The sequence below is a fragment of the Enterobacter sp. ENT03 genome, from assembly GCF_019218745.1.
Taxonomy (GTDB): Bacteria; Pseudomonadota; Gammaproteobacteria; order Enterobacterales; family Enterobacteriaceae; genus Enterobacter_D.
In genome coordinates, this window is the sequence record NZ_JAHUXA010000001.1 from 288,358 (window position 1) to 516,239 (window position 227,882).

Here is a 227,882-nt window from a genome sequence, read left to right on the forward strand (position 1 = left end):
ATTTTTTATGGCTATGAAACAGAACATCATGCAAAAGAAATCGATTTATGTTGCCTACACCGGCGGGACTATCGGCATGCAGCGCTCTGAACAGGGCTACATTCCGGTTTCCGGACATCTGCAACGCCAGCTGGCGCTGATGCCGGAATTCCACCGCCAGGAGATGCCCGACTTCACCATCCACGAATACCATCCGCTGATGGACTCTTCTGATATGACGCCGCAGGACTGGCAGCATATCGCCGAAGATATTAAATCGAACTACGATCGCTACGATGGTTTTGTCATTCTGCACGGCACCGACACCATGGCGTTTACCGCCTCGGCGCTGTCGTTCATGCTGGAAAACCTCGGCAACCCGGTTATTGTGACAGGGTCACAAATCCCGCTGGCGGAACTGCGTTCGGACGGGCAGATCAACCTGCTCAATTCGCTCTATATCGCGGCCAATTACCCCATTAACGAAGTGACGCTGTTCTTCAACAACCGTCTGTTCCGCGGTAACCGCACCACTAAAGCCCATGCGGATGGCTTCGATGCTTTCGCCTCGCCGAACCTGCAACCCTTGCTGGAGGCAGGCATTCATATTCGCCGCCTCGGCACGCCGCCTGCGCCGCACGGCGACGGGAAGCTGATTGTGCATCCCATTACCCCGCAGCCAATTGGCGTGGTGACCATTTATCCGGGCATTTCTGCCGACGTGGTGCGCAATTTCCTGCGCCAGCCGGTGAAAGCGCTGATCCTGCGCTCCTACGGCGTCGGCAATGCGCCGCAAAACGGCGAGTTCCTGAAGGAGCTACAGGCGGCGAGCGAGCGCGGCATTGTGGTGATCAACCTGACGCAGTGTATGTCCGGCAAGGTCAATATGGGCGGCTACGCCACTGGCAACGCACTGGCCCATGCAGGCGTCATTGGCGGCGCAGACATGACGGTGGAAGCCACCCTGACGAAACTTCACTACCTGTTAAGCCAAAACCTGGATGTTCAGGCCATCCGTGAGGCGATGACGGTCAATTTGCGCGGCGAGCTGACGCCGGACGAGTAAGGAGCAGGAGATGACCCGGGCACTACTGTTAGTCGATTTACAGAACGATTTTTGCGCCGGTGGCGCGCTGGCGGTCGCCGGGGGCGACAGCACCGTGGACATCGCCAATACGCTTATTGACTGGTGTAAAGGACGCGGTGACGCCGTGGTGGCAAGCCAGGACTGGCATCCGGCGAACCACGGCAGCTTTGCCAGCCAGCAAAACGTCGAGCCCTATGCTGAAGGATTGCTGGACGGGCTGCCGCAGACGTTCTGGCCGGATCATTGCGTGCAAAACAGCGACGGCGCGGCGCTGCATCCGCTGTTACAGGCGAACGCCATCGACGCGGTGTTTCATAAAGGCGAAAACCCGGCGATTGACAGCTACAGCGCCTTTTTTGATAACGGTCACCGGCAGAAAACCCAGCTCGATGACTGGCTGCGTCATCACAACGTTAATGAGCTTATCGTAATGGGACTGGCAACGGATTACTGCGTGAAGTTCACCGTGCTGGATGCACTGACGCTGGGCTACGACGTGAACGTGATCACCGACGGCTGTCGCGGCGTTAATCTGCATGCGCAGGACAGCGCACAGGCGTTTATGGACATGTCAGCGGCGGGCGCCACGCTGTATACGCTGGCAGACTGGCAGGAAACTCACGCGTAAGTTGTAACACGGGTATTTATCACAAATACCCGTTCTTTCTGTTCCCCTTCAATGACATAAAGTGAAGCCCTTCGCATTATCCGCGAAACGACGGTGTTATGCTTTTTTGGCTGTTTTTTCGCCACGCCACTGGCCTGGCTTTAATTTTTGTCAAAGAGGAACCCCTATGAAACGTTTGCCTGTTCTGGCAGCTTTACCCCTGCTTTGCGCATCGCTCGCCTCCGCCAGTTCTTTCATGTCGGTCGGTTATTTTAACGGCGGCGGAGACGTGACCGCAGGCCCTGGCGGGGATATAAACACGCTGGATGTACGCCTGATCACTCACCTTAACTACTCGTTTGGCCTGATCTATAACGGTGAAAAAGGCGAAACCAATGACGCGCTAAAAGATCCAATGAAGCGGCATCAGATTTGGCTCTCGCCGAAAGTTGCCGCTGATCTCGCACTGATCCCCGCCCTGCGGCAACAAAATCCTGACCTGAAAGTGTTGTTATCGGTCGGCGGCTGGGGCGCACGTGGTTTTTCTGCTGCGGCCGCGACGCCGGAGGCACGCGCGGTGTTTATTCGCTCAGCCCAGGATATTGTCGCGCGATATGGGCTCGATGGTATCGATCTGGACTGGGAATATCCGGTGAACGGTGCCTGGGGAGCCGTCGACAGCCAGCCCGCCGATCGGGATAACTTTACCCTGCTGCTGAAAGCACTCCGTCAGGCGTTTGGCGATAAAAAACTGGTCACCATCGCCGTTGGCGCGAACGTCGACAGCCCGAAAAGCTGGGTGGACGTTAACGCCATCGCCCCGTTGCTGGATTACATCAACCTGATGACCTATGACATGGCCTACGGCACGCAGTATTTCAACGCCAATCTGTATGACTCCAAAGCCTGGCCCACCGTTGCTGAGGCGGATAAGTACAGCGTTGACGTTGTCGTTAATAACTATCTTGCGGCGGGGTTAAAGCCTCAGCAGATGAATCTGGGCATTGGATTTTATGGCCGGGTGCCCAAGCGCGCCATAGAGCCGGGCATTGACTGGAGCAAACCGGATGCGCAAAAAAATCCCGCAACCAAGCCCTATTTTGGCGAGCGTGAGGTTGCGCTGTTCGGTTCGCTGGGATTCGATCTCACGAAAGATACGTATGTGAAATATAACGACATTGTAAAACGGCTGCTTAACGATCCGCAGAAGCGCTTTACTGAACACTGGGATGAAGAGGCAAAAGTGCCGTGGCTGTCGGTGAAGTCTGCTGAGGGAAAAGCGCTGTTTGCACTCAGTTATGAAAATCCCCGCTCAGTGGCTATCAAAGCGGATTACATCAAGGAAAAAGGCCTTGCCGGCGCGATGTTCTGGGAATATGGGGCGGATGATAATAACCAGTTAGCGAAACAGCTGGCTGCATCGCTGGCGCTGAAACCGTAACGCTCTTTCAGGCCGGGAACGTGCGCTTCCCGGCCTGTTTTAGCACGCGGTTAGTTGACCTTCAGCGTGGCAATAGATTTCGGCGTGATACCGAACTCTTCTTTCAGTTGCTGTTTATTTTTCATCACCATCTGACCGTTCGTGTCGATGGTCATATGCTGGGCGTCGGTGTTGTGACGCGCCTGCCAGAGCATCACCAGTTGCAGGCTGTTCTCTTTTTGTTCGGGCGTCAGCGCCACACCATCAGGCCATTTCCCCAGCTCCACCGCGGTAACCAGTCGCTGATACACTTCCGGCGTTAAACTGTTAACAAGCTCATCCACATTCACGATAGATCGTCTCCGTATGGAATAATTTGCTGAATCGATTCTCTAGCCTTTGATCTGCTCGCCGCTATCGTCATCGGTGAAGCTGAGCGAGGCTGAATTGACGCAAAAACGTTCGCCGGTCGGCTGCGGGCCATCCGGGAAAACATGGCCCAAATGGGCATCGCAATTCCCACAGCGGATCTCGGTACGTTGCATGCCGTGGGAGTAATCATTCAGGTATTTGATAGCGTCGTCGCTGACCGGTTCATAAAAGCTCGGCCAGCCGCAGCCAGAATCATATTTGCTCTGGGCATTGAACAACGGCGCATCGCAGATTAAACAGTGGTAGACGCCATCGCGTTTGTTGTGCAGCAGACGCCCCGTGAAAGGCGGTTCTGTGCCATGATTTTGCGTGACATAGAACTGCATTTCGGTGAGTTTTTTTTTCAGGTCGTCCTGGGAGGGATCATTAGCCATATGCTTACTTCTCGCGTTGATGACATTCACATCTTTTCTTTGATTCTAACAAAACATTAACAGGCAGGCGTCTACTTTTGTTCTAAACTTAGTCGTTACGAAATCGCAGCCAGGTAATTGTGATCTGTTTCACATATTTATCTCGCATGGCCTTTAAAATTCCAGCCGGCGGCCCCATGTGGGTAGCAGCCCATTGGAAAAGTGAGGCGACTCAGTCGCGCAAAGGTTGTGCACAGGATTGATTTGTCGCAATGATTGACACGATTCCGCTTGACGCTGCGTAAGGTTTTTGTAATTTTACAGCCAACCTTTTATTCACTAACAAATAGCTGGTGGAATATATGACTATCAAAGTAGGTATCAACGGTTTTGGCCGTATCGGTCGCATTGTTTTCCGTGCTGCGCAGGAACGTTCTGACATCGAAATCGTTGGCATCAACGATCTCCTGGACGCTGAGTACATGGCGTACATGCTGAAATATGACTCAACTCACGGCCGTTTCAACGGCACTGTTGAAGTCAAAGACGGCCACCTGGTTGTTAACGGCAAAACCATCCGTGTTACCGCTGAAAAAGACCCGGCTAACCTGAAATGGGGCGAAATCGGCGTTGACGTTGTTGCTGAAGCTACCGGTATCTTCCTGACCGACGAAACTGCTCGTAAGCACATCACCGCTGGCGCGAAGAAAGTGGTTCTGACTGGTCCTTCTAAAGACAACACCCCGATGTTTGTTAAAGGCGCTAACTTTGACAAATACGAAGGCCAGGACATCGTTTCTAACGCATCCTGCACCACCAACTGCCTGGCTCCGCTGGCAAAAGTTATCAACGACAACTTCGGTATCGTTGAAGGTCTGATGACCACTGTTCACGCAACTACCGCTACTCAGAAAACCGTTGATGGCCCGTCTCACAAAGACTGGCGCGGCGGCCGTGGCGCAGCACAGAACATCATCCCGTCCTCTACCGGTGCTGCTAAAGCAGTAGGTAAAGTACTGCCAGAACTGAACGGCAAACTGACTGGTATGGCGTTCCGCGTTCCGACTCCGAACGTATCTGTTGTTGACCTGACCGTTCGTCTGGAAAAAGCAGCCTCTTACGAAGAAATCAAGAAAGCCATCAAAGCCGCTTCTGAAGGCGAAATGAAAGGCGTTCTGGGTTACACCGAAGACGACGTTGTTTCTACCGACTTCAACGGCGAAGTATGCACTTCTGTGTTCGATGCTAAAGCAGGTATCGCATTGAACGACAACTTCGTGAAACTGGTTTCCTGGTACGACAACGAAACTGGCTACTCCAACAAAGTTCTGGACCTGATCGCTCACATCTCCAAATAAGTTGAGATGAGAATCTGATCCATAAGAGCGACTTCGGTCGCTCTTTTTTTTGCATTGAAGACAGAGGATTGAGGAATATCATGATGATTACTAAAATTTTTGCTCTTCCGGTCGTTGACCAGTTCACCACTGCCCTTTCCCGCCGTGTGCTGGACGATCTGGACCTCATTGTTGTCGATCACCCACAGGTAAAAGCCTCGTTTGCTCTGCAAGGCGCGCATCTGCTCTCCTGGAAACCTACAGGCGATGATGAGGTGCTGTGGCTTAGCGATAATACCCCGTTCAAACATGGCGTCGCGCTGCGCGGCGGCGTACCGATCTGCTGGCCATGGTTTGGCCCGGCGGCGAAAGAAGGCCTGCCGGCACACGGTTTTGCCCGTAACCTGCCGTGGACGCTGAAAGCCCATAATGAAGACGATAACGGCGTGGTGCTGACCTTTGAACTGCAAAGCAGCGATGCTACCCGTCAGTACTGGCCCCATGACTTCACGCTGTATGCCCGCTTTAAGCTCGGCAAAACCTGTGAAATCGAACTGGAAGCCCACGGTGAATTTGAAACCTTCTCTGCCCTGCACACCTATTTCAATGTTGGTGACATCAGCGCCGTGAAAGTCAGCGGGCTGGGCGATCGTTTCATCGATAAAGTGAACGGCGCTAAAGAAGACGTGCTGGCGGGCGGCGTGCAGACCTTCCCGGACCGTACCGACCGCGTGTACCTGAACCCGGAAGCGTGCAGTATCATCAACGATGGCGCGCTGAACCGCACCATTGAAGTGATCCACCATCATCACTGTAACGTGGTTGGCTGGAATCCAGGCCCGGCACTGTCCGCCAGCATGGGCGATATGCCTGATGACGGCTATAAGACCTTTGTGTGTGTGGAAACGGCTTGCGCCACCACCGCGCAAAAAGCCACAGAAGAAAAACCGTCACGTCTGGCGCAGACCATTCGCGTCGTTAAGCGCTAACTCTGCGTTACCCCGGCCTTCTCCCTCTCCGCCAGGGATAAGGCCGGGATGAAGAACTATCGCGTTACACCACGTCCAGCGGCGTTTTGCGCCCCGGTGCCGGGAACGCCTTATCCAGCATGGCGACGGCCTCATCTGAGAGTCTCAACGCCAGCGCAGCGGCATTTTCCTTCACATGATCCACACGTGATGCTTTCGGTATCGCCATGACGCGCGGTTGACGGATCGCCCAGGCCAGCAAGACCTGCGCCGGGGTGGCGTGATGAGCATGGGCCACCTCCTGTACCGCGCGGCTGTTTAACAAATCATCACGTAGCCGCCCGGCTTGCGCCAGTGGACAATAGGCCATCACCGGCATCTGCTGTTGCTGACACCAGGGCAGCAGATCGAATTCAATACCGCGCGATCCCAGATGATAGAGCACCTGATTCGTGGCGCAGGCCTTGCCGCCTGGCACGCTCCAGAGTTCCTGCATATCGGCATAATCAAGATTCGACACCCCCCAGCGGCGAATTTTGCCCTGCCGGATTAACGTTTCCATCGCCTCAACAGTGTCAGCCAGGGAATAATTGCCGCGCCAGTGCAACAGATAAAGATCGAGATAATCGGTTTGCAGACGGCGCAGGCTGGCGTCGCAGGCGGCTATCGCTTTCTGCCCACCAGCGTTCCACGGATAGACTTTCGACACCAGGAAAACCGCCTCCCGACGCCCCTGTAACGCCTCTCCGACCACCTCTTCCGCGCCACCATCGGCATACATTTCAGCGGTGTCGATCAGCGTCAGCCCGGCGTCAATCCCGGCACGCAAGGCGGTGACTTCCTGTTGCCGTTGACCGGCATTTTCGCCCATATACCAGGTGCCCTGGCCAATAGCGGGCAGTGTCAGCCCACGCTCAAACATCACGGTGCTGTCGCTCATGCTCATCTCCAGTGATTATTGCCCCACATTAATGCAAACAGGGCGCACGAAGCGCCCTGGTATTATTCACAGAATGTACCCTGCGGTTGCACCATCAGAAGCTGTAGCTGACCCCAGCAGACAGTGCGCCCGCCCAGGATTTATCTACCATCGGGCTGTCTTTCACTTCGCTGGACAGACGTGTGTAACGACCAGTACCGTACAGGCTCCAGTCATCATTCAGTTTGTAGCTTGCGCTCAACTCCAGGTACGGGCTCCAGTCACTGTCCGGATCATAACGATCAAGACCACTGCGGCGGGATTCCTTACCGGATACGCCGTAGTAGTATTCGTTCATGTTTTCGCTGCTCCACTCTACCCCGATGCCCGGCGTTAACGTCAGGCCGCCATTGGTATAACGATAGAGCCACGCGAGATCCCAAGAGACACCGTTGCTGTTATCCAGCGTATCGCCTGCCAGACTGGTGCGTAAGAAGCCATACTGCGTGTTATGCACATAGGACAAGCCTGCCATCAACGTCGCTTTACGTTTATCAAGCTGACGCAGCTGGCGGTCATCGCTGTCTTTCGGTTTGAATTCAAACGGGGAGTAATAGGCGGTGATAGAGAGTTTGTCGCTCTCATCGTTCCACAGGTAATAGCCGCCGCCAAGGCCGCGGAACCAGAAGTCATCGCCTTCATAGGTGATAACCGGCACCGGAACCACTGTGCGATCGTAGTCCTTGTACGGCGCTTCAAGGACACCAACACCGGCACCTACCGAGAACTTATTGTCAGCCAGAGCTGAAGTGGCTGTGATGGCGGTCAGTACGCCCAGCGCCAGAACTTTGAATTTGGTCACAATCCTTTCTTTCCTATCGTCAAATAATGGGCCAATGAAGTGTAACTGTCCGCGCCTGGCATCCCAACTATTTTTATCTCAAATATTCTAAAACCCAACACAGTATTTTGCGGTCACATTATGACAGCGTGCTTACCATACTATGACGCGGCGATGACGCGCTGGCGCGGCCTTTACGATGAAATTGAAAAACATCAGATGAGTTATTGATAAGTCATTGAAATTGGTTTGCGGTGGCATGCAAGTTTTGCAAATGCCATCTACGCTTAATTTTAAGAAGGTGTATCGCGAGCACGCGAGCGCCGGGCGTCCTGTCACCTGGCCGCGGGTTGCTGGTACTCATCAGCAACGTTCAACCTACCTCTTCCGGGAGCCTCCATTATTCATACGAACGGCTCTTAACCTGTGCTAAAAAACGAAAGGACGGCATGCCATGAATATATTCGATCACTATCGCCAGCGATATGAAGCTGCCAAGGACGAAGAGTTCACACTGCAGGAGTTTCTTTCCATATGTCGGCAGGATCGCAGCGCTTATGCCAACGCGGCAGAACGTCTGTTGATGGCCATCGGCGAGCCCGTGATGGTGGATACTGCCCTGGAGCCACGGCTTTCCCGTCTATTTTCGAACCGGGTAATTGGACGCTACCCCGCCTTTGAAGAGTTCTATGGTATGGAAGAGGCCATCGAACAAATCGTTTCTTATCTCAAACACGCCGCGCAAGGGCTGGAAGAGAAGAAACAGATCCTTTATTTACTTGGCCCGGTGGGCGGCGGTAAATCGTCGCTGGCCGAGCGCCTGAAATCGCTAATGCAGCGCGTCCCTATTTACGTGCTGAGCGCCAACGGCGAGCGCAGCCCGGTCAACGACCATCCGCTGTGCCTGTTCAATCCGCAGGAAGACGCGCAAATTCTGGAAAAAGAGTACAACGTGCCGCGCCGCTATCTGGGCACCATTATGTCGCCGTGGGCGGCGAAGCGTCTGCATGAGTTTGGCGGTGACATCACCAAATTCCGCGTTGTCAAAGTCTGGCCGTCAATTCTTGAGCAGATCGCCATTGCCAAAACCGAGCCTGGCGATGAAAACAATCAGGACATCTCGGCTCTGGTGGGCAAAGTCGATATTCGTAAACTGGAAAACCACGCGCAAAACGATCCGGATGCTTACGGCTATTCCGGCGCACTGTGCCGCGCCAACCAGGGCGTGATGGAGTTCGTCGAGATGTTTAAAGCGCCAATCAAGGTGCTGCATCCCCTGCTGACGGCAACTCAGGAAGGTAACTACAACGGGACCGAGGGTATTTCCGCCCTGCCGTTTAACGGCATTATTCTTGCGCACTCGAACGAATCCGAATGGGTGACGTTCCGTAACAACAAGAATAACGAAGCCTTCCTCGACCGTGTGTACATCGTTAAGGTGCCGTACTGCTTGCGTATCTCGGAAGAGATGAAAATCTACGAAAAACTGCTCAACCACAGCGAGCTGACGCACGCGCCTTGCGCGCCGGGCACGCTGGAAACCCTGTCGCGCTTCTCCATCCTCTCGCGCCTGAAAGAGCCGGAAAACTCCAGCATCTATTCCAAAATGCGCGTCTATGACGGTGAAAGCCTGAAAGACACCGATCCGAAAGCGAAATCCTACCAGGAGTATCGCGATTACGCGGGCGTGGACGAAGGCATGAACGGGCTGTCGACACGTTTTGCCTTCAAGATTTTGTCCCGCGTGTTCAACTTCGATCACACCGAAGTGGCCGCCAACCCGGTGCACCTGTTTTATGTGCTGGAGCAGCAGATCGAGCGCGAGCAGTTCCCGCAGGAGCAGGCCGAGCGGTATCTGGAGTTCCTCAAAGGCTATCTGATCCCGAAATACGCCGAATTTATCGGCAAAGAGATCCAGACTGCCTATCTGGAATCCTATTCAGAATACGGACAGAACATATTCGACCGTTATGTCACCTACGCCGACTTCTGGATCCAGGATCAGGAGTATCGCGATCCGGATACCGGCCAGCTGTTCGATCGTGAATCGCTGAACGCGGAACTGGAGAAAATCGAGAAGCCTGCCGGGATCAGCAACCCGAAAGACTTCCGTAACGAGATCGTTAACTTTGTACTGCGCGCACGGGCAAATATCAGTGGCCGTAACCCGAACTGGACCAGCTACGAGAAACTGCGCACGGTCATCGAGAAGAAAATGTTCTCGAATACCGAAGAGCTGTTGCCCGTGATTTCCTTTAACGCCAAAACCTCAACCGACGAGCAGAAGAAACACGACGATTTTGTCGATCGCATGATGGAAAAAGGCTATACCCGCAAGCAGGTTCGTCTGCTGTGCGAATGGTATCTGCGCGTGCGTAAATCGTCATAACACCCGCCCGGTTCGCGCCGGGCCTAAAATAATACTCCGTAGGCCGGGTGAGCGTCAGCGCCGCCCGGCACCTACAGATCCTGCGAACAGTTGGCAGTACGGAGGGCGTATGACCTGGTTTATAGACCGGCGTCTTAACGGCAAAAACAAGAGCACGGTTAACCGCCAGCGCTTCTTGCGCCGTTATAAATCGCAAATCAAGCAGTCGATTTCCGGGGCCATTAATAAGCGCTCGGTGACCGACGTGGAGAGCGGCGAGTCCGTTTCTATTCCGTCTGAAGATATTAACGAACCGATGTTTCATCAGGGGCGCGGCGGCCTGCGCAACCGCGTTCACCCCGGCAACGACCATTTTGTACAGAATGACCGCATCGAACGCCCGCAAGGGGGTGGCGGCGGAGGCGGCAGCGGCCAGGGGCAAGCCAGCCAGGACGGCGAAGGTCAGGACGAATTCGTCTTCCAGATCTCGAAAGATGAATACCTCGATCTGTTGTTTGAAGATCTGGCCCTGCCGAACCTGAAACAGAATCAGCAGCGTCAGCTTACCGAGTACAAAACCCACCGCGCGGGTTACACCGCGAACGGCGTCCCGGCAAATATCAGCGTGGTGCGTTCACTGCAAAACTCGCTGGCCCGCCGCACGGCGATGACCGCCGGTAAACGCCGCCAGCTGCGTGAGCTGGAGGAAAATCTGCAACAGGTGGCGAACAGCGAGCCGGCGCAGCTGCTTGAAGAGGAACAGTTGCGGCGCGAGATCGCCGAGCTGCGGGCGAAAATCGAACGGGTGCCGTTTATCGACACCTTTGACTTACGTTACAGGAATTATGAGAAGCGCCCGGAGCCATCCAGTCAGGCGGTGATGTTCTGTCTGATGGACGTATCAGGCTCGATGGATCAGGCCACTAAAGACATGGCGAAGCGTTTTTATATCCTGCTCTATCTGTTCCTTTCCAGAACCTATAAGAACGTGGATGTGGTCTACATTCGCCACCACACGCAGGCCAAAGAAGTGGATGAGCACGAATTCTTCTACTCACAGGAAACCGGTGGCACCATTGTCTCCAGCGCGCTGAAGTTAATGGATGAGGTGGTGAAAGAGCGTTACGATCCGGCGCAATGGAACATTTATGCCGCGCAGGCCTCGGACGGCGACAACTGGGCCGATGACTCTCCGCTGTGTCACGAAATTCTGGCGAAGAAGATCCTGCCGGTAGTGCGTTATTACAGTTATATCGAGATCACCCGCCGTGCGCACCAGACGCTATGGCGTGAATATGAGCATTTACAGGCGAGCTTCGATAACTTCGCCATCCAGCATATCCGCGATCAGGATGATATTTACCCGGTGTTCCGCGAACTGTTCCATAAGCAGGCCAGCGACGCCCATAATTAGTCCCTCCCTGTCAGCCAGCGATGATCATCGTTGGCTGATTTCTCCCGTAATTTCTTCAGCCAGCCGTTCTTTCCAGCACCAGCACAGATGCCACCAGCACCATGACAATGGCAAAAAAAGAGGACGTGATGATCAGCGTTTCCAGTAGCCAGGGATCGTTCATTGCCACACCTGTCGTTTGACGGACGATGCGCCATTATGAACAACGCCGCGTGACATATTTATGACGTTTCCAGGTCAATACTGTGAATAACGCGCCGCTGAAACGATTCCATTTCGATAATATTTTTCTTTTATAGGACATGGACTAAAAGTAGTGAAAATATGCAAATACTGGCATTATTGTTACCGGTATCACGAAAGTGCGTTTCCATAACCCCATTAGTAAATCTCGCAATTGTTAAGCCTGACGACATGCATCAACAATAGTCTCTGAACTAACGACGAAATAACCTTACAGAGACAGGTGAATAAGATGCAGGAAAAGATCACCCGTAAAGAAAAAATAAGTTATGGCCTTGGCGATATGGCCAGCCATGTCGGGCTGGATAATGTCATTATATTTCTCACCTTTTATTATACGGATGTGGTTGGCTTACCGGCGGCTTTTGTCGGAACCATGTTTTTACTGGCGCGGACAGCGGATGCGATTATCGATCCGGCAATGGGGTATCTTGCCGACCGTACCCGTACACGCTGGGGAAAATTCCGGCCGTGGATGCTGTGGCTGGCCCTGCCCTTTGGTATCAGCTGTCTGCTCACCTATGCCGTGCCGGAATCCCTGAGCTTATCCGGGAAAATGATCTTCGCCTCCGTCACCTATACCTTCATGATGCTGATGTACACCGCCATTAATATTCCCTATTGCTCAATGGGGGCGGTGATCACGCCAAATAACGAAGAGCGTATTTCATTGCAGTCGTACCGTTTCTTTTTAGCCACCCTCGGCGGCGCGATGTCAACGTTCTTTATGATGCCGCTGGCAGAATATATTGGCGGCGATGACAAATTGCTCGGTTATCGCGCGGCGATGGGAATTATGGCGGTGGCAGCCGTGATCATGTTCTGGATCTGTTTTGCCAATACCCGCGAACGTATTAATGCCCCCGCCACGCATAATAATTACCTTGCGGAATTACGTGATTTATTAAAAAACGATCAGTGGCGAATTGTCGCGGTATTAGTGTTGACCAATATCGGTTTTGGCGTGGTGCGTCTGGGCGCGATGATGTATTTCGTCACCTATTATCTTGGCAGCGCCAGCTATTTTATGTGGATGCTGGGGGCGCATATTCTCGGTAAAGCGGCGGGCAGCGCGCTGGCGAAACGGCTGACGCGCAACTTCAGCAAAGTCCAGATGTTTGGGTACTGCGCGGTGCTGGCGGGCGTACTGAGTATTGCGCTGTTCTTCGCGCCGAAATCCATCTTTGTGCTGGTGCCGCTGACCTTTATCGTCTCCACTCTTTATCAGTCCACTACCACCCTGATGTGGGTGATGATGGCTGACGTCGCCGACTACGGCGAATGGTTGCAGGGCAAACGCATGGACGGCGTGATCTTCTCCACCTTCCTTGCGGTACTGAAACTCGGCATGGCGATCAGCGGCGCTATCGTTGGCTGGACACTCGGCTTGAGCGGCTATGTCGCCAACGCCCCGACGCAGAACAGCACCGCCATGTACTGCATTGTCGCGCTCTTTACCGTGGTGCCGGGCGTGCTCTCCCTGTGCGCTTTCGCCATGCTGCGCTGGTACAAACTCGACGACAACACCATGAAATCTATTCATTTAGCTAAACAAACGGTTGCGTAAAAGGACGTATTATTTATGAGCGAATTAATCCAACACCCGGACAGCATCGAATGGCGCTTTGAGCGGCAGATCCTGCGCATTGAAGCCTGGGGCGACCATAGCCTGCGCGTACGCGCCACCTGCGCCCCGGCGTTCACCGATACGCTGCATGCCCTGCTGCCGAAAAACGCCGCCGGTGAAAGTGAGATCACCGCCAGCGCAGAGACGCTGACGCTGCGCAACGGCAACATCACCGCCGTGCTCAATTTGAAAGGGCAACTGGCATTCTATAACCAGCGCGGCGAACTGCTGCTGGAAGAGATGTGGCGGCAGCGCTCCACCGTCGGCATTGGTGCCAGCGAGAAAAGCCAGGACAAATACGTCAGTGCGCTAAAGCTCGATGGCCGCGAATTCAAACCGTTGCCCGGCGGCAAATATCAGCTCACCGTGCGCTTTGAATCGCGGCAGGACGAAAAAATTTACGGTATGGGCCAGTACCAGCAGCCGTGGCTGGATCTGAAAGGCTGCGTGCTGGAGCTGGCCCAGCGTAACTCCCAGGCCAGCGTGCCGTTCATGCAGTCGAGCCTGGGCTACGGTCTGCTGTGGAATAACCCCGCCATCGGCGAGGCGAGCTTTGCGAAAAATCACACCGAATGGCAGGCGCGGGTGACTCAGGAGATGGATTACTGGATCAGCGCCGCCGACAGCACCGTGCAACTGACCCGCCAGTACGCCAGAGCCACCGGCACCCCGCCGCCTGCCCCGGCGTTCACCAGCGGGCTGTGGCAGTGTAAGCTGCGCTATCGCACCCAGCAGGAAGTGCTGGAAGTGGCACGGGAATACCGCCGCCGCCATCTGCCGTTGTCGGTGATGGTCATCGACTTCTTCCACTGGCCGAATCAGGGCACCTGGTGTTTCGATCCGGTGGACTGGCCGGATCCGGCGGCGATGGTTGCCGAGCTGAAATCGCTGGGCATCGAACTGATGGTGTCAGTCTGGCCGACGGTGGAAGCGCGCAGCCCCCTGTTCCCGGTGATGAAAGCGAAAGGCTGGCTGGTGACCAGCGATCGCGGCGTGCAGGTCAATCTCGATTTTATGGGTAACACCACCTTCTTTGACGCCACCCATCCGCAGGCACGGGAATTTGTCTGGGAGACGGTGAAGAAAAACTACTACGATCTGGGCATCAAGCTGTTCTGGCTGGATGAAGCCGAGCCGGAATACCGTGCTTATGACTTCGATAATTATCGCTATCACGCCGGTCCAGTGCTGGAAGTCGGCAACCAGTATCCACGCGATTTTGCGCAAGGCTTTTATGATGGTCTGGTGGCGAACGGCGAAACGGAGATTGTGAATCTGGTGCGCTGTTCATGGGCCGGCAGTCAGCGCTTTGGCGTGCTGGCCTGGTCCGGGGATGTACATTCCTCCTTCCACGCTTTCCGTAATCAGCTCGCTGCCGGGCTGAACATGGGGCTGGCGGGTATTCCCTGGTGGACGACCGACATCGGCGGTTTCCAGGGCGGCAATGTCAACGATCCGGCATTTCACGAACTGCTGGTCCGTTGGTTCCAGTGGGCGGTGTTCTGCCCGGTGCTGCGTATGCATGGCTACCGCGAGCCGCAGATCCAGCCGCCGGAAAGCTATCGCAACGGCATTCCGCAGTGCAACAGCGGCTCACCGAATGAGCTGTGGAGCTACGGCGAGGAAAATTACGCCATCATGCAGCACTGGCTGTCGGTGCGCGAAAAGTTGCGTCCGTATGTTGATGCGCTGTTTGACAATGCCCACCAGCACGGCGATCCGCTGATGCGCCCGCTGTTCTGGCATTATCCTGATGAACCGCAAAGCTGGCAGGTGGAAGATCAGTATCTGTTCGGCGAGGATCTGCTGGTGGCACCGGTGATGCATGCCGGACAGCGTCAGCGTGACGTCTGGCTACCGGGCGACCACGGCTGGGTGGCGCTGAACGGCGAGCGCTACCAGGGACAGCAGCAGATCAGCGCAGACGCGGCCCTTGAAACCATTCCGGTCTTTATCCGGGAAAACAGTCCACTGGTGGCGCTGCTGGTGCAGCATTAAACCCGCAGCATGACCGAAAAAACGCCTGCTTATGAATGGCTTTCCGCGTAAAGTAAGCAGGCTAATTTTTCTGGTCAGGATGCCACCATGTTCGATACCACGCTGTTTATCTTGCTCGCCCTCGCCGCGCTGGGGTTCGTCAGCCACAACACCACCGTCGCTATCTCCATTCTGGTGCTGATCATTGTGCGCGTGACCCCGCTCAACGCCTTTTTCCCGTGGATCGAAAAACAGGGACTGACCATTGGCATCATCATCCTGACCATCGGCGTGATGGCTCCTCTTGCCAGCGGCACCCTGCCGCCGTCAACGCTGTTGCACTCCTTCGCTAACTGGAAGTCGCTGGTCGCCATCGCGGTCGGGGTGTTTGTCTCCTGGCTCGGCGGGCGCGGCGTGACGCTGATGAGCTCACAGCCATCGCTGGTGGCGGGTCTGCTGGTCGGTACGGTGCTCGGTGTAGCGCTGTTCCGTGGCGTCCCCGTCGGCCCGCTGATCGCCGCAGGTCTGGTGTCGCTGTTAATTGGCCGGCAATGATCGCCGCCGTTGCCACTGTTTTACCGACTGCTCCAGCAGGCAGCACAGCAGGTAATACACCAGGCCGGTAAAGATAAACAGCGCGGCCGGATAGACCTGGACGCGGCTGTTGACCTGTCCGGCGACGGTGGTCAGCTCCGGCACGTTGACGATAAACGCCAGCGAGGTGTCTTTCAGCAAAGCAATCATCAGGCCGACATACGACGGCAGCGCATTGCGCAGCGCCTGGGGTAACAGCACCCAGCGCAGCAGCTGCAGGCTGCTGAATCCTCCGGCAAGCGCCGCCTCATATTGTCCTTTCGGTAAAGCGCCCAGTGCCGCGAGGGTCGAATACATCACCGACGCCGAGGTAAACCACGCCAGCGCCAGCGTGACGGTCACCGCCCCCGGCAGATCCGCGCCGGTTAGCGCGGGCAGTAAAAACCACAGCCAGAAAATCACAAAGATCAGCGGAATGCCGCGGATCAGCTCCGCCCAGACAAACAGCAGTCTGCGCGGCCAGCCGTTGAAGCGCCAGGCGCAGCAGGCCAGCGCTATGCCGCCCGGAAACGCCAGCAGCGCCGCGCCCAGCGTCATCAGCACCGACAGCAGTACGCCGCCCGGCTCGCCCTGCGCGGTGCGCCCCAGCAGCAGATACTCCAGGTTATCGGTAATAACCGTAATACTGGCGATCATCCTGTTTTCTCCCGTCTTGCCCGCCACCACAGCGGCGCATTCAACAGCAGGCTCATCACCAGTCCGAGCAACAGATAGAGCGCGCTGCCGATGGCGAACGCTTCCAGCGCATGAGCGTTATAGCTTTCAATTTGCCGCGTCTGGTAGGTGAGTTCGGCAAAGCCGATGCCGGTCGCCAGCGACGAGAGCTTCATCAGGTTAAGATATTGCCCGACCACCGGCTGCCAGGCGTTTTTCAGCCCCTGCGGCAGCAGGATCCAGCGAAACAGTGCCAGCGGGCTGAAGCCCTGGGCGGTGGCCGCTTCCACCTGTCCGCGCGGCACGGCATGTAGCCCGGACTGGATCTCCTCCACCAGAAAAGCCGCGGTGAACAGCCCCAGCGCCCACGCCGAGCTGAGAAACTCCGGCGTAAACCACCACACCTCACCCGGCAGCACCGAAAACACGTGCTCGTCGTTAACGTACTGACGAAACGCCTGCGGCAGCACGTTCCAGGCGGCGAAATACCAGAACAGCAGTTGCACCAGCAGCGGCGTATTGCGAAACAACGACACCCACACCGCCACCACGCCGCGGCCCACGCGCCCGCCCGTAAGCCGCAGCGCCAGCAACAGCACGGTGAGCAGCGTCGCCAGCACCATTCCTGCCAGCGTCACCCATAACGTGGTCAGAAAACCGGAGAGGATCCACTGCGCGGGCTGGCCGGTCAGCACCCCGGCCCAGTCAAGATGAAGGTTCATCAGCCATCCCTGCTTTCAGCATGCAGCGGGTTGAGCACCTTTTGCAGAAACCGCTGCGCACGAGGATGCTGTGGCGCGGTGAAGAACTGCGCCGGGGCCGCCTGCTCAAGAATTTCACCGCCGTCAATGAAGATAACGCGGTCGGCAATTTCACGGGCGAACTGCATTTCGTGGGTGACGACAATCAGCGTGATACCGCTGTGCGCCAGCGATTTCATCACCTGTAATACTTCGCCGATCATCTCCGGATCCAGCGCCGAGGTTGGCTCATCGAACAAAATAATGTGCGGGCTGGCCGCCAGCGTGCGGGCGATGGCCACCCGCTGCTGCTGTCCACCGGAGAGCTGCGCCGGGAAGTGATGGGCTTTGCCCTGCAGGCCGACGCGCTCCAGCAGACCGAGGGCGATCTGCTGCGCCTCCAGCGGTGATTTGCCGTGCACGCGGGTCAGCGCCAGCGTGATGTTATCCAGCGCGCTGAGATGGGCATAGAGATTGAATTGCTGGAACACGAATCCTACCTGACGGCGGATCTCACGCAGCGCACGGCCCTTAAGCCCGCTGGTGGGTTTACCGTCGATAAAGATCTCGCCGCTGGTCAGGGTTTCCAGCTGGTTAATCAGGCGGATCAGCGTCGATTTTCCCGATCCGGATGGCCCGCATATCGCGACCACCTCCCCGGCGCTGACCTGCAAATCAATATTCTTAAGCACCTGATGATCGCCGTAACGCTTGCTCACCTGGCGGAATTCGACCGTGCCTTTTTGCACGGCAAACGCCTCCGTGGCCGACGCCACGGAGGTGGAAAATAAACCTGCAAACATAGTTACTTCGCTTCTATTTTAAAGCTGCGCGGCTGCGGGGTTTTGGTTTGCGGACCAAACCAGGTGTCGTAGATTTTCGCCGCCTCGCCACTCTGCTCAAGCTTCACCAGCTCGGCATTCACCGCTTTCAGCAGCGCGGTTTCCCCTTTGGTCACACCGACGCCAATTTCTTCTTTCGACAGCAGATCCGGCAGGATTTTAAACTTCGCTTTGTCCGGCGCTTCCGCCAGCAGACCGGCAAGAATAGTGCTGTCCTGGGTGATCGCCTGCACGTTGCCGTTCCGCAGCGCGGTCAACGCCAGCGGAATATCGTCGTAGGCCAGCACGCGGGACTGCGGGAAACGCTGATGCAGCGTCTGCTCGCCGGTGGTGCCCTTCACCGCGCCGATACGCGCTTTGCTGTAGGCGTCGAGCGAATCTTTACCCTCTGCCGGCACGAGGAATTGCTGACCGGTCACAAAATAGGGCGTGGAGAAATCAATCACCTGGGCGCGCTCCGGGGTGATGGTGATGTCAGCGACGATCAGATCCACCTTCCCGGACTGCAACAGCGGAATGCGGTTCGCCGGGTTGGTGGCGACCAGCTCCAGCTTCACGCCAAGGCTTTTGGCGAGCGCGTTGGCGAAATCCACGTCATAGCCCACGATGTCATGGGTTTTCGGATCAATGGCGCCAAACGGCGGGTTAGCGTCAAAGGTCGCCACTTTCACCACGCCTGCGGCTTTAATATCGGCAAGTTTGTCGGCGTGCGCCGCAAAAGAGAGCGTAGTGAGCAGCGCCAGTGCGGTCAGCGCACCGGCTTTTTTAGTCTGTGTGAAAGTTGCCATGCGGGTCATGTTCCGTAGTTATTGAAATTGCAGCTAAATTCACACAGCTTCCCCTGCGCATACAAATATCAAAAAGTGCATTACATATCGAAAAAAGTTATGAAAATAACCAACGCAAAAGGATCCGCTTATTACTGCCGTCACCGCAGCATAAACGATAAATAACCTTACTTAAGAAATGGCTTAACAAGCAGAAAATAGTCAGAATAAAGACCTGCCAGATTTGGCGGGTGGGCCATCAGGGATTAGACTGACGCGGCTCACTACGCCAGAAGACAGAGAATATAATGACGACCGCTATTTCACTTCGTACCCGCCACGGATTGCTGCTGTTTGCCGGGATCCTGTTGATTGCTACCACTCTGCGCGTCACCTTCACCGGCGCCGCCCCGTTGCTGGGGGCCATTCGTGACGACTACGGGCTCACCACCGCACAGACCGGGATGCTCACTACTCTGCCGCTGCTGGCATTTGCGCTGGTATCGCCGCTGGCGGCGGGCATTGCGCGTCGTCTGGGCATGGAGCGCAGCCTGCTGGTTGCCATGCTGCTGATCTGCGCCGGTATTGCCGTGCGTTCCCTGCCCTCGGCGGCGCTGCTGTTTATCGGCACGGCGGTGATCGGCTGTGGCATCGCGCTGGGTAACGTGCTGCTACCGGGGATCATCAAACGTGATTTCGCCGGTCAGGTGGCGAAAATGACCGGGGCCTACTCGCTCACCATGGGCGCGGCGGCGGCGCTTGGCTCGGCGCTGGTGGTGCCCATTGCGCTGCACGGATTCGGCTGGCGCGGTGCACTGCTGACGCTGATGGCTTTTCCGCTGCTCGCCCTTGCCCTGTGGCTGCCACAGTTACGCGCCCGCACGCCTGCCGCCTTAAGTAGCACGCCAGGCCTGCACGATCGCGGCATCTGGCGCTCACGGCTTGCCTGGCAGGTGACGCTGTTCCTTGGTATTAACTCGTTAATTTATTATGTGATTATTGGCTGGCTGCCGGCGATTTTAATCAGCCACGGTTACAGCGAGGCACAGGCCGGATCGCTGCACGGCCTATTACAGCTGGCAACCGCTGCACCCGGTATTTTTATTCCGCTGGTGCTGCATCGCCTGCGCGATCAGCGCGGCATCGCCGCCGTGGTGTCACTACTGTGCGCCTTCAGCGCCGTCGGGCTGTGGCTGTTCCCGGCGCAGGCGGTACTGTGGACGGTGATCTTTGGTTTTGGCTCCGGCGCAACGATGATCCTCGGCCTGACGTTTATCGGCCTGCGCGCCAGTTCAGCACATCAGGCCGCGGCATTATCCGGCATGGCGCAGTCGGTGGGCTACTTGCTGGCCGCCTGCGGGCCGCCGCTGATGGGGAAAATTCATGATGCCAGCGGCGACTGGCATATTCCGCTGCTCGCCTGTGCGCTGTTAGCGGTGGTGATGGCGGTTTGTGGCGCGTTCGCCGGGCAGGATCGCGAGATCAACGTTCGCTGATCCCGCCTTTACAGGAAAGTTTAGTTGCTGGCAGCACGCAGCAGGGCATGAACCAGCGGCACCGGGCGTCCGGCCAGCGCGCCGCGTTCATGCTGGAACAGGGTGGCGACGAAGAACGGATGGCTGGCCAGCTCCACGGCGCGGATCTCACCGTCTTCGTCCCAGCCAGTGACGCGGAAATCGCCGGAGTTCAGCACATCCGCAAATTCCGGTGAGATCCCGTAGCGGCAGTGATAGCCCTCTTCGATAGTCTCGCGACCATAGGCTTTGCCGATCAGCGTGTTCGGACGCAGTTCAATAACCCCCGTCTCTTCCACCAGCGAACATTGCAGCGCGGAGATCACCATCCGGCCATGGGTATCGGTTTCCGCATGGGCGGCGTTTTCCCACGCCAGCACATTGCGCGCGTACTCAATCATCGCATGCTGGAACCCCCCGCAGGTGCCGAGGAACGGAATGCTGTTTTCACGGGCATAACGAATGGCGATAAACGCGCCTTCAGGGTTTTTGTAGGGGCTGGCGGGTACTACCCAGATGGCATCGTAACCGACTAAATCTTCGGCGAACTGAATTTCCGACGTCGCCAGCCAGTCATAATCAGCAGTGATGTTTTGTACGGCGGCGGCATCATCAATCGCCAGCGGAATAGCCTGGTGAGCAATAACGTCAGGATTGTAATCACCCACGAGGGCGATGCGCAGCGTTTCTTTGACAGGCAGGTGGTCCATGGCGGTTCCCTATGTTGTGCAATTTACGGATAACATAAGGAACATCAGAGTAATGATCTTTTGCCGCTATCACAACACCTTAAAATTCGCAGGGGGTGTTTTTGTACGGCTACCGACAAGGAGAACGAGGATGATCAATTGTAAACGGGTTTACGACGATCCTGCTGAGGACGACGGCTATCGGGTGCTGGTCGACCGGCTCTGGCCGCGAGGCATCAAAAAAAGCGATCTCGCCCGCGACGAGTGGTGCAAAGCGCTGGCACCCTCAACGGCGCTGCGTAAGGCGTTTCATAGTGAGGTGCTGGATTTCGCCGCGTTCAGCGAAGCCTATCGTGCTGAACTGGATGCCCAACGGGAGGAAGGTCTGCGTCTGTCGGCGCTGGCAAAAACGCAAAATCTTACGCTGTTATATGCCGCAAAGGACAGGCAGCAAAACCACGCCCAGGTTCTGGCGGCGTGGTTACAGGCGTTGTTTAATAGCTAACCTGGGCGTCGGCGTTCTGCGGCAGGGCATCCGGCAGCAGCGGCATCAGATGTTCTGCACGCACAAAGGCGTAGCCATGATGGCCGTCGAAGGTATATACGTCGCCGATAACCAGCCACAGGGCGCGCGGCGCGTTGCCGGGCATCAGTGTCATCACGCCATTAATCGGGTTGAGAAAACGCTCACCCGGCTGGCAGAGGCCGTACAACTCTACAGATTTACCAATATTACGACGACCATGAGGGGTCTGCGCGCCAATGATTAAGGCCTGGCTGCCCGGTTTTAACAAGTACATGCTGCTCTCGTGCGCTTCGCTAAAATGATTAAGATAAATCCTAAAAGCAAGTTTACCCTGGCAAGCGTGGCTATGTCACGATCTGCATGTAACCGGTCGTGACTAAGTCTTTTTTAGGCTGCCAGTGAAAGTGTCGTTTATCGCAACGCCGTATTCCGTTATCGTATAAGAAAATCCTCATTGCTTTTTATTATCTGTTCAGGCGGCAACGCCTCTCTGGAGCCTTACGTGAGAAAGACCACAATTATTATGCTGATTATTGCTATTGCCGCCGTTGCCGGATCGCAACTCGGCTGGTGGTGATCTCTGCTGTACGCTAAAAATAAGTATTCTCTGGATAATGTTATCCACGGACTCAGCCTTGTTCTGAGCAGGAGCGCGTTATGTTCACCGGCCTGAATAAAAATGAAACACGAAGACTGGCGACGCTGACGCTGCTCCGGGCGCAGGACGGTGCACGCGATGCAGCGCTTGGCGAATTTGCTTGTCTTGCCAGTGAAATCATGGGCGTGGATGGCTGTTTTGTGACCATTTTTGATGACGAGTTTCAGTACATCAAATATGTAAAAAATAACCCGGCGATCCCGCTGAAAATGCCGATTGCTGATTCTATGTGCCAGCATTCGGTTAAGAGCTGCAATGCCATTATTTGCAACGATACCCGGCTGGACGATCGTTTCCGCGATCATGAACTGTCGGTGAATGGCCACGTGATTTTTTATGCCGCCGCGCCGTTACAAACCAAAGAGGGTTTCGTGCTCGGCACGCTGTGCGTCAGCCATCCGGCACCGCTTGAACCGACGGCGCAACAAACAGAAAACTTCCTGCGCATTGCCTCGCTGGCCTGTAATTATCTGGAAGCCTGGTATTCATTAGGGCGGGTGGATGCCCTAACCGGCCTGCCAAACCGTCAGTTTTTACTGCAGGAGATGGAGCGCATCGCGCTGGAAACGGCGCACCGCCCGTCCACGCTGATCCTTTTTGACTGCATTGACATGCCGAAAGCCTATGAGCTGTCGCGCTATCTTGGTCTTACCGCCGTCGAAAAAATGCTGCGCGGTTTCGGCCCACTGTTGCGCCTGCGGTTAAAATTACCGGACACCACGCCGTTATATGCCTTTGCGCCGGGGCGTTTTGCGCTGTTAATTGATACGGAATACGCGAAGACGCTGACGAAAAAAGCCGAAAATCTGCCGGATATTGAGGCGCAAATTCGCGGCGACATTGCCATCAGATTAAAAATCTTCACTGGCTATGTGAATTTCCAGCCTGGTGGTGAAAATCCGAAAGAGATATTACGCCAGGGGATCAGCGCCCTGCACGAGGCTATTCGCCAGGATATTCCGGTCTTGCCGTTTGACCGGGATTTCGATCAGAAACGAAACAGCGATTTTAAATTGCTCTACGATCTGAGCGAAGCCATTAAAGCACCGGATCAGTTTTATCTGGTCTATCAGCCGAAAATTTCTCTGCACAGCGGTTTCACCGAAGGGTGCGAGGCACTGCTGCGCTGGCAGCATCCGGTGCTGGGCAACATCTCCCCCGCGACCATCGTCGCGCTGGCGGAAAAAACCACGTTGATGAACGATATTACGCACTGGGTGATCCGCACGGTCATCGTCCAGCTGCAACGCTGGCGCGCGGCAGGCATCACGCTGCCGGTGTCAATTAACGTCACGGTCAGCGATTTTTCCTGCGCCGGATTTGCCGATACGCTGGAACGACAGATACGTGAGGCAGGCCTTGCGGCGAAAGATATTCGCATTGAATGTCTGGAAACCGAGAAGGTGCTGGAGAGCGAGCAGGCGTTGTATGAGCTGGACCGCCTGAAAGATAAAGGCTTTAAGATCCTGCTCGACGACTTTGGCGCAGGCTACAGTAATATCAGCTATCTGCGCCGCATCCCTATCGACATTATTAAACTCGACCGCTCGCTGATTAGCCAGCTGACCACGGATGCTGGTAGCCGTATTATCGCCCGCAACGTCATTATGATGTTAAAAGATCTGAACTATCTGGTGCTGGCGGAAGGAGTGGAAGATAAAGAAACCGCGATGCTGCTCCAGTCTTACGGTTGCGACGAAGCGCAAGGCTACTTTTTTTCACCCCCCGTCCCGCCAGAGGCGATCCCCGCCTGGCTCGCCGAAGCCAGTCCGCTTGATGTGGCATCACTGCGCAACACTCTGTAAACCTGCGCCCTTTTTCTTTCAGCGTTTGCTGAGTGCCAGTTTGGTGGCAAAGAGAATGAACAGCGTACCGGTGCCGCGATCCATCCAGCGGGAAACGCGCTCGCGCTTTAAGACGCTCGCCAGCGGACGGGTCGCCAGAATCAGGATGGTTGACCAGCTCATGCCAATCATCACGTGGATCGCCACCAGCCCGAATGTCCAGGCAATCAGCGGCTGCCCGTGGGGAATAAACTGCGGCAGGAACGAGACATAAAACACGCCCATTTTCGGGTTCAGTACATTTCCCAGCATCCCTTTCACGAACCAGTTTTGCGCCGTTTTGTCATTTTCTGTGGCGGGTAATCCCTTGCCCGGACGCAGCAGCATGGTGATCCCCAGCCAGCAGAGATACGCAGCGCCGCAGAATTTCAGGATGTTATACGCCAGCTCCGATACCGCAATCAGCGCCCCCAGACCAAAGGCCACCATCGCGCCCCAGATAAAGCAACCGACGTTAATGCCCATGGCCGCTTTGAACGCCTCCTTTTTTCCTTCCACCGACGCGGTGCGCAGGATCAGCGCGGTATCCAGCCCCGGCGTGAGCGTCAGTAAGGTGGCAGCAACGCTATAAGCCAGCAGGGTGTCAAAAATAGTCACGTCCGATCTCCGTTATGATTTTTTAAGCGCGGCTGATAATAACAGAAAGCCGACGCGGGGCGACGTGCCCCTCCCCGCCTGAAATGGTAGAGTCAGCAGAAATAACCGTCTGATGAGAAAGCACTGATGATCACCTTTACACCGATGAGCGACGCAGAGTACCCGGCATTTCTGGCGTATTTCATACCTGATTATGCGCAAGAAATCGCTGAAAATTACCGTCTGACGGACGACGCGGCATTACGGCATGCCACCGCAGAGGTCAATGCCAGCCTGCACGCAGGGGTGAACACGCCGGGTCAGACATTGCTGACGATTGTGCACGCGCCGGACGGCGCGGTGGGCTATCTGTGGTACAAAGCGGATCCGCTGTTGAAATCGGTCTACGTGAATGATTTATCTATTTTCCCGCACTTACGTAACCAGGGATTAGGCCGTTTAGCCTTAGCGGAACTGGAACACAAACTGCGCGACGAAGGCTATCAACAAATTAAACTGCGGGTGGCGGCAGAGAATAAAACTGCGCAACATGTCTATGCGGCCAGCGGATTCAACGTGACTGGCATCAACATGAACAAGCTGCTCTCACCAGACTAACGGTGTGGACGGGTCAGGGCTCAAACTTCTCCGAAAAGACGCTGCCTGAGCGAAAATTAAGACTTTTAGACGAGGCAAAATATTCAGTCGTAACTACAATCAGGGAAGTTGTTTTGGCCTGACCTTGTTACCAACATCCACGTTGTCACGTGAAGGATGCGAAGATGAATATTTCCAGCAGAACCGCTGTTCTTCTTAATCTGCTTGCTGCCGCAGCGCTTATTATGATGTTGTCGTCTAAATACCACTGGTTCTGAAGCGCACACCGACATTAAAAACAGACACCCCGGCTTCTGGCCGGGGTGTCTTTAAGCATATGCTGATGCCGTCTTGAGAAGGTATCTTTCTACTAAAATTTTTTATTTTTGAAACTCGTATACAGCATTGCGTAGCGTCTGGCATTTCTCAAGGTCATCAATCTCAACAACGTACGCATCCCCATTGGCTTGTTACGAATATAGTATAAGGTGAACAGCTGATATTTCTTGCTGGATTTATCAAATGTGCCCTTATGCTTTCTATAAAAGTTCAGATACCCGGAAAATTTTTTATGAGAACCGGTTATGCGAGCCTCGCCATGATTGACATAAAGTATCTGCGTAGCCTTCTGCACTTTTAAAGGGGGGCCATATTTTTTGGCAAGGCGATAAAACGCATCATAATCTTGTGCGGCTAATAAATGTGTATCAAACAGCCCATCCTGTAATCTACTGGTTAGCGTAAAAATCTGATTGCCGACTATATTCTTTTTATCAAATAGCTTTTCGTTATATTCAGGCTTAGGATATAAACGCAACTCGGCTAAATTGCTATACTGTTTACTTTCACAGATGTAATCATCAGCATACAGAAAAGCATGTTTCTTCAACATACTCTGATGGTCAATAAATGCGGATAGCCGATTGGGTAACCATTCATCGTCGTCATCAATACCGGTGATCAGGGCGCCTTTCGCCAGCCTAATTGCCTGGTTTCTGACAGCACAGGCCCCAGAATTATACTCGTTGCGAATAAACTTCACACGAGGATCATTAAGGGTTTCAACATAATGGCTGAGTTTATCGTAACTCGGCGAGCAGTCGTCAATTACTATCAGTTCCCAGTGGCTATAGTCTTGCGCCACAATAGACTCTATCGCCCTTATTGCAAGCGTTTCCCGATTCCAGGTGGGCATATAAATTGAGATTAACGGTGTTGCTGCGCACACGCTCGTTAAACTATTTCGTTCAGTAATTTCATCCAGTGAAGAAGCTCCGGCAGCATCACCAGTGGTGAATTCCACGCTCTTACAATATGAAAAAGTCAGGAAAGCTACGTTATAGGGAGAGAGAAACGATTTTACTGTATGCAAGTTAGGAAAGAAAAAATCTATAAAATTACCATAATACAGTCGGGCACCTGAAATATCCCTGGCTTCTGTGACCACGCCAGAATAACAGGTATCATTCTCTTTATGGCTTTCATTGTGCTGAGATGATCTTCGAATAAAAGTGTTTGAGCCTCTGGTTGTGACCATTATTTGCTCCGAAACCGTTTCGTTTTAATTTCGGGGCAAGAATAACAATGATTCATATCCTGATAAACATAATTACACTTCTTCGAATTATTTTAAGAGAAATCCCATGCAAACTTGCCAATTAATTGCATTGTGAATAATTGCAAGAATTAAACATCGCATGTATAGCAAAAAGGACGGGAACCTCTGGTTCCCGCTGATGGCACTTAAAGCAGCTTTATTTTGACGTCGTAGCCGTCCAGTCCCGTCATCGTCTCACGTGGGATGAACTCAATCTCGGAAACCTCTTTCGCCGTTTTTTTGCGCAGCTCTGCGACCTTTTTGGTTATCAGGGCGGAAATCTCTTCTTCAGCTTTATGTGTCAGTTCTTCATGTTTCATTGTTTGATACTCCTTTAAACCGTTCCGCATACTGTTGATGTCAGAACGCTCGTGCTGCTACGTTTAACTTATTATAAAGCTTAGGTTATCTTTCTTGTCTGCGTCCAGGAATCAGAAAAAGACGGACAATCAGGGTGATGAGGATGAAACCTGTCCTGAGGCGACAAAAAAAGGCCCGCTTCCGCGGGCCAGGGTCTTACACAAGGCAACAAATTAAGATTTATGTTCGAGCACGTTTTGAGTGCTTCCAATGGCAATTTTTTTCGGTTTTTCACTCTCAGGGATTTCCTGATGAATATCAATTTTCAGCAGTCCCTCCGCAAGGCTGGCGTGACTGACTTTGGTGTGCTCCGGCAGTGAAAAACTGAGCTGAAAATCTTCCCGATAGATGCCGCGATGGATCCAGCTTTCCTGTTCGCTGGACGACTCTTCCGCGCGTTTACCGGAAATTTTCAGAGTGCCACCGACAGTTTCAATTTCAAGCTCGTCCTCTTTCCAGCCCGGCACGCTCACCGAAATCGTATAGTTGTTGGCATCCCGGCGTTTCACGTCGTAAGACGGGGAAGCCGCAACCGGCGTATCACCGGTAAGCTGGCTGAACAACCGGTCGATTCGATTGAAGCGATCGGAAAAGAGGGAATCAGCGAATGTAGGTAAGGCTGACAAAGTTCTGAGTGCCATGATTAATCTCCCGAATTCCTGTTCAAAAGTTTAATGGTCAGGCAAGCATTGCTTGTCCGTGAATAAAAATAATATCTACCGGGGGTTTTTCAAGGCGACCAACAAAAAATTTTTTCAGGGTTTGTAATGTTTTTTTGATGCCCGCGACGGGGCCACGTTGGCACGGCACCGTGCATGGTGTAGCAACAAGGACGAACGCTGTGACAAGGAACGCACTTCACCGGCCACCACAGCAAATCCCTTACCCTGCTCTCCTGCACGTGCCGCTTCCACTTCGGCATTAAGCGCCAGAATATTTGTCTGCAATGCGATCCCGTCAATGATGGAGGTGATTTCAGATATTTTATTGGAAGAGCTGAAAATATCATCGATAGAATTTTTAAGCGCGCTTAGCTCGCGATGGCTTTGATTAACGATTGTCTGCACCTGTTCAATATGCGTATTTGCCTGCTTCGCGTTATCTATATTTTGTTTACTGACTGACGGTGGTTCTAGTACTGGGGCAAGTCACAGGCATTTTACTGACCGCCTGAAACGCAAAAAACCCGCTCAAGGCGGGTTTTTTATCACGTTCACTTATCTGCTCAGGCTCTGGCCGTCATCGCTGTCGTAAGCGCACGTGGCGTTATCGGCTCTTACAGCGCGATAACGTTAGCAGCTGCCGGACCTTTGGCGCCATTCTCAATCGAGAACTCAACCTTCTGCCCTTCGTCCAGCGTCTTGTAATCGTTGCTCTGGATAGCGGAAAAATGTACGAATACATCTTTGCTGCCGTCGGCCGGGGTAATGAAGCCGAAGCCTTTTTCAGAGTTAAACCATTTTACTAAACCAGTCATTTTATTAGACATAGATACTTCCTTTAATTTTCTTGAGCCACTGAGTGTGGCGAACATGGCCTGCTTGCAGATGAGGACTTATTGGGCACTTAGGAGGAGGCTCATGCAGAAGAGTATCTAAGGATAACGCTTGAACTGAGGACTGCTTTACTAAAACTGCTTTCATAAGGTCTGTATGCCAAACCGATGACGCATAGTGGACTGTTAAGAACTGATAAGCAAGATTAGTTTTGTCAAGAATTTGATAAGAAAACTGACAAACTATATTGAGCCTGTCTGGATAGCTGAATCATCACTTTTTTCACCGATCGGACATTTTAGTTTTATCAAATAAACTTGCATTTCAAAATCGTTGCGATTTTTTTCAGATTACCTGTAAAAAAACAAGTAATCATCAAATTAACCCTGTATCGTTGCAGTCCCTTATCGCAGGAGATGCCTATGTCCGGTCGTAAAAATACACAAACCCATCGCAATTACTTAGTCAAATGCCCATGCCCAAATTGTTCAAAGGACTCAGAGCATAGTTTTAGCCGTGTCCAAAAAGGGGCCCAACTCGTCTGTCCGTTCTGCAGCACTTTGTTCAAATCAAAATGATAGTAAAAGCGTTCTTACAGAGCTAAAGAGTGTTAAATACCCCAGGCCAATAACGATTTTTGGGGTGACTAATAACATTCAAGATGTGATACGGTGGTGGATCGCCTAATCCTTAGGCGTAAACTGCCCTATGAAAAGATTATAAGTATCTACTTTGAGACTTTTTATGTGAGAGATCTGCTTCGCGATCTAATGGCCAAAAACTTTTCAGCAATAAAATATGCTGGTCTGATTTAAAATACTATTCATTCCTGTTGTTCTGGTAACTGCTCAGCATGCTCCGGAGTGCCCCCTAAGCATTACCCCAGACACACCGATTCATTTATCGCAAAGAATTACATTAGACGCTGCAGGACCTTTTTCACGTTTATAAATCGTGTATTCAACCTTCTGGCCTTCAAAAAGGGTCTTAAAGTCATCGCCCTGAAGGTCCGAAACATGAACAGAGATATCTTTACCTCCATCAAGAGGAGAGATGAAACCAAACCCTTTATCTTCTTTAAACCATTTTACCAGGCCTCTGATTCTTGAGGACATAATAACTCCCGTTGCACATGATGAGGGTGGTAATAAACCCAGTATAAAACGTAGATTCAAAGAGAGTGACATCTGCACTCGCTCAGGCCATGAAGATGATCAGATAACTAACGACCTTCGCCTGTACTTCGAATTTATGATTTCATTAGGGCATGAATAGTAATAATAAGCAAAGAACTTTCTGTCCTGCATTTCCGCGTAAGAAAAAAATGAATCGCCACGGATAATCCAGACACTTCGGAGACGTTGTTGGACTGCCCCCACAACAAACGGCAAAATACCATGATGACCGGGGAAAAGACTGGACGATCGTAGCCGTTTGAACAGCATATTTTACAGTCAGTTTTGGGGAGGTTTTGGGGAAAGGATTGTAAAAGTAAAAAGCCAACATAAATCTACGATCTATGTTGGCTGTATGTTACAAAAACAGTATTACATGTGGCTGATAATAGCGTCACCAAACTCTGAACATTTCAGCAGCTTAGCGCCTTCCATCAGACGTTCGAAGTCATAGGTTACGGTTTTAGCAGCAATCGCGCCTTCCATACCTTTGACGATCAGGTCTGCGGCTTCGAACCATTCCATGTGACGGAGCATCATTTCAGCAGAGAGGATCACGGAACCTGGGTTCACTTTGTCCTGGCCTGCGTATTTCGGTGCGGTGCCGTGGGTGGCTTCGAACAGGGCGCATTCATCACCGATGTTCGCGCCTGGGGCGATACCGATACCGCCTACCTGGGCTGCCAGCGCATCAGAGATGTAGTCACCGTTCAGGTTCATACAGGCGATTACGTCGTATTCAGCCGGACGCAGCAGGATCTGTTGCAGGAACGCATCGGCAATCACATCTTTAATGATGATCTCTTTACCGGTGTTCGGGTTCTTGATTTTCTGCCACGGGCCGCCATCGATCAGCTCGCCGCCGAACTCTTCTTTCGCCAGCTGGTAGCCCCAGTCTTTGAAAGCGCCTTCGGTGAACTTCATGATGTTGCCTTTGTGAACCAGGGTCACAGAGTCGCGATCGTTGGTGATGGCGTACTGGATCGCGGCACGCACCAGACGTTTGGTCCCTTCTTCAGAACACGGCTTCACGCCGATACCACAATGTTCCGGGAAGCGGATTTTCTTCACGCCCATTTCGTCGCGCAGGAATTTGATCACTTTTTCAGCTTCGGCGCTGTCTGCTTTCCATTCGATACCGGCATAAATGTCTTCGGCGTTTTCGCGGAAGATCACCATATCGGTCAGGTCAGGACGTTTCACCGGGCTAGGTACGCCTTCATAGTAACGTACCGGACGCAGACAGACGTACAGATCCAGCTCCTGGCGCAGGGCCACGTTCAGGGAGCGAATGCCACCGCCTACCGGGGTAGTCAGCGGGCCTTTGATCGCCACGCGGTAGTCGCGGATCAGATCAAGGGTCTCTTTTGGCAGCCAGACGTCCTGGCCATAAATCTGGGTGGATTTTTCACCGGTGTAAATTTCCATCCAGGAAATCTTACGCTCACCTTTGTAGGCTTTTTCCACGGCGGCATTGACCACCTTCAGCATAGGCGGGGTCACGTCCACACCGATCCCATCGCCTTCGATGAATGGGATAATCGGATTATTAGGAACATTGAGTTTGCCGTTTTGCAGGGTGATCTTCTGACCTTCCGTCGGAACAACTACTTTGCTTTCCATTCACCTCTCCTTCGAGCGCTTCTGGTTATGACTGATTTTTTGTTAATGAATTGTAATGAGCCTGTCAATACTAACTGATTGTTGGGTTTCATGAAAGGCACTCGTTATTCAGTTATAATGCGGCAATTGATAACTTCTGAAAATACCATGCTGAAAACTTCTAATAGAAATCACCGGGTTAAGCGATTCAGCTCACGACTTACTGCTAAGCGCCCGACGGAAAGCGGGCCGAAACGGGTCATCCTGTTCAATAAACCCTACGATGTGTTGCCGCAGTTCACCGATGAAGCCGGACGTCAGACGCTGAAGGATTTTATTCCGGTAGCAGGCGTGTATGCTGCCGGTCGTCTGGATCGCGACAGCGAAGGATTACTGGTGCTGACCAACGACGGCGCGCTCCAGGCGCAGCTGACGCAACCCGGTAAGCGCACCGGTAAAATCTATTATGTGCAGATTGAAGGCGAACCGAATGACGAGGCGCTGGCTGCGCTGCGTAACGGCGTGACGCTTAACGATGGTCCGACGCTGCCGGCGGGCGTTGAGCAGGTTGACGAGCCCGACTGGCTGTGGCCGCGCAATCCGCCGATCCGCGAACGAAAAGCAATGCCCACGAGCTGGCTAAAAATCACCCTTTATGAAGGCCGCAACCGCCAGGTACGTCGCATGACGGCCCACGTGGGTCATCCGACGCTGCGGCTGATCCGCTATGCGATGGGCGGGTATACGCTGGATTCACTTGCTAACGGTGCGTGGCGTGATGCCTCCGATAATGCCACTGAAAAAGGATAAGAGTATGTTTAAACCCCACGTTACCGTTGCCTGCGTCGTTCATGCGCAGGGCAAATTTTTAGTGGTGGAAGAGACCGTCAACGGCAAGGCCACCTGGAACCAGCCTGCCGGTCATCTGGAAGCAGATGAAACGCTGGTGCAGGCGGCACAACGCGAGCTTTACGAAGAAACCGGCATCGTTGCCTGCCCGCAGCATTTTGTGCGTATGCACCAGTGGATCGCCCCTGACCGCACGCCTTTCCTGCGTTTTCTGTTTGCCATTGAACTTGACACTCTGTGCGCTACTGAACCCCATGACAGCGATATTGATCGCTGCCTGTGGGTCAGCGCCGAGGAGATCCTCACCGCCGATAACCTGCGTTCCCCGCTGGTTGCGGAAAGTATTCGTAGCTGGCAGACCGGGCAGCGTTACCCGCTGGACATTATCGGCGAATTTAACTGGCCGTTTACAGGGGATGCCTCAGTGAGGAGTGCGTGATAGAATACGCCGCCTTGAAGTTTAATGTCGTGAGTATTCTATGTCTGATAGCCCAAAAAAAGTGATCGTCGGCATGTCCGGCGGTGTCGATTCTTCCGTTTCTGCTTACCTGTTGCAACAACAGGGCTACAAAGTGGAAGGCCTGTTCATGAAGAACTGGGAAGAAGATGACGGCGAGGAATACTGCACTGCTGCCGCCGATCTTGCCGATGCGCAGGCGGTGTGCGACAAACTCGGCATCGAGCTGCACACCGTCAACTTTGCCGCAGAATACTGGGATAACGTGTTCGAGCATTTCCTGGCGGAATATAAAGCCGGACGCACGCCGAACCCGGACATCCTGTGCAACAAAGAGATCAAATTTAAAGCCTTCCTCGAATTTGCCGCTGAAGACCTGGGCGCGGATTATATCGCGACCGGCCACTACGTGCGTCGCGCGGATGTCGATGGCAAAAGCCGTCTGCTGCGCGGTCTGGATGGCAACAAAGATCAGAGCTACTTCCTCTATACCCTCGGTCACGAACAGATTGCGCAAAGCCTGTTCCCGGTGGGCGAGCTGGAAAAACCGCAAGTGCGTCAGATAGCCGAAGATCTGGGGCTGATCACCGCGAAGAAAAAAGACTCTACGGGTATCTGCTTTATCGGTGAGCGCAAGTTCCGCGAATTCCTGGGCCGTTATCTGCCTGCGCAGCCGGGCAAAATTGTCACCGTTGATGGTGACACCATTGGAGAACACCAGGGCCTGATGTACCACACGCTGGGTCAGCGTAAGGGTCTGGGCATCGGTGGCACCAAAGAAGGCAGCGAAGATCCGTGGTATGTGGTCGACAAAGACGTTGAAAACAACGTGCTGATTGTCGCTCAGGGCCATGATCATCCGCGCCTGATGTCGGTGGGTCTGATTGCCCAACAGCTGCACTGGGTGGATCGTCAGCCGCTGACCGGCACGCTGCACTGCACTGTTAAAACGCGCTACCGTCAGACGGATATTCCCTGCACGGTGACAGCACTTGATGAAGACAGGATTGACGTTCGCTTTGACGAACCCGTTGCTGCCGTTACCCCTGGCCAGTCGGCGGTATTTTACCTGGGTGACGTGTGCCTCGGCGGCGGCATCATTGAGCAGCGCCTGCCGCTGCCGATTTAACGCCTGATACAAAGCGAAAGTAAGGAGACAACGTGGCAAAAAATTATTATGACATCACCATCGCGCTGGCAGGAATTTGCCAGGCAGCCCGTCTGGTGCAGGAGCTTGCGCATCACGGGCATTGTGATGCCGACGCGCTGCATGTATCGCTCAACAGCGTCATTGATTTAAGCCCGGACTCCACGCTCGGTGTGTTTGGCGGCAGCGAAGCTAACCTGCGCATCGGTCTTGAAACCCTGCTCGGCGTGCTGAACGCCAGCAGCCGTCAGGGTCTGAATGCGGAACTGACGCGCTACACGCTGAGCCTGATGGTGCTGGAACGTAAACTCGCCGCGCATAAAGGCGCGATGGACACGCTCGGCAGCCGCATCGACGGCTTGCAGCGCCAGCTCGACCATTTCGATTTACAGTCCGAAACCCTGCTGAGCGCGATGGCAGCCATCTATGTGGACGTGATCAGTCCTCTTGGCCCGCGCATTCAGGTAACCGGCTCCCCGACGGTGCTGCAAAGCGCACAGGTGCAGGCCAAAGTACGTGCAACCCTGCTGGCCGGGATCCGTGCCGCGGTGCTGTGGCACCAGGTCGGCGGTGGCCGTCTGCAATTAATGTTTTCCCGTAATCGCCTGTCCACACAGGCAAAACAAATTCTTGCTCATTGTTAACTCCCGGAGTTGTGACCTATGGAATTATCCTCACTGACCGCTGTATCCCCTGTCGATGGACGCTACGGCGATAAAGTCAGCGCGCTGCGCGGAATTTTCAGCGAATACGGTTTGCTGAAGTTTCGTGTCCAGGTAGAAGTTCGCTGGCTGCAAAAGCTGGCCGCGCATGCAGCTGTCAAGGAAGTTCCTGCTTTTGCTGCCGACGCAAACGGTTACCTTGATAAAATCGTCGCTGAATTTAATGAAGCCGATGCCGCGCGCATTAAAACCATCGAACGCACTACCAACCATGACGTCAAAGCGGTGGAATACTTTCTGAAAGAGAAAGTGGCAGCGATCCCTGAACTGCATGCCGTGTCTGAGTTCATCCACTTCGCCTGTACCTCAGAAGACATTAATAACCTGTCACACGCCCTGATGCTGAAAACCGCCCGCGAAGAGGTCGTCCTGCCTTACTGGCGCAAGCTTATCGACGCGGTAAAAGATCTGGCGGTGCAGTATCGCGACATCCCGCTGCTGTCACGTACCCACGGCCAGCCGGCCACGCCGTCGACCATGGGTAAAGAGATGGCGAACGTCGCCTATCGTATGGAGCGTCAGTATCGCCAGCTCGCGCAGGTGGAGATCCTCGGTAAAATCAACGGCGCCGTGGGTAACTATAACGCCCATATTGCTGCGTATCCGGAAGTTGACTGGCATCAGTTCAGCGAGGAGTTTGTCACTTCCCTCGGCATTCAGTGGAACCCGTACACCACGCAGATCGAGCCGCATGACTATATCGCCGAGCTGTTTGACTGCATCGCCCGTTTTAACACCATCCTGATCGATTTCGACCGTGATGTATGGGGTTACGTGGCGCTGAACCACTTCAAGCAGAAAACCATCGCCGGTGAAATTGGCTCGTCCACCATGCCGCACAAAGTTAACCCGATTGACTTCGAAAACTCCGAAGGCAACCTGGGCCTGTCGAACGCGCTGTTGCAGCATCTGGCAAGCAAACTGCCGGTGTCCCGCTGGCAGCGCGACCTGACCGACTCCACCGTGCTGCGTAACCTCGGCGTTGGCATTGGCTATGCGCTCATCGCCTATCAGTCGACGCTGAAAGGCGTGAGTAAGCTGGAAGTGAACCGCGAGCGTCTGCTGGACGAGCTGGATCACAACTGGGAAGTGCTGGCGGAGCCGATCCAGACGGTGATGCGCCGTTATGGCATTGAGAAACCGTATGAGAAGCTGAAAGAGCTGACCCGCGGCAAGCGCGTTGATGCCGAAGGGATGAAGCAGTTCATTGACAGCCTCGAACTGCCGGAAGACGAAAAAACGCGCCTGAAAGCCATGACCCCGGCGAATTACCTTGGCCGCGCCATTACTATGGTTGACGAACTGAAGTAATTCCCCCGCCCTTTGCCCCCTTCCCGCCCGGAAAGGGGGCTGTTTAGTAAATGTTTATGCCTTGCGTAACATAATCCGCGTTAAACTCATCACATCTAAGAAAAAAGCGAGGCCAGACGATGCGCGTACTCGTTGTGGAAGACAATGCCCTTCTCCGCCACCATCTTAAAGTTCAGCTGCAGGAACTGGGCCATCAGGTTGATGACGCGGAAGACGCAAAAGAAGCCGATTACTATTTAAACGAGCATATTCCCGATATTGCGCTGGTGGATCTGGGCCTGCCGGATGAAGACGGGCTGTCGCTGATCCGCCGCTGGCGCAGCAACGATGTCTCGCTACCGGTGCTGGTGCTGACCGCCCGTGAAGGCTGGCAGGATAAAGTTGAAGTGCTGAGCGCCGGTGCCGATGACTATGTGACCAAGCCGTTTCACATTGAAGAAGTGGTGGCGCGGATGCAGGCGCTGATGCGCCGCAACAGCGGGCTGGCGTCGCAGGTGATTTCCATGCCGCCGTTCCAGGTCGATCTCTCCCGTCGCGAGCTGTCAGTGAATGGTGAAGTGATCAAACTCACCGCGTTTGAATACACCATTATGGAAACACTGATCCGCAACAGCGGCAAAGTGGTGAGCAAAGATTCGCTGATGTTGCAGCTTTACCCCGATGCGGAACTGCGGGAAAGCCACACAATCGACGTACTGATGGGGCGTCTGCGCAAGAAAATCCAGACGCAGCATCCGGTTGACGTCATCACTACCGTGCGTGGTCAGGGCTACCTGTTCGAACTGCGCGAATGAAAAACGTGCTGCGTCACATGTTACCGCTCTCGCTGCGGGTACGCTTTCTGCTGGCCACCGCTGCGGTGGTGATGGTGCTGTCGCTGGCTTATGGCATGGTGGCGCTGGTGGGTTACAGCGTCAGTTTTGATAAGACCACCTTCCGTCTGCTGCGCGGCGAGAGCAATCTGTTTTATACCCTCTCCACCTGGGAAGATAATCATTTCAGCATTGATCTCCCTGAAAACCTCAATTTGCAAAGCCCGTCGATGGCACTGATCTATGACCGTGAGGGCAAACTGCTGTGGGCGCAGCGCGAAGTGCCCTGGCTTATCAAACGCATCCGTCCTGAATGGTTACAGTCCAATGGCTTTCATGAAATCGAGGCCGATGTCGATGCTTCACGTCTGCTGCTGACCAGCGATCACGCCGCGCAGAAGCGTCTGCAGGCGATCCGCGAAGATGACAGCGACAGCGAAATGACGCATTCGGTGGCGATTAACGTTTACCCCGCCACACCGCGCATGCCGCAGCTGACCATCGTGGTGATCGACACCATCCCTATTGAACTGAAACGCGCCAATATGGTCTGGAGCTGGTTTATTTACGTGCTGACCGCCAATCTGTTGCTGGTGATCCCCCTCTTATGGATCGCGGCATGGTGGAGCTTGCGCCCCATTGAAGCGCTGGCGCGCGAAGTCCGCGAGCTGGAAGAGCACCACCGCGAACGCCTTAACCCGGAAACCACACGGGAACTGACCAGCCTGGTGAGCAATCTTAATCGCCTGCTAAAAAGCGAGCGGGATCGCTATGACAAATACCGCACGACGCTGACCGACCTCACCCACAGCCTGAAAACGCCGCTGGCGGTGCTGCAAAGTACCTTGCGATCGCTGCGCAGCGAAAAGTTGACGGTCAGCGAAGCTGAACCGGTGATGCTGGAGCAGATCAGCCGAATTTCGTTGCAGATCGGCTATTACCTGCATCGCGCGAGTATGCGTAGCGGCAATATGCTGCTGAGCCGCGAACTGCATCCGGTCGCCCCGCTGCTGGATAATCTGACCTCGGCGCTGAATAAGGTTTACCAGCGTAAAGGGGTGGACATCAGCCTCGATATTTCCCCGGAGATCAGTTTTGTCGGCGAGCAGACGGATTTTATGGAAGTGATGGGTAACGTGCTGGATAACGCCTGCAAGTACTGCCTGGAGTTCGTGGAAGTGTCGGCGCATCTGCACGATGATCGGCTGCATATTATTGTCGAAGACGATGGCCCAGGTATTCCTGCCAGCAAGCGTGACCTGGTGTTTGACCGTGGTCAGCGTGCGGATACGTTACGACCCGGTCAGGGTGTCGGGTTGTCGGTGGCGCGGGAAATCGTCGAGCAGTATGACGGCAAGATCCTGGCGGGGGAAAGTTTACTTGGCGGCGCGCGCATGGAAGTGGTTTTTGCCCGTCAGCAGCTTATATCCGCCGATAATTAGACCAGCCAGACAAAATAAGCGCGCCCGCCGCACGCAGCCTGTCATCCTTCCGTTATAATCCGTCTCAGGTACGTAAGCCCTGGAAAATCATATGGACTACCATTTAACGTTAGACTGGCCCGACTTCATCGCACGCTACTGGCAAAAACGCCCTGTGGTGCTGAAACGGGGTTTTGCAAATTTTGTTGATCCACTGTCGCCGGATGAGCTGGCGGGACTGGCTATGGAAAACGAAGTGGACAGCCGCCTGGTGAGCCATCAGGAGGGAAAATGGCAGGTCAGCCATGGTCCGTTTGAAAGTTACGATCACCTCGGCGAAACCAACTGGTCGCTGCTGGTGCAGGCGGTGGATCACTGGCATCAGCCAACCGCCGCGCTGATGCGCCCTTTCCGCATGCTGCCTGACTGGCGTATTGATGATTTGATGATCTCCTTCTCCGTGCCTGGCGGCGGCGTAGGTCCACATTTCGATCAATATGACGTGTTTATTATTCAGGGTACCGGTCGCCGTCGCTGGCGCGTGGGCGAGAAAGTGGCGATGAAACAGCACTGTCCGCACCCGGATCTGCTGCAGGTCGATCCTTTCGACGCCATCATCGATGAAGAGATGGAGCCGGGCGATATTCTCTATATTCCGCCAGGATTCCCGCACGAAGGCTACTCGCTGGAAAACTCGATGAACTATTCGGTGGGCTTCCGCGCGCCGAGTGGCCGCGAGCTGATCAGCGGTTTCGCTGATTATGTGTTGCAGCGCGAACTCGGCAGCCAGCGCTATACCGATCCGGATGTGCCGCCGCGCGAGCACCCGGCAGATATTTTGCCACAGGAGTTGGATCGTCTGCGGTCCACCATGCTCGATCTGATCAATCAGCCGGAGCATTTCCAGCAGTGGTTTGGCGAGTTTGTCTCCCAGTCGCGCCACGAGCTGGACGTCGCGCCGCCGGAACCGCCGTATCAACCGGACGAAATCTATGATGCGCTGCAACAGGGCGATAAACTGGTGCGTCTGGGCGGGTTACGTGTGTTGCGCATTGGGGATGATGTCTTCGCCAACGGTGAGAAGATCGAGTCGCCGCACCGCCCCGCACTCGCGGCGCTTGCCAGCCACATGGTAATTACCGCCGATACGCTGGGCGAGGCGCTGGAAGATCCTTCTTTCCTCGCCATGCTCGCCGCGCTGGTCAACAGCGGTTACTGGTTCTTTGAAGATTAAGTTGTGAATGTGCCCGGTGGCGCTGCGCTTACCGGGCCTACCAGGTACTGTGGACGTTTTCGCCCGGTGGCGCTGCGCTTACCGGACCTACAGGTACTCTGGCCGTTTTCGCCCGGTGGCGCTGCGCTTACCGGGCCTACAGGTTCTGTGGTTGTCGTCGCCCGATGGCGATCCTGGAACGCGTACAGTCGATCATAGGCCGGGCAAGCGTAAGCGCCGCCCGGCGATACTACTCTTCCCGCCGCTCCCCCGCGGGCCAATCCGCTACCTCACCCGCCCAGTCAGGCGGATAAATACCCTCCCGCACATCACGATGAAAAGTTGAATAAGGCCAGTCTCTCACCCGCGCCACCCAACCATGCTTTACCGGATTGATATTGATGTAATCCCGATGGCGTCGCGTATCCTCCTCGTCCCTTAACGCATGCTCCCAGAACCTGGGCTGCCAGACATCTCCTCTGTTAAGCGAACGGGTGAACATTTTCTTGAGATCCCGCCAGCGGCCGGAAAAATCGCTGTCATTCTCCGGCAGCGTCCAGATGCAGTGCATGTGATCGGGCAGAATAACCCAGGCATCAATGTCAAAGGGTTTGCGTTGTTTAACGAAGGATGTTGCCTGACGAAGCAGAGCAACGTGGCGGGTTAACAAGTCGCTTTGCCGGTTTTTCAGGTTAACCGTAAAAAACCAGCTGCCTCCGGGGATGTAATGACGGCGATAATTAGACATGCGGTAATCCTTTACCTGTGGAGAGGCGATTCTGCCCGGTGGCGCTACGCTTACCGGGCCTACGGGTCAGAAGGGGCATTGCCCGGTGGCGCTGCGCTTACCGGGCCTGGAATGCTGCAATGCGTACAGCCAAACGTAGCGCCGCCCGGCGTTAATGGCCTTTCGCCGTTAACTCTGCAATACGAACGATCACTCTCACCGCTTTTTCCATGCCTTCCAGCGTCACGAATTCATGCTTGCCGTGGTAGTTATAGCCGCCGGTAAAGATGTTCGGGCATGGCAATCCCATAAAGGAAAGCTGTGCGCCATCGGTGCCGCCACGAATGGGTTTCATGATCGGTTCAATGTCGCAATCGCGCATCGCCTGCTGGGCAATCTCGATGATGTGCGGAAACTCGACGACTTTATCGCGCATATTGTAGTAGCTGTCCTCGATCACCAGTTCTATATAGCAGTCCGGATGCAGCCCCTTGCCGACCTTTTTGGCGATCTCCATCATTTTACGTTTGCGCGCCTCAAAAGCCTGGCGGTCAAAATCGCGGATGATGTAGTGCATCTCGGCGCGATCTACGGTTCCTTTAATGCTGGTCAGATGATAAAAACCTTCATACCCTTCCGTCTGCTCCGGGCTTTCCTCTGGCGGTACTTCAGCATGGATGCGGCTGGCAAGGGACAATGCATTGACCATGACGCCTTTCGCGGTGCCGGGATGGACGTTGTTGCCAACAATTTTGATGGTCACCGATGCGGCGTTGAAGTTTTCAAATTCCAGCTCGCCTACGCCGCCGCCGTCAATGGTATAAGCCCAGCGCGCATCGAAGGCTTCGACGTCAAAATGTTTCGCGCCTTTGCCCACCTCTTCATCCGGCGTAAAGGCCACGCGAATATCGCCATGGGGGATATTTTGCTGGATCAGCACCGACAGTGCCGTCATGATTTCCGCCACGCCTGCTTTGTCGTCGGCACCGAGCAGCGTTTTGCCGTCAGTGGTGATCAGCGTCTGGCCCAGCAACTGGTGCAGCACCGGGAACATCACCGGGGATAACACTTCATCGCCCATGCCAAGGGCAATATCGCCGCCGCGATAGTTCTCAACGATCTGCGGATTGACGTTTTTGCCGGTAAAGTCGGGTGAGGTGTCAACATGCGAAATAAAGCCGATGGCCGGAATATCGCCCGGTACGTTGGCGGGCAGAGTTGCCATCACCGTGCCTTTATCGCTCAGGGTGACGTTAATAAGCCCCATCTCTTCCAGCTGTTCTTTCAGCAACTGCAACAGCTTCCATTGTCCTTCGGTACTCGGAACCTGTCTGACGCCCGGTTTTGATTGTGTATCCAGCGAAACATAGTGCAAAAAACGCTCTAGTAATTTATCCATGCGGGCCACCCTCACTATTTGAAACAACATTATTGATAAGCGTGAAAACAGAAATATTGCGTCAGGTCACTTTTACCCGTGCAAACGAGAATTTTTTAGCTTACGCGACCCCAGCCTTAAGCATGGTTGAGAAAATCCGCCCCTGAAAGGGAATATTTCACAAGGATTGGCGATTTCAGTGGTTTGCCGTAGAATGCCAGGCCTTATTAATGTGTCAGACCCCAAGGTGGTTAATCACAAACCCCGCAATGGTAAGCCATCCGTTGCGTCTACACGGGACAGAGTAAAAAATTGAATACACAAACGCGTTCGCTTTCACCGCTGGTGCACCTGGCGGGAATTCGCAAAAGCTTTGATGGTAAAAATGTCATTTCCGATCTTAACCTCACCATCAATAATGGCGAATTCCTGACACTGTTGGGCCCCTCTGGCTGCGGTAAAACCACGGTTCTGCGCCTGATTGCCGGGCTGGAAAACGTCGATGCCGGCCATATCCATCTCGAAGACCAGGACATCACCCAGGTTCCGGCTGAACACCGCCACGTCAACACGGTTTTCCAAAGCTACGCGCTTTTCCCGCACATGACCGTTTTTGAAAACGTGGCCTTTGGCCTGCGAATGCAAAAAACGCCAGCCGCTCAAATTACCCCGCGCGTCACTGAAGCCCTGCGCATGGTGCAGCTGGATACCTTCGCCGAACGTAAACCACATCAGCTTTCCGGCGGACAACAGCAACGTGTCGCCATCGCCCGTGCGGTGGTCAACAAACCGCGCCTGTTACTGCTTGATGAATCGCTCTCCGCGCTGGATTACAAATTGCGCAAGCAAATGCAGAACGAACTGAAAGCCCTGCAACGTAAGCTGGGTATCACTTTTGTGTTTGTCACCCACGATCAGGAAGAAGCGCTGACCATGTCCGACCGTATCGTGGTGATGCGCGACGGTAAGATCGAGCAGGACGGCACGCCGCGCGAAATCTACGAAGAGCCGAAGAATCTGTTCGTTGCCAGCTTTATCGGCGAGATCAACCTGTTCAACGCCACGGTCATTGAACGTCTGGATGCACAGCGCGTACGCGCCAGCGTTGAAGGCCGCGAATGCAATATCCACGTCAATTTCCCGGTAGAAAATGGTCAGCGCCTGAACGTCATGCTGCGCCCGGAAGATCTGCGCGTTGAGGAGATCAACGACAGCCGCGAGGTGGATGGTCTGATTGGCTTTGTGCGCGAGCGCAACTACAAAGGCATGACGCTGGAATCAGTGGTAGAGCTGGAAAACGGCAAGATGGTGATGGTCAGCGAATTCTTTAACGAAGACGACCCGGATTTTGACCACTCGCTGGATCAAAAGATGGCCATCAACTGGGTGGAAAGCTGGGAGGTCGTACTGCCTGATGAAGAGCACAAGTAAATTCCAGAATGTGGTGATCGCGACCGTCGTCGGCTGGCTTGTGCTGTTTGTCTTCCTGCCCAACCTGATGATCATCGTCACCAGTTTCTTAACCCGCGATGATGCCTCGTTTGTCAGCATGGTGTTTACGCTGGACAACTATTCGCGCCTGCTCGATCCGCTCTATTTCGATGTGCTGCTGCACTCGCTGAATATGGCGCTGATCGCCACCCTCGCCTGCCTGGCGCTCGGCTATCCTTTTGCGTGGTTTCTGGCGAAGCTGCCGCCGAAGGTGCGCCCGCTGCTGCTATTTTTGCTGATCGTCCCCTTCTGGACCAACTCCCTGATCCGCATTTATGGCCTGAAACTGTTTCTCAGCACCAAAGGCTATCTGAATGCGTTTCTGCTGTGGCTGGGCGTCATTGATACGCCGCTGCGCATTATGTTTACGCCGGGCGCGGTGATCGTCGGGCTGGTGTATATCCTGCTGCCGTTTATGGTGATGCCGCTGTGGTCGAGTATTGAGAAACTCGATAAACCGCTGCTGGAGGCCGCCCGCGATCTGGGTGCCAGCAAGCTGCAAACCTTTATCCGCATTATTATTCCGCTGACCATGCCGGGCATTATCGCGGGCTGTCTGCTGGTAATGCTGCCAGCGATGGGGCTGTTCTACGTCTCGGATCTCATGGGCGGTGCGAAAAACCTGCTGATTGGTAACGTGATTAAAAGCCAGTTCCTGAATATCCGTGACTGGCCGTTCGGCTCCGCCACCAGTATTACGCTGACGGTGATCATGGGCCTGATGCTGCTGGTTTACTGGCGGGCAATGCGTTTTCTGAATAAAAAGGTGGAACTGGAATGATCGGTCGCCTGCTGCGCGGCGGTTTTATGGCCGCCATTTACGCTTTTCTCTATATTCCGATCATCATTCTGATCGTGAATTCCTTCAATCAGGCCCGTTTTGGCATCAACTGGCGAGGATTTACCACCGACTGGTATAGCCTGCTGATGAACAATGACAGCCTGTTACAGGCCGCCCGTCACTCGCTGACCATGGCGGTGCTGTCAGCGACCTTTGCCACGCTGATTGGCTCGCTGACGGCAGTGGCGCTTTACCGTTACCGTTTCCGCGGCAAACCTTTCGTCAGCGGCATGCTGTTTGTGGTGATGATGTCCCCGGACATCGTCATGGCCATTTCGCTGCTGGTGCTGTTTATGCTGATCGGTATTCAACTGGGCTTCTGGTCGCTGCTGTTCTCACACATCACCTTCTGCCTGCCGTTTGTGGTGGTCACCGTCTATTCGCGGCTGAAAGGATTTGATGTACGGATGCTGGAAGCGGCGAAAGATCTCGGTGCCAGCGAAGTGACTATTCTGCGCAAAATTATTCTGCCGCTGGCAATGCCCGCGGTGGCAGCTGGTTGGGTGCTGAGCTTTACCCTGTCGATGGATGACGTGGTAGTCTCTTCCTTCGTTACCGGACCAGGCTATGAAATTCTGCCGTTGAAAATCTATTCAATGGTGAAAGTTGGGGTGTCACCGGAGGTGAACGCGCTGGCGACTATTCTGTTAGTACTCTCGCTGGTCCTGGTGATCGCCAGTCAGCTTATTGCACGTGATAAAACCAAATCTCAGGGGACGTTAAAATGATCAAATGGTCACGCCACCTGCTCGCTGCGGGCGCTCTGGCAATGGGTATGAGCGCTGCGCACGCGGACAACAATACGCTCTATTTCTATAACTGGACCGAGTATGTGCCGCCTGGCCTGCTGGAACAGTTCACCAAAGAGACAGGAATCAAGGTGATCTACTCGACCTACGAGTCGAATGAAACCATGTACGCCAAGCTTAAAACCTACAAAGACGGCGCGTACGATCTGGTGGTACCTTCCACCTATTTCGTCGATAAAATGCGCAAAGAAGGCATGATCCAGAAGATCCATAAAACGAAGCTCACTAACTTCGGTAACCTCGATCCGGACATGCTCAACAAGCCTTTCGATCCGCAAAACGACTATTCCATTCCCTATATCTGGGGCGCGACCGCCATCGGCGTGAACAGTGAAGCTATCGATCCGTCCACCATCACTGGCTGGGGCGACTTATGGAAGCCGGAATACAAAAGTAGCCTGCTGCTGACCGACGATGCGCGGGAAGTATTCCAGGTGGCGCTTCGCAAGCTGGGGATGTCCGGCAACACCACCGATCCGAAAGAGATCGAGGCGGCGTATCAGGAGCTGAAAAAACTGATGCCAAACGTGGCAGCGTTTAACTCGGATAACCCGGCGAACCCGTACATGGAAGGCGAAGTGAATCTGGGGATGGTGTGGAACGGCTCGGCGTATGTGGCACGACAGTCCGGTACGCCGCTACAGATCGTCTGGCCGAAAGAAGGCGGTATTTTCTGGATGGACAGCCTGGCGATCCCGGCTAACGCGAAAAACGTCGATGGCGCGCTGAAGTTAATTAACTTCCTGCTGCGTCCGGACGTGGCGAAGCAGGTGGCGGAAACCATCGGCTATCCGACGCCGAACCTGGCGGCACGTAAACTGCTGGCCCCGGACGTGGCGAATGACAAATCGCTCTATCCGGATGCAGACACCATCAGCAAAGGCGAATGGCAGAACGATGTTGGCGCCGCCAGCGCGCTTTATGAAGAGTATTACCAGAAGCTGAAAGCCGGGCGGTAACTTTCACCAGCCTCTCCCGGCGGGAGAGGCTGCTTCACCTTATAACCCTTTCAAAAGCTTATCCACAAACTCCGGCACCACCACACTCGCCAGCCCGTAATGCTTCTCTTCAAATTCGCTTCCGACCTGACTTGGCTCAAGGTTGAGTTCAACCGTGTGCGCCCCCTGTAAACGCGCTTCATGCACAAAGCCCGCCGCGGGATACACATGCCCGGAGGTGCCGATGGCGATGAATACGTCGGCCATCGCCAGCGCGCTGTAAATCTCATCCATCCCCAACGGCATTTCGCCGAACCACACGACATGCGGGCGCAGCGTCGACGGGAACTGGCAGCAGTGGCATTTGTCTTCCGGCGTAATATCGCCGGTCCACTCCAGTACCTGACCGCTCTGGGTGCAGCGCACTTTCAGCAGTTCACCGTGCATATGCAGGACGTTTTTATTGCCAGCCCGTTCGTGCAGATTGTCGATATTCTGCGTCACCAGCAGAAAACGATCGCCAAGGGCGGCTTCCAGTTGTGCCAGCGCCAGGTGCGCGGCGTTCGGTGCGATCTCTGGCTGCTGAAGCTGGCGACGGCGGGCGTTATAGAACGACTGCACCAGCGCCGGATCGCGGGCGAACCCTTCCGGCGTGGCAACGTCTTCGACATGATGTTCTTCCCACAGGCCATCGGCCGCGCGGAAAGTGCGAATGCCTGACTCGGCGGAGATCCCCGCCCCGGTCAATACCACCACTCTCGGTTTTTCCATCACTTCGGGCACCACTCTGTCTCTGAAAAAAATTCGCTGACGTAAACGCTCATGCAGGCGGCGTTTGTTACGGCGAAAACGGCTTAGGCGATGTAACCGGCGCGACTGCATATCAACCCTCTTTAGGCTAGTCGGTGAGGTGCAGGAAGGCCGCCCCGCGCATGCCGCCTGCATCACCATGACGCGCGCGTTCAATACGCGGCAGGCGGGCAACCGGCAGCAAATGCGGCGGTAAGCGGTCGGCGATTAGCGTGGTAAGCGCGGAGAAATTCGATAATCCCCCGCCGATAACCAGCAAATCGGGATCCACAATCGTCAGTATATTACCCAGACACACCGCGAGCAGATCGGCGTAGCGCGCCACATGGGCGCGGGCCTGGGCATCCCCCTGCTCATAGAGCGCGATAATTTCCGGGGAAGATAAGGATTGATCGTAGAAGTGTTGGTACAACCATGCAAAGCCGCGACCAGAAAGATAGTTCTCTATGCAGCCGAGTTTGCCGCAGCCGCAGCGGGTCAGCGGGAAGTCGAAGCCGACCACATCGAAAGCATCGACCGGCAGACGGATATGCCCGAACTCACCGGTGATATAGCTGCGTCCGGTAATGGATTTGCCGTTCAGCACCAGACCACCGCCAACGCCAGTGCCGAGGATCAGCCCCATCACCAGCGGGTATTGTTTAAATTCGTCGTCCCAGGCTTCCGAAAGCGCAAAGCAGTTGGCGTCGTTGTCGAGACGGACATCCCGCGCCAGCAGCGCCGAGAGATCCGCGCGCAGCGGTTTGCCGCTGGCCGCCGGAACGTTGGCGGCATACAGCGTGCCGTCTGCGGTTTCCGGCATACCGGGGATACCGATGCCGACCGAGCCTTTTACGCCATAGCGTGCATCAGCCTCATGCACCAGTGTCGCGACCGCGTTAAGAAATGCGTCATAACCTTCACGGGGCGTGGCAACTCGGGTTTCATGGCATAACCGCCGTTCAGCGTCGAAAACGCCCATCGCAATTTTTGTACCACCAATATCAAATCCGTAATACATCGCCACTCCTTGTTAGTTATTGACCGCTCAGCACCCTCGCCGGATCAATGTTGCTGGCGCGGCGGGCCGGATACCAGCTGGCCAGCAGGCTCAGCAGCAGCGCCGTAACCAGCACGTAGATCACATCCAGCGCATGCAGCTCTGATGGCAGGAAATCGATAAAATAGATGTCGCCGGAGAGAAACTGATGGCCGATAAGACGCTCGATGCCATTCATGATCGGCGTGAGATTCAGCGACACCAGCACGCCGATGACCACACCGCACAGGCTACCGAACAGCCCGGCCAGCAGACCATACCAGACGAAAATCGCACGGATCAGGCCATCTTTCGCCCCCAGCGTACGCAGTACCGCGATGTCACCGCTCTTGTCTTTCACCGCCATCACCAGCGTAGAGACGATGTTAAAACAAGCCACGCCGATCACCAGCACCATCGCCAGATACATAATGGCGCGGATCATCTGGATGTCCCGGTACATATAGCCATAGGTGCCGATCCAGCTTTTGATGTAGACATAGCTGTTGGTGACTTCGCCCGCGTCACGCACCAGTTTTTGCGCGTTAAAGACGTCATTCACTTTCAGCGCGATACCCGTGACACTGTCACCCATGTCCAGATACTGCTGCGCATCCTGCATCGGGATCATGGCAAAGCTGTGATCCAGCTGACCGCTCAGCTGCAAAATACCACTGACATGCAGACGCACGCGTTTCGGCTGTTGCAGTTTGTGATCGGCGGTGGCGTTCGGGATCATGATCGACACCCAGTCGCCCTGCTTGACCTTCAGCGCGTCGGCGACGCCCTTGCCGATGATCACCTGTTGTTCACCCGCTTTAAAGGCGGACCAGGCGTTGTTCTGCACGAAGCGCGGTAAAGCGCTGAGTCGGGTTTCCTGCTGCGGATCGACGCCTTTCACCTGGATGGCGCGCAGGTTGGCCCCGCTCTCCACCAGCCCGGTAAAGTTGATGTAGGGGGCGGCGGCCACGATGCCCGGTACTTTTTCGACTTTCGTCAGCGCCTCGGTCCAGTTATTCCACGGCTGGTTAACGGCTTCGATTTCACCGTGCGGCACCACCGCCAGAATACGGTTGTTCAGCTCACGCTCGAAACCGTTCATCGCGCTAAGGCCGACGATCAGCACTGCCACGCCCAGCGCAATACCGACCGTTGAGATCACCGAAATCAACGACACCATGCCGCTGCGACGTCGGCCACGGCTGAACCGCAGCCCAATCAGAAGGGATAAAGGCGAGGCCATTACTGCGCTCCCATCAGCGTCAGATCGGCGGTCAGGCGACCATCGCGCATTTCGAGCTGGCGGGTCATGCGGCGCGCCAGTTGGAGATCGTGCGTCACCACCAGAAAGGCGGTGCCCTGCATCTTATTCAGCTCACCGAGCAGCGCAAAAATACTGTCGGCGTTGCGCGCGTCCAGGTTACCGGTTGGCTCATCCGCCAGCACCAGACGCGGGTTATTCACCAGCGCACGAGCGATAGCCACACGCTGACGCTCACCGCCGGACAGCTCTGACGGACGGTGTTTCGCCCGGTGCTCCAGCCCTACCGCCGCCAGCATTTCCCGCGCGCGCCGTTCGATGTCTGCCGGTTTGTGTTTGCCAATCAGCAGCGGCATCGCCACGTTTTCCTGGGCGGTAAAATCCGGCAGAAGGTGGTGAAACTGGTAGATAAAGCCCAGTTCGCGATTACGCAGTTCGGCTTTGGCGGTAGACGACAGTTTGCTCATGCGCTGATCGTCAAAAATCACATCACCGGAGGTGGGCGTGTCCAGCCCGCCTAACAGATGAAGCAAGGTACTTTTGCCAGAGCCGGAGCTGCCGACAATCGCCATCATTTCACCCTGACCCACGCTGAAGCTGACATCGTGCAGCACATCGGTTTGCACGTTCCCTTCCTGATAGCGTTTGCACAGGTTGTCGCATTGCAACAGGATCTTATTCATAACGTAAAGCCTCAGCGGGTTGGGTGGCGGCAGCGCGCCATGAAGGGTAAAGCGTGGACAGCAGCGCGATGGCCATCGCCACCAGCGCAATCACAATCACCTGTAGCGGCTCAATGACGACCGGCAGCGCGGCACCGTCCAGCAGGGCGCCAATGATCGGCATTAAATTGTTGAGCTGGCTGGCGAGCAGCGCCCCCAGTAGCGCACCGAGCAGCGCGCCAATGATCCCGGCGCTGGCCCCCTGCACCATAAACACCGCCATGATCTGGCGCGGCGTCAGTCCCTGGGTTTGCAGAATAGCCACTTCGCCCTGCTTCTCCATCACCATCAGGCCGAGAGAGGTAATGATGTTAAAGGCGGCCACGGCGACGATCAGGCTCAGCAGCAGCCCCATCATGTTTTTTTCCATACGCACCGCCTGAAACAGCTCGCCTTTGCGATCGCGCCAGTCGTGCCATACCGTGCCCTGCGGCAGGGTCTGCTGGCTGAGCTGATCGACTTTCAGCGGCTCGTCGAGCCACAGTCGCCAGCCGGTGATATTTCCCGCCGGATAGCGCATCAGGCGTGAGGCGTCCTGAATGTTCACCAGCATCTGGTAACCATCCACTTCGCTGTTAGCGGCAAACGTGCCGATCACCGTAAACAGACGCTGGCTGGGCAGACGGCCCATCGGCGTGAACTGGCTGGCGGAGGGCACCATCACACGCAGCTGATCGCCACGGTTAACACCCAGTTGCCCGGCCAGCTGTTCACCGAGGATCACGTTGTACTTGCCCGGCTGCAAATCGCGTTGCTGCACGTTGACCAGAAACGGTGACAGGGGATCGTTTTGCGCCGGATCGATGCCGAGCATTACGCCTACCGACACGCTGCGCGCGCTTTGCAGCACCACATCACCGGTGGTCAGCGGCGCGATGCGGTTGACGCCCGGCAGACGGGCGGCACTTTCCGGTATTTTTTGCGGATCAAGGGAACCGTGATCGGCACTCAGCACGGCCTGCGGCATCAGCCCCAGAATGTTATTTTGCAGTTCGCGTTCAAAGCCGTTCATCACCGATAACACCGTCACCAGCGCCATCACGCCGAGCGTAATGCCAATGGTGGAAAGCCAGGAGACAAAGCGACCGAAGCGGTCGACTGCACGCCCGCGCATGTAGCGCAGGCCTATGAATAGTGCGACAGGTTGATACATGAAATCCGTCTGGTTGCGATGAGCAGACTTGGGAGTATATAAGCGAAACCAGGGATGGTAAATCGCTTAAACATGGAGAATTGTCGGGAATACGCTTAAAAAGTTCTGAAAAATCAAACCGCTATTACATCATTTGTACAGAATGCCTGCATTGTCGCGCCTGATCTTTTTCCGAAAAATCCTTCACCACGTTCAATTCCAGACCTTTACGCATTACAGCCTTGCGCGGCATCACCACAATTAACGCCTGAATTTTGGCAAAACAGGTTCGCGGTAACAATGAAACAAAAAGCATTATGGATTAATCAGATCAAAGGGTTGTGTATCTGTCTGGTGGTGATTTACCACTCGGTGATTACCTTCTACCCGCACCTGGAAGGTCTGCAACATCCGCTGTCGGAAACGCTGTCGAAGTGCTGGATCTACTTTAATTTGTACCTCGCACCCTTCCGTATGCCGGTGTTCTTCTTCATTTCCGGCTATCTGATCCGCCGGTATGTGGAAGAGGTGAAATGGGAAGGCTGCGTGGATAAACGCCTGTGGAGTATTTTTTATGTACTGGCGCTGTGGGGCGTATTGCAGTGGCTGGCGATCGGTGCGTTGAACGACTGGCTGGCCCCGGAACGGGATTTGAGCACCACCGCTAACGCCGCCTATGCCGGATCATTTACCGGTTTCCTGCACGGTATGCTCACCGCGAGCACCAGCCTGTGGTATCTGTATGCGCTGCTGGTCTATTTTGTGCTGTGTAAGATGCTGCAACGCTGGAAAGCGCCGGTGATGATACTGCTGGCGCTGCTCTCCATTGCCATTAATTTCCTGCCGCTGCCGTGGTGGGGATTAAACAGCGTGGCGCGTAATATGATCTATTACAGCCTGGGCGCCTGGTATGGCGTGGCGGTGATGGAGGTGATCAAAACCGTGCCGCTACGTCGTTACGGTCTGTGGCTGGCGGCGGCGTTGGTCGTCGCGGTGCTGTTGTGGTTCAAAAATGTGCCGCTGCTGTTGTCGCTGTTTTCGATTGTGCTGATCATGAAGCTGTTTTTGCAGCTTGAGCAGCGCTTCCCGCCGGGTGAAAACAATCTGCTTAACGTGGTGGGTTCTAATACCATCGCTATTTACACCACTCACCGTATTCTGATTGAAGGCTTTAGCCTGGCGCTGATCCCGCTGCTTAATCAGGCGTGGCTGCCGCCGATGGTGGAACTGGCGCTGCTGCTGGTCTATCCGTTTATCAGTCTGCTGATTTGTACCGCCGTGGGACTGATGGTGCGCAAACTCTCGACACGTCTGTTTGGCGATCTATTCTTCTCGCCACCGGTAGATTTACGCCCGGCGATGGCCGCCCGTTGACGGTTGCCTTTGCTAAAAAGGCATGATCGAGGATAATAAACTGCATTGTGTTTCAGTGGCATGCCCCCATATCGGGGGCGTACCCTTAAGAGATCATGACACCCGCTATGCCTGAACAATTCCGTTACTCCCTGCCCTCCAGAGCAGGCGACCAGCGTCAGCTGGGCGAACTTACTGGCAGCGCCTGCGCCACCGAAGTGGCCGAAATCGTTGAACGCCATCATGGCCCGGTCGTCCTGATCGCGCCCGATATGCAAAACGCGCTGCGTCTGCACGACGAAATCAGGCAGTTTACCGATCATCTGGTGATGAATCTGGCCGACTGGGAAACGCTGCCTTACGACAGCTTCTCACCGCATCAGGAAATTATCTCCTCCCGCCTGTCGACGCTCTATCAGCTGCCCGCCATGCAGCGCGGCGTGCTGATCATGCCGGTGAATACGCTGATGCAGCGCGTCTGCCCGCACAGCTTCCTGCATGGCCATGCGCTGGTGATGCAAAAAGGCCAGCGGCTGTCCCGTGATGCCTTGCGCGTGCAGCTGGATAATGCTGGCTACCGGCATGTCGATCAGGTGATGGCGCACGGTGAATATGCCACGCGAGGCGCGCTGCTGGATCTCTACCCGATGGGCAGTGAACAGCCCTACCGTATTGATTTCTTTGATGACGAAATCGACAGCCTGCGCCTGTTCGATGCCGACACGCAACGCACGCTAGAAGAAGTGGAGGCGATTAATCTGCTGCCTGCCCACGAATTCCCGACGGATAAAGCCGCCATCGAACTGTTCCGCAGCCAGTGGCGTGACAATTTTGAGGTGAAGCGCGATGCAGAGCACATCTATCAGCAGGTGAGTAAAGGCACCCTGCCGACCGGTATTGAATACTGGCAGCCGCTGTTCTTCAGCGAACCGCTGCCGGCGCTGTTCAGTTATTTCCCGGCGAACACCTTGATTGTGAATACCGGCGATCTGGAAACCAGCGCGGAGCGCTTCCAGAACGACACCCAGGCGCGCTATGAAAATCGCGGCGTCGATCCAATGCGACCACTGCTGCCACCGTCCCGCCTGTGGCTGCGTACCGACGAACTGTTCGGCGAGCTAAAAAGCTGGCCGCGTATCCAGCTGAAAACCGACAAGCTGGCCAACAAAGCTGCCAACACCAATCTGGGCTATCAGACGCTGCCGGATCTGGCGGTGCAGGCGCAGCAAAAAGCGCCGCTCGAGGCGCTGCGTAAATTTATCGAATCCTTCAGCGGCCCGGTGGTGTTCTCGGTAGAGAGCGAGGGCCGTCGTGAAGCATTAGGCGAACTGCTGGCGCGGATTAAAATCGCGCCGAAGCGTATTCAGCGTCTGGATGACGCGACCGGCAACGGGCGTTATCTGATTATTGGCGCGGCGGAGCGCGGTTTTGTCGATACCCTTCGTCACCGGGCGCTGATCTGCGAAAGCGATTTACTGGGCGAGCGCGTCTCCCGCCGTCGTCAGGATAATCGCCGCACCATCAACCCGGATACATTGATCCGTAACCTGGCGGAGCTGCATCCTGGACAACCAGTGGTGCATCTGGAGCACGGCGTCGGACGCTATGCCGGGATGACCACGCTGGAAGCGGGTGGCATCAAGGGCGAATACCTGATGCTCACCTACCTGGGCGATGCCAAACTCTATGTGCCTGTCTCTTCCCTGCATCTGATCAGCCGCTACGCCGGAGGCGCCGAAGAAAATGCGCCGCTGCATAAACTGGGCAGCGATGCCTGGTCACGGGCACGGCAGAAAGCGGCGGAAAAAGTCCGCGATGTGGCGGCGGAGCTGCTGGATATTTACGCTCAGCGCGCCGCGAAAAGCGGGTTTGCGTTTAAGCATGACCGCGAACAGTATCAGCTGTTCTGCGAAGGCTTCCCGTTTGAAACCACGCCCGATCAGGCGCAAGCCATCAACGCGGTGCTCAGCGATATGTGTCAACCGCTGGCGATGGATCGGCTGGTGTGCGGCGATGTGGGCTTCGGGAAAACCGAAGTGGCGATGCGGGCGGCTTTCCTGGCGGTGGAAAACCACAAGCAGGTAGCGGTGCTGGTGCCGACCACCCTGCTGGCGCAGCAGCACTATGATAACTTCCGCGATCGTTTCGCCAACTGGCCGGTACGCATCGAAATGCTCTCCCGCTTCCGCAGCGCCAAAGAGCAGGCACAAATCCTTGAACAGGCCGCCGAAGGGAAAATTGATATTCTGGTCGGCACGCACAAGCTGCTGCAAAGCGATGTGAAGATGCGCGATCTGGGGTTGCTGATCGTCGATGAAGAGCACCGCTTTGGCGTGCGCCACAAGGAACGCATCAAAGCGATGCGCGCCGACGTGGATATTCTGACGCTGACCGCCACGCCGATCCCGCGAACGCTGAATATGGCCATGAGCGGCATGCGCGATCTGTCGATTATCGCCACCCCGCCTGCCCGTCGTCTGGCGGTGAAGACTTTTGTGCGCGAGTACGACGAACTGGTGGTGCGCGAAGCCATGCTGCGTGAAATCCTGCGTGGCGGCCAGGTGTACTACCTCTATAACGATGTGGAAAACATTCAGAAAGCCGCACAGCGGCTGGCGGAACTGGTGCCGGAGGCCCGTATCGCCATCGGTCACGGTCAGATGCGCGAGCGCGAACTGGAGCGGGTGATGAATGATTTCCATCATCAGCGCTTTAATGTGCTGGTGTGCACCACCATCATCGAAACCGGGATCGACATTCCCACCGCCAACACCATTATCATTGAGCGGGCCGACCACTTTGGTCTGGCGCAATTGCACCAGCTGCGTGGCCGCGTCGGGCGTTCCCATCATCAGGCCTACGCTTGGCTGCTGACGCCGCATCCTAAAGCGATGACCAGTGACGCGAAGAAACGCCTCGAAGCCATTGCTTCGCTGGAAGATCTGGGGGCGGGCTTTGCGCTGGCAACGCACGATCTGGAGATCCGTGGGGCCGGGGAACTGCTCGGCGAAGATCAGAGCGGCCAGATGGAGACGATTGGCTTCTCGCTGTACATGGAGATGCTGGAAAATGCTGTCGATGCGCTGAAAGCCGGGCGCGAGCCGTCCCTTGAGGATCTCACCAGTCAGCAGACGGAAGTGGAACTGCGTATGCCCGCGCTGATCCCGGATGATTACATTCCTGACGTCAATACGCGCCTGTCGTTCTATAAACGGATCGCCAGTGCGAAAAGTGAGAACGAACTGGATGAGATCAAGGTGGAGCTGATCGACCGCTTTGGCCTGCTGCCGGATCCGGCGCGTACCCTGCTTGAAGTGGCACTGCTGCGTCAACAGGCGCAGCGGCTCGGCATTCGCAAGCTGGAGGGCAATGACAAAGGCGGTACCATTGAGTTCGCCGAGAAGAATCACGTTGACCCGGTGTGGCTGATTGGTCTGCTGCAAAAGCAGCCGCAGCATTTCCGCCTCGACGGGCCGACACGCCTGAAGTTCTTCCAGGATCTCGGTGAGCGAAAAGCCCGTATTGAATGGGTGCGTCAGTTTATGCAGAAACTGGCGGAAAACGCCGTCGCCTGAGGTCACTGACGCACCGTCCGATGGCGGTGCGTCAGCCTTTACAAACTCTTTGCACTTCCCCTGGGTTTCCCGACACGTTCGCCATCCATAATTGAGGTTTATGTTGAAATAACAATAACCTGAAAATACCTGTGGGTGATGATCCTAATGATAACCTCGCGTTTTACCCGTTGGCTGACGTACGTTGCCGTTGCCTCGGCGCTGACCCTCGCCCTCCCTGCTCAGGCAAATACCTGGCCGCTGCCCGCCACAGGCAGTCGCGTGGTAGGAGAAAACCGCTTCCACCTCGTTGAGAATGACGGCGGCTCGCTGGAAGCAATCGCTAAAAAATACAATGTCGGATTCCTTGCGCTATTGCAGGCCAACCCCGGCGTGGATCCTTATGTGCCCCGCGCGGGCAGCGTGCTGACCATTCCCCTGCAAACCCTGCTACCGGACGTGCCGCGCGAAGGGATTGTCATTAACCTTGCCGAGCTGCGTCTTTATTACTACCCGCCAGGAAAAAAAGAGGTGACGATCTATCCCATCGGCATTGGCCAGTTGGGGGGCGACACTCTGACGCCCACCATGGTGACCACCGTGTCGGACAAACGCGCGAATCCCACCTGGACACCCACCGCGAATATTCGCGCCCGTTATAAAGCCCAGGGCGTTGATCTGCCCGCCGTGGTCCCTGCCGGGCCGGATAACCCGATGGGGCATCACGCCATTCGTCTGGCGGCCTACGGCGGCGTGTACCTGCTGCACGGCACCAACGCGGATTTCGGCATTGGCATGCGCGTAAGCTCCGGCTGTATTCGTCTGCGCGATGGCGACATTGCCACGCTGTTTAAAAAAGTCACGCCTGGCACCAAAGTGAATATCATTAACACGCCAATTAAAGCGTCACTGGAGCCTGACGGCAGACGGCTCGTAGAAGTGCATCAACCGCTCTCCAAATCCATTAATGACGATCCGAAAACCCAGCCGATCGTCTTAAACAGCGCAATGGAAGCGTTCAAAGCCGATGCACAAACGAATACCGTGCTGATGGATGAAGTGATGCAGGTTCGTTCTGGTATGCCGGTAGATGTCACGGAACATCAAGAGGTTGCGCAAAGTTTGTAAAGGCCGCCGGTTATTTTTATAATGATCGTTCAACAAACATCATTATTCAGGCGGCGCTATGACCAACGATGTGACCTGCTGTACTAAAAAAAGCCGTGGCCGACCGAAAACCTTCGATCGGGACGCCGCGCTTGATAAAGCCATGACGCTGTTCTGGCAGCACGGGTATGAGGCCACCTCTTTAGCGGATCTGGTAGAAGCCACCGGCGCAAAAGCACCGACGCTGTATGCGGAGTTTACCAATAAAGAGGGGCTGTTCCGCGCCGTGCTGGATCGCTATATCGCCCGTTTTGCCGTCCGGCATGACGCACAACTGCTGTGTGAGGACAAGCCGCTTGAGCAGGCGCTGCGTGATTATTTCACCTCCGTCGCGACCTGCTTTACCAGCAAAGACACGCCAGCGGGCTGTTTTCTGATCAATACCTCTGCCACGCTGGCGGCCTCCTCTGATGAGATTGCGCAGACAATCAAATCGCGTCACGCGCTGCAGGAAAAAACGCTGGTACAGTTTTTACAGCAACGTCAGGCGCGCGGCGAAATTCCCGCCAGCCGCGATGTTCACGCCCTTGCACAGTTTTTAAGCTGCATTTTGCAGGGTATGTCTGTCAGCGCCCGTGAAGGCGCGTGCGTGGAAAAACTGCTGCAAATTACGACTACCACCCTGCGGCTGTGGCCCGAACTGCTGAAATCCTGATCCTTTTCTTCTGCCGTTTTGATTGGTCTGCCCTGTTGCAGTAATAGGTCAGACCTTTCGGCATTCCGTCTCGTTTTGCTATTCTTAATGGTGATTATTTTTGTGCTAATCATTAGCACACATAAGATAGGAGCAATTTGCAGGTCATGAAGACACGTTCGATGGCTGTTCACATGCAGAAGGAAAATGAAATGGTTTTGCTATTACCATTCCTTAAAGTGCTAATAGTAATAACATTGTTATTTAGTCTGTGGGTGTTATGCGGCAATTCAGTGGTTTTCGCGTTCGTATCGGTCGTTGTCACCGCCGCCCTGCTGGTGAAACAAAGTAAAGATACTGCGGTTTAAGTCAGACAGGTACAAACAAAAAGGACTCCCCAGCCTGAGCGATTGGGGAGTCAATTATGTAGGGACTGCTTTTTTACGCTTTGTTGTTCAGGATCAGCTGACCGTTGCCGTCCAGCGGAATTTGCGTACCAGGGTCATTATCCATACGAATTTTGCCCTGCTGATCGCCAATTTTGTAGGTTACGTCGTAACCGAGCATTTTTTCTGATTTGTCGTACACCGTTTTACAGCGCTGTTGGCTGCTGGTGTAGGTATCATTATCCTGTAATGAGCCCTGGATCTGGTTGCCGGCATAGCCGCCACCCAATGCCCCCACGACTGTCGCCACGTCTTTACCGCGACCACCGCCAAACTGGTGACCAATCACCCCACCGGCTACCGCACCCAGCACGGAACCTGTCAGGCGATTCTCATCCTGTACCGGCCGGCGATGCGTTACCGTGACATTACGGCACTCTTTACGCGGTGTTTTAACCGTCTCTTTAATTGGTGTGGCTGATACAACCTGCGCATATTGTGGACCGCTCTTGAAGACATCAAGACCCGCAACAGCCGCCACACCCAGAGCAGCGGCCACACCAATTCCTATACCCGCTAACATTGATTTATTCACAGGAATATCTCCCTTCTTTGCTATTGGTAACAATTTTGCAATCAAAGCCGAAGTGCGCCAATCAGAATTCAGGAAGATTGAGAGGTATTGTGCGGGGAAATACGCTGATTCAGAGAAGTCTGAGCCAATAGCCCTGTCAGGCAGAAGGATATGCTGATTGCCCCGCCGTGTGGCGGGGCATGATGCTTAGTGCAGCTTCAGGCGCGGGCGGATCACCCGGTTGATACTGCCGACCACCATCATCAGGCCGGTTTTGAAATAACCATGCAGCGCGACCTGGTGCATACGGTAAAGCGAGATATACACAAAGCGCGCCATACGCCCTTCAATCATCATTGAACCGCGCATCAGGTTGCCCATCAGGCTGCCGACGGTGGAGAAGTTAGACAGCGACACCAGCGAGCCGTGATCTTTATAGACATACGCTTTCAGCGGCTTGCCTTTCATCTGCGCGAGAATGTTATGCAGCGCGCAGGTTGCCATCTGGTGTGCGGCCTGTGCACGGGGCGGTACGAAGCCGCCTTCCGGACGAGGACAGGATGCACAGTCGCCGATGGCAAAAATATCGGCATCGCGGGTGGTCTGCAACGTCGGCTCGACGACCAGCTGGTTGATACGGTTGGTTTCCAGCCCGCCGATCTCTTTCATAAAGTCCGGCGCTTTAATACCTGCCGCCCAGACCATCAGATCGGCTTTAATATGCTCGCCATCTTTGGTGTGCAGCCCTTCACTGTCGGCGCTGGTTACCATAGTCTGCGTCAGAACACGCACGCCCATTTTGGTCAGCTCATTATGCGCCGCACCAGAAATGCGTGGCGGCAGCGCAGGCAGAATACGCTCGCCCGCTTCCACCAGCGTCACGTTCAGCGCTTCATTGCTCAGCCCTTTGTAACCGTAGCTGTGCAGCTGTTTGACCGCATTATGCAGCTCTGCTGACAGCTCAACGCCGGTCGCGCCGCCGCCGACAATAGCGATGTTGACCTTGCCGCTGGCACCGAGGTTGGCGGAGTATTTCAGGAACAGGTTAAGCATTTCCTGATGGAAACGGCGCGCCTGGTGCGGGTTATCGAGGAAGATGCAGTGCTCTTTCACGCCCGGCGTGTTGAAATCGTTGGAGGTACTGCCCAGCGCCATCACCAGGGTGTCATAGGCGATTTTACGCTCCGGCACCAGCAGCTCGCCTTTTTCATCGCGCAACTCGGCCAGCGTCAGGGTTTTGCTGTCGCGATTGATGTCCATCACCGACCCCAGCTGGAACTGGAAGTGGTGATTACGCGCATGCGCCAGGTAGCTCAGCGCATCCACACCTTCATCCAGCGAACCGGTCGCCACTTCATGCAGCAGTGGTTTCCACAGATGGCTATGGTTGCGATCAATCAGCGTGATTTTCGCTTTTTTTCCGCGCCCAAGCTTCTTTCCCAGCTGTGTCGCCAGCTCAAGGCCGCCTGCACCGCCGCCCACAATCACGATCTTTTTCAATGGTGTAGTCAACGTGACCCCCTCAAAATTATTAACCAATTGTTAAGTAAAGGTTATATAAATAAGTTTTAATTAACAACAAGTTACCAGCATGAAAACAGCCTGCTGGTAACGAGAATAGCATGTTCGGTGCATTGGTCATACCAAAATTGATGTACATCAAGTTTTGCTGCTTAAAAGATAAGCGTGTTCCGCGCGAAAGCAAAAAAAAGCCAGCGATTAAGCTGACTTTTAAGAGGATGTACCGGGTTAACCGAGGGTTTTAAAGGCTTTGATGCGCTGCAGATGCGGGGAGATATTCTTGAATTTGTGGGTCTGCTCTTCATCCCAGACAATTTCATAGAAAGGCTGCAGCAGCGCCGCGGTGCGCTGACTGTCCAGCGCTTCATCATGGCGCGAGAGGATCGCCAGGCAACGGTCGCGGTTTTTCTCGCGAAAGTTGGCTACGCATTTAGTGGCAATATCGGCGTACTCTTCAGGACGGTCGATTTTGCCTTCCATGTTCTCTTGCGGGAACAGGTTCGGGTTAAACACCACCTGGCGGACATCGCACAAAAATCCGATGCGCTCCGCCCAGAAGCCGCCGAGTCCGACGCCGCAGATCAACGGCCGTTCATCGACGTTCAGCTGCAACATTTTATCCACTTCCTTTAGCAGGTGCTGCATATCATGCCGGGGATGACGGGTGCTGTAACTCAGCAGTCGCACATCCGGATCGATAAACTGCAGCTGCAACACTTTCTCGTGATTACCCGGACTGTTCGAGTCAAAACCGTGTAAATAGATGATCATTGTGTCCTCACCACACTGCAACGCGCCGATGACGGCGGGTTAATGAGCCGTTTTATGTTCCTGCCAGCGTTCATGCAGCTGTTCCAGCGCGGCGCTGACCGTTTTCCACTTCGCGGATGACATCAATTCCTGACGCGTAAATGAACCTTTATGATACAACTCTGTAACACGCTGTGCATTGATCGGCGACAGGTTATCCAGCACACTTACCGCACCTTTACGATTATTACACACCAGGATCATATCGCAGCCCGCATCCAGCGACGCCTGGCCGCGCTCCGCATAGCTGCCCATGATCGCCGCCCCTTCCATCGACAGATCGTCAGAGAAAATCACGCCGTTAAAACCCAGCTCGCCGCGCAGCACGGTTTGCAGCCAGTACGGTGACCCGCTCGCCGGGCGCGGATCGGCGTCGCTGTAAATCACGTGCGCCGGCATAATGGCGTCGAGCTTGTTTTCGGTAATGAGCGAGCGGAAGACCGACATATCTTTGGCGCGGATCTCCGCTTCGTCACGGGGATCGCGCGGCGTCTCTTTATGAGAGTCTGCGCTTACCGCGCCGTGGCCGGGAAAATGCTTGCCGGTCGTTTTCATTCCGGCGCTGTGCATCCCGTCGATAAAGCGGGTCGCCATCGCCAGCGCCAAAGCCGGATCGGCATGGTAAGAACGCTCGCCAATCGCCGCGCTGATGTGTCCCACATCCAGCACCGGCGCAAAGCTGATGTCAATGTCCATCGCGATCATCTCGCTTGCCATCAGCCAGCCGGCATCTTCCGCCAGCCTGCCGCCCTCTTTGGTGCCCAGCAGCGCAGCGAAGGACTGTGCCGCGGGCAGCCGGGTGAAACCCTCTTTGAAGCGCTGTACGCGCCCGCCTTCCTGATCCACCGCCACCACCAGCCGGTGATGCGACGCCTCGCGGATCTGCCGTACCAGTTCGCGCAACTGGGCGGGATCATGATAGTTGCGGGTAAACAGGATCAAGCCGCCTACCAGCGGATGCGCCAGGATCTCGCGCTCTTCTGCATCCAGCTCATACCCTTCAACGTCTAACATTACCGGACCCACATTCACCTCTCTTATCCTTTCTTCGGCAACTGGCCCCATATTTCATCGGCCAGCGTGATAAATTGTTGTTCGCCGGTTTGCTGCCAGCGGCACTCGTACCAGCCCGCCATCAGCATCATCACCCATGGCCGCCAGCGTTTAACCTGCCGCTGTAGCATAATGGGATCGATGTTGGCCCGCCGGGCATAGTCATTCACCAGCCGCTGACGCGCGGCATCGTCCATCCACACCGAGGCCAGCTCCAGGGCAATATCGCCATCACCGGCATATTCCCAGTCGATCAACCGTAGTCCGTGCGCACTGTGCACCAGATTGCCCGCATGGACATCCATATGCAGTGGCGCAAGGCGCAATGCGCCTGGCTCTCTGTGCTGACGTAGTTTTTTCAGCACTCGCAGCCAGAACGGTGTGCGCCGTGACGGTGCGGCCTGTTGCCAGTAAAGCTCAAGCAGCGGCAACAGCGTAATGCGCCAGCCAAAACAGGGCTGCTGGTGCAGATGATACAACACCTCTGCCAGCGCATCGGTAGCCGGTAACGCCGTTTTTACCTCACCGCGCAGATAATCGACGGCCATCCAGCCCTCGCCGTAACGCTGCGGTTTTGGAGCCAGTGAGGCAGGCAGACGTTTCAGGACGTGGTACTGACGTAAAAAAGGCGCGGATGAGGTTGCCGGATGCTGATAACGAAGCACCAGCCGCTGAGCTCCATCGTCGATAATGACACTCCCGCCGGACAGCCCTGACGTTGTCTGGCCTGCGGCGGGAGTAAACTGCGGAAAGTAGCGTGACAGGATGGCGTCACGCTCAGGTTTATTGTTGTGCAACGCTGCCTTTACCTGACCAGACGATCTCGCCAGTTTGTACCAGCATCAGTTGCATTTGCAGCGTCGGGGCATTCACGTTGCCGCTGGCGCTGGAATAGAGCACATACTGTGCGCCAACATTACGGGCAATGCCGATAGCTTTGCTGCGGGTACCCAGGCTGTCCTGTGGAGAAAGCCCCAGCTGCTGCTTGGCGACGCCCAGCTGCTGCGCGGAAACCAGCGTGAATTTACCGTTATTCGCCAGCGCATTGCGCAGCGCATCGGTACCTTCGCCGGTATTCAGCGAGCCATTGGTGCGGTTGTTCACGCTATCGACCAGCAGCACGCTGCCGCCCTCAGCGCCACTCGCCTGCAGCATTTTGCTGACCATGGGCGCGATCGCGCCGCTCCAGTCATAGTGACGGACGCGCGGCGTGGGCTGCACGGTGTCATCCTGATGCTCAATGGGCCCAGGCTGTGACGGGATTGTGGGCACCGACGGCACGGTTGGCAGCGGTTGCGTCGGCGTGGTCGGTTGTTCTGGTGTCGGTGTCGCCTGGTCAACCGGGGCGGGCTGTTCCTTATTAATCTGACACCCTGACAGGATCAATGCCACCGTCACAAGCAGGGCGTAGCGTCCCATTATTCTCATTTAAATCACCTTTATAAATAGAGATAGAGCCGCACTTTGTGCGCGCCCAGATAGTTGGCGCTGCCATAAAGCGTCACCGATGCGTTAGCTGGCACCGTGACGGTTCGCGGCGCTTCCAGCGGATGCATTTCCAGCCCTCTGGCGTCATACCAGTAAAAACGATAATGCACGGTTACCGGCACATTTCTTTCATTGTAGAGAGTGGATGACGCAGAAGACTGAATTTCCGAGCGGGATAATTCCGGTTTTTCTGCGGAGATCCCCGCCGCCAGGACGGTGGACTCCATCACCAGCGTTTGCTCATCGCTGACCGGGATCGCAGGCTTTGCGCTACATCCGGCAAGCAGGAGCGCCCCCAGCAACACGGCGGTACGCCTTCTGCTCATCTTAGTGGCCTTTGCGCGGCAGCATAGGTCCAAGGGCGTGTCCCCCAACCAGATGCAGGTGGATATGATAAACCTCCTGCCCGCCGTGACGATTGCAGTTCATGATCAGGCGATAACCGTCTTCGGCAATGCCTTCCTGTTTGGCGATTTTAGCCGCGACGGTCATCATACGGCCCAGCGCCTGTTCATGCGCTTCGGTGGCGTCGTTGATGGTCGGGATCAGAATATTAGGCACGATCAGGATATGCGTCGGGGCCTGGGGGGAAATGTCGCGGAATGCGGTAACCAGTTCATCCTGCCAGACAATGTCCGACGGAATTTCACGCCGGATAATTTTACTGAAAATGGTTTCTTCTGCCATGTCGTCTTCCTTCTTTATGACTGCATAATATTGCCAGAGAGTATGAGTGACAATCTCCTGATGTTTCAACTATAAACCTCATTTTCTTACCCTGCCGAAAGGTTGCCCTCTCTGCCCCTCCGCTGTGCGGGGTAAAACCGTGTTTCAGTAATAATTATTACATCTGTTTACAGGGTGAACTGTAATGCGTATATTTCGCATTTGCATTTCTATGCGCTATTCATCACTGAATAAGTCTCTCTCAGGTACCGCACCGACAACGTATCGGCGCTGTGCTTTAAGACCAACACACAGAAGGGTTAATGATGTCTTTCACCGTTCACGCCAGGGACGGACAACGTCCACCTGCCACTCCTCCGTCATTGCTGGCGGTTTGTATTGCTTTTGCCTTGACGCCAGCGGCGGGCTTTGCGGCTACGACGGCAACCCCAGAAGATACGCTGGTTGTCGACGGTTCGTCCTCAGGCGCTGCGGCTGCCACAGAAAGTGAAGACTACAGCGTTAAAACCACCACCTCAGGTACTAAAATGCTGCTGGTTCAGCGCGATATTCCCCAGTCGGTAACGCTGGTCAGTGAACAGCGTATGAAAGATCAGAAGCTGGAATCATTGGGCGATGTGCTGAAAAACACCATCGGTGTTTCTGAGAACGTGGCAGATTCGGATCGCAGTACTTTCTATTCCCGCGGTTTTTTAATCGACAACTATATGGTCGATGGCATTCCGACGCTGTTTGAATCTCGCTGGAACATGGGTGATGCGCTGGCGGATACCGCCATGTATGAACACATTGAAGTGGTGCGTGGCGCAAATGGTCTGACGACCGGCTCGGGTAACCCTTCTGCGGCGATCAATATGGTGCGTAAACATGCCGATAGCCGTGAATTCACCACCAACGTCAGCGCCGAGTACGGCAGCTGGAATAAGCAACGTTATGTGGCAGATCTCTCGACTCCGCTGACTGAAAACGGCAATATCCGCGGTCGTATGGTAACGGGCTATCAGGATAAGGACAGCTGGCTGGACCATTATGGTCAGAAGAAAAAATTCTTCTATGGCGTGCTGGATGCCGATCTGACCGACGCCACCGCGTTCTCTGTGGGTTACGATTATCAGGAAAACAACTCTGACCGTCAGACCTGGGGCGGCCTGCCGCGCTGGTATACCGACGGCAGCAAAATTAAAGCCGACCGCAGCGACAGCACCTCGCCTGACTGGGCCTACAGTGATACCGAAACGCAGCGCACTTTCGTCACGCTGAAACAAAAGCTCGGCGATAGCTGGCAGCTCACGGTAAACGGTACGCACACCGAAACAGAACTCGACAGCAAGGCACTGTATCTCGACGGCCAGGTTGATAAAACCACGGGTCTGATGGTCAGCCCTTATGGCGCGTCCTATCCGTTCGTTGGCGGCACGGGTTACAACACGGGCAAGCGTAAAGTCGATGCCATTGATACCTTTGCCAACGGTAGTTATGAACTCTTTGGTCGTGAACATGAGCTGATGGTCGGCACCAATTACACAAAACAGCGCAATACCTATTTCAGCTCATGGGAAAACATCGGCGATACGCAGCTGGGTAATTACAACGATTATCATGGTAATTTCCCGGAAACTAACTGGGCGCCGTTAAGCCTCGCGCAGGAAGATACGGTGCGTCAGAAATCGGCGTATCTGGCGACGCGCATTTCGCTGGCGGATCCGCTGCACCTGATTCTGGGGGCGCGTTATACCAATTACACACTGCATACCCTGACGCAGGATCTGGAGAAGAACAACACCTCACCCTATGCGGGCGTAGTGTTTGACATCGACGATACCTGGTCCACCTATGCAAGTTATACCTCGATTTTCCAGCCACAGACGCAACGTGATGGCCAGGGGAAATATCTGTCGCCTGTTACGGGTAATAACTACGAAGCGGGTGTGAAAGCAGACTGGATGGACAGCCGACTGACCACCTCGTTGTCCGTGTTCCGTATTGAGCAGGATCATCTGGCACAGTCAACCGGCGGCGTCGTTGCAGGCAGCAACGGCGAAACCGCCTATCGTGAAGCAGATGGTACCGTCAGCCGCGGCGTCGAATTTGAAGTGAACGGCGCGCTGACTGACAACTGGCAGATGACATTCGGCGCAACGCGTTATGTCGCGGAAGACAGTGAGGGTGTCGCGGTGAACTCAGAGCTGCCGCGCACCTCCGTGAAGATGTTCACCAGCTATCGCCTGCCGATGTTGCCGGACCTGACGGTCGGTGGCGGCGTCAACTGGCAGAACCGTACCTGGGCCGATGTGCCGGTAGCCAGCGGGACACTGCGTTCAGAGCAAGGTAGCTTCGCGCTGGTGGATCTGTTTGCCCGTTATCATGTGACCAAAGCGCTTTCGGTACAGGCGAATCTCGATAATCTGTTCGACAAAACCTACGAAACCAACATTAACAGCCGCACTTATGTGTTTGGCGAACCGCGTAACTTCTCGGTTAGCGCAAACTACAGCTTCTGATATACTGCTGCAAAAAGGGGAGCCATTTGGCTCCCCTTTTTTATGGTACCTCTTTGCCCGGCGGCGCAAGCTTGCCGGGCCGACAGTGTCCTTCCATCCCTTCACCCAGATCGGTGTAAGCGCAGTACCCAGGCCGGTGTAAGCGAAGCGCCACCCGGCATCACATTCACCAGACGTAAAAAAGGGAGCCATTCGGCTCCCTCAGTCTCCCCAGACTATTTGTTAGTTATTGCGGATGTATTCATCCATTTCGGTTTTCAGGTTATCGGATTTAGTACCGAAAATCGCCTGAACACCGGAACCTGCAACAACCACACCTGCCGCGCCCAGTTTCTTCAGGCCAGCCTGATCCACTTTAGCCACGTCGGCCACGCTCACACGCAGACGCGTGATACAGGCATCCAGGTTAGTGATGTTATCTTTACCGCCGAATGCGGAAACCAGAGCCGGAGCCATTTCGCTGGTGCCGGTTGTTTTTGCATCTTCGGTAGCGTCTTCGCGACCCGGAGTTTTCAGATCCAGTGCTTTGATCAGCACGCGGAACACGGTGTAGTACACCGCCGCGTAGCACAGACCGACAACCGGGAACAGCCACAGGTTACTGCCGTTACCGCTCAGTACCACAAAGTCGATCAGACCGTGAGAGAAGGACGTACCGTCACGCATACCCAGCAGGATACAGATCGGGAAGGCCAGACCAGCCAGTACCGCATGGATTGCGTACAGGATCGGTGCCACGAACATGAAGGAGAATTCGATCGGTTCGGTGATACCCGTAAGGAACGAAGTCAGCGCAGCGGAGATCATGATACCGCCCACTTTCGCGCGGTTCTCAGGTTTCGCTGAGTGCCAGATGGCGATAGCCGCAGCCGGCAGACCGTACATTTTGAACAGGAAGCCGCCAGACAGTTTACCCGCAGTCGGGTCGCCTGCCATATAACGTGGGATGTCACCGTGGAATACCTGACCTGCCGCGTTGGTGTATTCACCAATCTGCATCTGGAAAGGAACGTTCCAGATGTGGTGCAGACCAAACGGTACCAGGCAACGCTCAACGAAGCCGTAGATACCGAACGCCACTACCGGGTTCTGATACGCCGCCCACTGAGAGAAGGTCTGAATAGCCGTACCAATTGGTGGCCAGATGAAGGACAGCACGATACCCATGATGATCGCAGCCAGACCAGAGATGATCGGCACGAAGCGCTTGCCCGCAAAGAAGCCCAGATATTCAGGGAGCTTGATACGGTAGAAGCGGTTAAACATATAGGCCGCTATCGCACCGGAGATGATCCCGCCCAGAACCCCGGTGTCCGCCAGGTGTTTAGCCGCGATTTCTTCAGCAGGTAAATGCAGCACCAGCGGCGCTACCACCGCCATGGTTTTCACCATGATGCCGTACGCGACCACAGAGGCCAGCGCAGAAACGCCGTCGTTATTGGTGAAGCCCAGTGCCACACCGATAGCGAAGATCAGCGGCATGTTAGCAAAAACGGAACCGCCCGCTTCGGCCATAACATGGGAAACAACTTCTGGCAGCCAGCTGAAGTTTGCCGAACCGACGCCCAGCAGGATACCTGCGATAGGCAGTACGGATACTGGCAGCATCAGTGATTTACCGACCTTCTGCAGGTTAGCAAATGCATTCTTAAACATAATTGAGAGTGCTCCTGAGTATTTGTGCTTTTTTTTACGTTTTCACGCATTGGCGCGGGGGGAGAACCGCGCCGTGGACGGGACATCTAAGCGCCCTTTATTTATTACGCAGAGTAAAATAAATCGGCGTAATATTGTTTGACGGCTATCACGTTTCAGCCAGGACCGTTCTTAAAACTTGCACTGTTTTACAAAAGTCATGTCTGGATGTGTCCAAAAGCGTCAACACCGCCCCGTTTGAGGCGGTGAACTTTACTCGCAAAGCCTATTAATTACGAGCTTTAAAAAAACTGAGTTATCAGGAAAATTGCAGGCGGGCGGGGTCGATATGGAAGAGTCTGGCAAAGTTTTGTGTCGTTTGTTGCGCCAGTTCTTCAACCGGAACACCTTTCACTACCGCCATATACTCCGCGACATCGCGGGTCATTGCAGGCTGGTTTTCTTTACCACGATGGGGAACCGGGGCCAGATACGGTGAGTCGGTTTCCACCAATAGCCTGTCGAGCGGTATGTAACGCGCGGCGTCTCGAAGTTGCTCTGCGTTACGGAAAGTGACAATCCCGGAAAATGAGATATAGAAACCCATGTCCAACAATTTACCGGCTGTTTCTTTGTCTTCAGTGAAGCAGTGTAGTACACCCCCACAATCCGTCACCTTTTCTTCGCGCAGAATGGCAAGCGTATCCTCGCGGGCATCGCGCGTATGGACGATCACCGGCTTATTCAGCTCGCGACCAATGCGGATGTGGTTGCGGAAAGATTCCTGCTGCTGCGCTTTGGTTTCCGGCGTGTAGAAATAGTCGAGACCAGTCTCGCCCATCGCCACGACGCCCTCTTCTGCCGCCCACTGGCGCAGGGTCTCCACCTCATAAGCGTCATCCTGGTTCAGCGGATGTACGCCACAGGAGAAGACCACGTTATCGCGCTCGCCAACCAGTTCGCGCATTGCACGGTAGCCCGGCAGCGTGGTGGCAACCGCCAGACAGAATTTCACGTCGCGTGCGGCGGCTTTCGCCAGCACATCATCAACGTCTTTATGAAGGGATTGATAATCCAGGCCATCAAGATGGCAATGTGAGTCGACTAAAAACATAAAATCTCTTTCAGAAGTGGGACACAGGAAGCACGGTGCCCGGTTGCAGGTAGTGCTCCCAGCATAAGAGTAGGTCGGTTAACAGCAGTTCGCGATTTACGCCGGTCACATTCAGCAATTGCTCGCGACAGGTAAACACCGCCGAGAGGATCGCCTGTAAGCGCGCCGTCGGCAGATGCTGCGCCAGACGGCTGACCAGCGGCTGTGCATCAACGTTGGTGAGCAGCGTCGCGCCCTGCTGCATTTTCAGCGCGTCCATCAGCAGCGACGCCAGCCATTGCAGACGTTCAGCGACCTGATCGTGATTCAGCACGCCAAGCATTGACAGCCAGTCCCTGCTGTCCAGTGCGGCATTGACCGCCGTACATAAGGTTTGCCGCTGAGTGGCGCTGTCGGTCAGTAACAACTGTGCTGCTGCCCCCGGCGCCCCGCCGCATAAACGCAGCGCCGCGAGGCTGGCCTCCGCACTGGCGGTAGTTTCTCGCGCCAGCCAGGCGATAGCATAACTCTCGGTCGGCGGTGATAAGTGATGGATCCGGCACCGGCTGCGCAGCGTGGCGAGCAGTCGCGCCGGTTCGCGGCAGGCGAGGAAAAACCACGTATTCGCCGGCGGTTCTTCAAGGGTTTTCAGCAGGGCATTCGCGGCGGCGTCGGTTAACAGTGCGGCGTCGCTGACCCACACCACTTTCGCGCCCCCCAGCCGGGCGTGCTCATACAGCTTTTCCGTGACCTCGCGGACTGCATCGATACCCAGCGACGCCTTGCCTTTTTCCGGCGTCAGCGCGTAATAGTCCGGATGGGTGCCCGCCTGCATCAGTTGGCAGCCGCGGCACTGGCCACAGCTTTTATGCTCTACCGGCTGCTGACACATCAGATAGCGGGTGATGGCGTAAATCAGCGCATCCTCTCCCATGCCGGGCAGCGCATGGATCAATAACGCATGGTGTCCGCGTCCGGCCTGATAGCTGGCAATCAGTTGCTCAAAGTCCGGGCGTAACCATGGATACCATTTCATGCGTCTTGCTCCCGTACCCAACGGGTGACGGTATGGCGAATATCGCTGATCACGGCGTCAAGGGACTGGGTGGCATCGATGGTTTTAATGCTCGCATCCTGCGCCGCCAGTTCAAGATAACGCGCACGGGTGCGGTTAAAGAAATCCAGCGATTCCTGCTCAATGCGATCCAGTTCGCCGCGGGCACGGGCGCGTTTCAGGCCCACTTCCGGCGTGACGTCGAGATAGAGGGTTAAGTCCGGGCGGAAATTACCCAGCACCGCGTCGCGCAGCGTGGCGAGCATCGTGTTATCAATGCCACGTCCACCGCCCTGATAGGCCTGCGTAGAGAGATCGTGACGGTCGCCGATAACCCAGCAGCCGCGCGCCAGTGCCGGTTTAATCACCGTTTCCACCAGTTGTACTCTGGCGGCGTAAAACATCAGCACTTCGGCTTTATCGTTAATGATCTCATCGCCCACCGATTTGATGTCCAGCACCAGGCTGCGCAGTTTTTCTGCCAGTTGCGTACCGCCCGGCTCGCGGGTGAAGATCATCTCGCCGATGCCAAGCTGCTCCAGCGTTTCCACCACAACGTTACGCGCCGTGGTTTTACCGGCACCTTCGAGACCTTCAATAACGATGTATTTACTGCCCATTTTTTTCCTTTAATACTTTCAGGTAGTCCTGCACTGACCGGTTGTGGCTGGCGAGATTGGTGTTGAAGGTATGCCCGCCTTTACCGTCGGCCACAAAATAGAGATACGGCGTTTTGGCCGGATGCGCGGCTGCCTTCAGCGAGGCTTCGCCTGGCGTGGCGATCGGGCCTGGCGGCAACCCGGTAATGGTATAGGTATTGTACGTGGTTGGCGTCTCAAGATCGCTGCGCGACAGTTTACCGTTATATTTTTCACCCATGCCGTAAATGACCGTCGGATCGGTTTGCAGACGCATGCCGATACGCAGACGGTTAATAAAGACCGACGCGACGCGGTCACGCTCTTTGGCAACGGCCGTCTCTTTTTCGATAATCGACGCCATGGTGACCAGCTGGTTTTTATCCGCATACGGCAGGCCTTCCATGCGCCCTTCCCAGGTGCTGTCCACTGCGGCGACCATTTTCTGATGCGCGCGCTTTAACAGCGCAATATCCGTGGTATTGGCGGTGTACATCCAGGTATCCGGCCAGAACCAGCCTTCCACCCACTCCGGGTTGTCAAACTTCAGCGCGGTGGCAACGGTCTGATAGCTGTCGTCCTTCAGCGTGTGTTTAATATATGGGGCGTTGCGCAGTTGAAGGAGATAATCGCTTAACCGCATCCCCTCCACCAGCCGCAGCGGGAACTGCGCTTCTTTACCGCTCTCCAGCAATAACAGCATATCGCGCACGGTCATTTTCGGCGTCAGGCGATAAGTGCCAGCTTTAAAGTGCGACAGATCCGGCTCCACGCGCAGCAACCACTGAAAGACGCGCGGACGGTTAATAATCTTATCCGCGTACAGCTGCTCCCCCAGCGCGACGCGCCCGGTTCCCGCTTTCAGCGTGAATATGGTGTCTTCTTTGATCAGGATCGGGCTGTTCGCCATCTGGCGGACTTTCCACAGACCCGCGCCCGCGGCGATAACCAGTACCACCGCCAGAATCAGGACGAACCGAAACAGTTTCTTCATGACGAAATCGAATGCTCACAAAGTGGGGCTAAAAATTGATACAGCGTCCGTGACGTCCACGTCCGTTCGCCATATTCACGAACCGCAATAATCGGCATTAACGCATTACAGATGAGCACTTCATCGGCGTCTGTCAGGGCGTCTTCTGGGGCACACACTTCTGCCACCCTAAACGGTGATGCCTTAAGCTGCGCCATGCAATGCTGACGCATAATACCGTTTACGCCTGCGTGATCCAGTATTGGGGTAAAAACGTCATTGCCTTTACGCCAGAACAGATTCGCGGCACAGCATTCCGTAATGAACCCGTCACTGTCAAGAACCAGCGCCTCGTCAGCCGTCGTCTGCTCAAGATGAGTACGGATCAGCACCTGTTCGAGCCGGTTGAGATGTTTGATACCTGCCAGATGAGGATTGCGCCCAAGACGCACCGGGCTTAAGGCGAGCCTGATTCCCTCTTCCCGCCAGCGTGAATAGTGCGGGGGATACGCTGACACACTCACAATACGTGAGGGTGTGTTGCAGCCGGACGCGCTGTAACCCCGCCCGCCACTTCCACGGGTAATGATCACTTTGAGCACACCACTGTTATGCCCCAATGCCAGCCGACGCATCTCGTCTTCAAGCTCTGACCACGCCTGAAAAGGCAGCATGAGTTTTCCGCAGGCTTCGTGCAGCCGTCGCAGATGAGCGGGTAAGAAAGCTACGTTACCCCCCTGAATTCGCGCAGTGGTAAAACATCCATCGCCGAACTGTATGGCGCGGTCATTGACCTTCAGGCTCTCCCCAGGGAAACCATTAATTACATCCATTCATCCTCCCCACAGTAATGCATTAAGAGTGCCCGTGGCCTGGCGATTGTGCAAGTCGCTAAGCGTTCTGGGGTCTTATGCCCAGGAGCTTACATCAGTAAGTGACTCGGGCGAGGCCAAAGGCCGCGTCAAGCCAACGCACAGGCAACTTGAAGTATGACGGATATATCTGTCACGGCTGAATTCTCATAGGAATAACAATACTCTATTAATAATTCATGTTATTCCCGCCGTGTCTTTATTAACTAAGATTTCACCCTGGATAACTCTTATTAAAAAAAAGTTGAACAACATCTTGCAAAACCATAGAATTAATTAAAGCAATGGTGCCATATTCACAAGACAAATTAGTCCTAATTGATACATATAAATAAAAAATTATAACCCGGATGGTTATATACAAACATCGAGATAAATTAACAAATTTGAAAAATCACGTCATATGAAAGGAACTCTATTATGAAATTAACCTCCCCTTATTCTATGAAATTAAACACTTCTTATTCGCTGCTGGCACTGGCTCTTATCGCCATGTCTTCAACAGCAAATGCCGCTGCTACCACCGAAGTTAATGCGGGTACGATCAATTTTGAGGGTAAGGTGGTTGAAGCCCCTTGCCTCGTAGACCTCAATGACGTCACGCAACGGGTGGACCTGCCAGAGGTTCCAACAAGGCAATTTTACGATGCCGACAACGCCACAGCCACGCTAAATAGATTAGCCAGACATAGCGCGAGTTTTACTCTTGGTGTTACCGATTGCCCCTCAAATGCGGTGCAAGAAATAACATTTAAGTTCAAGGGCGAGGCAGATGCTTCTAATAGTCGAGTGCTAAAAAACGCGGCGAGGGATGGTAGTGGCGTCGGCATTGCGATTTTAGAAGAAGACGCAACCACAATAATTCCTGTCAATTCCGGAACCTCTAGTACGATGACCATCGCCTCTGGTGCAACCAAGGGGGAAAAAACCTTTTATGCGGATTACATTTCAACCGGGTCAGTCATAACGATAGGTGATGTTACAGCAACTGCAACGTTCGACGTAACCTTTAATTGATACATCGATGAGCGACACCAATGCCATAGGTTCGGTGTCGCTCATTTTAATACCGGGTTAATTCCCCTCGTTATGTAAATGGATGATACATAATATGATTAATTCCCTGCGCTTATTTTTTACTGTTTTTATTTTTATTTTTCTGGCAAACGCACAGGGGGCCGAAACTCAAAATTCTGGAGGTATTGGGCTAAATAAATCACGAATTATCATCCAGCCCAATGAAAAACAGACAATGCTGGGCGTGCGCAATACCAGCAAGACACAACATTTTCTGGTTCAGTCGTTCGTGGAAACCTTTTCACGACAGAAAGTGAATGATTTGATTATTACGCCGCCGTTGTTCGTGATGAAACCGATGGATGAAAATACATTGCGTATTATCAATACCGGCGTAAAAATGCCAGACGATCGCGAGACGCTTTACTGGGTGAGTGTAAAAGCCATCCCTTCATCAGCCAGCGAAGAAAAAGGTAATTCGCTCAAAATTGCCATTCAGAACCGTATCCGTTTATTAGTACGCCCTGAGGGACTCACAATAAGCGTCAGTGAGGCGCCCGGCATGTTGCAGTTTCGCCGAACTGCCAACGAGTTAATTGTGAATAACCCCACGCCTTATTATCTCAGTCTGGTCAATTTTAAGGTAGGCAGTACCAGGCTCAATAGCGAAACCGTGGAACCCTTTAAAGAGATGCGCCTGCCTCTCCCCACACAGGCAAAAGGCGATGTCAGCGTACAAACCGTGAATGATTACGGCTCCTGGACCCCTGTGATTAAGCGAGCGCTATAAATGGTGAGCTACCGTTCGCGCCGCGGCCTGTCCGGTGCCTGTGGGCCTGTGCTTATCGTACTCTGCACAAGCTTTAGCGCTGTTGCAGAAAAGCTGCATTTTGACCCCGCATTTCTGTCCGACGATCCGTCCGCGGTCGCCGCGCTTGATCACTTTGAACAGGGGCTAACGCAGCCACCGGGGAAATATCATGTTGAGTTATGGCTTAACAACGAACGTATCGGCACTCAGGACATTCAGTTCGACAGTTATCATGACAATTTAGAGCCATGTTTGAGTGATGCTGAATTAAAAGCGCTGGGCGTAACGTTTCCGCCCGATGATCCCTTATCCGCCAGCACCTCATGCGTGCTACTGACGCAGCGAATCAAAGACGCGACTGCGAATTACGATACCCGCAGCCATGTGCTGAAAATCACTATCCCGCAAATATTGATGGCGCAAAATGCGCGCGGCTATATCGATCCGGCAGAGTGGGACGATGGCATCACCGCGCTGTTAGTGAATTACCAGTACAGCGGCAGCACCGGCAGCGGCGAGATGTCCGGCGATACTAATTTTCTCAACCTGCAAAGCGGGATCAACCTTGGCCCCTGGCGTTTACGCGATTACGCCACCTGGAGCAAACAAGACGGTGATGGCAGCTCAAACGGCAGTTTTCAGCACCTAAGCACCACGCTAACCCGAAGTATTGCTGCATTGCGCAGCGAACTGACGCTGGGCGATACCTGGACGCCCGGCGAACTGTTCGACAGCGTAGGTTTGCGCGGTGTGCAGCTCAAATCAGAAGACGGTATGTACCCGGACAGCCAGCAGGGATTTGCCCCCACGATCCATGGCACGGCCAAAAGTAACGCCCAGGTCAGCATCAAACAAAACGGCTATGTCATTTACCAGAGTTACGTTCCGCCTGGCGCGTTTGTGATTGACGATCTCTACCCGGCTTCATCCAGTGGCGATCTGGAAGTCACCATTAAAGAGTCGGATAACAGCGAAAGCAGTTACATCGTGCCTTACGCTGCCGTACCACTGTTGCAGCGTGAAGGACGGATTAACTACAGCCTGGCGGCGGGGAAATATCAGTCCAGCGGCAATCAGCAGGATGACCCCAACGTTGCCCAGGGACAGTTTTTTTGGGGTTTACCCTATAACACGACGCTGTACAGCGGTATGCAGTGGTCAGAAAATTACCGCTCCGGGGCGCTGGGTATCGGTCTGAACATGGGCGTTATCGGGGCGATTTCCATGGATGTGACCCATGCCGACAGTACGCTTGCCGATGATTCCCGACACAGCGGCAACTCTTATCGGTTTCTCTACTCCAAAACCGTGGAACAGACCAACACGCACGTTCAACTGGCGGGTTATCGCTACTCGACCCAGGGCTATTACACGCTACAGGACACAACGTGGAAGCGGATGTCGGGTGACAAAGTCTCCTATGACGAAGACGACGATCGCACTGTGCTCAATACCTGGAACCTGACCCAGAATAAGCGCTCACAATTTCAGCTTTCCGTTTCGCAGTCATTGGGTGACTGGGGTTCCCTGTTTGCCAGTGCGGATAATCAGGAATACTGGAACTCAGATGCCACCACCCGTAACCTTCAGGTTGGTTACAGCGGTACGTTACGCAAACTGAACTACAGCGTGACCTACAGCTATAACAAAGTGAGCGGCAGTAGCAACGACCGGGTCGCGTTTGTGAATCTTTCTCTCCCGCTCAGCGCTTTTCTCCCCTCGTCAGAGGACTATACCAGCGCCGCCAACCGCGCGTGGCTCAGTTACAGCAATAGTTCCGATAATGATGGCAACGTCAGCAACAGCATGTCGCTGTCGGGATCCGTACTGAAAGACAATAACCTGAGCTACAGCGTCCAGCAAAACGTCAATAATCAGAATCCAAATTACGGCGGCAACGCCAGCCTGAATTACCGGGGAGCAAAAGCACAAACCAATATGGCTTATAGCTACGATACTCACGGGAACCAGATCAGTTATGGGGTTCAGGGCAGCGCACTGCTCCACGCCAATGGCATCACGCTCAGTCAACAGCTTGGCGACACCAACGTGCTGATAAAAGCCCCTGGCGCTGAAGGCATTGCGCTGGAAAACGCCACCGGAATTAAAACCGATTCACGAGGTTACGCCGTGCTCCCCTGGGCCACCGCCTGGCGGCAAAATCGGATTGCACTGCGTACCACAGATATGAGCGATGATGTTGAAATTACACGCAATATTCAATATGTCGTTCCCACTAAGGGCGCAATTGTCCGCGCCGAATTTGACGCCAAAGTCGGTGCGCGCGCGCTGATTACGCTGATGCACAACGGCAAGCCTGTGCCTTTTGGTGCAACCGCCACCACGGCAGAAAATGATAATGCCAGCATCGTCGGCGATGAAGGGCAGGTGTTTATGAGCGGTCTTGCTGCACAAGGGACACTAAACGTCCGCTGGGGGAAAAACGCTAACCAGCAATGTCAGGCGAGTTATCAGCTTGCAGAAAATAACGCGCCATTACTACAGATACAGGCGGAGTGCCAGTGATGAACAAATCCTTAATAACATTTCTTAGCTGTATCTCACTGGGTATCGGCTTATGTATTAGCCATAATGCGCTGGCAGTAACCGGCTGGTGTGCCAGCGGCAGCAATACGGATAAACCCGGCGAAGGAACGCCTTACCAGTATATTTTCGAAATGGAAAAGACGGTGACGGATGTCACGCAAGTAGAACCTGGTGACACGCTACAACAGGGCTGGCACAAGAATCAAAATTACACTGCCTGGTGTGACAACACGCCTGGCGTAAAAAGCGTTACCTATTTTAAAGCTCAGGTGGGGCCTGGTATGGTGCAAGCCCCCGACAACCAAGGATTTTATTACATCCCACATACAGTGGAAACTTTATCGGTGCAAACTTATATGGATATTAACAGCAACGGCTCACTGAGAGTGCCATTTAACAATATCAATAACCATGCGCCCGATGATCACACCAAACCGGCAGCGAAGTGGGGTTCTGGTAAATCCGGGCATATCACCATACGGGTAGAAAAAGCGATTGCCTTATCCCGAATAGTCATCCCACCAACGATTATCGCTGAATTATGGGGATCGCATACGCTAGATTCTTACGGCACCTCCCCGCTAGTGCAAGTTGTCGTGTCAGGCAGCATCATGGTGCCGCAGGCCTGCATCATTAAGGCGGGTACGTCTGTAACCATGGAGCTGGGTGCATCGTGGGCCGGGGATTATTCTACGCTTGGGGAAAAACCCGCTGGTTATACCCCTGTCACCACTACCATTAAAGCCCACTGCGACAATACCCTGGCAACGGAGGAGCTAAATCTTGGCATGCATGCACCTGCTGCGGAAGGTGGCTTTGGCGCAATAAAAACCAATAAAGCGCACCTTGGTATTATGCTAACGGCACAATCACAACACAGTGTGGAAACACGATTTCGCAGTGATGACCCCTCTATTCGCGTTCCCTTTCATCTAGCAGAGAATAACGGCGAGGCCACAATTACCCTTCAGGCCTGGCCCGTCAAAACGACGTCAGACGACATAACCCCAGGAGATTATGTGGGTGTTGCAGTACTGGATATTTACATTCCATAACACAGAGGGCGTTGAGATGCGCAGTCATATTTACGGGTGGATATTCGGCCTGATGTTTATCCCCTACAGCCATGCAGAAACTCTTTCAGGCAGCATCGGTGTTCGTTTCTTCGGAACGATTCTGGCTCAGTCCTGCGATGTGAAAGAGAGTGACCGGGAGCAAACCATCTCGTTAGGTGATCATGACAGAAAATTATTTACCCACGCCGGTGCTGTTTCACCCGCGCAATCGTTGAATATCACCCTGATTAACTGTCAGGCAGAACGCTCCACCGATACGATTAACCTAAGCTTCACAGGGAATGCCGACCCTGATGACTCTCAGTTGCTGAAATTAACTGGCAATGATGATCAAGGTAATCCCCTGAGTGGCATCGCCAGCGGTATCGCGGTTGAATTACTGGATGAGCACGATAATCGTATCGCGTTAAACAGCGATATTCATGTCCCAATGCAGACAGGCGATACCCCCCTTCCCACCGTTAAACTTCGCTATCGCGCCACCCGAGTACCGGTCACGCCAGGGGAGGCAAACGCCATATTGTGGGTAAGGCTACGCTATGAGGAATAACCAAATGAAATACGTCCTTTGCGCGTTCTGGCTGTGGCTGCCATTCGGTTCTCAGGCTGTAGTGGAGGATCATATTGAAATCAGAGTGACAGGCAGGATCACCGACAGTATCTGTGAGGTTGAGCCTAAGGTAGAGCCTGTCGCAATGGGTACGCAAGTGGCACAAAACTTTCACGATGTAGGTAATGCCTCTGACCCGATCAATTTCACTATCCAGCTGAAAAACTGTGGCCAGGATGCGAAAGAAGTCAGAATCGCCTTTACCGGGACAAGTGCGAGCGATGCCTCCCTGCTGGCGCTGAATAGTGGCTCTGTCAGCCAACTGGCGATCCGTATTCTGGATAACAATAAAAATCCGATTGCGTTAAATGATCGTCAGGACGGCGGCCGAATTTATACCCTGAATCCACTAATTCCCACTCAGAACTTACAATTCTATGCCCAGTATGTCGCCCTCAGTGTCCCCGTCGATGCGGGTGAGGCCGACGCTACGGCTAATTTTTCACTGACCTGGCCATGAATATCGTTAACCTGAAATGTGCGCTGGCCGCCCTGATGCTCATTTCATTCAATGCTTACAGCGGCATCGTAATCGGCGGTACACGTTTTGTTTTTCCACAGGAGAGTGAAACACTGGTGGTTGCTCTGCGCAATACCGAGAAAAAGCCATTTCTGATGAAAAGCAAAATCGTCAATGACGAAGGACTGAGTACCACGGGTATCACTATTCCTGTCGAGGAACCGCAAAAGCCGCCCTTTGTTGCCACCCCGCCCGTCATCATTGTGAATGGAGAACAAGAACAGCAACTGAAGATTATCTATACCGGAGGGGCATTGCCTGTCGACCGGGAAAGTTTATTCTGGCTTTCCGTTTCCGCGATCCCGCCCTCTTCGCCGACGACGGATGATTCAGCCCACGTAAAAATTGCTGTCAATCAGCAAGTTAAACTACTCTGGCGTCCGGCGGGACTGCCGGAATTATCCGAGGCCGAACGTAAGCCGTTGCGCTGGCAGCGTCAGGGGAAACGGGTTACGGTCAGTAACGATACGCCCTGGTACGTCACCTTATCTTCATTGCGGGTCAACGGGAAAAATATAACGGGGGGAATGGTTCCACCCTATAACCAACGCAACATTGACTGGTGCCCGGCGAGTGGTCGCTGTGAAATTTCATGGCAGATGCTTGAGGATGATGGGCAACCACTGCAAATAATGCGCGTTGCCCTATAAATTGATGCCGGACATTGCTGCCCGGCATCATTTGTCACTAAACGCGTTTAAATATCAAAGAACCATTAGTGCCGCCGAAGCCGAATGAGTTACACAGCGTGTACTCGAGGCCGCTGACCTGACGTGCGGTATGCGGCACGAAGTCCAGATCGCAACCTTCATCCGGGTTGTCCAGGTTGATGGTCGGCGGAATAGCCTGATCGCGCAGCGCAAGGATGGAGTAAATAGACTCCACTGCCCCTGCGGCACCTAACAGGTGTCCGGTCATCGATTTGGTCGAGCTGACCATCACGGTACGAGCGGCATCACCAAAGATCGATTTAACGGCCTGAGTTTCTGCTTTATCGCCCGCTGGCGTCGAGGTGCCGTGCGCATTGACGTAACCGATTTTCGCCGGGTCAAGCTGCGCATCACGCAGGGCATTGGCCATAGCCATTGCCGCGCCTGCACCATCTTCCGGCGGTGAGGTCATGTGGTAAGCATCGCTGCTCATACCAAAGCCGACCAGTTCCGCGTAGATTTTCGCGCCGCGTTTTTTCGCGTGTTCGTACTCTTCCAGCACAATAATGCCTGCGCCGTCACCCAGCACAAAACCATCACGCTCTTTATCCCACGGGCGGCTAGCCGCTTGCGGGTTATCGTTACGCGTCGACAGAGCACGAGCTGCACCAAAACCACCCACGCCGAGCGGCGTACTGGCTTTCTCAGCACCACCAGCCAGCATCACGTCTGCATCGCCATAAGCAATGATACGCGCCGCATGACCAATGTTATGCACGCCAGACGTACAGGCCGTGGCAATAGAGATACTCGGGCCTTGCATACCAAGCATGATGGTCAGATGACCGGCCACCATGTTCACAATCGTAGACGGCACGAAGAACGGGCTGATTTTGCGTGGACCACCATTCACCAGGGAAGTGTGGTTCTCTTCGATTAAGCCAAGACCGCCAATACCAGAGCCAATCGCAGCACCAATGCGCCCTGCGTTCTCCGGAGTGACTTCCAGCCCAGAATCCTGCATGGCCTGCCAGCCTGCAACAATTCCATATTGAATGAAGGCATCCATCTTGCGCTGTTCTTTGCGCGAGATAATGTCTTCACAGTTAAAATCCTTTACTAAGCCAGCAAATTTCGTTGCATAGGCGCTAGTATCGAAATGGTCGATCAGGCTGATGCCACTCTGACCGGCAAGGAGAGATTTCCAGTTGGACTCTACGGTATTGCCGACAGGAGACAACATGCCGAGTCCGGTCACAACTACACGACGCTTAGACACGCTTGTCCTCCAGGGAGGGAAAAAAAGATTCTGTGGGACTAAAAAAGATAAAACTCAGGCGGTCGAATGACCGCCTGGAGATGTTCACTTACGCCTGGTGACCGTTGATGTAATCAATGGCAGCCTGAACAGTAGTGATTTTCTCAGCTTCTTCGTCCGGAATCTCAGTATCAAACTCTTCTTCCAAAGCCATTACCAGCTCAACGGTGTCAAGAGAATCTGCGCCCAGGTCATCAACAAAAGATGCATTGTTGGTCACTTCTTCCTGCTTAACGCCCAGCTGCTCGCCGATAATTTTCTTAACGCGTTCTTCGATAGTGCTCATACTCTTAAATTTCCTATCAAAACTCGCTTTCGCGATGGTTTTCGTAGTGTATAAAATGTTGAAAAATTTGCAACTAAATCCCGGCAGGTCTTACCACGATTTTACGCTATTTTGAGGCCTTTTGCCCTGATAACGCAAATAAAATTATTCCCTAAATGTGCTTTAGGAAATAACGTGGTTAAACCATATACATCCCGCCGTTGACGTGCAAAGTTTCACCCGTGATGTAACTCGCCTCGTCTGAAGCTAAAAATGCAACCGCATTGGCGATTTCCTGAGCGCCACCGAGGCGACCCGCAGGAACCTGCGCCAGAATACCCGCACGCTGATCGTCAGACAGCGCACGCGTCATGTCCGTTTCAATAAAGCCCGGAGCAACAACGTTTACCGTAATACCGCGTGATGCGATTTCGCGCGCCAGCGATTTACTAAAGCCGATCAACCCTGCTTTCGCCGCAGCGTAGTTAGCCTGACCGGCATTTCCCATGGTACCGACCACAGAACCGATAGTGATAATCCGCCCATGACGTTTTTTCATCATAGCGCGCATTACCGCTTTTGACAGACGGAAAACGGATGAAAGATTAGTTTCAAGAATATCAATCCATTCATCGTCTTTCATGCGCATTAATAAGTTGTCACGCGTGATCCCGGCATTATTGACCAGGATGTCCACTTCGCCAAACTCAGCGCGAATATTTTCCAGTACAGATTCAATAGATGCCGGATCGGTCACGTTTAACATCAGACCTTTGCCGTTCGCACCTAAATAATCACTGATCGCCTGGGCACCGCTCTCGCTGGTTGCTGTACCGACAACTTTTGCACCGCGAGCGACCAGCGTTTCAGCGATTGCGCGGCCAATGCCACGGCTCGCACCGGTAACCAGTGCAACTTTTCCTTCAAAACTCATGGTTTTGGATTTCCTCTGTTATTGCTCAAGCGCCGCTGACATTGCCGCCGGCTCGTTAATGGCCGACGCTGTCAGGGTGTCAACAATACGTTTGGTCAGCCCGGTCAATACTTTGCCCGGACCTACTTCATACAAGTGCTCAACGCCCTGCGCGGCCATGAATTCCACACTCTTCGTCCATTGTACTGGACTGTAAAGCTGACGCACCAGAGCGTCGCGGATAGCTGCAGGAGTCGTTTCACATTTCACATCCACGTTGTTCACAACCGGAACTGACGGGGCGTTAAAGGTGATTTTTTCAAGCTCTGCCGCCAGTTTCTCTGCGGCAGGCTTCATCAGCGCGCAGTGAGACGGCACGCTGACTGGCAACGGCAGTGCGCGTTTTGCACCCGCTGCTTTACAGGCAGCGCCTGCACGTTCAACCGCTTCTTTATGACCGGCGATCACCACCTGGCCCGGCGAGTTGAAGTTAACCGGCGATACCACCTGACCTTCGGCGGATTCTTCGCAGGCTTTGGCAATAGCAGCATCGTCAAGACCAATAATAGCCGACATGCCACCCGTGCCCGCAGGCACGGCTTCCTGCATAAATTTACCGCGCAGTTCCACGAGGCGAACAGCATCAGCGAAATCCAAAACCCCGGCACAGACCAGTGCGGAGTACTCACCAAGGCTGTGACCCGCCATCATTGCAGGGGTTTTACCGCCTGCCTGCTGCCAAACGCGCCACAGTGCGACGGAGGCGGTCAACAGCGCCGGCTGCGTCTGCCAGGTTTTATTCAGCTCTTCTGCCGGCCCCTGTTGAGCCAGCGCCCACAGGTCGTAACCCAGCACCGCAGAAGCCTCGCGGAAAGTTTCTTCAATCACCGGATAGTCAGCAGCCAGTTCAGCAAGCATGCCAACGGTCTGAGAGCCCTGCCCCGGGAACACAAATGCAAATTGCGTCATGTTTTTATCCTTAAATTTTAGAAACGAACCAGTGCGGAACCCCAGGTGAACCCGCCACCAAAGGCCTCAAGCAGGACCAGCTGCCCCGGCTTAATACGTCCGTCACGGACGGCTTCGTCGAAGGCGCACGGTACGGAGGCCGCAGAGGTATTGCCATGGCGATCCAGCGTCACAACAACGTTATCCATCGACATACCCAGCTTTTTAGCGGTCGCGCTGATAATACGCAGGTTAGCCTGATGCGGCACTAGCCAGTCGAGTTCGCTGCGGTCGAGGTTATTCGCCGCCAGGGTTTCTTCAACGATGTGCGCCAGTTCAGTAACAGCCACTTTAAAGACTTCGTTACCGGCCATGGTCAGATAAGTCGGATTTTCGGGCGTGACACGATCCAGGTTCGGCAGCGTCAGTAACTCACCATAGCTACCGTCAGCGTGCAGATGCGTGGAGATAATACCTGGCTCTTCAGAGGCACCGAGAAGTACAGCGCCCGCGCCATCGCCAAAGATAATGATAGTGCCGCGATCGGCAGGATCGCAGGTACGCGCCAGCACGTCAGAGCCGATCACCAGCGCATATTTTACCGCGCCAGATTTCACATATTGATCGGCAATGCTCAGGGCATAGGTGAAACCGGCACAGGCCGCGCCCACGTCAAACGCCGGGCAGCCTTTAATGTCGAGCATGCTCTGCACCTGGCAGGCTGCGCTCGGAAACGCGTGCGTGGCGGAGGTGGTTGCCACGATGATCAGGCCGATTTCGTTTTTATCAATACCTGACATTTCGAGCGCGCGTTTTGCCGCCGCGAAACCCATAGTAGAAACAGTTTCATCAGGCCCAGCAATGCGGCGTTCACGGATACCTGTACGCGTGACAATCCACTCGTCAGACGTATCCACCATTTTTTCCAGGTCGGCGTTGGTTCGCACGCGTTCAGGCAGATAACTGCCGGTACCAATAATCTTCGTATGCATGTACGCTCAGTCTTTTTCCGGTAATACAGATTCCAGGCGAGCGGCAATCCGCGAGGGGACTTGTCGCTGCACCGCCTGCACTGCCTGTTCAATCGCGACTGTAAACGCTCGCTGATTGGCAGCACCATGACTCTTAATCACCGTGCCGCGCAATCCTAACAGACACGCGCCATTATACTGGTCGGGGTTGAGGTGACTGAATCGCCTGCTCAGGCTTTTTTGTAACCAACGCTTTAATAAAATCAGCCACCACGACCTTTTTTTCCCTTCGCCCTGCGATTTCAGCAGCGAAAGGAACATTCTGACCACACCTTCCATTGTCTTTAATGTGACGTTTCCCGTAAAACCGTCACAAACCAGCACATCCGTTTTGCCGGTAAGTAATTCGTTAGCTTCAAGATAGCCAATATAGTTAATCGACGGGATAGATTTTAACAACGCTGAGGCATCGCGAATGCTGTCGAGACCTTTTGTCTCTTCTTCACCGATATTCAGCAATGCTACTCGGGGGTGCGGAATACCGAGGACCTCTTCCGCCATCACCGATCCCATCAGCGCGAACTGCATCAGCATTTTGCTGTCACAATCCACGTTGGCCCCTAAATCCAGCACGACAGTTTTACCCTTTTGCTGATGCGGTAACACCGTCATGAGTGCCGGACGCTCAATGCCCTCTATCGGCTTAAGCAACAGTTTAGCCAGTCCCATCAACGCACCGGTGTTACCTGCACTTACGCAGGCCTCAGCGCGTCCTTCTTTCACCAGCTCCAGCGCGATGCGCATGGAACTACCACGGCTATTGCGTATCGCCTGCGAGGCGCGCGCATCACTGGCAATAACTGACTGCGCAGGAATAATCTGCAGACGCGAACGTTGTTCGAAATCAGCTTTGGCAAGTAATGGCGTGATTGCGTCGGGATCGCCGACTAAAAGAAGAGTGAGTTGTGAATTAGAATTCAGTGCCTGCAATGCTGCAGGCACTGTCACGGTAGGGCCAAAATCGCCCCCCATGACATCTAACGCCAGGGTTAGACGTGTCAAGGCGGTATATCCCCGCTTACACGGGGAAATCCTCACTAAGCTCAATCACGCAGAAGCGTGATTACTTAGTGATTACCTTGCGACCACGGTAGAAACCGTCAGCGGTCATGTGGTGACGCAGGTGAGACTCACCAGAAGTTTTGTCTACAGACAGGCTGGTGACTGCGGTCAGCGCGTCATGGGAACGACGCATGCCACGTTTGGAACGGGTTGGTTTATTTTGTTGTACGGCCATGGACCTTACTCCTCAATTACGGTTATCCACGTAAGAACAGGCAGAACCTGTTACTTGCGCTTTAAGCTGGCTAATACGGCAAATGGGTTTGGCTTTTGCGCTTCATCAGGCAATTCACCAAACACCATGTCCGCCTCGGACACTTCACAGTGTTCAGAATCATGCACCGGAACCACTGGCAAGGTGAGGATGATTTCATCTTCCACCAGCGCCAGCAGATCGATTTCACCAAATTCGTTGACCTGAATTGGTTCGTACGCTTCCGGGAGTGCTTCGGCCTGTTCGTCTTTGACGATCGGGCTAAAACAATACTGTGTGTAGACTTGATAGGGAAAAGTTTCTCCGCAACGCTGGCATTCGAGCGTTACCGAAACCTTCGCATCGCCAGTTAAAACGGCCAGGCGCTGGTTATCGATAGCAAACGACATGGAGCATTCCACATCACTGTCCACACTAACTACGGATTCGGCGATACGCTCTGCCTGATCGCGAGTATAGATTCCCTCGTAATCAAGGCGTTTTTGAGCCGTACGGACCGGATCAAGAGTCAGGGGTAATTTTACCTTTTGCATAGGGCGCGCATATTAACTTTGTAATGTCATAGAGTCAAAGAAAAAGGCAGCCTGAGGTTGCCTTTTGCCAATTATTCGCACACATTGCGGCCTCTAGTTTAAAATGCCTGACATGGTTACGCTATATAAAAGGTGGAAAAAATATGCCAAATCTCGTACTCGCTTCCACTTCGCCTTATCGTCGCGCCCTGCTGGAGAAAATCGGCATGCCGTTTGAGTGTGCGGCTCCTGGTGTTGACGAAACACCAAACGCGGGCGAAACGCCGCGTCATCTGGTGTTGCGCCTGGCGCAAGCGAAAGCCCAATCCCTTGCTGAGCGCTACCCGGCGCATCTTATTATCGGTTCCGATCAGGTCTGCGTACTGGATGGTGAAATTACCGGCAAACCGCTGACCGAAGAAAATGCCTTTAATCAGTTGATGAAAGCGCGTGGCAATGTCGTGACATTTTACACGGGCCTCGCGCTTTATAATTCCGCGACCGGTCACCTGCAAACCGAATGCGAGCCGTTTGATGTGCATTTCCGTCATCTGAGTGAGCAGGAGATCAGCGACTACTTGCGTAAAGAGCACCCGCTCAATTGCGCCGGAAGCTTCAAAAGCGAAGGCCTGGGCATCACGCTTTTTGATCGACTTGAAGGGCGCGATCCGAATACGTTGGTAGGTCTGCCGTTGATTGCGCTCTGCCAAATGCTGCGTCGTGAAAACAGCAATCCATTATTATATTAATGCCTTAACGATCACAGTTTGATCCCTGGTTTACTCTAAAATTCATCACCTGCAATTTTAAAACGATGTTTTATTTTAAAGGTGGGTGATGAATAACACGGCTAACACATTTTTGGCACTGATGTTATGTGCTACCAGCTTTCCCGTAATGGCGGCAGATAATCCGACGCATGGCATTATTGAAGGTAATCTGCCCGCCAATGTTGCTCAACTGAAAGCGCAGATGACCTACCCGGATGCATGGCTGTCTGGTCACTTCAGTGATTTCCCTCGCTGGCAAAGCCATGCCCGCCAACTATTGCGCAGCGCGCTGCTGACCCCTGATTCACATAAAGCTTTTGAACCGCAAACGCTCTCCGAACAGGATCGCGGCAGCTACATTGCCCGCAAAATTGCCCTCAATATTACTGATGACAACCGGATCAATGCGCTGATGCTGGTCCCCAAATCAGCAGGGCCTCATCCGGCAGTGGTTGTTCTGCACGATCACGGTTCAAAATTTGATATTGGCAAAGAAAAGGTGATCCGTCCGTGGGGTGATGCCGCAACGCTCGCCAGCGCACAAGCCTGGTCTGATAAGTTTTTTAGTGGACGTTTTCCTGGCGATGAACTGGCTACACGTGGTTACGTGGTCATTGCTATCGACAGCACAGGCTGGGGCGAACGTGGTCCAATGGTCTACGAACAGCAACAGGCGCTGGCGAGCAATTATTTCAACCTGGGGCGCTCGCTGGCAGGTGAAATGGCCTATGAAGATATGCGCACCGTCGATTTCCTGACCACGCTGGATAACGTCGATCGTCAGCGCATTGGCGTACTAGGATTTTCGATGGGCGGTTTTCGCGCCTGGCAACTGGCCGCGCTTTCCGAAAACGTCGCAGCCACTGCGGTAATTTCGTGGTTCGGTACCTACGATGGCCTGATGCAGCCCGGCAACAACGTACTGCGCGGTCAATCCGCCTTTTACATGCTTCACCCCGGTATGCCAGCCCACCTCGACATTCCCGATATTGCCAGTATCGCTGCACCCAGGCCGATGCTGATTTTCAGCGGCGGTAAAGATAAGTTATTTCCACCGCAGGCGGTGGAAGATGCCTTCGCCAAAGCCCGTAAAGTCTGGGCTTCACAAAACGCTGATGACAAATTGATCACGAAGAGCTGGCCTGCGCTGGGGCATGTTTTTTATCAGCAGCAGCAGGACGAGGTTTATCCGTGGCTCGATAAATGGCTTACGCCCTGAGCCCCTCGTCCCGTCGGGTATTACTTCGCGTTACGTAATAGCTGCAGGCAGCGCTTAAGCTGATCGTCCAGCGGCGCTTCGATACGGATCACCTCACCCGTATTGGGATGGGTAAATTTCAGCGCTGCAGCGTGCAGGAACAGACGGTTCAGACCGGTACCGGCAAGCTGGCGATCGAAATCGCGATCGCCATACCGATCATCAAAGGCGATAGGATGCCCGGCATATTGCGTATGAACGCGGATCTGATGCGTACGTCCGGTCACCGGGCTGCAGCGCACCAGCGAGGCGTGCTCAAATCGCTCTTCCACTTTGAAGCGCGTCTCAGAGGGTTTGCCCTCCTGATTGACACGTACAATACGTTCGCCGCTCTGCAGAATATTTTTCAATAGCGGCGCCTGCACCACTTTCACATGCGACTGCCACTGACCGCGCACCAGCGCCAGATAATCCTTCTGCATGCCCTTCTCGCGCAACTGCTCATGCAGCGAGCGCAGCGCCGAGCGTTTTTTGGCCACCAGCAGTACGCCGGACGTGTCGCGGTCAAGGCGGTGCACCAGCTCCAGGAAGCGGGCTTCCGGGCGCAGCGCGCGCAAACCTTCGATCACGCCAAAGCTCAGACCGCTTCCGCCGTGTACGGCAGTACCGGACGGTTTATTCAGCACCAGAATATGGTCATCCTCATAAAGAATGGCCTCCGTCAGCGCCGCCACTTTTTGCAGATGGGGCGATACAGCCTCTTCGTCACGTTCAGCAACGCGCACTGGTGGGATGCGGATTTCATCGCCATCCTCCAGTTTGTATTCCGGCTTCACGCGTTTTTTATTCACCCGCACTTCACCTTTACGCAGAATGCGGTAAATCATGCTCTTCGGCACCCCTTTCAACTGGGTACGCAAAAAGTTATCGATTCGTTGCCCGGCTTCGTCAGCCGAAATAGCAACCATTTTTACGGCTGGAGTCTCTGTTTTCATGGTTGGCGATTCTAAATATCCACGCCGAATAGCGCCACTCATTTTTATATGCTTATATTTATGATTACCCGGTAGGGTTTACGCATCGTTATGCTTTTTGATGGCTTTTAGAACAATCGCGAAGCAGCGGTGAAAAAACTGTGAGTAACCGGGTGATAAATGGTAAAAGTCATCTTGCTATAACAGGGTTAGCAAGGAATAATGTTTACGCTTTCCGTGTTCAAGCTTGTTATAACAATGAATTTTACGGAATCACCAATTTTGTCCGTTCGTTCATCAACGCAGCAATGGCGTAAGACGTATTGATCGTTCAGGCAGTTAGCGGGCTGCGGGTTGCAGTCCTTACCGGTAGACGGAATCTTCTCTGGAGAGTTTTCCCAGGCTGTTCCCCGAATAATTGCGCTGTTTTTCCGTATGAAATACAGGCAACCGACACTCTGCGCCTCTTAAGCGTGCGACAACCGTGAGGTTGGCGACGTGAACAGACACGAGGCCATCGGTTCACACCCGGAAAGGCGATACTCTGCCCGTAGCTTAGTCGTCAATGTAAGAATAATGAGTAAGTTACGATGAAAAGAATGTTAATCAACGCAACTCAGCAAGAAGAGTTGCGTGTCGCCCTTGTTGATGGGCAGCGTCTGTACGACCTGGATATTGAAAGTCCTGGACATGAACAGAAAAAAGCGAACATCTACAAAGGCAAAATCACCCGCATTGAACCGAGCCTGGAAGCCGCATTCGTAGACTACGGTGCTGAACGCCATGGCTTTTTACCTCTCAAAGAGATTGCCCGCGAATACTTCCCTTCTAATTACAATTCCCATGGTCGTCCGAACATCAAAGATGTGCTGCGCGAAGGCCAGGAAGTCATTGTACAGATCGACAAAGAAGAGCGCGGCAACAAAGGTGCGGCATTAACCACCTTTATCAGTCTTGCCGGGAGCTACCTGGTCCTGATGCCGAACAACCCGCGCGCGGGAGGCATCTCTCGTCGCATTGAAGGCGATGATCGTACCGAATTAAAAGAAGCGCTGGCCAGTCTTGAACTGCCGGACGGCATGGGTCTGATTGTTCGCACCGCGGGTGTGGGTAAATCAGCCGAAGCGCTGCAATGGGATCTCAGCTTCCGAATGAAGCACTGGGAAGCCATCCAGAAAGCCGCTGAAAGCCGCCCTGCCCCGTTCCTGATCCATCAGGAAAGCAACGTGATTGTGCGCGCCTTCCGCGATTACCTGCGTCAGGACATCGGTGAAATCCTCATCGATAACCCGAAAGTGATGGAGATGGCGCGTCAGCACATTTCTGCGCTGGGTCGCCCTGATTTCAGCAGCAAAATCAAACTGTACACCGGTGAAATCCCGCTGTTCAGCCATTACCAGATCGAATCGCAGATTGAATCCGCATTCCAGCGTGAAGTACGTCTACCGTCCGGTGGCTCTATTGTTATCGATTCCACCGAAGCATTGACCGCCATCGACATCAACTCCGCGCGTGCAACCCGCGGCGGCGACATTGAAGAAACCGCGTTCAACACTAACCTTGAAGCGGCCGATGAAATTGCCCGCCAGCTGCGTCTGCGTGACCTCGGCGGCCTGATCGTTATCGACTTCATCGACATGACGCCAGTTCGCCACCAGCGCGCGGTAGAAAACCGTCTGCGTGAAGCGGTGCGTCAGGATCGTGCGCGTATTCAGATCAGCCATATTTCGCGCTTCGGCCTGCTGGAGATGTCCCGTCAGCGTCTGAGCCCGTCGCTGGGTGAATCCAGCCATCACGTCTGCCCGCGCTGTAGCGGTACGGGGACCATTCGTGATAACGAATCCCTGTCGCTCTCTATTTTGCGTCTGATTGAAGAAGAAGCGCTGAAAGAGAATACCCAGGAAGTTCACGCTATCGTTCCGGTGCCGATTGCCTCTTATCTGCTGAACGAAAAACGTGCAGCGGTAAGCGCCATTGAAGCGCGTCAGGGCGGCATTAAATGCGTGATCGTGCCCAACGATCAGATGCAAACTCCGCACTACTCCGTGCTGCGCGTGCGTAAAGGTGAAGAAACCTCCACGCTGAGCTACAAGCTGCCGAAACTGCACGAAGAAGCGATGGCGATGCCGTCTGAAGAAGAGTACGCCGAGCGCAAGCAGCCGGAACAACCGGCACTGGCCACCTTCGCAATGCCGGAAATTCCGCCAGCGCCAGAAGCCGCGCCTGCTGCCGCAGCACCAGCTGATAAGCCTGCGGTAACGCCGACGTCTGAAACCGCTGCACCGGGTCTGTTCAGCCGCATTGTCGGCGCACTGAAAAAACTGTTTGCTGATGACGAGCCGGCTAAGCCCGCGGAAGTTAAAGACGAAGCAGACGTAAAAGACGTGAAGCAGGATCGTTCACAGGATCGTCGTAAACCACGTCAGAACAATCGTCGTGACCGTAACGATCGTAACGACCGCCGTGACAATCGCGATAATCGCGATCGCAACGAGGGTAACGACAACCGCGAAGGTCGCGAGAACCGTGACAACCGTGATAATCGTGAAGGCCGCGAAGACAACCGTCGTAACCGTCGCGAGAAGCAGCCGCAGAACTCGGAAGCGCGTGAAAATCGCCAGCCGGTTGCCGCGGTTGACGATGCGGATAAATCCAAATCCCGTGACGAACAGCAGCAGTCCCGCCGCGAGCGTAACCGTCGTCGTAACGACGATAAGCGCCAGTCGCAGCAGGAAGTCAAAGTGCTTAACGGCGACGAGCCGCTGCCGCAAGCACAGCCTGAGCAGGATGTTGAGCAGGAAGAACGCGTACAGACGCTGCCGCGCCGCAAACAGCGTCAGCTGAGCCAGAAAGTTCGCTATGGTGAAACTGCTCCGGTAGTAACCGAAGCCGCAACGGATGCCCCGGTTCAGGACGCACCTGTGGCCCGCATCGAGATCGCGAAAGTGGATCTGCCGGCGGTAACGGAACAGAGTGCCGAGCAGGAAGAAACGACTGAATCACGTGATAATGCGGGTATGCCGCGTCGCTCACGTCGTTCACCGCGTCACCTGCGCGTTAGCGGTCAGCGCCGTCGTCGTTACCGTGACGAGCGCTACCCGACCCAGTCACCGATGCCGATGACCGTGGCCTGCGCCTCGCCAGAAATGGCGTCCGGTAAAGTGTGGATCCGTTATCCGGTGGCGCAGAGCGTTGAGCCAGTGCAGGAAGAGGCCATCGTCGATAACGCGCCGGTTGAGGTAATTGCAGAGCAGATCGAGCAAACCGTATTACCGGTTGCCACTGCTGACCAACAGCCGGAAGCGGTACAGGAAACGACCCCTGCTGAGCCGCAGGTTGTCGAGCCGCAGACCCCGGTCAGCGCGCCAGAGCCTGTTGCTGTGGAAACCACCCATCCGGAAGCGATTGCCGCCCCGGTTGAAGCCCAGCCGCAGCTGATTGACAATGCCGATGAACCTGTCGCGCAGGAAATCATTGCTGCCGCTGAGCCGGTTGCTGACACGGAAAGCACCAACGTGGAAGACGTTGCCGCGCCAGTCGCTCAGCCAGTAGAAGCAGAAGACGTGAAAGCGGAGCCGGTTGCACCTGTTGTTGCCGCGCCGGAAGCGGTGACGCCAGCGGCGGCCCCTGCCCCTGCGGTTGAGCCGGTAATCGCTCATGCGGCTACGCATGCTGTCAGCGCGCCGATGACCCGCGCACCAGCGCCGGAATACACCCCGGAAGCACCGCGTCACAGCGACTGGGTTCGCCCGACGTTTGAGTTCAGCGGTAAAGGTGCCGCAGGTGGTCACAGTGCAACGCATCACGCGACGGCACCGGCTACCCGCCCGCAGCAGCCTGAGTAAATCTCAGCCTGTGTAAAAAAGCCGACCTCAGGGTCGGCTTTTTTTATGTCTCACGTAGCAGAATTATCCCGCTTACCCACCCGGCACGCGCATTCCCGCCACCCCCGGCATGACATCACGCATCAGGGCTAAAAACGCCCGCAAACGCGCCGGATAATAACGCGCCCAGGGATAAACCAGGTGCACCGGCAAGGGGGCAGGCTGCCAGTCGGGTAGCAGCTCCACCAGCCGCCCGGTGCGGATGTCCTCTTCCACCGTCCAGCCAGACACCACCGCCGCCCCCAGCCCGGTCAGGGCGGTATTACGCGTGGCATAGAGACTGTCGGTATACAGTCTTGGCGTAATAGAAATATGCTCCACCACGCCCTGTCGATCAGCCAGCACCACTTCATGCTGATAAAAGGTGCTAAGTGCTATCCATGGCAACGCAGCCAGCTGTTGCGGGGTCTGCACTGGCGGATACTGTGCCAGTAACGCGGGCGCGGCAACCACCCGACGGGGGACTTCCGCCAGCAGGACGGACACCGTAGCCGGATCCACCTCGGCCCCGACGCGGATCGCGCAATCAATATTATCGCTGAGAAAATCGACGCTCTTATCGTTCAGAAACCACTCCACCGACAGCTTCGGGTGCTGCTGCAAAAACTGCGTCAGCGGCGCCAGCAGTTGCTCCTGACCAAAGGCATGAGGCGCACGCACCCGCAGCATCCCCACCGGCTCATCTCCGGCGAGGCTTAGCTCATCTTCCAGCGTCGTCCAGGCATCGATGACATGTTTGGCATGCTGATAGCAGCGTTCCCCGTCATCGGTCAGCTTCATGGCATGAGTGGTGCGCAGTAACAGTTTTGCGCCCAGCAGCGTTTCCAGCGACTGCAGACGGCGGCTGACGGTGGCCTGCGTGGTATCCAGTTGGCGGGCCGCGGCGGAAAGCGAGCCGCTCTCGACGATGCGCACAAAGGTCCGCATCAGATCCACCCGGTCTATACGTTCTGCGCGTTTCATGGCCTTTATACCTATACGTTTAACGTATAACCGTTTTACCACTGCGCGGGCTACCGTGCCACCTCACAATCGGGAAAAATGGCCCTACACCTTATTGAGGAAACGAATATGAACGGTCATGCTCCCCTTTTTGACGTCCCACGCTGGTTAATCTTCATACTTGCTCTCGGCGCGGGCTTTAGCGTTGCGGCGATCTACTACGCGCAGCCTCTGCTGCCGCTGATGGGCAGCGACCTGCATCTCACCATCAACGGTATGGGGCTGGTGCCGACGCTGACCCAGGCAGGTTATGCGCTGGGGATTTTGTTCCTGCTGCCACTGGGTGACCGTCACGATCGCCGTACCCTGATCCTGCTAAAAAGCGGTGCGCTGGCGGTGTTATTGCTGGCCTGTAGCCTCGCCTCCGGGCTGAACACACTGCTGCTGGTCAGCCTGCTGATCGGCATGGCCGCCACCATGGCGCAGGATATTGTTCCCGCCGCCGCCATCCTCGCGCCGGAAGGGAAACAGGGCAAAACCGTCGGCACCGTGATGACCGGCCTGCTGCTGGGGATCCTGCTGTCCCGTACCGTCAGCGGCGTTGTCGGTGCGGCCTTTGGCTGGCGGGTGATGTACCAGCTTGCCGCGGCCAGCATTGCGTTTATTGGCGTGGTGATGTGGTGTGTACTGCCGCGTTTTGCTGTGCATTCAACCCTGAGCTATCCGGCGCTGATGAAATCCATGGCGCACCTGTGGCAGCGCTACCCGACGTTGCGCCGTGCGGCGCTGGCGCAGGGGTTCCTGTCTGTTTCGTTCAGCGCGTTCTGGTCTACGCTGGCGGTGATGCTGCTGGAGCACTATCACCTTGGCAGTGCGGTGGCGGGCACCTTTGGTATCGCCGGGGCCGCCGGTGCGTTAGCCGCGCCGCTGGCCGGGGGGCTGGCAGATAAAGTGGGTGCCGCGCGGGTTACCCAGTTAGGCGCCCTGCTGGTCACCCTCGCCTTTGCCCTGATGTTTGTCATGCCGCAGCTATCCACCGAAGCACAATTAGCGGTCATCGCCCTGTCGGCCATTGGTTTTGACTTAGGTTTGCAGTCAAGCCTGGTGGCGCACCAGAATCTGGTGTACAGCCTGGAGCCGAAGGCCCGCGGCCGACTGAATGCCCTGCTGTTTACCGTGGTGTTTATCGGGATGGCGGCAGGTTCGGCAATCGGCAGTAAAGTGTACTCCATGGCCGGCTGGCCTGCCGTGGTCGCGCTCGCCACCGTCTGCGGCGCCATCGCACTGGCGATTCGCTTAAGCGCCGGGGCTACCCGCACGCAGATCCAGACGCAGCCGTAAAACGGCAAAAAAAAGCCCGCGCTCATGACAGCGCGGGCTTTTTTGCATAACTGCTCTTAGCGGTTCATCTGGAATAACGACATACCCTGCATATCGCTAAAGGTTTTATACGACGCCTGCAGTGCGGCCTGTTTCATGGTGTAGGACGAAATCGCCGAACTCCAGTCCACGTCCACCAGCGCGCTCATCTGCGACGATAAACCTAATTTACGATCGCTGCCCAGTGAATCCAGTTTATCCAGCTCATCGAGCTGCGTACCCACTTCCGCGCGCACGCTTAACACGTTGTTCAGCGAGTTGCGCAGACCGCGGTTGGTTTTATCCAGCGCTTCTTTAGCGGTGGCCTGAGCGGTTTCATCGCCGCTGACCGGCGTTTTCAGGGCGGCAATCGCGGTATCCAGCATTTTAAACAGGTTGGTTTCCTGGGTAGATCCCGGAGGTTCAGCTACAGCATTGCCCGTTAAACTATTGAAAACCTGCTTACCAGTATGAGCGATGGTCATGGTACGGGCAGCGTCAACCTGCTGGCTGATCGACTCATCACCGCCATCATACAGGCCGGTGGCGGCGTCAAACGCCGGTTTATCGGTCTTGTAGCCGGCAAAAATATAACGACCATTGCCGTCGGTGCTGTTCGCCAGGTTCATCAGCTGATCGCGGATCCCCTGCAAATCGGTCGCCAGCGATGCCCGGTCATCATCACTTAAGGAGTCATTGCCGGCGTTGATAACTTTGGTCTGGGCGGAGGTAATAGCTGTTGCTACCTGACCCAGAATGTTATCTTCCAGCGAAATTTTCTGCGATGCAAAGGTACGGGCCAGCGCGTACTGGTTGTTCTGCGCCTGCGCCTGAGAAACCACAACCGCCTGCGATGCCGCGATCGGATCGTCCGACGGACGGTTCACACGCTGCTCGGTGGACATTTGCTCGCCGTACTTCAGCCATTCACTCTGCGAGTTGGTAATGCCCCGCATGTTCTGGTCATACATCATCTGGGTACTAATACGCATCATTCACCTCTTACTTAGCGTATGTTCAGCAACGCATCAAACAGCGTGCTGGCTGTCTGCAATACCTGTGCGTTGGCGAGATAATATTGCTGGTAGCGTTGCAGGTTGCCGTACTCTTCATCAAGGTTGACGCCAGAAATGGACTGCTGCTGATTGCTTAACTGCGTCACTACGTTGTTCTGGGTGGTGCTGCTGGTTTTCAGCGTCGCGGTGCTGCTGCCAACGGTACTGACCAGCGAGGCGTAAGCATCGTTAAAGGTTTTGTTGCCGCCCACCACTTTGCTTTTTTGCAGATCCAGCAGCGCCTGACCGTTACGGTTATCGCTGGCGCCGCCATCGGCGGTTTGCGCAAGGGCGATTTTGGATTCGTCGGTGATCGCCAGCTTCATGTTAACGATGGCATTGGTTACCGGTTTGACAGTGAAACTGTCGTTAACCGCTGCGGTACCGCTCACGTTGATCTTCAGACCATCAAAGTTCAGCGTGCCATCGGTGGTGTCCGGGGTAACGTTAAACGCGGTGTTATCGGACAGCCGCGTTACCTGCCAGCCAGTGCTGGTGTATGCCACTTTATAATCGGTAGCCTGCACTTTGGTGCTGTCGCTGACCGTCGGGTTCAACGTCGTGCCGGTAGTATTCTTGCTGTTGCTCAGCGCCGTCGGGCTGCCGATGTTAAAGAAATCGGTACCCGCATCGCCATTCCCGTCAAAACCGGCTTTATGCTGAGTGTTGAACGCATCTGCAAAGCTCAGCGCCAGCTGTCCCAGCGTGTTGCGGGTCTGATCGAGATTGGTGGACCGGAAGGTCAGCAGCCCACCCAGTGAACCGCTGGTGAGCAGTTTTTCCGGGATCTCAACGTTGCCCGCGGTGGCATCAACGTAAGCGACAGTGGTACGTGCCGGATCGGCGGAAGACGGCACAGCGGCCAGCTGACGGGAATTGCTGCCCTGCACCAGCGTATAGCCGTTCGCCATCGTCAGGTTATAGGTGCCGCCATCCTGCACGCTCACTTCCACACCGACAATCTTGTTCAGCTCGCTGACCAGCTGGTCGCGCTGATCGAGTAGATCATTAGGCGATGCGCCCGCACCCACGCCGGTCAGACGGGAAATCTGATCGTTAAGGGTGGCGATCTGCGTGGTGTAATTATTGATTTGATCGACGCTGGAGGTAATAGACAGGTTAACCTGCTTATCCTGGTCGCGCAGATATTCATCGGTAACCTTGAACTGGTTCACCAGGCCATCGGCTTTACCCAGCAGCGTCTGACGGGCAGCCGGATCTTCGGCATTGCTGGTCAGCGTCTGTAAGCTGGTGAAGAAATCCTGCAGCGTTGCCGACAGCGTGTTGGTTTTCCCGGAGAGCATATCGTCAATTTTTGACATCTGCTGATAGCGCGTGGTCAGGCCGCTGCTCTGGGTTTGCGCTGCGCGCAACTGGTTAGTGATGAACGAATCGTATTCACGCTGGACGCCCGACACATACACGCCGTTGCCACTCCAGCCGCCCGCGCCCAGCGTACTGTTCGCTGCCGCAAGGACCGTCGTCTGACGGGTATAGCCCGCCACGTTATAACTGGAGATGTTATTACTGGCGGTATTCAGTGCAGCCTGAGCTGCGGTAAGCCCGCTCATGGCGCTGTTGATCAAGCTGGACATGGAGGTTCCTTATAAACTGTCAGACATGAATCCTGATAGAGATTATCGGCAACGCCTTTCTGAACTTGAGAGGTTTCAGAACAGATTTTCAATATCGTTGCTGTACGCTTTGCTCACCTTCTCACCCATCGCTTTCATCTGCTGGATCATGCCGGTCAGTTTGCGGGCATAGTTCGGATCGGTGGCATACCCGGCGCTTTGCAACGCCTGTGCGCCCTGCTCAGCGGTGGCCGCGGTGGTCACGGCGGCATAGCGCGGATTGCGGGTCAGCACGCCCACATAATCCGACAGCGCCTCCAGATACGAGCTGTAAACGCGGAACTTCGCTTTCACCTTTTTCGCTTCACCGTTTTCGAATTCGGTGGTGGTGATTTCCGTCACCGGCCCTTTCCAGTTGGAGGTGGCCTTCACGCCGAAGATATTGAAGCTCGGCTCGCCGTTTTCACGACGGATCTGCCGCTGGCCCCAGCCGGATTCCAGCGCCGCCTGGGCGAGGATCAGGTGATGCGGCACGCCGCTTTGCTGGCTGGCAAGACGCGCCGGCAGCGAAAGCTGTGCGAGGAAGTCTTTGCTGTCGCCGGTCAGCGGCTCGTCGTTGACGTCCGGCGCTTTCGGCATGGCCTTGCGCACCATCTGCGTCAGGGCCTGGTTTTGATAGGTGGTGACCGTTTCCAGCGGGAATTTCATTGGCACCTGATCCGGTTCCGATGCCGTCGGCTGTGCAGCCTGCTCGCCGCCCATCTGTTTGACCATCATATCGGCAAGGCCAAGGCCTTTGCCGGCGGTCATCTGCTGGGCGATTTGCTGGTCATACATGCTGGTGTACATGCGCGAGGAGTCGCTGCTGAACAGGCCGTCTTTCGGCAAGGCTTCACGCATGCTTTTGAGCATCATCTGTACAAACATCCCTTCCACCTGGCGGGCCACGGGGCGAAGGTTCGCCGCAGGATCCTGCCCGGCTTTGGATTTCAGTTCATTCAGCGATTGCGCATCCCATGCCGCGCTCGCCGCCAGTCGGCTGTCGGTCAACATTAGATGATTTCCAGTTTCGCGCGCAGGCAACCCGCGCTTTCCATTGATTGCAGGATGGACATCAGATCCATCGGCGTTGCGCCCAGCGCATTCAGTGCACGCACCACGCTGTTCAGGTTGGCACTGGAGCGTACGCTTTGCAGCGCACCACCGCTCTGGCGCAGATCGATTTGCGTCTGCGGCGTCACCACCGTCTGACCGCCGCCAAACGGCGTATCCGGCTGGCTGACGTTCGCCTGACGGTTTACGGTCACGGAGAGGTTACCCTGCGCTACCGCACAGCTGTCGAGGGTCACTTCGCGGTTCATCACCACGGATCCGGTACGCGAGTTGATAACAATCTTCGCGTCCTGCGGCGTCATGCTGATTTCCATGTTCTGAATATCCGCCAGGAAGCGCACCTGTGAACTGTTGCCCGCCGGTACGCGGATCTGCACGGTCCGGGCATCCAGCGCCGTCGCGCTGCCGTAGCCACGGGAGCGGTTAATGGTGTCGGTGATCTGCTGCGCGAGGGTGAAATCTTCGTTATTCAGTTGCAGGTTAATGGTATTGCCCGCGCCGAACTGGCTCGGCAGTTCACGCTCAACCACCGCGCCGCCGGTAATGCGCCCGCCGTTCAGCTGGTTCACCTGCACGCTGCTGCCACCGGCCGCTGCACCGGCGCCGCCGACCAGCACGTTACCCTGTGCCAGCGCATACACCTGGCTGTCCACGCCTTTCAGCGGGGTCATCACCAGCGTACCGCCACGTAAGCTTTTGGCGTTACCGAGCGATGACACCACCACATCGATGTTCTGCCCCTGACGGGCAAACGGCGGCAACTGCGCGGTGACCATCACGGCCGCCACGTTTTTCAGCTGCATGTTGGTGCCCGGCGGGACGGTGATGCCCATCTGCGAGAGCATGTTGTTCAGGCTCTGGGTGGTGAACGGCGTCTGGGTCGTCTGGTCACCCGTCCCATCCAGACCCACTACCAGCCCGTAGCCGATTAAGGAGTTTTGTCGTACGCCCTGTACGCTGGTGAGATCCCGGATACGCTCCGCCTGGGCAAAAGTTGCCACCAGCACCAGCGCTATACCAAGCAGAGATTTAAACATGGGATACCTCAGTTACATCGGCGATAAATTAAGGAAGAAACGCTGCAGCCAGCCCATATTCTGCGCTTCGTTTATGTAGCCATTGCCCACATATTCGATACGCGCGTCTGCCACCTGGGTAGACGGAACCGAGTTACTGCCGCTGATGGTGCGTGGGTTCACGACACCAGAGAAGCGGATGAATTCAGTACCCTGATTGATGGCGATCTGTTTTTCACCCACAACGTGTAAATTGCCATTGACCAGTACCTGATCGACGGTGACGGTTAACGTGCCGCTAAAGGTATTGCTGGCGTTAGCGCCGCCTTTGCCGTTAAAGCTGTTGCTGCCGTCCGCATCAACATCCGCACGGGCGTTACCGAATAAACCTTGCAGATAGCGAGGGGCGGTATCGACGCCGAAGCTGGTTTTGCCGTCACGGCTGGCATTCGCTGAGGAGCTTTTGCTGGCGCTGACGTTTTCCGCCAGCACGATGGTCAGCGTATCGCCAACGTTACGTGGACGTCGGTCCTCAAACAGCGGCTGGTAGCCGTAGTTCACAGGCTGCGCCGTCTGATAAATAGAGCCATTCACAATCGGGGCCGGGCCAGGCGTCGGTTGTGCGGTGGTCGCCCCTTGCACCAGCGGTGTCGAAGGGATCAAAGCACACCCACTAAGGGACGTAGCCAGCAGAGCCAGAAGCGGATAACGAAACGCGGCGGTTTTGTACATTGCTTTCATCTTCAAAAACAGGGTGCCGGTGCAGGGTTACCGCACCGGATCACGCCTTAGAGTTGCGTCAGTTTTTGCAGCATCTGATCGGTCGTCGATACGGCTTTACTGTTAATTTCATACGCGCGCTGAACCTGGATCATGTTCACCAGCTCTTCCGCCACGTTGACGTTAGAGGTTTCAACATAACCCTGATACAGCAGACCCGCGCCGTTGAGGCCTGGCGTGGTGTCATTTGGCGCGCCAGAGGACTGGGTTTCGGTGTAGAGGTTCTCACCAATACTTTCCAGACCGGTGTCGTTCATGAAGGTTGTCAGGTTAAGCTGACCGACCTGCACCGGCGCAGCCTGGCCCTGTTGAGTCACGCTGACCACACCGTCACGGCCAATGGTGATGCTCAGGGAGTTTGCCGGAATGGTGATCGCAGGCTGAACCTGGAAACCACCCGCCGTCACTAACTGACCATTCTGATCGACCTGGAACGAACCATCGCGCGTATAGGCGGCGGTTCCATCCGGCAGCATCACCTGGAAGAAACCCTGGCCTTTGATCGCCACGTCTTTGCTGTTGTTGGTCTGCGACAGGTTACCCTGGCTGTGCAGGCGCTCAGTGGCGACCGGACGTACACCGGTACCAATCTGCAAGCCTGACGGCAGCGTCGTCTGTTCGGAGGATTGCGCCCCCGGCTGACGAATGGTCTGGTAGAGCAAGTCTTCAAAGACCGCGCGCTGACGCTTAAAACCGTTAGTGCTGACGTTTGCCAGGTTGTTGGCGATAACGTCCATATTGGTTTGCTGGGCATCAAGGCCGGTCTTGGCAATCCATAATGAGTTGATCATGGGTGTTCCTGTTTATACCCCAAATAATTCGCGTTGCAGGAAGGCGGCAACTGAGCGAATCCCCAGGAGCTTACATAAGTAAGTGACTGGGGTGAACGAAGGCAGCCAACGCACCTGCAACGTGAAGAATGAAGGGGTTATTAGCTCATTGACAACAGTGAGTTAGCCCGCTGGTCGTTTTCGTCAACGCTGCTGATCACCTTCATTTGCATCTCAAAACGCCGCGCGCTGGCGATCATGTCGGCCATTGCCGCTACCGGTTTCACGTTACTGCCTTCCAGCACGCCGGACATCACACGGATGGTCGGGTCGGCCTGTAAGGTCGCGCCGCGGGTCGCCTGCGCCGCCTGGCTTAAACGGAACATCCCGTCGTCACCACGCACCACTTCGCTGCCTTCGGCTTTCACCAGCTTCAGACGGCCAATGGGTGAAATGGTATTCGGCGGATCGCCCGGCGTCAGCGCCGATACGGTGCCGTCGGCAGCGATGGTGATCTCCGCGCCTTCCGGCACGGCAATCGGGCCACCGTCGCCCATGACCGGATTACCCTGGATAGTCAGCTGACCTGCCGGGTTGACCTGCATGTTACCGTTACGGGTATACCCTTCGGTCCCGTCCGGTGTCTGCACCGCCAGCCAGCCATCCTGCTGCAACGCCACATCCAGCGGACGCGACGTGTAGTCGAGTTGACCTTGCGTCATGTCAGCACCCGGCGTGGACGCCGTCACCAGCGTACGCGTCGGCAGTGACAAACCTTCAACCGGTACGGCACGCAGCGCATTCAACTGCGCGCGAAAACCCGGTGTTGACGCGTTGGCGAGGTTGCTGGCGGTAACAGACTGCTGATTGAGCGTCTGACTTGCCGCGCCCATCGCGGTATATATTGCGTGATCCATGAAGCCATCCCGTCAGACGTTTAGCGCAGGTTAACCAGCGTGTTGAGGATCTGATCCTGAGTTTTGATGGTCTGCGCGTTCGACTGATAGTTACGCTGCGCGACGATCATGTTCACCAGCTCTTTACTCAGGTCAACGTTCGAGGACTCCAGCGCACCGTTAGTCAGGGAACCGAAGTTACCGGTGCCTGCGGTACCCAGCAGCGCCACACCGGATGCGCCGGAGGCGGACCAGACGTTGTCACCTTCAGACTGCAGGCCTTCATTGTTGGCAAAGTTCGCCAGCACGATCTGACCTAACAGCTGGGTCTGTTCGTTGGAGTAGTTACCTACCACAGTGCCGTCATCGTTGATCTGGTAGCTCACCAGGTCGCCCGGCTTGTAACCGTTCTGGCTGGTCGCCACGATGTTGTTAGAACCGGTGTTCTGCTGCATGGAGTTCAGGAAGCTCAGCGAGAAGGTCGCCGGGACCGCACCGTTCAGCGTACCGGTGGTCACGTTGATTTCTTTTGGCCATGGTGCAGCCGGCGGTACCGGTACGGCGGTGTTGGCCGCCGGGCTAACACCCTGCAGGTTACCGTTGGTATCGAAACGCAAGAAACCCGCAGACGTCGGCGTGCCACCCGCAGAGGAATCCTGCGTGTACACCTGCCAGGTATTGTCTGAGTTTTTGACGTAATACAGGTTCATGTCATGCGCATTACCCTGAGAGTCAAATACCGTCACCGATCCTTTTTTGTTATAGGAATCGGCGTTAGTCGGATCAAAGGTTCCCACGGTAGGCAGTTTGTCAGACGAGTTCAGGTTGATCTGCATCGCCGCAGTGGTGGTGGTTTTCGCCGACATCAGCGTATTCGGCACGGAGATCGCCGTCGGGTTCGCACCCTGCTGAATGGTTGGCGGCGTACCGGTTGCCGGGTAGCCGGTCAGTTGCAGACCCTGCATGTTAACGATGTTACGATCGGAATCCAGTTTGAACTGTCCGTTACGGCTGTAATAAACCGAACCGTTGTTGTCCACCAGACGGAAGAAACCGTTCTGGCTGATTGCCACGTCCAGGCCGCGACCGGTATTGGTCGTGGTACCGTCGGTAAAGTCCTGGGTAATGCCCGCAACTTTTACGCCCAGACCAACTTTAGAACCAGCAAACATGTCAGCGAAGGACGCAGCGCCAGATTTAAAGCCGTAAGTGGCGGAGTTGGCGATGTTGTTACCGATGACATCGAGGTTGGTGGCCGCAGCATTCAGGCCGCTGACCGCTTGTGAAAAGGCCATGTCTTACTCCTGATAAATGAAGGCTTAGATAATCTGCCGTACTTCGTCGAGTGTGGTGGTACCGTAAGTACCCAAATCTAATAAGTTGCCGTTGCTGCCGCGGGTAACACCCTGCACCAGCGCAAACTGTAAGGGTTGTGCAACCAGCTGCGTTGCACCATTGCTGGCGTTGATCGCCACGTTATAAGAACCGTCCGGCGCTGCCGTACCGTCGGTCAGCTTGCCATCCCAGCTAAAGCTGTGAACGCCCGCTTTCAGCGCGCCAATCTCGATGGTGCGCACCACCACGCCGTTTTTATCCTTGATGGTGGCGGTGACTTTCTCGGCAGCCTGCTGGAGTTCCACGCCAAACGGCGTGGTGGTTTCTTTACCCGCCAGCACCGTGGTACCGGGGATCATGACGCCATGACCGATGAGCGTACTGGCCTGCAATGAGGCGCTGTTATTGAGCTGACCGGAGATCGAGCCGAGCGTGGTATTCAGCTTTTCAATCCCGCTCACGGTGCTGATTTGCGCCAGCTGCGTGGTCAGTTCGTTGTTCTGCATCGGATTGGTCGGATCCTGGTTTTTCAGCTGTGCGACCAGCAGCGTTAAAAAGCTGCCCTGTAAATCTTCTGCTTTATTACCGGTGAGTGAACTGTTGCCCGTAAGGGCCGACGTACCGGTGGCGCTGGAAGTGTCATTAACATTGACGGAAACAGACATGCCTTGCTCCTTTACTGGCCGAGTGTAAGGGTCTTGAGCATCATGCTCTTGACGGTGTTAAGCACTTCGACGTTGGCCTGGTAGCTGCGGGAGGCGGACATGGAGTTGACCATTTCCCCTACCACATCCACGTTCGGCATACGCACGTACCCTTTTGCATCTGCAAGGGGGTTGCCCGGCTCATACACCAGTTTGTCCGGGGCCTGGCTTTCAATCACCTCGGACACTTTCACCCCACCCGTGGCCGCGCCCGGAGCCGCATCCACCTGAAATACCACCTGCTTTGCGCGGTAAGGCTGACCATCCGGTCCGGTCACGCTGTCGGCGTTGGCCAGGTTACTGGCCGCCACGTTCAGACGTTTGGACTGGGCGGTCATCGCTGAACCGGCAATATCAAAAATGTTCAGTAACGCCATCTATTAATTCCCCCCCTGCAATACGCTCATCATGCCTTTGATTTGCCCACCCAGAACGGTCAGGCCGGTCTGGTACTTCAGGGTGTTATCGGCGAATTGTGTACGTTCACGGTCCATATCCACGGTGTTGCCGTCCATGGAAGGCTGGTCCGGGATGCGGTACAGCAAATCGGCAGATGGCGCTGTCATTGCCTGAGCCGGAATATGGCGGGCAGAGGTTAGCTCCAGCGCAACGCCGGTAGATTCAGCACGACCGCGTTCCATCACCTTTTTGAGTTCACTGCTGAAATCCATATCGCGCGCCTGATACCCTGGGGTATCGGCGTTGGCAATGTTCGCCGCCAGAACTTCCTGGCGCTGCGCGCGCAGATTTAACGCTTCCTGTTGAAAACGTAGCGCGGCATCGAGTTTATCGAGCATGTCTCCCCCGCTGATGACATTACGCTGATGATAAATTGACAGGTGACAGCTTAAAGGGCGTTGTCCATGCGTCATCGTCTGAATAAGCGCAAAATGCGTCGCTATTTATTGCGTTGATAGATTTGTTGTGCGGGTAGAATCTCGTCATTCTTTAAACAGGCAGGAGTCTGCGATGAACAACCTGAAAGGCGGTTTAGCCGCGACCTTACTGTTTTTAAGTCCGTCGTTGCTGGCGGCCGATCTCAATGCGCAGCTGACGGCGTTCTTCGCCCAGCGTCTGGCGGGCTTTAGCGATGATGTGGTGGTGAAGATCCGCAGCGCACCGAATCTGCTGCCAGCCTGCGAGCAACCGGCGCTCAGCGTGGCGGGCAGTGCTAAACTGTGGGGTAACGTCAACGTGCTGGCGCAATGCGCTAATGAAAAACGTTACGTGCAGGTGCAGGTGCAGGCGACGGGTAACTATGTGGTTGCCGCGCAGCCCATTACCCGGGGCAGTACGCTGCAACCGGGCAACGTCACCCTGACCCGCGGTCGTCTCGATCAATTACCGCCGCGCACCATGCTGGATATTAATCAGGCGCAGGATGCGGTAAGTTTACGCGATGTCGCGCCAGGCCAGGCGATCCAGCTGTCGATGCTGCGTCAGGCGTGGCGTATTAAAGCCGGTCAAAAAGTGCAGGTTATCGCGCAGGGTGACGGCTTTAGCGTTAACGGTGAAGGTCAGGCCATGAATAACGCAGCCGTCGCGCAAAGCGCCAGGGTTCGCATGGCGTCAGGCCAGGTGGTGAGCGGGATGGTCGGTCCTGATGGGAATATTCTTATTAATCTATAATTCTTTAAAGAATTTGCGGCATCTGCCGATAAATAATCAACATATGATGAATGGCAGGCGCCTGCGCCGCAAAACCTCGATGAGGACCACACTATGAGCATTGATCGTACATCGCCCCTGAAGCCGGTGAACACTGTCCAACAGCGCGAAAGTAACGAGACTCAGGCACCAAAAGCGCGTCTGGAAAAAACCGTAACCGCTAACAGCACTAACGTGACCATCAGCAGCGCCCAGGCGCGTCTGGTTCAGTCCGGTAACGACGATATTAATGTAGAGCGCGTAGAAAGCCTGAAAGCCGCGATCCGCAATGGCGAGCTGAAAATGGACACCGGCAAAATTGCCGATGCGCTGATTCAGGAAGCACAGAGTTTCTTACAGAGTAAATAAGCGTATGAGCCAACTGTCAGAAATACTGGATAAAATGACAGTTATCCTGAACGATCTGAAGACCGTGATGGATGCTGAGCAACAGCAACTTTCCGCAGGCCACTTCAATGGCAGCGCGTTACAGCGCATTACGGAAGAAAAGAGCTCGTTGCTCGCCACGCTGGATTATCTGGAGCAACAGCGCCGTGCTGAGCAGAATGCCAGACGCGCGTCGAATGATGATGTTGCAGAGCGCTGGCAGTCCATCACCGCGAAAACCGAGCATTTGCGCGATCTCAATCAGCACAACGGCTGGTTGCTTGAAGGCCAGATTATCCGTAACCAGCAAGCGCTCGAGGTGCTCAAACCGCATCAGGAGCCAGGGTTATACGGGGCCAACGGACAGACGTCCTCTACGATGCGCGGCGGCAAGAAGATTTCTATCTAATCGTTACCCCAGGCGTGACGGTTACAGGCAGGGAGTCCATGGACTCCCTGTTGTTGTTTCTTTTTTTCAGTGATCTAGGCCGTTTTACGGGCAAACTCTTTCACCTTAAAGCCCAGTGCCGCAAGCGTGGCGAAATACGCGATGACGCCGACCACCACGACCGCCAGCAGACGCAGCAGCCGCCAGACCATGGTGCCCTGCGACCATTCCGGCATCACCATCATCATGCCCACCAGTGCCGCTGACATCACCACCACCGCTACCACCAGACGCAGCAGAAAGCGCGTCCAGCCCGGCTGCGGCGTAAAGATGTTCTGCTTACGCAGTTGCCAGTAGAGCAACGACGCATTCAGGCATGCGCCCAGACCAATCGACAGCGACAGACCGGCGTGTTTCAGCGGGCCGATAAACATCAGGTTCATCACCTGAGTCATGATCAGCGTGACGATAGCGATTTTTACCGGCGTTTTAATGTCCTGGCGGGAGTAGAAGCCCGGTGCCAGCACTTTCACGACGATAAGCCCCATCAGCCCCACAGAATAGGCCACCAGCGCGCGCTGGGTCATCAGCGCATCGAAGGCGTTAAATTTACCGTACTGGAATAATGACACGGTGAGCGGTTTCGCCAGAATCCCCAGCGCCACCGCGCTCGGCAGCGCCAGCAGGAAACACAGACGCAGGCCCCAGTCCATCAGACGGCAGTATTCATCATGATTGCCGCTGGCAAAACTTCTCGACAGCGACGGCAGCAAAATAGTGCCGAGCGCCACGCCCAGCACCCCGGACGGAAACTCCATCAGGCGGTCGGCGTAGTACATCCAGGAGACGGAGCCGGAGACCAGGAACGAGGCGAAAATGGTATTGATGATCAGCGAAATCTGGCTTACCGAAACGCCGAGAATAGCCGGACCCATTTGTTTGACCACCCGCATCGCCCCGGCATCGCGCAGGTTAATGCGCGGCAGCACCAGCATGCCGATTTTTTTCAGGTGCGGCAGTTGATAGAGCAGTTGCAGCACGCCCCCCACGGTGACGGCCCACGCCAGCGCCAGCACCGGCGGGTTAAAATACGGCGCGGCAAAGAGCGCAAAGCCGATCATGCTGACGTTTAACAGCGTCGGCGCAAACGCCGGTACGGAAAAACGGTTCCAGGTATTGAGGATCGCCCCTGCCAGCGAGGCCAGCGAGATCAGCAGAATATACGGGAAGGTGATGGTTAACAGCTTTGAGGTGAGGGCAAATTTGTCGGCGGTATCGGCAAAGCCCGGTGCGGTCACCATGATCACCCAGGGTGCCGCCAGCATCCCCAGCACGGTCACGACCGCCAGCGCCAGCGTCAGCAGGCCGGACACATAGGAAACAAACACGCGGGTGGCATCCTCGCCCTGCTTGCTTTTGTATTCCGCGAGGATCGGCACAAAGGCCTGGGAAAACGCGCCTTCGGCAAAAATACGGCGCAGCAGGTTAGGTAATTTGAACGCCACGAAAAAGGCATCGGTGGCCATCCCGGCCCCAAAAACACGCGCCACAATGGCGTCCCGCGCAAATCCCAGCACGCGGGAAAACATGGTCATTGAGCTGACGGCGGCCAGCGATTTTAATAAATTCATTACGTTGTTCGTCCACAACCTGACGGCAAAACGCCTGCATAGCAGGCGTCGGGGGGTATGGCGGGTAGTCTACCTGGATTGCGGTGAAATACTACCGGCTTATGTTACGGGCGGTTACTCCACCATCGCGTCGCGCCACAGCTTTTCAATGACACGTTGCGCCAGTACGGCCTGTTCACCGGCGGTTTCGGGAACCGTCTGATTTTGCACGCATTCGATAAAATGACGGGCGCAGCCCACGAAACCACGCTGCTCCAGCGTGCTCTGCCAGCCGGGTACCGGGCGGATAATCACCCCCTGCCCGTGCTCTTCGCGCCAGTCGCGCATATCGGTAACGTCATACAGCCCGCCGTCGGTCACCGCCTGCACGGACTCGCGCTGGCTTCCGGCGCGACGATGCATGCTGGTGGTGATCTGCAACTGATCGCGGCTGAAGTGATGCTCCGCATAACACATCTGCCCGTCGTCATTGGTGTGCAGCACGCCGCCCTGCAACTGCGCCGGGCCACCTGCCAGCCAGAGCGCGGTATCCACGACATGCAGATAATCATCAAGCAGCGTAAAACGCAGATCGTGCGGGCCAACGCTGTCGGTGCGATGCTTGTCCATCCGCAGCGACGCACCGGTTTGCAGCCGGGTTTTCAGATCGCGGTATAAGGGCGCAAAGCGGCGGTTAAAACCGACCATCAGCGTCAGCTTTTTGCGCGCGGCCAGATCCACCAGCCGTTCGGCATCCGCAAGATTATCCGCCAGCGGTTTATCGACGCAGACGTGCACCCCGGCGTTTAACAGCTCGCTGACCACCGCATAGTGTGACGCGGTTGAAGTATGCACAAAGACCGCATCGCACTGGCTGGCAAGATGCGCCAGCGAGTCGGCATAGGGCAGACGCCAGCTTTCACATACTGGCAGCGCTTTTTCCCGCGTCGGTGACCAGGCCGCCTGTAGCGTCCAGTCGGTCGCCGCTGCCAGTACCGGCAGCCAGGCTTTTTGCGCAATGCCGCCAAGCCCCACCACCCCAATTCGTAATCGGCTCACCTTAATCTCCCAAATGTGCGAGTAATGAATCCAGACGCTGTTTCAGTTCAGCGACGTCGTTTTCCAGTGCCTCCACGCGGGCCGTTAAACCGTCGCTGGACGGCTCCGCCTGCGGTGGTGCGCTGGCGTCACCTTCAACATCACCGCTAAACAGATGCATAAAGCGGCTCTCCCGTTTGCCCGGTTCGCGTTCCAGACGCACCACGAACGGCCCGTCTTCACGGCTGGCGAGCGTCTCCAGTGTCGACTCCACTTCCGCCATATCAGTAAACTCATGCATCCTGGCAGCGCGCATGCGCAGTTCACCCGGCGTTTGTGCACCGCGCAACAGCAGCGTAGTGACCAGCGCCAGTTCTGCCGGGCTGAATTTGAGATTGCCAAATTCAGAGTTGCAAAAGCGCTGCTCATATTTGGTAACGCGATTGCCGAAACCGCTGACGGTGCGCAGAAAGTGGCGTTTCACCAGTTCATCGAGCAGATCCTGTACGGTGTTATCGTCCAGCGACATCACCGGCTCGCGGTTGGTTTTCTGATTGCAGGCGGTGACCACGGCATTCAGCGACAGCGGGTACTGTTCGGGGGTGGTGACCTGTTTTTCCAGCAGGCAACCGATCACCCGCGCTTCCTGTGCCGTCAGTAAATACTTCATTTTTTCTCCTTAACGACCCGCGGTCCAGTCTGAGGTGGTTAACGCCGTCAGCACATGGTCGCGCCACTGTCCGTCGATTAACAGATAAGCTTTGGCGTAGCCTTCTTTTTCAAAACCGAGACGCGCCAGCAAATCGCCGCTGCGTTTATTGTGCGGCATGTAATTGGCCATGATGCGGTGCATGTGCTGAGTGCGCTGCATGTAGCGGATCGCCGCACTCAACGCTTCGAACATCAGCCCTTGCCCCTGCCATTTCTGGCCAATGGAGTAGCCGAGATAGCAGGCATGAAATGAACCGCGCACGACGTTGGAAAAGTTCGCCACGCCGATAATTTCTTTTTCGTCAGGATCGAGCAGCGCAAAATAGAAGGCGCTGCCCTGCTTATGGAATTCGTTGATCATGCCGAGGCGCGCCTGCCAGCCAGACGGATAGCAATGGCTGTCATCGCGGATCGGCTCCCAGGGTTTAAGAAACTGGCGATTTTCCGCGTAATAATCGGCCAGTCGCCAGGCATCACGCTCATGCACCAGACGCACCACCAGGCGGTCTGTCGTCAGGCGTGCTTTGGGTACGTTACTGCGATAGCCAAACATTAATCACCACTCCTTCCGCTCACGTCTTGTTACCCCTTTTTCTTAACTATACCTGTGCAACGCCACTCTGTGAAAACAGCAACATACCATTTTCTGCGCCGGAAGGGATTTTCGATGAAGGTCCTCAATCAAGATGGTGGTTTGATGAAAAAATATTGTCGCCGCAGCGGGTGGGAAAACGCCGCGCCACCCCGCAGAATAAGCAGGTGATTTTTTGTTCCCCGGAGGGGAGATGTCCCGCGTATCGCAGGCACGGCGCCTGGGTAAATATTTCCTGTTGATTGACAATATGCTGGTGGTGCTGGGCTTCTTTGTCGTCTTCCCGCTTATTTCCATTCGTTTCGTCGATCAGCTCGGCTGGGCCGCGCTGATGGTGGGTATTGCCCTCGGCCTGCGTCAGTTTGTGCAACAGGGGCTGGGGATCTTCGGCGGTGCGGTGGCAGACCGCTTTGGCGCAAGGCCAATGATCGTCACCGGTATGCTGCTGCGTGCCGCCGGCTTTGCCGCCATGGCGGTGGCGCACGAGCCGTGGCTGCTGTGGCTCTCCTGTATTCTGTCGGGACTGGGTGGCACGTTGTTCGACCCGCCGCGCTCGGCGCTGGTGGTGAAGCTGGTACGCCCTCGCCAGCGCGGTCGTTTTTTCTCGCTGCTGATGATGCAGGACAGCGCTGGCGCAGTGATCGGCGCGCTGCTTGGCAGCTGGCTTTTGCAGTACGATTTCCAGCTGGTGTGCGCCACCGGCGCGGTATTGTTTATTCTTTGCGCCGGATTTAACGCCTGGCTGCTGCCGGACTGGAAGCTGTCGACCGTGAAAACCCCGGTGCGCGAGGGGATGCAGCGGGTGCTGCGCGATAAACGCTTTGTCGCCTACGTGCTGACGCTGACCGGGTATTACATGCTGGCGGTACAGGTGATGCTGATGCTGCCGATCATGGTGAACGACATCGCCGGCTCCCCTGCCGCCGTCAAATGGATGTATGCCATTGAAGCGAGCCTGTCGCTGACCCTGCTCTACCCGCTTGCCCGCTGGAGCGAAAAACGTTTTCGTCTTGAGCACCGCCTGATGGCCGGACTGCTGCTGATGTCCTTCAGCCTGTTACCGATTGGCATGGTCGGCACGCTGCAACAGCTATTTATGCTGATTTGTCTGTTTTATCTCGGCGCGATTATTGCCGAACCGGCGCGGGAAACCCTGGGGGCAGAACTGGCCGATGCCAGGGCGCGGGGCAGCTATATGGGCTTTAGCCGGTTGGGTCTGGCCTTTGGCGGCGCGCTGGGCTATGCGGGCGGCGGCTGGCTGTTCGACGCCGGAAAAATGTCGGCACAACCTGAATTGCCCTGGGTGATGCTGGCGCTTATCGGTCTTGTTACCTTCTTTGCGCTGTGGTGGCAGTTCAGCCATAAACGCTCCCGCTCAGAGGTGCCTGAGCCAGGCATTTGATTTGAAAGCCGCATTTTTCTCTTCCATACTGAATGTGAGGACCACAATCATCTGGAGGAGAAACGTGAAGCTCTATATCTACGATCACTGTCCGTTCTGTCTTAAAGCCCGCATGATTTTCGGCCTGAAGAATCTCCCCGTCGAACTGAACGTGTTGCTCAACGATGACGAAGCCACGCCCGTGCGTATGATTGGTCAGAAAATGGCGCCGATCCTGCAAAAGGATGACAGCCGCTACCTGCCGGAAAGCATGGACATCGTTCATTATGTTGATCAGCTTGACCATCAACCGCTGCTCACCGGGGCGCAAAACCCGGCCATTGCCGACTGGCTGCGGAAGGTGAATGGCTATGTGAATCGCCTGCTGATCCCGCGCTTTGCCAAATCCCCCTTTGATGAGTTTGCCACGCCGGAAGCCCGCGCGTATTTTGTGGCAAAAAAAGAGGCGGCGATGGGTGATTTTGCCGACCATCTCGCCCACTCCGCCGGGCTAATTAAGAACATCAGCGACGATTTGAGGGCGCTGGATAAACTGATCGTCAAGCCCAATGCCGTCAACGGCGAGCTATCCGACGATGACATTCATCTCTTCCCCCTGCTGCGTAACCTGACGCTGGTGGCTGGCATTACCTGGCCGACCCGCGTGGCGGATTACCGCGACAATATGGCCAAACAGACGCAGATTAATCTGCTCTCTTCCATGGCAATCTGAGTGTAACGAGACGGGTGCGAAAGCGCCCGTCCTGCTTTTCGGCGTTTTCTGCTGGTGTGTGCTGCGCTGGTGCGTGATGCTTCTTTGTGTCACGATTAACGGACGGGTGTCATGTTGAGGAAGCCGATGAAGAAGATAGTCTTAGCCGCTACGCTGATGGTATGCGGTTTACTGGCCGGGTGTAACCCGTTAACCCAGTACACAGTGAATGAGCAGGAAATCAACCAGGCGCTACAGAAGCGCAATGATTTCTCCCGCGATATTGGCGTTCCTGGCGTCGCCGACGCGCACATTGTCCTGCGTAATCTGAACAGCGCGATTGGGCGCGAGGAACCGAATAAAGTCACCCTGACCGGCGATGCCAATCTGGATATGACCTCCCTGTTCGGCAATCAAAAAGCCACTATTGCGCTGAAGCTCAAGGCGCTGCCGGTGTTCAACAAAGAGAAAGGCGCAATCTATCTGCAGGAGATGGAAGTGGTTGACGCCACCGTTACGCCACAAAAAATGCAGAGCGTCCTCCAGACCCTGATGCCCTATCTCAACCAGTCGCTGCGCAACTATTTTAATCAGCAACCGGCCTATGTGCTGAGAGAAGACAGCAGCAAAGGCGAAGCGCTGGCGAAGAAATTTGCCAAGGGTATAGAAGTGAAACCCGGCGAAATTGTCATTCCCTTCACCAATTAATCCTGGGGCGCGCGGCGCCCTTTTTTACGCCTGACGCATGGAAAAGGGATGCAAACGAAAACGTTTACGCCTATCCTTTGTGCCCGGCATAAAACCAGCCATCACTGACTGATTACCACGCAAGCCGGAGCACACCATGACAGCACAACCCCAGGTTTTGAAAATCCGCCGCCCAGACGACTGGCACATTCATCTTCGCGACGGCGACATGCTGAAAACGGTGGTGCCTTATACCAGTGCGCTGTATGGTCGGGCGATCATCATGCCGAACCTGGTGCCGCCCGTCACCAGCGTTGACGCTGCCATCGCCTATCGCCAGCGGATTCTGGACGCCGTGCCTGCCGGGCATGATTTCACGCCGCTGATGACCTGCTATCTGACCGACACGTTAAACCCTGACGAAATTGAGCGGGGCTTTAACGAGAAGGTGTTTACCGCCGCCAAACTTTATCCGGCCAATGCCACCACCAACTCCAGTCACGGCGTGACCAGCATTGATGCGATTATGCCGGTGCTGACGCGGATGGAAAAACTCGGTATGCCGCTGCTGGTACATGGCGAAGTCACCCATGCCGACATCGATATTTTTGACCGCGAGGCGCGCTTCATTGACACCGTGATGGAGCCGCTGCGTCAGCGCTTGCCGGGGCTTAAAGTGGTGTTTGAACATATCACCACCAAAGATGCCGCTGATTATGTGCGCGAGGGCAATGAGCTGCTGGCCGCCACCATTACGCCGCAGCATCTGATGTTTAACCGCAACCATATGCTGGTGGGCGGCGTGCGCCCGCACCTGTACTGCCTGCCGATCCTCAAACGTAATATTCATCAGCAGGCACTGCGCGAGCTGGTCGCCAGCGGATTTACGCGCGCCTTCCTCGGTACGGATTCCGCGCCGCATGCCCGCCACCGTAAAGAAGCAAGCTGCGGCTGCGCAGGCTGCTTTAACGCGCCGACGGCGCTGGCGAGCTACGCCACCGTATTCGAAGAGATGGGCGCGCTGGAACATTTCGAAGCCTTCTGTTCGCTGAACGGCCCGCGTTTTTATGGCCTGCCGGTAAACGAAACCTTTGTGGAGCTGGTGCGTGAGGAGGAACAGGTGCCGGAGAGCATTCCGCTGACCGATGACACCCTGGTGCCGTTCCTGGCCGGTGAAAAGGTGCGCTGGACCGTGAAGCGTTAAAAATCCGCTGCCCCCTGTTGTAAATCAGCAATAATGACTGTATAAATAAACAGTACATTACACAGGGGGCTATTATGCGTATTGAAGTGACTATCGCCAAAACCACAGCCTTACCGCCGGGCGCTATTGATGCGCTGGCCCAGGAACTCTCCCGCCGCGTCTGTGATGACTATCCCCACAGCGAAGGCAAAGTCTCCGTGCGTTACGCCACCGCCAACAGCCTGACGGTGTTTGGTGCGGGCAAAGAAGACAAAGACCGCGTCAGCGAAATTCTCCAGGAAACCTGGGAAAGCGCCGACGACTGGTTCAGACAGGATTAATCTAATGCCGGGCGCAGCTGATGCCCGCGAATAAATCATCCGAAGCAGTACCCTCATTGTTCTTTTTGCCGGGTCGCCCCGGCTTTTTTAATTATTTTTTCCGTCGCTTTCTTATTGAAATCAAATGATGGCGAAAAAACAACCTGCAAGACCTCCCTCTTTCTTTCAAAAAAATTTAAATAAAAAATCGAAATGGCCGATAGATCTAATAATTAACGCATTCATGTTAATTATTGATATACTTAACTTGCTTCAGAAAAACACGCATTGAACCTCAAGAATCGTTGTATTCACGCACGCATTAGGGGGTTGAAATGGTTAAAAATAATGAAGTCATTCAAACTCATCCGCTTGTTGGGTGGGACATCAGCACCGTCGACAGCTACGATGCCATGATGCTGCGTTTGCACTACCAGACCCCAAGCCAGCCCGACCGTGATGACACTGAGGTCGGACAGACACTATGGCTTACCACTGAAGTTGCCCGTCAGTTTATTTCGATTCTGGAAGCAGGGATCGCCAAAATCGAATCCGGCGACTTTCAGGCGGACGAGTATCGCCGACACTAGAACATGCGTATCTTTTGTCCTACAGGCACCCTCAGGGGTGCCTGATTTGTTTCTGCGCTTGTATATCGCATAGAGGTTATTTACTCTGCCGGGTGAAGAATTTGCCAGGAGAGCGTAATGAAATATGACCTGATCATCGTCGGCAGTGGCTCGGTGGGAGCCGCCGCAGGCTACTATGCCACGCGCGCCGGGCTGAACGTCCTGATGACCGATGCCTGGCTGCCGCCCCATCAGCATGGCAGCCACCACGGTGATACCCGACTGATTCGCCACGCCTACGGCGAGGGGGAAAAATATGTTCCCCTGGTGCTGCGCGCACAATCCCTGTGGGATGCGCTGGCCGCTGACAGTGGAGAAGCGGTCTTTGAGCGCACCGGCGTGATTAATCTTGGTCCTGCGGATTCCGCTTTCCTCGCCAATGTCGCCCAAAGCGCCCGTGAATTTAACCTCGAGGTTGAACGCCTTGATGCCGACGCGCTGATGGCCCGCTGGCCGGAGATCCGCGTGCCGGAGGGCTATATCGGCCTGTTTGAATCACAGTCAGGCTTGCTCAGAAGTGAACTGGCGGTCAAAACCTGGATCCGCCTCGCCCGTGAAGCGGGCTGCGCGCAGCTGTTTAACTGCCCGGTCACCGCCATACATCATCATGATGACGGCGTGACCATTGATACCGCCGACGGTCAGTACAGCGGCGCAAAACTGCTGGTCAGCGCCGGTACCTGGGTGACCCGTCTGCTCCCGTCCCTGCCGGTGCAGCCGGTACGCAAGATCTTCGCCTGGTATCAGGCCGATGGCCGTTACAGCGCCAAAAATAATTTCCCGGCCTTTACCGGCGAAATGCCGTCTGGCGAGCAGTTTTACGGCTTCCCGGCCGAGAATGACGAACTGAAGATCGGCAAGCATAACGGCGGACAGAGTATCACCACGGAAGAAGAGCGCACCCCGTTTGGCAGCGTCGCCACCGATGGCTCTGAAGCCTTTCCTTTCCTGCGTCAGTTCCTGCCTGGCATAGGCTGCTGCCTGCATGGCGCAGCCTGTACCTATGATAATTCCCCGGACGAGGACTTTATCATCGACACGCTGCCAGGCCATGACAACACGCTGCTGATCAGCGGCCTGAGCGGGCACGGCTTTAAGTTTGCCCCGGTACTGGGAGAGATCGCCGCACAGTTCGCGGCAGGAAGCGATTCTGCCTTTGATCTCGCGCCGTTCGCGCTACGCCGCTTCGATAAACGCTAATCCCCCCAGGCCCGCTTCTGCGGGCCAGTTTTGCTGATCCGATCACCAGGAACGCTATGCGTCGTTTATTTGAATTTTTCATGAATAATATTCGCGAGCACTTCATGCTTTATCTCGCCTTCTGGTTACTGCTTGGCGTGCTGGATATTATCTATCTCTATTTAATTGATTAAAAACGCCTGACAAAAATTGACAGTTCCTGAAGATCAGCGCATTTCTGCACAATTTTTTTGAATGAAGGTTATAACTTATAACACCCAGGAATCACGGCATTGCCGTCTGATGGCGTCATTTACTACGAAATCACTGAACGCTTTTCGCGTTATTCAATCAATAAAAATGAATGAGTAAAATTATTGTTCATTTTTGTTATTAATAAGTTGCAATCTTATTTTCACCACGCCATTTTACCCTCTCCTTGTTATTTAAAACGGACATTTATATGCAATGGCGTAATTCTCCCCGCCGTTATGGCGCACTGTCGATGGCCCTCCACTGGCTGATGGCGCTGGTGGTTTATGGGATGTTTGCCCTTGGGTTGTGGATGGTGACGCTCAGCTATTATGACGGCTGGTATCACCAGGCACCGGAACTGCATAAAAGCATCGGCATTCTGCTGATGATGGGCCTGGTGATCCGTCTGCTCTGGCGCGTGATCTCCCCGCCGCCTTCGGCGCTGAAATCCTGGTCGCGCACGACCCGTCTTGCCGCCGTAGCCGGCCATGTCGCCCTGTACGGTCTGCTGTTTGCCATTGTCTTCAGTGGCTATCTGATTTCCACCGCCGACGGTAAGCCCATCAGCGTCTTTGGCTGGTTCGAGATCCCAGCCACCTTTGCCGATGCGGGGGTACAGGCCGATCTGGCAGGTGAAATCCATTTATGGCTGGCCTGGAGCGTGGTGATCCTCTCCGCGCTGCACGCGCTCGCCGCGCTTAAACACCACTTTATTGATAAAGATGACACCCTTAAGCGCATGCTGGGTAAATCATCCCCTGACTCTGGAGCGTAACGATGAAGAAAAGTATTACCGCCCTGGCGCTGAGCGCCCTGCTGTTCACTACCGGCTCCGCCGTGGCCGCTGACTATAAAATTGATAAAGAGGGCCAGCATGCCTTCGTTAACTTCCGTATTCAGCATCTGGGCTACAGCTGGCTGTACGGTACGTTCAAAGACTTTGATGGCACCTTTACCTTCGATGAGAAAAACCCGGCGGCAGATAAAGTGAACGTCACCATCAACACCAACAGCGTGGACACCAACCACGCCGAGCGTGATAAACACCTGCGCAGTGCGGAATTCCTGAATGTCGCGAAGTTCCCGCAGGCGACCTTCGCCTCCACCGCTGTGAAGAAAGACGGAGATGCGCTGGATATTACCGGCGATCTGACGCTGAATGGCGTCACGAAGCCCGTCACGCTGAAAGCGAAGCTGATTGGTCAGGGTGACGATCCGTGGGGCGGCGTGCGCGCAGGCTTTGAAGCGGCGGGTAAAATCAAGCTGAAAGATTACAACATCACCACCGATCTCGGTCCGGCGTCTCAGGATGTGGATCTGATTATTTCGGTAGAAGGTGTGCGTAAGAAGTAATGCATGATGATGCCGGGTGCGCCAGTGCGTCACCCGGCATAAAGTATTATTCCGGGTCGGGGATGCCGAGCGTGGTATTAAGACGACCCCGCGATTTATTGAAGATCTTGTTGCCGTTTTCACGTCCTGCCCGACGGCGACGTTGCTCTTCTTCCGGCAGCGCCCGCTCTTCCTGACACAACACACTGCAACAGCCGCTGAATTTCTCGGCACAGGCCGGACACTGAATAAACAGCAGATGACAGCCGTCGTTCAGGCAGTTGGTATGGCTGTCGCACGGCGTGCCGCACTGGTGGCAGTGGGCAATCACATCGTCAGAGATCCGTTCACCCATCCGCTCATCAAACACAAAGTTTTTACCGATAAAACGTACCGGCAGCCCCTGCTCACGGGCGCGACGCGCGTATTCAATGATCCCGCCTTCGATGTGCCACACTTTGTTGAAACCATTATGTTTCATCCAGGCGCTGGCTTTTTCGCAACGAATACCGCCAGTGCAGTACATGACAATTTTCTTGTCTTTATGCTCCTGCATCATTTCGACCGCTTTCGGCAGTTGCTCGCGGAAGGTATCCGCCGGGATCTCCAGCGCATCTTCGAAATGTCCTACTTCGTATTCGTAGTGGTTACGCATATCAATGAACACCGCGTCGGGATCGTCGAGCATGGCGTTGACTTCCGCCGCCTTCAGATAATCCCCCACGTTGCTGGCATCAAATGTCTCATCTTCTATGCCGTCGGCGACGATACGGTCGCGCACTTTCATGCGCAGCACCCAGAAGGATTTTCCGTCATCGTCCAGCGCCACGTTCAGACGCAGGCCGTCCAGCGCCGGATCGAAACCATAAAGGCAATCACGTAGCGCCTCAAACTGACTTTGCGGCACGCTGATTTGCGCATTGATACCTTCATGTGCTAAATAAATGCGCCCGAAAACATTAAGCGCCGTTAATGCCTGATAGAGGGCATCGCGCGTCGCTTTCGGATCGTGGATAGTGAAATATTTATAGAATGAAACCGTGGTGCGCGGCTCGGCTTCCGCCAGCATACGCGCCTTCAGTTCCTCATTCGAAATGCGGTTGTGTAACACTGGCATGGTGTACTTTTCCTGCAATCATTAGAGATGGATGAAAAACGGGCGGCATCATATAGCAAATACTGTTAATTTACATCCACACATTTTGCGCTACATTTCACTCATCAGAAAAAATATCATGCAGCGACGCTCTGGAATTCACGCTTTCTTCGGCAGGAATGCCGGTTAATTTATTTTAGTGCGAAGGCTTTAACGCACGGCTTGTCGAATCACAGGAATGACATGACACATCTACCAAAATTTTCCACCGCCTTACTCCACCCTCGCTACTGGTTAACCTGGTTTGGCATTGGTTTGCTGTGGCTGCTGGTGCAGCTTCCGTACCCGGTGATTTACCGGATGGGGATGGGGCTGGGTCATCTGGCGTTGCGCGTGATGAAGCGCCGTGTGCAGGTTGCCAGCCGTAATCTGGAGCTGTGTTTCCCGGACATGAGCGCCGAGGCACGCCGCGAACTGGTGGTGAGGAATTTTGAATCCGTCGGCATGGGGCTGTTTGAAACCGGTATGGCGTGGTTCTGGTCGGACAAACGTATAGCGCGCTGGGCTGACATCATCAATTTCGAACCGGTATACGAATTGCAACGCCAGAAGCGCGGCATTTTGCTCATCGGCGTGCATTTTCTGACGCTTGAACTGGGCGCGCGCATGTTTGGTATGCAGACACCGGGAATTGGCGTCTATCGGCCGAACGATAATCCGGTGATCGATCTGCTGCAAACCTGGGGACGCCTGCGCTCCAATAAAACCATGCTCGATCGCAAAGATTTGAAAGGCATGGTGCGGGCGCTGAAAAACGGTGAAGTGGTGTGGTATGCGCCGGATCATGACTACGGCCCACGCTCCAGCGTGTTCGTGCCCTTTTTCGCCGTCGAGCAGGCGGCAACCACCTCCGGCACCTGGATGCTGGCGCGCATGTCCAATGCCAGTGTGGTTCCTTTTGTGCCGCGCCGTAAACCGGGCGGTAAAGGCTATGAACTGGTGATGCTGGATCCGCTTAACGATCCGCCGCTCGATGATGCAGAAACCACCGCGACCTGGATGAACGGCGTGATCGAGAAATGCATTATGATGGCCCCGGATCAGTACATGTGGCTGCACCGCCGCTTCAAAACCCGCCCGCAAGGCGTCCCTTCGCGCTATTAACCTTCAACTGCAGGCCGGGTAAGCGGCAGCGCAACCCGGCATCTTCTCCCCTCCCCTCTAAGCTTTAAGCGCTCTCCGGTTTGCGGCACTCTTTCAGCAGGCGTATGCTTAGCAAGCTTATTATTACTTCTACTGATAACTCTGTGACCGGATGACTATGTCCCCCTCTGCGAACCCTCTGAACTGGAAACGGAATCTTGCCATTGCCTGGATCGGCTGTTTTCTTACCGGCGCGGCCTTCAGCCTGGTGATGCCTTTTCTGCCGCTCTACATTGAGCAACTAGGCGTCAGCGGCCACAGCGCCCTCAATATCTGGTCCGGCCTGGTATTCAGCATTACCTTTCTGTTTTCCGCCATCGCCTCGCCGTTGTGGGGCGGGCTGGCGGATCGCAAAGGCCGCAAACTGATGCTGCTGCGCTCAGCGCTCGGCATGGCGATTGTGATGATGTTGATGGGTCTGGCGCAGAATATCTGGCACCTGCTTATTTTGCGCGCCTGTCTGGGTTTACTCGGCGGTTTTATTCCCAATGCCAATGCACTGATCGCCACGCAAATGCCGCGAAACAAAAGCGGCTGGGCGCTGGGAACACTTTCGACGGGCGGCGTGAGCGGCGCATTATTAGGGCCGCTGGCAGGCGGGCTTCTGGCCGACAACTACGGTTTACGCCCGGTGTTTTTCATTACGGCCAGCGTACTGTTTATCTGCTTTTTACTGACGCTGTTCAGTATCCGCGAAAACTTTACGCCGGTCGCCCGGAAAGAGATGCTGCACGCCCGGGAAGTGATCGGCTCGCTGAAAAACCCCAGACTGGTGCTGAGCCTGTTTATCACCACATTAATTATCCAGGTTGCCACCGGCTCCATTGCGCCTATTCTGACGCTCTACGTGCGCGATTTGGCGGGGGATGTCAGCAATATCGCCTTTATCAGCGGCATGATCGCATCAGTACCTGGCGTGGCGGCCCTGTTAAGCGCGCCACGGCTGGGTAAGCTCGGGGATCGCATTGGGCCTGAAAAAATTCTTATCGCCGCGCTGATGGTGTCGGTTTTACTGCTGATCCCGATGGCCTTTGTGCAGACGCCGCTACAGCTTGGCGTGCTGCGTTTTCTGCTCGGCGCTGCGGATGGTGCGCTGCTGCCGGCAGTCCAGACGCTGCTGGTCTATAACTCAGCCAATCAGATTGCCGGGCGCATTTTCAGCTATAACCAGTCCTTCCGCGATATTGGCAACGTCACCGGCCCGCTGATCGGCGCGGCGGTATCTGCCAGCTATGGCTTTCGCACTGTATTTTTCGTCACCGCGTCGGTGGTGATGGTGAACGTGTTCTACTCCTGGCTGAGTCTGCGGCGGCCTTCGATACGTTCATCCATGACGGCCTCACGCGATAGCTGACTGGTGAGATGGGCTTTACGATATTGCAGCGGCGTTTTGCCCATATGTTTCTTAAAGCAGGTAATAAACCAGGCGTATTCCGTGAAGCCCGCCAGCCGGGCAATCTCACGCACCGAAAGGCGGGACTGTAACAGCAGTTCACAGGCCTGCCGGAGCCGCCTCATCACCAGATATTCCTGAAGCGTGCCGCCTGTCTCATCATGAAATCGCCGCGAGGTGTGGCCCCTGGAACATCCCATGGCGTCAGCCATCTGCTGTAACGAGCAGGAGGTCTGATAATGTTCCTCAATCCAGCCGATCAGCCGGGTCGAAAAGGTATGTTTACCGCTGGCCTGTTGCTGCTCCGGTAACAAGCTCAGCAACTGCATCACCAGAAATGCGCTGTCGCTGGTGCTGAACAAATCGCCGGCGATCCATTTCTCAAAGCGCTGCAATAATGCCTCAATAGCGTCTTGTTCCGCGCTCACATCAAAGACACGCGCTTTTTCCCCTCGCCCACACAATTGCCTTAATAGCGCCTGCTGGCGCGGAAAGTCGCGGCAGTATTGCTCCAGCAGAGTGCTGTTGAAATGAATGGTGGTGCGGTGATAGCGGTTCCGTTCATTCTGCTCAACATACACCTTGTGCAGTTTTCCCGGCGGGAAAATAAACAGCCGGCCTGGCTTTACGGTGTATTGCTGATGCTCGACCAGCGCAATTCCGACGCCCTGCGACACCGCCAGAATTTCGACGCACTGATGCCAGTGGTAATAGTTGGCGGGCATATCCGTCATACGATTAAAGTAAATGGCTTTCTCATTGAGCCGAATATATTCCAGATAATCCACGGCATCGTTATTTCTTGCACGGTCGGTCATGACGTTACCCTTATGCCGGTGTTAATAAACTTAAACTTTTATCATCTCAGTAAAATTTCAGGTCGATATTGCCGCAAGATTTTTATTTTGATGATGTCACCTGCTGACAAACTCGACCCGCGTCACATTTGTAAACCTTCGCGTATCTTTATTATCCGCCTGTCATTACTTCCTGAGTCAGGTGAAATTATGCGGACAAAAGACGATTATTGTGAGCGGGTAAAAACGTGGCTCACCGCAGCAACAGCCGGGTTTTCCCCAGGTCGTACGCAAATAAAAATGGGCGAAACCAGCGCGCAATATTCTGCCAGCATCGCCGGCATGGAAGGCTTTTCTCGTTTGCTGTGGGGACTTTTCCCCCTCTTAAGCGGCGGCACGACGACGCCGTTATGGGCAGATTTTCTGGAGGGTATTCGGCATGGGACCGATCCGCAGCATCATGAATACTGGGGCGATCTGGAGGATAACGATCAACGCTGTGTGGAGATGGCCGTCTTTGGGCTGGGGCTGGCATTGCCAGGCAGTCCACTGTGGGGGGCATTAACCGCCAAAGAACAGGACCATCTGGTTCGCTGGTTACGACAAAGTGCCACCATTAACGTTCCCGATAATAACTGGCACTTTTTCCCGGTACTTATTCAGGTGGGTTTAAAATGCGTTGGCGCGGATTACGACATGATGGTTATTAACCAGCATCTGGACGCGGCCGAGGCATTTTATCTGGGCAACGGCTGGTATTCTGACGGCAAAGACAAACCGCGGGATTATTATATTGCCAGCGGCTTTCATTTTTACGGACTGCTGTACAGCCACTTTATGCAGGATGTGGATCCGCAGCGGTGTATGCGTTATCGCCAGCGGGCACGCCAGTTTGCTCAGGATTATATTTACTATTTCACCCCGACGGGTGCCGCGATCCCTTTCGGTCGCAGCCTGACCTATCGATTTGTGCAGGTCGCTTTCTGGAGCGCGGTTGCCTTTACCGGCCTTGATGTTTTTACGCCAGGCATCATAAAAGGATTAATTACCCGCCATCTGGATGACTGGCTGACCAGGCCGTTTATTATGCGCGATGGCCTTTTCAGCATCGGCTATCACTACCCGAATCTGGTGATGGCGGAGGACTACAACAGTCCGGGATCGCCATACTGGGCGCTGAAAGCGATGCTGATCCTCGCCCTGCCGGATAACAGCGAATTCTGGCAGGCCGAATGCGAGCCCCTGCCTGCGCTGGCGTCGATCCATTGCATTGCAGAAGCCGGTCAGTTCATTATCCGCAGCGACCGCGATAATCACGCCTTTCTGTTGATGTCCGGTCAGTTCGACCGCAATAATTTTGTTAATTTCGAGCAGAAATACAGCAAATTTGCTTACTCCAGCCATTTTGGTTTTACCCTCGAACGGGGACGTTACGGGCTGCGCCATGCGGCCTGCGATTCCATGTTGCTGTTCAGCGCCGGCGATGATTACTATCGGGGGCGTCGTGAATGTGATGAGGTCGCCATTACCCCGGATTACTTGCGCTGCGACTGGCGTCCCTGGGCGGATGTGCGGGTCACTACCTGGCTTATTCCTGCCGCTGCCGCGCATATTCGCCTTCATCACATCAGCACTCCCCGTGCGCTGGACTGTTGCGAAGGCGGCTTTGCCGTTGATCATCATGCGCTTACCGACAGCCTTTCCGAGAGTAATGGCCTCACCCTGCGCGCCAGCAGTGGCATCAGCCAGATTGTTGATCTGCTGAACAGACGGCAACCCTCCACGGTGCTCACGCCACCGGGCAGCAATATCCTGTTTGCCCCGCCCGCGATGATCCCCTGTTTACAAACCACCTTAAACGCCGGGTCGCACTGGCTGGCAACCTGGGTCGCCGCCACGCCAGGCCATCTACAGACGACCTGCGAGGCCGTGTATTTCGACAGCGAGCAGCGGCAGCTTCATGTCAACGGCAGAACCATTGAAATTAACTAACGACGCGCCCTCACCGGCGTCAGGAGGAAAGGGATGTCAGAAAGTATTCAGTCGACACGTTCGGCCTATATCAAGCTGAGCTTATTTGTCTTTTTATTCAGATTTACCTGGGCGGCCAGTTTCGGGATGTATGCCATCTGGCTGGGTGATAAAGCAGGCCTCGATGCAATGGCGATTGGTACCGTATTTGCGGTTAACGGTATTTTTGCCGTCGCCATTAAACCGGTTTATGGCTTTATCATGGATAAAATCGGCATGAGTAAACGCCTGCTCTATTTTGTCTCGCTGGTTTCAGCATTAATGGCACCCTTTTTTATCTGGTGTTATTTGCCGCTGTTACAAACGCATTTTATCAGCGGCATGATTGTCGGCGCGCTATTTTTCAGTTTTGGCTGGTACGCGGGGGTGGCGGCAGAGGAATCTTACGTTGACCGCTTCAGCCGTCTTTATGAAATGGAATTTGGTCGTATTCGGATGTGGGCGGCGCTTGGCTGGGCGACCGCCTCCTCGTTTTCCGGCTATTTCTATAATCTGTCACCGAAAATTAATTTTATTATCAGTAGCCTCTCTGCGCTGTGCGTCTTTGCCGTGCTGTTAACCCTGAAAGTTGACCATTTTGGCAAAGAAGAGAATAACGTGCTGTCGAAAGATAAAATCGTATTAGCGGATGTATTTAGTCTGTTCGCTAATAAAAAATTCTGGATGTTCTCGTTATATATCGCCGGTGTGGCGTGGATGATGTTCATTGCCGAACAGCAGTTTTCGCGTTATTTCGTGACGTTTTTTGCGACGAAAGAACAGGGCAATGCCATGTTTGGTTATATGAGCACCGCCCAGTCGTGTGCCGAATTTTTTAGCATGATGCTGGCCCCCGCGATCGTTAACCGTATCGGCGCCAAGCAGGGGATGCTGCTTACCGGCGTCATTATCAGCCTGCGACTGGTGATCTCCGGCCTGACGGATGATCCGACGATTATCTGCATCATCAAACCGCTTTACGGCGTGGAGATGGCACTGATTCTGGTGTCGGTCTTTAAATATATCGCCGAGCATTTTGATAAACGCATCAATGCCACCATGTACCTGCTCGGCTATCAGGCGATGATCTACGTCGGCTCGGTGGTCATTGCACCGCCTGCGGGATATGCCTATCAAAAAATAGGGTTTGAGCAAACCTATCTGATCATGGGGATGGTGGCGCTGGCGTTTACCCTCGTTTCGGCGTTCACCCTTTCTCGTTGTTATCACCATATTAAACCGTCTGCTGTCTCTGAAAGCGGCGGGCAAGCTACTACTTTTTAAACCCGCGGAGGGATGAACATGTCTGAGAGCAGGGAAAAAGAAAATATCGGCCTACACACGTTGCATGACGGCGAGCGGGAACAGATCGCCCGCACCATCCGGGAAAGCGTGCCGCATGTGTTAAAGATAATTGACAGCAATATGGCCTGGTTCGGGACCCGGTTTCCCGATGCGGCCTGCCAGAACGGCATTTATCCGATCATTGATAATACCGAATGGACCACCAGCTTCTGGACCGGTCAACTGTGGCTGGCCTGGGAGTGGACGCAGGATGTGAAATACCGCGCGCTGGCAGAGCAGCACATTGAAGCGTTCGCCCGTCGCATTGTTATGCGCGATCACACCAATCATCATGATCTCGGCTTTCTGTATACCCTCTCCTGTCTTGCCGGAAAAAAGCTGACCGGCAAGCCGCAGGCGGGATATATCGCGCTGCTGGCCGCCGAGGCGTTAATGGAACGCTATCATGAGAAATGCGGCATTATTCAGGCGTGGGGAGCGCTGGATAATCCAGAGCAGCAAGGGCGCATGATCATCGACTGCAACATGAATTTGCCACTGCTGTACCAGGCCAGCGAAATCAGTGGCAATGCCTGCTATGCCGACGCCGCCAGACGGCATATCGACCAGGCGCGCCGTTACATCGTGCGCCCGGATGGTTCCACTTTTCATACCTATTACTGGGATGTGGTCACAGGCACGCCGCGTTTTGGCAATACGCATCAGGGATGGTCAGATGACTCCTGTTGGGCCAGGGGTCAGGCATGGGGTATTTACGGTTTCCTGCTTAATTATCGTTACACCCGTGATGAACGTCTGCTGGCATTGAGTCAGGTGCTGGCGAATTACTTTATTAATCGCCTGCCGGAAGATTTGGTTTGTTACTGGGATCTCTCCCTGACCGATCCTGCCAGCGAGCGAGACAGCTCCGCGTCTGCGATTGTTGTGTGCGCGCTACTGGAACTGATTTCGGTGCTACCGCTGACGCATGCGGATCGTGAAAGTTATGAAACCCTGGCGTTGAGGATGCTGAACGAGCTAATCACGCGTTATGTTAATCGCGAACCAGTGCCGGGTGCGGGTCTGCTGAAACATTCGGTTTATCATTTTAAAGGGAATGCTGGCGTGAATGAATGCTGCTGCTGGGGCGACTATTTTCTGCTGGAGGCGATAACCCGGGCGAGTAAGCCATGGAACAGCTACTGGTAAGCCACGGCCAGGAACTGTTTTTGCACTTTCATACTTGCGATGCGTGATCTTCAACTATTCTTTCCCTGAACATCACATCCAATTACAGGGAGAAGACAATGACTATGTATGCCACGCTGGAAGAAGCCATTGATGCTGCACGTGAAGAATTTCTGGCGGCGAATCCGGAACTGGATGAAGAAAACGCAAGTGTGGAGCAGTTTAATATCCAGAAGTACGTGCTGCAGGATGGTGAGATCATGTGGCAGGCCGAGTTTTTAGCAGAAGAAAGCGACGACGGCGAATGTATGCCGATGCTGACCGGCGAAGCCGCACAAAGCGTTTTTGATCGTGATTTCGACGAGATCGAGATCCGTCAGGAGTGGCTGGAAGAAAACACCCTGCATGAATGGGACGAAGGTGAATATCAACTCGAACCGCCACTGGATACCGAAGAAGGCCGCGCGGCAGCCGATGAGTGGGATCAGCGCTAATTATTCATAGGGGCCGTGATGGGCGTCCAGCGGCAGCAACAGCGTGTCGAACACCAGCGAGAACGGCAGATCGAGTACCGTAAGGTAGCGCCAGCCTGAATCGCGAACGTCCCATTGTACGCCGGGATAGTACTGGTTACCGTGGCCCTGCCCCGGCAGGGTACGACTGATAATGCTGCCGCATCCGCTCAGCAACAGCGCCATAATGGCGACAGCGATAATTTTCACGCTTCCCTCCTCTAATCCACTCAGACAAAAAAATACCGGCCTGCTGGCCGGTATTATCGTTACGTTCTGCTTACTTACCGTTAAGCGCCTGCGGATTAAGCTGTAGCGCTTCGTAATGGCTGATCCACGACGAGTAACGCTCCGGTGCCGCCCACACGCGATAATGCATGCGTGACAGCGTGACCGGGTCGCTTAACAGCACCAGCCGACGATCGCGCGTCAGTTTGTCCGGCGTTTCGTTCAGCGCCTGTTCCACATGGCGATCGCGGGCGATCTCCAGCACGTGGCTGGCACGGTGACGAGCCGTCGCCATTGCCGTGGCCAGGGCGTTAAATGACGGGTTAAACACCGCGTGCATAAAGCCATCGTCCAGCGCACGCGCACGGTTAATGGTCAGATATTTATCGGTATCCACCAGCACCTGCGGCGGGGAGTACTCTTCCGGGATCAGGAACAGTTTCCAGCGTTTGGTGCGCAGACCCACCGTGGCGCGGCTGGAAATCACCGACACGAATGGCGAGAGGATCAGCGAGAAGACGATCGGTGCCAGCCAGAACAGGAAGCGCAGATCCAGCCACGCCATTCCGGCGGCCCACACCAGACCCAACAGCAGCTGCGAGCCGTGACGCATGAAAGCTTCACCCCAGGGGGTGGAGTCGTCATCACGCTGCGGCGAGTTCCAGACCACTTCCCAGCCGAGGAAGGCGCTGACCACGAACACGGTGTGGAACAGCATACGCACCGGCGCAAGCAGCACGGAGAACAGCACTTCCAGCAGCAACGATAAGGTCACGCGCAGGAAACCACCGTACTCTTTCGGACCTTTGCACCACACCAGAATGATACTCAGCAGTTTCGGCAGGAACAGCAGCACCATGGTGGATGCAAAGAGCGCGATCGCCAGTTCAGGACGCCACTGCGGCCACACCGGGAACAGCTGGCGCGGTTGCAGGAAGTATTGCGGTTCGGTCAGCGCGTGCACTACCTGTAAGGCGGTTGACAGTGCGAGGAACATAAACCACAGCGGTGCCGACAAATAGGACATCACGCCGGTCAGGAACACCGCACGGTGTACCGGGTGCATCCCTTTCACCAGGAACAGGCGGAAGTTCATCAGGTTACCGTGACACCAGCGACGGTCACGCTTGAGTTCATCCAGCAGGTTTGGCGGCAGCTCTTCATAAGAGCCCGGCAAGTCGTAAGCGATCCACACGCCCCAGCCCGCACGACGCATCAGCGCAGCTTCCACAAAGTCGTGAGACAGAATAGAGCCGGCAAACGAGCCTTCACCCGGCAACGGTGCCAGCGCACAGTGCTCAATGAACGGCTTGACGCGGATAATGGCGTTGTGACCCCAGTAGTGGGATTCACCCAGTTGCCAGAAGTGCAGCCCGGCGGTAAACAGCGGGCCATAAACGCGGGTGGCGAACTGCTGGCAGCGCGCATACAGCGTATCCATGCCCGACGCTTTCGGCGAGGACTGAATAATACCGGCGTTCGGATTGGCTTCCATCAGACGCACCAGACCGCTCAGGCAGTCGCCGGTCATTACGGAGTCGGCGTCCAGCACCACCATATAGCTGTATTGATTACCCCAGCGACGGCAGAAGTCATCGATGTTACCGCTTTTGCGTTTCACGCGACGGCGACGACGACGATAGAAAATCTGCCCTTCGCCCTGCACTTCCGCGATCAGCTCCATCCAGGCTTTCTGCTCGGCCACGCAAATATCCGGGTTGTAACTGTCGCTCAGGATATAGACGTCAAAGTGCGCGGCATTGCCGGTAGCCTTGACCGATTCCCAGGTCGCGCGCAGACCCGCGTAAACGCGATCCACGTCTTCGTTACAGATCGGCATGATCAGCGCGGTACGGTGTTCTGGATTAAGCGGTTCATCCCCGACCGTAGAGTGCGAAATGCTGTATTTGTCTTTGCCGATGAGCAGCTGTAAGAAGCCCATCAGCGCCGTCCAGAATCCGGCGGATACCCAGCAGAACAGCACCGCAAACAGGATCAGGATGCCGGTTTGCAGCACGTATGGCAGCAGCTGCATGGCTGACACCAGCAGGTCCTGGCCCACCATATCAGTCGGGTTGATCAGCGCCCAGCCCTGATAAGGCAGGATGGTTTTCATGTACCAGGTGGCAACGACCGTCTGGGAGATCGTCAGCAGCAGCAAAATGTAACGACGGACGGTGCCCATCATTCGCCACTGCTTTTCGCTCTCTTGCTGCTCTTTGGTCAACCGGGACAGGTAGCGCGGCGGCACATCGCGACCGCGCAGACGATCCCAGAAACGACCAATCGGGTTGGTGCGCCACTGCTCAGGAAACATAGAAGAACGCGTGGCTTTCGGCATCGCCTCAAGCTGGGTACGCCCTTCGTCATCTTTGATCAGTTGACCTTCGCCAAGCGACTCGGGCCAGACCTGTTGCAGACGCGTCTGCACCGAGCCGAGCGGGGTGTCATCGTCCCGCTCGAAATGACGGTGCTCAGCATCCAGCGCTTCGTGCACGGCGCGGAGGTCCGTGGTCGGCAGCGCCGCTTTCTCAATATCAGAAAGCGGCAGCGCGTCGATATACTCAGTAGTCTTATTCATTGGCAGGTAGCTGATAGCTCCAGGTTTCACTCAGCGGCTGCTCGCCATTTACCAGCGCAGCACGCATGTCGGTCGTCGCTTTCGGATCTTTCACCTTCACGCGCAGGGTTAAACGCCAGCCATGGGTTACCGGGTTATAACGCACGGCTTTTTCAACGATTTCACCGTTATCGCCAATACTGGCCTGCGCAGTGACAGGGGTATCCTGCGGCAGTTTTTTCATATCCTGGCCTACGAAGTCCACGACGAAAGCAATGGTGCCATCCGGTTGACGGATAAGGTTAGATTGCTTCACATCGCCGGTAGAGCGGCGAGTTTGCAGCGCCCAGGCGTTGTCCGGCGCATGCAGCTTGTCTTCATCGCGGCTGAACGTGATGCTGTACTTGAAGTTCATCTCTTTACCCGGCTCAGGAAGCTGATCCGGGGTCCAGTACGCCACGATGTTGTCGTTGGTTTCGTCGTTGGTCGGGATTTCAACCAGCTCGATTTTACCTTTGCCCCAGTCGCCCTGTGGGGTCACCCAGGCGCTCGGACGCAGATCGTAGCGATCGTCCAGATCTTCAAAGCGGGAGAACTGACGGCCACGTTGCAACAGGCCAAAGCCCTGCGGGTTTTCCATCGCATAGCTGCTGACGGCCAGGTGTTTCGGGTTATTCAGCGGACGCCAGATCCATTCGCCATTACCGGCATGAATCGACAGACCGTTAGAGTCGTGCAGTTCCGGGCGGAAGTTGGTCGCCGGCGACGGCTGCCCTGGCCCGAACAGGAACATACTGGTCAGCGGTGCCACGCCCAGCTTGCCCACTTTGTCACGCAGATAGACTTTCGACTGTACATCCACCACGGTATCGCGACCTGGAATGATCACAAAACGATAAGCACCGGTTGCCCGCGGGGAATCCAGCAGCGCATAAATCGTCAGGCGTTTGTCCGTCGGTTTTGGACGCTCGATCCAGAATTCACGAAAACGCGGGAACTCTTCACCGGAGGGCAGCGCGGTGTCAATCGCCAGACCACGGGCCGACAGGCCATAGGTTTGCCCTGCGCCAATGACGCGGAAATAGCTGGCGCCCAGCATACTGACGATTTCGTCATTTTTATCTTTGCTGTTGATTGGATACAGCACTTTAAACCCGGCAAAACCCAGGTCTTTGACGGTGTCTTTGTCATGCTGAACGTTGCCGAAATTGAAGTAATCCGGGCTGTATTTGATTTTACGGACCGCAGTTGACGTCACTTCATTGACAGTGACCGGCGTGTCGAAATACATACCCTGATGATAGAACTCGAGCTTGAATGGGGTTTTAACGTTATTCCAGTAGGCTTTCTCGTGATTGAACTGGATCTGCTGATAGTCCGCGTATTTCATCTCACGGAACACAGAAGGCAGGTTGCTTTTAGGGGCTTCATAGCCTTTACCGGCTAAAGACTGTGCCTGTTTTGCTACGTCATCGAGGGTAAAAGCCCAGCCCGATGAGGAGTACAGGGATAACAGTACCGCTGCGCCTAACCAACGCATTTTCATCACTTGTTGTTTATGTTTCATATAACTAAGCACTTCCCCCTTTGTGTGCTTAAATCGATCCATCCATTTTAATGGAAGTTCTGGCATTCCGACAACTTAATCCCGGCTTTGTTCGCGTGCTGGCTCAGTGTGTAAGCAAATGAAAGTCCACCATTATCAATTACGCGTTTATCCTGGAGACAGATTGTTTTAGTTAGTGTAGGGTTGCCACCGAATGTACCCTTTATTTAGCCTACGGAATAAGGCGAAAAGTCTGATACTGCATGGAGTTATATGAACAAAATCCCTGCACAGCGTGAGTATTTTCTGGATTCCATCCGCGCGTGGTTGATGTTACTCGGAATCCCCTTTCATATCTCACTTATCTACTCCAGTCATATCTGGCACATTAACAGCGCCACACCGTCGTGGGGCCTCACCCTGTTTAATGATTTTATTCATTCATTCCGGATGCAGGTCTTTTTTGTCATCTCTGGTTACTTCTCTTATATGCTCTTTTTGCGCTATCCGGTGAAACGCTGGTGGAAAGTGCGCGTCGAGCGTGTCGGCATTCCGATGTTAACGGCCATTCCGCTGCTGACTCTGCCGCAGTTTATGATGTTGCAGCATGTTAAAGGCAAAACGGAGAGCTGGCATACGCTGTCGGCCTATGACAAATACAACACGCTGATTTGGGAACTGGTTTCGCATCTGTGGTTCCTGCTGGTGCTGGTGGTACTGACCACGCTGGGTGTCTGGCTGTTTGGCGTGATCCAGCGCCGTCTGAAACCCGGAAAATTCTTTCCCGACATCGGCATGGGCAAACTCACGCTGCTGTTCTTGCTGCTTGGCGTGCTTTACGCCGCCCTGCGCCGCACCTTGTTGATTACCTGGTCGCCTGTCCTCAGCGATGGACTGTTTAACTTCACCGTGATGCAGACGCTGTTTTACGTGCCCTTCTTCCTGCTGGGCGCACTGGCGTTCATCAGTCCACGCCTGAAAGATCTGTTTATTACCCCCTCCCCCGCCTGCCTGCTGGGATCGGCGCTGGCGTTTTGCGCCTATCTCCTCAATCAGCGGTACGGGAGTGGCGACGGCTGGATGTATGAAACGGAAAGCGTGATCACAATGGTGTTGGGGCTGTGGATGGTGAACGTGGTCTTTTCGTTCGGGCATCGCCTGCTGAACTTCCAGTCCACACGCGTCACCTATTTTGTGAATGCCTCACTGTTTATTTATCTGGTGCACCATCCGTTAACGCTGTTTTATGGCGCATGGATCACTCCGCACATCCATTCGAATCTGCTGGGCTTTTTGACAGGGCTGGTGTTTGTGGTGGGTGGGGCGCTGATCCTTTACGAAGTGCATCTGCGCATTCCGCTGCTGCGTTTCCTGTTCTCGGGTAAGCCGCAACAGCAGCCGGTGAAAAGCGAGGCCTGAAACCTGCGTGGCTACTCGTCGTTCAGAGTAGCCACTCTACCGGCAGCCGATAGACGAAACGTACCAGCAGACGCTGCCAGAAGCGGGTCTTAGGCTCTTTTTTATGGACAATCTCCACGCCGTCTTTCTGCTCGATCCAGTTGACTCTTCCCCAGCGATCGAGCCGTAATTCCCACGCCATATCGCGCTGACTTTGCAGAAAACGCTGGTGGACCCGCGCCGCCAGCTGCTCGCTGTCGATAACAAAGCCCATTTCCGTATTCAGCATCGCCGAGCGCGGATCGAAATTAAACGAGCCAATAAAAACTTTACGGCCATCAATGCTGAAGGTTTTGGCGTGCAGACTGGAGCCGGAGTTACCGGTCAGGCCGCGGTCATGAGGATGGCGGCCCCCTTCGTGGGTCGGTTTAAGCTCATACAGCTCCACGCCATGTCGTAATAATTTTTTGCGCCAGCGGGCGTAACCGGCATGCACGACGGCCACATCATTAGCTGCCAGCGAATTGGTGAGAATGGCGATTTTGACGCCTTTGCGCACCAGTTGCAGCAGTTGCGCCACACCGGAGCGGGTCGGGACAAAATAAGCGGAACAGATGTCTATTTGCTGCTCCGGCATACCCATGACATTCACCAGGCGCTGCGGCAACAGCGTATGATTGCGCGCTCTGCCCTGCCCTTTGCGAGGATCGTCGCTCAGCAGGCGCGTTTTTGCCCACATCAGCGGTAGCGAGTTCGTCTCCAGCAGCGTGCCGAAGCGGGTAGATTCCAGCTTGTTCAGATAACGCTTTGCGGTGACATCGCTGTACCAGGATTCCGGGATACGGATATGCTCCTCGATCTCTTCTTCAGGAATATCCAGCACATCCTGGAGAGTAGAAACAGATTTACAGGTCCAGTAACGCTCAAAATCATGGCTCACGTCCGCAACGACCGGCCCAATAGCCAGCACATCGAGATCGGTAAACAGCGGCTGCTCCCCCGCGCCAAAATAGGCATCGCCGATGTTTCTGCCGCCCACCAGCGTCACCTCACCATCAACCGTGAAGCTTTTGTTGTGCATACGCCGGTTAAGACGCGCGAAATCAGTAAGATAGCCGAGGGCCCGCAGGGTACGAAAAGAGAAAGGATTGAATAAACGCAGTTCGACGTTTGGATGCGCGTCCAGGATGCGCAGCGTACCATCCATACCGACAGTATTGTTGTCGTCCAGCAGCAGGCGTACTTTTACGCCACGGCTGGCAGCGTCGAGGATCACGGACAGCAGCAGCCGCCCGGACATATCGTCTTCCCAAATATAGTACTGAATATCAAGGGTGCGTTCGGCCATTTCCACCAGCCGGTAACGCGCGGCAAAAGCGTCAAGGCTGTCATCCAGCACCAGTAAACCGCATTCACCAGGATGCGCCGCACAGACCGGGGCAATAGCCAGCCCCAGTCGTGTATTATGCGCCGGGTTCCTCTCCGTGTTGGGTAAGGAGACGCTGGTAAAGTCGGGTAGTTTCATCGTCATAACAGACAAAGTATACCTCGCCAAACGAAGGGCGACGGGTTAGATATTCTGAAACTGTATTTACCGCAATTTCGGTCGCCGCCGCTTTCGGATAGCCGTATACCCCGGTGCTGATGGCCGGAAAGGCAATCGAGTGATAGCCGTTTGCCTCCGCCAGCTTCAGGCTGTTGCGATAGGCATCTTCCAGCAGTCGCGCTTCGTGGTGCTCGCCACCCTGCCAGACCGGACCGACGGTATGGATCACTGCTTTCGCCGGTAACTCGCCTGCCAGGGTGATCACGGCATGACCGGGCGGGCATTCCCCCTGCTGCTGACGCACCACTTTACAGGCCTCCAGTAATGCCGGACCCGCTGCACGATGGATAGCGCCATCCACCCCGCCACCGCCCAGCAAAGAGGGATTTGCCGCATTGACTATGACATCCACCTGTTGGGTGGTGATGTCACCTTTAATGACTTTTATTCGCGAGTTCATGTTCGCCTCTCTTAACCTCGTTCATTAGGGTAAGTGTACAGCAGCGAGAAAACGTCTGGCAGCGTTATTCAGCGCCATGCACGGTTTACATGCATGGCGATAAAAGAGGCTATTGATAGGTAACGGTCAGAATGGCAGCGGTATGTTGCGGATTTACATAGCTCATTTTTACTTGTTCGATATTTTCAAACTGGCCTGAAGGACGCTCCAGTTTCCGTAACGACATCTGCCGGGTACGCACCTTTCCCTGGGTGTAACAGGACAGTTCAACATCATTGCCCAGCATTTTAACGCCGCAAGGCGATTCAACGATGGCACCGTGTATCTCAATCCTGCCGCCGGTAGCCGCACTAACCATGCCGCTACCGAGCGCGGAGATAATGCACAACCCGGTAAAAATTCTCTTGCCTCTGATCGCCATTTTTAATCCCCATTAGTCAGTCGTCCATGAGGTGATGAAATTCAGGCTTTACCGCGAGTGGTTAATAAAACAAGTTAAAATGATCGTTAATTGTTAAGAAAATTTACTATAAAACACAAATTATCACATCCTGAAAGCAATGCCTTGTTGTGGGTCACATTTTCTCTTCCGGGGACCACTCCCGCGACAGCTGCAAGTGAGACCCGTCGGCAATCGTCACGGTGATGTTTGCCGAATCCTGCGTGGAAATGTTCATGCTAATACGGGATAAAGAGGTTAATTGATTAGCGCTAAAATGGATGGTGCGGGTCTGCCGGGTCGTGCTCTTTCCGCTTTTACCGCTGCGTTCCGCGCTAATCTGCACCTGACAGACGCAGCTCTGCGTCAGCGTTACCTGCGGGGTGATCGTGTAGATCTCGCCATCCCGCACGGTATCAAAGGTGATCTGACTGGACAGCGCCGCCAATAATAAGAAGGGATGCATACTTTTCTCCCAATGAAAAAAAACAGGGCCGCAGCCCTGTTCTTTTACACAGCGAAAACTTAGTACTGGTTAGCCGTGGCGTTGTTGCCAAAACCAACCTGACGGACTTCCACCCAGGAGTTAGATGCAGTCTGGTTAACCAGCGCGCCGTTCAGCACCCCGTGCTGATTGACGTTGATGTCTGAGTCGCGGCTGTTCCACTGGTCAATAGTGGCATTGTTGCGTGATCCCGTCTGCGTCAGTTCGATGACGCTGTCATCCGAGCCCTGTCCAACATCAGCACCGTTGCCGCTGCCATTCTGGGTAATTGACAGGCTGGAATCACGGGCGTTCGTTTGCAGTGCCAGCGCAGCGTTGGTGCTACCATACTGATAAATGCTCATTTCAGAATTCGGGCCGCTGTTGTGACCGCCGTGACCATACTGAGGAATAGAGCCTGCAAACGCACCGCCAGAAACTACGATCGCTGCTACAACTGCCACTTTGATAAATTTCATGGTAAACCCCCATCGGATTGATATGTATGCGTCTCAATGCTTTCAACGTTGGGTAACGCGAATAGTCATTTGCGACTGCCTCTGCACTACGACTGCTGTTTTTTGTGTTCCATATTGCGTAATATTCGCCCTGTTACCCGAGCCTTTCTGGATAATCATTGCGGTATTACCGTAAGCCCCTTGCGTAATAGACGCATCGTTGGAATTACCCGTTTGATCGACATACGCAAGGTTATAATTTCCTGACTGCTGTACCTGGGCCCGGTTATTTCCACCATCCTGTGAAACGACCGCCAGTAATTTGGATCCTTCCTGCGTTAGCTGAGCGCTGTTATTGTTACCCTGCTGACCGATAATGGCTGCTTTGTTATAAGAAGCCCTGCTCAGTTCATTCACAGCAAAGTTATATTCTGAGGCTGCCAGATCGTAACTCGCTGCTAAGGTAATTCCAGGCGCACCCAACATTGCCAACACCATAAATAACAGTCTGTTTTTCATGCTGTCACCTGGACCTGATTATCTTGCATAATTAATGTCTGCCGGGGTCGTTAACTTATTACAATACTTGTTAACGCCTCGTAACAGTGGAGAGTATGTCTGGAGAAATTTCTTAAATATCTCACCTGTGATTCGTATTTTTTAAAAAATACTCACCTCAAAGTATGAGACGTATAAAAAACATTGTCAGGTGCATTGGGTGGCTGTCACAGTTATTGCTAAAGGATAATACCTTTATCGTACCAAAAGGCTATTTACACCCTTTAGGCTGAAACGTAAGCCGATCGTAAAGCACATATTTCGAAAAATTGTCACCAGCACACTTTTTTTCTTCACCAAATCGAGGCATTAAAAAATGAAAATGGTCATTTTATATTATTGCGCATCTATTTTTTAACATATTTAATATATCGACTTATATATCAAAAAGTTAGAGGAGGTTTGTTGCTCAACAAATTTGATACACACGTATTAACTTGTACAACTTAACCATTAAAATCAAACTACAAGTCACAGATAAAAACACATAATTTAATTTAATTTTACATTCGCTTACATGTTTAACACTTGATTTAAGGTTAGTAATGACTAGATTGAAATCAGCAGTATGTTTTCACTTTGTTAATTTCACCCATTGCGGGTTTATTATTTTTCTACACACAGCAGTTCAACATCTGTCAGTACTTCTGGGTCACCATATTGTTATGGCGATAGACGGCGGATGTACCTAAAAGCGGAGTTTAATCATGTTTAATGAAGTCCAGAGTTTACATGGTCAGTCTATCCTGTTGATCACGAAACCCTCATTACAGGCTACAGCTTTATTACAACATTTAAAAAACTCCCTGGCAGTTACAGGGAAACTCCATAATATTCAACGATCTCTGGATGATATTAATCCTGGTAGTGTGATCTTATTTGATATGATGGAAGCGGATAAAAAACTTATCCAGTACTGGCAGGAAAATTTAAGTCGCAAAAACAATAGCATAAAATTGTTGTTACTGAATACCCCCGATGAATACCCTTTCCGCGACATTGAAAACTGGCCTCATATCAATGGGGTTTTTTATGTGACTGAAGATGAATCGCATGTGGTTGACGGCCTGCAAAGCGTCCAACGCGGCGAATGTTACTTCTCACAAAAACTGGCCAGCTACCTCATTACCCACTCGGGTAACTATCGCTATAACAGCGCTGAGTCCGCTCTGCTCACCCACCGTGAGAAAGAGATCCTCAATAAGCTGCGCATCGGCGCCTCGAATATTGAGATCGCCCGCGCCCTGTTTATCAGCGAAAACACGGTTAAAACCCATCTGTATAACTTGTTTAAAAAGATCTCGGTAAAAAATCGCACGCAGGCGGTGTCCTGGGCTAACGATAACCTCAGGCGTTAGCATCATGAAACCTTACATAGCCTGGCTTGCAGCCGCAGAGCTTCTGCTGGCTTCCGGGAACCTGCACGCCGTTGAAGTGGAAGTGCCGGGATTGCTGACCGACCATACGGTGTCATCGGTGGGACACGATTTCTATCGTGCATTTAGCGATAAATGGGAAAGCAGTTATACGGGGAATTTAACCATTAATGAACGCCCAAGTGCGCGCTGGGGCAGCTGGATCACTATTACGGTTAATCAGGATCTGGTTTTTCAGACCTTTTTATTTCCGACCAAACGCGATTTCGACAACAACGTCAATATCGCGATAGCGCAAACCGAAGAAGCACTGGAACGCCGGCAAATTGATCAGGTTTTGCTCAGTACCGGCGATCTCGCACAAGACGAATTCTAAAACACAATAATCTTTCCGGAGGCTGTTATGCGTATCGCCTGTGCCGTTGTCACGCTTATGCTTATTTCCCCGCAAACCTGGGCGGGAAATATGACGTTTCAGTTTCGAAATCCTAATTTTGGAGGAAATCCAAATAATGGCGCTTTTTTACTGAATAGCGCCCAGGCGCAAAATTCTTATAAGGATCCCAGCTACAAAGACGACTTTGGTATTGAAGCCCCGTCAGCGCTGGATAATTTTACCCAGGCTATTCAGTCGCAGCTGTTAGGGGGATTGCTGACCAATATTAATACCGGGAAACCGGGGCGCATGGTCACCGCCGATTTTATTGTTGATATTGCCAATAAAGATGGTCAATTACAGCTGAACGTTACCGACCGCAAAACAGGCAAAACATCGACTATTCAGGTTTCAGGTTTGCAAACCAATTCGACCGACTTTTAACACACAGCTACTACAGGACACTCATTATGCAGCGCTTACTTATTCTACTGGCGGTGTGTTTACTTAGCGGATGCTTAACCGCCCCGCCGAAAGAAGCGGCCAAACCGACCCTGATGCCGAGGGCGCAAAGCTTTCGCGATTTAACGCATTTGCCACCGCCCGCCGGCAAAGTTTTTGTTTCGGTATATAACATCCAGGATGAAACCGGGCAGTTTAAAGCCTATCCGGCGAGTAACTTCTCCACGGCGGTGCCGCAAAGCGCCACGGCGATGCTGGTGACGGCACTGAAAGATTCCCGCTGGTTTGTGCCGCTGGAGCGTCAGGGGCTGCAAAACCTGCTTAACGAACGCAAAATCATCCGCGCAGCCCAGGAAAACGGCACGGTCGCGATGAATAACCGCGTTCCGTTGCAGTCGCTGACCGCGGCAAACGTCATGATCGAAGGCTCCATCATTGGCTATGAAAGCAATGTGAAATCGGGCGGCGTGGGGGCGCGGTACTTCGGGATTGGCGGCGATACGCAATACCAGCTCGATCAGGTGGCGGTAAACCTGCGTGTGGTCAACGTCAGCACTGGCGAGATCCTTTCATCGGTTAACACCAGCAAAACCATTTTGTCTTATGAAGTGCAGGCAGGCGTTTTCCGCTTCATTGATTACCAGCGTTTACTGGAAGGGGAAATTGGTTACACCGCCAATGAACCGGTGATGCTGTGTCTGATGTCAGCCATTGAAACCGGCGTGATCTTCCTCATCAATGATGGTATCGATCGCGGGCTGTGGGATTTGCAAAGCCCTGGTGAAGTGAAAAATGCGGTGCTGCAGAAATACCGGCAGATGGCCGTGCCACCTGAGTCCTGATAATAATAATGTGCGCGGGCGTGGCGGCTTTCGTCACGCCTTTTTTATTCCGCCGTCACGGTATTCTGCCGCTGCTTTTCCCGCCGCATCGCCAGCCACAGTCCACTGTTTTTCATCGCGAAACCAAACAGCAAGCCGACCATTAACGACGGCAATACTAAACGCCAGTCGCCCTGCCCTGCAAACGTCGCGCAGGCGCCAATGAAGGTGCCAGGGACAAATGACAGCAGCACATTTTTTGCCTGTATACACATCAGAAAGGCCACCACACCGGTGATCGCATAGCCGGCGATGGTCAGCTGCGGCAGCATGGCGCTGCTGTGAATGATCAGCAGCGCCCATGCGACACCGCTTAACAGCGTGCACAGGCTGATCACTAAACCTTTTAGTCCACCCTGTGGACAGGCGAAATAGGCCGTCGAGCCGAGAAAACCCGCCCAGCTTAACAGCCCCAGAGAGACAGCCACCCAGCCCCAAAGTGCAGAGAGAATGCCGGTGGTGAGTGCGATTGAAAAGAGTATGTTCATGGCGCGCATCTTAGCAGATACGCGCCTGCGGGATGAGATCTCACGCACGTTATTTGTAATAACGAATCACTCGTTACATTAAATAAGTGATGATGATCACATTATTCTGCGGTATCGTCCTGCAAATCGTCCCACATCGCTGCCAGCGCATCGCGCGTCAGAGAGGCCATGGTACGCCAGAACGCCGTAGTGGCATGGGCTTCAACCTTACCGAGGAACGTCCCGCACCACGGCAGGAGGTATTCACCAAACAGGGTTTCCAGCGCTTCGCTCTCGTCCTCGCCCGCGTTATCTTCCAGCCAGGATGCCGCCAGCAGCAGCAGGCCAAAATGATCGGCAGGCGCGTCGGTTAACGGCATACCGCGCGCGGTTAAAAACGCCCTGACATCCGCCTCTGTTGCCCCCTCTGCCCATGCGCTGCGGTACGGCGACACCTTGCAGTCGTCGCCAGTAAACAGCGCCTCGTAGTCTGCCGTCAGCGCGGGCAGATCCGCGCTGGCCTGTAAGCGCGCCAGCAGTTCGTCCTGCTCCAGCGGCCAGTTCTCTGCCAGCTTGCCCTCGCGGATCAGCGTGTAGAGCGGGGCCAGCACCGGATCCTGCGGCTGACGATAGTATAGCGAGCCCAGCATACGGCAGAGGATTGAAAACTCATTCATTAGTTGATTCCATAACAGACATTAAAATTCAGCAAATTCAGGGATCGGCGGCATGCCGCGCGATTCAAGGAAGTTCAGCAGACGGCGCGGGGAAACGTTAAGAATACGATCTTCCGGGAAGTTAACGTCATCCAGCACTTTACGGCATTCGGTAAAATCACCCAGCGAAAAGGCGGTGTGAGAATCAGATCCCAGCGCCACCCAGCCGCCCGCGTCACGCACGGCGGCGGCAATCGCCCGGCAGTTGGCTTCACTGCCTTTGCGGGAGTGAATAAACGAGGAGTTATTGATCTCGAGCGCCACCTGATAGTGGGCGGCAGCTTCCGCAACAGCCTTAATATCAACAGGATATTTTGGATTACCCGGATGGCTGATGATGTGCACATTGCCGCTGGCCATGGTGGCAATCATCGCTTCGGTATGGGTCGCCTGATCCTGCGGGGCAAAGACCGGCTCATGAAAACCGGCGATGATCAGATCGAGCGCGGGGAGCATCGGCCCGGTGCAGTCGATCTCCCCGGCGGTATTTTTGATATTGGCTTCGATACCGCGCAGGATCCCGACGCCCTCCACCACGCGCGGCCAGATACGCATATTGACAAAGTGCCAGTAGTGCGGGGCATCCGCCATATCAGGGCCGTGATCGGTAATAGCAAAAAGCTTCAGGCCTTTACTTTTGGCGATGGCGATATAGTCATGAAGCGTGCTATAGGCGTGGGTGCTGGCGACGGTGTGCATGTGCAGGTCAACGGGATACATGAAACTCTCCTCTGGTGATTTCCGCAAGGATAGCAAATATCGCCCGCCTTTATAATGAAAACCCGGCCATGGCCGGGCGATCCTCAGTATCCGCGTACCCGATCCACCTGACCGGAGACCGGCTGGCCTGCCTCGAGCTGCTCAATGGTCCAGGCAACAGAGGCAATGGCTTCCAGCGGGCGCGTCACCGCGGCAATGTGCGGAGTCATTGCCACACGGGGATGTGCCCACAGGGGGCTGGTTTCCGGCAGCGGCTCCTGACTAAAGACATCCAGCATCGCCGCCTTCAGCTTGCCGCTGTCGAGCGCCTGGATGAGATCGGCTTCCACCACATGCGCACCGCGCGCCAGATTCAGGAAATAGCTGTTGTCGGCGAGCTGGTTAAGCAACGCGAGATTAATGATGCCCTCGGTTTCCGCAGTATGCGGCAGCAGGTTGATCAGCACGCGCGTGCCGCGTAAAAACTCGGCGCGTTCCGCATCACCGGCAAAGCTGGCGACGCCCGGCCACGTTTTACGGCTGCGGCTCCAGCAGCGCAGCGGGAAGCCCCACTCTTGCAGGCTTTCCGCCACTTTCGCCCCCAGCACGCCCGCGCCAAGCACGCCGACGGTAAAGTCTTCGCGCTTATACTCTTCCAGCGGCTGCCATTTTGCCTGCTGTTTCAGCGCCTGATAATCATCAAAGCGGCGGAACCAGTGCAGCACCTGGCTTGTGGCATACTCCTGCATTTGCAGCCCCATGCCGGTATCTTCCAGCCGAAACAGCGGCACCGACGGCAACAGCATTTCCGGATGCGCTTTCAGTTTACTGAGAATGGCATCGACGCCGGCCCCCAGCGAGAACACGCCTTTCAGTTCCCGCCCTTGCAGCATTTCGACGGGAGGATGCCAGACCAGCGCGTAATCGGCAGGCGCATCATCACCCGGTTTCCACTCACGGATACGCGCCTGTGGCAGTACGCGTTTGAGTTCGGTCAACCAGTATTGGGTATCAAAGGTCGGATGCCAGAACAGAATATCCATATCGACTCCAGAAGTTATTGCGCTGTTTTCGTTGAGCGCGGAAATGACAGCCAGCGCATGGCGCTTTTTCGATGCGATTTATCAGGTTAGCAGCTTACCAAATTTATTCCTCTTCGCGTGGCTCTCTGCGCTGCCGATAAAAAAATCAATTCCAGCGCGATTAAGAAGCAGGTTGCTGGAAGTTTGTCTAAACGCGCTACTTTATTGAAAAAGGTGATTGACGCTGCGTAAGGATTTCCCTACATTAGCGCCGTCCCAGCAACAACGGGATGACAATATGGTGAGGTGTCCGAGTGGCTGAAGGAGCACGCCTGGAAAGTGTGTATACGGCAACGTATCGAGGGTTCGAACCCCTCCCTCACCGCCATATTTTAAGAAGAGCTCGTACTGACGTACGGGCTTTTTTTTTGCATGTTACGCCCTCACTCCTCCACCAGACGTTCATACTCTTCCACCAGAAAATCCACCAGCGCGCGCACCGAAGGCAGAAGTCCTCGTCTTGAGGGATACACCGCATGGATCACTTCCCGACGCGGTTCCCACCCAGGCAGCACTTTCACCAGTTCGCCGGACGCCAGCTGGTCTTTCACCATCAGGATCGGCAGTTGCACCACGCCAACCCCCCCCACCGCTGCCTCGCGCAGTGCCAGCATATCGGTGGTAATAAACCGCGGCGTAAACTGAATTTCTGCTTTCGTGCCAGCCGGGCCACAAAGATCCCATTTATGGATCTGTTTACCCGCCCCCAGACTCAGGGCGGGCCAGTCGCTCAGGTCCGCCGGCATGAGCGGTTCACCCCGGCGCGCCACAAGCTCGGGGCTGGCGGCCAGACACTGCCCCCGATCCGCCAGCACCCGCAACACTAACTCGCTGTCGTTAAACGGCGCAGTGCGCACACGGATCGCCACATCCACGCCCTCACCGACCAGATCGACCCGCCGGTTGGTGGCTTCCAGATGAAGCTCAACGCCCGGATAACGCACCATAAAACGCGCCAGCATAGGCCCCACATGCACGTGTAACAGTGTGATTGGACAGGTGATCCTGACGGTGCCTCGCGGTTCAGCCTGCAACGCCGCTACCGCTTCCTGCGCCGCCTCTGCCTCTACCAGCATCGCTTTACAATGCCGGTAAAACGTCTGGCCCACCTCGGTCACGGTAAACTGCCGCGTCGTGCGCTGGATCAGACGCACGCCAAGCCGCTCTTCCAGCTGCGCAATGCGGCGACTCAGTTTAGATTTGGGCTGATCGTATGCCCGCCCCGCTGCCGCGAAACCGCCATGCTCCACCACTTTCACAAACCACGCGAAATCATTGAGATCCTGCATACGTTTCCTGTCGTTCCATTTTTGGAACAGTGAGTGTGATTTTTGCTATCTACCGCAATATTAGCCGCGATTCTAAGCTAATGCTTATCAACAGACTACCTGGAGAGGATCATGAAAAAGATCGTCGGCGTTTATCCCGCGCCTCAACAACACTGGGTCGGTGATGGTTTCCCGGTTCGCTCGCTGTTTTCCTACCCGACTCACGGCAAGTCACTCAGCCCTTTTTTGCTGCTGGACTACGCCGGACCCTGGACGTTCCCCTCGGATGGTCAGCAGCGCGGCGTGGGTGAGCATCCCCATCGTGGTTTTGAAACCGTCACTGTTGTCTATGCCGGTGAAGTGGAGCACAGCGACTCGACCGGCCAGGGCGGCGTGATCGGCCCCGGTGATGTGCAGTGGATGACCGCAGGGTCTGGCATTTTGCACCAGGAGTTTCACTCTGCTCGCTTCGCCAGTCAGGGGGGAGAGCTGAAAATGATCCAGCTGTGGGTAAACCTGCCTGCAAAAGACAAAATGACCTCGCCCGGCTATCAGAGCCTCACGAAAAGCGCGATCCCGGTGATCACCCTCCCCAATAACGGCGGCATGCTGCGGGTCATTGCTGGTCGCTATGGTGAAATCTCAGGCCCGGCACACACCTTTTCGCCCCTGAACGTCTGGGATGTGTCGCTGCGTGAAGGCACAACGCTGGCGGTGGATCAGCCGGAAGGCTGGAGCACGGCGCTAGTGGTTGTGGAAGGCAGCGTTACCGTCAATGGGAGCGCGCAGGCCAGTGAAGCGCAGCTTGTCGTCCTCAGTCAGACCGGCAGTAAGGTGCATCTTACTGCCAGCAGCAATGCCAGCGTATTGCTGATGGCGGGCGAGCCATTAAACGAACCTATTGTGGGTTACGGTCCTTTTGTCATGAACACGAAAACTGAAATCACGGAAGCCGTTCGTGATTTTAACGCTGGCCGCTTCGGTCAGCCCAACGCGTAATAGTGAGGAGATCAAAATGTCTAATCCGGCAAATTTCAATGGCGCTCGTCCCGTCATTGATGCGAATGATGCGGTGATGTTGCTTATCGATCATCAGAGTGGGCTGTTCCAGACCGTCGGCGATATGCCAATGACTGAACTGCGCGCCAGGGCTACGGCGCTGGCAAAAATCGCCACGCTGGCAGAAATTCCGGTGATCACCACGGCATCCGTGCCCCAGGGGCCGAATGGTCCACTGATCCCGGAGATCCATGCCGCCGCGCCGCACGCGCAGTATGTGGCGCGCAAAGGCGAAATTAATGCCTGGGACAACCCGGACTTTGTGGCAGCGGTAAAAGCCACCGGGCGAAAAACGTTGATCATCGCGGGCACCATCACCAGCGTCTGCATGGCGTTTCCGTCTATCAGCGCTGTGGCCGAGGGTTATAAAGTCTTTGCGGTCATTGACGCCTCCGGCACTTACAGCAAGATGGCGCAGGAAATTACCCTGGCGCGTATTGTGCAGGCAGGGGTGGTGCCTATGGATACGGCGGCGGTCGCGTCAGAAATTCAGGGCAGCTGGAACCGTAACGACGCCGCCCAGTGGGCGGAGGTGTATACCCTCATCTTCCCGGCTTATCAGTTACTGATGGAAAGCTACAGCAAGGCGCAGGAGGTCGTTAAAAATAACGACATTCTCGATTCGCAACGCTAAGCGCCGCTCAGGGGCAAACGGTGGGAGATGCCTGTTCCTTAACCAGTCACACGCCAAAGCAGAAAATCTGCTTGACCGATGTAGCCTGACTCCCTATAGTAGCGCCCCGTTGCCCCCTGCGGGACGGTAGCGAAACAATACGGTGAGGTGTCCGAGTGGCTGAAGGAGCACGCCTGGAAAGTGTGTATACGGCAACGTATCGAGGGTTCGAACCCCTCTCTCACCGCCACATATAAAGAAGAGCTCGTACTGATGTACGGGCTTTTTTTTCGTCCTGATTTTGCCTCACAAAAAGCAAAGCCCGGTAATTCCGGGCTTTGTCATCAATAGTGGCGTGTCAGTAATACGCTTTCAGGGTGCGCTGGCAGAGGGCCGAGCGAACGCAATCGTCGGTCGTAAAGCGAACGATACCGACCATTTCATCTTCCTCAAAACGTGCCAGCGCGTCGCTCAGGCCGGACTTAACGCCCGACGGCAAATCACACTGGGTAATATCACCGTTAACGATGACGGTCACGTTTTCCCCGAGGCGCGTCAAAAACATTTTCATTTGCGCAGCGGTCACGTTCTGAGCCTCGTCAAGAATGACGACCGCATTTTCAAATGTACGTCCGCGCATATAGGCGAACGGCGCGATTTCCACCTTGCCAATTTCGGGTCGCAGGCAGTATTGCATAAAGGACGCTCCCAGGCGTTTGACCAGCACATCGTAGACTGGCCGGAAGTAAGGAGCGAACTTCTCCGAGATGTCGCCGGGTAAGAAGCCAAGATCTTCATCAGCTTGCAGGACCGGTCGGGTGACGATAATCCTCTCCACATCCTTATGAATGAGGGCCTCCGCCGCTTTCGCTGCGCTAATCCAGGTTTTTCCGCAACCGGCTTCTCCGGTTGCGAAAATAAGGGATTTACTCTCAATAGCATTCAGGTAGTGCGCCTGAGCTTCATTGCGCGCGGCAATTGGTGAATTATCACGGCAGTCCCGGGCCATGCCAATTGATTCTACGCCACTCATCTGCACAAGCGAGGTGACCGATTCTTCTTCACGCTGTTTATGACTGCGCGAATCCCGTCTCAGCACACGTTTTGCTTCACGACGAGCTTTGATCACTGCTTTTTGTCTTCCCATGGATAGCACCTTGAGTTGTTGGTTTACATCACACGCGTCGACTGCGACGCGATTATGCGCACGAACGTCTGAGGTTTGGCTTCCTTTTAAGCCATCATTGCTTGCTTTTGGAGATGACGCCGCAGAACGACCAGATAAGACATCTGCCGCATCGGATACATCAGGGATTTCGGAAGGGGTGGAAAACAGCGCGGTGAGAAAGTCATTGCCGGTAGAGGTACTACCGCACCGGGATTTGCGGGATGATTTACTGCTATGTCCGGTACAGGACCTTACCATTCGCGATCTCCATAGTGAAACAACCTATCACTGCCGGGAACACTGTCTGCTGTCACTACACTTTAATTTAGCATAGCTGCAACATTGCAATTACTTATTTATAACCAAAAACGCGCCTTTTGTTACAGAGAGCATCTGACATTTATATTACAGAAATATAACAATGAGTTGCTCATACAAAAAAATGATGGCGAGTGCGGCAAAAAATTGTGAACAAATACAACAAAGCGGGGAAAACACCCTGCCATGATCGACAGGGTGAGCGGGATCAGGCTTCCAGTAACGCCTGCGCCAGATAATGATCCGCGTCTGGCACGCCCGGCAACGCGAAGAAATAACCGCCGCCGATGGGCTTGATGTACTCCTCCAGCGCTTCACCGTTGAGTCGCTTCTGCACCGTCAGGAATCCCTTTTCTAAATCATGCTGATAGCAGACAAACAGTAGCCCCATATCCAGCTGCCCGGAATGGGTGACCCCGAGTGAATAGCTGTAACCCCTGCGCATCATCAGGCTGGACTGGGTTTGCGGCGTGCGCGGATTCGCCAGCCGGATATGGCTGTCGAGGGCGATCACATCGCCATCCGGATCGCGGCTGTAATCCGGCACGTCGTGTTCGTGCTGCATACCCAGCGGCGCCCCGCTGTGCTTGTCACGACCAAAAATGGTCTGCTGCTCTTTCAGCGGCGTGCGATCCCAGAATTCCACATGGAATTGAATGATGCGCACCGCCTGATAGCTGCCGCCTGCGGTCCAGGCCGGTTCATCCTGACTGGCCTGGACCCATACTACGTCGTTCATCAGTGCCGCGTTTTTACTGTCCGGATTGGCGGTGCCGTCTTTAAAGCCCAGCAGATTAATCGGCGTTTCCTTGCCATGACTGCGCGCCGCATGGGCGGAAATAAAGCCTTCCCGTTTCCAGCGCACGCTGAGTAAATCCGGCGTGTATTTGATAATGTCACGCAGCGCGTGGATCACCGTGTCAGCGGTATTGGCGCAGATTTGCAGCAGCAGGTCGCCATGGCACAGCGCGGCATCCAGCGAGTCATTCGGAAACCGCGTCATTTTTTGCAGTTTGCGCGGCGCATGGGCGGCCAGCCCGAAACGCTCGTCGAACAGCGATTTGCCGAGCGAGACGGTAATGGTCAGATTATCTGGGGCGATAAATTCCCCGAGAATGCCGGAATCCGTCGGCGGCAGACGCGGGTTCGGCGTATCCGGTGCCGGTCCGCCGGTGGTCAGAAACGCGATGCGCTGCGTCAACAGACGGAATAACCGCTGCAAATCCGCTTTATCGCTCGCCAGCACGTCAAACGCCACCAGCATCATCGATGCCTGTTGCGGCGTCAGAATGCCCGCCTGATGCGCGCCATAAAACGGCTGCGTCTCCATGCGCGCATCGGGAGAAACCGTACCCGGCGCGCTCTGCGCTTTAGCCGCGTGAGCCGGACATCCGCCGGTCAGCGCCAGCGCGCCTCCCAGCGCGCCCATACTCTTCAATAACCGGCGGCGCGATGGCTCGCTGACGCCGTAATCATCATCGTGGTTCATTTTTGCTTAATCCAGACCCAGCACACCGCGCAGCTGCGCCAGATCTTCTGCCAGCGTGGTGATCGGGCCTTTCAGGGCATTACGATCGGCGTCGGTCAGTTTGTCATAGGTTTCGAAACCGTCTTTGGTACGGTATTTCGCCAGAATGGTATCGACCTTTTTAAAGTTCGCATCCACTTTAGTCAGCAGTTCGCTGTTGCCTTTTTGCAGTTGTGGACGCAGCAGGTCAACGATCTTCTGCGCGCCATCAATGTTGGCCTGGAAATCCCACAGGTCAGTGTGGCTGTAGCGATCTTCTTCACCGCTGATTTTGCTGGCGGCCACTTCTTCAATCAGGCCCGCTGCCCCACCCACCACTTTTGATGGCGGGAACGCCAGTTCACTGATGCGTTTTTGCAGTTCCAGCACGTCGCGGTTGAGCTGATCGGCATACTGCTCCATGCCTTTGGTGGTGTTGTCGCCAAACAGCGCTTTTTCCAGACGGTGGAAACCGGTGAATTTCGGATCGGCGGCTTTCTGCTCGTAGTCATCTTCGCGGGCATCGATGCTGCCATCCAGATCGGAGAACAGCTCGGCGATTGGCTCGATACGTTCGTAATGCTGACGGGTCGGCGCGTACAGAGATTTCGCTTTTTCGAGGTCACCGGCTTTTACAGCATCGGTGAAGGCTTTGGTGCCGGCAACCAGACCATCCATCTCTTTGGTGACGTAGGTTTTATAATCGGTGATCGCACCGCTCAGGCTGAGCAGGCTGTTGCCCTGCGCGGCATCGGCGGTAGCCTCGCCTTTGACGATAAGCTTGCCTTTCGGGTTGGTCAGCAGCCCACAGGTCATGTCGTATTCGCCGGGCTGTAAGTTGGCGGTCAGTTTCTGGCTAAAGCCAGGGGCGATGTTTTCGCGCTCTTCCACCACCATCACGCCTTTGAGGATCTCCCACTCCAGCGCTTTCTGGCTGTGGTTTAAGATCACAAACTGCGTTTTACCGGCGTTCACCGTGAGGGTCATCGGCTCACACTGCTTATCGTTAACCGTGACTTTTACCTGCGGGACATCCGCGGCCTGCGCTGCAAATGCGCAGGACAGCAGCGTTGCAATACCAGCCTGTAACGCTGTACGACGAAAATGAATTGCCATGACCTTTCCCTTAAATAGTATGTTGTAACTACGCGAGATAATTTTTAGTTAATGACTACGGTGCCATGCGCGATGGCTGCGTGCCGGTGCGCGGCGGCAGTGCAAACAGCACCAGCGCCGGGATCAGATAGATAAACCACACCGCCACTTCGCTGACGCTCGGCGCTTCCTGATAGCCAAAGATGCCTTCCAGCAGCGTCCCGAACAGCGTATGCGTGCTGAGCGTGTTGCTCATATCGAACGCCACGTCCTGGAAGTGATTCCACAGCCCGGCTTCATGAAACGCCCGGATGGCACCTGCCGACAGCCCGGCGGCCACCAGCAAGATAAACAGGCTGGTCCATTTGAAAAACGCCGCCATATTGAGACGAATACCGCCCCAGTAGAGTAAAAAGCCGAGCACCACCGCCGTGGCGAGTCCGGCCAGCGCGCCAATGGGCGGCCAGATGCCGACGTCCTGCTGGAACGCCGCCAGCAGGAAAAAGACCGATTCCAGCCCTTCACGCGCGACGGCAAAGAACACCATCATTACCAGCGCCCAACCGTGGCGGTTCCCCTTCTGCAAGGCGGCATCCACCGCCTGCTCCAGCTGCACCTTGACGTTGCGCGACACTTTACGCATCCAGAACACCATCCAGGTGAGGATCACCACGGCGATCACCGCGACAATACCTTCGAACAGCTCCTGCTCTTTTTGCGGAAATTCACCGGTGGTTTCGTTGATGACGATGCCGAGCGCCAGGCATAGCGCGGCGGCGAGGAATACGCCGATCCACATCACGCCAAACCAGCGTGCGCGTTGGGTACGTTTCAGGTAGCTGGCGATCAGGCTGACAATCAGCGCGGCTTCAAGTCCTTCGCGTAACATAATGAGAAATGGGACAAACATGTAAAAACCCTTAAACGTTATTGACTGTCAACTGATGCAAAGAAAGGTAAAACTTCAATGATAGTGATTATCATTACGCCAAGAAGAAAGACAAGTAAAATCTGATTTGAATAATCACATAATGTAAATGCTTAGCGGGGTAAGGGTCGGGAAAGCAGAAAGAGACGTGCAGCAAAGAAGAACATGCCCGGCACGTTTGCGCGCCGGGCAGTGATTAATGACTCACCATTAACGACTACAGAATGTCCTGCGTGGGTGCGCCAGGTTTAGAGTGGTAGTGTGCATCCGCTTGCGCAAAACGTTGCTGCATGCTCGCCGAAGGCGCTTTGCCCAGCAGGCTGAACACCACGATCCCGATACTGCCGAAAATGAAGCCCGGAATGATTTCATACAGGCCGAACAGTTCGAAGTGTTTCCAGACAATGACCGTAACGGCACCAATCACCATACCGGCCAGCGCGCCGTTGCGGGTCATGCGTGACCAGAGCACCGAGAACAGCACTACCGGACCAAAAGCGGCACCGAAGCCTGCCCAGGCATAGCTCACCAGACCCAGCACACGGTTTTCCGGATTTGCCGCCAGTGCAATGGCCACCAGCGCCACCACCAGCACCATCACGCGACCAACCCACACCAGTTCGGTCTGGCTGGCGTTTTTACGCAGAAACGCTTTGTAGAGATCTTCCGTAATGGCGCTGGAGCACACCAGCAGCTGACAGCTCAGGGTGGACATCACCGCCGCCAGAATAGCCGACAGCAGAATACCGGCGATCCACGGGTTAAACAGGATCTGCGCCAGTTCAATAAACACGCGCTCGGCGTTCTGGTTCACCGCGCCCGCCAGCGACGGATTGTTATTGAAATAGGCAATGCCGAAGAAGCCGACGGCAACGGCACCGGCGAGACAGAAGATCATCCACGCCATGCTGATACGGCGCGCATGCACGATAGTGTGATGGGAATCAGCCGCCATAAAACGCGCCAGAATGTGCGGCTGTCCGAAGTAGCCGAGGCCCCAGCCCATCAGCGAGATGATCGCCACCAGGTTCAGCCCTTTCAGCATGTCGACGTTTTCAATGCTTTTTTGCTTGATCACTTCCAGCGAGTCGCCAAACCCCCCCACGGAAATAATCACAATCACCGGCGTGAGGATCAGCGCGAAAATCATCAGGCTCGCCTGCACGGTATCGGTCCAGCTTACCGCCAGGAAACCGCCGATAAAGGTGTAGATAATGGTCGCCGCGGCCCCCGCCCAGAGTGCGGTTTCATAGCTCATGCCGAAGGTGCTTTCAAACAGACGCGCCCCTGCCACGATGCCCGATGCACAATAGATGGTGAAAAACAGCAGGATCACCAGCGCGGAGATAATACGCAAAACCCGGCTTTTATCTTCAAAACGACCGGTAAAATAATCCGGCAGCGTCAGGGCATTATTATTAACTTCGGTATGCACGCGCAGACGCCCGGCCACCAGTTTCCAGTTAATCCACGCGCCCAGCGTCAGGCCAATGGCGATCCAGCTTTCGGAAATACCGGAAATAAATATCGCCCCCGGCAGACCCATCAGCAGCCAGCCGCTCATATCGGAAGCGCCTGCGGAAAGTGCGGTCACGAACGGGCCAAGACTACGACCACCCAGAATATAATCATCAAAGTTTTTGGTTGAACGCCAGGCGACAAATCCGATCAGGATCATGCCAAAGATATAAATAAGAAACGTCACCATCATTGGTGTGCTAACTGCCATAAAAAGATCTCCAGATTTATTCGTCGGCAACTAAAACCTTTGCCGCATGCACCTTTACCGGAACGTAGTAAAAGCGTCATTGTTATTTGAGGCGACCGTATCCTGCCGGAAGCGTTACTGAACCACAATCGATTTAACACGCCATTCACATGGAATTCATCCCTGTTTTTTGCATTTTTATTGCCAGGTTGCACTCGCTCACGCTTTTAAAGGTTGCACCTTAAAAAAGTGTTAAGCACCGCATGGTTTCAGGTAATGGAATGCAATAACCCCCCCAGAATAGCGTTACACCGCATTAACAATTACCCGCTTTATTAGCTTGCAGGCCAGGTCACAATTAACATGGTTGCACAAAGTTGCAACATAGTAGATATTTCAGGTTAACCAATACGGTATGACATCAGAATAAAGGGAGTCACGCACATGGGCGCCACCACCATGGGGGTTAAGCTGGACGATGCAACGCGCGAAAGAATTAAAACTGCCGCTTCTCGTATCGATCGTACCCCACACTGGCTGATCAAACAGGCCATTTTTAATTACCTTGAGAAGCTGGAAACCGACGGTGCGCCAACGGAGCTGGCGGCCCCCTTTAACGATAGCCCGACCGTCGGCGACGAGATCAGCGAACCGGCTGACGAACCGCATCAGCCTTTCCTTGAATTTGCCGAACATATACTCCCGCAGTCGGTCACCCGCGCCACCATCACCGCCGCCTGGCGCCGTCCGGAAACGGATGCCGTACCGATGCTACTTGAACAGGCGCGTCTGCCTGAGCCGGTCGCCAGCGCCGCCCATACGCTGGCGTATCAGCTGGCGGAAAAACTGCGTAACCAGAAAACCGCCAGCGGTCGCGCCGGTATGGTGCAAAGCCTGTTGCAGGAGTTTTCCCTTTCTTCCCAGGAAGGCGTGGCGCTGATGTGCCTGGCGGAAGCGCTGCTGCGTATCCCGGATAAAGCGACGCGTGATGCGCTGATCCGCGACAAGATCAGCAACGGCAACTGGCAGTCACACATTGGCCGCAGCCCGTCACTGTTTGTTAATGCCGCCACCTGGGGACTGCTGTTCACCGGTCGTCTGGTGTCCACGCATAATGAAGCCAGCCTCTCCCGCTCCCTGAATCGCATTATTGGCAAGAGCGGCGAGCCGCTGATCCGTAAAGGCGTGGACATGGCGATGCGCCTGATGGGCGAGCAGTTTGTCACCGGGGAAACCATCTCCGAAGCGCTGGCGAATGCCCGTAAGCTGGAAGATAAAGGCTTCCGCTACTCCTACGATATGCTGGGCGAAGCGGCGCTCACCGCGGCTGACGCACAGGCGTATATGGTTTCTTACCAGCAGGCGATCCACGCCATTGGTAAAGCCTCCAATGGCCGCGGGATCTATGAAGGTCCGGGAATTTCCATCAAGCTGTCGGCGCTGCATCCGCGCTACAGCCGCGCCCAGTACGATCGCGTCATGGAAGAACTTTACCCGCGCCTGAAGTCACTCACCCTGCTGGCGCGCCAGTACGACATCGGCATTAACATTGATGCCGAAGAGGCCGACCGACTGGAAATCTCCCTCGATCTGCTGGAGAAACTCTGCTTTGAGCCGGAGCTGGCAGGCTGGAACGGCATTGGCTTTGTGATCCAGGCGTACATGAAGCGCTGCCCGTTTGTCATTGATTACCTGATTGATCTTGCCGGTCGCAGCCGCCGTCGCCTGATGATCCGCCTGGTGAAAGGGGCGTACTGGGACAGCGAAATCAAACGTGCGCAAATGGAAGGTCTGGAAGGGTATCCGGTCTATACCCGCAAGGTGTACACCGATGTGTCTTACCTCGCCTGCGCGAAAAAACTGCTTGGCGTGCCGAACCTGATCTATCCGCAGTTCGCCACGCATAACGCCCATACGCTGGCGGCCATCTACCAGCTTGCCGGTCAGAACTACTATCCGGGCCAGTATGAGTTCCAGTGCCTGCACGGCATGGGTGAACCGCTGTACGAGCAGGTGGTAGGGAAAGTGGCCGACGGGAAATTAAACCGCCCTTGCCGTATTTATGCGCCGGTCGGCACGCACGAAACGCTGCTGGCTTATCTGGTGCGTCGTCTGCTGGAAAACGGCGCGAATACCTCGTTTGTTAACCGCATCGCGGACACTACGCTGCCGCTGGATGAGCTGGTGGCCGATCCAGTGACGGCTGTTGAAAAACTCGCTGCACAAGAAGGCCAGGTGGGACTGCCACATCCGAAGATCCCGCTGCCGCGTGAGCTGTACGGCAATGGTCGCGTGAACTCTGCCGGGCTGGATCTGGCCAACGAACATCGCCTGGCCTCTCTCTCCTCTGCCCTGCTTAACAGCGCCCTGCAACAGTGGCAGGCGCTGCCGGTGCTGGAACAGCCGTGCGAGGCCGGGGAACTGACGCCGGTGATTAACCCTGCTGAGCCGAAAGATATTGTCGGCTATACCCGCGAAGCCACCGCCGACGAAGTGGAGCGTGCGCTGGCAAGTGCGGTGGATCAGGCACCGATCTGGTTCGCTACCCCGCCACAGGAGCGCGCGGCGATCCTCGAACGCGCGGCCATGCTGATGGAAGGCCAGATGCAGCAGCTGATCGGCATTCTGGTGCGTGAAGCGGGCAAAACCTTCAGCAACGCCATTGCCGAAGTGCGCGAAGCGGTGGATTTCCTGCACTACTATGCGGATCAGGTTCGCCACGATTTTGACAACGAAACGCACCGCCCGCTGGGGCCGGTGGTCTGTATCAGCCCGTGGAACTTCCCGCTGGCTATTTTCACCGGTCAAATCGCGGCGGCGCTGGCGGCCGGTAACTGCGTGCTGGCAAAACCGGCGGAGCAGACGCCGCTGATTGCAGCGCAAGGCGTGGCGATTTTACTGGAAGCGGGCGTGCCGCCGGGCGTGGTTCAGTTACTGCCAGGACGCGGTGAAACGGTGGGCGCACAGCTGACTGCTGACAGCCGCGTGCGCGGTGTGATGTTTACCGGCTCGACGGAAGTGGCCTCGCTGCTGCAACGCACTATTGCCACTCGCCTCGATGCGCAGGGGCGTCCGACGCCGCTGATCGCCGAAACCGGCGGCATGAACGCGATGATCGTCGACTCCTCAGCGCTTACCGAACAGGTGGTGGTGGACGTCCTCGCTTCAGCGTTCGACAGCGCCGGTCAACGCTGTTCCGCACTGCGCGTGCTGTGCTTACAGGACGACATTGCTGATCACACGCTGACCATGCTGCGCGGCGCGATGGCGGAATGCCGCATGGGCAATCCGGAGCGCCTGTCCACGGACATTGGCCCGGTGATCGACGCCGACGCTAAAGCCAGCATCGAAAATCATATTCAGACCATGCGCGCCAAAGGCCGCAACGTGTTCCAGGCGGTGTATGAAAACCGTGACGATGCGAAAGAATGGAATACCGGCACCTTTATTCCACCGACGCTGATCGAACTGGATCGCTTTGACGAGCTGACTAAAGAGGTGTTTGGCCCGGTGCTGCACGTGGTGCGCTATCGCCGCGAAACGCTGGACGCGCTCATTGAACAGATCAACGCCTCCGGTTATGGCCTGACGCTGGGAGTGCATACCCGCATTGACGAAACCATTGCCAAAGTCACCGGCAGTGCGCACGTCGGTAACCTGTACGTGAACCGTAATATGGTCGGCGCGGTGGTGGGCGTACAGCCGTTCGGCGGTGAAGGCCTGTCCGGGACCGGACCGAAAGCCGGTGGCCCGCTGTACCTGTATCGCCTGCTCTCCAGCCGTCCGGAAAATGCGGTCAGCACCACCCTCACCCGTCACGACGCCGGGCAGCCGGTGGATACGCAACTGAAAATCCTGCTGACCCAACCGCTGGCGGCGTTGCAAAACTGGGCGAAAGATAATGCGGAATTGCAGACCCTGTGCGCGCAGTATGCCGAACAGGCGCAAAGTGGTACGCAGCGTGTGCTGCCGGGGCCAACCGGTGAGCGCAATACCTGGACGGTGCTGCCGCGCGAGCGGGTGCTCTGTATCGCCGATACCGAACAGGATGCGCTGACGCAGCTGGCGGCGGTGCTGTCGGTGGGTAGTCAGGTACTGTGGCCGGAAGACGGGCTACATCGCGATCTGCAAAAACGCCTGCCGCAGGCCGTCACCGCGCGGATTCAGCTGGCCGCCCCGGAAACTCTCGCCGCTCAGGCCTATGATGCGGTGATCTTCCACGGCGATTCCGATCAGCTGCGCGCCTGGTGCGAGCAGGTGGCAGAGCGTGACGGTGCGATTGTGTCGGTGCAGGGCTTCGCCCGCGGCGAAAGCAATATCCTGCTGGAGCGCCTGTGCGTGGAGCGATCGCTCAGCGTCAATACCGCAGCGGCAGGCGGCAACGCCAGCCTGATGACGATCGGTTAAGGGTTCACCAGTTGCCCGGCGGCGCAAGCTTGCCGGGCCTGGGGTGCTCACCGTCCGATTCACAGGTCGGGTAAGGCGAAACCGCCACCCGGCAAAAAGCCCGCTAGCACAGGCTTGCCCGACAAAGCCTGACCATGTAGGCTTTTGTTTTCGCTACTCCGGGAGACATGATGAAACGCACATCCCTCTTTTTTGCTGCCGCGCTATTGAGCGCGCCAGCCCTCGCTGATGACTGCGGTAATGCCAGCACGCAAGCCGAGCTGAATAGCTGCACCGCCACGCAATATCAGGCGGCGGATAAAAAACTCAACGACACCTACAGCACCGCGATGAAACGCGCCGATGCACCGCAGCGCGAGCTGCTTAAAAAAGCGCAGCAGGCGTGGATCACCATGCGCGACGCAGACTGCGCGTTTATCAGCTCCGCCACCGAGGGCGGCAGCGTACAGCCGATGATCAATAATCAGTGTCTGCACGATAAAACCGTAGAACGCGAAGCCTGGCTGGCCTCGCTGTTACAGTGTGAAGAAGGCGATCTCAGCTGCCCGCTGCCGCCGGGGAATTAACGCACGCGGATCCCTTCGATAATCATCTGCTGGACGTTATCCACCGTGCGCTGGAAAAACGCAGCGTCCTGTAGCGTCGCACCGGTTACCGCTTCAACCTGGGTCGCAAAGTCAGCGTAATGCTGGGTGGCGGCCCAGATCATAAAAATCAAATGATGCGGATCGACGGGCGCGAGCTTACCGCTCGCCACCCAGCCGGCAATAATCGCCGACTTCGCCTCCACCAGCGCTTTCAAATCCCCGGTCAGTTCGGCTTTGAGCAACGGCGCGCCCTGCAACATCTCCAGACAGAACAACCTTGAGGCCTGCGGGTGATCGCGGGATACCTCCAGCTTCAGGCGGATGTACTCTTTGATAGCCACCAGCGGCGCGAAGTCTTCCCGGAAGGCTTTTAGCGGTGCCAGCCAGATGTCGAGGATCTGCTGTAAAACGGCAATATAGAGCGCTTCTTTCGACGGGTAGTAGTACAGCAGATTGGTTTTGGACACTCCCGCCTGCTCGGCCACCTGTTCAAGGCGCGTACCGTGGATGCCAGAGCGGGAAAACAACGCCAGCGCCGCCGCGAGGATCGCCGCCCTTTTCTCACTGACCGCCTGCGAGCGTTTACCGCTTTTTTTTGCTGCCCCCTGCGTCATTCGCTCACACCCTTTTTCTTTTTAAACTTCAGCTCGCTGACCAGAACGCCCAGCACGATAAACACCCCGCCGAGCAGGGCCAGCAGCGGCAACCGCTCGCCGGCAATACGTCCGAATATGCCCGCCCAGACCGGTTCGCCGGTGTAGATCACCGTTGCCCGCGTCGGGGAGACGCTGCGCTGCGCCCAGTTCATCACCACCTGAATAATTGCGCTGAAGATACCCAGCCCCAGCCCCACGCCAAGCAGCGCCGGGGACAGCGTCGGTACGGTTTCACCGGCAGGGATCATGGCGCAAAACGCCACCAGCGAGGCGGTGGCTAACTGGATGATGGTCACCCGGCGGATGTCCACTTTACCGGCCCAGGCGCTGATGAGGATAATTTCCGCGGCGATTGCCAGCGCACTTGCCAGCGTAATGAGTTCTCCTTCCCCCGGCACCAGCAGATCGCCGCCGGGTCCGGCGAGCAGGATCAGACCGGTAAAAGCCAGCAAAATGCCCAGACAGGACATCAGCCCCGGCATTCTGCCGAGGCACAGCCACTGCAACAGCGGCACCAGTGGAACATACATGGCGGTGATAAATGCCGATTTGCTGCTGGAGATGGTCTGCAATCCCCAGGTCTGTAAGCTATAACCCAGCGCAATAGATACGCCTATCGCCACACCGGCTTTTACCTCAAGCCAGGTCACACCGCGCAATACCTTCAGCGACAGCAGCGCCACGGCCAGCGCAGCGGTGGCAAAACGCAGTCCGACGAAGAAGAACGGACCGCTCAGGGTCACCGCATATTGTACGGCGAGGAAAGTGCCACCCCAGAACATGGTGATCAGGATCAGCAGGGCTTCCTGCGGTTTTACGGAGAAGGAATAGCGAGACAAGAAGGTTTCCATGCGACGACCAGTAAGAATATCAACGCAGTAGTGTGCGGTGGCAGTCAGCGGAGTTCAACACCGGCGACAAAAAAAACCGCTGTGCCCGGACGTCAGAGCACAGCGGGTGATGACGTTAACGCGTGTTTTTGATCACCTTCACCGTGTATCGCCCGTCCGGCTGGCGATAAGCGCCATGAATATCGGTTTCGAAACCGGGGTAATGCGCGCCAATTTCACACAGCATCTGGATGAATTCCAGCGTTGCCTGGTTCTCCTCTGTCAGCATTTCTCCCGGCATAACCAGCGGGACGCCCGGCGGGTACGGCAGGATCATGTTGGCGCTGACGCGACCCGTCATCTCCTCGAGATACACCTCTTCGATCTCGCCATGCAGCTCCTTCTGGAAAGCATGGTGCGGGTTCATCACCATGGTGGGCAGCGTTTCGAAGGCGTGGAACATCAGCTCCGGCAGACGATGCTGGCGGATCAGGGCATGAATGCCATTGGCGAGGACCTGGATGCGCATATTGCCGTAGAACGCGGGTTGCTGGTTGTAGACCGACGGCAGCATCTCTTTCACCGTTAAATTGCGGTCATAATCGCGTTTAAAATCATTGAGCGCGCGCATTAACCGTAACGCTTTGGTTTTATTGATGCCGATGCTGAACAGGAACAACAGATTATACGGACCGGTTTTCTCGACAATGATCCCCTGCTGATCGAGGTATTTCGCCACAATTGACGCAGGGATGCCCTGCTCCTCCATGTTGCCCCCGCGATCCATTCCCGGCGTCAGCAGCGTGACTTTGATGGGATCCAGATACATGTGGTTTTCATCGATATTCTTGAAACCATGCCAGTCAGCATCGGGCGTCAGGCTCCAGCACGTTTCTGTCAGCGTTTCGTCTTCTGGCTGCCAGACGTCAAAAAACCAGCTATCCATCCCCTGTTTGATGCGTTTAATGTCATGGCGGAACCGGATAGCACGACGGATCGCGTTTCTCACCAGCCGTTTTCCGGCGTTGCCCTTCATCATCGCGGCGGAGGTTTCAATGGACGCCACAATGCCGTAATGCGGCGAGGTGGAGGTGTGCATCATAAAGGCTTCATTGAAGGTTTCTTCCTCGAAGTCGCCTTTAATATGGATCATTGAGGCCTGGGAAAACGCGGCCAGCAGCTTGTGCGTTGACTGGGTTTCGTAGATCACCTTCCCCGGTACGCGGTCACCGCTCATGCCGCACAGCCCCTGATAGATCGGGCTGAAATTGGTGTACGGCACCCAAGCAGAATCGAAGTGAATGGATTTTACGTCCAGCGTCTGCTTAATGGCGTCGGTGTTATACAGCAGCCCGTCATAGGTCGAGTTGGTGATCACGGCATGTACCGGCCAGGTCGCGCCGGGGGTCTGTTTTACCTTCTCAGCTATGGTTGCGCTTTCAAATTCACGACGCGGGATACCGCCGAGGATCCCCCAGGCATTACGGGTTGGGCGGAAATAGATCGGCGTGATGTCACTCATGATCATCAAATGAGTCAGCGACTTGTGGCAGTTGCGATCCACCAGAATAGTGCTGCCAGCGGGTGCCGCGTACATGCCGACAATTTTGTTCGCCGTTGAGGTGCCATTAGTCACCATGTAACTGCGTTCGGCGTTAAAGGTTTCTGCGATATAGCGCTCGGCTTCCAGATGCGGCCCGGAGTGATCGAGCAGCGAACCCAGTTCTGACACGGAAACCGAAATGTCCGATTTCATCGTATTGGCACCAAAAAAATCGTAAAACAGGCTGCCAACCGGGCTTTTCTGGAAAGCCGTCCCGCCCATATGGCCGGGCGTGCAGAAGGTATACTTTCCCTCATCAACATAGCGGAAAAGTGCTTTCGTAAAAGGCGGCAGAATCGTATCAAAATAGGCTTCGGTGCCCCGTTTGATACGATCGGCAATATCCTGCCCGGCATAAAGTTCATATTCAAAGAAATGGATATTCATGTTCAGTTCGTAAATATCCGTTTCATGCAGCGTATGTTGGCTGGCAAAAGCGTACATCGGCAACTGTTCATTGAGGGCTTCTATTTGTCGGGGCAAGGTTAAATTATAGGTATCCCAGTCAAATATTACGCCGCACACTTTGGCATTATTTTCGATGAGCTGTAACAGGTCATCAGTGTCATGGGGAAAAATAATACGGTAATTTTGCGCTTCAAGTGTGAGTTGTAACTCTTTAATCGGCGCTTCTTTAAAAAGATTGCCGAGGTGATTCATAATAGCAATGGTTTTCATATCTTATCCCTGATATATATTTTCAGCCGTAAGCTCTTTCTTCTCAATAAACATTCCCCAGAAGGTCCAACCAGAGAAAGTGACTAACGCGCCGAGCATCATGGCTTCTTCGCCTGATGACCACAGCGCATAGAAGCTGTAGATCGTGCCGATCAGCGCAATAAAGGTGTTCATTTTCGCCTGTCTGCCAGGCACGCCCGCCAGTCGTTGCATCGGGATCAGCGCGGCCATCGACAGGACGTAAGGCACCAGATTGGTGACCACCGCCAGATTTACCAGACTGTTGAACTGTTTATTCAGCGAAGGGCTAATGGTCATCAGCGCAAGGCCCGTCTGGACGATGCCGAGAATAATCATCCCCACCAGCGGCGCATCGTGTTTCGTCACGCGAGAGAAAATCCGCGGGAAGTAACCAATGTCCGACGAGGATTTAAACACCTGCGCCACGGTGAACTGCCAGCCGAGCAGCGAACCGATACAGGCCAACGCCATCAGAAACATCACCACGCTGCCAACGGTTGGCGTGAACATGGTGGCGTACGCCAGGCCAAAGGGCGCGGTGGAGTGCAGCAGATCCAGATTAGGGACAATCCCGGCAATCACATTGGTTGAAAGCACATAGATCACCGCGCATACCAGCGTCCCGCCGAACACAGCAATCGGGACATTTTTCTGCGGGTTCTCGACCGCATCCATATTGGCGCAGGCTGACTCCAGCCCCAGGAAAGCCCACAACGTCATGGAAATGGACGTCGAAATGGCAGAGAAGAAATCCAGTTTATTGGGATTCCACGCGCTGGCATACAACGACGGACTAAACCAGAACCAGCCGAGGACACACAGCCCGACGACAGGAATGATCACGCCCCACACGGTCACGGAGCCAATTTGCCCGGTGATCTTTGCGCCGCCAAAATTACACACCGTGGTGATCCACAGCACCACAATGGTTGCCAGACAGACGCCAACCGGGGAGAGTTCAACCCCCAGTAACACGCTGCCATAACCCACGGCAGAAATCGCAATGGCTATATTGGCGATGAGCAGACTGATGGCGTAGGTATAATTGGCAATAAAGTTGCCAGATTTACCAAAGGCATATTCCGCATAGCCGCCCATGCCACCACTTTTCGTACTAAAAAGTCCACATTTTGAAAATGCCCAAGCGAGGGCCAGCGAACCTAATGCCGTCACGAGCCAGGATATTATCGACATCGTACCGACTTCGGCGAGTTTAGTTGGAAGCATAATAATGCCTGACCCCAGCATATTAACCGCAGTTAATATGGTCAGATGCATCACTCCCATTTTATTTCCGGGATTATTCATCGTTCCATCTCTGTATAATAAAAGCTGTGTATTTTTTTTCACATTGTCTTGCCGTGGCGTACAGTTATTCAGCGCATCGCACTCTCCTTGTGTCGTGTTAATAACGTAATGAAGAGTTTTATAAAGGCTTGCGAGACGCATTCAGATAACGACTGGGCCAGATATGTTCCGGTGCAACACCAAGCGCATCGGCAATAATGCGTTCGGCTTTCGGATAGGCACGGGATAACGCATTTTTTAGCGTGTCGGGTTTCAACCCGGCGCGTACAGAGAGTTCACGGATAGACACACCCTGCTTGTGCAGCGCCGCGACAATATCTATGCGGTTCCAGTCGGTACGCTCTTCATTTGCAGTCATAATTCGATTAACCTCTTTCTTTTACCCCATGGCATAACCCTATGGGTGGACTCAATATCATGAAGCGGACATAGCATTGATCTCTTTTGAGGTAATAAAAAGTCCTGAATTGGATAAATGCGGCACGTCTCGCATATTTTTGGTCGCTTTGCGCATCAACTTGCAGAGTTGTATGAGGCAGGATGGAAGATAATGAAGAACGAACCCCTGACTGGTGATGAAGATACATCTGTGGAAGGACTGGCTTATCGGCTGCGCTTGCTTATCGGTTCACGCAGCACCCGCTCAGTAGCAAAAGCGTGGGATCTCTCCTACTCCACGCTGAATAATTATCTCAACCGTGGCACAGAACCTTCGCTGAGCATGGCGAAGAAAATTGCCGACCGGGAAGGCGTATCCGTGGAGTGGCTGGCCTCTGGCGTTCATAAAGAACTCCCTGATCTCACGGCAAATAATCCGGATTCAGCGCAGGAAAAGGCGCCTGCTGGGGATCCACTGGAATTCGCATGGTCCATGGTTTTCACCTCGCTTGATAAGAAAGACATTGCGGCACTGCTCAAAGTCATTCACAAGGAAGGGGTGAAAGGAATTTTGCATGACTCCTGCCTGCAAAGTGATTTTGAACACCAGCTCTACAGCTTATCAGCCAGCCAACGGGAGCGTTTTTACGCACAGGCCGCGGCGCTAATCGATGAGATAAAACACACCTACGGTACGAAAGACGAGTAACATGTTACGCTAATGGAGATCGAACCGATCTCCATGCAGATCATTTTGCTTGCATTCAACATCCCTGCGGCAGTAAAGTGCCTGTCAGCAACCACTGTTAGAGAGGCTGACACGAGTATGGACACCACAGGTTACGAGCAGACGCTGAACGACGAGTTCAGCGTGCGAATGCAAAAACTGGCCCAGCTGCGCCGCAGCGGCAATGCCTTCCCCAACGACTTCCGCCGCGATGCTACAGCCGATCGGCTGCACCAGCTTTACGATGCGTTCAGCAAGGAAATGCTACAAACCCACAAAATCGCCGTGCGGGTCGCGGGCCGCCTGATGACGCGTCGGGTCATGGGTAAAGCCGCGTTTATCACGCTGCAGGATATGGGGGGTCGCATCCAGCTGTACGTTAGCGGGAAAGGCATCGGCCAACAGCATTATGAGCAGCTGCTGCGACTGCTCGATCAGGGCGATATTATTGGTGCCGCCGGGGTGCTATTCAGAACGCAGACCGGGGAATTGACGCTTGAGTGCAGCGAGCTGCGCCTGCTCACCAAAGCAGTTAAACCCTTGCCGGATAAATTTCATGGTCTGACCGACCAGGAGAGGCGTTATCGTCAGCGCTATCTGGATCTCATCGCCAACGAAAAAACGCGCCATACGTTTCAGACGCGCTCAAAAATCATGTCAGTCATCCGCACCTTCATGAACGCCCGCCAGTTTATGGAAGTGGAAACCCCGATGATGCAAATGATCCCGGGCGGCGCATCGGCCCGCCCTTTCGTCACCCATCACAATGCCCTTGATCAGCAGATGTTTCTGCGCATTTCACCGGAGCTGTATCTCAAGCGGCTGGTGGTGGGCGGCTTTGAGCGGGTGTACGAGATCAACCGTAATTTCCGCAATGAGGGGATTTCCCCGCGCCATAACCCTGAATTCACCATGATGGAATTGTACATGGCGTATGCAGACTATAACGACCTGATAGATCTGACCGAAGCGCTGTTCCGAACGATAGCACTTGAGGTGACAGGCAAGACAGAAGTGAGATGTGGCGATAATACCTTTGACTTTGGCAAGCCATTTGACCGCCTGACGATGAAGGAAGCCATCATCAAATACGGCACCGGCATCTCAATGGAAGAGCTGGACTCCCCGGCCCTGACCACCGCGCTTGCTGACAGGTTGGGGATTGTACCGGAAGCCAGCTGGGGACACGGGCGGCTCATTACCGAGCTGTTTGATGCGGTGGCTGAAAGTCAGCTTATTCAACCAACCTTTATCACCGAATACCCCGCAGAAGTCTCACCGCTGGCTCGGCGCAGCGATGAAAACCCACAGTTTACCGACCGGTTTGAATTCTTTATTGGCGGGCGGGAAATAGGTAATGGCTTTTCAGAGCTGAACGATGCAGAAGATCAGGCTGAGCGATTCCGCGAACAGGTCGCGAACCGCGATGCTGGCGACGATGAAGCCATGTTTTATGATGCGGATTACGTGACCGCGCTGGAGTATGGTTTACCTCCGACGGCGGGCCTGGGGATCGGTATCGACAGAATGGTGATGCTATTTACCGACTCCCCCACCATCCGTGACGTGATCCTGTTTCCGGCGCTGCGACCGGTTTCCTGAACCCATCAGGGGGCGTGACTATGTGTCAGGTGGTCCTGCATGTTAGTGAACGAACGGGCTGCGTATGCAGCCTGAATGAGCGCGGGGAATTTGTTATCGCAACAGTGCTTTCCAGCAGCGTTATTCATGCAGGCGACCTGGTGGTGGAAAGCGGTTGTAACAGCGGGCCAGTGAACGTGTTTAATGTGACGCAGGATGCCTGGCTGACGCTGGACGTTCACTGCCGTACGCGTTCGGAGATCTATGCGAGGAAATTACTGAATACGATGGCGAGCGAACCATAAATTGGGATGTGCAGGTGCTATTCAGGCAAAAAAAACCGCCGGTAATACCGGCGGTGGGGACAGGTCAACACGCTGATGGAAATGTAAATAAGGCGTGCCTCTTGTCTTAGCTAAGCAGCGCTACTCGCTGTTACCGCGGCTGCCGTGGCTATTTTTGCCCCCTTTTTTTCCCGCTTCAGATGCACGTTCAGGGTTATTTTTGAAATTACCCCCACTTTGCTGGCCACCTTTACGACCTGCTTCTGATGCTCGATCACGGTTTTCAGCGAAATTACCTGAACCACCACGATGGTTTGCCATTCTGACCTCCAGAACTGTTAAACATTAGACATCATGCTGCATTACGTTGACGAGATTTCTGTCTACTCGCAGCGCGAAACCCGTAAGGTTTGCTGCGCCACATGACTTAAGCTTAGCCAGAAAGGCGTATCCAGCCACCTGGCAGTAATATTCTGCAACATCAATGTCGCCGTTAACAGAATATTTGCGCCTCGCAATCCATAAATATCTCTTATGACTTATAAAATCCGAAGCGGCAAAAATGTTTCATTTTGCGACAAAATAGCCGTCATTCGTCATTGCTGTTTCATTCTCTTAACAGAACGCGGAATGCTCGATGGATGCGCAGGGGAAGAATTTTCATGTGCTACGCTTATTTTGAGATTTGTTAAGCGAAGGGGAGTGACATGCAAACAACAGACGGCGCGAAAGCCCGTGTACTGGTGCTCTACTACTCCATGTACGGGCACATCGAAACGATGGCGCAGGCCATTGCCGAAGGTGTGCAAAAGGTGGAAGGCGCTGAAGTTACCATTAAGCGAGTTCCTGAAACCATGCCACCTGAGCTGTTCGCCAAATCTGGGGGAAAGGCGCAATCTGCACCGGTGGCAACGCCGCAGGAATTAGCGGATTACGATGCCATCATCTTTGGCACGCCAACACGCTTTGGCAACATGGCAGGCCAGATGCGCACCTTCCTCGACCAGACGGGCGGCTTGTGGGCCTCCGGCGCGCTGCACGGCAAGATCGCCAGCGTATTCAGTTCTACCGGCACGGGCGGCGGGCAGGAGCACACCATCTCTTCAACATGGACGACGCTTGCACATCATGGAATGGTTATCGTGCCCATTGGTTACGGGGCGAAGGAACTTTTTGATGTTTCACAGGTTCGCGGCGGTACCCCTTATGGCGCAACCACTATTGCCGGTGGCGATGGTTCCCGCCAACCCAGCGCTGAAGAGCTCGCTATCGCCCACTACCAGGGCGAATATGTCGCGGGTCTGGCTGTGAAACTGAAACACTAATCTGACAGGAGTAAGACGAATGCCAACTCAAGAATCCAAAGCACACCGCGTAGGCGAATTTGCCACTCTGCGAAATACCTCTCCTGAGATTGCAGAGGCCATTTTTGAACTCGCTGATTATGATGAAAAACTGGCGGAGCAAATCTGGGAAGAAGGTAACGATGAAGTGTTGATCCTCGCCTTCAAGAAAACCGATAAAGACTCGCTGTTCTGGGGCGAGCAAACCATCGAACGTAAAAACGTCTGATCTGCTTTCCCCCGCCGCCCGGCGGGGGAATGGCCATTTTTACTTCGCGACCGTCTTCAGAATGGCATTGAATTTATCGATCTCACAAAAACCCTGCGCGTCCACCGGACAGCCGTTCAGAGCCAGCGTCACACGTTGGGCAGGGGCTGCCAGCGTTAACACATCCGCATTACGGATCTGCTTCGCGCTCTGATAGACATACTCAATTTTCATCAAATCGCGGTTACCTGCCGTATCGTGCCAGCGCTGGAAGACGATTTTGCCGCCAATTGGCGTGCGCTCGTACTGGTCGTGTAACTGGTAGGGTTTGAAATCAAGTGCGGTCAGCAGGGAGGCAATGTTTGAATCGTGCCCGACCATCAGGGTGACTTTTGCTGGCCCACCAGCGTCATTCACCAGCACTTTTTCAATGTATTTCACCAGCGGTGCCGCCACGTTACGCGCCACTTCCGGGGAGGTGAATAATGAATCCTGATAGCTGTTTTTCAGCTGCGATAAGACCCGCCACTGCTGGTCAGTTTTGATCTCGCCCCATGCGACCTGATCCATCGGGAACCCTTCGTAATACTGCAACGTAAAGGCATCCACCAGCGAATTACCCACTTTCAGTGGCCCGGAAACACCAGGTTCTTTCTCATATTTTGCACTGAAGGAATCTTTCGCGTCTGCCAGCGAGCACTGCTGCTTCTCTTTACAGGCGGGGGAATCCTGATAATGGGTAATTTTTTCCAGCAGCTGGTAGCTTTCTCCCAGCTTAAATTCTTTGCGTTTGGTTTCCATGGCCTGTACGGCCTGCTGATCGAAGGCCGCAGAGTCATCGGTGATCACCGGGTTAAACACCGGGTCCATGGTGCCCATTTTTTCCTGATGATGGACCGGGATGTCGCAGCCAGGGAACGCACCGGTAATAAAGAACTGTGCGGTGGCAACGGTGCGCTGCAGGCTGTTTGCATAAGCGTAAACGCTGTCAGTTGCCGGACACTCAACGGAGGTGACCAGTTTTTGCTCCGCCAGCCATTCCCGCATGTAATGGCCCATATAAACTTCCAGCACGCCACCTTTGGTCGTTAACTGTCCACCGGGCACGTCCCACTCAGGCCATTCGTTAGGGGTAGATTGTTCCAGTACGCTGCCATTGTTCGCCAGCGGCGCACGAAGATTATGCCGGCTCATGATCAGCACCTGCTGGAGCTGATACCCCTGCGGGGCGTCTTGCGCCTGTGCAGGCAATGCGGTCAGGGTAAGCGCAGCAATCACCGCCGCCAGTAATGTTTTTTTCATTCCATCATCCTCATTTCGCGTTGAAAAATAAGTGTGACAGATTTGTGACATTTTTCTTGAAGCGATGCCGCAAAGTTTGGCATGACCAGCAGTAATTTTTTCGCGCAGACACCGTTCACGGCAGCAAAGGCCCTGACTTTCGCTTTACCTTGCGTTGCAAGCCTCGTATGATGATAACTGTATAAATAACCAGTTTCCGGAGGAAGTGTGTTTGTAGAGTTAGTTTATGATAAGCGTAACGTCGCCGGGCTTCCTGGCGCCCGTGAAATCATACTGAACGAACTGACACATCGTGTTCATCGTATTTTTCCCGATGCCGATGTGCGCGTTAAACCCATGCAGGCTAATTCACTGAACAGTGATGCCAGTAAAAGCGATCGCGAAAAGCTGAACAGAATGCTGGAAGAGATGTTTGAAGAAGCTGACATGTGGCTGGTTGCTGACTAAGCCCTCATGATTTAACAGGCCGGTCTTGCGCAGCAGGCATTTACCGGCCTGTGCTATGCCTTTCCGTTCATTTCCCCCGTTATCCCTCCCACCAAAAGCACCCCAGCATAACGCATCAACTTAATTACATTCACCAGCTGTATATATCGTCATCACTCAAACTGGCGATATGATTGTGCTCAAAGACAGCGTTTTCTTTTAATGCCATAAAACCTAAAAATAATCAGGGCATTAAACAATGAGATACGTTTTAACCTTCGCTTTACTTTGGATGTTCACCTCGCCTTCCTTTGCTTTTTCGCTGGAAAACGCTGTTATCAACCTGCGTTGCCCACAGCGCTGGCAAATAGAAGTGATCCTTCATCGCTATGAACATACTCAGGAGTCATGGGGTAAGGATAATTTTGAAACCGGGGGTGGCCATTTACGCAAAGGTTCGTTGCTGATCGTGGAGTTTGCGAATCTGGATAAAATGATTTACGACCAGGCGACAAATCATTTTTTCTTCCACTATGCGGAACAGCGTCAGCTCGTTGCGTGCCAGCTGATGAGTATGACGACTACCTTCCCGATTGATACCCCTTATTATCGCGATTAAAAAAGGGTGTCATGGCAGCAAAAAGGTAACAGGTGAGTGTAAGGGGGGATCGTGGAAATTCTGAAGCCAGAAAAACAAAGGGGTTACCAAATGGTAACCCCTTGTTTAATCTGGCGGAAGCGCAGAGATTCGAACTCTGGAACCCTTTCGGGTCGCCGGTTTTCAAGACCGGTGCCTTCAACCGCTCGGCCACACTTCCGGAATGAGGCGCACTATAAACATCCCGGTGCGCCATGTAAAGCACCATTTTTATCGTTTGGCTGAAAAACCGTCAAAACACATTTAATTGACTGAAATAACAACAGAATGACTATTTATTCAGCATAAAACTCAGTGTTTTTTGATAAAAATATCTTTCGTCAAAAAGTAGCCGAGGCGATCTGGCGTAAAGCCCCCGACCCAGGGTTTCACCAGATGCGTCCTGACATAGTGATAAACCGGTACGGCGGGCACATCCTGCGCCAGTATATCTTCAGCCTGCTGATAATATTTCCCTCGCTCCTCCACGTTTGCCGCCTTTGCTGCGTTTTGCATTGCCGCATCATAAGCCGGATTGCTGTACCCGGTGGTGTTCTCACTGTCACCGGTGCGGAAGGTATTCAGGAAGGTCGCGGCATCATCGTAGTCTGCTATCCACGCATAACGCACCGCATCAAAATTGCCGGTGTGCATGGTGTCGAGCATGGTTTTCCACTCCTGATTTTGCAGTTTTGCTTCAACGCCCAGATTCTTTTTCCACATTGAGCTGACTGCAATGGCGATGCGCTGGTGCGTTTCCATGGTGTTATAGAGCAGATTAAAGGTCAGTGGATGTGCGTCATTAAAGCCTGCCTCATTAAGCAGGCGCCTGGCTTCTGTCAGGCGTTTCTCTTCAGGCCAGGCGGCATAATCCGGATTATGCAGACTCACCCCGCCGATCTCCGGCTGGCTGATTACCCACGCCGGGCGCTGCCCCTGTCCCATCACTTTCGTCGCGATAATATCTTTGTCCAGTCCCATGTTAAGTGCGCGACGCACCCGCGGGTCGTTAAAGGGGGCTTTAGTGGTATTAAATTGATAGTAGTAGGTCGCCAGCTGCGGTGAAATATGAACCTGATCGCCGAGGGTCTTTTTTAGCTGCGCAAACTGATTCACCGGGATGGTATTGGTGATGTCAATCTCACCGGCTTTATAGCGGTTTACATCCGCGGTTTCAGCATTGATGGGCAGATAAGTGACGGTGTCGATCACCGTGTGTTTATCATCCCAGTAGCGCGCATTGCGCACGGCGACAATTTTTTCGTTAACAACCCATTCGCTGAGCTTATAGGCACCGCTGGCCACGAAGTGCTCTGGCCTTGACCACTTATCGCCAAAGCGACCAATCAGCACTTTATCAACCGGCACCAGCGACGGGTGCGCCAGCATTGCCAGAAACGCGGCGGTCGGCTGCGTCAGGGTGACTTCCAGGGTGGTGTCATTCAGCGCTTTAACACCTAATGACGCCGGTGGCTGCTTGCCCTGGGCGATCTCAGCAGCATTGACGATATGCATATTGCCAGGGTAGCTGGCATAGGGGGAACCCGTTTTTGGATCGACCAGCCGTTGCCAGCTCCAGACCACATTCTGAGCGGTAATAGCCGTGCCGTCAGACCAGGTGACGCCCGGTCGTAAATGAAAGGTCCACACCGTGCTGTCTTTATTTTCCCATTTTTCCGCCAGACGCGGTTCAATGGTGCCATCAGGCTTTACCGACACCAGGCCTTCGAATAAATCTCTGATAATATTGAATTCGACGTCGCTTTCTACTTTATGGGGATCGAGTGATGCCGGTTCGCTGCCATTATTTCTGACCAGCGTTTGCGTCGCGGCAAGCTTTGTACCGGGTGGTACCTCTGCCGCAAAGGTTGCGGTACTGGCGCATAACAGGCAGCCAGCCAGCAGAGTCATTCTGAAAATCTGCGTATTACGTGCTTTCATTTTGTTTGCCTTATCCCTGAACATGGTGACACCCTGACTATCACTCTTAGCGAGGGATATGAAATAAGGCAATATCTTTCAGTGACCTATAAGAGCTTGATCTGATTATTTTCTGAGAATGCGCACTCCTGCTGCAAGGTGCTTTTTATAAAGAATTTAATGCTATCGTCATGGGATTATTGTCAGCGTAAAGATGGGTAAAACCGCTACCCCCTTATGGCAGGTTTTTTCTATGCTTCACAACTAATTACATCTGTCATAAGAGAGTGACGTATGGATCGTATAGTAAGTTCATCGCGCGAGCGTACCTCGCTGCTCAGTACGCATAAAGTGTTGCGTAATACCTATTTCATGTTGAGCCTGACGCTGGCCTTTTCAGCGTTAACCGCCACGCTCAGTACAGTGCTCGCCCTGCCCTCGCCGGGATTCCTGCTGACTATTGTTGGTATGTACGGGCTGATGTTCCTGACTTATAAGCTGGCTGATAAGCCGTCCGGTATCCTGGCGGCATTCGCCTTTACCGGTTTCCTGGGTTATATCCTGGGGCCAATGCTTAATGCCTACCTGTCTGCGGGTATGGGCGATTTGATCGGCCTGGCGCTCGGCGGTACTGCACTAACCTTCTTCTGCTGCTCGGCTTATGTACTAACCACCCGTAAGGATATGTCCTTCCTGGGGGGTATGCTGATGGCGGGTATTGTGGTCGTGCTGATTGGCATGGTGGCCAACATCTTCCTGCAGCTGCCGGCCCTGCATCTGGCAATCAGCGCCGTGTTTATTCTGATTTCAACGGGTGCCATCCTGTTTGAAACCAGCAATATCATTCACGGTGGTGAAACCAACTACCTGCGCGCAACCGTAAGCCTGTACGTTTCACTGTACAATATCTTCGTCAGCCTGCTCAGTATCCTGGGTTTCTCCAGCAGAAACTAAGCCACCGCTTACCGGTCAGGCCCCGCTTATGCGGGGCTTTTTTATTTGCTAAACTACCCAGGTTTTTGACTGACTCTGCGATGCATTATGTTGACTTATGAAGGCCGTGAAATAGAGACCGATAGCGAAGGCTATCTAAAAGACACCTATGAATGGAGCGAGGCGCTGGCTGAGCTGATTGCCGAAAAAGAAGGCATCACGCTGGCGGCTGAACACTGGGAAGTGGTGCGTTTTGTGCGCGATTTTTACCTGGAATTCAATACGTCACCGGCGATCCGCATGCTGGTGAAAGCCATGGCGAACAAATTTGGCGAAGAGAAAGGCAATAGCCGTTATCTTTATCGCCTGTTCCCCAAAGGCCCGGCGAAACAGGCCACCAAGATCGCCGGTCTGCCTAAACCGGTAAAATGCATTTAATAGCGAATATCAAAGCGGTTGTACGCTTGTGTGGGTTGATGGGGTTCAGTTAACACCTTATCTACCCGCGCACTGCGAGGCCCGCCAGCTTTCAGCCAGGCCACCAGCGCCTCAATTTTTTCTGCATCGCCGCAAGCGACCACTTCCACACTTCCGTCATCCAGATTACGTGCATAGCCCGTAAGCCCAAGGCGTTGCGCTTCATGCTGCGTGCTGTAACGAAATCCCACGCCCTGCACACTGCCATGCACCCAGCATTTCACGCCCTGAGAGGTCTGATTTTCCATTTTCTGCTCGTTTCAACATGATGGTAAACAGTCAGTTTAGCGTCCTGTCGCCGTCTTCACATTAACCAGTTCAGTTTCTCCAATGGTACCGGGCGGTAAAAAGCCCCTTGTACGCCCCAGATGCCGGCGTCCTGCAGGACAGTCAGGCAACGGCGATCGGTCACACCTCGCACCACGACCTTGTCACAGTAACGGCGCAGATTTTTAATTAATACCGGGAATGTCGGCTTTTCCACTTCATCCTTAAAAAAGCGGCTATTGAGGATCACCGCGTAAAACTGCTGGCTCATCAGCCCGCTGACATTCGCGCCGCCGCCCCCCACGTCGGCCAGCCACATGCTGTTGCCGATACCCTGCATATCGTCACGAACGTCAGCAATATTTTCAGCCAGCGCCAGCCGGAGAAAAGGCAGTGTGGATAACAGTGCACGCAGAGTTGCGTCATAGCTAACCAGCATCGCGGACTCTGCATCGAACAAAGGCACAGAAACCAGCACATGCTGATCCCTGATCCAGGCTGTCTGCTTAGCCACCCGCTCAAGTTGTTCGTAAAGATAGCCGCGTTTCTCTTCCGTACTCCAGCCTGCAATGATCAGTTCCGGATGCAGCACCTGCTGTCCCTCTTTTTCAAGACGGGTTTGTAATTCCACGCCCAATAATTTTCCTGACAGGCTGGTGATCGGTTCGGCGATAAACTGGTAGCGATACGGTGTGATGCTCATATTTTACCCAGGATTTTGAATGCATTAGCGACTGGGGGCATTCTATAAAGCCGGGCGGACAGGACGTGTCATTCCAGACACCAGAGATGAAAGAGCGGTTTATCCGCCGCTACATTGCATTTCACGGCTGAACTCGGGAAAATGGCGGCCATTTTCTTCAATATGACAAATAAGCCAATTATGAGTGTACGTTTAGTGTTAACCAAAGGGCGCGAGAAATCATTGCTGCGCCGTCATCCCTGGGTCTTCTCCGGCGCGGTTGCGCGCATGGAAGGCAAAGCCAACCTCGGTGAAACCATTGATATTGTTGATCATCAGGGAAAATGGTTGGCACGTGGCGCGTACTCTCCCGCCTCGCAAATCCGTGCGCGCGTCTGGACATTCGATAAAGATGAAAGCATTGATATTGAATTCTTCATCCGCCGTCTGAATCAGGCGCAACAGTGGCGTGACTGGCTGGCGAAGCGTGATGGCCTGGACAGCTACCGTCTGATCGCCGGTGAATCGGACGGTATGCCGGGGATCACTATCGATCGTTTTGGGAATTTCCTCGTGCTGCAACTGCTGAGTGCCGGGGCTGAATACCAGCGTCCGGCGCTGATCGCTGCGCTGCAGGCCTGCTATCCCTCCTGTTCCATTTACGATCGCAGCGATGTCGCAGTGCGTAAAAAAGAGGGGATGGAACTGACGCAGGGTCTGGTGGTCGGCGATCTGCCGCCTGCGCTGCTGCCAATTGAAGAGAACGGCATGAAGCTGCTGGTGGATATTCAGACCGGGCACAAAACCGGCTATTACCTCGATCAGCGTGACAGCCGTCTGGCAACCCGCCGCTATGTTGAGGACAAACGCGTACTCAACTGCTTCTCCTACACTGGCGGTTTTGCCGTCTCCGCGCTGATGGGCGGTTGCCGCCAGGTGGTCAGTGTTGATACCTCTCAGGAAGCACTGGATGTGGCTCGTCAGAACGTTGAGCTAAACAAACTCGATCTTAGCAAAGCAGAGTTTGTGCGCGATGACGTCTTCAAGCTGCTGCGCAAATACCGCGATCAGGGAGAGACATTCGACGTGATCGTGATGGATCCGCCGAAGTTTGTCGAAAACAAAAGCCAGTTGATGGGCGCATGCCGTGGTTATAAAGACATTAATATGCTGGCGATCCAGCTGCTCAACCCTGGCGGCGTCCTGCTAACCTTCTCGTGCTCGGGCCTGATGACCACCGATTTATTTCAGAAAATCATCGCCGACGCCGCAATTGACGCAGGGCGTGATGTACAATTTATAGAGCAGTTCCGACAGGCCGCCGATCACCCGGTGATCGCCCCTTATCCGGAAGGACTGTATCTGAAAGGGTTTGCCTGCCGCATCATGTAACTTGATATTTGGATCGTTGCCCACATATTTGGTGTCAGTAACGGTTCTCTGGAGGAGACTATGATTGCCAGCAAATATGGTATCGGCCAGCAAGTGCGCCACACACTGTTAGGCTATTTAGGTGTGGTGGTGGACATTGATCCCGAATATTCACTTGATAAGCCGTCAGCGGATGAGCTGGCAGTCGATGAGGACTTGCGTGATGCGCCCTGGTATCACGTGGTGATGGAAGACGACAACGGCCAGCCGGTGCATACCTATCTGGCCGAGGCGCAGCTCACCAGTGAGATCCAGGCCGAGCATCCTGAGCAGCCCTCAATGGACGAACTGGCACAGACCATCCGCAAACAGCTTCAGGCACCCCGCCTGCGCAACTAAACAAACCCCGCCGGTGCGGGGTTTTTTATTTAGCGCGCGAGGCCCAGGCGTGGGATCTCAATCGCCGGACAGCGATCCATCACCACATTCAGCCCTGCTTCACCCGCCAGCACAGCCGCCTGCTCATTGATTACGCCAAGCTGCAACCACAAGGTTTTAGCCCCCACCGCGATAGCATCCTGCGCCACGCCCCAGGCTGCTTCTGAATTACGAAACACATCCACCATGTCAATTTTTTCCGGGACCTCGGCCAGCGTGCCGTAACCCTGCTGTCCGAGTAGCGTTTTACCGGCTACTTTTGGCGATACCGGGATCACGTGATAACCCTGATCGAGCAGGTACTTCATGACACGGTAGCTGGGGCGATCGGGTTTATCGCTTGCGCCTACCAGCGCAATGGTACGGGTAGACTGCAAAATGTCAGCAATATCGGTTTCTTTCATTTTATCCTCCAGGCTAGTCAATGCAGTGTACGTCAACGCTCTACAGGTAACCATTTATCCCATACCTCTGCATGAGAGAAAAAACCTGCGCCTGTCTATATGTTAGTAAACAAAAGCGCCCTGAAAACTTTATACATTCTGGCAACTCACCCGACAGCGCAGGAGACACCCATGAGAACCGGCCTGACGATGACAATGATCTTTTGCCTGCTGCCGGTTACCGTCGTCGCCACCACATTACGCCTTTCCACCGATATTGATCTGCTGGTACTGGATGGAAAAAAAGTCTCCAGTCTGTTGCTGCGCGGTGCCGACAGCATTGAGCTGGATAACGGCCCACACCAGCTGGTATTTCGCGTTGAAAAAACCATTCGTGGGGCAAACCATGAAATGCGGCTCTATATTTCCCCGCCGCTGGTGGTGAGTTTCAACACGCGCGCGGTGCAACTGGTGAACTTCTCTCTGCCTCCGCTGGATAGCTGGAAAGCAGCGGAAAAATTCAACAACGCGCCGGGGCTGGCCCTGCTGGATGGAGAAGCCGCGCCGATACCGGTGATGCTTGATGTTCTTCCGGTGCAGGATAAGGGGAAAGGCGTGAATTATGAGCGCGAGACGGCGCGTTACAACAAGTCGGGTAAACCGGCCGCGCTCCCGTTGTTCGCGCCTGTGCAGGCCGATGACAGCACGCTGCTGTCCGGCATATCCGAGCTGGACGTCATTCCGCCGCAATCGCAAACGCTTACCGAACAGCGTCTAAAATTCTGGTTTGAGCAGGCGGATCCACTCACTCGCGATCGTTTTCTGCAATGGGCGAAACAGCAACCGCCATCGTAAGCGTGGGCAGCTTCACAAAGGTATTCCTGCGCGCGTTTTTTTTGTGCCTTTCTATTGCAGCATCAAATGCTTCCAGTAATCTGTAACGAAATTCACTCCCGGAAAACGATGATGGAACTGACTACCCGTACTATTCCCGCGCGCAAACATATTGCGCTTGTCGCCCACGATCACTGCAAAAAAATGCTGATGAACTGGGTGGAGCGCCACCAGCCGATCCTGGCCCAGCATGAACTCTATGCCACCGGCACTACGGGTAATTTGATTTCTCGCGCCACGGGACTTGCGGTAAACGCCATGCTGAGCGGCCCGATGGGGGGAGATCAGCAGGTCGGCGCGTTGATTTCGGAAGGGAAAATTGATGTGCTGATCTTCTTCTGGGATCCGCTCAACGCGGTGCCGCACGATCCGGATGTAAAAGCGCTGTTGCGTCTGGCGACCGTCTGGAACATTCCGGTGGCGACCAATATGTCGACTGCGGATTTTATTATCCAGTCGCCAACCTTCAGTGACAGCGTGGACATTCTGATCCCGGACTATCAGCGCTATCTGGCAGAACGCCTGAAGTGACAACACCCAGGCGGCGCTGCCCGCCTGAGTTTTATCAGGGTTTACGCGCCACCGGCACGTCCAGTCGCTTTAAGACTTCCACAAATCGCGACGGCTGCGCCTTATCAAACAGCAGCCAGACGCGTTTTCGCGCCCGCGTCATCGCCACGTAAAGTAAACGGCGCTCCTCGGCATCGGGGAAATCTTCCGGCTGCGGCAACAATGCCTGCTCCATAACCGATTCCCGCTGTGGCGCAGGAAAACCTTCCTGCCCGTCCTGCAAACCCAGCACGATGACATACTCGGCCTGTTGTCCTTTACTGGCATGAACGGTCATAAACTCGAGATTCAGTTTTGGCCAGCGGGTCGCCGCTTTTGCAAGCGTCGCTGGCTTCAGGTGATGATAGCGTGCCAGGATCAGGATGCGGTCGTCAGGGGTTGCATAACCGCTGAGCTTATCCAGCAGCGCATCCAGTTGGTCGTCCGACAACAACGTTACCGCATTCTTTTCCCCCGCCGTCAGGCTGTTGAGCGGTTTGGACATCTGCGCCGGGTTTTGCTGAATGAAACGGTTCGCCACCTCACCAATACGCTGATTAAAGCGGTAGGTGGTATCAAGCGCGCAGCGATCTCCCTCACCAAAGTACTCGTGAAAGGCCGTAGTGAGTTCAAGTTGTGCACCGCTAAAACGGTAAATAGCCTGCCAGTCATCACCGACCGCGAACAGCGAGGTTTGTGAATTCTGGCGACGCAACGCAGACAACAGTGCCGCGCGCTGTGGCGAAATATCCTGGAACTCATCGACCAGAATATGCTTCCACGGACTGATGAATCGCCCTTTCTCCAGCACGTTAATGGCCTGATGAATGAGTCCGGAAAAATCGACGGCGTTTTCAGCTTTTAACGCTGATTTCCATGCTTTCAGCAACGGAGCCATCAGCTTCACGCGCTTCGAAAACAGATCGCGGATCTCATCTGGCGCCCCGGCAATCATCTCGGCCTGCGCCCCACCGTGCATGCGCATCAGACTGACCCAGCGATCGAGTCGGCCAGCCAGTCGCCGCTGTAACTTCACATCGCTCCAGAAATTGCCTTCCGGTACTGCCCAGTCAAGTTCTTCTTCAAGCCATTGCCGCCAGCCTTTGGCCTGCGCTTTTTTCTCACTGCACTGTTGCTGCCAGGCATCCAGAAATAATTTTTGCCGCGCCTCAGTGTCATTTTCCAGCCGACTGATGACCGGGATCTTTTTGCTGCCCTGCTGAATGATGTGCAGCGCCAGCGCATGAAAGGTACGCGCGGTAATGTCTTCGGTATGCAACCGTTGGCGGATGCGTTCATCCATCTCCTGCGCTGCCTTACGCCCGAAGGCCAGCAGCAGGATCTGATCCGGTGCTGCTTCGCCGCGCGTCATCAGCCAGCCCGCACGCGCCACCAGCACGGAGGTTTTACCACTGCCGGCACCAGCCAGCACCAGCAGCGACGACTCTCCGTTGACGACCGCCCGCGCCTGTGCCGGATTCAGCGGTGAGCTTTCGATATGGGCAAAGAAATCGGCATATTTCTTGAGCATGGCGTCGGTCCAGGCCTGATTATGCTCCGCCCGTCGACCTTCCACATCCGCCAGCCACGCCTGACACTGGTGCCAGAGTTCACGGCAATTATCAAATGACGCCAGCCTTGCGACCGGCAGCGGCAGCGCATCGAATGCGCGGCGGATCTGTTGCTGTAATCCTTCGGTCTGCTGACGGGTCAGCCATTTCCCCTGATCAACATGATCGTTAATAGCATCCAGTTGCGACTGCAAAACACCCGCCGCAACCTCGCTCATCTCTTTACTCCACTGTTCCCAGCGGCTGTGCAGATGTTGCCAGAACTGCTGCGTTTGCGCCCATTCCGTACCGTGCAGTCGCACAACTTTACTGTCCACCAGAACAAACTCCAGCTCGCCCCAGACGAGGCCGCGTTTGCATTCGATGCTGATTAACTGATTGAATGGAATGAGATATTCATGGCGGTCGCCAGACACTTTGACACCAGCGTGTAAAATCGCCACCCGGTCATAGGGGTGCTGCGCCAGCCGTTTTCCTAAAGAAGTCGCTTTCAGTTCCATGACGTGCCGTTCCCAACTCATGTCGTGATATGCCAGTGTAACCGCCAGAGAATGTGTGCTCCAGCCCAAAAAATCGTTACTATTGGTGGGCCTTTTCGTTAACGGCTATTGCTTGAGGATTTATGCGTACTGTACTGAATACTTTGAATTTTGTACTGGGTGGATTTTTCACTACCCTGGCCTGGCTGCTGGCAACCCTGGTCAGCGTTGTACTGGTGATCACTTTGCCGCTGACCCGTTCCTGCTGGGAGATCACTAAGCTTTCTCTGCTGCCTTACGGAAATGAAGCAGTGCATGTGGATGAGCTGTCGCCGACAGAGTCCAGCGCCATTATGAATACGGGCGGGACGTTGCTGAACATTCTGTGGTTTGTGCTGTTCGGCTGGTGGCTCTGCCTGATGCACATCGTGTCAGGCATCGCCCAGTGTCTGACAATTATTGGCATTCCGGTTGGCATCGCGAACTTTAAGATCGCCGCTATTGCACTGTGGCCGGTCGGTCGCCGCGTCGTTTCGGTGGAGACAGCGCGCGCTGCCCGTGAAGCCAATGCCCGTCGCCGTGTTCAATAATTAAGGATCTGAACCACGATGCTCAGCCCCCTGCTTCGCCGCTATACATGGAACAGTTCCTGGCTGTATAACGCCAGAATTTTTATCGCGCTGTGCGGCACCACTGCCCTGCCGTGGTGGATGGGCGATGTAAAGTTGACCATCCCGCTGACGCTCGGCGTAGTAGCGGCGGCGCTGGCAGATCTTGACGACCGGCTGGCCGGTCGCTTACGCAATCTGCTGATCACATTGATCTCTTTTTTTATCGCCTCGGCCTCGGTAGAGCTGCTTTTCCCGTGGCCGTGGTTGTTTGCGCTTGGGCTGATTATTTCCACCAGCGGATTTATTCTGCTCGGCGGACTGGGCCAGCGCTACGCCACCATCGCGTTTGGCGGCCTGCTGATTGCTATTTATACCATGCTCGGCATTTCGCTTTTCGAACAGTGGTATCAGCAACCGCTCCTGCTGCTGGCGGGTGCCGTCTGGTTTAATCTGCTAACGCTGATCGGTCACCTGGTATTCCCGATCCGCCCTTTACAGGACAACCTTGCACGCTGTTATGAACAGCTGGCGCATTTTCTTGAGCTGAAATCCCGCCTGTTTGATCCCGATATTGAAGACGAAAGCCAGGAACCGCTGTATGAGCTGGCGCTGGCAAACGGCCAGCTAGTGTCCACGCTGAACCAGACTAAAACGTCTCTCTTAACCCGGCTGCGCGGCGACCGCGGTCAGCGGGGTACTCGCCGTACCCTGCATTACTACTTTGCAGCGCAGGACATTCACGAGCGTGCCAGTTCCTCCCATATTCAATATCAGACCTTACGCGAACAGTTTCGCTACAGTGACGTAATGTTCCGCTTTCAGCGCCTGCTCTCCATGCAGTCTCAGGCGTGTGCGCATTTGTCGCGCTGCATTTTATTGCGTGTTCCCTATCAGCATGATGGACGATTTGAGCGTGTGTTCACCCATCTGGACGCCGCACTGGATCGCGCCCGCGCAGGCAGCACCTCCGACGAGCAGATGAAAGCACTGGGTTTCCTGCTGCAGAACCTTCGCGCCATTGACGCACAGCTGGCCACCATCGAATCCGAACAGGCGCAGGCCTTATCGGGTAACGATACGGAAAACATGCTGGCGGATGACGGTCTTAATGGCGTCAGTGATATTCGCGCCCGCCTGAGCCGAAATCTGTCGCCGGAATCGGCGCTGTTCCGCCATGCAATACGCATGTCCATCGTCCTGTGCGTAGGTTATGCCTTTATACAGCTTACCGGGCTGGAGCACGGTTACTGGATCCTGCTGACCAGCCTGTTTGTTTGCCAGCCAAACTACAATGCCACCCGACACCGTCTGGCACTGCGTATTATCGGTACGCTGGTGGGCGTGGCGATTGGTCTGCCAGTGCTCTATTTTGTGCCGTCCATAGAAGGCCAGCTGATCCTGATCGTCATTACCGGCGTGCTGTTCTTCGCGTTTCGACATGTGCAGTATGCCCATGCGACGATGTTTATTACCCTTCTGGTGCTGCTGTGCTTTAACCTGCTCGGAGAAGGCTTTGAAGTCGCCATTCCGCGCATTATTGATACCCTGATTGGTTGTGCGATTGCCTGGGCCGCCGTCAGTTTCATCTGGCCAGACTGGCGTTTTCGTAATCTCCCGCGCGTTCTGGAGCAGGCCATTGATGCTAACTGCCGCTACCTGGATGCCATCCTCGAACAGTATCATCAGGGACGTGATAACCGGATGGCCTACCGTATTGCTCGGCGCGATGCGCATAATCGTGATGCCGAACTGGCGTCAGTGGTGTCAAATATGTCCACAGAGCCTGGCGTATCAGCGGAATTACGCGACGCCGCGTTTCGTCTACTGTGCCTCAACCATACTTTTACCAGCTATATTTCCGCGCTGGGCGCTCACCGCGAAAAACTGACCTCGGGGGAGATCCTGCGTCTGCTGGATGACGCGGTGTGCTATGTTGACGACGCGTTGCATCACTCCCCCGCCGATGAGGAACGCGTTCAAAAAACGCTGGCGCAGCTGGTTGCACGTATTGCGGAAGTGGAATCTCGCTCAGACAGCAAGGAACCACTGGTGCTGCAACAGATCGGACTGGTGGTGGCGCTGCTACCCGAAATCAGCCGTCTGCAACGTCAGGTTATCCGCTGAGGCTGGCAACTTTCAGCCTCAAATTCGGTGTGCCATGTCTTTAACGCCTGGCGCAGTTGCAGCGGAAGTGCAGCCTGATGCATTCCTTCGATGGCGCCGGCCAGCGCCATCAGCACATTGACTCCCAGGTGCGTGTTTATCGTCCGTAAGCGCAGCCAACACGCCTTGGCACCCAATTTTTTTAGCGTGGCCACATCCGGTACTCCTGCTTCCCACAGTAGCATCTCTAGTTGAAAATTCAGGTTTGGCATATCTTTCAGCCTCGGTTTACACAGACGCTGCATCTTTTCTTTCCACGCGGCGGTCAGCGACCAGGCAGAAAGTTTCATCAGCGTTTCCCGATCCTGCCAAAGACTTTCATCCACGCGATAATAGTTCAGTAACACTGGTCTGCCGCGTTTCATTATGGTCAAAAAAGGGGCCGGATGTTGCGCACAGTATTCGGCACTTTTCTCACATGCACGCAGATAAAGTTCACCCTTAGCGACCATGGCAAACACCGTATCATCAACGGCAAGGCTGTAGCCGCCAAACAGCGCACGATGTCGAATTGTACCTAACGTGGAAAGGCATTCACGTGATTCATAGATCCGTCGATAAGACATATCTTTCATGATTATTCCTTTAAAATCATGGCATAAGGGCATTGTTTTGAAGTAACGGATCCGTTAGTGAGAAACATAGGGAAGTTGCCCACAACGGGCAAGATGATTTTCATGCGGGCACGAGATATAGCCCAAATTTGCGAGGCGCTTTCAGAAATTGAGGTTGATCTTTGTACGTACAGGAGTTACTGTACATCCATACAGTAACTATCAGGGTTGGATTGATTATGTACACTTCAGGTTACGCTAATCGTGCATCAACATTTAATGCTTTGACGGGCAACCGTACACAGGCAAAATCGGCCAGCGACTCGACTGGCCTCATTAGTGAAGTGGTTTATCGTGAAGACCAGCCCGGCATGACGCAGTTGCTGTTATTACCTCTTCTGCAACAACTTGGTCAGCAATCACGCTGGCAGCTGTGGCTAACGCCGCAGCAAAAACTCAGCCGTGAATGGGTTCAGGCCGCGGGTTTGCCATTGACCAAACTGATGCAGATCAGTCAGCTTTCACCTGACGACACCCTGGAATCGATGATCAGGGCCTTACGGACGGGAAATTACAGCGTAGTGATCGGCTGGCATGCTGAAGATTTAACAGATCTGGAGCACCAGCGTCTGGTTCAGGCTGCTGAAGAAGGCAACGCGATGGGCTTTATTATGCGTCCGGTGCGGATGGATCCTCACGCCACAAGACAGCATTCAGGGTTAAAAATTCACTCGAATTTGTATCATTAAGCCAGTTTAAGATAATTCCTGGGATTTTTTTTGCGGAATACTGTGCTGTCTGGTTCTTAAGCTAAATCGTCCTGCGATGCCTGTCTGGTGCGGTTTGCGCTGATTTCCGTTGTTTATATTCTCGCCATAAATGTTAAATATTACGCGCAGAAAGCTTTTTTTTCATATGCCTGACGGACTTCACACTTGTAAGTTTCCAACTACGTTGTAGACTTTACATCGCCAGGGGTGCTCGGCATAAACCGAAGATATCGGTAAAGTTACTTTGAGCAATACCCCCGGTGAAGGATTTAAACCGTGTTTTCTCTGGCGAGAAATTCATGGCGAATTTTGGATGATAACGAGGCGCAAAAAATGAAAAAGACAGCTATCGCGATTGCAGTGGCACTGGCTGGCTTCGCTACTGTAGCGCAGGCCGCTCCGAAAGATAACACCTGGTACACTGGTGCTAAAGTGGGCTGGTCCCAATTCCATGACACCGGTTTCATCAACAACGACGGCCCGACCCGTGAAGATCAACTGGGTGCTGGTGCGTTCGGTGGCTATCAGGTTAACCCGTACGTTGGCTTTGAACTGGGCTACGACTGGCTGGGCCGCGAAGCGTATAAAGGCGACACCGTAAACGGTGCGTTCAAAGCGCAGGGCGTTCAGCTGACCACCAAACTGAGCTATCCGATCGCTGACGATCTGGATATCTATACCCGTCTGGGTGGTATGGTTTGGCGTGCAGATTCCAATGCCAACTTCCGTGGTAAAGAACATGATACCGGTGTTTCCCCGGTATTCGCAGGTGGTCTGGAGTGGGCTGTTACCCGTGACGTTGCTACCCGTCTGGAATACCAGTGGGTTAACAACATCGGTGATGCACAGACTGTTGGCACCCGTCAGGATAACGGTCTGCTGAGCGTAGGTGTTTCCTACCGCTTCGGCCAGCAGGAAGACGTTGCTCCGGTAGTTGCACCGGCTCCGGCTCCGGCTCCGCAGGTATCTACCAAGCACTTTACCCTGAAGTCTGACGTACTGTTCAACTTCAACAAAGCGACTCTGAAACCAGAAGGCCAACAGGCTCTGGATCAGATGTACTCCCAGCTGAGCAACCTGGATCCGAAAGACGGTTCCGTAGTTGTTCTGGGCTTCACCGACCGCATCGGTTCTGACGCTTATAACCAGGGTCTGTCCGAGAAACGTGCACAGTCTGTTGTTGACTACCTGATCTCTAAAGGTATCCCGTCCAACAAGATCTCTGCTCGTGGTATGGGCGAATCTAACCCGGTTACCGGCAGCACCTGTGACAACGTGAAAGCGCGCCCTGCGCTGATCGATTGCCTGGCTCCGGATCGTCGTGTTGAGATCGAAGTTAAAGGTGTTAAAGACGTTGTAACTCAGCCGCAGGCTTAAGTTTACGTCTTATAAAAAAACCCCGCCCTGCGGGGTTTTTTATTGCCGGTTATCGGCTGAAAACGAAATGCGAGCCTATTCTTTGCCTAGTAACGCCTGCAAATCATGCTTTAACGTCGACATTTTACTGGCGTACTTCTCTTTATGCTCCGCATCTTCAATCAACTGCACGATGGTTTCCGAAAGCGTTTTCCCGCGACGCTGCGCCAGACCTGCCAGGCGCTGCCAGACCATAAACTCAAGATCGATGGATTTCTTGCGGGTATGCTGATGCTCAGCATTAAAATGACGTTTGCGCCGGGCGCGAATAGTCTGCTTCATGCGATTCATTAAGGCCGCATTCATATGCTCCTCAATCCAGGCGTTCACGCGAACCGGTTCATTTTCGAGCGTCAGCAGCAGATCGACGGCCTCTTTCGCCGCACTGGTTTCTATATAGCGCGTGATTAATTCACCTTCACGGTGCTTTTTCACCAGGTACTTCCATTTCCAGCCGCTTTCAAGATTTTCCAGTTGTTGGTATTTCATCGCGTTCTCAGTGTTACCCTGTAACTCAGTTCAGAATATCAGTTTTTTAGCAATCTGCTGAAAAGAAATCATATCCTGTGAGCAGGCAGATGACTTTGGTGCCAGGAAATCGCGTATTCCTGATGTGATGCTTTGCCGCTTACGGTATAATTCCGCCCTTTACTTCTGACGATAAAACCTCAACTTTGACCATTACTAAACTAGCCCGGCAAGATCTTATTCCTGATACCGATAGCTATCAGGAGGTGTTTACACAATCCGATGTGGTGCCTGAGAGTGAATTTACCCTCGGCGACATACAACCCCGCTTACACTATGCGCTGGAGCAGCTGCTTCACCCGCTGGCGTCGTCACGCTTTTTGCTGGCAAAAGCGCCGGAGGAAGTGGAATATCTGGGTCTTATTGCTGATGCTGCGGGTCAATTACTCACTGAAGATCAGCCTTTTATGGGTGGCGAGTATCGTGTTGCTGGCCGTAGCGTCACGTTTGAATCCGCCACCGATCCGTTGGCTAATTTCGTCGCCAAAAGCCGCGTGGTGCTGGCCGACTGGGTAGAGGCAGAACAACTGTTCGGCTGCTTGCGCCAGTTTAATAACGAGATCAGCTTGCAACCGGGTCTGGTTCATCAGGCTAACGGCGGCGTACTGGTGATCTCCTTGCGTACGCTGCTGGCGCAACCCTTGCTGTGGATGCGCCTGAAAGTCATCATCACCCGTCAGCGCTTCGACTGGGTTTCCTTTGATGAGTCGCGTCCGTTACCGGTCAGCGTGCCGTCAATGCCGCTGCAACTGAAAGTGATCCTTGTCGGAGAACGCGATTCTCTGGCTGACTTCCAGGAAATGGAGCCTGAGCTTGCCGCGCAATCCATTTACAGCGAATACGAAGAAAACCTGCAAGTTACCGACGCTGAAACCATGGCGCAGTGGTGCCAGTGGGTGCTGCATAGTGCTAAAAACGCTGACCTGCCCGTTCCGGCACAGGATGCCTGGCCGGTGCTGATCCATGAAGCCGTGCGTTATACCGGCGATCAGGAAACGTTGCCGCTTTGCCCGCTGTGGCTGGTACGCCAGTTGCGCGAAGTAGCGGCGCTGGGCGCAGACACTACCTTTGATGGTGAGCAGTTGCAGACCATGCTCAGCCAGCGCGAATGGCGCGAAGGTTACTTACCGGAACGCATCCAGGATGAAATCCTGCTGGAACAAATTCTCATCGAAACCGAAGGAGAGCGTGTCGGTCAGATCAACGCCCTCTCGGTGGTCGAATTCCCCGGACACCCACGCGCCTTCGGCGAGCCGTCGCGCATCAGTTGCGTCGTGCATATTGGCGACGGCGAATTTAACGATATTGAGCGTAAAGCGGAGCTGGGCGGAAATATTCATGCGAAAGGCATGATGATCATGCAGGCTTTTTTAATGGCTGAGCTGCAACTGGATCAGCAGATCCCCTTCTCTGCCTCGCTGACCTTTGAGCAATCCTATAGCGAAGTCGACGGCGATAGCGCCTCGATGGCGGAGCTGTGTGCGCTGATCAGTGCTCTGGCGGATGTGCCCATTAATCAGCATCTGGCGATCACCGGTTCGGTAGATCAGTTCGGTCGGGCGCAGCCGGTTGGCGGCCTGAACGAAAAGATCGAAGGTTTCTTCACTATCTGCCAGCAACGTGGCCTGACCGGTAAGCAAGGGATCATCATCCCTGCGGCAAATGTGCGCCATCTTTGTCTGCCGCAAGATCTGCTGGACGCGGTCGATGCCGGAGAATTTTCAATCTGGGCCATCGATGATGTGACAGATGCGCTACCCTTACTGACAAACCTGCCCTGGGATACTGAGGGGCAAACCACGCTCAGTCAGACGATTCAGGAGCGTATCGCTCAGGCCTCGCAGCAGGAAGCGCGACATCGCTTTCCCTGGCCGTTACGCTGGTTAGCCTGGTTTATGCCGAACTGATCGGACTTGTTCAGCGTACACGTGTTAGCTATCCTGCGTCCCAAACTTACAATAAGGCTCACTTAAAACATGGTAGATAAACGCGAATCCTATACGAAAGAAGACCTTCTTGCCTCTGGCCGTGGTGAACTGTTTGGCGAAAAAGGCCCACAGTTACCGGCACCTAACATGCTGATGATGGACCGTGTCGTCAAGATGACGGAAAAAGGCGGCAATTTCGATAAAGGTTATGTTGAAGCAGAGCTGGATATTAATCCGGACATGTGGTTCTTCGGTTGCCACTTCATTGGCGATCCGGTGATGCCGGGCTGCCTGGGCCTGGATGCGATGTGGCAGCTGGTAGGCTTTTACCTCGGCTGGCTGGGCGGTGAAGGCAAAGGCCGTGCGCTGGGTGTAGGTGAAGTGAAATTCACCGGTCAGGTTCTGCCGACTGCGAAAAAAGTCACTTATCGCATTCACTTCAAGCGTATTGTTAACCGTCGTCTGATTATGGGCCTGGCGGATGGCGAAGTGCTGGTTGATGGTCGCGTGATTTACACGGCAAACGATTTGAAAGTTGGGCTGTTCCAGGATACGTCTGCATTCTGATTGCCTTAACAGGCGAAACCTCCGCCAGGCGGAGGTTTCTTACTAAAGAGACAGAATCAGGCGATTACTGTCCTGACCTCCATGGCTTCTCGCCAGCCTCCAAGCCAGTATGACCTCTGATTCAGCGTCTGGTAAGGACATAGTTCTTTTGAGCGTCCGGCAATACCGGCCTGATACCCTCGTTGATGTGCCCGTTCCAGGCGATCTCGTTTTTGTCTCTTCATGCCTCGTTTCCCTCATTTTTTGAGTCTCGTGGAAAAGAAAACAGTGATTACAAAATGCGCAATCACGTCTCTTTTGTAACGCGGTTGCGCGGCATCGTCAATGCTCAAAATTCATACCATTGTCATAAATGTGAGGTATGCAGAACTTCATTTGTACAAAAAGTGTGAGACGGAACAAGTAAATGCCCGGTATAGCGCCATAAAAAAACCGCCGTTGCGTAAGCAAAACGGCGGTTTTTTAGGATTAATTGCAATCAGGGCAGACGGTTAAGTTCCCGCGCGATGTCGCCCGCTTCACGGCTCCAGGCTTCACCCAATACTTTGACCATCGCATCATACCCATCCTGCTGCTGCGCCATCTCAATATGGAACGGCCGTTTGAGAAGTTGCCCCTGATGGTTCAGCAACCACTCACCGCTGACAATCACCCGCCCATCATAACGCCCATGGAAACCCGTAACGGAGACGTTCAGCGTATCCTGCTCATTACCGAGCGGCGTTGAAGCGACCACCCAGCCGGGCAACTGCTGACTGAGATTCGCCACCAGCGTCGTGCGCAGCTGCTGATCGAGCGGACTGGCCCACAAGTTTTGTGTGCCGATAGCGTATTTTACCTCGCTGGTCTGATACACCACGCCATTGCCCGCCAGATAATCCGGCACGGACACCTGCTCTACCCACAACAGTCGACTGGCCGGACCGTTCTGGCGCTGCGCCGTGTTCTGATGCGGCGTTGGCAACTGATAATAATTTGTCTCTTCGACGTTGCTGCTACAGGCCGCCAGCAGTAGCGTCGCGGCGATGACTAATCCATTTTTCATTGTTTTGCCCTCTTAGGCTCAGGATCTTTTTTGTCCTTCGCTTCAAATACCAGCGCATTGCTTTTGGTGTTCAGCGTTTTCAGTACCGGTTGCAGTTCACGCAGTACCTGATCCAGTCGCTGCATATCCGCCACCATTTTGTTATAAGCCGCCGATCCCGGCTGGAAGCCCTGCATGCTGCGGTTCAGCTCGCGTAGCGTTTTCTGCATATCCGCCGGCAACTGTTGCGCGGACTGGCTGGCGGTGATCTTGTTGAGATTATCCAGCGTCGTTTGCAGGCGACGCATGGTGCGCTGGGTTTCATTAAGCGAACTCGTCGCCTGTTCAATCATTGGATTCAGCGGCAGATTGTTGATCTTATCCAGCGTATCCATCAGGCGTTGCTGGATCTGGGCCAGCCCACCGCTGACGGTTGGAATAATTTCATAACCCGAATATTTACGGATCCCGGTTATCGGCGGCTCTTTCGGATAGAAATCCATATCAATGTACAGCGCGCCAGTAACCAGATTGCCCGTTTTCAGCGCACCACGCAGACCGCTTTTCAGCAGCTCATTGATGTGGGACTTAATATTCGGCATTTCACCAAGCTGGCTGGCAAGCCGCTCCGGTTCAATACGGATCAGAATCGGAATGCGATAGTCGTTGTCCAGCGCCTGTTTCATACCTGGCATCATCGCCGGAACTTTGCTGACGGTACCAATGCGAATACCGCGGAATTCAACTGGTGCGCCCGTTTGCAGGCCACGAATCGAATCCTTGAAGAACATCAGATAGTCGATGTGGTCGGTATAGAGCGATTCCTGAATGCTGCGCTGATCGTCAAACAGCGTGAAGGCCGTTTTTTCCGACACTGGCGTGCCCAGATCGATACCTTCCGGCACGTCAAAGCTGACGCCGCCGCCAAACAGCGTGGTCAGTGAGCCCATCTCGACGCGCATGCCGGCAGACGTCAGATCCACCGCAATACCGCTGTCTTTCCAGAAGCGCACGTTGCTGGTCACCAGGCGGTCGTTCGGCGCATTGATAAACAGCTGATAGCTGATGGTGCGCTTTACCGAATCAAAGGTACTGGTTTCTACCGAGCCAACGCGATAGCCGCGAAACAGCACCGGATCGCCCGGCGACAGCTGTCCTGCTTTTTTACTGTCGAGGATCACCCGGATACCTTTCGCATCCGGCGGTGCCAGCGGCGGTGCATCCAGCAACTGATAGCTTTCCGGCTGTGCGCCCTTTTTACCGGGCTGGAGTTCAATGTAAGCCCCGGACAGCAGCGTACCCAGCCCGCTGATCCCCTCGCGGCCAACCTGCGGTTTGACAACCCAGAACACTGAGTCGCCATGCAGCAGTTTACTCATATCGGCATTCAGGCGCGCTTTAATCTCCACGCGCTTGAGATCGTCTGTCAGGGTGGCAGATTCCACTACGCCGACGTTAATGCTGCGGCTTTTAATGGTGGTTTTACCCGCCTCAATACCCTCGGCATTCGCGGTGATCAGTGTGACTACCGGCCCCTGATGGCTATAGTGATAAAACAGGATCCAGGCGCCGATAAGCGCGGTCACGATGGGGAAGATCCACACCGGCGACCAGCTTTTTACCTTTTGCACCTTTGCTTCCCCACTTTTCGTCTCCATGTTTTTACCACTCCTCATGGCTTGATTCTGGTTCACGATCCCAGGACAGCCGAGGATCGAAAGTCATTGCCGCAAACATGGTCATGATGACCACCAGCGCAAACATCAATGCGCCCATTGCGGGGTATATGTTCATAAGGCCGCCGATGCGCACCAGCGCGGATAGCACGGCGATAACAAAAACGTCAATCATTGACCAGCGACCGACAAATTCCACGACTTCATAAATCAGGTGCATCCGCTCGCTGTCGCGCCTGCCGTGGCCTTTTGCATCCCAGCACAGCCAGCCAAGGGCGATCATTTTCAGCGTTGGCACCATAATACTGGCGATAAAAATGACCAGCGCGACCGGATACGATCCCTCCCCCCACAGCAAAATAACCCCGGCCAGAATGGTCGAAGGCATTTTGTCCCCCAGCAGATCGGTGATCATGATCGGCAGAATATTGGCAGGCAGGTAAAGCATGATAGAGGTGATGAGCAGCGCCATCGTCCATTGCAGGCTGTTTCTGCGCCGTACATAACCACGGGTATGACAGCGTGGGCACTTGCGCAAATCTGCGGGCAGTATCGCAGTGCAGCACGGACAAGATCGTAACCCCTGACGGATCCCGGTGATGCCCGGCGTTAGCGGTTGGCTCAACGGTGGAATGTGCGCGAGATCGTCCCACAACCAGCGTCGATCGACGCACTGAAAAGCACGCAGTTGCAGCAAACAGAACAGGCACCAGGGGATAAAACTGCTGCCGACGCCGATGTCGCCGTAAGCCATCAGCTTCACAAAACTCACCAGCACGCCGGCGAGAAAAATTTCCGCCATTCCCCAGGATTTTAACTGGAAGAACACGCGCGCCAGATAAGCCTGCCAGCGCCAGGGCAGAGAGACGCGATTAACCAGCAACAGAATCGACACCAGGCCAAAAGCCGGGACAAGCTGGACAAACAGCAAGAAAAAGGTGCCGAGGCTGGCGTAATCTTCCGAGAACATCACGCCAGGGATTTCCATCAGCGTCACCTCACTGGTGACACCGGCAACTTTCATATTGATAAAGGGGAAGAGATTGGCCAGCAACAGCATGAACAGCGCCACCAGCGCATAGGCGGTGGGGCGCTGACGTGGCTCAGTCCACCGGGTGGTCAGCGTATGTCCACAGCGAGGACAGTCTGCTTTATGACCGTCCTCAAGCGCGGGAAGTGCCACCAGCAAGTCACACTGAGAACACAAAATGTGCCGGGTGGCATGATGGTGATCGCACATACGTTTATCCTGAATTATGCGCCGTTTTTAAGGGCCTCAAGGTATTCCCAACGCTCAAAAGCTTCTTCCAGCGCCTGTTCAGCCTGCGCCATATCGGCCAGCACTTTTTGCGTATGGTCATGAGGTTGACTGAAGAATGCCCCGTCAGCCACCTGAGCCTGAAGCGCGCTCAGTTCTGCTTCCAGCGTTTCAAGGCGCTGAGGAAGCTGCTCAAGTTCGCGCTGCAGGTTATAGCTTAGTTTGTTAGCGGTGCGTTTGACAGTTTCTGCTTTCGGGGCAGCCACGTCCGCATTTTTTTTCGTAATTGCCTGTTTATGCGCCAGTGACGCCGCCTGTTGACCACGCGCGTCCTGATAACCGCCGACATAACGACCAATACGCCCTTCGCCTTCGAAGATCCAGCATTCGGTCACGGTGTTATCCACAAACTGACGATCGTGGCTGACCAGCATAACGGTGCCCTGGTAGCCGTCGATAAGCTCTTCCAGCAGTTCGAGGGTTTCCACATCCAGGTCGTTGGTCGGTTCATCGAGGATCAGCAAGTTGCTGGGCTTGAGGAACAGACGCGCCAGCAGCAGGCGGTTACGCTCACCGCCGGACAGCGCGCGCACAGGCGTCATGGCGCGTTTCGGATGGAACAGGAAGTCCTGCAGATAACCAAGAACATGGCGCGGTTTACCGTTCACCATCACTTCCTGTTTACCTTCGGAAAGGTTATCCATCACGGTTCTGTCGGGATCGAGTTCCGCACGATGCTGATCAAAATAGGCCACTTCCAGTTTGGTGCCACAGTGGACGCGGCCACTGTCGGCCTGCAATTGCGCGAGCATCAGCTTCAGCAGCGTGGTTTTACCGCAGCCGTTCGGCCCGATAAGCGCGATCTTGTCGCCACGCTGTACCTGTGCGGAAAAATCCTTCACCAACACTTTGCCGTCAACGCTGTAGTTGACGTTTTCCATTTCGAAGACAATTTTGCCGGAGCGGGAGGCCTCTTCGACCTGCATTTTCGCGCTGCCCATCACTTCACGGCGTTCGCCACGCTCGCGACGCATCGCTTTCAGGGCGCGTACACGGCCTTCATTACGTGTACGACGTGCTTTGATGCCCTGGCGGATCCACACTTCTTCCTGCGCCAGTTTGCGGTCAAATTCGGCGTTCTGTAACTCTTCCACGCGCAGCGCTTCTTCTTTCTCCAGCAGATACTGATCGTAGCTGCCCGGATAAGTCACCAGCTTGCCGCGATCCAGATCGACAATGCGCGTCGCCATATTGCGAATAAATGAACGGTCGTGAGAAATAAAGATAATGGTACCGTTGAAGGTTTTCAGGAAACCTTCCAGCCAGTCGATGGTTTCAATGTCGAGGTGGTTGGTCGGTTCGTCCAGCAGCAGCACGCGCGGGTTACTCACCAGCGCACGGCCCAGCGCGGCTTTACGCAGCCAGCCGCCGGACAGCGACGCCAGCGCCATATCCGCTTCCAGGCCGATCTGCTCCAGCACTTCGTTGATACGGTTTTCAAGCTGCCACAGGCCGTGGTGATCGAGCAGATCCTGCAGACGCGCCATCTCGTTAAGGTTTTTCTCGCTGGGATCGGTCATCACCAGATGAGAAACCTCATGGTAGGCCTTGAGATATTCCGCCTGCTCAGAGATGCCTTCCGCTACGAAATCGTACACGCTGCCCGCCACATCGCGGGGCGGGTCCTGTTGCAGACGCGCCACGACCAGATCCTGTTCGTAGACAATACGCCCGTCGTCCAGACTCAGTTCGCGGTTGAGAATTTTCATCAGCGTCGATTTACCGGCGCCGTTACGACCTACCAGACACACGCGCTCGTTATCTTCGATGTGCAGTTCGGTGTTATCCAGAAGCGGCGCATCGCTGAACGACAGCCAGGCACCGTGCATACTAATTAATGACATTTATTCTTCCTTTCAGGCTGAGGTGATCAGCCAGCAATTGTGGATCTGACGGTTGCGGGCGAAATCCTGCGACTGTGTTTTTTGCGTGATTTCTTGTGCTTTCAGTCCGAGCTCAGCCAGACCGTCGTGATCCATACGGAAACCGCGTTTGTTGTTCGAGAACATAATGGTGCCGCCTTGACGCAGCAGACGTTTCAGATCTTTCATCAGGCGCAGGTGATCGCGCTGTACATCGAACGCATCTTCCATTCTTTTTGAGTTAGAGAATGTCGGTGGATCGATGAAGATCAGATCAAACTGTTCGTCGGTATCGCGCAGCCAGGCCAGGCAATCGGCCTGGATCAGGCGGTGCGCGCGACCGCTTAAATTGTTCAGACGCAGGTTGCGCTCGGCCCACTCCAGATAGGTGCGGGACATGTCCACAGTAGTGGTAGATTTCGCGCCGCCAAGACCTGCGTGGACGCTGGCGCTGCCGGTATAGGCAAAGAGGTTAAGGAAGTCTTTACCTTTGCTCATCTGGCCGAGCATACGGCGGGCGATACGGTGATCGAGGAACAGGCCGGTATCCAGATAATCGGTCAGGTTAACCCACAGGCGCGCGTTGTATTCGCTCACCTGCATGAAATCGCCCTTCTCGTTCATCTTCTGATACTGGCTTTTGCCCTTCTGTCGTTCACGGGTTTTCAGCACCAGCTTGTTCGGGGCGATGCCCAGCACGGCGATGGTGGCCGAAATAATATCGAACAGGCGCTGACGGGCTTTCTGCGGATCCACGGTTTTCGGCGGCGCGTACTCCTGCACCACCACAGAATCAGCGTAGCGATCGACCGCCACGTTGTACTCCGGTAAATCGGCGTCATACAGGCGATAGCATTCGATCCCTTCCTGACGGGCCCATTTTTCCAGTTTTTTGACGTTTTTACGCAGGCGGTTGGCGTAATCTTCCGCCATCGATGCGCTGCCCTGCGCATCAGCGCTGGTCACGGCAATTGCGTAGTTTTTCTGTACGCAGTCCAGCGGGCCGTTTTTGGCCTTGAACTGGCGATCGGCGCGCAGTTGCAGGCAGTTAAGCAGATCCGGCGAAGCGCTGAACAGCGATAAGTTCCAGCCGCCGAACTGACTTTTGATGATACGTCCCAGCGTGCTGTGCAGCGCAATCAGCGCCGGTTCGCTGTCCAGACGTTCGCCGTACGGCGGGTTGCTGAGGATGGTCCCGGTCGGGCCTTCCGGCAGCGGGTTTGTCAGTTTAGCGACGTCTTTCACGTCAAAAGCGATCAGCTCGCCCACGCCAGCACGACGGGCGTTGCTGCGGGCGCGTTCAATCACGCGGCTGTCGTTATCGGAGCCGTAAAAACGCGAGCCATAATCCGCGAGACCTTTACGGGCGCGCACCTGAGCTTCGGCTTTTACTTCTTTCCAGATGGCCTCGTCATGCTGCGCCCAGCCGTTGAATCCCCAGTGCCCGCGATGCAGGCCCGGCGCGCGATCGGTGGCGTACATTGCCGCTTCAATCAGCAGCGTACCGGAACCGCACATCGGATCGAGCAGCGGTGTGCCCGGCTGCCAGCCAGAGCGCATAACAATAGCGGCGGCGAGGCTTTCTTTGATCGGCGCAAGGCCGGTGCCGTCACGGTAGCCACGCTGGTGCAGGCCTTCACCGCTCAGATCCAGCGCAATATGCGCGGTGTCTTTGTTCAGCCAGACGTTAATACGCAGGTCCGGTTTTTCGCGATCGACGTTCGGACGTTCCATATTTTTACGCGTGAAGCTATCGACGATGGCGTCTTTGACCTTCAGCGCACCGTACTGGCTGTTACGAATGGTCTCGTTCAGCCCGCTGAAGTGCACGGCAAAGGTGGCGCCAGGGCTGAAAATCTCCGTCCAGTCGATCGCCTGCACCCCGAGATAGAGGTCAAGGTCGCTGTAAACCTTGCACTCGCTCATCGGCATCATGATGCGCGAAGCCAGACGACTCCACATCAGGCTCTGGTAGACGAGCCGGGTATCCCCCTCAAAATGGACACCACCCTGAACCACCTGAGCATTCTGCCCGCCCAGGCTTTCCAGTTCAGTTTTTAACAGCTCTTCCAGCCCGCGGGCCGTACTGGCAAACAGAGAAATCATATCGTCACTTATTCACTTAGAAAATTGTTGCGCATTATAGCTAATCTCAACGCTATGTCATAAAGTTGAGCGCTTATTTCCATATTCTGAAGAGGATGGCGTGGCAACCTTATCGCGGCTTTTCATTCACCCGGTTAAATCAATGCGCGGCACTGGCCTCACGCATGCCCTGGCGGACATCAGCGGACTGGCATTCGACCGCATTTTTATGGTCACTGAACCCGACGGCACCTTCATTACCGCCCGTCAATTTCCCGCGATGGTGCGCTTCACGCCCGCCCTGTTACCCGATGGCCTGCACCTGACCGCCCCCGACGGCAGCAGTGCGCTGGTGCGCTTTGCGGATTTCGATGCACAGCCTCACCCCACAGAAGTCTGGGGCAACCATTTTACGGCCTTTATTGCGCCTGCGGCGATAAACCAGTGGCTGAGTGGTTTTTTCGCCCGCGACGTACAACTACGCTGGGTTGGACCGCAACCGACGCGCCGGGTAAAACGCTTTGAAAGCGTGCCGCTCTCTTTCGCCGACGGTTTTCCTTATCTGCTGGTCAACGAAGCCTCGCTTCGGGATCTTCAGCAGCGTTGCCCGGCGAGCGTACAAATGGAGCAGTTCCGACCCAATCTGGTGATCAGCGGTGCCGCAGCCTGGGAAGAAGACCGCTGGAAAGTGGTGCGCATCGGGGAGGTGATTTTTGACGTGGTGAAACCGTGCAGCCGCTGCATATTCACCACCGTTAGCCCGGAGCGCGGACAAAAGCATCCCTCCGGTGAACCGCTCACCACGTTACAGGGCTTCCGTACCGCGCAGGATAACGGCGATGTGGATTTCGGCCAGAACCTGATCGCCCGCAACAGCGGCGTGATCCGCGTCGGTGATGAACTGACCGTGCTGGCCAGCGCGCCGGGCAAAGTCTATGGCGCAGGCAACGTGGCCGCGACGCTGAAGGTAGATAAAGTTGATCCGTCGGGCGTGAGCATCGATTTTCAGGGGCAGGTGTTTACCGGCAACAATCAGCAGGTGTTACTTGAGCAACTAGAAAGTCAGGGGATCCGCGTACCCTATTCCTGTCGGGCGGGGATCTGCGGCTGTTGCCGGATCCGTTTAGTCGAGGGGGAAGTCAGTGCGCTGAAACAATCGGCAATTGGTGACGATGGCACCATTCTGAGTTGCAGCTGCATTCCCAAAACGGCGCTGAAACTGGAAGGTTAAACGGCCTGTTCGAGGCTGAAACTGGCGGTCATCGGCTGCGGTTTCAGCCTGTCATTCATCACTTTGATCGCATCGCCAAGCTGCATAGTGCGGCCGGCAATCATTACGCCCGGCTGCGCCAGCAAGCAGAGCGCGGCATTATCACCCGGTTCAACCACCAGCAGATTAACCTGCTCCGCGGTGTCGCTCAGCCAGACGCTGGCGGCTTCACCGGGCAGCGGCGCCCAGCGGTCGTTATGCGCCAGGAAGTGCCAGCTTTTCGGCATCTGTGGTTTCAGAAAACGGATCGCCACCAGCGCGTTCAGCACCAGTTCCGCCTGCTGTTCACGGTTCAGATCCAGGTAACGGCATTTTTCTTCGAAGGAGAAATAAAGCGCAGCATCTTCCACGCAAAAACCGGTCGGCGCAAAAGCATCCGGGGTTAACATGCGACGGGGAAAGCGGGAACGAAATAACATGCCATTGGCCAGATCGAGCATCATACGATCGTGCTCTTCATCAAAATACCAGCGCCAGTTATCGTCAGGTTTAATTCGCATATTCCTCTCCCGTTCGCAAGCGTCCTGTTGCTTTTTTATCCCAGTTTGCCGCTTCGCTTATTGTGTAAATAATAAAAGACCACAATGTTTAAATAAGCAACAACGACGGAATATAAAACAACCAGGGCCGGAAATAAAGCCCTGGTTGTGATTTAGCGGGAGAAACGTCAAATATGGGTAACGATTTCTTTAATCAGCGGCGGCCCTTTAAAAATAAAGCCCGAATAAATTTGTACCAGCGTGGCACCGGCCGCGATTTTTTCCCGCGCGGCGATGACGGAATCAATCCCGCCCACGCCGATAATCGGCAAACGCCCATTCAGCTCAAGGGCCAAACGCCGAATAATTTCTGTGCTTTTTAATTGCAGCGGGCGACCGCTTAATCCACCCATTTCGTCGCAATGTTTCATACCCTGCACCAGCGATCGTTCCAGCGTAGTATTGGTGGCAATAACACCATCAATATTATGGCGAATTAAACTGTCGGCTACCTGGATCAATTCTTCTTCGCTAAGATCCGGCGCGATCTTTACCGCCACTGGAACATATTTATGGTGGATATTCTGCAATTCACTCTGCTTATTTTTGATAGCCAGCAAGAGATCGTCTAACGCCTCGCCATATTGCAATGAACGCAGGCCAGGGGTGTTCGGTGAGGAGATATTGATGGCGATATAACCGGCATAGGCATAGATTTTTTCCATGCAAATCAGATAGTCATCTTTACCCTGCTCAACCGACGTGTCTTTATTTTTGCCAATATTAATGCCCAGCACGCCATCAAAATGCGCTTTTTTTACGTTCTCGACCAGGTTATCAACGCCGAGGTTATTAAAGCCCATGCGGTTGATTAACCCCTCGGCTTCGACGAGGCGGAAAATACGCGGTTTATCGTTACCCGGCTGTGGACGCGGTGTCACGGTGCCAATTTCAATCGCGCCAAATCCCATTGCGCCAAAGGCATCGATACATTCGCCATTCTTGTCAAGACCCGCCGCCAGGCCAAGCGGATTCTTGAAGGTCAGCCCCATGCAGGTGACGGGTTTTACCGGCACATTCTGGCGCACCAGTGCTTCAAATGGCGTACCGGATACCCGGCGTAATTGCTGAAAGGTCACTTCATGTGCGCGCTCAGGATCGAGCTGAAAAAGGGCTTTACGAACGAAGGGGTAGTACATGAACTCTCCTGGATTCCCGGTGTGCAAACCGGGGCCGTATTATGTTTGATAGCGCCCGGAAAGGGAATTGACCTGAGGCAAAAAAGCCCGCAAAAAAAGCAAACGTTTACCTTCCGCCCTCTTCTTATGCCGATTTTTGGCAATTCTTGCGCAGATAAATCATTTAGTGGAATAAAAACCCTCTGGCAAATTGTTATCAATGTTAGATAAAAGCAAACATTTGGTTATAAGGAGTCAGTATGCGTGTAGTGACATTAGCGGGAAGCCCACGTTTCCCTTCGCGCTCCAGCGCCCTACTGGAATATACCCGCGAACGGTTAAGCGAGCAGGGGATCGACGTCTGCCACTGGCACCTGCAAAACTTTGCGCCAGAAGATTTGCTCTATGCGCGTTTTGACAGTCCGGCGCTGCTGGCGTTAAACGAACAGCTCAACGATGCCGACGGGCTGATTGTCGCCACGCCGATCTATAAAGCCTCGTTTTCCGGTGCGTTAAAAACGCTGCTGGATCTGCTACCCGAGCGCGCGCTGGCGGGGAAAGTGGTGTTGCCGCTGGCGACCGGCGGCAGCGTCGCCCATATGCTGGCGGTGGATTATGCCCTGAAGCCGGTGCTGAGCGCGCTGCGCGCCCAGGAAATTTTACAGGGCGTGTTCGCTGATGACAGCCAGATTGCCGATTACCAGCATAAAGCGACCTTCAGTCCCCATCTGCAAGCCCGCCTCGATAGCGCGCTGGAAACGTTCACCCAGGCGCTGCACCGTCTTGACCGTAAAGCCCCGTTGATCAGTGACACGCAAGGAGTCGTCCATGTTTAACCTTTTCAAATCCCGCGCCCAGTGGCTGGCCCTCGGCGGCATGTTAACGCTCTCCGCCTGGTCACAGGCAGCCCAAACCGCTCCAGACGCGCTGCGTATCGGCTATCAGAAAGGCAGCGTCAGCATGGTACTGGCGAAAAATCATCAGTTGCTGGAAAAACGTTACCCGGACACCAAAATTTCCTGGGTGGAGTTCCCTGCCGGCCCGCAGATGCTGGAAGCGCTGAATATCGGCAGTATTGATTTAGGCAGCACCGGTGATATTCCGCCTATTTTTGCTCAGGCTGCCGGGGCGGATCTGCTGTATGTCGGCGTCGAACCGCCGAAGCCAAAAGCCGAAGTGATCCTCGTGCCGGAAAACAGCCCGATCAAAACCGTCGCCGATCTGAAAGGCCATAAGGTCGCGTTCCAGAAAGGTTCCAGTTCCCACAACCTGCTGCTGCGCGCACTGCAACAGGCTGGGCTGAAATTCACCGATATACAGCCGACTTATCTGACGCCTGCGGATGCACGTGCCGCGTTCTCGCAGGGCAATGTCGATGCCTGGGCGATCTGGGATCCCTACTATTCAGCGGCCTTGTTGCAGGGCGGCGTGCGGGTGTTGAAAGATGGCACCGATCTCAAACAGACCGGTTCGTTTTATCTGGCGGCCCGTCCTTATGCTGAAAAGAATGGCGCGTTTATTCAGGGCGTGCTCGATACCTTCAGCGAAGCAGATGCGTTAACCCTCAGCCAACGCGAGGCCAGCATTAGTTTACTGGCGAAAACCATGGGGCTGCCTGAGCCGGTGATCGCCACCTATTTTGATCACCGTCCGCCGACGCGCATTTCGCCGGTTAACGACGCCACGGCCGCGCTGCAACAGCAGACCGCCGATCTGTTTTATCAAAACCGCCTCGTCCCGAAACAGGTGGATATTCGTACCCGCATCTGGCACCCGGCCACGACTCAAGGAGCTAAATCATGAGCCTGAATCTGTTCTGGTTTTTACCGACCCACGGTGATGGTCACTATCTTGGCACTGAACACGCGGCCCGCCCGGTCGATCATGGTTATTTACAACAGATTGCCCAGGCCGCTGACCGCATCGGTTTTAGCGGCGTACTGATCCCGACGGGGCGCTCCTGCGAAGATGCGTGGCTGGTGGCGGCCTCGCTGATCCCGGTGACGCAACGGCTGAAGTTTCTGGTCGCCCTGCGTCCGAGCGTGACCTCCCCGACCGTGGCGGCACGTCAGGCGGCAACGCTGGATCGTCTGTCTAATGGCCGTGCGCTGTTTAATCTGGTGACCGGCAGCGATCCGCAGGAGCTGGCCGCTGACGGCGTGTTCCTCGATCATACCGAGCGTTATGAAGCCTCGGCGGAATTCACTCACGTCTGGCGACGTCTGCTGGAGGGTGACACCGTGGATTACCACGGCAAACACATCCATGTGCGTGGCGCAAAACTGTTCTTCCCGCCGGTGCAGCAGCCGCGTCCGCCGCTCTATTTCGGTGGCTCCTCGGATGTCGCGCAGGATCTGGCCGCCGAGCAGGTGGATCTCTATCTCACCTGGGGCGAACCGCCGGAGCAGGTGAAAGAGAAAATCGAGCAGGTGCGCGCCAAAGCGGCGGCGCACGGACGCAGCGTCCGTTTCGGGATCCGTCTGCATGTGATTGTGCGGGAAACCACGGAAGAGGCGTGGCAGGCCGCCGATCGGCTGATTTCCCATCTCGATGATGACACCATCGCCATCGCGCAGGCGGCATTTGCCCGTCAGGATTCGGTAGGGCAACAGCGCATGGCGGCGCTGCATAATGGCCGCCGTGAAAATCTGGAGATCAGTCCGAACCTGTGGGCGGGCGTCGGCCTGGTGCGCGGCGGCGCGGGTACTGCGCTGGTGGGCGATGGTCCGACGGTGGCGGCGCGTATCAACGAATACGCGGCGCTGGGCATCGACAGCTTTATCCTCTCCGGCTATCCGCACCTTGAGGAAGCGTACAAAGTGGGCGAGCTGCTGTTCCCACATCTGGATGTCGCTATTCCTGCTGTACCGCAGCCGCGCCAGTTACAGGCACAGGGTGAAGCGGTGGCGAACGATTACATTCCACGCAACGCGTCCCAGAGTTAAGGAGCCGCTATGTCCGACTCATCCCGTCAATGGCTGTTGCGCGCCGCCCCCTGGTTTTTACCGGTGGGCGTGGTGGTGATCTGGCAGATTGCTTCGTCAACCGGCTGGCTTTCGACGCGCATTCTGCCCTCGCCGGAGGGCGTGGTGGAGGCGTTCTGGTCGCTCTCTGCCAGCGGTGAGCTGTGGCAGCATTTGGCCATCAGCTCGTGGCGGGCGCTGATTGGTTTCTCCATTGGCGGGTCGATTGGCCTGACGCTGGGGTTAATCAGCGGCCTGTCGCGCTGGGGTGAACGGCTGCTGGATACCTCGGTGCAGATGCTGCGCAACGTGCCGCATCTGGCGCTGATCCCGCTGGTGATCCTGTGGTTTGGCATCGACGAGAGCGCGAAAATTTTCCTCGTCGCGCTCGGGACGCTGTTCCCGATTTACATCAATACCTGGCACGGCATCCGCAATATTGACCGCGGTCTGGTGGAGATGGCGCGCAGTTACGGCCTTTCCGGTTTCGCGCTCTTTGTCCATGTGATCCTGCCCGGCGCCCTGCCCTCCATTCTGGTTGGCGTGCGCTTCGCGCTGGGCCTGATGTGGCTGACGCTGATTGTGGCGGAAACCATTTCGGCCAACGCCGGTATCGGTTATCTGGCGATGAATGCCCGCGAGTTTTTGCAGACCGATGTGGTGGTGGTCGCCATCATTCTTTATGCCGTGCTGGGAAAACTGGCGGATCTGAGCGCGCAACTGCTTGAACGCGTCTGGTTACGCTGGAACCCGGCCTATTCTGTGAAGGAGTGATCGATGAATACTGCGCGTCTGAATCGCGGTACGCCGCTGGTAATTAACGGCGTCACCAAGCGCTACGGTCAGAACACCATTCTTAATGGCCTGGATCTACACATTCCGGCCGGGCAGTTTGTTGCGGTCGTCGGCCGCAGCGGCGGCGGCAAAAGTACCCTCTTACGTCTGCTGGCCGGGCTGGAAAAACCGCAAAGCGGGGAGATCCTCGCTGGCTCCACGCCGCTGGCACAGATCCAGGACGACACGCGAATGATGTTCCAGGATGCGCGCCTGCTGCCGTGGAAATCGGTGATCGATAACGTCGGCCTTGGTCTGAAAGGCGACTGGCACGATGCGGCCCGGCAATCGCTGGCGGCGGTGGGTCTTGAAGATCGTGCGGCCGAGTGGCCGGCGGCGCTCTCTGGCGGGCAAAAACAGCGTGTGGCGCTGGCGCGGGCGTTAATTCACAAACCGGGTTTGCTGCTGCTGGATGAACCGCTGGGTGCACTGGATGCGCTGACCCGGCTGGAGATGCAGGCGCTGATCGAATCGCTGTGGCAATCCCAGGGCTTTACGGTATTGCTGGTGACCCATGATGTCAGCGAAGCAGTGGCGATGGCCGATCGTGTTTTGCTGATTGAAGACGGCAAAATCGGGCTGGATTTGACGGTTGATATTGCGCGTCCACGCAGGCCTGGTTCGGTGCGGCTGGCAGAGCTGGAAGCGGATGTGCTGGATCGGGTGATGAAACGCGGCGATGCGCCGGTAAGAGCAGTAAAAACAGGGTGAGGGATGATCCCTCACCCTTGCCCTCTCCTCGCGGAGAGGGTGACAACAGCAGATTACGCCAGCGCTTTGTCAATCTTCTCGAACAGATCGCCCGACAGATTATCCAGCCCTTTCAGTTTTTCCAGCGCGATACGCATTAAAGCCTGACGGCTTTCGTCATAGCGTTTCAGGCGGATCAGCGGCTCAATCAGACGGGACGCCACCTGCGGGTTACGGCGGTTCAGCTCGGTGAGCATCTCCACCATAAACTGATAGCCGCTGCCGTCTTCCGCATGGAATGCCGCCGGGTTGCTGCTGGCGAAGGCACCAATCAGCGAACGTACACGGTTCGGGTTAGAAAGGGTAAACGAGCGGTGATTCAGCAGGCTGCGCACGGTGTCCAGCACGTTGGCGGCGGGACTGGTGGCCTGCAAAATAAACCACTTGTCCATCACCAGCCCATCCTGGTGCCATTTGTCGTCATAATCCTGCATCAGCGCATCGCGGCATGGCAGCTGCGCCGCGACAGCGGCAGAGAGCGCGGCCAGCACGTCAGTCATATTATCGGCGTGGTGATACTGCTCGCTCACCAGACGGTCGCCCAGTTGCGCATCGCCAAACGCCAGATAGCGCAGGCAGGTGTTACGCAGGGAGCGCTTGCCGATGTCGGCATGTTCCACGCGGTAAGCGTCGAGTTTATTGGCGTTATAAACGGCCAGGCACTCGTCTGCCAGTTCTGTCGCCAGCGTGCGGGTCAGCGCTTCGCGTACCGCAGCGATCGCCACCGGATCGATAATATCGAACAGTTCAGCCACTTCACTGGCAGAAGGCAGCGTCAGGATCTCTGCCGCCAGCGCCGGATCGATCTGCTCATCGAGCAGGATCGCCCGGAAGGCATCTGCGACATGCAGCGGCAAGGAGAGCGGCTGCCCCTGCTGCTGACGCGCGACGTTCAGGCGGATGTACGTTGCCAGCAGGCTTTGCGCGGCATCCCAGCGGGAGAAATCATTGCGGGCATGACGCATCAGGAACGTCAGTTGCTGGTCGCTCCACTTATATTCCAGTTTGACCGGTGCGGAGAATTCCCGCAGTAGCGATGGCACTGGCTGGAAGTAGACATTATCAAAGACAAACGTCTGCTCGGCCTGAGTGACGTTGAGCACATGATGCACGGCATGACCATCTTTTTGCAGCGGGATGACGTGGCCGTCGTTGTCATAGAGTTCAATATCAAACGGAATGTGCAGCGGCAGCTTTTCTTCCTGCTCCGCGGTCGGCGGCGTGCGCTGGCTGATGGTCAGGGTGTACTGTTCGGTTTCCGGGTTGTAGTCGTCGCGCACGGTGACAATCGGCGTACCGGACTGGCTATACCAGCGGCGGAAATGCGACAAATCGACATTGGATGCATCTTCCATCGCCTGCACAAAATCATCACAGGTGGCGGCGCTGCCGTCGTGGCGTTCAAAGTAAAGCTGCATCCCTTTCTGGAAGTTCTCTTCTCCCAGCAGCGTGTGCAGCATACGGATCACTTCCGCCCCTTTTTCATACACCGTCAGGGTGTAGAAGTTGTTCATCTCAATGACTTTGTCCGGGCGGATCGGGTGCGCCATCGGGCTGGCGTCTTCCGCGAACTGCATGCCGCGCATGGTGCGCACGTTGCTGATGCGGTTAACGGCGCGGGAGCCTAGATCAGAACTGAACTCCTGATCGCGGAATACCGTCAGCCCCTCTTTCAGGCTGAGCTGGAACCAGTCGCGGCAGGTCACGCGGTTACCGGTCCAGTTATGGAAATATTCGTGGCCGATGACGCGCTCAATATCGAGATAATCTTTGTCGGTGGCGGTATCAGTTCGCGCCAGCACGTATTTAGAGTTAAAGACGTTAAGGCCTTTGTTCTCCATCGCGCCCATATTGAAGAAGTCCACGGCGACGATCATATAGATGTCGAGGTCGTATTCCAGACCGAAGCGCGTTTCATCCCACTTCATGGAGTTTTGCAGCGAAGTCATCGCCCAGGGAGCGCGGTCAAGGTTGCCGCGATCGACGAACAGCTCCAGCGCGACTTCGCGGCCAGAACGCGTGGTAAAGGTATCGCGCAGCACGTCGAAATCGCCCGCCACCAGCGCAAACAGGTAGCAGGGTTTCGGGAACGGATCCTGCCACTGCACCCAGTGACGACCATTGTCCAGATCGCCCTCGCCCACACGGTTACCGTTGGAGAGCAGGTACGGATAGGTGGTTTTATCGGCAATGATTTTGGTGGTAAAACGCGCCAGCACGTCCGGGCGATCCAGATACCAGGTGATATGGCGGAAACCTTCTGCTTCACACTGGGTACAGAGCGCTTCGCCTGACTGGTAAAGTCCTTCCAGCGCCGTATTGGTCGCCGGGCTGATCTCGTTGACGATGCGCAGAGTAAAGTGGTCCGGCAGCGCCGAAATCACCAGATAATTGTCTTCGATCTGGTAGTCAGTCCAGGGGGCATCATTGATGTGTAACGAGACCAGGGTTAAATCTTCACCATTAAGACGCAAAGGTGCATCAGACGCGCCCTGTCGTGACACGCGGCTAACGGCGGTGACCACGGTTTTGGCGGCGTCCAGGTCAAAGGTCAAGTCAATATCGCTAATCAGGTAGTCCGGCGCACGGTAATCGTGGCGGTATTTGGCTTGTGGCTGTTGTGTCATAAAAAACCTTTAGCATCTTTTAGTATGGTATCGACTCCAGTCTATTCCTGTTGTTCAGAACGCGCCACGCAGAATCTTCATCTTTTCAGGCAGAAACGCCCTGTTTGCTACATTTTTATAACAGTGGCACGAAATGCCCTCGCCTCAAAAAGCGGCATATGTTGTGATCGGGGTTCAATAAATTGATAAACAGGGTATACTCCAGCGATTCTCCCCTGTTGTTTAATGTACTAAACGCTCCTGTGAGAGGATGCTACGGCACGCCATGACACTATATGCTTCCCCGATCCTGCATACGCTGCTTGATACCGATGCGTACAAGCTGCACATGCAACAGGCTGTTTACCACCGTTATGCCGATGTGCAGGTGGTGGCCGAATTCCGCTGCCGTGGCGACGATCTGCTGGGTATCTACGCCGATCGTATTCGCGAGCAGGTCAACGCGATGCAACATTTACGCCTGCAGGATGATGAATTCCAGTGGCTCTCCGGCCTGCCTTTCTTTAAAGCGGACTACCTCAACTGGTTGCGCGATTTCCGTTACGACCCGCAGCAGGTGGAGATCACCAGCGACAACGGCAAGCTCAATATTCGTCTGAGCGGCCCGTGGCGGGAAGTGATCATGTGGGAAGTGCCGCTGCTGGCGGTTATCAGCGAGCTGGTGCACAGCTATCGCTCTCCTGAAGCGGGCGTCCCGCAGGCGCTGGCGATGCTCGAAGAGAAGCTGGCGGAGTTCGCCGATCTGACCGCCGATCTGGATCTGTCGCGTTTCCGGCTGATGGATTTCGGCACTCGCCGTCGCTTTTCCCGCGAGGTGCAGCAGGCTATTGTTGAGCGGCTGACGCAGGAGCCGTGGTTTACCGGCACCAGCAATTACGATCTGGCGCGCCGTCTGTCGCTGACGCCGATGGGCACCCAGGCGCACGAATGGTTCCAGGCACATCAGCAGATCAGCCCGGATCTCGCCACCAGCCAGCGCGCAGCCCTCGCCGCCTGGCTTGCGGAATATCCGAATCAACTGGGCATTGCGCTGACTGACTGCATCACCATGGATGCGTTTTTACGCGACTTCGGTCCGGAATTCGCCACCCGCTATCAGGGCTTGCGCCACGACTCCGGCGACCCGGTGGAATGGGGTGAAAAAGCCATTGCGCATTATCAGAAGCTCGGTATCGATCCGCACAGCAAAGTGCTGGTGTTCTCCGATAATCTCGATTTAAAGAAAGCGGTCGATCTCTATCGCCACTTCTCTTCACGGGTGAATTTGGGCTTCGGCATCGGTACGCGCCTGACCTGCAATATTCCGCAAGTGAAGCCGCTGAATATCGTGATCAAACTGGTGGAATGTAACGGCAAGCCGGTTGCTAAACTCTCGGACAGTCCGGGAAAAACTATCTGTCACGATAAAGCCTTTGTCCGCGCTTTACGTGAAGCCTTCGATTTACCGCTGGTAAAAAAAGCCAGTTAATCGCAAAAGGGAGCCTTAATGGCTCCCTTCTTCTTATTTATTTATTAATTCTTCGCCGGTTGCTGCGAATTCTGCTTGTCTGATGGCGCATGCCAGGTAACATAGGTATCCCCCCTTTGGGTGGATAAATGACTATTTTTTCCAGACAATTAACAGAGAGAATATTATGAGCGTTGCGCCTGTAGCCGACGTACTCCAGGGCCGTGTAGCCGTTGACCATCAGGTCACCGTGCGCGGATGGGTACGTACCCGCCGAGATTCAAAAGCTGGCATCTCCTTCCTGGCCGTCTATGACGGTTCCTGCTTTGATCCTGTACAGGCCGTTATTAATAATTCTCTGCCCAATTACAATGACGAAGTGCTGCATTTAACCACCGGCTGTTCCGTGATCGTGACCGGCACAGTTGTCGCATCGCCTGGCCAGGGCCAAAGCTTTGAAATCCAGGCCACCAGCGTGGAAGTGACCGGCTGGGTTGAAGATCCGGAAACCTATCCGATGGCGGCGAAGCGCCACAGCATCGAGTATCTGCGTGAAGTCGCGCATATGCGTCCGCGTACCAACCTGATTGGCGCGGTTGCCCGTGTGCGTCATACGCTGGCGCAGGCGCTACATCGCTTCTTCCATGAGCAGGGTTTCTTCTGGGTTTCTACACCGCTGATCACCGCATCCGATACCGAAGGTGCCGGTGAAATGTTCCGCGTCTCCACGCTGGATCTGGAAAACCTGCCGCGCAACGACCAGGGCAAAATCGACTTCGATAAAGACTTCTTTGGTAAAGAAGCCTTCCTGACGGTTTCCGGTCAGCTCAATGCTGAAACCTATGCCTGCGCCCTGTCGAAGGTCTATACCTTCGGCCCGACCTTCCGCGCTGAAAACTCCAACACCACGCGCCATCTGGCCGAGTTCTGGATGCTGGAGCCGGAAGTCGCCTTTAACGATCTGGAAGATAACGCCGCGCTGGCAGAAGCGATGCTGAAATACGTCTTTAAAGCCGTGCTGGACGAGCGTATGGACGATCTGAAATTCTTCGCCGAACGTGTAGATAAAGATGCTATTGAACGTCTGGAGCGTTTCATTTCGGCGGACTTCGCCCAGGTGGATTACACCGACGCGGTGCGCATTCTGGAAACCTGCGGTGAGAAATTCGAGAACCCGGTGTACTGGGGCGTGGATCTCTCCTCCGAACATGAGCGCTACCTGGCCGAGAAACACTTTAAAGCACCGGTGGTGGTGAAGAACTACCCTAAAGACATCAAAGCGTTTTATATGCGCCTTAACGACGACGGTAAAACCGTTGCCGCGATGGACGTACTGGCGCCGGGTATCGGTGAGATCATCGGGGGTTCGCAGCGTGAGGAGCGTCTGGACGTACTGGATGCGCGTATGGCGGAGATGGGTCTTAATAAAGAAGACTACGGCTGGTATCGCGATCTGCGTCGCTACGGCACCGTGCCCCATGCCGGTTTCGGCCTTGGTTTTGAACGCCTGATCGCCTACGTGACGGGCGTGCAAAACGTGCGTGATGTGATCCCGTTCCCGCGTACACCGCGTAACGCCAGTTTCTGATTGTCAGTTACCCCGTCTCAGAGCCAGTTTTTACTGGCTCTTTTTTTACCTGCCATTGTCAACTTATGTTAACAATGTGTGAGTATTCTCAGCCTTCAACCCCGCCTTCCTGAAGCAATGTCACTTCCTGTATCGCTGAAACACCTGTGTACAAAAAATAAGCCCTCCATTTCTTGCGGATAAGTTTTTTCTGAAGCATTAGCACATGAGGATAAATTCTGCCCGGCAATCCGGACGGCTAAATCCGACTATAAGAAAAACAGAGATAAGAATGATTCTTGAATAAGAATTGCCGTTAGCACTATTAAATATAAGCAATTCATATATATAGGAATGGATGCGATGGATTTAGCAGCGGATGTGCCGGAAATTAGAGATGGTTCACAAAGTTCCCAAAAATTCACACAATGTTACACATTATTTCTTTTGGTTACTGCTTTACGACATTTGTAGCACTTTGGCGCTAGCGAAACGATTACATGAATGGAAAGATGCCTCTCAGACACAGAGAGACACCAAACTCTCATCAATAGTTCCGTAAATATTTATTGACGGAATTTATTGGCGGCAGTGGCAGGTGTTCATAAAACCTAATGAGGGTAATAAATAATGATGAAGCGCAATATTCTGGCAGTGGTTATCCCTGCTCTGCTGGTAGCCGGTGCAGCTAACGCTGCTGAAGTTTATAACAAAAACGGCAACAAACTGGACCTGTACGGTAAAGTTGTTGGCGAACACGCTTTCACCACTTCCGGCGACAACACCTCTAACAAAGATAACTCTTACGGCCAGATCGGCTTCAAAGGCGAAACTCAGGTAAACGATCAAGTTACCGGTTACGGCCAGTGGGAATATCGTGCTAAAGCAAGCAAAGCCGAAGGCAGCCAGGACAACGTAACCCGTCTGGCTTTCGCAGGTATCAAAGTTGCTGACGCTGGCTCTCTGGACTACGGCCGTAACTACGGCATCGTGTACGACGTAGAATCCTACACCGATATGGCTCCGTCCTTCTCTGGCGAAACCTGGGGTGGCGCTTACACCGATAACTTTATGACCATGCGTTCTACCGGTCTGCTGACCTACCGTAACAGCAACTTCTTCGGTCTGGTTGATGGTCTGAGCCTGGGTATTCAGTATCAGGGTAAAAACGACCGTGACAACCTGCGTGAAGCAAACGGCGACGGCGTGGGTGCATCCCTGGGCTACGAGTTCGGTGAAGGCTTCGGCGTGATCGGTTCTTACAGCACCGCAAACCGTACCCTGGCTCAGAAAGCTGATGGCAACGGCGACCGCGCTGATGCATGGGCTGTTGGCGCGAAATACGACGCAAACAACCTGTACCTCGCTGCTGTTTATGCTGAAACCCGCAACATGACCAACCTGGGCAACAGCGGTGATTCTTTAACGGTTCCTGACAATAACGGCAACTTCTACACCGTTGCTAACAAAACTCAGAACGTTGAGATGATAGCTCAGTACCAGTTCGATTTCGGTCTGCGTCCGTCCGTATCATACGTTCAGTCCAAAGCTAAAGATCTGCCGGGCATCGGCAACCGCGATCTGGCGCAGTACGTGACTGTTGGCGCAACTTACTACTTCAACAAAAACTTCAACGTGTACGGCGACTACCGTATCAACCTGCTTGATAAAGAAGATGGTGATACCGGCTTCGTTGGCGCTGATGACCAGGCTGTTGTTGGCGTAGCGTACCAGTTCTAATAAGTAACAAACCTCGTTATATGCTGTTTTAAACAGGGCTTCGGCCCTGTTTTTTTATGTCCAAAATTCGGATATTCCCTTCAGTTCTCAGATCGATTTCTTTTTATCGCAAACGGTTGGCATTTCCCCTCTCAGCCGTTAACCTGATAGCGGCTTTTCCTTTTTGACACCACAATGGAACCTCGTCATGTTTGAGAAAATCACCGCTGCCCCTGCCGACCCTATCCTGGGCCTGGCCGATCTGTTTCGTGCCGATGCACGCCCCACTAAAATTAATCTGGGCATCGGCGTCTATAAAGATGAAACCGGCAAGACCCCGGTACTGACCAGCGTTAAAAAAGCTGAACAGTATCTGCTGGAAAATGAAACGACTAAAAATTACCTCGGCATAGACGGTATTCCAGAGTTTGGCCGTTGCACGCAAGAGCTGCTGTTTGGCAAAGGCAATGCCATCATCAACGACAAACGCGCCCGCACGGCACAAACACCTGGCGGTACAGGTGCGCTTCGCGTGGCAGCGGATTTTCTGGCTAAAAATACGGATGTAAAACGCGTCTGGGTGAGCAATCCAAGCTGGCCGAACCATAAGAGCGTGTTCAACTCTGCCGGTCTGGAAGTACGTGAGTATGCGTATTATGACGCGGCTAACCACCGGCTCGACTTTGACGGTCTGGTCGCCAGCCTGAATGAAGCTCAGGCGGGCGACGTGGTGCTGTTCCACGGCTGCTGCCATAACCCAACCGGTATTGATCCCACGCTGGATCAGTGGCAACAGCTTGCTGAACTGTCAGCGCAAAAAGGCTGGCTGCCGCTGTTTGACTTCGCCTATCAGGGCTTTGCCCGTGGTCTGGAAGAAGATGCTGAAGGGCTGCGCGCCTTTGCTGCGCTGCATCAGGAACTGATCGTTGCCAGCTCTTACTCCAAAAACTTCGGTCTGTACAATGAACGCGTCGGTGCTTGTACGCTGGTGTGTGCGGATGCAGAAACCGTGGATCGTGCGTTCAGCCAGATGAAATCAGTTATTCGCGCCAACTACTCTAACCCGCCAGCGCACGGCGCCGCCGTGGTGGCGACCATTCTCAGCAATGACGCGCTGCGCGCCATCTGGGAGCAGGAACTGACGGATATGCGCCAGCGTATCCAGCGTATGCGTTTACTGTTTGTGAATACCCTGCAGGAAAAAGGGGCGCAGGAAGATTTCAGCTTCATCATCAAACAGAACGGCATGTTCTCCTTCAGCGGCCTGACCAAAGAGCAGGTGCTGCGTCTGCGTGAAGAGTTTGGCGTGTATGCGGTTGCATCCGGTCGTGTGAACGTTGCGGGTATGACGCCGGATAACATGGCGCCGCTGTGCGAAGCCATTGTCGCCGTGCTGTAAGATTTTGCGCATTAAAAAAGGTCGCCATGGCGACCTTTTTTTATTACCAGACCGGCATCTCATCCTGTAAGAAAGGATTGTGCAGGCGCTCTTCACCGAGCGTGGACAGCGGGCCATGCCCCGGCAGGAAGGTGACATCATCACCTAACGGCAACAGCTTGCGTTTGATCGAATCGATCAGCGTCGCATGGTCGCCACGCGGGAAATCACTCCGCCCCACACCGCCTTTGAAAATCACATCCCCTGAAATCAACAGACGGGCGCGATCGTCAAAGAACACGATATGACCTGGGGTATGTCCTGGGCAATGCAGCACCTCAAGCGTGATATGACCTACGCTGACGCTCTCCCCTTCATTCAGCCAGCGATCGGGCGTCAAAGGCTGACACTCTTCCAGGCCAAACATCCGGCTCTGGGCGGGTAATCCCGTCAGCCAGAACTCATCTTCTTTTTCCGGGCCGATAATCGGCACAGCATAATGTTGCGCCAGTTCGGCGGCGGCACCAACATGATCCAGGTGACCGTGGGTCAGTAAAATCTGCGTCAGCGTCATGCCGCTGGCATCCACTACCTGTTTGATTTTTTCTGCATCACCACCGGGATCAACCACGGCGGCCTGGCGGGTTTCTTCGCACCAGATAAAGGTACAGTTCTGGGCAAAAGCGGTAACCGGAATAATACGATAGTTCATACGGCTCCTGTGTATTAAAGGCTTGCGTTACCAGTGCCGAACCGGCCCGGTATCAATATGCACAAAGTTGCTGCTGGGGTAATATCCTACACCACCTGCGTGCAGAGATAACGCCGCTTTGCGAATATTGCTTAATGCAATGCCTTCAACATGGAAATCCATGGCCTGCCCTTTGGTGTGATAACTCTTTTTCGCCACACCGCTGCTGTGGGCGCGCAGCTCATTATTGGTATCCAGCGAGCGATAGCCTGAAATAAGTTGCACTGGTTTACGGGTGCCAAGCAGTCCCTGCAAACGATAAAGCTGGTCGAACAGCTTTGGATCGATGGATTTCACTTTATTGGCGCGATAGTCGCGGAAAAAGTGGTTAAGTTTAGCTAATTCATCCTGAATATAGCCCCGGCCATCAAAAAACTCCGCCTTAATTGACTCACCGGTGTGCAGGTTATTCAGCGTCAAAATCCGTGGGCGTGGGGTGGAAAGGGTCGCAAAAGCAGGGGTTGGTAAGATGGCAGCACCGAGTGCTACACCACCTAACGCCAGCAATTTGCGGCGATTAGCGTCAAATTTATCCATGATAATCAGGTCTACAGGTAAGGAGTTGCGTAATTTATGCACTTCTGGCGCACGAGAGGCACCTTACCGGGCAACACTGGCTGCGTCAAGGCAGCCTAATCCCCGAATAAACGGGCATTTCTGCCCGTTTACGTGTAAGTGCCGGAAATTAGGACTGCAGAATTATCTGAACTACTTCATTTACCTGATTAATTGTTCCGCTTTTGGCAGGATTTGTGCGCTGGATCGCGCGGTGAGATCATAATTGTAAATATCTGTACGATACTGGGTGCGCCCATCGGCATCGACAAAGGCGGTAAGGTAGTAAAGGTTCACCGGAATGGTCTGGCGGATGTTCACATAACGGGTATCCCCCTGGCGCAGCGCATCAGAAATCCGCGCATCGTTCCAGCCTGCGTCCTGCAACAACATGTTCGCCAGCTCAGAGGCTTTGTTCACCCTCACACAGCCGGAACTCAACGCACGGGCGTTTTTCTGGAACAGGTTATGGTTTGGCGTATCGTGCAGATAGATGGCATCGGAGCTGGGCATATTAAATTTGTAGCGTCCTAATGAGTTATGCGCGCCCGGTGCCTGCTGGAAACGGAACGGCAGGTTAGACGGCGTAATAGTGCCCCAGTCCACCTGCCATGGATCGATAGTCTCTTTGCTGTTCCAGCCACGCAGCACGGTGTAGTTATGGCGCTCCAGATACCCCGGATCGTTCCACACCTTCGGCAAAATATCATTACGCGCCAGCGTTGGCGGGACGTTCCACGGCGGGTTAACCACCACGTTATTCAGCGCGCTGCTCATCATCGGCGTTTTACGATCCGGGCGACCCACAATCACCCGCGACGACAGCACCTGATTGCCCTGCTGGTAATAGACCAGCGAGTAGGCCGGGATATTCACCATAATGCCGGTAGAGAGTTTCTCCGGCAGCAGGCGCAAACGCTGAATGTTGAGCGCCAGTATCCCGGCACGCTGGGCCGGTGAGATATTCAGGGCGTCACGGGTTGACTGGCCAATCACGCCATCGGCGCCCAGTCCGTTCGAGGCCTGGAAGCGCTTCACCCCTTCCACCAGATCTTTACTGTAGGCGCTGCGTACCGCCGCCACGCGCTTCTTCTTCGCGTTCTGTACCGGGACCGGTTTTGCGGCGGTCTCCTCGACATTCGCCGCCGACGGGCTGACAACCGTCCCGTTGTCGTTGCTGTCACCTGGCAGCGCAATTTTCGGGCCGTCGTCCAGCATGCCGGAACGGCTGAGGATTTCCCGCAGCGCCGGAACGTCATTGCTCCACTGACCGGGGCTGAGCTTGCCAGACGAGGTGATCTGCGGCCACGGCTGTGAATCCGCCACCAGCGCCAGCAGGGCGCTGTGCATCGCGGCATACTGCTCATGTTGCGGCGCAAGCTGGGTGATAAACGTCGGCAGCTCGCCCTTGTCCAGCGCCAGCTGCCACTGATTAATGACCGACAGCGGCGGCGTGGCCAGCGCATAAGGTTTGGCGCTGTATAACCAGCTGTTACCTTTCACCGGAATACCGGCGATAAACTGCAGGTAACCCATCATTGCATCCGACAGCACCACATCGCGCGCCATGCCGGAGACATCCGGATTAGTCAGTAGCTCCACCCAGGCGGTGAATTGCGGCTGGAAACCGGCAATCGCCACCTCCGCCAGCTGCTGCTGGAAAGCTTTCACCGCATCGCGGTTATCCCACATCGGTTTCTGCTCGCGCGCCGCGTACAGCGCCACCAGCTGATTCATATACACCGGTTTGTAACCCGACGGGAGTTCAGCCTCCAGTGTGCTACGCGTGCTGGCCAGCGCATTATCCGGTAACGTCACCAGCGCGGCCATCACCGCCGTAGCGCGTGACTGCTCCTGCGGCTGTAACAGCGCCGTCGGTTGTTCACCGGTCGTTGCCGAACTGTCGGCAGGGATCACTTCCGGCTCATCGGCCATAGCGTTAAACAGTGAAGCGAATGCGAATGCCAGGCACAAACTCAGTGCGGACATCCGCCTACCCTTCATTTTACTAAGCAACATCCCTTGCCCCCTGTTTATGTAATTGTTGCGACAACGTTAACGCGTCACGCTTATATTGAGTATATAAAGCTAAAAATACATTTGCTCAGGCTAATGTAAAGAAGTTTAAAGAAAATGACGCCGAAGAGGCCGGTTTCGGTAAAAGAAAAAGGGTGGCTGATGCCACCCTTTTGGTCTGAGACGATCAGGATGCGCTGGCATCCGCCGTACCGGGCAACGGCTCCGGTAGCTGCGGCGCGAATCCACGCAGCCCCACCACGTGCACATGCTCCTGATTATTGAACACTTTACGCACCAGTTTGTAGGTGGTGCCTTTTTCCGGACTGATGTTTTCCGGTGCCGCGATGATTAACTGCATCTCCAGGCGTTCACAAAGTTCAAACAGCGTGGCGATGGAGCGGGCATCAAGACGGGCCGCTTCATCAAGAAACAGCAGACGGCATGGCGAAATATCTTTACCGCGCAGACGCCGCGCTTCGTCTTCCCAGCTCTGCACCACCATCACCAGAATGGACATCCCCGTACCGATCGCCTCCCCGGTGGACAGCGCGCCGGATTCTGCGCGCAGCCAGCCGTCGGAGCCACGGTTCACTTCCACTTCCATCTCCAGATAGTTGCGGTAGTCCAGTAGCTCTTCACCGATGGTCTGCGGCGTGCGCTGCCCCATGTCGATCTGCGGATTCAGGCGCTGATACAGCTTCGCCAGCGCTTCTGAGAAGGTCAGGCGGTTACTGTTAAACAGATCCTGATGCTGCTCGTGCTGCTCCGAGAGGACGTTCAGTAAGGTAGCGTGCGTTTCTCGTACGTTAACGTTAAGCCGCACGCTGTTCACCTGACCAAAGGAGACGCTTTGCAGGCCCTGATTCAGCTGACGAATACGGTTCTGCTCGCGCTGAATGGTTTTGCGGATAATGTTCGCCGCGCTGCGGGAGCTGATCGCCAGCTTCTGCTCGCGGGACGTCAGCTCTTCCGTCAGACGGCTAAGCTCGATTTCCATCTGTTCGATGGCCTCGACCGGATCGTCGGTGCGAATAATATCCTGACGGATACGCTCGCGCAGATGCTGATACACCGCCACAAAGAACTGAATTTTACGCTCCGGACGTTTCGGATCTTCCGACAGCCGCAGCACGTCGCGCAGGTGTTCGTTGTCCGACACCGCCAGACGCAGCGCACCCAGCGCTTTATCCGACATCGAACGCAGTTCATCGGCACTGAGATACGCCAGTTCGCGGCGATGCAGACGGCGCTCAACGCCATTGTCTTTCACCATGCGCATTACCGCGCACCAGCCCGCTTTCGACATCACGACCTGCTCGCGCATTTCATGGTAGTCGCGCTCCAGACGTTTAAGGCTGCGCGTCAGGGTATCCATCTCCGCCTGACACAAGGTCAGGGCTTTTTCCAGCTGGTTACGGCGCGAGCGGTTACCGGACAGACGGGCGTGCAGCTCGTCACGACGAATACGCGCGCGCTCTTCAGCCCCGCTGTCGGCGCGCACGCCGATGTCCTGCAACTCTTTTAGCAGATCGTTAAGCAGCTCTTTTTTGGTTTCGTAAGAACTTTTCAGCGACGCCTGCACCTGGCTGTACTGGCTCAGCTGCGCGGCATGGCTGCGCAGCGCGTCACGCGCGCGGGTACGTTCGGCTTCCGCCTGCTCCAGGCGTTTACGCAGCTGCTCGTTAAGATCGCTGTTGCCGTCGAGCATCTGCGCCGAATCGCTGTAGCTGAAGTGCGCGCGGCGCTGTACCACTTCGATCAGCGCAAACGCCTGCTGACGCGCATCGCGCTGTACCTGCTGAGAGTAAGCGTAATCTTCTTTCAGCTGTTCGTATTGTTCTGGATCGCTTTGCAGCACCGAGACCATCGGCTCCAGCTTCGCCAGCTGATTGCCGAACTGCTGAATAAAGCGCGCCGCTTCCTCGGCCTCGTCGAGACGTTCGCGGATCTCGTCCACCCGGTCAGCCAGGGTGTCATCTTCCAGCAGGCTGATGCGCGGCAGCAGGCGGTTCAGGGCGGCTACGCCCTCTTTCGCCTGCTCAAACTGCATACGGCTTTGCTGGTTGTCGTTTTCATGGGCGCTGATGGCGCGCTCCAGTTCGCCGCGGCGACTGGTCAGCTGGCGGATCTCAGCTTCGGGATCGTTTTCGAACGCCACGCCAATATGACCGCCGATAAAGCGGCTGAACGCCTGATGCAGACGCTGGGTTTTCTGCACGTCAAAAGACAGGGTTGCGAAACGCTCAGAGAGGGTTTCACGCTCGGCATGCAGGCTTTCAATGCGGTTTTCACGCGCTGCGCGGCCAAACAGCGGCAGCGACGGGAAGCGCGAATAACGCCACTGGCGATCGGCGACTTTCACAATCACCGCTTTTTCCAGCTCGTCCACGCCGAACACGCTGTCGTCAAACGACTGCGGATCCCCTTCGATCAGATAGAGATCTTCCGGACAATCGTCCAGCCCCTCTAACTGTTCGGTGATCAGCGACAGATCCGGCACTACGATCGCGTGGCGCGACGGGCCATAAAGCGCAGAGTAATACGGCGCGTCTTCAAGGCTGACATCGTCATAGATTTCCGACAGCAACACGCCGCCGAAACGCTCCGCCAGCGCGTTAAGACGCGGATCTTCAGAGCCACCCGGCTGACTTAAGCGCTCGATTTCGTCGTCAACTGCCTGTTTGCGTGCGCCAACTTCATCGCGCTCGACGATGGCTTCGCGTTCGCGCTCGAGCAGCTGTTGCAGATATTCAGTAACATCCTGGCTGCTTTCAAACGCTTCGCCGGTCTGCTCACACAGCTGCGCCAGGCTGTTCTGCGCCGCCAGCCAGATCGGGGCGCGCTTCATCAGCACCTGCACGCGCGACTGTAACTGCTCCAGCTCCTGACGCAGCGCCATGCGCTGTTCACCGGCGTTGGCTACGGTGTCGGACAGCGAAGCGATTTGCGCTTCCAGTTGCTGATGCAGGGCTTCGAGGCCGTCGGCATCAATATTTTTACCGTGGCGTTTACAGAATTCCGCCAGCAGACGTTCGGCGTCCTGCTGTTCGCGCAGACGCTGCTCCAGCTCGTTCAGACGCATACGCAGCGGTTGCACCTGCTCCGCCAGATGGCGCTGGTTCACGCCGTCGCGCAATAAGTCGCGCGCCACGCTCCACGCCTCGTTACGGGACAGCGGGCCATTGATCGCCGCCACCAGCTGGTAAGCCTGTTCAAACTGGCTGTGCGCGGTTTGCGCGACGCTCATTTTCTGATCGAGAGACAGCAGTTTTTCGGTGGCTTCCTGCTCTTTAGCCTGGAAGGTTTCCAGCCATTCGTCGGCGCTGTCGGCGGTGAGATCCGGCAGATGGCACAGCTCGCGGGCGCGCTGCAGGGCCTGTAACGCCTGGTTGTACTGAATGGCGCGCGTTTGCTGCACGTCCAGCGCCTGCTGGTAGTTCGCCAGCTGGCTCTTCAGCTCATCCACTTCCAGCTCGGCGGCTTCGGCGCGGGCTTCGTTTTCTTCCTGCTGATCGGCGGCTTCCGCCACCACTTCGTTCTGTTCTTCGAGACGGATTTGCAGTTCTTCAAGATCCGCTTCATAGCGCTCGATTTTTTCCTGCTGGCGCAGCGCGGTTTGCACCAGGTTCAGGTGATCGCTGGCAGCCTGATATTCGGCTTCCAGATCGCCCTCGGCCCCGGTGTGCTCCTGCAACTCACGCGCCATATCCACGTGCTTATACTGCTCCGCTGACAGCTGCTGACGGGAAGTAAAGAGTTCGCGACGGAAGGCCAGCGCCTGATCGAGATGCACGCGGCGCTCGTTGGCATGGCGCATGTAGTCTGAGGCCACATAGTTGGTGGCTTCTGAGATCAGGTGTTTGAACAGGTCCCTGTCCGACTGGGTGACGCGGATCGCCTCCAGCGTCATGCGGTTTTCACGCAGCGCGGCTTCCATATCCTGGAACGCCTTGCGCACGCCGCCGTTCTCCGGCAGCAGGTAGTCGCGCAGCGAGCGGGTAATGGCGCTGGAGATCCCGCCGTAGAGCGAGGCCTCGATCAAACGGTAGAATTTGCTACGGTCGGAGGCCGAGCGCAGGCGACGGGCGACAATGCCCAAATCGAACATCAGCGAGTGATAGTCGGTGATGGAGTTAAACTGCTTGAACTGCACCCCTTCCAGGGTGTCGAGTTTGTCTTTCAGCTCGGCCAGCGACAGCACGCGCGCCTGACGATCGTTTAAGGTTTCGGTCAGCAGCTGCGTCGGCAGAATATCAGCAGGCAGCCCCTGGATAGCGAACGGCTTGATGTCCACTTTGCGATCGCGTCCGGCGACCTGTTGCAGGCGCACGCCCACCACCACGCGCTGCTGGCGCGAGTTGATGACGTCGAGTACCGAATAACAGACGCCCGCTTTCAGTTTGCCGTGCAGACCTTTATCGCGCGAGCCGCTGGTGGCCCCCGCTTCGGTGGTGTTACGGAAGTGCAGCAGCGTCAGATCCGGGATCAGCGCCGTGACGAACGCCGCCATGGTGGTGGATTTACCGGCACCGTTGCCGCCTGACAGCGTGGTGACCAGTTCATCGAGGTCAAAGGTGCGGGCAAAAAAGCCGTTCCAGTTAATCAGCGTGAGTGAGCGAAATTTTCCGCGGTCGATCATTATTCTTCCTCCCCACCGTCCGGCAGAGTTTCTTCCTGCTCGTCATTGAGCTGCAGGTTATTTTCAATCTGCATGGCTTCGCCATCACGAATTAAGCGACGCTGCGCTTCACGCGGATCGTCGCCGCTGCGCACGTCTGCCCCAAAGCGGAACACCGATTCGTTAATGCGGAATTTGCTGTTGTCGTTACCCATAAACCAGATCATGCCGAGGCGGCGCAGACGGTTTAACGAGGAGCGCACTTTTTCCTGCAGTTTCTGCCGGTCAAGGTCAGAGCCGGTAGAACGGTTGTTCACCAGTTTCAGCAGCTTCATTTCATCCGCCAGCGACAACAACTCATCATAGAGTTCCTGCTGGCTGAAAATGCCTTCGTTTGCCAGACGCTCCGGGCTGAGATAGAGGTAGCAGAGAATTTTGCCGACCATCATGTCCAGCTCTGACAGCACCGAGCGGGGAATAAGCGTGGTGGAGCGCGGGCGCAGGTAGAAGAAGCCTTCCGGTGCGCGGATCAGCTCCACGTTATAGCGGGCGTAAAACTCTTCCAGATACTCCTGGAAATCCATCAAAAAGGCGTGATTATCCAGCTCATCCAGACCGATATGACGACCGGCGCGCAGTGCGCTGTCCAGCGCCGGAAACAACGGATTCGCCAACGCCTGCGCCAGCTTCACTGGCATCACTTGTTCAATATTTGTCAATGACATGCGCCTGTACCCTGGCTCCGTAATCGTTAATCGGCTGCCATTCTGGTGGCAGTCCGGTGAAATCGCCCTGCGCTACGCCGAGGCGCACCGCCTGATCAACCACAATGCGCGCCACGTCGAAGTGACGCGTGCGCGGGTATTGCGACAGATACTCGCGTACCACGAGGCCCAGATCGAGCGGCACTTGTCTGGTCTTGTACACCACCAGTTGCGCTTCGATCATCGCGGCGAGCTGCTCGCGGATTTCATTAAATTCTTCAAATTCCAGATCCGGCGGCAGTTCGCCGGTTACTTCTTCATCGCGCAGCGTCATTTCTTCGTCGCGCATATCCAGCAGACGATCGGCGCTGGCATAGGTCAGCGCCCAGGGATCGTCGAAATAGGTCTGGACTGACTGACGCAGACGCTGGGCAAAGACGCGGTTTTTATCCATATCGATAGCGGTACGGATAAATTTGTGCACGTGGCGGTCATAGCCGATCCACAGGTCAATGGCCTGCTGGCCCCAGCTGATAATGCGGTCGAGCTTGCTTTGCAGATCGAACACCAGGCGGTCCACAAACTCCAGGTCGGTACGTCCGACGGTAGCATCCTGAATTTGCAGTAAATTAGCCTGTAACTTATCGCCTGCCGCCTCCAGCGTATCCTGTAACTCGCGCAGTGTACCTGAGGTTTCTGACAGCAAAAGTTCACAGCTGGAAATCGCCGCGCGCCAGTCTTTGTTCAGCAACTGCGCGATGTCGTCTTTCACCAGTTGCTGCTGTTCGTCCATCACGCGCTGGGTGAGATCGATACTGTCGAAGATCTCCGCCACTGAATATTTCAGCGGCGCGAAAACGTTGCGGTGCCAGTGGAATTCATCTCCGCCCTCGTCGGCGGCATCGGCGGCGCGCTTCAGTTCGGCCGCCACGATGGACAGCTGCATGGAAAGGCGTAGCGTGGAGAATTCGCGCTGGCGAATGTAGTAATCGGTAATGCCCATGCCAAGCGGCGTCAGGCGGTAAATGGCATTACCTTCAGCCTGTTCGCTGGTAAAGCGGTTCAGCAGACGTTGACGCACCATGTCGTTGATCGCGTTGTTCGCGCGCACGCTGATGGTTTCGCTGGTTTGCTCAAACGCATCACTGACGTGGCGGAACGCGTCTACCAGTTCCCCTTCGCTCATTTCCCCGTCGAGGCGTTCGCCATTCAGCGTGGCAACGGCCAGCAGAAATGAAAGCCGGTCTACCGGCAGCGAAATGGAAAAATCATTTTTCCTCGCCCAGGCGACCAGTTCGGGGACTGTCTGAGAAAATTCACTCATCGTTTATCCTTGCACCTGCGGCTTTAGCGCGGTCACGTGTATATAGCGGCCAAGATTGATATAAGGCTCCTGACGGCAATAGCGTGTTTCTAATTCGACTAGCGCTGGAAAACAGTCGCGTTGCATCTGTTTTACACGCAGATAATCATGGAACACCCGCACGCCCGTTTTGCCGGTGATCTGCCAGCCGATCTGTTCCAGCCAGCGATACACCAGGGCGGGATCGCGCGGGTAATCAGGCGACAGCGTGCGCTTTTTCTTCTTCGGCATCCCGAGCTGCACGTAATCAAAGTTCCCGACCACCATGTTGTGCATCAGCAGGCCGTGGACGTTAAAGAACATCAATGATAACGCCCCGCCTTCACGCAAGACCGACCATAAGGTCTTAAGCGCGGTGACCGGATCGGCCACCCATTCCAGCACAGCGTGAAACAATATCAGATCAACCGGGGTTTCCAAATGCTGACTGACGTCCTGCACCGCGCATTGTACAAAATGCATGTTGCCGCTCACACCCTGCGCCTCGGCGGCGGCTTTTGCGCGAACGATCATCTCAGCCGACACATCGCACAGCGTGACATGGTGACCGCGCTGCGCCATTTTAATTGCCGTTTGCCCTTCACCGCCGCCAGCATCGAGAATGCGCAGCGGCTGCGTGCCGAAGGTCGCCAGCAGGCCATCGAGATCCTGCCATAAAATCGCCTGTCGCAACTGGCCCTTGGTCGTGCCATAGATGTTGCGGGAGAACTTTTCCGCGATGTCATCAAAATTGCGATCCTTCATGGCTGCTCCGCGATCCTGGCAAAACCGCTATTTTGTCACAGCCGCGCCCAGAAGGAACCTATCTGGTGTAATATCGCCGGAATTCACCTGCTGTATGGTTAAAAAGGAGACGGATGCGGTGTTTTTTACGCTCAAAAAATATATTGGCGGTTTCATTCTCCCCCTGCCACTGCTGCTTTTGCTAATGGCCCTTGGGATCGCCCTGCTGTGGTTTTCGCGTTACCAGCGCACGGGCAAAACCCTGGTCAGCGTCAGCTGGCTGGTTCTGTTACTGCTGAGCCTGCAACCGGTCGCCGATGGCCTGTTAAAACCCATCGAAAATAAATACCCCACCTGGCGCGGCACGCAGCCGGTCAGCTATATCGTGGTGCTCGGGGGCGGCTATACCTGGAACCCGGACTGGGCGCCAAGCTCTAACTTAATTAACAACAGTCTGCCGCGGCTGAACGAAGCGGTACGGCTGTGGCGGATGAACCCCGGCGCGAAGATGATTTTTACCGGCGCGGCCGCGCAAAGTAATCCAGTGACCACCGCCGAAGCGGGCGCGCGGGTGGCAGAAACGCTCGGTGTGCCGCGCAGCGACATCATCACTTTAGGATCGCCTAAGGATACGGAAGAAGAAGCGGCGGCGGTAAAAGCGGCGATTGGCGATGTGCCCTTCCTGCTGGTGACCTCGGCATCCCATCTGCCACGGGCGATGATTTTCTTCCAGCAGGCAGGGTTACATCCGTTGCCTGCACCGGCTAACCAGTTAGCAATTGCCTCCCCGCTTAATGCCTGGGAGCGCGTCATCCCCTCCCCGGTCTGGCTGATGCACAGTGACCGGGTCGGCTATGAGACGCTGGGACGTCTCTGGCAGTGGTTAAAAGGTACTTCCGGCGAGCCAGGGAAGGAGTGATTTAGAGGCCAGTTCAAAGCGGCTGCGGTTAAACTGGCCGGTGTTGACCAGCTGCGCCACTTCGTCCCACAGCGTATACAACCAGCGCCGCCAGATAAAGGATTCAGCGACGGGCGCGCGCTGGAGGTAATGCCATAACAGGCTTTCGGCGTATTCGCTTTCGCACAGCCGGAACAGTTCATATTCCCGTGGCGCCCAGAGCATCGGGCCAGGACTCACCGCTGCCAGCAGCTGGTCGCTGCGCGAATCTTTCAGCATGCTGCGCAGGTTGAAATTGCCGTGCACCAGCACACAGTTGTCATTAAAGCCGTCAAACATGGCAGGCAGGCATTCCCGGGTGCGGAACAGAATGCGTTTGTTTTGCATGGTGAGACCGGTATTTTTGAACTGACTGAGCGTCGTCCACAGGACTTCAACGCGCTGGCGATACCACGATGGCCAGACATTTTCCTGAGTGCTGTCCACAACGCCCACGCAGCCGTGGCTGTCATGGCGGTGCCAGCTCAGTAATCCTTCGACAATCTGATCTTTCAGCTGTTGCCAGCGCGCCGGTGAACGCGCAGGCGCTTCTACCGACACGCCGCGCAGTCGCTCAATCAATAAGACATCAGGGCCCGGATGCTCTTCATGGGTCATCACGCCGTACACGACCGGTAAACGTACCGTGCCGCTGCGTGACAGCATCGACATTTTCCACGCCAGTTGACGCGCAAGGCCAGGGGTGGTGAAGCTTCTTGCCAGTAAAGGCAGCGGGTTTCCGTTGCTGTCGTACAGTGACCAAAGTGCGGTGTCCGCTTTTTCGCTCACGCATTCCAGACGACTCAACTTTTCGCCCAGCAGGTGACTCAGTTCGGCGCGCAATCTTTCCATATCTGTTTACCCTTATGAAAACTCCTGTTTTCATAATGAGCGCCCGTCACAGTGTTGTCACCCGGATGAGATCAAAAGAGTCAGAGATAGTCCAAAGATAAGGCTGAACTGTGTTTTCGCTTATCTTTGGACGCAGGAGGCAGGGTTTAGCGTTGCGCCATTTCGACGCGGACGCGTTCCAGATCGTCCGGCGTATCTACGCCAGTACCCGGCACCGTCTGTGCGACGTCAACGTGGATCTTTTCGCCGTACCACAGCACGCGCAGCTGCTCGAGCATTTCGATCTGCTCAAGCTGGCTCGGTTGCCAGGTGACATAGCGGCGGATAAAACCGGCGCGGTAACCGTAGATACCGATATGACGCAGGAAGGTATCGCCGATGGCGTCACTGCTTTGGGCAAAACGATCGCGATCCCAGGGAATGGTAGCGCGGGAGAAATAGAGCGCGTACCCCTCGGCATCCGTCACCACTTTTACCGCGTTGGGATTAAAGGCTTCTTCTGCGCTGTGGATCGGCACAGCCAGCGTCGCCATACCGACGTCGCGCTGCGCCAGATTATCCGCCACCTGGCGCACAATCGCCGGGGGGATCATTGGCTCGTCACCCTGGATATTCACAATGATGGTATCGTCAGCCAGACCGCATTTTTCCACCACTTCCGCCAGACGTTCGGTACCGGACTGGTGATCGGCACGGGTCATGCACACTTCGCCCCCTACCGCTTCGACCGCGCGGGCCACATCTTCGTGATCCGTGGCGACAATAATGCGTTCAGCGCCGGATTCGCGGGCGCGCTCCAGCACGTGTACCACCATCGGCTTGCCATTAATGTCTACCAGCGGTTTGCCCGGCAGACGGGTTGATGCGTAGCGGGCCGGAATAATGACGACAAAACTCATGGACGATTCTCTTCAGCTGTCAGCGCGCGGGCTTCATTTTCCAGCAGCACCGGAATGCCTTCACGTACCGGGAATGCCAGGTTATCGATTTTGCAGACCAGTTCCTGTTTCTCCTGGCTGTAATAGAGTTTGCCGGTGCAAACCGGGCAAGCGATGATTTCAAGCAGACGATGATCCATGGTTTCTCCAGATGGAACAGATAAGGTTTTGCAAAAGTTTACCATATACATTTCTCAGGCCGGGTCAATTTCCCAGCCTGCGGGATACTCGCTGAATAACCCCGGCGGGCAGCGCGACAAGCTCACGCGGCTTGCCCCTTGCCAGGCGGCAAATTCAGTAATGGCACCGCGAAGTCCCTTTTCCAGCATACGGCCCGGCGTAATCCCGGCTTCCAGATAAAGCGCGATAATTTCCAGCACGCCCGTTTTACGGTGCATTTTGGCATCCATCCGCCCGACCAGTTGGCCCGCGTGCAGCAGCGGCAGGACAAAGTAGCCATACTGGCGTTTAGGCGCGGGGGTATAGCACTCCAGACGATAGCTGAAGTTAAATAACTGTTCTGCTCGCTTGCGATCCCAGACCACCGGATCAAAAGGTGACAGCACGGCGCTGTGGGTCGCGGTCAGTTTTCCCGCAGCGGCCTGTTCCAGCACTTGCGCCAGCGAAGCATGCACCCATGCCGGACCAAGCTCATCAACCGTTACAGGGATTATCTTTTGTTCTTCCTGCCAGCGGGCCAGTAAGGCGGGGAGCGCGGGCTGACGCAGCCGGTAGTAGTCTGCCAGCCACTGCGCACGAAACAGCCCAAGGCTGCGGGCGCTGTTTTCCAGCATGATGGCTTCGACTTGCGCCTGGCTGAGCAGGTCGCGTTCGTCATCCCACTCCGGCATTACCCGCGTCGTCAGATCGTAGACGCGCTGAAAGTTTCGTCGTTCCACCACCATCACCTTGCCGGCGGTGTAGAGCCCTTCCAGATGGCGTTTATGGGGTTTCCAGTCCCACCAGCCGCTGGTGCCGGTGCGCGGATGGGAAAAATCTGCCGAGCGTACCGGGCCATTTTCCTGAATCTGCTGCAACAGCTGTTCGATCTCCTGCGCATGCTCCTCCATCCAGGCGGAACGGTATTTCCAGCCCATATTTTCTGGGTCGAGCAT

At 54.9% G+C, this 227,882-nt stretch carries 221 protein-coding genes, 3 tRNA genes and 1 pseudogene (1 of these 225 running past the window's edge); 104 read left to right on the forward strand and 121 right to left on the reverse strand.

Annotated features, from left to right (window positions below; translation table 11 throughout):
- Positions 1–28 precede the first annotated feature (28 nt).
- The 3 genes from ansA to KW828_RS01410 all read left to right on the forward strand — a co-directional run bounded on the left by ansA (position 29) and on the right by KW828_RS01410 (position 3,114).
- Entirely contained in the window at positions 29–1,045 is a 1,017-nt protein-coding gene (gene ansA, locus KW828_RS01400; protein WP_218335346.1) for an asparaginase, read from the forward strand.
- A 10-nt stretch (positions 1,046–1,055) separates the two neighbouring features.
- Entirely contained in the window at positions 1,056–1,694 is a 639-nt protein-coding gene (gene pncA / locus KW828_RS01405; RefSeq protein ID WP_218334661.1) for a bifunctional nicotinamidase/pyrazinamidase, read from the forward strand.
- Between the two features lie 166 nt (positions 1,695–1,860).
- A complete protein-coding gene (locus KW828_RS01410; protein ID WP_218334662.1) occupies positions 1,861–3,114 on the forward strand; it encodes a glycoside hydrolase family 18 protein in 1,254 nt (417 codons plus the stop codon).
- Between the two features lie 50 nt (positions 3,115–3,164).
- On the opposite strand, the gene KW828_RS01415 is transcribed toward KW828_RS01410, so the two are convergent.
- A complete protein-coding gene (locus tag KW828_RS01415) occupies positions 3,165–3,443 on the reverse strand; it encodes a YeaC family protein (RefSeq protein WP_218334663.1) in 279 nt (92 codons plus the stop codon).
- Positions 3,444–3,485: 42 nt separating this feature from the next.
- A complete protein-coding gene (gene msrB, locus KW828_RS01420; protein WP_218334664.1) occupies positions 3,486–3,899 on the reverse strand; it encodes a peptide-methionine (R)-S-oxide reductase MsrB in 414 nt (137 codons plus the stop codon).
- Positions 3,900–4,240: 341 nt separating this feature from the next.
- Here msrB and gapA point away from each other — a divergent pair, with 341 nt between their 5' ends.
- Entirely contained in the window at positions 4,241–5,236 is a 996-nt protein-coding gene (gene gapA / locus KW828_RS01425) for a glyceraldehyde-3-phosphate dehydrogenase (RefSeq protein WP_218334665.1), read from the forward strand.
- An 83-nt stretch (positions 5,237–5,319) separates the two neighbouring features.
- Positions 5,320–6,204 (forward strand): D-hexose-6-phosphate mutarotase, encoded by an 885-nt coding sequence (locus KW828_RS01430; RefSeq protein WP_218335347.1) that lies wholly within the window; start codon positions 5,320–5,322, stop codon positions 6,202–6,204.
- Between the two features lie 64 nt (positions 6,205–6,268).
- Here the strand turns inward: KW828_RS01430 and KW828_RS01435 are convergent, their stop codons facing one another.
- Both KW828_RS01435 and KW828_RS01440 read right to left on the reverse strand, forming a co-directional pair.
- The gene (locus KW828_RS01435) at positions 6,269–7,123 is read right to left on the reverse strand and encodes an aldo/keto reductase (protein WP_218334666.1); all 855 of its coding nucleotides are present in this window, start codon (positions 7,121–7,123) and stop codon (positions 6,269–6,271) included.
- A 94-nt stretch (positions 7,124–7,217) separates the two neighbouring features.
- Positions 7,218–7,964 (reverse strand): MipA/OmpV family protein, encoded by a 747-nt coding sequence (locus tag KW828_RS01440; protein ID WP_218334667.1) that lies wholly within the window; start codon positions 7,962–7,964, stop codon positions 7,218–7,220.
- Positions 7,965–8,397: 433 nt separating this feature from the next.
- Here KW828_RS01440 and yeaG point away from each other — a divergent pair, with 433 nt between their 5' ends.
- Together yeaG and KW828_RS01450 are read left to right on the forward strand one after the other, a co-directional pair.
- Entirely contained in the window at positions 8,398–10,332 is a 1,935-nt protein-coding gene (gene yeaG, locus KW828_RS01445; protein WP_088222071.1) for a protein kinase YeaG, read from the forward strand.
- Positions 10,333–10,441: 109 nt separating this feature from the next.
- Positions 10,442–11,725, forward strand: coding sequence for a YeaH/YhbH family protein (locus KW828_RS01450; RefSeq protein WP_218334668.1), 1,284 nt, complete (start codon positions 10,442–10,444; stop codon positions 11,723–11,725).
- Between the two features lie 55 nt (positions 11,726–11,780).
- Here the strand turns inward: KW828_RS01450 and yoaI are convergent, their stop codons facing one another.
- The gene (gene yoaI / locus KW828_RS21825; protein WP_256349941.1) at positions 11,781–11,888 is read right to left on the reverse strand and encodes a small membrane protein YoaI; all 108 of its coding nucleotides are present in this window, start codon (positions 11,886–11,888) and stop codon (positions 11,781–11,783) included.
- A 312-nt stretch (positions 11,889–12,200) separates the two neighbouring features.
- Between yoaI and KW828_RS01455 the strand changes: the two genes are divergently transcribed.
- From KW828_RS01455 to KW828_RS01465, 3 genes are all read left to right on the forward strand, one after another.
- Entirely contained in the window at positions 12,201–13,535 is a 1,335-nt protein-coding gene (locus KW828_RS01455; protein WP_218334669.1) for a glycoside-pentoside-hexuronide (GPH):cation symporter, read from the forward strand.
- Positions 13,536–13,550: 15 nt separating this feature from the next.
- Entirely contained in the window at positions 13,551–15,593 is a 2,043-nt protein-coding gene (locus KW828_RS01460) for a TIM-barrel domain-containing protein (RefSeq protein ID WP_218334670.1), read from the forward strand.
- Between the two features lie 87 nt (positions 15,594–15,680).
- Positions 15,681–16,127: a DUF441 domain-containing protein gene (locus KW828_RS01465; RefSeq protein ID WP_218334671.1), complete on the forward strand. Its 447-nt coding sequence runs from the start codon at positions 15,681–15,683 to the stop codon at positions 16,125–16,127.
- Here KW828_RS01465 and KW828_RS01470 read toward each other — a convergent pair.
- Genes KW828_RS01470 through KW828_RS01485 form a run of 4 tightly spaced genes read right to left on the reverse strand, consistent with a single transcriptional unit; the run spans position 16,110 to position 19,190 of the window.
- Positions 16,110–16,802 (reverse strand): amino acid ABC transporter permease, encoded by a 693-nt coding sequence (locus KW828_RS01470; protein ID WP_218334672.1) that lies wholly within the window; start codon positions 16,800–16,802, stop codon positions 16,110–16,112. The two genes, KW828_RS01465 and KW828_RS01470, sit on opposite strands and share 18 nt — an antisense overlap.
- The gene (locus KW828_RS01475) at positions 16,799–17,542 is read right to left on the reverse strand and encodes an amino acid ABC transporter permease (RefSeq protein ID WP_218334673.1); all 744 of its coding nucleotides are present in this window, start codon (positions 17,540–17,542) and stop codon (positions 16,799–16,801) included. The genes KW828_RS01470 and KW828_RS01475 overlap by 4 nt, the downstream gene beginning before the upstream one ends.
- Positions 17,542–18,363: an amino acid ABC transporter ATP-binding protein gene (locus KW828_RS01480; RefSeq protein WP_218334674.1), complete on the reverse strand. Its 822-nt coding sequence runs from the start codon at positions 18,361–18,363 to the stop codon at positions 17,542–17,544. Before KW828_RS01480 ends, KW828_RS01475 begins: the two co-directional genes overlap by 1 nt.
- Positions 18,364–18,365: 2 nt before the next feature.
- Entirely contained in the window at positions 18,366–19,190 is an 825-nt protein-coding gene (locus KW828_RS01485; protein ID WP_218334675.1) for an ABC transporter substrate-binding protein, read from the reverse strand.
- A gap of 287 nt (positions 19,191–19,477) precedes the next feature.
- Here KW828_RS01485 and KW828_RS01490 point away from each other — a divergent pair, with 287 nt between their 5' ends.
- Positions 19,478–20,665, forward strand: a complete 1,188-nt coding sequence (locus KW828_RS01490) for a CynX/NimT family MFS transporter (protein WP_218334676.1) — start codon at positions 19,478–19,480, stop codon at positions 20,663–20,665.
- A 20-nt stretch (positions 20,666–20,685) separates the two neighbouring features.
- Here the strand turns inward: KW828_RS01490 and KW828_RS01495 are convergent, their stop codons facing one another.
- The gene (locus tag KW828_RS01495) at positions 20,686–21,393 is read right to left on the reverse strand and encodes a CTP synthase (RefSeq protein ID WP_218334677.1); all 708 of its coding nucleotides are present in this window, start codon (positions 21,391–21,393) and stop codon (positions 20,686–20,688) included.
- A 130-nt stretch (positions 21,394–21,523) separates the two neighbouring features.
- Here KW828_RS01495 and KW828_RS01500 point away from each other — a divergent pair, with 130 nt between their 5' ends.
- Positions 21,524–21,877 carry a DUF488 domain-containing protein gene (locus KW828_RS01500; protein ID WP_218334678.1) on the forward strand — a complete coding sequence of 118 codons (354 nt, stop codon included), beginning with the start codon at positions 21,524–21,526 and terminating at the stop codon, positions 21,875–21,877.
- Here the strand turns inward: KW828_RS01500 and KW828_RS01505 are convergent.
- Positions 21,867–22,172 (reverse strand): hypothetical protein, encoded by a 306-nt coding sequence (locus KW828_RS01505; protein ID WP_218334679.1) that lies wholly within the window; start codon positions 22,170–22,172, stop codon positions 21,867–21,869. The two genes, KW828_RS01500 and KW828_RS01505, sit on opposite strands and share 11 nt — an antisense overlap.
- A gap of 383 nt (positions 22,173–22,555) precedes the next feature.
- On the opposite strand from KW828_RS01505, the gene KW828_RS01510 reads away from it, so the two are divergent.
- Entirely contained in the window at positions 22,556–24,361 is a 1,806-nt protein-coding gene (locus KW828_RS01510; RefSeq protein WP_218334680.1) for an EAL domain-containing protein, read from the forward strand.
- 18 nt (positions 24,362–24,379) lie between these two features.
- Here KW828_RS01510 and KW828_RS01515 read toward each other — a convergent pair whose 3' ends face one another.
- Entirely contained in the window at positions 24,380–24,997 is a 618-nt protein-coding gene (locus KW828_RS01515; protein WP_218334681.1) for a LysE family translocator, read from the reverse strand.
- Between the two features lie 126 nt (positions 24,998–25,123).
- On the opposite strand from KW828_RS01515, the gene KW828_RS01520 reads away from it, so the two are divergent.
- Positions 25,124–25,594, forward strand: coding sequence for a GNAT family N-acetyltransferase (locus tag KW828_RS01520; protein ID WP_218334682.1), 471 nt, complete (start codon positions 25,124–25,126; stop codon positions 25,592–25,594).
- 164 nt (positions 25,595–25,758) lie between these two features.
- Positions 25,759–25,851, forward strand: coding sequence for a stress response membrane protein YncL (gene yncL / locus KW828_RS22095; RefSeq protein ID WP_218334683.1), 93 nt, complete (start codon positions 25,759–25,761; stop codon positions 25,849–25,851).
- 92 nt (positions 25,852–25,943) lie between these two features.
- Here yncL and wcaA read toward each other — a convergent pair whose 3' ends face one another.
- The 5 genes and pseudogenes from wcaA to cspG all read right to left on the reverse strand — a co-directional run bounded on the left by wcaA (position 25,944) and on the right by cspG (position 29,019).
- Positions 25,944–26,801 (reverse strand): colanic acid biosynthesis glycosyltransferase WcaA, encoded by an 858-nt coding sequence (wcaA, locus tag KW828_RS01530; protein ID WP_371316082.1) that lies wholly within the window; start codon positions 26,799–26,801, stop codon positions 25,944–25,946.
- Positions 26,802–27,316: 515 nt separating this feature from the next.
- Positions 27,317–27,490: a GnsA/GnsB family addiction module toxin gene (locus tag KW828_RS01535; protein ID WP_218334685.1), complete on the reverse strand. Its 174-nt coding sequence runs from the start codon at positions 27,488–27,490 to the stop codon at positions 27,317–27,319.
- Positions 27,491–27,703: 213 nt separating this feature from the next.
- Positions 27,704–28,171 (reverse strand): Hsp20 family protein, encoded by a 468-nt coding sequence (locus KW828_RS01540; RefSeq protein ID WP_218334686.1) that lies wholly within the window; start codon positions 28,169–28,171, stop codon positions 27,704–27,706.
- A gap of 189 nt (positions 28,172–28,360) precedes the next feature.
- A pseudogene (locus KW828_RS21830) lies at positions 28,361–28,639 on the reverse strand (methyl-accepting chemotaxis protein); the annotation flags it as partial.
- A 167-nt stretch (positions 28,640–28,806) separates the two neighbouring features.
- Positions 28,807–29,019, reverse strand: a complete 213-nt coding sequence (cspG, locus tag KW828_RS01550) for a cold shock protein CspG (protein WP_218334475.1) — start codon at positions 29,017–29,019, stop codon at positions 28,807–28,809.
- Between the two features lie 429 nt (positions 29,020–29,448).
- Here cspG and KW828_RS01555 point away from each other — a divergent pair, with 429 nt between their 5' ends.
- Complete coding sequence (locus tag KW828_RS01555) at positions 29,449–29,604, forward strand: YnfU family zinc-binding protein (protein ID WP_217896340.1); 156 nt, start codon at positions 29,449–29,451, stop codon at positions 29,602–29,604.
- Positions 29,605–29,922: 318 nt separating this feature from the next.
- Here KW828_RS01555 and KW828_RS01560 read toward each other — a convergent pair whose 3' ends face one another.
- Together KW828_RS01560 and icd are read right to left on the reverse strand one after the other, a co-directional pair.
- Entirely contained in the window at positions 29,923–30,141 is a 219-nt protein-coding gene (locus KW828_RS01560) for a cold shock domain-containing protein (RefSeq protein ID WP_129362015.1), read from the reverse strand.
- Positions 30,142–30,573: 432 nt separating this feature from the next.
- Positions 30,574–31,824: an NADP-dependent isocitrate dehydrogenase gene (gene icd, locus KW828_RS01565; protein WP_129362016.1), complete on the reverse strand. Its 1,251-nt coding sequence runs from the start codon at positions 31,822–31,824 to the stop codon at positions 30,574–30,576.
- Between the two features lie 117 nt (positions 31,825–31,941).
- Between icd and rluE the strand changes: the two genes are divergently transcribed.
- The 8 genes from rluE to KW828_RS01605 all read left to right on the forward strand — a co-directional run bounded on the left by rluE (position 31,942) and on the right by KW828_RS01605 (position 39,756).
- Positions 31,942–32,613 carry a 23S rRNA pseudouridine(2457) synthase RluE gene (rluE, locus tag KW828_RS01570; RefSeq protein WP_218334687.1) on the forward strand — a complete coding sequence of 224 codons (672 nt, stop codon included), beginning with the start codon at positions 31,942–31,944 and terminating at the stop codon, positions 32,611–32,613.
- Between the two features lie 4 nt (positions 32,614–32,617).
- On the forward strand, positions 32,618–33,091 hold the full coding sequence (locus KW828_RS01575) for an NUDIX hydrolase (RefSeq protein ID WP_218334688.1): 474 nt from the start codon (positions 32,618–32,620) through the stop codon (positions 33,089–33,091).
- A 40-nt stretch (positions 33,092–33,131) separates the two neighbouring features.
- Positions 33,132–34,238, forward strand: a complete 1,107-nt coding sequence (mnmA, locus tag KW828_RS01580) for a tRNA 2-thiouridine(34) synthase MnmA (protein WP_218334689.1) — start codon at positions 33,132–33,134, stop codon at positions 34,236–34,238.
- A 32-nt stretch (positions 34,239–34,270) separates the two neighbouring features.
- Positions 34,271–34,900 carry a high frequency lysogenization protein HflD gene (hflD, locus tag KW828_RS01585; protein ID WP_218334690.1) on the forward strand — a complete coding sequence of 210 codons (630 nt, stop codon included), beginning with the start codon at positions 34,271–34,273 and terminating at the stop codon, positions 34,898–34,900.
- 18 nt (positions 34,901–34,918) lie between these two features.
- Positions 34,919–36,289, forward strand: coding sequence for an adenylosuccinate lyase (gene purB / locus KW828_RS01590; protein ID WP_218334691.1), 1,371 nt, complete (start codon positions 34,919–34,921; stop codon positions 36,287–36,289).
- A 119-nt stretch (positions 36,290–36,408) separates the two neighbouring features.
- Entirely contained in the window at positions 36,409–37,083 is a 675-nt protein-coding gene (phoP, locus tag KW828_RS01595; protein ID WP_218334692.1) for a two-component system response regulator PhoP, read from the forward strand.
- Positions 37,080–38,543 (forward strand): two-component system sensor histidine kinase PhoQ, encoded by a 1,464-nt coding sequence (phoQ, locus tag KW828_RS01600; RefSeq protein ID WP_218334693.1) that lies wholly within the window; start codon positions 37,080–37,082, stop codon positions 38,541–38,543. Before phoP ends, phoQ begins: the two co-directional genes overlap by 4 nt.
- A gap of 91 nt (positions 38,544–38,634) precedes the next feature.
- Complete coding sequence (locus KW828_RS01605) at positions 38,635–39,756, forward strand: cupin domain-containing protein (protein ID WP_218334694.1); 1,122 nt, start codon at positions 38,635–38,637, stop codon at positions 39,754–39,756.
- A 229-nt stretch (positions 39,757–39,985) separates the two neighbouring features.
- Here the strand turns inward: KW828_RS01605 and KW828_RS01610 are convergent, their stop codons facing one another.
- Together KW828_RS01610 and pepT are read right to left on the reverse strand one after the other, a co-directional pair.
- Positions 39,986–40,483 (reverse strand): transposase, encoded by a 498-nt coding sequence (locus tag KW828_RS01610; protein ID WP_218334695.1) that lies wholly within the window; start codon positions 40,481–40,483, stop codon positions 39,986–39,988.
- Between the two features lie 151 nt (positions 40,484–40,634).
- On the reverse strand, positions 40,635–41,861 hold the full coding sequence (gene pepT, locus KW828_RS01615; protein WP_218334696.1) for a peptidase T: 1,227 nt from the start codon (positions 41,859–41,861) through the stop codon (positions 40,635–40,637).
- Positions 41,862–42,119: 258 nt separating this feature from the next.
- Between pepT and potA the strand changes: the two genes are divergently transcribed.
- From potA to potD, 4 genes are read left to right on the forward strand one after another with little or no spacing between them, the layout of a single operon-like run.
- Entirely contained in the window at positions 42,120–43,271 is a 1,152-nt protein-coding gene (potA, locus tag KW828_RS01620) for a spermidine/putrescine ABC transporter ATP-binding protein PotA (protein WP_218335348.1), read from the forward strand.
- Positions 43,255–44,112, forward strand: coding sequence for a spermidine/putrescine ABC transporter permease PotB (gene potB, locus KW828_RS01625; RefSeq protein ID WP_218334697.1), 858 nt, complete (start codon positions 43,255–43,257; stop codon positions 44,110–44,112). Before potA ends, potB begins: the two co-directional genes overlap by 17 nt.
- Positions 44,109–44,900: a spermidine/putrescine ABC transporter permease PotC gene (gene potC / locus KW828_RS01630; protein ID WP_218334698.1), complete on the forward strand. Its 792-nt coding sequence runs from the start codon at positions 44,109–44,111 to the stop codon at positions 44,898–44,900. Before potB ends, potC begins: the two co-directional genes overlap by 4 nt.
- Positions 44,897–45,940 (forward strand): spermidine/putrescine ABC transporter substrate-binding protein PotD, encoded by a 1,044-nt coding sequence (potD, locus tag KW828_RS01635; RefSeq protein ID WP_218334699.1) that lies wholly within the window; start codon positions 44,897–44,899, stop codon positions 45,938–45,940. Before potC ends, potD begins: the two co-directional genes overlap by 4 nt.
- A gap of 39 nt (positions 45,941–45,979) precedes the next feature.
- Here potD and cobB read toward each other — a convergent pair whose 3' ends face one another.
- The 5 genes from cobB to lolC are packed head-to-tail and all read right to left on the reverse strand — an operon-like array spanning position 45,980 to position 50,883.
- Complete coding sequence (gene cobB, locus KW828_RS01640; RefSeq protein ID WP_218334700.1) at positions 45,980–46,801, reverse strand: Sir2 family NAD+-dependent deacetylase; 822 nt, start codon at positions 46,799–46,801, stop codon at positions 45,980–45,982.
- Between the two features lie 16 nt (positions 46,802–46,817).
- The gene (gene nagK / locus KW828_RS01645) at positions 46,818–47,729 is read right to left on the reverse strand and encodes an N-acetylglucosamine kinase (protein WP_218334701.1); all 912 of its coding nucleotides are present in this window, start codon (positions 47,727–47,729) and stop codon (positions 46,818–46,820) included.
- Positions 47,730–47,745: 16 nt separating this feature from the next.
- The gene (gene lolE, locus KW828_RS01650) at positions 47,746–48,990 is read right to left on the reverse strand and encodes a lipoprotein-releasing ABC transporter permease subunit LolE (RefSeq protein ID WP_218334702.1); all 1,245 of its coding nucleotides are present in this window, start codon (positions 48,988–48,990) and stop codon (positions 47,746–47,748) included.
- Positions 48,990–49,691, reverse strand: a complete 702-nt coding sequence (gene lolD / locus KW828_RS01655; protein WP_088219622.1) for a lipoprotein-releasing ABC transporter ATP-binding protein LolD — start codon at positions 49,689–49,691, stop codon at positions 48,990–48,992. Before lolD ends, lolE begins: the two co-directional genes overlap by 1 nt.
- Entirely contained in the window at positions 49,684–50,883 is a 1,200-nt protein-coding gene (gene lolC, locus KW828_RS01660) for a lipoprotein-releasing ABC transporter permease subunit LolC (protein WP_218334703.1), read from the reverse strand. The genes lolD and lolC overlap by 8 nt, the downstream gene beginning before the upstream one ends.
- 279 nt (positions 50,884–51,162) lie before the next feature.
- Between lolC and KW828_RS01665 the strand changes: the two genes are divergently transcribed.
- The 4 genes from KW828_RS01665 to KW828_RS01680 all read left to right on the forward strand — a co-directional run bounded on the left by KW828_RS01665 (position 51,163) and on the right by KW828_RS01680 (position 57,591).
- Positions 51,163–52,236, forward strand: coding sequence for an acyltransferase family protein (locus KW828_RS01665; RefSeq protein WP_218334704.1), 1,074 nt, complete (start codon positions 51,163–51,165; stop codon positions 52,234–52,236).
- A gap of 107 nt (positions 52,237–52,343) precedes the next feature.
- Entirely contained in the window at positions 52,344–55,790 is a 3,447-nt protein-coding gene (gene mfd / locus KW828_RS01670) for a transcription-repair coupling factor (protein WP_218334705.1), read from the forward strand.
- Positions 55,791–55,937: 147 nt separating this feature from the next.
- Positions 55,938–56,897 carry a L,D-transpeptidase family protein gene (locus KW828_RS01675; RefSeq protein WP_371316071.1) on the forward strand — a complete coding sequence of 320 codons (960 nt, stop codon included), beginning with the start codon at positions 55,938–55,940 and terminating at the stop codon, positions 56,895–56,897.
- A gap of 58 nt (positions 56,898–56,955) precedes the next feature.
- Positions 56,956–57,591: a TetR/AcrR family transcriptional regulator gene (locus KW828_RS01680; protein WP_218334707.1), complete on the forward strand. Its 636-nt coding sequence runs from the start codon at positions 56,956–56,958 to the stop codon at positions 57,589–57,591.
- Positions 57,592–58,011: 420 nt separating this feature from the next.
- On the opposite strand, the gene KW828_RS01685 is transcribed toward KW828_RS01680, so the two are convergent.
- The 8 genes from KW828_RS01685 to hinT all read right to left on the reverse strand — a co-directional run bounded on the left by KW828_RS01685 (position 58,012) and on the right by hinT (position 64,089).
- On the reverse strand, positions 58,012–58,551 hold the full coding sequence (locus tag KW828_RS01685; RefSeq protein WP_218334708.1) for a glycine zipper 2TM domain-containing protein: 540 nt from the start codon (positions 58,549–58,551) through the stop codon (positions 58,012–58,014).
- Between the two features lie 186 nt (positions 58,552–58,737).
- Complete coding sequence (locus KW828_RS01690; protein WP_218334709.1) at positions 58,738–60,042, reverse strand: NAD(P)/FAD-dependent oxidoreductase; 1,305 nt, start codon at positions 60,040–60,042, stop codon at positions 58,738–58,740.
- 237 nt (positions 60,043–60,279) lie between these two features.
- A complete protein-coding gene (gene ycfP, locus KW828_RS01695) occupies positions 60,280–60,822 on the reverse strand; it encodes an alpha/beta hydrolase YcfP (RefSeq protein ID WP_218334710.1) in 543 nt (180 codons plus the stop codon).
- A gap of 39 nt (positions 60,823–60,861) precedes the next feature.
- The gene (nagZ, locus tag KW828_RS01700; RefSeq protein WP_218335349.1) at positions 60,862–61,887 is read right to left on the reverse strand and encodes a beta-N-acetylhexosaminidase; all 1,026 of its coding nucleotides are present in this window, start codon (positions 61,885–61,887) and stop codon (positions 60,862–60,864) included.
- Positions 61,888–61,898: 11 nt separating this feature from the next.
- Complete coding sequence (gene thiK / locus KW828_RS01705) at positions 61,899–62,711, reverse strand: thiamine kinase (protein WP_218334711.1); 813 nt, start codon at positions 62,709–62,711, stop codon at positions 61,899–61,901.
- Complete coding sequence (gene lpoB, locus KW828_RS01710; RefSeq protein WP_218334712.1) at positions 62,698–63,342, reverse strand: penicillin-binding protein activator LpoB; 645 nt, start codon at positions 63,340–63,342, stop codon at positions 62,698–62,700. The genes thiK and lpoB overlap by 14 nt, the downstream gene beginning before the upstream one ends.
- Positions 63,343–63,353: 11 nt before the next feature.
- Positions 63,354–63,728, reverse strand: a complete 375-nt coding sequence (locus KW828_RS01715; RefSeq protein ID WP_218334713.1) for a YcfL family protein — start codon at positions 63,726–63,728, stop codon at positions 63,354–63,356.
- A 1-nt stretch (position 63,729) separates the two neighbouring features.
- Positions 63,730–64,089 (reverse strand): purine nucleoside phosphoramidase, encoded by a 360-nt coding sequence (gene hinT / locus KW828_RS01720; RefSeq protein ID WP_218334714.1) that lies wholly within the window; start codon positions 64,087–64,089, stop codon positions 63,730–63,732.
- Positions 64,090–64,394: 305 nt separating this feature from the next.
- Here hinT and fhuE point away from each other — a divergent pair, with 305 nt between their 5' ends.
- On the forward strand, positions 64,395–66,590 hold the full coding sequence (gene fhuE, locus KW828_RS01725) for a ferric-rhodotorulic acid/ferric-coprogen receptor FhuE (protein WP_218335350.1): 2,196 nt from the start codon (positions 64,395–64,397) through the stop codon (positions 66,588–66,590).
- Positions 66,591–66,812: 222 nt separating this feature from the next.
- On the opposite strand, the gene ptsG is transcribed toward fhuE, so the two are convergent.
- From ptsG to pabC, 6 genes are all read right to left on the reverse strand, one after another.
- Positions 66,813–68,246, reverse strand: coding sequence for a PTS glucose transporter subunit IIBC (gene ptsG / locus KW828_RS01730; protein ID WP_218334715.1), 1,434 nt, complete (start codon positions 68,244–68,246; stop codon positions 66,813–66,815).
- 298 nt (positions 68,247–68,544) lie between these two features.
- Positions 68,545–69,339, reverse strand: coding sequence for a metal-dependent hydrolase (locus tag KW828_RS01735; protein WP_218334716.1), 795 nt, complete (start codon positions 69,337–69,339; stop codon positions 68,545–68,547).
- 10 nt (positions 69,340–69,349) lie between these two features.
- Positions 69,350–70,354: a DNA polymerase III subunit delta' gene (holB, locus tag KW828_RS01740; protein WP_218334717.1), complete on the reverse strand. Its 1,005-nt coding sequence runs from the start codon at positions 70,352–70,354 to the stop codon at positions 69,350–69,352.
- On the reverse strand, positions 70,351–70,992 hold the full coding sequence (tmk, locus tag KW828_RS01745) for a dTMP kinase (protein WP_218334718.1): 642 nt from the start codon (positions 70,990–70,992) through the stop codon (positions 70,351–70,353). Before tmk ends, holB begins: the two co-directional genes overlap by 4 nt.
- Positions 70,982–72,004 carry a cell division protein YceG gene (gene yceG / locus KW828_RS01750; RefSeq protein WP_218334719.1) on the reverse strand — a complete coding sequence of 341 codons (1,023 nt, stop codon included), beginning with the start codon at positions 72,002–72,004 and terminating at the stop codon, positions 70,982–70,984. The genes tmk and yceG overlap by 11 nt, the downstream gene beginning before the upstream one ends.
- Positions 72,001–72,816: an aminodeoxychorismate lyase gene (gene pabC / locus KW828_RS01755; RefSeq protein ID WP_218334720.1), complete on the reverse strand. Its 816-nt coding sequence runs from the start codon at positions 72,814–72,816 to the stop codon at positions 72,001–72,003. Before pabC ends, yceG begins: the two co-directional genes overlap by 4 nt.
- A 459-nt stretch (positions 72,817–73,275) precedes the next feature.
- On the opposite strand from pabC, the gene KW828_RS01760 reads away from it, so the two are divergent.
- The 7 genes from KW828_RS01760 to KW828_RS01790 all read left to right on the forward strand — a co-directional run bounded on the left by KW828_RS01760 (position 73,276) and on the right by KW828_RS01790 (position 80,086).
- A complete protein-coding gene (locus KW828_RS01760; protein ID WP_218334721.1) occupies positions 73,276–73,872 on the forward strand; it encodes a fimbrial protein in 597 nt (198 codons plus the stop codon).
- A gap of 94 nt (positions 73,873–73,966) precedes the next feature.
- A complete protein-coding gene (locus KW828_RS01765; protein ID WP_218334722.1) occupies positions 73,967–74,662 on the forward strand; it encodes a fimbria/pilus periplasmic chaperone in 696 nt (231 codons plus the stop codon).
- Positions 74,663–77,209, forward strand: coding sequence for a fimbrial biogenesis usher protein (locus tag KW828_RS01770; protein WP_218334723.1), 2,547 nt, complete (start codon positions 74,663–74,665; stop codon positions 77,207–77,209).
- Positions 77,209–78,285 (forward strand): fimbrial protein, encoded by a 1,077-nt coding sequence (locus KW828_RS01775; protein WP_218334724.1) that lies wholly within the window; start codon positions 77,209–77,211, stop codon positions 78,283–78,285. Before KW828_RS01770 ends, KW828_RS01775 begins: the two co-directional genes overlap by 1 nt.
- Positions 78,286–78,301: 16 nt before the next feature.
- On the forward strand, positions 78,302–78,856 hold the full coding sequence (locus tag KW828_RS01780; RefSeq protein WP_218334725.1) for a fimbrial protein: 555 nt from the start codon (positions 78,302–78,304) through the stop codon (positions 78,854–78,856).
- Between the two features lie 4 nt (positions 78,857–78,860).
- Positions 78,861–79,376, forward strand: coding sequence for a fimbrial protein (locus KW828_RS01785; RefSeq protein ID WP_218334726.1), 516 nt, complete (start codon positions 78,861–78,863; stop codon positions 79,374–79,376).
- Positions 79,373–80,086, forward strand: coding sequence for a molecular chaperone (locus KW828_RS01790; RefSeq protein ID WP_218334727.1), 714 nt, complete (start codon positions 79,373–79,375; stop codon positions 80,084–80,086). The genes KW828_RS01785 and KW828_RS01790 overlap by 4 nt, the downstream gene beginning before the upstream one ends.
- Before the next feature lie 37 nt (positions 80,087–80,123).
- On the opposite strand, the gene fabF is transcribed toward KW828_RS01790, so the two are convergent.
- From fabF to yceD, 8 genes are all read right to left on the reverse strand, one after another.
- Positions 80,124–81,365 (reverse strand): beta-ketoacyl-ACP synthase II, encoded by a 1,242-nt coding sequence (gene fabF / locus KW828_RS01795; RefSeq protein ID WP_218334728.1) that lies wholly within the window; start codon positions 81,363–81,365, stop codon positions 80,124–80,126.
- A gap of 88 nt (positions 81,366–81,453) precedes the next feature.
- Positions 81,454–81,690: an acyl carrier protein gene (gene acpP, locus KW828_RS01800; protein WP_072568162.1), complete on the reverse strand. Its 237-nt coding sequence runs from the start codon at positions 81,688–81,690 to the stop codon at positions 81,454–81,456.
- A gap of 178 nt (positions 81,691–81,868) precedes the next feature.
- Complete coding sequence (gene fabG / locus KW828_RS01805; RefSeq protein WP_088219643.1) at positions 81,869–82,603, reverse strand: 3-oxoacyl-ACP reductase FabG; 735 nt, start codon at positions 82,601–82,603, stop codon at positions 81,869–81,871.
- An 18-nt stretch (positions 82,604–82,621) separates the two neighbouring features.
- Positions 82,622–83,551, reverse strand: coding sequence for an ACP S-malonyltransferase (fabD, locus tag KW828_RS01810; protein ID WP_218334729.1), 930 nt, complete (start codon positions 83,549–83,551; stop codon positions 82,622–82,624).
- A 17-nt stretch (positions 83,552–83,568) separates the two neighbouring features.
- On the reverse strand, positions 83,569–84,522 hold the full coding sequence (locus KW828_RS01815) for a beta-ketoacyl-ACP synthase III (RefSeq protein ID WP_218334730.1): 954 nt from the start codon (positions 84,520–84,522) through the stop codon (positions 83,569–83,571).
- Positions 84,523–84,528: 6 nt separating this feature from the next.
- On the reverse strand, positions 84,529–85,563 hold the full coding sequence (plsX, locus tag KW828_RS01820) for a phosphate acyltransferase PlsX (protein ID WP_218334731.1): 1,035 nt from the start codon (positions 85,561–85,563) through the stop codon (positions 84,529–84,531).
- A 61-nt stretch (positions 85,564–85,624) separates the two neighbouring features.
- Positions 85,625–85,798, reverse strand: coding sequence for a 50S ribosomal protein L32 (gene rpmF / locus KW828_RS01825; protein WP_042392755.1), 174 nt, complete (start codon positions 85,796–85,798; stop codon positions 85,625–85,627).
- A gap of 50 nt (positions 85,799–85,848) precedes the next feature.
- Entirely contained in the window at positions 85,849–86,370 is a 522-nt protein-coding gene (yceD, locus tag KW828_RS01830) for a 23S rRNA accumulation protein YceD (protein ID WP_218334732.1), read from the reverse strand.
- Between the two features lie 143 nt (positions 86,371–86,513).
- Between yceD and KW828_RS01835 the strand changes: the two genes are divergently transcribed.
- Entirely contained in the window at positions 86,514–87,098 is a 585-nt protein-coding gene (locus KW828_RS01835) for a nucleoside triphosphate pyrophosphatase (RefSeq protein ID WP_218334733.1), read from the forward strand.
- An 88-nt stretch (positions 87,099–87,186) separates the two neighbouring features.
- Positions 87,187–88,338, forward strand: coding sequence for an alpha/beta fold hydrolase (locus tag KW828_RS01840; RefSeq protein WP_218334734.1), 1,152 nt, complete (start codon positions 87,187–87,189; stop codon positions 88,336–88,338).
- 20 nt (positions 88,339–88,358) lie between these two features.
- Here KW828_RS01840 and rluC read toward each other — a convergent pair whose 3' ends face one another.
- Entirely contained in the window at positions 88,359–89,312 is a 954-nt protein-coding gene (rluC, locus tag KW828_RS01845; protein ID WP_218334735.1) for a 23S rRNA pseudouridine(955/2504/2580) synthase RluC, read from the reverse strand.
- 569 nt (positions 89,313–89,881) lie between these two features.
- Here rluC and rne point away from each other — a divergent pair.
- Complete coding sequence (gene rne / locus KW828_RS01850; RefSeq protein WP_218334736.1) at positions 89,882–93,136, forward strand: ribonuclease E; 3,255 nt, start codon at positions 89,882–89,884, stop codon at positions 93,134–93,136.
- A 72-nt stretch (positions 93,137–93,208) separates the two neighbouring features.
- Here rne and KW828_RS01855 read toward each other — a convergent pair whose 3' ends face one another.
- Positions 93,209–94,138, reverse strand: coding sequence for a LysR family transcriptional regulator (locus tag KW828_RS01855; protein ID WP_218334737.1), 930 nt, complete (start codon positions 94,136–94,138; stop codon positions 93,209–93,211).
- A gap of 108 nt (positions 94,139–94,246) precedes the next feature.
- Here KW828_RS01855 and KW828_RS01860 point away from each other — a divergent pair, with 108 nt between their 5' ends.
- Positions 94,247–95,458, forward strand: a complete 1,212-nt coding sequence (locus KW828_RS01860) for an MFS transporter (protein ID WP_218334738.1) — start codon at positions 94,247–94,249, stop codon at positions 95,456–95,458.
- A 56-nt stretch (positions 95,459–95,514) separates the two neighbouring features.
- Here the strand turns inward: KW828_RS01860 and flgL are convergent, their stop codons facing one another.
- The 11 genes from flgL to flgB all read right to left on the reverse strand — a co-directional run bounded on the left by flgL (position 95,515) and on the right by flgB (position 105,516).
- Complete coding sequence (gene flgL / locus KW828_RS01865) at positions 95,515–96,468, reverse strand: flagellar hook-associated protein FlgL (protein WP_218335351.1); 954 nt, start codon at positions 96,466–96,468, stop codon at positions 95,515–95,517.
- Positions 96,469–96,482: 14 nt separating this feature from the next.
- A complete protein-coding gene (gene flgK / locus KW828_RS01870) occupies positions 96,483–98,126 on the reverse strand; it encodes a flagellar hook-associated protein FlgK (protein WP_218334739.1) in 1,644 nt (547 codons plus the stop codon).
- 75 nt (positions 98,127–98,201) lie between these two features.
- Positions 98,202–99,158, reverse strand: coding sequence for a flagellar assembly peptidoglycan hydrolase FlgJ (gene flgJ / locus KW828_RS01875; RefSeq protein WP_218334740.1), 957 nt, complete (start codon positions 99,156–99,158; stop codon positions 98,202–98,204).
- Entirely contained in the window at positions 99,158–100,255 is a 1,098-nt protein-coding gene (locus KW828_RS01880; protein WP_218334741.1) for a flagellar basal body P-ring protein FlgI, read from the reverse strand. The genes flgJ and KW828_RS01880 overlap by 1 nt, the downstream gene beginning before the upstream one ends.
- Before the next feature lie 12 nt (positions 100,256–100,267).
- Positions 100,268–100,966 carry a flagellar basal body L-ring protein FlgH gene (locus tag KW828_RS01885; protein ID WP_218334742.1) on the reverse strand — a complete coding sequence of 233 codons (699 nt, stop codon included), beginning with the start codon at positions 100,964–100,966 and terminating at the stop codon, positions 100,268–100,270.
- Between the two features lie 56 nt (positions 100,967–101,022).
- Entirely contained in the window at positions 101,023–101,805 is a 783-nt protein-coding gene (flgG, locus tag KW828_RS01890) for a flagellar basal-body rod protein FlgG (protein ID WP_072568145.1), read from the reverse strand.
- A gap of 140 nt (positions 101,806–101,945) precedes the next feature.
- Complete coding sequence (locus KW828_RS01895) at positions 101,946–102,701, reverse strand: flagellar basal body rod protein FlgF (protein ID WP_218334743.1); 756 nt, start codon at positions 102,699–102,701, stop codon at positions 101,946–101,948.
- Between the two features lie 20 nt (positions 102,702–102,721).
- Positions 102,722–103,975: a flagellar hook protein FlgE gene (flgE, locus tag KW828_RS01900; protein WP_218334744.1), complete on the reverse strand. Its 1,254-nt coding sequence runs from the start codon at positions 103,973–103,975 to the stop codon at positions 102,722–102,724.
- Positions 103,976–103,999: 24 nt separating this feature from the next.
- On the reverse strand, positions 104,000–104,680 hold the full coding sequence (flgD, locus tag KW828_RS01905; protein WP_218334745.1) for a flagellar hook assembly protein FlgD: 681 nt from the start codon (positions 104,678–104,680) through the stop codon (positions 104,000–104,002).
- Positions 104,681–104,691: 11 nt separating this feature from the next.
- Entirely contained in the window at positions 104,692–105,096 is a 405-nt protein-coding gene (gene flgC / locus KW828_RS01910) for a flagellar basal body rod protein FlgC (RefSeq protein ID WP_129362053.1), read from the reverse strand.
- A gap of 3 nt (positions 105,097–105,099) precedes the next feature.
- Positions 105,100–105,516, reverse strand: a complete 417-nt coding sequence (gene flgB / locus KW828_RS01915; protein ID WP_088219660.1) for a flagellar basal body rod protein FlgB — start codon at positions 105,514–105,516, stop codon at positions 105,100–105,102.
- A gap of 172 nt (positions 105,517–105,688) precedes the next feature.
- Here flgB and flgA point away from each other — a divergent pair, with 172 nt between their 5' ends.
- From flgA to flgN, 3 genes are all read left to right on the forward strand, one after another.
- Positions 105,689–106,348: a flagellar basal body P-ring formation chaperone FlgA gene (gene flgA / locus KW828_RS01920; protein WP_218334746.1), complete on the forward strand. Its 660-nt coding sequence runs from the start codon at positions 105,689–105,691 to the stop codon at positions 106,346–106,348.
- A gap of 93 nt (positions 106,349–106,441) precedes the next feature.
- A complete protein-coding gene (flgM, locus tag KW828_RS01925; protein ID WP_218334747.1) occupies positions 106,442–106,735 on the forward strand; it encodes a flagellar biosynthesis anti-sigma factor FlgM in 294 nt (97 codons plus the stop codon).
- 4 nt (positions 106,736–106,739) lie between these two features.
- A complete protein-coding gene (gene flgN, locus KW828_RS01930; protein ID WP_218334748.1) occupies positions 106,740–107,162 on the forward strand; it encodes a flagella biosynthesis chaperone FlgN in 423 nt (140 codons plus the stop codon).
- Positions 107,163–107,236: 74 nt separating this feature from the next.
- Here flgN and murJ read toward each other — a convergent pair whose 3' ends face one another.
- The 4 genes from murJ to rimJ all read right to left on the reverse strand — a co-directional run bounded on the left by murJ (position 107,237) and on the right by rimJ (position 111,053).
- Positions 107,237–108,772, reverse strand: coding sequence for a murein biosynthesis integral membrane protein MurJ (gene murJ, locus KW828_RS01935; protein WP_218334749.1), 1,536 nt, complete (start codon positions 108,770–108,772; stop codon positions 107,237–107,239).
- A 114-nt stretch (positions 108,773–108,886) separates the two neighbouring features.
- A complete protein-coding gene (locus KW828_RS01940; protein WP_218334750.1) occupies positions 108,887–109,810 on the reverse strand; it encodes a Gfo/Idh/MocA family protein in 924 nt (307 codons plus the stop codon).
- Between the two features lies 1 nt (position 109,811).
- On the reverse strand, positions 109,812–110,459 hold the full coding sequence (locus KW828_RS01945) for a YceH family protein (protein ID WP_218334751.1): 648 nt from the start codon (positions 110,457–110,459) through the stop codon (positions 109,812–109,814).
- A 9-nt stretch (positions 110,460–110,468) separates the two neighbouring features.
- Positions 110,469–111,053: a ribosomal protein S5-alanine N-acetyltransferase gene (gene rimJ, locus KW828_RS01950; protein WP_218334752.1), complete on the reverse strand. Its 585-nt coding sequence runs from the start codon at positions 111,051–111,053 to the stop codon at positions 110,469–110,471.
- Between the two features lie 232 nt (positions 111,054–111,285).
- Between rimJ and mdtH the strand changes: the two genes are divergently transcribed.
- The 10 genes from mdtH (at position 111,286) to KW828_RS02000 (ending at position 118,791) form a co-directional block, all read left to right on the forward strand.
- Positions 111,286–112,494 (forward strand): multidrug efflux MFS transporter MdtH, encoded by a 1,209-nt coding sequence (gene mdtH, locus KW828_RS01955; protein WP_218334753.1) that lies wholly within the window; start codon positions 111,286–111,288, stop codon positions 112,492–112,494.
- A 64-nt stretch (positions 112,495–112,558) separates the two neighbouring features.
- Entirely contained in the window at positions 112,559–113,206 is a 648-nt protein-coding gene (gene grxB / locus KW828_RS01960; RefSeq protein ID WP_218334754.1) for a glutaredoxin 2, read from the forward strand.
- A gap of 126 nt (positions 113,207–113,332) precedes the next feature.
- Positions 113,333–113,893 carry a lipoprotein gene (locus KW828_RS01965; RefSeq protein WP_218334755.1) on the forward strand — a complete coding sequence of 187 codons (561 nt, stop codon included), beginning with the start codon at positions 113,333–113,335 and terminating at the stop codon, positions 113,891–113,893.
- 136 nt (positions 113,894–114,029) lie between these two features.
- A complete protein-coding gene (gene pyrC, locus KW828_RS01970; protein WP_218334756.1) occupies positions 114,030–115,076 on the forward strand; it encodes a dihydroorotase in 1,047 nt (348 codons plus the stop codon).
- A gap of 74 nt (positions 115,077–115,150) precedes the next feature.
- Positions 115,151–115,396 carry a DNA damage-inducible protein I gene (gene dinI / locus KW828_RS01975; protein WP_088219672.1) on the forward strand — a complete coding sequence of 82 codons (246 nt, stop codon included), beginning with the start codon at positions 115,151–115,153 and terminating at the stop codon, positions 115,394–115,396.
- A 314-nt stretch (positions 115,397–115,710) separates the two neighbouring features.
- Entirely contained in the window at positions 115,711–115,965 is a 255-nt protein-coding gene (bssS, locus tag KW828_RS01980; protein ID WP_088219673.1) for a biofilm formation regulator BssS, read from the forward strand.
- Positions 115,966–116,082: 117 nt separating this feature from the next.
- A complete protein-coding gene (gene solA / locus KW828_RS01985; protein WP_218334757.1) occupies positions 116,083–117,204 on the forward strand; it encodes an N-methyl-L-tryptophan oxidase in 1,122 nt (373 codons plus the stop codon).
- Between the two features lie 56 nt (positions 117,205–117,260).
- A complete protein-coding gene (locus tag KW828_RS01990; RefSeq protein ID WP_218334758.1) occupies positions 117,261–117,377 on the forward strand; it encodes a YceO family protein in 117 nt (38 codons plus the stop codon).
- Between the two features lie 269 nt (positions 117,378–117,646).
- A complete protein-coding gene (locus KW828_RS01995; protein WP_218334759.1) occupies positions 117,647–118,213 on the forward strand; it encodes a cytochrome b in 567 nt (188 codons plus the stop codon).
- Between the two features lie 2 nt (positions 118,214–118,215).
- The gene (locus KW828_RS02000; protein ID WP_218334760.1) at positions 118,216–118,791 is read left to right on the forward strand and encodes a YceI family protein; all 576 of its coding nucleotides are present in this window, start codon (positions 118,216–118,218) and stop codon (positions 118,789–118,791) included.
- 46 nt (positions 118,792–118,837) lie between these two features.
- Here the strand turns inward: KW828_RS02000 and KW828_RS02005 are convergent, their stop codons facing one another.
- Entirely contained in the window at positions 118,838–119,887 is a 1,050-nt protein-coding gene (locus KW828_RS02005; RefSeq protein WP_218334761.1) for a rhodanese-related sulfurtransferase, read from the reverse strand.
- 222 nt (positions 119,888–120,109) lie between these two features.
- On the opposite strand from KW828_RS02005, the gene KW828_RS02010 reads away from it, so the two are divergent.
- Positions 120,110–121,030, forward strand: coding sequence for a Kdo(2)-lipid IV(A) acyltransferase (locus tag KW828_RS02010; protein WP_218334762.1), 921 nt, complete (start codon positions 120,110–120,112; stop codon positions 121,028–121,030).
- A 157-nt stretch (positions 121,031–121,187) separates the two neighbouring features.
- Complete coding sequence (gene mdtG, locus KW828_RS02015; RefSeq protein ID WP_218334763.1) at positions 121,188–122,423, forward strand: multidrug efflux MFS transporter MdtG; 1,236 nt, start codon at positions 121,188–121,190, stop codon at positions 122,421–122,423.
- On the opposite strand, the gene KW828_RS02020 is transcribed toward mdtG, so the two are convergent.
- Complete coding sequence (locus KW828_RS02020; RefSeq protein ID WP_218334764.1) at positions 122,357–123,280, reverse strand: AraC family transcriptional regulator; 924 nt, start codon at positions 123,278–123,280, stop codon at positions 122,357–122,359. The two genes, mdtG and KW828_RS02020, sit on opposite strands and share 67 nt — an antisense overlap.
- A 189-nt stretch (positions 123,281–123,469) precedes the next feature.
- On the opposite strand from KW828_RS02020, the gene KW828_RS02025 reads away from it, so the two are divergent.
- The 4 genes from KW828_RS02025 to KW828_RS02040 all read left to right on the forward strand — a co-directional run bounded on the left by KW828_RS02025 (position 123,470) and on the right by KW828_RS02040 (position 128,235).
- Complete coding sequence (locus KW828_RS02025; RefSeq protein WP_218334765.1) at positions 123,470–125,251, forward strand: DUF2264 domain-containing protein; 1,782 nt, start codon at positions 123,470–123,472, stop codon at positions 125,249–125,251.
- 33 nt (positions 125,252–125,284) lie between these two features.
- The gene (locus KW828_RS02030; protein ID WP_218334766.1) at positions 125,285–126,553 is read left to right on the forward strand and encodes an oligosaccharide MFS transporter; all 1,269 of its coding nucleotides are present in this window, start codon (positions 125,285–125,287) and stop codon (positions 126,551–126,553) included.
- 18 nt (positions 126,554–126,571) lie between these two features.
- Positions 126,572–127,762: a glycoside hydrolase family 88 protein gene (locus KW828_RS02035; protein ID WP_218334767.1), complete on the forward strand. Its 1,191-nt coding sequence runs from the start codon at positions 126,572–126,574 to the stop codon at positions 127,760–127,762.
- Between the two features lie 98 nt (positions 127,763–127,860).
- Positions 127,861–128,235: a MysB family protein gene (locus tag KW828_RS02040; protein WP_088219681.1), complete on the forward strand. Its 375-nt coding sequence runs from the start codon at positions 127,861–127,863 to the stop codon at positions 128,233–128,235.
- Here the strand turns inward: KW828_RS02040 and KW828_RS02045 are convergent, their stop codons facing one another.
- The 3 genes from KW828_RS02045 to mdoG all read right to left on the reverse strand — a co-directional run bounded on the left by KW828_RS02045 (position 128,236) and on the right by mdoG (position 132,590).
- The gene (locus KW828_RS02045; RefSeq protein WP_218334768.1) at positions 128,236–128,463 is read right to left on the reverse strand and encodes a YceK/YidQ family lipoprotein; all 228 of its coding nucleotides are present in this window, start codon (positions 128,461–128,463) and stop codon (positions 128,236–128,238) included.
- Positions 128,464–128,533: 70 nt separating this feature from the next.
- Positions 128,534–131,062, reverse strand: a complete 2,529-nt coding sequence (gene mdoH / locus KW828_RS02050) for a glucans biosynthesis glucosyltransferase MdoH (protein ID WP_218334769.1) — start codon at positions 131,060–131,062, stop codon at positions 128,534–128,536.
- On the reverse strand, positions 131,055–132,590 hold the full coding sequence (gene mdoG / locus KW828_RS02055; RefSeq protein WP_218335352.1) for a glucans biosynthesis protein MdoG: 1,536 nt from the start codon (positions 132,588–132,590) through the stop codon (positions 131,055–131,057). Before mdoG ends, mdoH begins: the two co-directional genes overlap by 8 nt.
- Positions 132,591–132,860: 270 nt before the next feature.
- On the opposite strand from mdoG, the gene mdoC reads away from it, so the two are divergent.
- The gene (mdoC, locus tag KW828_RS02060; RefSeq protein WP_218334770.1) at positions 132,861–134,006 is read left to right on the forward strand and encodes a glucans biosynthesis protein MdoC; all 1,146 of its coding nucleotides are present in this window, start codon (positions 132,861–132,863) and stop codon (positions 134,004–134,006) included.
- A 22-nt stretch (positions 134,007–134,028) separates the two neighbouring features.
- On the opposite strand, the gene KW828_RS02065 is transcribed toward mdoC, so the two are convergent.
- The 6 genes from KW828_RS02065 to csgB all read right to left on the reverse strand — a co-directional run bounded on the left by KW828_RS02065 (position 134,029) and on the right by csgB (position 137,891).
- Positions 134,029–135,516 (reverse strand): phospholipase D family protein, encoded by a 1,488-nt coding sequence (locus tag KW828_RS02065; RefSeq protein WP_218334771.1) that lies wholly within the window; start codon positions 135,514–135,516, stop codon positions 134,029–134,031.
- The gene (gene ymdB, locus KW828_RS02070; RefSeq protein WP_218334772.1) at positions 135,449–135,991 is read right to left on the reverse strand and encodes an O-acetyl-ADP-ribose deacetylase; all 543 of its coding nucleotides are present in this window, start codon (positions 135,989–135,991) and stop codon (positions 135,449–135,451) included. The genes KW828_RS02065 and ymdB overlap by 68 nt, the downstream gene beginning before the upstream one ends.
- A gap of 109 nt (positions 135,992–136,100) precedes the next feature.
- Positions 136,101–136,412 carry a hypothetical protein gene (locus KW828_RS02075; RefSeq protein WP_218334773.1) on the reverse strand — a complete coding sequence of 104 codons (312 nt, stop codon included), beginning with the start codon at positions 136,410–136,412 and terminating at the stop codon, positions 136,101–136,103.
- A 154-nt stretch (positions 136,413–136,566) separates the two neighbouring features.
- Positions 136,567–136,896, reverse strand: coding sequence for a curli assembly chaperone CsgC (gene csgC, locus KW828_RS02080; RefSeq protein ID WP_218334774.1), 330 nt, complete (start codon positions 136,894–136,896; stop codon positions 136,567–136,569).
- Between the two features lie 59 nt (positions 136,897–136,955).
- Positions 136,956–137,393, reverse strand: coding sequence for a curli major subunit CsgA (gene csgA, locus KW828_RS02085; protein WP_218334775.1), 438 nt, complete (start codon positions 137,391–137,393; stop codon positions 136,956–136,958).
- Positions 137,394–137,435: 42 nt separating this feature from the next.
- Positions 137,436–137,891 carry a curli minor subunit CsgB gene (gene csgB, locus KW828_RS02090; RefSeq protein WP_218334776.1) on the reverse strand — a complete coding sequence of 152 codons (456 nt, stop codon included), beginning with the start codon at positions 137,889–137,891 and terminating at the stop codon, positions 137,436–137,438.
- A gap of 746 nt (positions 137,892–138,637) precedes the next feature.
- Here csgB and csgD point away from each other — a divergent pair.
- From csgD to csgG, 4 genes are read left to right on the forward strand one after another with little or no spacing between them, the layout of a single operon-like run.
- Positions 138,638–139,288: a biofilm master transcriptional regulator CsgD gene (gene csgD, locus KW828_RS02095; protein WP_218334777.1), complete on the forward strand. Its 651-nt coding sequence runs from the start codon at positions 138,638–138,640 to the stop codon at positions 139,286–139,288.
- 4 nt (positions 139,289–139,292) lie between these two features.
- Positions 139,293–139,682 carry a curli production assembly/transport protein CsgE gene (csgE, locus tag KW828_RS02100; RefSeq protein WP_218334778.1) on the forward strand — a complete coding sequence of 130 codons (390 nt, stop codon included), beginning with the start codon at positions 139,293–139,295 and terminating at the stop codon, positions 139,680–139,682.
- Positions 139,683–139,709: 27 nt separating this feature from the next.
- Complete coding sequence (gene csgF, locus KW828_RS02105) at positions 139,710–140,126, forward strand: curli production assembly/transport protein CsgF (RefSeq protein WP_218334779.1); 417 nt, start codon at positions 139,710–139,712, stop codon at positions 140,124–140,126.
- Between the two features lie 26 nt (positions 140,127–140,152).
- On the forward strand, positions 140,153–140,986 hold the full coding sequence (gene csgG, locus KW828_RS02110) for a curli production assembly/transport protein CsgG (protein WP_088219693.1): 834 nt from the start codon (positions 140,153–140,155) through the stop codon (positions 140,984–140,986).
- A gap of 44 nt (positions 140,987–141,030) precedes the next feature.
- On the opposite strand, the gene KW828_RS02115 is transcribed toward csgG, so the two are convergent.
- The 4 genes from KW828_RS02115 to ghrA all read right to left on the reverse strand — a co-directional run bounded on the left by KW828_RS02115 (position 141,031) and on the right by ghrA (position 143,950).
- Positions 141,031–141,513 (reverse strand): DUF1097 domain-containing protein, encoded by a 483-nt coding sequence (locus KW828_RS02115; protein ID WP_218334780.1) that lies wholly within the window; start codon positions 141,511–141,513, stop codon positions 141,031–141,033.
- 101 nt (positions 141,514–141,614) lie between these two features.
- Positions 141,615–142,169 (reverse strand): molecular chaperone, encoded by a 555-nt coding sequence (locus KW828_RS02120; RefSeq protein WP_218334781.1) that lies wholly within the window; start codon positions 142,167–142,169, stop codon positions 141,615–141,617.
- 21 nt (positions 142,170–142,190) lie between these two features.
- Positions 142,191–142,928 (reverse strand): phosphatase, encoded by a 738-nt coding sequence (locus KW828_RS02125; RefSeq protein ID WP_218334782.1) that lies wholly within the window; start codon positions 142,926–142,928, stop codon positions 142,191–142,193.
- 83 nt (positions 142,929–143,011) lie between these two features.
- The gene (gene ghrA / locus KW828_RS02130) at positions 143,012–143,950 is read right to left on the reverse strand and encodes a glyoxylate/hydroxypyruvate reductase GhrA (RefSeq protein ID WP_218334783.1); all 939 of its coding nucleotides are present in this window, start codon (positions 143,948–143,950) and stop codon (positions 143,012–143,014) included.
- A gap of 279 nt (positions 143,951–144,229) precedes the next feature.
- On the opposite strand from ghrA, the gene KW828_RS02135 reads away from it, so the two are divergent.
- Positions 144,230–144,317 (forward strand) — tRNA-Ser (locus KW828_RS02135).
- Positions 144,318–144,372: 55 nt separating this feature from the next.
- Here the strand turns inward: KW828_RS02135 and KW828_RS02140 are convergent.
- Positions 144,373–145,278 (reverse strand): LysR family transcriptional regulator, encoded by a 906-nt coding sequence (locus tag KW828_RS02140; protein WP_218334784.1) that lies wholly within the window; start codon positions 145,276–145,278, stop codon positions 144,373–144,375.
- Between the two features lie 111 nt (positions 145,279–145,389).
- Between KW828_RS02140 and KW828_RS02145 the strand changes: the two genes are divergently transcribed.
- From KW828_RS02145 to KW828_RS02155, 3 genes are all read left to right on the forward strand, one after another.
- Positions 145,390–146,256: a pirin family protein gene (locus KW828_RS02145; RefSeq protein ID WP_218334785.1), complete on the forward strand. Its 867-nt coding sequence runs from the start codon at positions 145,390–145,392 to the stop codon at positions 146,254–146,256.
- Between the two features lie 16 nt (positions 146,257–146,272).
- Positions 146,273–146,950, forward strand: a complete 678-nt coding sequence (locus KW828_RS02150) for a hydrolase (RefSeq protein WP_218334786.1) — start codon at positions 146,273–146,275, stop codon at positions 146,948–146,950.
- A 141-nt stretch (positions 146,951–147,091) separates the two neighbouring features.
- Positions 147,092–147,179: transfer RNA gene (locus tag KW828_RS02155), tRNA-Ser, on the forward strand.
- A 108-nt stretch (positions 147,180–147,287) separates the two neighbouring features.
- Here KW828_RS02155 and phoH read toward each other — a convergent pair.
- The 5 genes from phoH to putP form a co-directional block, all read right to left on the reverse strand.
- On the reverse strand, positions 147,288–148,076 hold the full coding sequence (gene phoH, locus KW828_RS02160) for a phosphate starvation-inducible protein PhoH (protein ID WP_176400569.1): 789 nt from the start codon (positions 148,074–148,076) through the stop codon (positions 147,288–147,290).
- 547 nt (positions 148,077–148,623) lie between these two features.
- Positions 148,624–149,904: an iron uptake transporter deferrochelatase/peroxidase subunit gene (gene efeB, locus KW828_RS02165; protein WP_218334787.1), complete on the reverse strand. Its 1,281-nt coding sequence runs from the start codon at positions 149,902–149,904 to the stop codon at positions 148,624–148,626.
- Positions 149,905–149,910: 6 nt separating this feature from the next.
- A complete protein-coding gene (gene efeO / locus KW828_RS02170) occupies positions 149,911–151,038 on the reverse strand; it encodes an iron uptake system protein EfeO (protein WP_218334788.1) in 1,128 nt (375 codons plus the stop codon).
- Between the two features lie 55 nt (positions 151,039–151,093).
- The gene (gene efeU, locus KW828_RS02175; RefSeq protein WP_218334789.1) at positions 151,094–151,927 is read right to left on the reverse strand and encodes an iron uptake transporter permease EfeU; all 834 of its coding nucleotides are present in this window, start codon (positions 151,925–151,927) and stop codon (positions 151,094–151,096) included.
- A 235-nt stretch (positions 151,928–152,162) separates the two neighbouring features.
- The gene (gene putP / locus KW828_RS02180; protein ID WP_218334790.1) at positions 152,163–153,674 is read right to left on the reverse strand and encodes a sodium/proline symporter PutP; all 1,512 of its coding nucleotides are present in this window, start codon (positions 153,672–153,674) and stop codon (positions 152,163–152,165) included.
- Positions 153,675–154,097: 423 nt separating this feature from the next.
- On the opposite strand from putP, the gene putA reads away from it, so the two are divergent.
- Both putA and KW828_RS02190 read left to right on the forward strand, forming a co-directional pair.
- Entirely contained in the window at positions 154,098–158,060 is a 3,963-nt protein-coding gene (gene putA / locus KW828_RS02185) for a trifunctional transcriptional regulator/proline dehydrogenase/L-glutamate gamma-semialdehyde dehydrogenase (RefSeq protein ID WP_218334791.1), read from the forward strand.
- 170 nt (positions 158,061–158,230) lie between these two features.
- Positions 158,231–158,626, forward strand: a complete 396-nt coding sequence (locus KW828_RS02190) for a lysozyme inhibitor LprI family protein (RefSeq protein WP_218335353.1) — start codon at positions 158,231–158,233, stop codon at positions 158,624–158,626.
- Here the strand turns inward: KW828_RS02190 and rutR are convergent.
- From rutR to KW828_RS02215, 5 genes are all read right to left on the reverse strand, one after another.
- Complete coding sequence (rutR, locus tag KW828_RS02195) at positions 158,623–159,261, reverse strand: HTH-type transcriptional regulator RutR (protein ID WP_218334792.1); 639 nt, start codon at positions 159,259–159,261, stop codon at positions 158,623–158,625. The genes KW828_RS02190 and rutR overlap by 4 nt on opposite strands.
- Positions 159,258–160,154, reverse strand: coding sequence for a DMT family transporter (locus KW828_RS02200; RefSeq protein WP_218334793.1), 897 nt, complete (start codon positions 160,152–160,154; stop codon positions 159,258–159,260). Before KW828_RS02200 ends, rutR begins: the two co-directional genes overlap by 4 nt.
- A 115-nt stretch (positions 160,155–160,269) precedes the next feature.
- Positions 160,270–162,414, reverse strand: a complete 2,145-nt coding sequence (gene cadA / locus KW828_RS02205) for a lysine decarboxylase (RefSeq protein WP_218334794.1) — start codon at positions 162,412–162,414, stop codon at positions 160,270–160,272.
- 3 nt (positions 162,415–162,417) lie between these two features.
- The gene (potE, locus tag KW828_RS02210; protein ID WP_218334795.1) at positions 162,418–163,743 is read right to left on the reverse strand and encodes a putrescine-ornithine antiporter; all 1,326 of its coding nucleotides are present in this window, start codon (positions 163,741–163,743) and stop codon (positions 162,418–162,420) included.
- 118 nt (positions 163,744–163,861) lie between these two features.
- Positions 163,862–164,101, reverse strand: a complete 240-nt coding sequence (locus KW828_RS02215) for a helix-turn-helix domain-containing protein (protein ID WP_218334796.1) — start codon at positions 164,099–164,101, stop codon at positions 163,862–163,864.
- 192 nt (positions 164,102–164,293) lie between these two features.
- Here KW828_RS02215 and KW828_RS02220 point away from each other — a divergent pair, with 192 nt between their 5' ends.
- From KW828_RS02220 to KW828_RS02230, 3 genes are all read left to right on the forward strand, one after another.
- Positions 164,294–164,830: a helix-turn-helix transcriptional regulator gene (locus KW828_RS02220; protein ID WP_218334797.1), complete on the forward strand. Its 537-nt coding sequence runs from the start codon at positions 164,294–164,296 to the stop codon at positions 164,828–164,830.
- 117 nt (positions 164,831–164,947) lie between these two features.
- A complete protein-coding gene (gene lysS, locus KW828_RS02225; RefSeq protein WP_218334798.1) occupies positions 164,948–166,450 on the forward strand; it encodes a lysine--tRNA ligase in 1,503 nt (500 codons plus the stop codon).
- 20 nt (positions 166,451–166,470) lie between these two features.
- Positions 166,471–166,734 (forward strand): hypothetical protein, encoded by a 264-nt coding sequence (locus tag KW828_RS02230; RefSeq protein WP_218334799.1) that lies wholly within the window; start codon positions 166,471–166,473, stop codon positions 166,732–166,734.
- Positions 166,735–166,854: 120 nt separating this feature from the next.
- On the opposite strand, the gene KW828_RS02235 is transcribed toward KW828_RS02230, so the two are convergent.
- Positions 166,855–167,034, reverse strand: a complete 180-nt coding sequence (locus tag KW828_RS02235; RefSeq protein WP_218334800.1) for a general stress protein — start codon at positions 167,032–167,034, stop codon at positions 166,855–166,857.
- A gap of 386 nt (positions 167,035–167,420) precedes the next feature.
- On the opposite strand from KW828_RS02235, the gene wrbA reads away from it, so the two are divergent.
- Both wrbA and KW828_RS02245 read left to right on the forward strand, forming a co-directional pair.
- A complete protein-coding gene (gene wrbA / locus KW828_RS02240; RefSeq protein ID WP_218334801.1) occupies positions 167,421–168,038 on the forward strand; it encodes an NAD(P)H:quinone oxidoreductase in 618 nt (205 codons plus the stop codon).
- Positions 168,039–168,057: 19 nt separating this feature from the next.
- Positions 168,058–168,285: a YccJ family protein gene (locus KW828_RS02245; protein ID WP_088219713.1), complete on the forward strand. Its 228-nt coding sequence runs from the start codon at positions 168,058–168,060 to the stop codon at positions 168,283–168,285.
- 39 nt (positions 168,286–168,324) lie between these two features.
- Here KW828_RS02245 and agp read toward each other — a convergent pair whose 3' ends face one another.
- Positions 168,325–169,566 (reverse strand): bifunctional glucose-1-phosphatase/inositol phosphatase, encoded by a 1,242-nt coding sequence (gene agp / locus KW828_RS02250; RefSeq protein WP_218334802.1) that lies wholly within the window; start codon positions 169,564–169,566, stop codon positions 168,325–168,327.
- Positions 169,567–169,773: 207 nt separating this feature from the next.
- Here agp and KW828_RS02255 point away from each other — a divergent pair, with 207 nt between their 5' ends.
- Positions 169,774–170,013 carry a DinI family protein gene (locus tag KW828_RS02255; RefSeq protein WP_072568083.1) on the forward strand — a complete coding sequence of 80 codons (240 nt, stop codon included), beginning with the start codon at positions 169,774–169,776 and terminating at the stop codon, positions 170,011–170,013.
- A 238-nt stretch (positions 170,014–170,251) separates the two neighbouring features.
- Complete coding sequence (locus KW828_RS02260; protein WP_218334803.1) at positions 170,252–170,611, forward strand: hypothetical protein; 360 nt, start codon at positions 170,252–170,254, stop codon at positions 170,609–170,611.
- A 111-nt stretch (positions 170,612–170,722) separates the two neighbouring features.
- Here KW828_RS02260 and KW828_RS02265 read toward each other — a convergent pair.
- Both KW828_RS02265 and KW828_RS02270 read right to left on the reverse strand, forming a co-directional pair.
- Positions 170,723–170,810 (reverse strand) — tRNA-Ser (locus KW828_RS02265).
- A 131-nt stretch (positions 170,811–170,941) separates the two neighbouring features.
- Positions 170,942–172,570 carry an ABC transporter substrate-binding protein gene (locus KW828_RS02270; RefSeq protein WP_218334804.1) on the reverse strand — a complete coding sequence of 543 codons (1,629 nt, stop codon included), beginning with the start codon at positions 172,568–172,570 and terminating at the stop codon, positions 170,942–170,944.
- Positions 172,571–172,843: 273 nt separating this feature from the next.
- On the opposite strand from KW828_RS02270, the gene yccA reads away from it, so the two are divergent.
- Together yccA and tusE are read left to right on the forward strand one after the other, a co-directional pair.
- Positions 172,844–173,503, forward strand: a complete 660-nt coding sequence (yccA, locus tag KW828_RS02275; RefSeq protein WP_218334805.1) for an FtsH protease modulator YccA — start codon at positions 172,844–172,846, stop codon at positions 173,501–173,503.
- A gap of 87 nt (positions 173,504–173,590) precedes the next feature.
- Positions 173,591–173,920, forward strand: coding sequence for a sulfurtransferase TusE (gene tusE, locus KW828_RS02280; RefSeq protein WP_218334806.1), 330 nt, complete (start codon positions 173,591–173,593; stop codon positions 173,918–173,920).
- On the opposite strand, the gene yccX is transcribed toward tusE, so the two are convergent.
- Together yccX and KW828_RS02290 are read right to left on the reverse strand one after the other, a co-directional pair.
- Positions 173,917–174,207, reverse strand: a complete 291-nt coding sequence (yccX, locus tag KW828_RS02285; protein WP_218334807.1) for an acylphosphatase — start codon at positions 174,205–174,207, stop codon at positions 173,917–173,919. The two genes, tusE and yccX, sit on opposite strands and share 4 nt — an antisense overlap.
- A gap of 56 nt (positions 174,208–174,263) precedes the next feature.
- On the reverse strand, positions 174,264–174,929 hold the full coding sequence (locus tag KW828_RS02290) for an EAL domain-containing protein (protein WP_218334808.1): 666 nt from the start codon (positions 174,927–174,929) through the stop codon (positions 174,264–174,266).
- A 180-nt stretch (positions 174,930–175,109) separates the two neighbouring features.
- On the opposite strand from KW828_RS02290, the gene rlmI reads away from it, so the two are divergent.
- The gene (gene rlmI, locus KW828_RS02295) at positions 175,110–176,300 is read left to right on the forward strand and encodes a 23S rRNA (cytosine(1962)-C(5))-methyltransferase RlmI (protein ID WP_218334809.1); all 1,191 of its coding nucleotides are present in this window, start codon (positions 175,110–175,112) and stop codon (positions 176,298–176,300) included.
- A gap of 60 nt (positions 176,301–176,360) precedes the next feature.
- Positions 176,361–176,678 (forward strand): heat shock protein HspQ, encoded by a 318-nt coding sequence (hspQ, locus tag KW828_RS02300; RefSeq protein ID WP_218334810.1) that lies wholly within the window; start codon positions 176,361–176,363, stop codon positions 176,676–176,678.
- 29 nt (positions 176,679–176,707) lie between these two features.
- On the opposite strand, the gene KW828_RS02305 is transcribed toward hspQ, so the two are convergent.
- Complete coding sequence (locus KW828_RS02305; RefSeq protein ID WP_218334811.1) at positions 176,708–177,121, reverse strand: CoA-binding protein; 414 nt, start codon at positions 177,119–177,121, stop codon at positions 176,708–176,710.
- 171 nt (positions 177,122–177,292) lie between these two features.
- Between KW828_RS02305 and KW828_RS02310 the strand changes: the two genes are divergently transcribed.
- The gene (locus KW828_RS02310) at positions 177,293–177,955 is read left to right on the forward strand and encodes a DUF2057 family protein (protein ID WP_218334812.1); all 663 of its coding nucleotides are present in this window, start codon (positions 177,293–177,295) and stop codon (positions 177,953–177,955) included.
- A gap of 111 nt (positions 177,956–178,066) precedes the next feature.
- A complete protein-coding gene (mgsA, locus tag KW828_RS02315) occupies positions 178,067–178,525 on the forward strand; it encodes a methylglyoxal synthase (RefSeq protein WP_218335354.1) in 459 nt (152 codons plus the stop codon).
- Between the two features lie 34 nt (positions 178,526–178,559).
- On the opposite strand, the gene helD is transcribed toward mgsA, so the two are convergent.
- Complete coding sequence (helD, locus tag KW828_RS02320) at positions 178,560–180,614, reverse strand: DNA helicase IV (RefSeq protein ID WP_218335355.1); 2,055 nt, start codon at positions 180,612–180,614, stop codon at positions 178,560–178,562.
- A 122-nt stretch (positions 180,615–180,736) separates the two neighbouring features.
- Here helD and KW828_RS02325 point away from each other — a divergent pair, with 122 nt between their 5' ends.
- Together KW828_RS02325 and yccS are read left to right on the forward strand one after the other, a co-directional pair.
- Positions 180,737–181,183 (forward strand): YccF domain-containing protein, encoded by a 447-nt coding sequence (locus tag KW828_RS02325; RefSeq protein ID WP_218334813.1) that lies wholly within the window; start codon positions 180,737–180,739, stop codon positions 181,181–181,183.
- Between the two features lie 18 nt (positions 181,184–181,201).
- Positions 181,202–183,328 carry a YccS family putative transporter gene (yccS, locus tag KW828_RS02330; protein ID WP_218334814.1) on the forward strand — a complete coding sequence of 709 codons (2,127 nt, stop codon included), beginning with the start codon at positions 181,202–181,204 and terminating at the stop codon, positions 183,326–183,328.
- Here the strand turns inward: yccS and KW828_RS02335 are convergent.
- On the reverse strand, positions 183,313–183,942 hold the full coding sequence (locus KW828_RS02335) for a TfoX/Sxy family DNA transformation protein (RefSeq protein WP_218334815.1): 630 nt from the start codon (positions 183,940–183,942) through the stop codon (positions 183,313–183,315). The genes yccS and KW828_RS02335 overlap by 16 nt on opposite strands.
- 218 nt (positions 183,943–184,160) lie before the next feature.
- On the opposite strand from KW828_RS02335, the gene sulA reads away from it, so the two are divergent.
- Positions 184,161–184,670, forward strand: a complete 510-nt coding sequence (gene sulA, locus KW828_RS02340; protein ID WP_218334816.1) for an SOS-induced cell division inhibitor SulA — start codon at positions 184,161–184,163, stop codon at positions 184,668–184,670.
- 354 nt (positions 184,671–185,024) lie between these two features.
- On the forward strand, positions 185,025–186,068 hold the full coding sequence (ompA, locus tag KW828_RS02345; RefSeq protein WP_218334817.1) for a porin OmpA: 1,044 nt from the start codon (positions 185,025–185,027) through the stop codon (positions 186,066–186,068).
- Between the two features lie 75 nt (positions 186,069–186,143).
- Here ompA and matP read toward each other — a convergent pair whose 3' ends face one another.
- Positions 186,144–186,596 (reverse strand): macrodomain Ter protein MatP, encoded by a 453-nt coding sequence (matP, locus tag KW828_RS02350; protein ID WP_218334818.1) that lies wholly within the window; start codon positions 186,594–186,596, stop codon positions 186,144–186,146.
- A gap of 185 nt (positions 186,597–186,781) precedes the next feature.
- Between matP and KW828_RS02355 the strand changes: the two genes are divergently transcribed.
- Positions 186,782–188,542 carry a Lon protease family protein gene (locus KW828_RS02355; protein WP_218334819.1) on the forward strand — a complete coding sequence of 587 codons (1,761 nt, stop codon included), beginning with the start codon at positions 186,782–186,784 and terminating at the stop codon, positions 188,540–188,542.
- A 69-nt stretch (positions 188,543–188,611) separates the two neighbouring features.
- Positions 188,612–189,130 (forward strand): bifunctional 3-hydroxydecanoyl-ACP dehydratase/trans-2-decenoyl-ACP isomerase, encoded by a 519-nt coding sequence (gene fabA / locus KW828_RS02360; RefSeq protein WP_088219732.1) that lies wholly within the window; start codon positions 188,612–188,614, stop codon positions 189,128–189,130.
- Positions 189,131–189,186: 56 nt separating this feature from the next.
- On the opposite strand, the gene rmf is transcribed toward fabA, so the two are convergent.
- The 6 genes from rmf to rlmKL all read right to left on the reverse strand — a co-directional run bounded on the left by rmf (position 189,187) and on the right by rlmKL (position 197,116).
- Positions 189,187–189,354: a ribosome modulation factor gene (rmf, locus tag KW828_RS02365; RefSeq protein WP_072568064.1), complete on the reverse strand. Its 168-nt coding sequence runs from the start codon at positions 189,352–189,354 to the stop codon at positions 189,187–189,189.
- 254 nt (positions 189,355–189,608) lie between these two features.
- A complete protein-coding gene (gene pqiC / locus KW828_RS02370) occupies positions 189,609–190,175 on the reverse strand; it encodes a membrane integrity-associated transporter subunit PqiC (RefSeq protein ID WP_218334820.1) in 567 nt (188 codons plus the stop codon).
- On the reverse strand, positions 190,172–191,812 hold the full coding sequence (gene pqiB, locus KW828_RS02375; RefSeq protein WP_218334821.1) for an intermembrane transport protein PqiB: 1,641 nt from the start codon (positions 191,810–191,812) through the stop codon (positions 190,172–190,174). Before pqiB ends, pqiC begins: the two co-directional genes overlap by 4 nt.
- Positions 191,813–191,816: 4 nt before the next feature.
- Positions 191,817–193,070, reverse strand: coding sequence for a membrane integrity-associated transporter subunit PqiA (gene pqiA, locus KW828_RS02380; protein ID WP_218334822.1), 1,254 nt, complete (start codon positions 193,068–193,070; stop codon positions 191,817–191,819).
- Positions 193,071–193,084: 14 nt separating this feature from the next.
- Positions 193,085–194,992 carry an ABC transporter ATP-binding protein gene (locus tag KW828_RS02385; protein ID WP_218334823.1) on the reverse strand — a complete coding sequence of 636 codons (1,908 nt, stop codon included), beginning with the start codon at positions 194,990–194,992 and terminating at the stop codon, positions 193,085–193,087.
- Positions 194,993–195,004: 12 nt separating this feature from the next.
- The gene (rlmKL, locus tag KW828_RS02390) at positions 195,005–197,116 is read right to left on the reverse strand and encodes a bifunctional 23S rRNA (guanine(2069)-N(7))-methyltransferase RlmK/23S rRNA (guanine(2445)-N(2))-methyltransferase RlmL (RefSeq protein ID WP_218334824.1); all 2,112 of its coding nucleotides are present in this window, start codon (positions 197,114–197,116) and stop codon (positions 195,005–195,007) included.
- Between the two features lie 100 nt (positions 197,117–197,216).
- On the opposite strand from rlmKL, the gene KW828_RS02395 reads away from it, so the two are divergent.
- Entirely contained in the window at positions 197,217–198,326 is a 1,110-nt protein-coding gene (locus KW828_RS02395) for a YcbX family protein (RefSeq protein WP_218334825.1), read from the forward strand.
- On the opposite strand, the gene zapC is transcribed toward KW828_RS02395, so the two are convergent.
- Both zapC and pyrD read right to left on the reverse strand, forming a co-directional pair.
- Positions 198,323–198,865, reverse strand: coding sequence for a cell division protein ZapC (gene zapC / locus KW828_RS02400; RefSeq protein ID WP_129362097.1), 543 nt, complete (start codon positions 198,863–198,865; stop codon positions 198,323–198,325). The genes KW828_RS02395 and zapC overlap by 4 nt on opposite strands.
- 167 nt (positions 198,866–199,032) lie before the next feature.
- Positions 199,033–200,043 carry a quinone-dependent dihydroorotate dehydrogenase gene (gene pyrD, locus KW828_RS02405; protein ID WP_218334826.1) on the reverse strand — a complete coding sequence of 337 codons (1,011 nt, stop codon included), beginning with the start codon at positions 200,041–200,043 and terminating at the stop codon, positions 199,033–199,035.
- 239 nt (positions 200,044–200,282) lie between these two features.
- On the opposite strand from pyrD, the gene ssuE reads away from it, so the two are divergent.
- The 5 genes from ssuE to ssuB are packed head-to-tail and all read left to right on the forward strand — an operon-like array spanning position 200,283 to position 204,530.
- Positions 200,283–200,858: an NADPH-dependent FMN reductase gene (gene ssuE / locus KW828_RS02410; RefSeq protein WP_218334827.1), complete on the forward strand. Its 576-nt coding sequence runs from the start codon at positions 200,283–200,285 to the stop codon at positions 200,856–200,858.
- Positions 200,851–201,825, forward strand: a complete 975-nt coding sequence (locus tag KW828_RS02415) for a sulfonate ABC transporter substrate-binding protein (RefSeq protein WP_218334828.1) — start codon at positions 200,851–200,853, stop codon at positions 201,823–201,825. The genes ssuE and KW828_RS02415 overlap by 8 nt, the downstream gene beginning before the upstream one ends.
- On the forward strand, positions 201,822–202,967 hold the full coding sequence (ssuD, locus tag KW828_RS02420) for an FMNH2-dependent alkanesulfonate monooxygenase (protein WP_218334829.1): 1,146 nt from the start codon (positions 201,822–201,824) through the stop codon (positions 202,965–202,967). Before KW828_RS02415 ends, ssuD begins: the two co-directional genes overlap by 4 nt.
- A 9-nt stretch (positions 202,968–202,976) precedes the next feature.
- Positions 202,977–203,759, forward strand: coding sequence for an aliphatic sulfonate ABC transporter permease SsuC (gene ssuC / locus KW828_RS02425; RefSeq protein ID WP_218334830.1), 783 nt, complete (start codon positions 202,977–202,979; stop codon positions 203,757–203,759).
- Between the two features lie 3 nt (positions 203,760–203,762).
- Positions 203,763–204,530, forward strand: coding sequence for an aliphatic sulfonates ABC transporter ATP-binding protein (gene ssuB / locus KW828_RS02430; RefSeq protein WP_218334831.1), 768 nt, complete (start codon positions 203,763–203,765; stop codon positions 204,528–204,530).
- A gap of 53 nt (positions 204,531–204,583) precedes the next feature.
- Here ssuB and pepN read toward each other — a convergent pair whose 3' ends face one another.
- Entirely contained in the window at positions 204,584–207,196 is a 2,613-nt protein-coding gene (pepN, locus tag KW828_RS02435) for an aminopeptidase N (protein ID WP_218334832.1), read from the reverse strand.
- Between the two features lie 265 nt (positions 207,197–207,461).
- Between pepN and pncB the strand changes: the two genes are divergently transcribed.
- The 4 genes from pncB (at position 207,462) to KW828_RS02455 (ending at position 213,328) form a co-directional block, all read left to right on the forward strand.
- Positions 207,462–208,664 (forward strand): nicotinate phosphoribosyltransferase, encoded by a 1,203-nt coding sequence (pncB, locus tag KW828_RS02440; protein WP_218334833.1) that lies wholly within the window; start codon positions 207,462–207,464, stop codon positions 208,662–208,664.
- Positions 208,665–208,830: 166 nt separating this feature from the next.
- Entirely contained in the window at positions 208,831–210,231 is a 1,401-nt protein-coding gene (asnS, locus tag KW828_RS02445) for an asparagine--tRNA ligase (RefSeq protein ID WP_218334834.1), read from the forward strand.
- Between the two features lie 609 nt (positions 210,232–210,840).
- Positions 210,841–211,950: a porin gene (locus tag KW828_RS02450; protein ID WP_305730769.1), complete on the forward strand. Its 1,110-nt coding sequence runs from the start codon at positions 210,841–210,843 to the stop codon at positions 211,948–211,950.
- A 187-nt stretch (positions 211,951–212,137) separates the two neighbouring features.
- The gene (locus KW828_RS02455) at positions 212,138–213,328 is read left to right on the forward strand and encodes an amino acid aminotransferase (protein ID WP_218334835.1); all 1,191 of its coding nucleotides are present in this window, start codon (positions 212,138–212,140) and stop codon (positions 213,326–213,328) included.
- Positions 213,329–213,371: 43 nt separating this feature from the next.
- On the opposite strand, the gene KW828_RS02460 is transcribed toward KW828_RS02455, so the two are convergent.
- From KW828_RS02460 to cmoM, 7 genes are all read right to left on the reverse strand, one after another.
- Positions 213,372–214,019, reverse strand: a complete 648-nt coding sequence (locus KW828_RS02460; protein ID WP_218334836.1) for an MBL fold metallo-hydrolase — start codon at positions 214,017–214,019, stop codon at positions 213,372–213,374.
- A 27-nt stretch (positions 214,020–214,046) separates the two neighbouring features.
- Complete coding sequence (locus KW828_RS02465) at positions 214,047–214,595, reverse strand: YcbK family protein (protein WP_218334837.1); 549 nt, start codon at positions 214,593–214,595, stop codon at positions 214,047–214,049.
- Between the two features lie 180 nt (positions 214,596–214,775).
- Positions 214,776–216,632, reverse strand: a complete 1,857-nt coding sequence (gene ldtD / locus KW828_RS02470; protein ID WP_218334838.1) for a L,D-transpeptidase — start codon at positions 216,630–216,632, stop codon at positions 214,776–214,778.
- 184 nt (positions 216,633–216,816) lie between these two features.
- Positions 216,817–221,271: a chromosome partition protein MukB gene (gene mukB / locus KW828_RS02475; protein ID WP_218334839.1), complete on the reverse strand. Its 4,455-nt coding sequence runs from the start codon at positions 221,269–221,271 to the stop codon at positions 216,817–216,819.
- A complete protein-coding gene (gene mukE / locus KW828_RS02480; protein ID WP_072568041.1) occupies positions 221,271–221,975 on the reverse strand; it encodes a chromosome partition protein MukE in 705 nt (234 codons plus the stop codon). The genes mukB and mukE overlap by 1 nt, the downstream gene beginning before the upstream one ends.
- Complete coding sequence (gene mukF / locus KW828_RS02485) at positions 221,956–223,278, reverse strand: chromosome partition protein MukF (protein WP_218334840.1); 1,323 nt, start codon at positions 223,276–223,278, stop codon at positions 221,956–221,958. Before mukF ends, mukE begins: the two co-directional genes overlap by 20 nt.
- A gap of 3 nt (positions 223,279–223,281) precedes the next feature.
- The gene (gene cmoM, locus KW828_RS02490; RefSeq protein ID WP_218334841.1) at positions 223,282–224,061 is read right to left on the reverse strand and encodes a tRNA uridine 5-oxyacetic acid(34) methyltransferase CmoM; all 780 of its coding nucleotides are present in this window, start codon (positions 224,059–224,061) and stop codon (positions 223,282–223,284) included.
- A gap of 118 nt (positions 224,062–224,179) precedes the next feature.
- Here cmoM and elyC point away from each other — a divergent pair, with 118 nt between their 5' ends.
- A complete protein-coding gene (elyC, locus tag KW828_RS02495; RefSeq protein ID WP_218335357.1) occupies positions 224,180–224,959 on the forward strand; it encodes an envelope biogenesis factor ElyC in 780 nt (259 codons plus the stop codon).
- On the opposite strand, the gene KW828_RS02500 is transcribed toward elyC, so the two are convergent.
- From KW828_RS02500 to KW828_RS02515, 4 genes are all read right to left on the reverse strand, one after another.
- Positions 224,924–225,829, reverse strand: coding sequence for a YcbJ family phosphotransferase (locus KW828_RS02500; RefSeq protein WP_218334842.1), 906 nt, complete (start codon positions 225,827–225,829; stop codon positions 224,924–224,926). The genes elyC and KW828_RS02500 overlap by 36 nt on opposite strands.
- A gap of 146 nt (positions 225,830–225,975) precedes the next feature.
- The gene (gene kdsB / locus KW828_RS02505) at positions 225,976–226,728 is read right to left on the reverse strand and encodes a 3-deoxy-manno-octulosonate cytidylyltransferase (RefSeq protein WP_218334843.1); all 753 of its coding nucleotides are present in this window, start codon (positions 226,726–226,728) and stop codon (positions 225,976–225,978) included.
- Positions 226,725–226,907 (reverse strand): protein YcaR, encoded by a 183-nt coding sequence (gene ycaR / locus KW828_RS02510; protein WP_072568036.1) that lies wholly within the window; start codon positions 226,905–226,907, stop codon positions 226,725–226,727. Before ycaR ends, kdsB begins: the two co-directional genes overlap by 4 nt.
- A 54-nt stretch (positions 226,908–226,961) precedes the next feature.
- Positions 226,962–227,882, reverse strand: the 3' portion of a protein-coding gene (locus KW828_RS02515) for a winged helix-turn-helix domain-containing protein (RefSeq protein WP_218334844.1). Its footprint extends 309 nt past the window's final position; the window shows 921 of its 1,230 coding nt (coding positions 310–1,230); its start codon lies off the right edge, out of view — the gene reads right to left on this strand; the stop codon is at positions 226,962–226,964.

What these genes read in the sequence shown, in the direction of transcription:
- KW828_RS01895 (WP_218334743.1), bottom strand. Translation starts at nt 102,701, where the DNA reads ATGGATCACGCAATATATACCGCGATGGGCGCGGCAAGTCAGACGCTC.
- yeaG (WP_088222071.1), top strand. Translation starts at nt 8,398, where the DNA reads ATGAATATATTCGATCACTATCGCCAGCGATATGAAGCTGCCAAGGAC.
- KW828_RS02120 (WP_218334781.1), bottom strand. Translation starts at nt 142,169, where the DNA reads ATGAATGAGTTTTCAATCCTCTGCCGTATGCTGGGCTCGCTATACTAT.
- KW828_RS01760 (WP_218334721.1), top strand. Translation starts at nt 73,276, where the DNA reads ATGAAATTAACCTCCCCTTATTCTATGAAATTAAACACTTCTTATTCG.
- mukF (WP_218334840.1), bottom strand. Translation starts at nt 223,278, where the DNA reads ATGAGTGAATTTTCTCAGACAGTCCCCGAACTGGTCGCCTGGGCGAGG.
- putA (WP_218334791.1), top strand. Translation starts at nt 154,098, where the DNA reads ATGGGCGCCACCACCATGGGGGTTAAGCTGGACGATGCAACGCGCGAA.
- csgB (WP_218334776.1), bottom strand. Translation starts at nt 137,891, where the DNA reads ATGAAAAACAGACTGTTATTTATGGTGTTGGCAATGTTGGGTGCGCCT.
- pncB (WP_218334833.1), top strand. Translation starts at nt 207,462, where the DNA reads ATGACACTATATGCTTCCCCGATCCTGCATACGCTGCTTGATACCGAT.
- flgK (WP_218334739.1), bottom strand. Translation starts at nt 98,126, where the DNA reads ATGTCCAGCTTGATCAACAGCGCCATGAGCGGGCTTACCGCAGCTCAG.
- efeU (WP_218334789.1), bottom strand. Translation starts at nt 151,927, where the DNA reads ATGTTTGTCCCATTTCTCATTATGTTACGCGAAGGACTTGAAGCCGCG.
- pncA (WP_218334661.1), top strand. Translation starts at nt 1,056, where the DNA reads ATGACCCGGGCACTACTGTTAGTCGATTTACAGAACGATTTTTGCGCC.
- KW828_RS01555 (WP_217896340.1), top strand. Translation starts at nt 29,449, where the DNA reads ATGTCCGGTCGTAAAAATACACAAACCCATCGCAATTACTTAGTCAAA.
- KW828_RS01855 (WP_218334737.1), bottom strand. Translation starts at nt 94,138, where the DNA reads ATGAAACGCGCAGAACGTATAGACCGGGTGGATCTGATGCGGACCTTT.
- KW828_RS02030 (WP_218334766.1), top strand. Translation starts at nt 125,285, where the DNA reads ATGTCAGAAAGTATTCAGTCGACACGTTCGGCCTATATCAAGCTGAGC.
- yceG (WP_218334719.1), bottom strand. Translation starts at nt 72,004, where the DNA reads ATGAAGAAACTGTTTCGGTTCGTCCTGATTCTGGCGGTGGTACTGGTT.
- holB (WP_218334717.1), bottom strand. Translation starts at nt 70,354, where the DNA reads ATGAAATGGTATCCATGGTTACGCCCGGACTTTGAGCAACTGATTGCC.
- cadA (WP_218334794.1), bottom strand. Translation starts at nt 162,414, where the DNA reads ATGAAAACCATTGCTATTATGAATCACCTCGGCAATCTTTTTAAAGAA.
- mdtG (WP_218334763.1), top strand. Translation starts at nt 121,188, where the DNA reads ATGTCCCCCTCTGCGAACCCTCTGAACTGGAAACGGAATCTTGCCATT.
- KW828_RS01945 (WP_218334751.1), bottom strand. Translation starts at nt 110,459, where the DNA reads ATGAAGTATTTACTGACGGCACAGGAAGCGCGGGTGATCGGTTGCCTG.
- KW828_RS01495 (WP_218334677.1), bottom strand. Translation starts at nt 21,393, where the DNA reads ATGGACCACCTGCCTGTCAAAGAAACGCTGCGCATCGCCCTCGTGGGT.
- pepT (WP_218334696.1), bottom strand. Translation starts at nt 41,861, where the DNA reads ATGGATAAATTACTAGAGCGTTTTTTGCACTATGTTTCGCTGGATACA.
- KW828_RS02220 (WP_218334797.1), top strand. Translation starts at nt 164,294, where the DNA reads ATGAAGAACGAACCCCTGACTGGTGATGAAGATACATCTGTGGAAGGA.
- KW828_RS02385 (WP_218334823.1), bottom strand. Translation starts at nt 194,992, where the DNA reads ATGTCATTAATTAGTATGCACGGTGCCTGGCTGTCGTTCAGCGATGCG.
- sulA (WP_218334816.1), top strand. Translation starts at nt 184,161, where the DNA reads ATGTACACTTCAGGTTACGCTAATCGTGCATCAACATTTAATGCTTTG.
- KW828_RS02270 (WP_218334804.1), bottom strand. Translation starts at nt 172,570, where the DNA reads ATGAAAGCACGTAATACGCAGATTTTCAGAATGACTCTGCTGGCTGGC.
- KW828_RS01465 (WP_218334671.1), top strand. Translation starts at nt 15,681, where the DNA reads ATGTTCGATACCACGCTGTTTATCTTGCTCGCCCTCGCCGCGCTGGGG.
- fabA (WP_088219732.1), top strand. Translation starts at nt 188,612, where the DNA reads ATGGTAGATAAACGCGAATCCTATACGAAAGAAGACCTTCTTGCCTCT.
- phoP (WP_218334692.1), top strand. Translation starts at nt 36,409, where the DNA reads ATGCGCGTACTCGTTGTGGAAGACAATGCCCTTCTCCGCCACCATCTT.
- KW828_RS02455 (WP_218334835.1), top strand. Translation starts at nt 212,138, where the DNA reads ATGTTTGAGAAAATCACCGCTGCCCCTGCCGACCCTATCCTGGGCCTG.
- yoaI (WP_256349941.1), bottom strand. Translation starts at nt 11,888, where the DNA reads ATGAACGATCCCTGGCTACTGGAAACGCTGATCATCACGTCCTCTTTT.
- yccA (WP_218334805.1), top strand. Translation starts at nt 172,844, where the DNA reads ATGGATCGTATAGTAAGTTCATCGCGCGAGCGTACCTCGCTGCTCAGT.
- tmk (WP_218334718.1), bottom strand. Translation starts at nt 70,992, where the DNA reads ATGGGCAGTAAATACATCGTTATTGAAGGTCTCGAAGGTGCCGGTAAA.
- KW828_RS01535 (WP_218334685.1), bottom strand. Translation starts at nt 27,490, where the DNA reads ATGAAACATGAAGAACTGACACATAAAGCTGAAGAAGAGATTTCCGCC.
- gapA (WP_218334665.1), top strand. Translation starts at nt 4,241, where the DNA reads ATGACTATCAAAGTAGGTATCAACGGTTTTGGCCGTATCGGTCGCATT.
- acpP (WP_072568162.1), bottom strand. Translation starts at nt 81,690, where the DNA reads ATGAGCACTATCGAAGAACGCGTTAAGAAAATTATCGGCGAGCAGCTG.
- yccX (WP_218334807.1), bottom strand. Translation starts at nt 174,207, where the DNA reads ATGGAAAATCAGACCTCTCAGGGCGTGAAATGCTGGGTGCATGGCAGT.
- mfd (WP_218334705.1), top strand. Translation starts at nt 52,344, where the DNA reads ATGCCTGAACAATTCCGTTACTCCCTGCCCTCCAGAGCAGGCGACCAG.
- KW828_RS02125 (WP_218334782.1), bottom strand. Translation starts at nt 142,928, where the DNA reads ATGTATCCCGTTGACCTGCACATGCACACCGTCGCCAGCACCCACGCC.
- KW828_RS01505 (WP_218334679.1), bottom strand. Translation starts at nt 22,172, where the DNA reads ATGTACTTGTTAAAACCGGGCAGCCAGGCCTTAATCATTGGCGCGCAG.
- rmf (WP_072568064.1), bottom strand. Translation starts at nt 189,354, where the DNA reads ATGAAGAGACAAAAACGAGATCGCCTGGAACGGGCACATCAACGAGGG.
- KW828_RS01460 (WP_218334670.1), top strand. Translation starts at nt 13,551, where the DNA reads ATGAGCGAATTAATCCAACACCCGGACAGCATCGAATGGCGCTTTGAG.
- KW828_RS01835 (WP_218334733.1), top strand. Translation starts at nt 86,514, where the DNA reads ATGCCAAATCTCGTACTCGCTTCCACTTCGCCTTATCGTCGCGCCCTG.
- KW828_RS01880 (WP_218334741.1), bottom strand. Translation starts at nt 100,255, where the DNA reads ATGTTTAAATCTCTGCTTGGTATAGCGCTGGTGCTGGTGGCAACTTTT.
- flgJ (WP_218334740.1), bottom strand. Translation starts at nt 99,158, where the DNA reads ATGTTGACCGACAGCCGACTGGCGGCGAGCGCGGCATGGGATGCGCAA.
- ansA (WP_218335346.1), top strand. Translation starts at nt 29, where the DNA reads ATGCAAAAGAAATCGATTTATGTTGCCTACACCGGCGGGACTATCGGC.
- pyrD (WP_218334826.1), bottom strand. Translation starts at nt 200,043, where the DNA reads ATGTACTACCCCTTCGTTCGTAAAGCCCTTTTTCAGCTCGATCCTGAG.
- ptsG (WP_218334715.1), bottom strand. Translation starts at nt 68,246, where the DNA reads ATGTTTAAGAATGCATTTGCTAACCTGCAGAAGGTCGGTAAATCACTG.
- KW828_RS02230 (WP_218334799.1), top strand. Translation starts at nt 166,471, where the DNA reads ATGTGTCAGGTGGTCCTGCATGTTAGTGAACGAACGGGCTGCGTATGC.
- KW828_RS02460 (WP_218334836.1), bottom strand. Translation starts at nt 214,019, where the DNA reads ATGAACTATCGTATTATTCCGGTTACCGCTTTTGCCCAGAACTGTACC.
- ssuE (WP_218334827.1), top strand. Translation starts at nt 200,283, where the DNA reads ATGCGTGTAGTGACATTAGCGGGAAGCCCACGTTTCCCTTCGCGCTCC.
- fabD (WP_218334729.1), bottom strand. Translation starts at nt 83,551, where the DNA reads ATGACGCAATTTGCATTTGTGTTCCCGGGGCAGGGCTCTCAGACCGTT.
- hspQ (WP_218334810.1), top strand. Translation starts at nt 176,361, where the DNA reads ATGATTGCCAGCAAATATGGTATCGGCCAGCAAGTGCGCCACACACTG.
- potB (WP_218334697.1), top strand. Translation starts at nt 43,255, where the DNA reads ATGAAGAGCACAAGTAAATTCCAGAATGTGGTGATCGCGACCGTCGTC.
- KW828_RS01860 (WP_218334738.1), top strand. Translation starts at nt 94,247, where the DNA reads ATGAACGGTCATGCTCCCCTTTTTGACGTCCCACGCTGGTTAATCTTC.
- KW828_RS02115 (WP_218334780.1), bottom strand. Translation starts at nt 141,513, where the DNA reads ATGAACATACTCTTTTCAATCGCACTCACCACCGGCATTCTCTCTGCA.
- rne (WP_218334736.1), top strand. Translation starts at nt 89,882, where the DNA reads ATGAAAAGAATGTTAATCAACGCAACTCAGCAAGAAGAGTTGCGTGTC.
- msrB (WP_218334664.1), bottom strand. Translation starts at nt 3,899, where the DNA reads ATGGCTAATGATCCCTCCCAGGACGACCTGAAAAAAAAACTCACCGAA.
- ycaR (WP_072568036.1), bottom strand. Translation starts at nt 226,907, where the DNA reads ATGGATCATCGTCTGCTTGAAATCATCGCTTGCCCGGTTTGCACCGGC.
- KW828_RS02465 (WP_218334837.1), bottom strand. Translation starts at nt 214,595, where the DNA reads ATGGATAAATTTGACGCTAATCGCCGCAAATTGCTGGCGTTAGGTGGT.
- potD (WP_218334699.1), top strand. Translation starts at nt 44,897, where the DNA reads ATGATCAAATGGTCACGCCACCTGCTCGCTGCGGGCGCTCTGGCAATG.
- KW828_RS02260 (WP_218334803.1), top strand. Translation starts at nt 170,252, where the DNA reads ATGAGATACGTTTTAACCTTCGCTTTACTTTGGATGTTCACCTCGCCT.
- ghrA (WP_218334783.1), bottom strand. Translation starts at nt 143,950, where the DNA reads ATGGATATTCTGTTCTGGCATCCGACCTTTGATACCCAATACTGGTTG.
- KW828_RS01490 (WP_218334676.1), top strand. Translation starts at nt 19,478, where the DNA reads ATGACGACCGCTATTTCACTTCGTACCCGCCACGGATTGCTGCTGTTT.
- KW828_RS02450 (WP_305730769.1), top strand. Translation starts at nt 210,841, where the DNA reads ATGATGAAGCGCAATATTCTGGCAGTGGTTATCCCTGCTCTGCTGGTA.
- KW828_RS01815 (WP_218334730.1), bottom strand. Translation starts at nt 84,522, where the DNA reads ATGCATACGAAGATTATTGGTACCGGCAGTTATCTGCCTGAACGCGTG.
- KW828_RS02215 (WP_218334796.1), bottom strand. Translation starts at nt 164,101, where the DNA reads ATGACTGCAAATGAAGAGCGTACCGACTGGAACCGCATAGATATTGTC.
- KW828_RS01995 (WP_218334759.1), top strand. Translation starts at nt 117,647, where the DNA reads ATGCAATGGCGTAATTCTCCCCGCCGTTATGGCGCACTGTCGATGGCC.
- pyrC (WP_218334756.1), top strand. Translation starts at nt 114,030, where the DNA reads ATGACAGCACAACCCCAGGTTTTGAAAATCCGCCGCCCAGACGACTGG.
- phoQ (WP_218334693.1), top strand. Translation starts at nt 37,080, where the DNA reads ATGAAAAACGTGCTGCGTCACATGTTACCGCTCTCGCTGCGGGTACGC.
- tusE (WP_218334806.1), top strand. Translation starts at nt 173,591, where the DNA reads ATGTTGACTTATGAAGGCCGTGAAATAGAGACCGATAGCGAAGGCTAT.
- zapC (WP_129362097.1), bottom strand. Translation starts at nt 198,865, where the DNA reads ATGCGAATTAAACCTGACGATAACTGGCGCTGGTATTTTGATGAAGAG.
- matP (WP_218334818.1), bottom strand. Translation starts at nt 186,596, where the DNA reads ATGAAATACCAACAACTGGAAAATCTTGAAAGCGGCTGGAAATGGAAG.
- murJ (WP_218334749.1), bottom strand. Translation starts at nt 108,772, where the DNA reads ATGAATTTATTAAAATCGCTGGCCGCCGTCAGCTCAATGACCATGTTT.
- KW828_RS02040 (WP_088219681.1), top strand. Translation starts at nt 127,861, where the DNA reads ATGACTATGTATGCCACGCTGGAAGAAGCCATTGATGCTGCACGTGAA.
- ldtD (WP_218334838.1), bottom strand. Translation starts at nt 216,632, where the DNA reads ATGTTGCTTAGTAAAATGAAGGGTAGGCGGATGTCCGCACTGAGTTTG.
- ssuB (WP_218334831.1), top strand. Translation starts at nt 203,763, where the DNA reads ATGAATACTGCGCGTCTGAATCGCGGTACGCCGCTGGTAATTAACGGC.
- agp (WP_218334802.1), bottom strand. Translation starts at nt 169,566, where the DNA reads ATGAAAAAAACATTACTGGCGGCGGTGATTGCTGCGCTTACCCTGACC.
- ycfP (WP_218334710.1), bottom strand. Translation starts at nt 60,822, where the DNA reads ATGATCATCTATTTACACGGTTTTGACTCGAACAGTCCGGGTAATCAC.
- KW828_RS01715 (WP_218334713.1), bottom strand. Translation starts at nt 63,728, where the DNA reads ATGAGCAGAAGGCGTACCGCCGTGTTGCTGGGGGCGCTCCTGCTTGCC.
- KW828_RS01785 (WP_218334726.1), top strand. Translation starts at nt 78,861, where the DNA reads ATGAAATACGTCCTTTGCGCGTTCTGGCTGTGGCTGCCATTCGGTTCT.
- KW828_RS01840 (WP_218334734.1), top strand. Translation starts at nt 87,187, where the DNA reads ATGAATAACACGGCTAACACATTTTTGGCACTGATGTTATGTGCTACC.
- lolE (WP_218334702.1), bottom strand. Translation starts at nt 48,990, where the DNA reads ATGGCCTCGCCTTTATCCCTTCTGATTGGGCTGCGGTTCAGCCGTGGC.
- mdtH (WP_218334753.1), top strand. Translation starts at nt 111,286, where the DNA reads ATGTCCCGCGTATCGCAGGCACGGCGCCTGGGTAAATATTTCCTGTTG.
- KW828_RS01665 (WP_218334704.1), top strand. Translation starts at nt 51,163, where the DNA reads ATGAAACAAAAAGCATTATGGATTAATCAGATCAAAGGGTTGTGTATC.
- KW828_RS01770 (WP_218334723.1), top strand. Translation starts at nt 74,663, where the DNA reads ATGGTGAGCTACCGTTCGCGCCGCGGCCTGTCCGGTGCCTGTGGGCCT.
- helD (WP_218335355.1), bottom strand. Translation starts at nt 180,614, where the DNA reads ATGGAACTGAAAGCGACTTCTTTAGGAAAACGGCTGGCGCAGCACCCC.
- KW828_RS02310 (WP_218334812.1), top strand. Translation starts at nt 177,293, where the DNA reads ATGAGAACCGGCCTGACGATGACAATGATCTTTTGCCTGCTGCCGGTT.
- KW828_RS02065 (WP_218334771.1), bottom strand. Translation starts at nt 135,516, where the DNA reads ATGACGATGAAACTACCCGACTTTACCAGCGTCTCCTTACCCAACACG.
- KW828_RS01435 (WP_218334666.1), bottom strand. Translation starts at nt 7,123, where the DNA reads ATGAGCGACAGCACCGTGATGTTTGAGCGTGGGCTGACACTGCCCGCT.
- yceD (WP_218334732.1), bottom strand. Translation starts at nt 86,370, where the DNA reads ATGCAAAAGGTAAAATTACCCCTGACTCTTGATCCGGTCCGTACGGCT.
- mukB (WP_218334839.1), bottom strand. Translation starts at nt 221,271, where the DNA reads ATGATCGACCGCGGAAAATTTCGCTCACTCACGCTGATTAACTGGAAC.
- flgN (WP_218334748.1), top strand. Translation starts at nt 106,740, where the DNA reads ATGAGCCAACTGTCAGAAATACTGGATAAAATGACAGTTATCCTGAAC.
- ymdB (WP_218334772.1), bottom strand. Translation starts at nt 135,991, where the DNA reads ATGAACTCGCGAATAAAAGTCATTAAAGGTGACATCACCACCCAACAG.
- KW828_RS01965 (WP_218334755.1), top strand. Translation starts at nt 113,333, where the DNA reads ATGAAGAAGATAGTCTTAGCCGCTACGCTGATGGTATGCGGTTTACTG.
- mdoH (WP_218334769.1), bottom strand. Translation starts at nt 131,062, where the DNA reads ATGAATAAGACTACTGAGTATATCGACGCGCTGCCGCTTTCTGATATT.
- KW828_RS01610 (WP_218334695.1), bottom strand. Translation starts at nt 40,483, where the DNA reads ATGTCTAATTATCGCCGTCATTACATCCCCGGAGGCAGCTGGTTTTTT.
- KW828_RS02145 (WP_218334785.1), top strand. Translation starts at nt 145,390, where the DNA reads ATGAAAAAGATCGTCGGCGTTTATCCCGCGCCTCAACAACACTGGGTC.
- KW828_RS01680 (WP_218334707.1), top strand. Translation starts at nt 56,956, where the DNA reads ATGACCAACGATGTGACCTGCTGTACTAAAAAAAGCCGTGGCCGACCG.
- KW828_RS01735 (WP_218334716.1), bottom strand. Translation starts at nt 69,339, where the DNA reads ATGTTTTTAGTCGACTCACATTGCCATCTTGATGGCCTGGATTATCAA.
- lolD (WP_088219622.1), bottom strand. Translation starts at nt 49,691, where the DNA reads ATGAATAAGATCCTGTTGCAATGCGACAACCTGTGCAAACGCTATCAG.
- csgC (WP_218334774.1), bottom strand. Translation starts at nt 136,896, where the DNA reads ATGCATCCCTTCTTATTATTGGCGGCGCTGTCCAGTCAGATCACCTTT.
- wrbA (WP_218334801.1), top strand. Translation starts at nt 167,421, where the DNA reads ATGCAAACAACAGACGGCGCGAAAGCCCGTGTACTGGTGCTCTACTAC.
- KW828_RS02025 (WP_218334765.1), top strand. Translation starts at nt 123,470, where the DNA reads ATGCGGACAAAAGACGATTATTGTGAGCGGGTAAAAACGTGGCTCACC.
- flgA (WP_218334746.1), top strand. Translation starts at nt 105,689, where the DNA reads ATGAACAACCTGAAAGGCGGTTTAGCCGCGACCTTACTGTTTTTAAGT.
- KW828_RS02010 (WP_218334762.1), top strand. Translation starts at nt 120,110, where the DNA reads ATGACACATCTACCAAAATTTTCCACCGCCTTACTCCACCCTCGCTAC.
- KW828_RS01455 (WP_218334669.1), top strand. Translation starts at nt 12,201, where the DNA reads ATGCAGGAAAAGATCACCCGTAAAGAAAAAATAAGTTATGGCCTTGGC.
- KW828_RS02035 (WP_218334767.1), top strand. Translation starts at nt 126,572, where the DNA reads ATGTCTGAGAGCAGGGAAAAAGAAAATATCGGCCTACACACGTTGCAT.
- KW828_RS02005 (WP_218334761.1), bottom strand. Translation starts at nt 119,887, where the DNA reads ATGCCAGTGTTACACAACCGCATTTCGAATGAGGAACTGAAGGCGCGT.
- bssS (WP_088219673.1), top strand. Translation starts at nt 115,711, where the DNA reads ATGGTTAAAAATAATGAAGTCATTCAAACTCATCCGCTTGTTGGGTGG.
- putP (WP_218334790.1), bottom strand. Translation starts at nt 153,674, where the DNA reads ATGGCAGTTAGCACACCAATGATGGTGACGTTTCTTATTTATATCTTT.
- mnmA (WP_218334689.1), top strand. Translation starts at nt 33,132, where the DNA reads ATGTCTGATAGCCCAAAAAAAGTGATCGTCGGCATGTCCGGCGGTGTC.
- KW828_RS01780 (WP_218334725.1), top strand. Translation starts at nt 78,302, where the DNA reads ATGCGCAGTCATATTTACGGGTGGATATTCGGCCTGATGTTTATCCCC.
- KW828_RS01510 (WP_218334680.1), top strand. Translation starts at nt 22,556, where the DNA reads ATGTTCACCGGCCTGAATAAAAATGAAACACGAAGACTGGCGACGCTG.
- fabG (WP_088219643.1), bottom strand. Translation starts at nt 82,603, where the DNA reads ATGAGTTTTGAAGGAAAAGTTGCACTGGTTACCGGTGCGAGCCGTGGC.
- KW828_RS01765 (WP_218334722.1), top strand. Translation starts at nt 73,967, where the DNA reads ATGATTAATTCCCTGCGCTTATTTTTTACTGTTTTTATTTTTATTTTT.
- KW828_RS01410 (WP_218334662.1), top strand. Translation starts at nt 1,861, where the DNA reads ATGAAACGTTTGCCTGTTCTGGCAGCTTTACCCCTGCTTTGCGCATCG.
- rluE (WP_218334687.1), top strand. Translation starts at nt 31,942, where the DNA reads ATGCGGCAATTGATAACTTCTGAAAATACCATGCTGAAAACTTCTAAT.
- yccS (WP_218334814.1), top strand. Translation starts at nt 181,202, where the DNA reads ATGCTCAGCCCCCTGCTTCGCCGCTATACATGGAACAGTTCCTGGCTG.
- mukE (WP_072568041.1), bottom strand. Translation starts at nt 221,975, where the DNA reads ATGTCATTGACAAATATTGAACAAGTGATGCCAGTGAAGCTGGCGCAG.
- dinI (WP_088219672.1), top strand. Translation starts at nt 115,151, where the DNA reads ATGCGTATTGAAGTGACTATCGCCAAAACCACAGCCTTACCGCCGGGC.
- KW828_RS02290 (WP_218334808.1), bottom strand. Translation starts at nt 174,929, where the DNA reads ATGAGCATCACACCGTATCGCTACCAGTTTATCGCCGAACCGATCACC.
- KW828_RS02020 (WP_218334764.1), bottom strand. Translation starts at nt 123,280, where the DNA reads ATGACCGACCGTGCAAGAAATAACGATGCCGTGGATTATCTGGAATAT.
- KW828_RS02335 (WP_218334815.1), bottom strand. Translation starts at nt 183,942, where the DNA reads ATGAAAGATATGTCTTATCGACGGATCTATGAATCACGTGAATGCCTT.
- efeO (WP_218334788.1), bottom strand. Translation starts at nt 151,038, where the DNA reads ATGGCAATTCATTTTCGTCGTACAGCGTTACAGGCTGGTATTGCAACG.
- KW828_RS02235 (WP_218334800.1), bottom strand. Translation starts at nt 167,034, where the DNA reads ATGGCAAACCATCGTGGTGGTTCAGGTAATTTCGCTGAAAACCGTGAT.
- KW828_RS01560 (WP_129362015.1), bottom strand. Translation starts at nt 30,141, where the DNA reads ATGTCCTCAAGAATCAGAGGCCTGGTAAAATGGTTTAAAGAAGATAAA.
- KW828_RS02150 (WP_218334786.1), top strand. Translation starts at nt 146,273, where the DNA reads ATGTCTAATCCGGCAAATTTCAATGGCGCTCGTCCCGTCATTGATGCG.
- solA (WP_218334757.1), top strand. Translation starts at nt 116,083, where the DNA reads ATGAAATATGACCTGATCATCGTCGGCAGTGGCTCGGTGGGAGCCGCC.
- efeB (WP_218334787.1), bottom strand. Translation starts at nt 149,904, where the DNA reads ATGAACCACGATGATGATTACGGCGTCAGCGAGCCATCGCGCCGCCGG.
- pepN (WP_218334832.1), bottom strand. Translation starts at nt 207,196, where the DNA reads ATGACACAACAGCCACAAGCCAAATACCGCCACGATTACCGTGCGCCG.
- lolC (WP_218334703.1), bottom strand. Translation starts at nt 50,883, where the DNA reads ATGTATCAACCTGTCGCACTATTCATAGGCCTGCGCTACATGCGCGGG.
- ssuD (WP_218334829.1), top strand. Translation starts at nt 201,822, where the DNA reads ATGAGCCTGAATCTGTTCTGGTTTTTACCGACCCACGGTGATGGTCAC.
- KW828_RS02305 (WP_218334811.1), bottom strand. Translation starts at nt 177,121, where the DNA reads ATGAAAGAAACCGATATTGCTGACATTTTGCAGTCTACCCGTACCATT.
- mdoC (WP_218334770.1), top strand. Translation starts at nt 132,861, where the DNA reads ATGAACAAAATCCCTGCACAGCGTGAGTATTTTCTGGATTCCATCCGC.
- pqiB (WP_218334821.1), bottom strand. Translation starts at nt 191,812, where the DNA reads ATGGAGACGAAAAGTGGGGAAGCAAAGGTGCAAAAGGTAAAAAGCTGG.
- KW828_RS01430 (WP_218335347.1), top strand. Translation starts at nt 5,320, where the DNA reads ATGATTACTAAAATTTTTGCTCTTCCGGTCGTTGACCAGTTCACCACT.
- KW828_RS02245 (WP_088219713.1), top strand. Translation starts at nt 168,058, where the DNA reads ATGCCAACTCAAGAATCCAAAGCACACCGCGTAGGCGAATTTGCCACT.
- potE (WP_218334795.1), bottom strand. Translation starts at nt 163,743, where the DNA reads ATGAATAATCCCGGAAATAAAATGGGAGTGATGCATCTGACCATATTA.
- KW828_RS01470 (WP_218334672.1), bottom strand. Translation starts at nt 16,802, where the DNA reads ATGATCGCCAGTATTACGGTTATTACCGATAACCTGGAGTATCTGCTG.
- KW828_RS02075 (WP_218334773.1), bottom strand. Translation starts at nt 136,412, where the DNA reads ATGGCGATCAGAGGCAAGAGAATTTTTACCGGGTTGTGCATTATCTCC.
- rutR (WP_218334792.1), bottom strand. Translation starts at nt 159,261, where the DNA reads ATGACGCAGGGGGCAGCAAAAAAAAGCGGTAAACGCTCGCAGGCGGTC.
- KW828_RS02190 (WP_218335353.1), top strand. Translation starts at nt 158,231, where the DNA reads ATGAAACGCACATCCCTCTTTTTTGCTGCCGCGCTATTGAGCGCGCCA.
- cspG (WP_218334475.1), bottom strand. Translation starts at nt 29,019, where the DNA reads ATGTCTAATAAAATGACTGGTTTAGTAAAATGGTTTAACTCTGAAAAA.
- KW828_RS01520 (WP_218334682.1), top strand. Translation starts at nt 25,124, where the DNA reads ATGATCACCTTTACACCGATGAGCGACGCAGAGTACCCGGCATTTCTG.
- potC (WP_218334698.1), top strand. Translation starts at nt 44,109, where the DNA reads ATGATCGGTCGCCTGCTGCGCGGCGGTTTTATGGCCGCCATTTACGCT.
- KW828_RS01675 (WP_371316071.1), top strand. Translation starts at nt 55,938, where the DNA reads ATGATAACCTCGCGTTTTACCCGTTGGCTGACGTACGTTGCCGTTGCC.
- KW828_RS01475 (WP_218334673.1), bottom strand. Translation starts at nt 17,542, where the DNA reads ATGAACCTTCATCTTGACTGGGCCGGGGTGCTGACCGGCCAGCCCGCG.
- KW828_RS01540 (WP_218334686.1), bottom strand. Translation starts at nt 28,171, where the DNA reads ATGGCACTCAGAACTTTGTCAGCCTTACCTACATTCGCTGATTCCCTC.
- pabC (WP_218334720.1), bottom strand. Translation starts at nt 72,816, where the DNA reads ATGGATGTAATTAATGGTTTCCCTGGGGAGAGCCTGAAGGTCAATGAC.
- lpoB (WP_218334712.1), bottom strand. Translation starts at nt 63,342, where the DNA reads ATGAGAATAATGGGACGCTACGCCCTGCTTGTGACGGTGGCATTGATC.
- KW828_RS02325 (WP_218334813.1), top strand. Translation starts at nt 180,737, where the DNA reads ATGCGTACTGTACTGAATACTTTGAATTTTGTACTGGGTGGATTTTTC.
- flgB (WP_088219660.1), bottom strand. Translation starts at nt 105,516, where the DNA reads ATGCTCGATAAACTCGATGCCGCGCTACGTTTTCAACAGGAAGCGTTA.
- flgC (WP_129362053.1), bottom strand. Translation starts at nt 105,096, where the DNA reads ATGGCGTTACTGAACATTTTTGATATTGCCGGTTCAGCGATGACCGCC.
- rlmKL (WP_218334824.1), bottom strand. Translation starts at nt 197,116, where the DNA reads ATGATTTCTCTGTTTGCCAGTACGGCCCGCGGGCTGGAAGAGCTGTTA.
- fhuE (WP_218335350.1), top strand. Translation starts at nt 64,395, where the DNA reads ATGTCTTTCACCGTTCACGCCAGGGACGGACAACGTCCACCTGCCACT.
- flgG (WP_072568145.1), bottom strand. Translation starts at nt 101,805, where the DNA reads ATGATCAACTCATTATGGATTGCCAAGACCGGCCTTGATGCCCAGCAA.
- cmoM (WP_218334841.1), bottom strand. Translation starts at nt 224,061, where the DNA reads ATGAAGGATCGCAATTTTGATGACATCGCGGAAAAGTTCTCCCGCAAC.
- kdsB (WP_218334843.1), bottom strand. Translation starts at nt 226,728, where the DNA reads ATGAGTTTTGTCGTCATTATTCCGGCCCGCTACGCATCAACCCGTCTG.
- KW828_RS02000 (WP_218334760.1), top strand. Translation starts at nt 118,216, where the DNA reads ATGAAGAAAAGTATTACCGCCCTGGCGCTGAGCGCCCTGCTGTTCACT.
- KW828_RS02500 (WP_218334842.1), bottom strand. Translation starts at nt 225,829, where the DNA reads ATGGAAAGATTGCGCGCCGAACTGAGTCACCTGCTGGGCGAAAAGTTG.
- yncL (WP_218334683.1), top strand. Translation starts at nt 25,759, where the DNA reads ATGAATATTTCCAGCAGAACCGCTGTTCTTCTTAATCTGCTTGCTGCC.
- rluC (WP_218334735.1), bottom strand. Translation starts at nt 89,312, where the DNA reads ATGAAAACAGAGACTCCAGCCGTAAAAATGGTTGCTATTTCGGCTGAC.
- pqiC (WP_218334820.1), bottom strand. Translation starts at nt 190,175, where the DNA reads ATGAAAAATGGATTAGTCATCGCCGCGACGCTACTGCTGGCGGCCTGT.
- csgG (WP_088219693.1), top strand. Translation starts at nt 140,153, where the DNA reads ATGCAGCGCTTACTTATTCTACTGGCGGTGTGTTTACTTAGCGGATGC.
- KW828_RS01500 (WP_218334678.1), top strand. Translation starts at nt 21,524, where the DNA reads ATGATCAATTGTAAACGGGTTTACGACGATCCTGCTGAGGACGACGGC.
- KW828_RS01605 (WP_218334694.1), top strand. Translation starts at nt 38,635, where the DNA reads ATGGACTACCATTTAACGTTAGACTGGCCCGACTTCATCGCACGCTAC.
- lysS (WP_218334798.1), top strand. Translation starts at nt 164,948, where the DNA reads ATGGACACCACAGGTTACGAGCAGACGCTGAACGACGAGTTCAGCGTG.
- KW828_RS01790 (WP_218334727.1), top strand. Translation starts at nt 79,373, where the DNA reads ATGAATATCGTTAACCTGAAATGTGCGCTGGCCGCCCTGATGCTCATT.
- purB (WP_218334691.1), top strand. Translation starts at nt 34,919, where the DNA reads ATGGAATTATCCTCACTGACCGCTGTATCCCCTGTCGATGGACGCTAC.
- KW828_RS02415 (WP_218334828.1), top strand. Translation starts at nt 200,851, where the DNA reads ATGTTTAACCTTTTCAAATCCCGCGCCCAGTGGCTGGCCCTCGGCGGC.
- KW828_RS01885 (WP_218334742.1), bottom strand. Translation starts at nt 100,966, where the DNA reads ATGTACAAAACCGCCGCGTTTCGTTATCCGCTTCTGGCTCTGCTGGCT.
- asnS (WP_218334834.1), top strand. Translation starts at nt 208,831, where the DNA reads ATGAGCGTTGCGCCTGTAGCCGACGTACTCCAGGGCCGTGTAGCCGTT.
- KW828_RS01485 (WP_218334675.1), bottom strand. Translation starts at nt 19,190, where the DNA reads ATGGCAACTTTCACACAGACTAAAAAAGCCGGTGCGCTGACCGCACTG.
- mgsA (WP_218335354.1), top strand. Translation starts at nt 178,067, where the DNA reads ATGGAACTGACTACCCGTACTATTCCCGCGCGCAAACATATTGCGCTT.
- csgE (WP_218334778.1), top strand. Translation starts at nt 139,293, where the DNA reads ATGAAACCTTACATAGCCTGGCTTGCAGCCGCAGAGCTTCTGCTGGCT.
- flgM (WP_218334747.1), top strand. Translation starts at nt 106,442, where the DNA reads ATGAGCATTGATCGTACATCGCCCCTGAAGCCGGTGAACACTGTCCAA.
- flgL (WP_218335351.1), bottom strand. Translation starts at nt 96,468, where the DNA reads ATGCGTATTAGTACCCAGATGATGTATGACCAGAACATGCGGGGCATT.
- KW828_RS02200 (WP_218334793.1), bottom strand. Translation starts at nt 160,154, where the DNA reads ATGGAAACCTTCTTGTCTCGCTATTCCTTCTCCGTAAAACCGCAGGAA.
- phoH (WP_176400569.1), bottom strand. Translation starts at nt 148,076, where the DNA reads ATGGGAAGACAAAAAGCAGTGATCAAAGCTCGTCGTGAAGCAAAACGT.
- csgF (WP_218334779.1), top strand. Translation starts at nt 139,710, where the DNA reads ATGCGTATCGCCTGTGCCGTTGTCACGCTTATGCTTATTTCCCCGCAA.
- rpmF (WP_042392755.1), bottom strand. Translation starts at nt 85,798, where the DNA reads ATGGCCGTACAACAAAATAAACCAACCCGTTCCAAACGTGGCATGCGT.
- rlmI (WP_218334809.1), top strand. Translation starts at nt 175,110, where the DNA reads ATGAGTGTACGTTTAGTGTTAACCAAAGGGCGCGAGAAATCATTGCTG.
- KW828_RS01775 (WP_218334724.1), top strand. Translation starts at nt 77,209, where the DNA reads ATGAACAAATCCTTAATAACATTTCTTAGCTGTATCTCACTGGGTATC.
- rimJ (WP_218334752.1), bottom strand. Translation starts at nt 111,053, where the DNA reads ATGTTTGGCTATCGCAGTAACGTACCCAAAGCACGCCTGACGACAGAC.
- nagK (WP_218334701.1), bottom strand. Translation starts at nt 47,729, where the DNA reads ATGTATTACGGATTTGATATTGGTGGTACAAAAATTGCGATGGGCGTT.
- KW828_RS02140 (WP_218334784.1), bottom strand. Translation starts at nt 145,278, where the DNA reads ATGCAGGATCTCAATGATTTCGCGTGGTTTGTGAAAGTGGTGGAGCAT.
- cobB (WP_218334700.1), bottom strand. Translation starts at nt 46,801, where the DNA reads ATGCAGTCGCGCCGGTTACATCGCCTAAGCCGTTTTCGCCGTAACAAA.
- pqiA (WP_218334822.1), bottom strand. Translation starts at nt 193,070, where the DNA reads ATGTGCGATCACCATCATGCCACCCGGCACATTTTGTGTTCTCAGTGT.
- flgE (WP_218334744.1), bottom strand. Translation starts at nt 103,975, where the DNA reads ATGGCCTTTTCACAAGCGGTCAGCGGCCTGAATGCTGCGGCCACCAAC.
- KW828_RS01990 (WP_218334758.1), top strand. Translation starts at nt 117,261, where the DNA reads ATGCGTCGTTTATTTGAATTTTTCATGAATAATATTCGCGAGCACTTC.
- KW828_RS01575 (WP_218334688.1), top strand. Translation starts at nt 32,618, where the DNA reads ATGTTTAAACCCCACGTTACCGTTGCCTGCGTCGTTCATGCGCAGGGC.
- csgA (WP_218334775.1), bottom strand. Translation starts at nt 137,393, where the DNA reads ATGAAATTTATCAAAGTGGCAGTTGTAGCAGCGATCGTAGTTTCTGGC.
- KW828_RS01480 (WP_218334674.1), bottom strand. Translation starts at nt 18,363, where the DNA reads ATGTTTGCAGGTTTATTTTCCACCTCCGTGGCGTCGGCCACGGAGGCG.
- ompA (WP_218334817.1), top strand. Translation starts at nt 185,025, where the DNA reads ATGAAAAAGACAGCTATCGCGATTGCAGTGGCACTGGCTGGCTTCGCT.
- KW828_RS01450 (WP_218334668.1), top strand. Translation starts at nt 10,442, where the DNA reads ATGACCTGGTTTATAGACCGGCGTCTTAACGGCAAAAACAAGAGCACG.
- hinT (WP_218334714.1), bottom strand. Translation starts at nt 64,089, where the DNA reads ATGGCAGAAGAAACCATTTTCAGTAAAATTATCCGGCGTGAAATTCCG.
- ssuC (WP_218334830.1), top strand. Translation starts at nt 202,977, where the DNA reads ATGTCCGACTCATCCCGTCAATGGCTGTTGCGCGCCGCCCCCTGGTTT.
- flgD (WP_218334745.1), bottom strand. Translation starts at nt 104,680, where the DNA reads ATGTCTGTTTCCGTCAATGTTAATGACACTTCCAGCGCCACCGGTACG.
- csgD (WP_218334777.1), top strand. Translation starts at nt 138,638, where the DNA reads ATGTTTAATGAAGTCCAGAGTTTACATGGTCAGTCTATCCTGTTGATC.
- icd (WP_129362016.1), bottom strand. Translation starts at nt 31,824, where the DNA reads ATGGAAAGCAAAGTAGTTGTTCCGACGGAAGGTCAGAAGATCACCCTG.